Annotated in this window: 223 protein-coding genes, 8 tRNA genes, 5 pseudogenes, 4 riboswitches and 1 other annotated feature (2 of these 241 running past the window's edge); of the genes and pseudogenes, 216 read left to right on the top strand and 20 right to left on the bottom strand. The window is 45.1% G+C overall.

Annotated features, from left to right (window positions below):
- The 6 genes from BR63_RS13470 to BR63_RS13445 all read left to right on the top strand — a co-directional run.
- Positions 1–336, top strand: the end of a protein-coding gene (locus tag BR63_RS13470) for a DUF554 domain-containing protein (RefSeq protein ID WP_034424092.1). It extends 363 nt beyond the left edge of the window; 336 of the gene's 699 nt are visible here — the last part of the coding sequence; its start codon lies off the left edge, out of view; its stop codon occupies positions 334–336.
- A 17-nt stretch (positions 337–353) separates the two neighbouring features.
- Positions 354–1,451, top strand: a complete 1,098-nt coding sequence (locus BR63_RS13465) for an alanine racemase (RefSeq protein ID WP_034424090.1) — start codon at positions 354–356, stop codon at positions 1,449–1,451.
- 46 nt (positions 1,452–1,497) lie between these two features.
- The gene (locus tag BR63_RS13460; protein ID WP_051966038.1) at positions 1,498–2,001 is read left to right on the top strand and encodes a DUF4446 family protein; all 504 of its coding nucleotides are present in this window, start codon (positions 1,498–1,500) and stop codon (positions 1,999–2,001) included.
- Between the two features lie 119 nt (positions 2,002–2,120).
- Entirely contained in the window at positions 2,121–3,260 is a 1,140-nt protein-coding gene (locus tag BR63_RS13455) for a M23 family metallopeptidase (RefSeq protein ID WP_051966036.1), read from the top strand.
- 17 nt (positions 3,261–3,277) lie between these two features.
- Positions 3,278–3,673, top strand: coding sequence for a bactofilin family protein (locus tag BR63_RS13450; RefSeq protein WP_034424088.1), 396 nt, complete (start codon positions 3,278–3,280; stop codon positions 3,671–3,673).
- Positions 3,674–3,808: 135 nt separating this feature from the next.
- Positions 3,809–4,066 carry a YkuS family protein gene (locus BR63_RS13445; protein WP_034424086.1) on the top strand — a complete coding sequence of 86 codons (258 nt, stop codon included), beginning with the start codon at positions 3,809–3,811 and terminating at the stop codon, positions 4,064–4,066.
- 29 nt (positions 4,067–4,095) lie between these two features.
- On the opposite strand, the gene yyaC is transcribed toward BR63_RS13445, so the two are convergent.
- A complete protein-coding gene (yyaC, locus tag BR63_RS13440) occupies positions 4,096–4,719 on the bottom strand; it encodes a spore protease YyaC (RefSeq protein WP_034424084.1) in 624 nt (207 codons plus the stop codon).
- Positions 4,720–4,857: 138 nt separating this feature from the next.
- Between yyaC and BR63_RS13435 the strand changes: the two genes are divergently transcribed.
- The 3 genes from BR63_RS13435 (at position 4,858) to BR63_RS13425 (ending at position 8,006) form a co-directional block, all read left to right on the top strand.
- Positions 4,858–5,919 (top strand): YkvI family membrane protein, encoded by a 1,062-nt coding sequence (locus BR63_RS13435; protein WP_034424081.1) that lies wholly within the window; start codon positions 4,858–4,860, stop codon positions 5,917–5,919.
- Between the two features lie 4 nt (positions 5,920–5,923).
- Entirely contained in the window at positions 5,924–7,840 is a 1,917-nt protein-coding gene (gene selB / locus BR63_RS13430) for a selenocysteine-specific translation elongation factor (protein ID WP_034424078.1), read from the top strand.
- A 69-nt stretch (positions 7,841–7,909) separates the two neighbouring features.
- Positions 7,910–8,006, top strand: a tRNA-Sec gene (locus BR63_RS13425).
- A gap of 393 nt (positions 8,007–8,399) precedes the next feature.
- Here the strand turns inward: BR63_RS13425 and BR63_RS13420 are convergent.
- Positions 8,400–9,850, bottom strand: a pseudogene (locus BR63_RS13420) (IS1380 family transposase).
- Between the two features lie 1,404 nt (positions 9,851–11,254).
- Here BR63_RS13420 and BR63_RS13415 point away from each other — a divergent pair.
- The 5 genes from BR63_RS13415 to BR63_RS13395 all read left to right on the top strand — a co-directional run bounded on the left by BR63_RS13415 (position 11,255) and on the right by BR63_RS13395 (position 16,705).
- Positions 11,255–12,265 (top strand): tripartite tricarboxylate transporter substrate binding protein, encoded by a 1,011-nt coding sequence (locus BR63_RS13415; RefSeq protein WP_051966031.1) that lies wholly within the window; start codon positions 11,255–11,257, stop codon positions 12,263–12,265.
- A 368-nt stretch (positions 12,266–12,633) separates the two neighbouring features.
- Positions 12,634–13,596, top strand: a complete 963-nt coding sequence (locus tag BR63_RS13410; protein WP_051966029.1) for a hydroxyacid dehydrogenase — start codon at positions 12,634–12,636, stop codon at positions 13,594–13,596.
- Between the two features lie 24 nt (positions 13,597–13,620).
- On the top strand, positions 13,621–14,073 hold the full coding sequence (locus BR63_RS13405) for a tripartite tricarboxylate transporter TctB family protein (protein ID WP_034424076.1): 453 nt from the start codon (positions 13,621–13,623) through the stop codon (positions 14,071–14,073).
- 23 nt (positions 14,074–14,096) lie between these two features.
- A complete protein-coding gene (locus tag BR63_RS13400; RefSeq protein ID WP_207724726.1) occupies positions 14,097–15,614 on the top strand; it encodes a tripartite tricarboxylate transporter permease in 1,518 nt (505 codons plus the stop codon).
- A gap of 14 nt (positions 15,615–15,628) precedes the next feature.
- A complete protein-coding gene (locus BR63_RS13395; RefSeq protein ID WP_034424074.1) occupies positions 15,629–16,705 on the top strand; it encodes an Ldh family oxidoreductase in 1,077 nt (358 codons plus the stop codon).
- Here the strand turns inward: BR63_RS13395 and BR63_RS19590 are convergent.
- From BR63_RS19590 to BR63_RS13385, 3 genes are all read right to left on the bottom strand, one after another.
- Entirely contained in the window at positions 16,687–17,238 is a 552-nt protein-coding gene (locus tag BR63_RS19590) for a transposase (RefSeq protein ID WP_243269989.1), read from the bottom strand. The genes BR63_RS13395 and BR63_RS19590 overlap by 19 nt on opposite strands.
- Before the next feature lie 4 nt (positions 17,239–17,242).
- Positions 17,243–17,869: a hypothetical protein gene (locus BR63_RS19585; RefSeq protein ID WP_243269988.1), complete on the bottom strand. Its 627-nt coding sequence runs from the start codon at positions 17,867–17,869 to the stop codon at positions 17,243–17,245.
- Positions 17,870–18,314: 445 nt separating this feature from the next.
- On the bottom strand, positions 18,315–19,574 hold the full coding sequence (locus BR63_RS13385) for an IS110 family RNA-guided transposase (protein ID WP_187142874.1): 1,260 nt from the start codon (positions 19,572–19,574) through the stop codon (positions 18,315–18,317).
- A gap of 303 nt (positions 19,575–19,877) precedes the next feature.
- On the opposite strand from BR63_RS13385, the gene BR63_RS13380 reads away from it, so the two are divergent.
- From BR63_RS13380 to BR63_RS13255, 26 genes and pseudogenes are all read left to right on the top strand, one after another.
- Complete coding sequence (locus BR63_RS13380) at positions 19,878–21,032, top strand: mandelate racemase/muconate lactonizing enzyme family protein (RefSeq protein WP_051966226.1); 1,155 nt, start codon at positions 19,878–19,880, stop codon at positions 21,030–21,032.
- A 13-nt stretch (positions 21,033–21,045) separates the two neighbouring features.
- Positions 21,046–22,203, top strand: coding sequence for an iron-containing alcohol dehydrogenase (locus BR63_RS13375; protein ID WP_161781904.1), 1,158 nt, complete (start codon positions 21,046–21,048; stop codon positions 22,201–22,203).
- Between the two features lie 116 nt (positions 22,204–22,319).
- Positions 22,320–23,471, top strand: a complete 1,152-nt coding sequence (locus BR63_RS13370; RefSeq protein WP_034425458.1) for a 2-oxoacid:acceptor oxidoreductase subunit alpha — start codon at positions 22,320–22,322, stop codon at positions 23,469–23,471.
- A gap of 3 nt (positions 23,472–23,474) precedes the next feature.
- Positions 23,475–24,290 (top strand): thiamine pyrophosphate-dependent enzyme, encoded by an 816-nt coding sequence (locus BR63_RS13365; protein WP_034425456.1) that lies wholly within the window; start codon positions 23,475–23,477, stop codon positions 24,288–24,290.
- 30 nt (positions 24,291–24,320) lie between these two features.
- Entirely contained in the window at positions 24,321–24,527 is a 207-nt protein-coding gene (locus BR63_RS20015; protein ID WP_207724725.1) for a 4Fe-4S binding protein, read from the top strand.
- A 16-nt stretch (positions 24,528–24,543) separates the two neighbouring features.
- The gene (locus BR63_RS13355; protein ID WP_034425455.1) at positions 24,544–25,116 is read left to right on the top strand and encodes a 2-oxoacid:acceptor oxidoreductase family protein; all 573 of its coding nucleotides are present in this window, start codon (positions 24,544–24,546) and stop codon (positions 25,114–25,116) included.
- Between the two features lie 445 nt (positions 25,117–25,561).
- Positions 25,562–26,734: a CaiB/BaiF CoA transferase family protein gene (locus BR63_RS13350; protein WP_034425453.1), complete on the top strand. Its 1,173-nt coding sequence runs from the start codon at positions 25,562–25,564 to the stop codon at positions 26,732–26,734.
- A gap of 104 nt (positions 26,735–26,838) precedes the next feature.
- The gene (locus BR63_RS13345) at positions 26,839–27,567 is read left to right on the top strand and encodes an N-acyl homoserine lactonase family protein (RefSeq protein ID WP_034425451.1); all 729 of its coding nucleotides are present in this window, start codon (positions 26,839–26,841) and stop codon (positions 27,565–27,567) included.
- A gap of 76 nt (positions 27,568–27,643) precedes the next feature.
- Positions 27,644–27,931 (top strand): MoaD/ThiS family protein, encoded by a 288-nt coding sequence (locus BR63_RS13340; protein WP_034425450.1) that lies wholly within the window; start codon positions 27,644–27,646, stop codon positions 27,929–27,931.
- Positions 27,932–27,954: 23 nt separating this feature from the next.
- Entirely contained in the window at positions 27,955–28,422 is a 468-nt protein-coding gene (locus tag BR63_RS13335) for a 4Fe-4S dicluster domain-containing protein (protein ID WP_034425446.1), read from the top strand.
- Positions 28,406–30,238, top strand: a complete 1,833-nt coding sequence (locus tag BR63_RS13330) for an aldehyde ferredoxin oxidoreductase family protein (RefSeq protein WP_034425444.1) — start codon at positions 28,406–28,408, stop codon at positions 30,236–30,238. Before BR63_RS13335 ends, BR63_RS13330 begins: the two co-directional genes overlap by 17 nt.
- 34 nt (positions 30,239–30,272) lie before the next feature.
- Entirely contained in the window at positions 30,273–31,001 is a 729-nt protein-coding gene (locus BR63_RS13325; protein WP_034425442.1) for a GntR family transcriptional regulator, read from the top strand.
- A gap of 54 nt (positions 31,002–31,055) precedes the next feature.
- Positions 31,056–31,538 carry a tripartite tricarboxylate transporter TctB family protein gene (locus BR63_RS13320; RefSeq protein ID WP_034425441.1) on the top strand — a complete coding sequence of 161 codons (483 nt, stop codon included), beginning with the start codon at positions 31,056–31,058 and terminating at the stop codon, positions 31,536–31,538.
- Between the two features lie 14 nt (positions 31,539–31,552).
- Positions 31,553–33,055, top strand: a complete 1,503-nt coding sequence (locus BR63_RS13315; protein WP_034425439.1) for a tripartite tricarboxylate transporter permease — start codon at positions 31,553–31,555, stop codon at positions 33,053–33,055.
- A 162-nt stretch (positions 33,056–33,217) separates the two neighbouring features.
- A complete protein-coding gene (locus BR63_RS13310) occupies positions 33,218–34,225 on the top strand; it encodes a tripartite tricarboxylate transporter substrate binding protein (protein ID WP_034425437.1) in 1,008 nt (335 codons plus the stop codon).
- Positions 34,226–35,010: 785 nt separating this feature from the next.
- Positions 35,011–35,559: pseudogene (locus BR63_RS13305) on the top strand (IS110 family transposase); the annotation flags it as partial.
- A gap of 129 nt (positions 35,560–35,688) precedes the next feature.
- The gene (locus tag BR63_RS13300; protein ID WP_034422597.1) at positions 35,689–36,309 is read left to right on the top strand and encodes a TetR/AcrR family transcriptional regulator; all 621 of its coding nucleotides are present in this window, start codon (positions 35,689–35,691) and stop codon (positions 36,307–36,309) included.
- On the top strand, positions 36,302–37,156 hold the full coding sequence (locus tag BR63_RS13295; protein WP_034422598.1) for an ABC transporter ATP-binding protein: 855 nt from the start codon (positions 36,302–36,304) through the stop codon (positions 37,154–37,156). Before BR63_RS13300 ends, BR63_RS13295 begins: the two co-directional genes overlap by 8 nt.
- On the top strand, positions 37,157–38,200 hold the full coding sequence (locus tag BR63_RS13290) for an ABC transporter permease (RefSeq protein ID WP_034422599.1): 1,044 nt from the start codon (positions 37,157–37,159) through the stop codon (positions 38,198–38,200).
- Between the two features lie 3 nt (positions 38,201–38,203).
- Entirely contained in the window at positions 38,204–39,193 is a 990-nt protein-coding gene (locus BR63_RS13285; protein ID WP_034422602.1) for an ABC transporter permease, read from the top strand.
- A gap of 100 nt (positions 39,194–39,293) precedes the next feature.
- Positions 39,294–40,169 carry a radical SAM protein gene (locus BR63_RS13280; RefSeq protein WP_034422604.1) on the top strand — a complete coding sequence of 292 codons (876 nt, stop codon included), beginning with the start codon at positions 39,294–39,296 and terminating at the stop codon, positions 40,167–40,169.
- A gap of 115 nt (positions 40,170–40,284) precedes the next feature.
- A riboswitch (purine riboswitch) is annotated at positions 40,285–40,386 on the top strand.
- 123 nt (positions 40,387–40,509) lie between these two features.
- Entirely contained in the window at positions 40,510–41,079 is a 570-nt protein-coding gene (locus BR63_RS13275; RefSeq protein WP_034422606.1) for a xanthine phosphoribosyltransferase, read from the top strand.
- 254 nt (positions 41,080–41,333) lie between these two features.
- Positions 41,334–42,452 carry a BMP family ABC transporter substrate-binding protein gene (locus BR63_RS13270; protein ID WP_034422607.1) on the top strand — a complete coding sequence of 373 codons (1,119 nt, stop codon included), beginning with the start codon at positions 41,334–41,336 and terminating at the stop codon, positions 42,450–42,452.
- Between the two features lie 19 nt (positions 42,453–42,471).
- Positions 42,472–43,995 carry an ABC transporter ATP-binding protein gene (locus BR63_RS13265; RefSeq protein WP_034422608.1) on the top strand — a complete coding sequence of 508 codons (1,524 nt, stop codon included), beginning with the start codon at positions 42,472–42,474 and terminating at the stop codon, positions 43,993–43,995.
- Complete coding sequence (locus BR63_RS13260) at positions 43,988–45,070, top strand: ABC transporter permease (RefSeq protein ID WP_187142692.1); 1,083 nt, start codon at positions 43,988–43,990, stop codon at positions 45,068–45,070. Before BR63_RS13265 ends, BR63_RS13260 begins: the two co-directional genes overlap by 8 nt.
- Positions 45,070–46,005 (top strand): ABC transporter permease, encoded by a 936-nt coding sequence (locus BR63_RS13255; RefSeq protein WP_034422611.1) that lies wholly within the window; start codon positions 45,070–45,072, stop codon positions 46,003–46,005. The genes BR63_RS13260 and BR63_RS13255 overlap by 1 nt, the downstream gene beginning before the upstream one ends.
- A gap of 66 nt (positions 46,006–46,071) precedes the next feature.
- Here the strand turns inward: BR63_RS13255 and BR63_RS13250 are convergent, their stop codons facing one another.
- The 3 genes from BR63_RS13250 to BR63_RS13240 all read right to left on the bottom strand — a co-directional run bounded on the left by BR63_RS13250 (position 46,072) and on the right by BR63_RS13240 (position 49,327).
- Positions 46,072–46,665: a Uma2 family endonuclease gene (locus BR63_RS13250; protein ID WP_243269987.1), complete on the bottom strand. Its 594-nt coding sequence runs from the start codon at positions 46,663–46,665 to the stop codon at positions 46,072–46,074.
- Positions 46,666–46,771: 106 nt separating this feature from the next.
- Positions 46,772–48,391: a sulfate reduction electron transfer complex DsrMKJOP subunit DsrK gene (gene dsrK, locus BR63_RS13245; RefSeq protein WP_034422613.1), complete on the bottom strand. Its 1,620-nt coding sequence runs from the start codon at positions 48,389–48,391 to the stop codon at positions 46,772–46,774.
- 27 nt (positions 48,392–48,418) lie between these two features.
- On the bottom strand, positions 48,419–49,327 hold the full coding sequence (locus tag BR63_RS13240) for a respiratory nitrate reductase subunit gamma (RefSeq protein ID WP_034422615.1): 909 nt from the start codon (positions 49,325–49,327) through the stop codon (positions 48,419–48,421).
- A gap of 314 nt (positions 49,328–49,641) precedes the next feature.
- On the opposite strand from BR63_RS13240, the gene BR63_RS13235 reads away from it, so the two are divergent.
- The 15 genes from BR63_RS13235 to BR63_RS13170 all read left to right on the top strand — a co-directional run bounded on the left by BR63_RS13235 (position 49,642) and on the right by BR63_RS13170 (position 63,814).
- A complete protein-coding gene (locus BR63_RS13235; protein ID WP_034422616.1) occupies positions 49,642–50,493 on the top strand; it encodes a DegV family protein in 852 nt (283 codons plus the stop codon).
- Positions 50,494–50,543: 50 nt separating this feature from the next.
- Positions 50,544–51,008: a DUF441 domain-containing protein gene (locus BR63_RS13230; RefSeq protein ID WP_034422617.1), complete on the top strand. Its 465-nt coding sequence runs from the start codon at positions 50,544–50,546 to the stop codon at positions 51,006–51,008.
- A 368-nt stretch (positions 51,009–51,376) separates the two neighbouring features.
- On the top strand, positions 51,377–51,826 hold the full coding sequence (locus BR63_RS13225; RefSeq protein WP_034422619.1) for a tripartite tricarboxylate transporter TctB family protein: 450 nt from the start codon (positions 51,377–51,379) through the stop codon (positions 51,824–51,826).
- 12 nt (positions 51,827–51,838) lie between these two features.
- Entirely contained in the window at positions 51,839–53,335 is a 1,497-nt protein-coding gene (locus tag BR63_RS13220) for a tripartite tricarboxylate transporter permease (RefSeq protein WP_034422621.1), read from the top strand.
- Positions 53,336–53,390: 55 nt separating this feature from the next.
- Positions 53,391–54,401: a tripartite tricarboxylate transporter substrate binding protein gene (locus BR63_RS13215; RefSeq protein WP_051965789.1), complete on the top strand. Its 1,011-nt coding sequence runs from the start codon at positions 53,391–53,393 to the stop codon at positions 54,399–54,401.
- A gap of 50 nt (positions 54,402–54,451) precedes the next feature.
- Positions 54,452–55,357 (top strand): hydroxyacid dehydrogenase, encoded by a 906-nt coding sequence (locus BR63_RS13210; protein WP_051965791.1) that lies wholly within the window; start codon positions 54,452–54,454, stop codon positions 55,355–55,357.
- Between the two features lie 4 nt (positions 55,358–55,361).
- On the top strand, positions 55,362–56,411 hold the full coding sequence (locus tag BR63_RS13205) for an Ldh family oxidoreductase (RefSeq protein ID WP_034422622.1): 1,050 nt from the start codon (positions 55,362–55,364) through the stop codon (positions 56,409–56,411).
- A gap of 22 nt (positions 56,412–56,433) precedes the next feature.
- A complete protein-coding gene (locus tag BR63_RS19795) occupies positions 56,434–56,781 on the top strand; it encodes a PfkB family carbohydrate kinase (protein ID WP_207724724.1) in 348 nt (115 codons plus the stop codon).
- Between the two features lie 5 nt (positions 56,782–56,786).
- Complete coding sequence (locus BR63_RS19790; protein WP_276568984.1) at positions 56,787–57,383, top strand: sugar kinase; 597 nt, start codon at positions 56,787–56,789, stop codon at positions 57,381–57,383.
- A 15-nt stretch (positions 57,384–57,398) separates the two neighbouring features.
- Positions 57,399–58,280, top strand: coding sequence for a MurR/RpiR family transcriptional regulator (locus tag BR63_RS13195; protein WP_051965792.1), 882 nt, complete (start codon positions 57,399–57,401; stop codon positions 58,278–58,280).
- A 90-nt stretch (positions 58,281–58,370) separates the two neighbouring features.
- Positions 58,371–59,261, top strand: a complete 891-nt coding sequence (locus tag BR63_RS13190; protein WP_051965794.1) for a dihydrodipicolinate synthase family protein — start codon at positions 58,371–58,373, stop codon at positions 59,259–59,261.
- A 76-nt stretch (positions 59,262–59,337) separates the two neighbouring features.
- Positions 59,338–59,997: a pyrophosphatase PpaX gene (gene ppaX / locus BR63_RS13185; protein ID WP_034422625.1), complete on the top strand. Its 660-nt coding sequence runs from the start codon at positions 59,338–59,340 to the stop codon at positions 59,995–59,997.
- 155 nt (positions 59,998–60,152) lie between these two features.
- The gene (locus BR63_RS13180) at positions 60,153–61,136 is read left to right on the top strand and encodes a sulfide/dihydroorotate dehydrogenase-like FAD/NAD-binding protein (protein ID WP_034422626.1); all 984 of its coding nucleotides are present in this window, start codon (positions 60,153–60,155) and stop codon (positions 61,134–61,136) included.
- Between the two features lie 3 nt (positions 61,137–61,139).
- Positions 61,140–62,420 carry an FAD-dependent oxidoreductase gene (locus tag BR63_RS13175; protein ID WP_034422628.1) on the top strand — a complete coding sequence of 427 codons (1,281 nt, stop codon included), beginning with the start codon at positions 61,140–61,142 and terminating at the stop codon, positions 62,418–62,420.
- Between the two features lie 173 nt (positions 62,421–62,593).
- Positions 62,594–63,814 (top strand): MFS transporter, encoded by a 1,221-nt coding sequence (locus BR63_RS13170; protein WP_034422630.1) that lies wholly within the window; start codon positions 62,594–62,596, stop codon positions 63,812–63,814.
- A 131-nt stretch (positions 63,815–63,945) separates the two neighbouring features.
- On the opposite strand, the gene BR63_RS13165 is transcribed toward BR63_RS13170, so the two are convergent.
- The 3 genes from BR63_RS13165 to BR63_RS13155 all read right to left on the bottom strand — a co-directional run bounded on the left by BR63_RS13165 (position 63,946) and on the right by BR63_RS13155 (position 66,441).
- Positions 63,946–64,953: an AbrB family transcriptional regulator gene (locus BR63_RS13165; protein ID WP_034422632.1), complete on the bottom strand. Its 1,008-nt coding sequence runs from the start codon at positions 64,951–64,953 to the stop codon at positions 63,946–63,948.
- A 226-nt stretch (positions 64,954–65,179) separates the two neighbouring features.
- Positions 65,180–65,359, bottom strand: a complete 180-nt coding sequence (locus BR63_RS13160) for an H-type small acid-soluble spore protein (protein WP_034422636.1) — start codon at positions 65,357–65,359, stop codon at positions 65,180–65,182.
- Positions 65,360–65,475: 116 nt separating this feature from the next.
- Complete coding sequence (locus tag BR63_RS13155; protein ID WP_243269986.1) at positions 65,476–66,441, bottom strand: arsenic resistance protein; 966 nt, start codon at positions 66,439–66,441, stop codon at positions 65,476–65,478.
- Positions 66,442–66,618: 177 nt separating this feature from the next.
- On the opposite strand from BR63_RS13155, the gene BR63_RS13150 reads away from it, so the two are divergent.
- Both BR63_RS13150 and BR63_RS13145 read left to right on the top strand, forming a co-directional pair.
- Positions 66,619–68,628, top strand: a complete 2,010-nt coding sequence (locus tag BR63_RS13150; protein ID WP_034422637.1) for an alpha-glucosidase — start codon at positions 66,619–66,621, stop codon at positions 68,626–68,628.
- Between the two features lie 203 nt (positions 68,629–68,831).
- A complete protein-coding gene (locus BR63_RS13145) occupies positions 68,832–70,454 on the top strand; it encodes a polysaccharide deacetylase family protein (protein ID WP_034422638.1) in 1,623 nt (540 codons plus the stop codon).
- Positions 70,455–70,978: 524 nt separating this feature from the next.
- On the opposite strand, the gene BR63_RS13135 is transcribed toward BR63_RS13145, so the two are convergent.
- From BR63_RS13135 to BR63_RS13125, 3 genes are all read right to left on the bottom strand, one after another.
- A complete protein-coding gene (locus BR63_RS13135; RefSeq protein WP_034422641.1) occupies positions 70,979–71,470 on the bottom strand; it encodes a hypothetical protein in 492 nt (163 codons plus the stop codon).
- A 121-nt stretch (positions 71,471–71,591) separates the two neighbouring features.
- Complete coding sequence (locus BR63_RS13130) at positions 71,592–72,248, bottom strand: nitrite/sulfite reductase domain-containing protein (RefSeq protein ID WP_034422643.1); 657 nt, start codon at positions 72,246–72,248, stop codon at positions 71,592–71,594.
- A gap of 183 nt (positions 72,249–72,431) precedes the next feature.
- Entirely contained in the window at positions 72,432–73,604 is a 1,173-nt protein-coding gene (locus BR63_RS13125) for an MFS transporter (RefSeq protein ID WP_034422644.1), read from the bottom strand.
- A gap of 209 nt (positions 73,605–73,813) precedes the next feature.
- Between BR63_RS13125 and BR63_RS13120 the strand changes: the two genes are divergently transcribed.
- The 50 genes from BR63_RS13120 to BR63_RS12880 all read left to right on the top strand — a co-directional run bounded on the left by BR63_RS13120 (position 73,814) and on the right by BR63_RS12880 (position 117,359).
- Positions 73,814–74,146 (top strand): nitrous oxide-stimulated promoter family protein, encoded by a 333-nt coding sequence (locus BR63_RS13120; protein WP_034422646.1) that lies wholly within the window; start codon positions 73,814–73,816, stop codon positions 74,144–74,146.
- Between the two features lie 105 nt (positions 74,147–74,251).
- Complete coding sequence (locus BR63_RS13115; RefSeq protein ID WP_243269985.1) at positions 74,252–75,451, top strand: aminotransferase-like domain-containing protein; 1,200 nt, start codon at positions 74,252–74,254, stop codon at positions 75,449–75,451.
- Between the two features lie 63 nt (positions 75,452–75,514).
- Positions 75,515–75,590, top strand: a tRNA-Met gene (locus BR63_RS13110).
- A 97-nt stretch (positions 75,591–75,687) separates the two neighbouring features.
- On the top strand, positions 75,688–76,797 hold the full coding sequence (locus BR63_RS13105) for a YkvI family membrane protein (protein WP_034422648.1): 1,110 nt from the start codon (positions 75,688–75,690) through the stop codon (positions 76,795–76,797).
- Between the two features lie 187 nt (positions 76,798–76,984).
- Complete coding sequence (locus BR63_RS19865) at positions 76,985–77,200, top strand: uracil-DNA glycosylase (RefSeq protein ID WP_338055984.1); 216 nt, start codon at positions 76,985–76,987, stop codon at positions 77,198–77,200.
- Complete coding sequence (locus BR63_RS19860; protein ID WP_338055983.1) at positions 77,124–77,495, top strand: uracil-DNA glycosylase; 372 nt, start codon at positions 77,124–77,126, stop codon at positions 77,493–77,495. Before BR63_RS19865 ends, BR63_RS19860 begins: the two co-directional genes overlap by 77 nt.
- A 161-nt stretch (positions 77,496–77,656) precedes the next feature.
- Entirely contained in the window at positions 77,657–78,526 is an 870-nt protein-coding gene (locus BR63_RS13095) for a phosphate ABC transporter substrate-binding protein (protein WP_034422651.1), read from the top strand.
- 130 nt (positions 78,527–78,656) lie between these two features.
- The gene (gene pstC / locus BR63_RS13090) at positions 78,657–79,547 is read left to right on the top strand and encodes a phosphate ABC transporter permease subunit PstC (protein WP_034422653.1); all 891 of its coding nucleotides are present in this window, start codon (positions 78,657–78,659) and stop codon (positions 79,545–79,547) included.
- Entirely contained in the window at positions 79,547–80,392 is an 846-nt protein-coding gene (gene pstA / locus BR63_RS13085; RefSeq protein ID WP_034422654.1) for a phosphate ABC transporter permease PstA, read from the top strand. The genes pstC and pstA overlap by 1 nt, the downstream gene beginning before the upstream one ends.
- 148 nt (positions 80,393–80,540) lie before the next feature.
- Entirely contained in the window at positions 80,541–82,463 is a 1,923-nt protein-coding gene (locus BR63_RS13080; protein ID WP_034422656.1) for an Ig-like domain-containing protein, read from the top strand.
- 525 nt (positions 82,464–82,988) lie between these two features.
- Positions 82,989–83,627, top strand: a complete 639-nt coding sequence (locus BR63_RS13075; protein WP_034422657.1) for a GntR family transcriptional regulator — start codon at positions 82,989–82,991, stop codon at positions 83,625–83,627.
- Between the two features lie 182 nt (positions 83,628–83,809).
- Positions 83,810–84,538 (top strand): CvpA family protein, encoded by a 729-nt coding sequence (locus tag BR63_RS13070; RefSeq protein ID WP_034422658.1) that lies wholly within the window; start codon positions 83,810–83,812, stop codon positions 84,536–84,538.
- A gap of 73 nt (positions 84,539–84,611) precedes the next feature.
- A complete protein-coding gene (locus tag BR63_RS13065; RefSeq protein ID WP_081908176.1) occupies positions 84,612–85,502 on the top strand; it encodes a HEAT repeat domain-containing protein in 891 nt (296 codons plus the stop codon).
- Positions 85,480–86,388: a mechanosensitive ion channel family protein gene (locus BR63_RS13060; protein ID WP_051965796.1), complete on the top strand. Its 909-nt coding sequence runs from the start codon at positions 85,480–85,482 to the stop codon at positions 86,386–86,388. Before BR63_RS13065 ends, BR63_RS13060 begins: the two co-directional genes overlap by 23 nt.
- A 5-nt stretch (positions 86,389–86,393) precedes the next feature.
- Positions 86,394–86,606 carry a DUF951 domain-containing protein gene (locus BR63_RS13055; protein ID WP_034422662.1) on the top strand — a complete coding sequence of 71 codons (213 nt, stop codon included), beginning with the start codon at positions 86,394–86,396 and terminating at the stop codon, positions 86,604–86,606.
- Between the two features lie 213 nt (positions 86,607–86,819).
- The gene (rpsF, locus tag BR63_RS13050; RefSeq protein ID WP_034422664.1) at positions 86,820–87,107 is read left to right on the top strand and encodes a 30S ribosomal protein S6; all 288 of its coding nucleotides are present in this window, start codon (positions 86,820–86,822) and stop codon (positions 87,105–87,107) included.
- A gap of 35 nt (positions 87,108–87,142) precedes the next feature.
- On the top strand, positions 87,143–87,535 hold the full coding sequence (locus BR63_RS13045) for a single-stranded DNA-binding protein (RefSeq protein ID WP_034422668.1): 393 nt from the start codon (positions 87,143–87,145) through the stop codon (positions 87,533–87,535).
- Positions 87,536–87,559: 24 nt separating this feature from the next.
- Complete coding sequence (gene rpsR, locus BR63_RS13040) at positions 87,560–87,790, top strand: 30S ribosomal protein S18 (protein WP_034422670.1); 231 nt, start codon at positions 87,560–87,562, stop codon at positions 87,788–87,790.
- Between the two features lie 447 nt (positions 87,791–88,237).
- The gene (locus BR63_RS13035) at positions 88,238–88,552 is read left to right on the top strand and encodes a MazG-like family protein (protein WP_034422673.1); all 315 of its coding nucleotides are present in this window, start codon (positions 88,238–88,240) and stop codon (positions 88,550–88,552) included.
- 4 nt (positions 88,553–88,556) lie between these two features.
- Positions 88,557–89,534, top strand: coding sequence for a YybS family protein (locus BR63_RS13030; RefSeq protein ID WP_153802092.1), 978 nt, complete (start codon positions 88,557–88,559; stop codon positions 89,532–89,534).
- A gap of 31 nt (positions 89,535–89,565) precedes the next feature.
- The gene (locus BR63_RS13025; RefSeq protein WP_051965803.1) at positions 89,566–90,690 is read left to right on the top strand and encodes a DHH family phosphoesterase; all 1,125 of its coding nucleotides are present in this window, start codon (positions 89,566–89,568) and stop codon (positions 90,688–90,690) included.
- Positions 90,687–91,136 carry a 50S ribosomal protein L9 gene (rplI, locus tag BR63_RS13020; RefSeq protein ID WP_034422678.1) on the top strand — a complete coding sequence of 150 codons (450 nt, stop codon included), beginning with the start codon at positions 90,687–90,689 and terminating at the stop codon, positions 91,134–91,136. The genes BR63_RS13025 and rplI overlap by 4 nt, the downstream gene beginning before the upstream one ends.
- A gap of 20 nt (positions 91,137–91,156) precedes the next feature.
- Entirely contained in the window at positions 91,157–93,079 is a 1,923-nt protein-coding gene (lonC, locus tag BR63_RS13015) for a Lon family ATP-dependent protease (RefSeq protein WP_034422680.1), read from the top strand.
- Between the two features lie 204 nt (positions 93,080–93,283).
- Complete coding sequence (dnaB, locus tag BR63_RS13010; RefSeq protein WP_420825480.1) at positions 93,284–94,624, top strand: replicative DNA helicase; 1,341 nt, start codon at positions 93,284–93,286, stop codon at positions 94,622–94,624.
- Positions 94,625–95,329: 705 nt separating this feature from the next.
- On the top strand, positions 95,330–96,742 hold the full coding sequence (locus tag BR63_RS13005; protein ID WP_034426219.1) for an NAD(P)/FAD-dependent oxidoreductase: 1,413 nt from the start codon (positions 95,330–95,332) through the stop codon (positions 96,740–96,742).
- Positions 96,743–96,803: 61 nt separating this feature from the next.
- Positions 96,804–98,087 carry an adenylosuccinate synthase gene (locus BR63_RS13000; protein ID WP_034426226.1) on the top strand — a complete coding sequence of 428 codons (1,284 nt, stop codon included), beginning with the start codon at positions 96,804–96,806 and terminating at the stop codon, positions 98,085–98,087.
- 174 nt (positions 98,088–98,261) lie between these two features.
- Positions 98,262–98,337 (top strand) — tRNA-Lys (locus BR63_RS12995).
- Positions 98,338–98,455: 118 nt separating this feature from the next.
- Positions 98,456–98,531 (top strand) — tRNA-Glu (locus BR63_RS12990).
- A 1-nt stretch (position 98,532) separates the two neighbouring features.
- A tRNA-Val gene (locus BR63_RS12985) sits at positions 98,533–98,608 on the top strand.
- Between the two features lie 83 nt (positions 98,609–98,691).
- A tRNA-Asp gene (locus BR63_RS12980) sits at positions 98,692–98,768 on the top strand.
- Between the two features lie 182 nt (positions 98,769–98,950).
- Positions 98,951–99,026, top strand: a tRNA-Phe gene (locus BR63_RS12975).
- A 128-nt stretch (positions 99,027–99,154) separates the two neighbouring features.
- Positions 99,155–99,228, top strand: a tRNA-Gly gene (locus BR63_RS12970).
- A 161-nt stretch (positions 99,229–99,389) separates the two neighbouring features.
- Positions 99,390–99,533, top strand: coding sequence for a six-cysteine ranthipeptide SCIFF (gene scfA / locus BR63_RS12965; protein WP_081908354.1), 144 nt, complete (start codon positions 99,390–99,392; stop codon positions 99,531–99,533).
- Positions 99,534–99,587: 54 nt separating this feature from the next.
- Positions 99,588–100,976, top strand: a complete 1,389-nt coding sequence (gene scfB, locus BR63_RS12960) for a thioether cross-link-forming SCIFF peptide maturase (protein WP_034426227.1) — start codon at positions 99,588–99,590, stop codon at positions 100,974–100,976.
- A 371-nt stretch (positions 100,977–101,347) separates the two neighbouring features.
- On the top strand, positions 101,348–102,760 hold the full coding sequence (locus tag BR63_RS12955; protein ID WP_051966331.1) for a peptidoglycan DD-metalloendopeptidase family protein: 1,413 nt from the start codon (positions 101,348–101,350) through the stop codon (positions 102,758–102,760).
- A gap of 186 nt (positions 102,761–102,946) precedes the next feature.
- Positions 102,947–103,339: a CoA-binding protein gene (locus BR63_RS12950; protein WP_034426229.1), complete on the top strand. Its 393-nt coding sequence runs from the start codon at positions 102,947–102,949 to the stop codon at positions 103,337–103,339.
- 24 nt (positions 103,340–103,363) lie between these two features.
- Positions 103,364–104,281, top strand: coding sequence for a thioredoxin-disulfide reductase (gene trxB / locus BR63_RS12945; RefSeq protein WP_153802211.1), 918 nt, complete (start codon positions 103,364–103,366; stop codon positions 104,279–104,281).
- A 271-nt stretch (positions 104,282–104,552) separates the two neighbouring features.
- Entirely contained in the window at positions 104,553–105,431 is an 879-nt protein-coding gene (locus BR63_RS12940; RefSeq protein WP_051966332.1) for a peptidase MA family metallohydrolase, read from the top strand.
- 100 nt (positions 105,432–105,531) lie between these two features.
- Positions 105,532–106,419, top strand: a complete 888-nt coding sequence (locus BR63_RS12935; protein WP_034426231.1) for a BON domain-containing protein — start codon at positions 105,532–105,534, stop codon at positions 106,417–106,419.
- Between the two features lie 235 nt (positions 106,420–106,654).
- Complete coding sequence (locus tag BR63_RS12930) at positions 106,655–108,169, top strand: M1 family metallopeptidase (protein WP_051966334.1); 1,515 nt, start codon at positions 106,655–106,657, stop codon at positions 108,167–108,169.
- Positions 108,170–108,201: 32 nt separating this feature from the next.
- Positions 108,202–108,990, top strand: a complete 789-nt coding sequence (locus BR63_RS12925; RefSeq protein WP_034426233.1) for an MBL fold metallo-hydrolase — start codon at positions 108,202–108,204, stop codon at positions 108,988–108,990.
- Between the two features lie 14 nt (positions 108,991–109,004).
- A complete protein-coding gene (locus BR63_RS12920) occupies positions 109,005–110,138 on the top strand; it encodes a S1C family serine protease (RefSeq protein WP_034426236.1) in 1,134 nt (377 codons plus the stop codon).
- A gap of 168 nt (positions 110,139–110,306) precedes the next feature.
- Positions 110,307–110,489, top strand: coding sequence for a CxxH/CxxC protein (locus BR63_RS12915; RefSeq protein ID WP_034426238.1), 183 nt, complete (start codon positions 110,307–110,309; stop codon positions 110,487–110,489).
- Positions 110,479–110,958: a 23S rRNA (pseudouridine(1915)-N(3))-methyltransferase RlmH gene (rlmH, locus tag BR63_RS12910; protein WP_034426241.1), complete on the top strand. Its 480-nt coding sequence runs from the start codon at positions 110,479–110,481 to the stop codon at positions 110,956–110,958. The genes BR63_RS12915 and rlmH overlap by 11 nt, the downstream gene beginning before the upstream one ends.
- 84 nt (positions 110,959–111,042) lie before the next feature.
- Positions 111,043–111,840 carry an REP-associated tyrosine transposase gene (locus BR63_RS12905; RefSeq protein ID WP_034426243.1) on the top strand — a complete coding sequence of 266 codons (798 nt, stop codon included), beginning with the start codon at positions 111,043–111,045 and terminating at the stop codon, positions 111,838–111,840.
- Positions 111,841–111,991: 151 nt separating this feature from the next.
- Positions 111,992–112,252: a binding site (T-box leader), on the top strand.
- A gap of 76 nt (positions 112,253–112,328) precedes the next feature.
- Positions 112,329–113,576, top strand: a complete 1,248-nt coding sequence (ilvA, locus tag BR63_RS12900) for a threonine ammonia-lyase IlvA (protein WP_034426247.1) — start codon at positions 112,329–112,331, stop codon at positions 113,574–113,576.
- A gap of 252 nt (positions 113,577–113,828) precedes the next feature.
- Entirely contained in the window at positions 113,829–115,082 is a 1,254-nt protein-coding gene (locus tag BR63_RS12895) for an HD domain-containing protein (RefSeq protein ID WP_034426250.1), read from the top strand.
- Positions 115,083–115,109: 27 nt separating this feature from the next.
- Positions 115,110–115,610, top strand: a complete 501-nt coding sequence (locus tag BR63_RS12890; RefSeq protein ID WP_034426253.1) for a hypothetical protein — start codon at positions 115,110–115,112, stop codon at positions 115,608–115,610.
- 140 nt (positions 115,611–115,750) lie between these two features.
- Entirely contained in the window at positions 115,751–116,608 is an 858-nt protein-coding gene (locus tag BR63_RS12885) for a carbon-nitrogen hydrolase family protein (protein ID WP_034426256.1), read from the top strand.
- 31 nt (positions 116,609–116,639) lie between these two features.
- The gene (locus BR63_RS12880) at positions 116,640–117,359 is read left to right on the top strand and encodes a GNAT family N-acetyltransferase (RefSeq protein ID WP_034426258.1); all 720 of its coding nucleotides are present in this window, start codon (positions 116,640–116,642) and stop codon (positions 117,357–117,359) included.
- Between the two features lie 34 nt (positions 117,360–117,393).
- On the opposite strand, the gene BR63_RS12875 is transcribed toward BR63_RS12880, so the two are convergent.
- Complete coding sequence (locus tag BR63_RS12875; protein ID WP_051966335.1) at positions 117,394–118,293, bottom strand: DUF4392 domain-containing protein; 900 nt, start codon at positions 118,291–118,293, stop codon at positions 117,394–117,396.
- A gap of 113 nt (positions 118,294–118,406) precedes the next feature.
- Positions 118,407–119,291, bottom strand: a complete 885-nt coding sequence (metF, locus tag BR63_RS12870) for a methylenetetrahydrofolate reductase [NAD(P)H] (protein ID WP_034426260.1) — start codon at positions 119,289–119,291, stop codon at positions 118,407–118,409.
- 287 nt (positions 119,292–119,578) lie between these two features.
- Positions 119,579–119,757, top strand: a riboswitch (Lysine riboswitch).
- Positions 119,758–119,861: 104 nt separating this feature from the next.
- Between metF and BR63_RS12865 the strand changes: the two genes are divergently transcribed.
- From BR63_RS12865 to BR63_RS12855, 3 genes are all read left to right on the top strand, one after another.
- Complete coding sequence (locus tag BR63_RS12865) at positions 119,862–121,115, top strand: diaminopimelate decarboxylase family protein (RefSeq protein WP_034426263.1); 1,254 nt, start codon at positions 119,862–119,864, stop codon at positions 121,113–121,115.
- Between the two features lie 390 nt (positions 121,116–121,505).
- A riboswitch (cyclic di-GMP riboswitch) is annotated at positions 121,506–121,589 on the top strand.
- A 91-nt stretch (positions 121,590–121,680) separates the two neighbouring features.
- Positions 121,681–121,860: a hypothetical protein gene (locus tag BR63_RS12860; protein ID WP_034426266.1), complete on the top strand. Its 180-nt coding sequence runs from the start codon at positions 121,681–121,683 to the stop codon at positions 121,858–121,860.
- A 114-nt stretch (positions 121,861–121,974) separates the two neighbouring features.
- Entirely contained in the window at positions 121,975–122,112 is a 138-nt protein-coding gene (locus tag BR63_RS12855; RefSeq protein ID WP_187142899.1) for a hypothetical protein, read from the top strand.
- Positions 122,113–122,156: 44 nt separating this feature from the next.
- On the opposite strand, the pseudogene BR63_RS19580 reads toward BR63_RS12855, so the two are convergent.
- A pseudogene (locus BR63_RS19580) lies at positions 122,157–122,309 on the bottom strand (transposase); the annotation flags it as partial.
- Positions 122,310–122,358: 49 nt separating this feature from the next.
- On the opposite strand from BR63_RS19580, the gene BR63_RS12845 reads away from it, so the two are divergent.
- The 3 genes from BR63_RS12845 (at position 122,359) to galU (ending at position 124,535) form a co-directional block, all read left to right on the top strand.
- The gene (locus BR63_RS12845; RefSeq protein ID WP_187142685.1) at positions 122,359–122,538 is read left to right on the top strand and encodes a hypothetical protein; all 180 of its coding nucleotides are present in this window, start codon (positions 122,359–122,361) and stop codon (positions 122,536–122,538) included.
- A 331-nt stretch (positions 122,539–122,869) separates the two neighbouring features.
- Positions 122,870–123,595, top strand: coding sequence for a glucose-6-phosphate isomerase family protein (locus BR63_RS12840; RefSeq protein WP_051966338.1), 726 nt, complete (start codon positions 122,870–122,872; stop codon positions 123,593–123,595).
- A 22-nt stretch (positions 123,596–123,617) separates the two neighbouring features.
- Complete coding sequence (gene galU / locus BR63_RS12835) at positions 123,618–124,535, top strand: UTP--glucose-1-phosphate uridylyltransferase GalU (RefSeq protein WP_034426269.1); 918 nt, start codon at positions 123,618–123,620, stop codon at positions 124,533–124,535.
- Here the strand turns inward: galU and BR63_RS12830 are convergent.
- Positions 124,495–124,992, bottom strand: coding sequence for a VanZ family protein (locus BR63_RS12830; protein WP_034426271.1), 498 nt, complete (start codon positions 124,990–124,992; stop codon positions 124,495–124,497). The two genes, galU and BR63_RS12830, sit on opposite strands and share 41 nt — an antisense overlap.
- 98 nt (positions 124,993–125,090) lie before the next feature.
- Here BR63_RS12830 and BR63_RS12825 point away from each other — a divergent pair, with 98 nt between their 5' ends.
- From BR63_RS12825 to BR63_RS12740, 18 genes and pseudogenes are all read left to right on the top strand, one after another.
- Positions 125,091–126,212, top strand: coding sequence for a copper amine oxidase N-terminal domain-containing protein (locus BR63_RS12825; RefSeq protein ID WP_034426274.1), 1,122 nt, complete (start codon positions 125,091–125,093; stop codon positions 126,210–126,212).
- Positions 126,213–126,343: 131 nt separating this feature from the next.
- On the top strand, positions 126,344–128,629 hold the full coding sequence (locus BR63_RS12820) for an O-antigen ligase family protein (RefSeq protein WP_153802212.1): 2,286 nt from the start codon (positions 126,344–126,346) through the stop codon (positions 128,627–128,629).
- Positions 128,626–129,960, top strand: coding sequence for a GumC family protein (locus BR63_RS12815; RefSeq protein ID WP_051966340.1), 1,335 nt, complete (start codon positions 128,626–128,628; stop codon positions 129,958–129,960). The genes BR63_RS12820 and BR63_RS12815 overlap by 4 nt, the downstream gene beginning before the upstream one ends.
- Positions 129,929–130,627 carry a CpsD/CapB family tyrosine-protein kinase gene (locus tag BR63_RS12810; protein WP_051966341.1) on the top strand — a complete coding sequence of 233 codons (699 nt, stop codon included), beginning with the start codon at positions 129,929–129,931 and terminating at the stop codon, positions 130,625–130,627. Before BR63_RS12815 ends, BR63_RS12810 begins: the two co-directional genes overlap by 32 nt.
- Positions 130,624–131,256 carry a tyrosine-protein phosphatase gene (locus BR63_RS12805; RefSeq protein ID WP_153802213.1) on the top strand — a complete coding sequence of 211 codons (633 nt, stop codon included), beginning with the start codon at positions 130,624–130,626 and terminating at the stop codon, positions 131,254–131,256. Before BR63_RS12810 ends, BR63_RS12805 begins: the two co-directional genes overlap by 4 nt.
- 14 nt (positions 131,257–131,270) lie before the next feature.
- Positions 131,271–132,485 (top strand): O-antigen ligase family protein, encoded by a 1,215-nt coding sequence (locus BR63_RS12800; RefSeq protein ID WP_153802214.1) that lies wholly within the window; start codon positions 131,271–131,273, stop codon positions 132,483–132,485.
- Positions 132,478–133,551 carry a polysaccharide pyruvyl transferase family protein gene (locus BR63_RS12795; protein ID WP_034426282.1) on the top strand — a complete coding sequence of 358 codons (1,074 nt, stop codon included), beginning with the start codon at positions 132,478–132,480 and terminating at the stop codon, positions 133,549–133,551. The genes BR63_RS12800 and BR63_RS12795 overlap by 8 nt, the downstream gene beginning before the upstream one ends.
- Positions 133,552–133,682: 131 nt before the next feature.
- The gene (locus BR63_RS12790) at positions 133,683–134,357 is read left to right on the top strand and encodes an exopolysaccharide biosynthesis polyprenyl glycosylphosphotransferase (RefSeq protein WP_051966345.1); all 675 of its coding nucleotides are present in this window, start codon (positions 133,683–133,685) and stop codon (positions 134,355–134,357) included.
- Between the two features lie 40 nt (positions 134,358–134,397).
- Positions 134,398–135,771: a mannose-1-phosphate guanylyltransferase/mannose-6-phosphate isomerase gene (locus BR63_RS12785; protein ID WP_034426285.1), complete on the top strand. Its 1,374-nt coding sequence runs from the start codon at positions 134,398–134,400 to the stop codon at positions 135,769–135,771.
- A 55-nt stretch (positions 135,772–135,826) separates the two neighbouring features.
- A complete protein-coding gene (locus BR63_RS12780; protein ID WP_153802215.1) occupies positions 135,827–136,003 on the top strand; it encodes a hypothetical protein in 177 nt (58 codons plus the stop codon).
- A 70-nt stretch (positions 136,004–136,073) separates the two neighbouring features.
- On the top strand, positions 136,074–137,321 hold the full coding sequence (locus BR63_RS12775) for a WcaI family glycosyltransferase (protein WP_034426288.1): 1,248 nt from the start codon (positions 136,074–136,076) through the stop codon (positions 137,319–137,321).
- Entirely contained in the window at positions 137,318–138,403 is a 1,086-nt protein-coding gene (gene gmd, locus BR63_RS12770) for a GDP-mannose 4,6-dehydratase (RefSeq protein ID WP_034426291.1), read from the top strand. Before BR63_RS12775 ends, gmd begins: the two co-directional genes overlap by 4 nt.
- 21 nt (positions 138,404–138,424) lie before the next feature.
- Positions 138,425–139,363 carry a GDP-L-fucose synthase family protein gene (locus BR63_RS12765; protein WP_034426294.1) on the top strand — a complete coding sequence of 313 codons (939 nt, stop codon included), beginning with the start codon at positions 138,425–138,427 and terminating at the stop codon, positions 139,361–139,363.
- A gap of 36 nt (positions 139,364–139,399) precedes the next feature.
- Positions 139,400–140,398 (top strand): UDP-glucose 4-epimerase GalE, encoded by a 999-nt coding sequence (galE, locus tag BR63_RS12760; protein WP_034426296.1) that lies wholly within the window; start codon positions 139,400–139,402, stop codon positions 140,396–140,398.
- Positions 140,399–140,423: 25 nt separating this feature from the next.
- A complete protein-coding gene (locus tag BR63_RS12755) occupies positions 140,424–142,205 on the top strand; it encodes a phospho-sugar mutase (RefSeq protein ID WP_051966346.1) in 1,782 nt (593 codons plus the stop codon).
- A 34-nt stretch (positions 142,206–142,239) separates the two neighbouring features.
- Positions 142,240–143,823, top strand: coding sequence for a murein biosynthesis integral membrane protein MurJ (murJ, locus tag BR63_RS12750; protein ID WP_034426300.1), 1,584 nt, complete (start codon positions 142,240–142,242; stop codon positions 143,821–143,823).
- Between the two features lie 125 nt (positions 143,824–143,948).
- Positions 143,949–144,037, top strand: a riboswitch (cyclic di-GMP riboswitch).
- A 698-nt stretch (positions 144,038–144,735) separates the two neighbouring features.
- A pseudogene (locus tag BR63_RS12745) lies at positions 144,736–145,973 on the top strand (IS110 family RNA-guided transposase).
- Positions 145,974–146,120: 147 nt separating this feature from the next.
- On the top strand, positions 146,121–146,318 hold the full coding sequence (locus BR63_RS12740; protein WP_034425224.1) for a hypothetical protein: 198 nt from the start codon (positions 146,121–146,123) through the stop codon (positions 146,316–146,318).
- A 54-nt stretch (positions 146,319–146,372) separates the two neighbouring features.
- Here the strand turns inward: BR63_RS12740 and BR63_RS12735 are convergent, their stop codons facing one another.
- The gene (locus BR63_RS12735; protein WP_034425223.1) at positions 146,373–146,744 is read right to left on the bottom strand and encodes a hypothetical protein; all 372 of its coding nucleotides are present in this window, start codon (positions 146,742–146,744) and stop codon (positions 146,373–146,375) included.
- Between the two features lie 171 nt (positions 146,745–146,915).
- Here BR63_RS12735 and BR63_RS12730 point away from each other — a divergent pair, with 171 nt between their 5' ends.
- From BR63_RS12730 to BR63_RS12390, 70 genes and pseudogenes are all read left to right on the top strand, one after another.
- The gene (locus BR63_RS12730) at positions 146,916–148,094 is read left to right on the top strand and encodes an anaerobic nitric oxide reductase flavorubredoxin (RefSeq protein ID WP_034425222.1); all 1,179 of its coding nucleotides are present in this window, start codon (positions 146,916–146,918) and stop codon (positions 148,092–148,094) included.
- 162 nt (positions 148,095–148,256) lie between these two features.
- Positions 148,257–150,254 carry a stalk domain-containing protein gene (locus BR63_RS12725; protein WP_034425221.1) on the top strand — a complete coding sequence of 666 codons (1,998 nt, stop codon included), beginning with the start codon at positions 148,257–148,259 and terminating at the stop codon, positions 150,252–150,254.
- Positions 150,251–150,379: a hypothetical protein gene (locus BR63_RS19785; protein ID WP_276568905.1), complete on the top strand. Its 129-nt coding sequence runs from the start codon at positions 150,251–150,253 to the stop codon at positions 150,377–150,379. Before BR63_RS12725 ends, BR63_RS19785 begins: the two co-directional genes overlap by 4 nt.
- Positions 150,380–150,821: 442 nt before the next feature.
- A complete protein-coding gene (locus tag BR63_RS12720) occupies positions 150,822–151,883 on the top strand; it encodes a YeiH family protein (RefSeq protein WP_034425220.1) in 1,062 nt (353 codons plus the stop codon).
- Positions 151,884–152,311: 428 nt separating this feature from the next.
- The gene (locus BR63_RS12715; protein WP_153802178.1) at positions 152,312–152,479 is read left to right on the top strand and encodes a hypothetical protein; all 168 of its coding nucleotides are present in this window, start codon (positions 152,312–152,314) and stop codon (positions 152,477–152,479) included.
- Entirely contained in the window at positions 152,479–153,228 is a 750-nt protein-coding gene (locus BR63_RS12710; protein ID WP_034425219.1) for a hypothetical protein, read from the top strand. The genes BR63_RS12715 and BR63_RS12710 overlap by 1 nt, the downstream gene beginning before the upstream one ends.
- Positions 153,229–153,324: 96 nt before the next feature.
- On the top strand, positions 153,325–154,005 hold the full coding sequence (sleB, locus tag BR63_RS12705; protein ID WP_034425218.1) for a spore cortex-lytic enzyme: 681 nt from the start codon (positions 153,325–153,327) through the stop codon (positions 154,003–154,005).
- A gap of 125 nt (positions 154,006–154,130) precedes the next feature.
- Positions 154,131–155,495: a germination protein YpeB gene (gene ypeB, locus BR63_RS12700; RefSeq protein ID WP_034425217.1), complete on the top strand. Its 1,365-nt coding sequence runs from the start codon at positions 154,131–154,133 to the stop codon at positions 155,493–155,495.
- Positions 155,496–155,874: 379 nt separating this feature from the next.
- Positions 155,875–157,548 carry an arginine--tRNA ligase gene (gene argS, locus BR63_RS12695; RefSeq protein WP_034425215.1) on the top strand — a complete coding sequence of 558 codons (1,674 nt, stop codon included), beginning with the start codon at positions 155,875–155,877 and terminating at the stop codon, positions 157,546–157,548.
- A gap of 31 nt (positions 157,549–157,579) precedes the next feature.
- Positions 157,580–157,978: a DNA-directed RNA polymerase subunit delta gene (rpoE, locus tag BR63_RS12690; protein WP_051966194.1), complete on the top strand. Its 399-nt coding sequence runs from the start codon at positions 157,580–157,582 to the stop codon at positions 157,976–157,978.
- A gap of 328 nt (positions 157,979–158,306) precedes the next feature.
- On the top strand, positions 158,307–159,920 hold the full coding sequence (locus tag BR63_RS12685) for a CTP synthase (RefSeq protein ID WP_034425213.1): 1,614 nt from the start codon (positions 158,307–158,309) through the stop codon (positions 159,918–159,920).
- Between the two features lie 141 nt (positions 159,921–160,061).
- Positions 160,062–161,150, top strand: coding sequence for a lipid II:glycine glycyltransferase FemX (locus tag BR63_RS12680; RefSeq protein WP_034425211.1), 1,089 nt, complete (start codon positions 160,062–160,064; stop codon positions 161,148–161,150).
- 6 nt (positions 161,151–161,156) lie between these two features.
- Positions 161,157–162,359 (top strand): alanine racemase, encoded by a 1,203-nt coding sequence (gene alr, locus BR63_RS12675; protein WP_034425209.1) that lies wholly within the window; start codon positions 161,157–161,159, stop codon positions 162,357–162,359.
- A 148-nt stretch (positions 162,360–162,507) separates the two neighbouring features.
- Complete coding sequence (locus BR63_RS12670) at positions 162,508–162,894, top strand: response regulator (protein ID WP_034425207.1); 387 nt, start codon at positions 162,508–162,510, stop codon at positions 162,892–162,894.
- A 295-nt stretch (positions 162,895–163,189) separates the two neighbouring features.
- Complete coding sequence (locus BR63_RS12665) at positions 163,190–163,855, top strand: hypothetical protein (protein ID WP_034425205.1); 666 nt, start codon at positions 163,190–163,192, stop codon at positions 163,853–163,855.
- 189 nt (positions 163,856–164,044) lie between these two features.
- Positions 164,045–164,899 (top strand): class II fructose-1,6-bisphosphate aldolase, encoded by an 855-nt coding sequence (locus tag BR63_RS12660; RefSeq protein ID WP_034425203.1) that lies wholly within the window; start codon positions 164,045–164,047, stop codon positions 164,897–164,899.
- A 203-nt stretch (positions 164,900–165,102) separates the two neighbouring features.
- Positions 165,103–165,750, top strand: a complete 648-nt coding sequence (gene fsa / locus BR63_RS12655; protein WP_034425201.1) for a fructose-6-phosphate aldolase — start codon at positions 165,103–165,105, stop codon at positions 165,748–165,750.
- 38 nt (positions 165,751–165,788) lie between these two features.
- Complete coding sequence (gene glpX / locus BR63_RS12650; protein WP_034425225.1) at positions 165,789–166,754, top strand: class II fructose-bisphosphatase; 966 nt, start codon at positions 165,789–165,791, stop codon at positions 166,752–166,754.
- 784 nt (positions 166,755–167,538) lie between these two features.
- Positions 167,539–168,003 carry a DUF2062 domain-containing protein gene (locus BR63_RS12645; RefSeq protein WP_034420562.1) on the top strand — a complete coding sequence of 155 codons (465 nt, stop codon included), beginning with the start codon at positions 167,539–167,541 and terminating at the stop codon, positions 168,001–168,003.
- A 230-nt stretch (positions 168,004–168,233) separates the two neighbouring features.
- The gene (gene rpmE, locus BR63_RS12640) at positions 168,234–168,434 is read left to right on the top strand and encodes a 50S ribosomal protein L31 (RefSeq protein ID WP_034420563.1); all 201 of its coding nucleotides are present in this window, start codon (positions 168,234–168,236) and stop codon (positions 168,432–168,434) included.
- 139 nt (positions 168,435–168,573) lie between these two features.
- Complete coding sequence (locus BR63_RS12635) at positions 168,574–169,464, top strand: DUF1385 domain-containing protein (protein ID WP_034420564.1); 891 nt, start codon at positions 168,574–168,576, stop codon at positions 169,462–169,464.
- Positions 169,465–169,515: 51 nt separating this feature from the next.
- On the top strand, positions 169,516–170,583 hold the full coding sequence (gene prfA / locus BR63_RS12630) for a peptide chain release factor 1 (protein WP_034420565.1): 1,068 nt from the start codon (positions 169,516–169,518) through the stop codon (positions 170,581–170,583).
- Positions 170,583–171,455, top strand: a complete 873-nt coding sequence (prmC, locus tag BR63_RS12625) for a peptide chain release factor N(5)-glutamine methyltransferase (protein WP_034420566.1) — start codon at positions 170,583–170,585, stop codon at positions 171,453–171,455. Before prfA ends, prmC begins: the two co-directional genes overlap by 1 nt.
- A gap of 73 nt (positions 171,456–171,528) precedes the next feature.
- A complete protein-coding gene (locus BR63_RS12620) occupies positions 171,529–172,563 on the top strand; it encodes a DUF1646 family protein (protein ID WP_243269984.1) in 1,035 nt (344 codons plus the stop codon).
- A 521-nt stretch (positions 172,564–173,084) separates the two neighbouring features.
- Positions 173,085–173,669 carry a Na+/H+ antiporter subunit E gene (locus BR63_RS12615; RefSeq protein WP_051965465.1) on the top strand — a complete coding sequence of 195 codons (585 nt, stop codon included), beginning with the start codon at positions 173,085–173,087 and terminating at the stop codon, positions 173,667–173,669.
- Positions 173,666–173,944: an MrpF/PhaF family protein gene (locus BR63_RS12610; protein WP_034420567.1), complete on the top strand. Its 279-nt coding sequence runs from the start codon at positions 173,666–173,668 to the stop codon at positions 173,942–173,944. Before BR63_RS12615 ends, BR63_RS12610 begins: the two co-directional genes overlap by 4 nt.
- Positions 173,941–174,240 carry a monovalent cation/H(+) antiporter subunit G gene (gene mnhG / locus BR63_RS12605; RefSeq protein ID WP_034420569.1) on the top strand — a complete coding sequence of 100 codons (300 nt, stop codon included), beginning with the start codon at positions 173,941–173,943 and terminating at the stop codon, positions 174,238–174,240. Before BR63_RS12610 ends, mnhG begins: the two co-directional genes overlap by 4 nt.
- A 3-nt stretch (positions 174,241–174,243) precedes the next feature.
- A complete protein-coding gene (locus tag BR63_RS12600; RefSeq protein WP_034420570.1) occupies positions 174,244–174,489 on the top strand; it encodes a Na(+)/H(+) antiporter subunit B in 246 nt (81 codons plus the stop codon).
- The gene (gene mbhE, locus BR63_RS12595) at positions 174,486–174,794 is read left to right on the top strand and encodes a hydrogen gas-evolving membrane-bound hydrogenase subunit E (protein WP_034420571.1); all 309 of its coding nucleotides are present in this window, start codon (positions 174,486–174,488) and stop codon (positions 174,792–174,794) included. Before BR63_RS12600 ends, mbhE begins: the two co-directional genes overlap by 4 nt.
- Entirely contained in the window at positions 174,791–175,222 is a 432-nt protein-coding gene (locus BR63_RS12590) for an MnhB domain-containing protein (RefSeq protein ID WP_034420572.1), read from the top strand. The genes mbhE and BR63_RS12590 overlap by 4 nt, the downstream gene beginning before the upstream one ends.
- A gap of 1 nt (position 175,223) precedes the next feature.
- The gene (locus BR63_RS12585; protein WP_034420573.1) at positions 175,224–175,589 is read left to right on the top strand and encodes a cation:proton antiporter subunit C; all 366 of its coding nucleotides are present in this window, start codon (positions 175,224–175,226) and stop codon (positions 175,587–175,589) included.
- On the top strand, positions 175,586–177,067 hold the full coding sequence (locus BR63_RS12580) for a complex I subunit 5 family protein (RefSeq protein ID WP_034420574.1): 1,482 nt from the start codon (positions 175,586–175,588) through the stop codon (positions 177,065–177,067). The genes BR63_RS12585 and BR63_RS12580 overlap by 4 nt, the downstream gene beginning before the upstream one ends.
- Positions 177,068–178,597 (top strand): monovalent cation/H+ antiporter subunit D family protein, encoded by a 1,530-nt coding sequence (locus tag BR63_RS12575; RefSeq protein WP_034420575.1) that lies wholly within the window; start codon positions 177,068–177,070, stop codon positions 178,595–178,597.
- Position 178,598: 1 nt separating this feature from the next.
- The gene (locus tag BR63_RS12570) at positions 178,599–178,835 is read left to right on the top strand and encodes a hypothetical protein (protein WP_034420576.1); all 237 of its coding nucleotides are present in this window, start codon (positions 178,599–178,601) and stop codon (positions 178,833–178,835) included.
- The gene (locus tag BR63_RS12565; protein WP_051965466.1) at positions 178,825–180,552 is read left to right on the top strand and encodes a Na(+)/H(+) antiporter subunit D; all 1,728 of its coding nucleotides are present in this window, start codon (positions 178,825–178,827) and stop codon (positions 180,550–180,552) included. Before BR63_RS12570 ends, BR63_RS12565 begins: the two co-directional genes overlap by 11 nt.
- A 225-nt stretch (positions 180,553–180,777) precedes the next feature.
- The gene (locus tag BR63_RS12560; RefSeq protein WP_034420577.1) at positions 180,778–181,830 is read left to right on the top strand and encodes an L-threonylcarbamoyladenylate synthase; all 1,053 of its coding nucleotides are present in this window, start codon (positions 180,778–180,780) and stop codon (positions 181,828–181,830) included.
- A gap of 179 nt (positions 181,831–182,009) precedes the next feature.
- The gene (locus BR63_RS12555; protein WP_034420578.1) at positions 182,010–182,585 is read left to right on the top strand and encodes a manganese efflux pump MntP; all 576 of its coding nucleotides are present in this window, start codon (positions 182,010–182,012) and stop codon (positions 182,583–182,585) included.
- Positions 182,586–182,860: 275 nt separating this feature from the next.
- Positions 182,861–183,343 (top strand): low molecular weight protein arginine phosphatase, encoded by a 483-nt coding sequence (locus tag BR63_RS12550; protein WP_034420579.1) that lies wholly within the window; start codon positions 182,861–182,863, stop codon positions 183,341–183,343.
- A gap of 249 nt (positions 183,344–183,592) precedes the next feature.
- Positions 183,593–184,042 (top strand): ribose 5-phosphate isomerase B, encoded by a 450-nt coding sequence (gene rpiB / locus BR63_RS12545; protein WP_034420580.1) that lies wholly within the window; start codon positions 183,593–183,595, stop codon positions 184,040–184,042.
- 171 nt (positions 184,043–184,213) lie between these two features.
- Positions 184,214–184,762, top strand: coding sequence for a TIGR01440 family protein (locus BR63_RS12540; RefSeq protein WP_034420655.1), 549 nt, complete (start codon positions 184,214–184,216; stop codon positions 184,760–184,762).
- A 183-nt stretch (positions 184,763–184,945) separates the two neighbouring features.
- On the top strand, positions 184,946–186,205 hold the full coding sequence (locus BR63_RS12535) for a serine hydroxymethyltransferase (protein ID WP_034420581.1): 1,260 nt from the start codon (positions 184,946–184,948) through the stop codon (positions 186,203–186,205).
- A gap of 107 nt (positions 186,206–186,312) precedes the next feature.
- Positions 186,313–186,942, top strand: coding sequence for a uracil phosphoribosyltransferase (gene upp / locus BR63_RS12530; protein ID WP_034420582.1), 630 nt, complete (start codon positions 186,313–186,315; stop codon positions 186,940–186,942).
- A gap of 15 nt (positions 186,943–186,957) precedes the next feature.
- Positions 186,958–187,404: a deoxycytidylate deaminase gene (locus BR63_RS12525; protein WP_034420583.1), complete on the top strand. Its 447-nt coding sequence runs from the start codon at positions 186,958–186,960 to the stop codon at positions 187,402–187,404.
- Positions 187,405–187,411: 7 nt separating this feature from the next.
- Complete coding sequence (locus BR63_RS12520; RefSeq protein ID WP_051965467.1) at positions 187,412–187,762, top strand: MazG-like family protein; 351 nt, start codon at positions 187,412–187,414, stop codon at positions 187,760–187,762.
- A complete protein-coding gene (gene wecB, locus BR63_RS12515) occupies positions 187,741–188,898 on the top strand; it encodes a non-hydrolyzing UDP-N-acetylglucosamine 2-epimerase (protein ID WP_034420584.1) in 1,158 nt (385 codons plus the stop codon). Before BR63_RS12520 ends, wecB begins: the two co-directional genes overlap by 22 nt.
- A 184-nt stretch (positions 188,899–189,082) precedes the next feature.
- The gene (locus BR63_RS12510) at positions 189,083–189,307 is read left to right on the top strand and encodes an AtpZ/AtpI family protein (protein WP_161781854.1); all 225 of its coding nucleotides are present in this window, start codon (positions 189,083–189,085) and stop codon (positions 189,305–189,307) included.
- Positions 189,308–189,403: 96 nt separating this feature from the next.
- Positions 189,404–189,703 carry an ATP synthase subunit I gene (locus BR63_RS12505; protein ID WP_034420586.1) on the top strand — a complete coding sequence of 100 codons (300 nt, stop codon included), beginning with the start codon at positions 189,404–189,406 and terminating at the stop codon, positions 189,701–189,703.
- A gap of 1 nt (position 189,704) precedes the next feature.
- Complete coding sequence (gene atpB, locus BR63_RS12500) at positions 189,705–190,424, top strand: F0F1 ATP synthase subunit A (RefSeq protein WP_051965468.1); 720 nt, start codon at positions 189,705–189,707, stop codon at positions 190,422–190,424.
- A gap of 87 nt (positions 190,425–190,511) precedes the next feature.
- Complete coding sequence (gene atpE, locus BR63_RS12495; RefSeq protein ID WP_476718250.1) at positions 190,512–190,742, top strand: ATP synthase F0 subunit C; 231 nt, start codon at positions 190,512–190,514, stop codon at positions 190,740–190,742.
- A 96-nt stretch (positions 190,743–190,838) separates the two neighbouring features.
- Positions 190,839–191,324: a F0F1 ATP synthase subunit B gene (gene atpF, locus BR63_RS12490; RefSeq protein WP_034420587.1), complete on the top strand. Its 486-nt coding sequence runs from the start codon at positions 190,839–190,841 to the stop codon at positions 191,322–191,324.
- Positions 191,324–191,887 (top strand): ATP synthase F1 subunit delta, encoded by a 564-nt coding sequence (gene atpH / locus BR63_RS12485; protein ID WP_034420588.1) that lies wholly within the window; start codon positions 191,324–191,326, stop codon positions 191,885–191,887. Before atpF ends, atpH begins: the two co-directional genes overlap by 1 nt.
- Before the next feature lies 1 nt (position 191,888).
- The gene (gene atpA / locus BR63_RS12480) at positions 191,889–193,400 is read left to right on the top strand and encodes a F0F1 ATP synthase subunit alpha (protein ID WP_034420589.1); all 1,512 of its coding nucleotides are present in this window, start codon (positions 191,889–191,891) and stop codon (positions 193,398–193,400) included.
- A 63-nt stretch (positions 193,401–193,463) separates the two neighbouring features.
- Complete coding sequence (gene atpG / locus BR63_RS12475; protein ID WP_034420590.1) at positions 193,464–194,324, top strand: ATP synthase F1 subunit gamma; 861 nt, start codon at positions 193,464–193,466, stop codon at positions 194,322–194,324.
- Between the two features lie 47 nt (positions 194,325–194,371).
- Positions 194,372–194,755, top strand: coding sequence for a four helix bundle protein (locus BR63_RS12470; RefSeq protein WP_153802022.1), 384 nt, complete (start codon positions 194,372–194,374; stop codon positions 194,753–194,755).
- Positions 194,756–194,840: 85 nt separating this feature from the next.
- Positions 194,841–196,241 (top strand): F0F1 ATP synthase subunit beta, encoded by a 1,401-nt coding sequence (gene atpD, locus BR63_RS12465; protein ID WP_034420592.1) that lies wholly within the window; start codon positions 194,841–194,843, stop codon positions 196,239–196,241.
- A gap of 3 nt (positions 196,242–196,244) precedes the next feature.
- Positions 196,245–196,652: a F0F1 ATP synthase subunit epsilon gene (locus BR63_RS12460; protein ID WP_034420593.1), complete on the top strand. Its 408-nt coding sequence runs from the start codon at positions 196,245–196,247 to the stop codon at positions 196,650–196,652.
- Positions 196,653–197,041: 389 nt separating this feature from the next.
- Positions 197,042–197,410: a YueI family protein gene (locus tag BR63_RS12455; protein WP_034420594.1), complete on the top strand. Its 369-nt coding sequence runs from the start codon at positions 197,042–197,044 to the stop codon at positions 197,408–197,410.
- Positions 197,411–197,489: 79 nt separating this feature from the next.
- Positions 197,490–198,263 carry a YwmB family TATA-box binding protein gene (locus BR63_RS12450; RefSeq protein ID WP_034420595.1) on the top strand — a complete coding sequence of 258 codons (774 nt, stop codon included), beginning with the start codon at positions 197,490–197,492 and terminating at the stop codon, positions 198,261–198,263.
- Between the two features lie 289 nt (positions 198,264–198,552).
- Entirely contained in the window at positions 198,553–199,803 is a 1,251-nt protein-coding gene (gene murA / locus BR63_RS12445) for a UDP-N-acetylglucosamine 1-carboxyvinyltransferase (protein ID WP_034420659.1), read from the top strand.
- 251 nt (positions 199,804–200,054) lie between these two features.
- Positions 200,055–201,059: a stage II sporulation protein D gene (gene spoIID, locus BR63_RS12440; RefSeq protein WP_051965469.1), complete on the top strand. Its 1,005-nt coding sequence runs from the start codon at positions 200,055–200,057 to the stop codon at positions 201,057–201,059.
- Positions 201,060–201,193: 134 nt separating this feature from the next.
- Positions 201,194–201,946 (top strand): M23 family metallopeptidase, encoded by a 753-nt coding sequence (locus BR63_RS12435; RefSeq protein WP_051965470.1) that lies wholly within the window; start codon positions 201,194–201,196, stop codon positions 201,944–201,946.
- Between the two features lie 206 nt (positions 201,947–202,152).
- Positions 202,153–202,265: pseudogene (locus BR63_RS20010) on the top strand (sporulation transcriptional regulator SpoIIID); the annotation flags it as partial.
- A 339-nt stretch (positions 202,266–202,604) separates the two neighbouring features.
- Complete coding sequence (locus BR63_RS12425) at positions 202,605–203,939, top strand: ATP-binding protein (protein ID WP_420825479.1); 1,335 nt, start codon at positions 202,605–202,607, stop codon at positions 203,937–203,939.
- Between the two features lie 117 nt (positions 203,940–204,056).
- Positions 204,057–204,314 carry a sporulation transcriptional regulator SpoIIID gene (spoIIID, locus tag BR63_RS12420; protein ID WP_034420597.1) on the top strand — a complete coding sequence of 86 codons (258 nt, stop codon included), beginning with the start codon at positions 204,057–204,059 and terminating at the stop codon, positions 204,312–204,314.
- A gap of 123 nt (positions 204,315–204,437) precedes the next feature.
- Positions 204,438–205,469: a rod shape-determining protein gene (gene mreB, locus BR63_RS12415; RefSeq protein ID WP_034420598.1), complete on the top strand. Its 1,032-nt coding sequence runs from the start codon at positions 204,438–204,440 to the stop codon at positions 205,467–205,469.
- 194 nt (positions 205,470–205,663) lie between these two features.
- Positions 205,664–206,407, top strand: a complete 744-nt coding sequence (flgF, locus tag BR63_RS12410) for a flagellar basal-body rod protein FlgF (protein WP_034420599.1) — start codon at positions 205,664–205,666, stop codon at positions 206,405–206,407.
- Positions 206,408–206,943: 536 nt separating this feature from the next.
- Positions 206,944–207,777 (top strand): flagellar basal-body rod protein FlgF, encoded by an 834-nt coding sequence (gene flgF / locus BR63_RS12405; protein ID WP_034420600.1) that lies wholly within the window; start codon positions 206,944–206,946, stop codon positions 207,775–207,777.
- A 12-nt stretch (positions 207,778–207,789) separates the two neighbouring features.
- On the top strand, positions 207,790–208,155 hold the full coding sequence (locus tag BR63_RS12400; RefSeq protein ID WP_051965471.1) for a rod-binding protein: 366 nt from the start codon (positions 207,790–207,792) through the stop codon (positions 208,153–208,155).
- Positions 208,156–208,431: 276 nt separating this feature from the next.
- A complete protein-coding gene (locus tag BR63_RS12395; protein WP_034420601.1) occupies positions 208,432–208,911 on the top strand; it encodes a hypothetical protein in 480 nt (159 codons plus the stop codon).
- Positions 208,912–209,166: a hypothetical protein gene (locus BR63_RS12390; protein WP_034420602.1), complete on the top strand. Its 255-nt coding sequence runs from the start codon at positions 208,912–208,914 to the stop codon at positions 209,164–209,166.
- 70 nt (positions 209,167–209,236) lie between these two features.
- Here BR63_RS12390 and BR63_RS12385 read toward each other — a convergent pair whose 3' ends face one another.
- Complete coding sequence (locus BR63_RS12385) at positions 209,237–209,422, bottom strand: hypothetical protein (RefSeq protein ID WP_034420603.1); 186 nt, start codon at positions 209,420–209,422, stop codon at positions 209,237–209,239.
- A 342-nt stretch (positions 209,423–209,764) separates the two neighbouring features.
- Here BR63_RS12385 and BR63_RS12380 point away from each other — a divergent pair, with 342 nt between their 5' ends.
- The 15 genes from BR63_RS12380 to neuC form a co-directional block, all read left to right on the top strand.
- Positions 209,765–213,028 carry a S8 family serine peptidase gene (locus BR63_RS12380; protein ID WP_161781855.1) on the top strand — a complete coding sequence of 1,088 codons (3,264 nt, stop codon included), beginning with the start codon at positions 209,765–209,767 and terminating at the stop codon, positions 213,026–213,028.
- Positions 213,029–213,332: 304 nt separating this feature from the next.
- Positions 213,333–213,908 (top strand): copper amine oxidase N-terminal domain-containing protein, encoded by a 576-nt coding sequence (locus tag BR63_RS12375; protein ID WP_034420605.1) that lies wholly within the window; start codon positions 213,333–213,335, stop codon positions 213,906–213,908.
- Between the two features lie 224 nt (positions 213,909–214,132).
- The gene (locus tag BR63_RS12370) at positions 214,133–215,035 is read left to right on the top strand and encodes an LCP family protein (protein ID WP_051965472.1); all 903 of its coding nucleotides are present in this window, start codon (positions 214,133–214,135) and stop codon (positions 215,033–215,035) included.
- 133 nt (positions 215,036–215,168) lie between these two features.
- Positions 215,169–216,131 (top strand): LCP family protein, encoded by a 963-nt coding sequence (locus BR63_RS12365; protein ID WP_051965473.1) that lies wholly within the window; start codon positions 215,169–215,171, stop codon positions 216,129–216,131.
- 172 nt (positions 216,132–216,303) lie between these two features.
- The gene (locus tag BR63_RS12360) at positions 216,304–217,041 is read left to right on the top strand and encodes a WecB/TagA/CpsF family glycosyltransferase (RefSeq protein WP_034420606.1); all 738 of its coding nucleotides are present in this window, start codon (positions 216,304–216,306) and stop codon (positions 217,039–217,041) included.
- A gap of 627 nt (positions 217,042–217,668) precedes the next feature.
- Positions 217,669–219,816 carry a copper amine oxidase N-terminal domain-containing protein gene (locus tag BR63_RS12355; protein WP_034420607.1) on the top strand — a complete coding sequence of 716 codons (2,148 nt, stop codon included), beginning with the start codon at positions 217,669–217,671 and terminating at the stop codon, positions 219,814–219,816.
- A 128-nt stretch (positions 219,817–219,944) separates the two neighbouring features.
- Complete coding sequence (locus BR63_RS12350; RefSeq protein WP_034420608.1) at positions 219,945–221,063, top strand: TolC family protein; 1,119 nt, start codon at positions 219,945–219,947, stop codon at positions 221,061–221,063.
- A gap of 222 nt (positions 221,064–221,285) precedes the next feature.
- Positions 221,286–223,523, top strand: coding sequence for an O-antigen ligase family protein (locus BR63_RS12345; RefSeq protein ID WP_034420609.1), 2,238 nt, complete (start codon positions 221,286–221,288; stop codon positions 223,521–223,523).
- Entirely contained in the window at positions 223,520–224,836 is a 1,317-nt protein-coding gene (locus BR63_RS12340; RefSeq protein WP_051965474.1) for a nucleotide sugar dehydrogenase, read from the top strand. Before BR63_RS12345 ends, BR63_RS12340 begins: the two co-directional genes overlap by 4 nt.
- Before the next feature lie 20 nt (positions 224,837–224,856).
- Positions 224,857–225,915 carry a Gfo/Idh/MocA family protein gene (locus BR63_RS12335; protein WP_034420611.1) on the top strand — a complete coding sequence of 353 codons (1,059 nt, stop codon included), beginning with the start codon at positions 224,857–224,859 and terminating at the stop codon, positions 225,913–225,915.
- A gap of 2 nt (positions 225,916–225,917) precedes the next feature.
- Entirely contained in the window at positions 225,918–226,667 is a 750-nt protein-coding gene (locus tag BR63_RS12330; protein ID WP_034420612.1) for an acyltransferase, read from the top strand.
- 7 nt (positions 226,668–226,674) lie between these two features.
- Positions 226,675–227,784, top strand: a complete 1,110-nt coding sequence (locus BR63_RS12325; RefSeq protein ID WP_034420613.1) for a DegT/DnrJ/EryC1/StrS family aminotransferase — start codon at positions 226,675–226,677, stop codon at positions 227,782–227,784.
- A 4-nt stretch (positions 227,785–227,788) separates the two neighbouring features.
- The gene (locus BR63_RS12320) at positions 227,789–228,790 is read left to right on the top strand and encodes an NAD-dependent 4,6-dehydratase LegB (protein WP_207724723.1); all 1,002 of its coding nucleotides are present in this window, start codon (positions 227,789–227,791) and stop codon (positions 228,788–228,790) included.
- On the top strand, positions 228,787–229,977 hold the full coding sequence (locus BR63_RS12315; RefSeq protein WP_034420615.1) for a LegC family aminotransferase: 1,191 nt from the start codon (positions 228,787–228,789) through the stop codon (positions 229,975–229,977). Before BR63_RS12320 ends, BR63_RS12315 begins: the two co-directional genes overlap by 4 nt.
- On the top strand, positions 229,967–230,686 hold the 5' portion of the coding sequence (gene neuC, locus BR63_RS12310; RefSeq protein ID WP_207724722.1) for a UDP-N-acetylglucosamine 2-epimerase. Its footprint extends 441 nt past the window's final position; the window shows 720 of its 1,161 coding nt (coding positions 1–720); its start codon is at positions 229,967–229,969; the stop codon falls past the right edge of the window. Before BR63_RS12315 ends, neuC begins: the two co-directional genes overlap by 11 nt.

Raw genomic sequence — 230,686 nt, 5'->3', positions numbered from 1 at the left:
CTCACTGGCCAGCATAAGGTTCTCTATGTAAAGTCTGCCCTGGACGGGATTTCGGCCATTATTTTTTCTTCCACCATGGGACTGGGGGTGGCTTTTTCCGCTTTGCCCGTTTTTGTCTACCAGGGAAGTATCACCCTGCTGGCTGGAGCCGTAAAAGCTTTATTAACCGAGGCCATTATTGCAGAGCTAACAGCTACGGGGGGAATTCTCATCGTAGCCATCGGTCTTAATGTTTTGGGGATAAAGCAGATTAAGGTAGCCAATCTTTTACCGGCAGTGCTGGTAGTGGTGATCCTTACCAGTATGGTGGCCAGGTTTTTTCCAGGGTTAGTTTAGATGTAAAGGGGATAGTTATGAGCGGTTTGTTAACACCATATCTTAGTGTGAACCTTGAAATTTTGGAAAACAATATTCAAACCATGGCCCGGAGAGCTAAAGAAAAAGGCGTGAAATTGCGTCCCCATATCAAAGCCCATAAGATGCCCCAGATTGCCCTTCGCCAAATTCAAGCGGGCGCCGTAGGTGTTACTGTGGCTACCTTAGGGGAAGCGGAAGTGATGATTGAGGCCGGAATCAAAGATATCTTAGTGGCTTACCAAATGGTGGGGAAAGAAAAAATCCTCCGCCTCCTGGACCTGGCACAAAAGGCGAGGATTAGTGTGGCTGTTGATAACAAAAAAAATGCTGCGGAGTTAAATGAGTGGGCAGGGACAAGGAATATACTGCTGCCCGTGATGATTGAAATAGATACGGGCTTACACCGCTGTGGGCTCCTCCCGGGCCCAGATGTGGTAGATTTTGTGAAAGAACTGCAGCAACTTCCTCATCTGGAGGCCGTTGGCTTGATGACACATGCGGGACATGCCTATGGCTCCAGTCCTGAGAGAATACCGGATATTGGCCTTGAGGAAGGACGGCAAATGGCAGAACTGGCCAAGCTTTTGGAGCATAATGGTATCAAAGAACTGGAAGTCTCCGTAGGCTCCACACCAACGGCACTTTACAATCTCCAGGTGCCGGGAGTGACCGAAATAAGGCCCGGTAATTACGTTTTTTATGATGCCATCCAGGTGGGTTTAGGTGTGGCCAAAGCAGAACAATGCGCTTTGCAGGTGGTCTCAATGGTGATTAGCAGGCCGGCGAAAGACAGGCTGGTCATTGATGCGGGGAGCAAGACTTTTGCCCTGGATAAAGGGGCCCATGGCATGTCGGTCGTACAGGGTTTTGGTATTATCCTGGGATATCCCCATTTACTCCTGGAGAGACTTTCCGAGGAACATGGCATTATCAAGGTTACCGGGGAAGGCCCCCTGCCGGAGCTGGGAGAAAAACTGTGCATTATCCCCAATCATGCCTGTACAGCCATTAATTTAGCCAATGAAGTTATAGTAATGAAAAACGGTTCTGTTTATGACAAATGGCCGGTAGCAGCACGGGGACTGGTACAATAAAAGATTTAGTATTAGATGAGAGGATATTTGAGGAGGATGAGTTGTTTTGGAGGCACTGCTCAACTGGGTATCCCAGAATTATTCACTGATAGTCCTTGGATTGTTAGGTGCTTTTGCCCTGGGTTTAATTATTTTTTTGCTGGTTATTATCCGGCTTAACAAATTGGCCAAACAGTATAAAATCCTGATGCGGGGAGTAGAGGGAAAAAATCTAGAGGAATTAATGTGGAATAATGCTAACACCCTGGAGCAGGTTCTTTTTAAACTGGATATCCAGGAAGATAGGTTGAGTACAGTAGAAACCATGGCCAAAAACAGTGTACAAAAAGTGGGCATCGTTCGTTTCAATGCCTTCCGGGATATGGGGGGGGATTTAAGCTATGCCATCGCCCTTTTAAACAGCCAGGGGGACGGTGTTGTCATCAGCAGTATCTATGGGCGTGATGATGCCCGTACTTATGCCAAACCCGTCAAGGGTGGAAAGTCGTCATACCAGCTTTCCCAGGAAGAAGAAGAAGCCATTGCCAAAGCAGCCAGAGGTGAAAAGTAATAAAATTAGAGTAAAAGTGTCTATTCTGGGGAAGGATTTATGATTGGAATGTCGAATAGACCTATTTGGTATTACTGCCCGATTCTGGAACTACTTCATCCCGGGAGGCAGGTTGGCAGATGCTAAAGTTTAACACCGCTGCTTTACTTGAGAAAGTAGGGCGTCTTAAGAGAAAGAAAACAAAAGATAAAAGGAAAAAGCCCTCTTCCCTGACAATGATGATTATCCCTAATACCCACGGAACAGCTGTTAAGAGCTATAACGTTCCCATGTGGCTTGTCAAGTGTTGTGTCACCATCAGTGCCACATGTGTTTTAATTGTAGGGTATTTTGTCACGGGATATTTTTATCTTAACTATGTGGCCAGGGAGAATGAGGAGCTAAAACAAATTAATATGGCTCAGGCCAAGGAAATCAAGGAGTTAAAAGGGATAACGGGCGATATGGCCCAGAAACTCCAGGCTTTAATTAAGCTGGACTCTGAAATTAGGGCCAAAGTGGGCCTGACCAAAGGTGTAAAAGAAGAGAAGGCTGTCAGGGTACTGGAGAGTTCAAGAAGTTTTGACCGTTACCAGTTTATGACCATGGGACTGGGTGGACCCGGGACAAATCAGATACAGCTGCCACAAAACGCCATGGTTCCTTATATAGCGGAAGAACCTGCCGACTCCGGCTTGGTTTCCGCCAATGACCAACAGGTTTCTGAACAGCAAGAAGTCATGGAACTGCCTGCTCTTGAAGGGGAAATGGATACCCTGGAAGAACTGAAAGAGCAGTTGGCCCAAATGGACGCCCTCCTCACCCAGCAAGCGGAAAATATAGGTAAACTTAAGACGGATGTGGAAAAAAGGCTTGCTGAAGAAAATGCCCGTCCCACGGCCTGGCCCATGATAGGTCGTTTGACTTCACCCTTTGGCTGGAGGAAGAATCCTTACTCCCACCGCGGCAGTGAGTTTCACCCGGGTATAGACCTGGCCGGACCTTACGGCACACCCATTAGAGCTGCGGCAGACGGGGTCGTCACTTTTGCAGGATGGAAAGCCGCCTGGGGTAAAAACATCTTAATCTCCCACGGCTATGGCTATGTTACCCAGTACGCCCACAATTCTTCCCTCCTGGTGAAGGAAGGGGATAAGGTTAAAAAGGGTCAGATTATCGCCCGCCTGGGAAGTACAGGCCGGAGTACCGGTCCCCACCTCCATTTCGGTGTGGCCAAGAATGGTAAATGGATTAATCCACTGAACGAATTGAAGCATTAATGCAGGAGAGTGAGAAGATGTTTGGGAAAAAGCCTGTAGAAACACCTGCCAATTTCGAAAAAGTTGATACCTTGATCGGTAAAGACACACATTTTCAAGGTGCGATTACAGCTACCGGTACCGTGCGCATCGACGGTTCCTTTCAGGGGGAAATCAAAACGAAAGGTGACCTGGTAATAGGCGAAAGTGGACGTGTGGAGGCCCATGTAGAAGGGCGTAATGTTCTGGTGGGAGGATACTTTAAGGGAAATATCGTGGCTTCGGGTAAAGTAGACCTTTCCCCCACAGGCAAAGTTTTTGGTGATATGAAGGTCAAGAACTTAATTATCGAAGAAGGGGCCGTTTTTAAAGGCAATTGCCTCATGGAAAAAGAGGAAGAAAAAAATGTTTCTAAGGATAGCGCGGCAAAATAGTAAAAAAGCCCTTATCTGGTAAACCCCTTACTAGAAAGGGCTTTTAGTTTACACGGAGATTATGGTGCCTCCGGAGTATAACAATTCCTCACTTCACGAATAATAAGACGTGAGAAATTTACGGAGGTGAAAATCTTGCAAAATAAAACAATTGCCGTAGAAGGCGGACTAACCCAGATAAAACAGGCTTTGGAACAGGCAGGCTTTACAACGGTGGCCATGGACCAGCAAGGAAACCAGGGAGACTTTCGCAATGCTTCAATGATTGTGGTAAGTGGGATGAATGATAACCTCATGGGCATACAGGATACAGACACCAAGGCTCCTGTCATCAGCGCGGCAGGATTGACGGCGGAAGAGGTTGTACGCATTGCAAAGGAAAGATTGCATTAAAATGAGAGGGCACATTTGCGTGCCCTCGTTTATTTGGCCTGAAGCTGTCTGCCGGGAGCCTCAAGTTTATGTAAGCCTAAAAAAATACTATTGGCAATAACATGGGACATCTTATAGACAAGACTGAGGCGGGTGTTTTGCAAGACTTGAAATTCCATAAAACCACCTACATTAACAATACCGGAAAAACTGATATCCCCCACTTCCGGTAAAACTTTATGAACACCGGCCCCCGGCCTAAGGGGCTTATCATCCGCTAAAATGGTTCCTACATTAGCCGCCAGGCCTAAACAAGCGTCTATAGCAATAACAGGATGACCGGTCCAGTTTTTTTTAATCAAGTTAACGTACTCTTCCAGGTTAGTGGCGTGGACAGGCTCGTCAAGGGTTCCATACACAGGTATATTGCTGCCTCTTAAAAGGGTGGCCAGGCGCATCCCTGTGAGCGGGCCTAAACTGTCACCCGTGGAACGGTCGGTTCCTATACAAAAAATAACTGGTTTATTATTTAAAAAATTGCCCTCTTCTAAAAAACGGGCCAGGAATTCCGAGAGTTTTGTAACAGCCAGCGGTTCTTCCATGTGTACCCTTAGGCTTCCCACTCTCTCGGAAGGAACAGGGCTTTTTTTAAAGAACTGGGAAAGGTTTACCATAAACCACCTCCGGGAAGTTGGTCTATGGTAGTATGGGTAAAATAGGGAGTTTTATGCAGGAATCTCTTAATAATCTAGTGGATAAACTGACCTGTCGGCACATAGATATTAATAAATGCCCAAAGAGCGGAGGAGTTTATGCAAAAAAACCGGCAGGATTTGACCTGGCAGATCGCTTTTACCTATATGGGGGCCATTGTGGGGGCCGGATTTGCTTCGGGGCAAGAGTTGTTAAAGTTTTTTGTCATGTTTGGAGTACAGGGCTTAGCCGGAACTTTATTCGCAGGCTTAATGTTTGCTTTCCTGGGCTGGTTAATCCTGAAAACAGTGGTCCGGGAAAAGATGCAGGACTATCATCATTATCTCACCTATCTCTTCGGAAAAAGAATCGTCCCTTTGGTAGATATTACCCTGGGTCTTTATTTGTGCCTGGGCTTAGCGGTTATGCTGGTGGCCAGCGGCAGTCTTTTCAGAGAGCTTTATGGGTGGCCCTTATGGGGAGGTTTTACCCTCACGGCGGTAATTGTCTATATTGCCCTGCTGATGGGTTTGGAAGGAATCCTGTGGCTCAATACAGCTCTCATACCTGGGTTAATCCTGATGGGCCTGGGTGTTTCCGGTGTTTACATCAGTCGTTCCGGTCTGGAGATGGAAGCTGTCAGGTCAGGTGTTAACCTGGTAGGCGATAACTGGTTACTGGCAACTTTGTTATATGTAGCGTATAATCTTGTTACAGGCGTAGTGATTTTATCCTCCCTGGGGCATACCGCTTCGGCGGGCGGAACAAAGGGTGTGATCCTGGGCGGGCTTGGTCTGGGAATTATGGCCGGAGTAATGAGTCTGGCTCTTTCCCTGGCGGGAGGGATCATAGCCGGTCAGGATATACCCATGTTAATACTGGCCAGCCGTTTGCATCCCGCCGCAGGCTGGGTTTATTCTCTGGCTTTGTGGTTTGCGCTTCTTACTACGGCTCTATGTGATGGATACGGTCTTCTCCAGCGCATGAGGACCATCTTTCCATATCCCAGATATATTACGGTTTTCTTAATACTGCTTCCAACTATTCCTTTTATCGGTTGGCGTTTCGCCAATGTGGTAGGTATAGTTTATCCTTTACTGGGCTATCTGGGGTTGGTACTTTTGGCAGCCATTATATACCGGGGGTTATCCCGGCGTAAAATAACGGGCAAAAGGAGGTAACTGTTTGGCAAACGTCATCATCGGTACTGCGGGGCATATCGACCACGGTAAAACCACACTGGTCCGGGCCCTGACGGGCATTGATACGGACCGGCTGAAAGAGGAGAAACTCCGGGGTATTACCATAGAGTTGGGTTTTGCCCATCTTACCCTGCCCGACGGGCAGAGGGTGTCTATTGTGGATGTGCCGGGGCATGAGCGCTTTATCAAAAATATGCTGGCGGGTGCTGCCGGTATTGATATGGCCATGCTGGTGATAGCCGGAGATGAGGGTGTCATGCCCCAGACCCGGGAGCATCTTGATATTATCAGTCTGTTAGAAGTAAAAAGGCTCATTGTGGTTATTACTAAAATTGACCTGGCCGAACCTGAGTTGTTGGATCTGGTAGAGGAAGAGATATGGGAATTATTAAAAGAAACACCCTTTCACCGTTCACCGGTAGTCAGGGTTTCAGCCCATACGGGACAAGGTCTTGAGGAACTCATCCGTCTTCTGGCAGAAATTAGTGCTTCCTGTCCACTTCGTGAAAAATCAGGAATAGCCCGCCTCCCTGTGGACAGGGTATTTACGGTACAGGGCTTTGGCACAGTGGTTACAGGCACGCTTTTTAACGGTGAAATCACAGCAGGGGATAACCTGGAGATTGCCAGCAAAGGACTAAAGGTGCGTGTAAGAAATCTCCAGGTACACAATACATACGTGGAGAAGGCGGGAGCGGGGCAGAGAGTGGCTGTAAACCTGGCCGGCGTTGAAGCCAAAGACCTGGAGCGGGGAGATGTCCTGAGCGAGCCAGGGTGGTTCAAGCCCACTAACCGCATCGATGTATCCTGTCACCTTTTAAAAAGCACCCCCTGGAGTTTAAAGAACATGACCAGAATACGTTTTTACCAGGGCACCAAAGAAGCTTTGGGGCGTGTTATCCTATTGGGGCGGGAAGAATTGCAGCCGGGAGAAAAGGGCTTCCTCCAGATTGTCCTAGAGGAACCGGTGGTAGTGATGCGGGGGGACAATTATGTGCTGCGGAGTTACTCACCCCTTTATACCATTGGCGGGGGGAGAATTCTGGAGCCCCACGCCCATAAACACAAGCGCTCGGAAAAAAACTTACTGGAAGAGCTGACCCTGAAAGCATCCGGCGATCCTGCGGCACTCGCCCAAAGCTTCCTGCAGAAACGTAAAACTCCCACTTCTTTGGAGGAAGTTGCCATATATCTTGCCACGAGGAACGAGACGGCACAACTCATCATGCAAGGACTGGTGGAAAAAGGGGCCCTGGTGACATTAAGCGATAAAGACAGTGTTTATATTAGTTCCCAAGTCCTTGCTCTATTGGAGGAAAGAGCAGCAGGGGAGATCAAGAAGTATCTGAGGGAAAACCCCTTAGAACAGGGTATGAATAAAGAGATCTTGCGAGCCAAACTGTCGGCGGATTTATCCCAGAAAGATTTTAATATCCTGGTGAATTATTGGATTCAGTATAAGAGGCTGGTATTACATGAGGGGCAATATCTGGCTCCTCCGGGGTATACTCCCCGTTTAGAGGGGTTGTTGGCCTCAAAAATTCGCGAAGTCGAGAAGTTTTACCGGGACTGTCTCTGGCAGGTTCCCGGCTGGGAACAGGTCAAAACAGAATTACACCTGGAAGAAAAACTGGCCAGCCAGGTTTTACCGTACATGTTGCGGACGGGGATCCTCACACCCCTCACCGAAGACCTGTATCTTTTAACTGACCTGGTCAATGAAGGTAAACAAAAGCTCAGGACCTGGTTTAACGAACATGAAGCGCTAACTGTGGCGCAGGCCCGGGACCTTTTGGGAACAACCCGCAAAATAGCCGTGCCCTTCCTGGAATACCTGGACAAAAATAAATTCACCATTCGATTAGGTGAAGTAAGAAAACGATTGGAAAAGAGACCTTAATATTACAGGGCACAGGGCTTTGACTGAACCTACTGTCTTAAGCTATAATAATGATATTATGGTGGTTATGGGGGCGGATTGTGACTGGTGTTGCGCCTGGTCTTCAAAACCAGTGTGGCGGAGCGCTCCTCCGCTGGGTGGGTTCGATTCCTACACGCTCCCGCCAAAGTTAATATTTGCAAGGGCTATAAGGTTTGATGTATTTTTGCTAAGAACACGGTAAAAATCATGAGACCAGTGTAGTAACTTTTGCCCACGATTCTGTGTTTCCCTGTTCGCAAACCAAAGCGAAGGGGAATTTTTTATTTTTGGCTAGGATATTTAAACTTGAAATCGGAAAGTAACTTTCCGGATTAGTCCTATGCCCGTATAAACACAAAATTTCAGGATATCTGCACCGTGGTTTTTTTGGCTAAGCACCTCATTTATTAGATAATCGGTATTTCGTGTATAATTCCAGAAAGCGCAGCGTTTTTGGGTATAGTTAATAAGCCATAGTTCCAGATGAACCAAGTAAAGTGGTTTCTTGGGTAATTTGGTTTCAAGTTTTGTTTGGGCATTAGCCCGAACTCACGGCAAGCCAGGCTTGTTGGCAGAGGAATATTTCCAACTTTTCTTTAGCAATCTTCAACACTCTTTTTAGCCAAGGGTTAGGGGCTAACTTTACATGCCTATAACGATTGTTACCAACGATGTTTCCAGGTATATTCAAGATTTTGCGCGAATTGTTGGTACTTCGGCATGACTTTCCTTACCATCTAACAGGGCCAGGCGAAACCAGTTGAGCAGATTGTAGGATAGTACTTTCAGCCACATAAAGGCAATATTTCTTTCCATTTTTTCCTGGCTCATTTTTTCAAAACCTAACCGACTTTGAGTTCATCGATTTTGTTTTTGATATTGCATCGCTTGTTATACTCGTGCCACACCTCCTCTGAGTTTAGTTCCTCAGTGGAAGTGACAATAATTTCATAATCGTAGGTCTCAAAATCAAAGCAGAGTTGACCATCAATGACTTTTGGTTTCTGGGTCTCCCGGATGAATACAAACCTGCGGGCTTTTGACCATTTGGGCAGGGAAAGATTAATCTAAGCTGTAGCATAGTGTTGGCTCAAAGGTTGCCACTGTTCCTTTTCATCCAGGTAGTTAATCACTTTACGCATAGTACCGGTCAGCTTGGCTTTGCAGATATACTCAATGCCTAGTTCTTCCAGGTAGGCAAAGTTGTTTTCATCAAAGAAACCTTTATCCATGCGGATACCTTTTACAATGATATTCTGGGCAGTTAGAATGGCCAAGGTCTCTTTGAGAAACTCCATAAACTGACCATTGCTGGCCACATTTCCGCTGTATAACCTGGCATTGACCAGTTCACAAGTACCAGAAATAAAGGTACTTTAACTTTGTATGAAGGCTGCCCATGATAGCGGGGATTATAACCTGTTTTGGCTCCTTCTTGTTTCCCGAAAACAGTGAGAACACTGTCGTCAATATCTAGCCATACTTCACGGAGTTCGTCGGATTTGGCTTTTAGCGATAACAACGCATTATTTACCTGAGATAACTGGTCTAATGCTCTTTGCTCACAAATAGTAGATAAAAAGCTCCGTAAAGTACTCTCGTCCGCCACCTGTGTTACCTCTTTGATTTTCTGGTATCCGGGATCGGTTTGAAGGGCATTCATATGGGAAAAGCGCAACAGGCCTAATGAGATAGCATCAATTACTGTATCCAATAAGTCGATACTGGTGTATTTGCAGTTCTGATGGCACTTAAGACGAACCCGGCTAAGCATGTCCGAAAATCAATTGCCTGCTTGAAAGCCTCTAAAAGACCAAAATTACCAAAAGCAGTAACAGAAAAATTATCAAAACTAACCGGAAGATTGGAATTCCGTGTCCGGCGTTGTAGGGAATGCAGTTTCTTCTGGTATTCCCGTTCTAATTGACGTTTTTGTTGGCGAGATAAAGTCTCTAATTGATTTGTGGTAATGAGTTGTGACACCATCATTTCAGAGGGTCACCATTCTTTGGAATGTTTTGGTTCGCGCTTTAACAATTCCAGAAAAGGAGTGGTGTACCCTTTTTTTCTGTCAAATTTTTTTCCCAAAAGAAAAGACTTTGGTCCGTTGATACTATTGGATTTCTAGATTTTACTTTCCGTATTCAAGATCAAATTAAATTAGGGATGCTTGGTCTTTAAAGTAAATATAAAATGAAAAATCCACCCCGATTTTGGAGTAGATAAATTGAAAGTTTACACCAACGGTTCCATTAATGAGGTGTACGCCCTTTCCTCGATAGGGTCCTTTCGGGTGAGTTCCCCTACTTCATTGGTACTATGACGGCACTACGACTACTGTTACCGCATCCTCCCGCACTTCGTTTCCTTCGTTTGGCATTACCATCTTTCCTCTCATTATTCGCTCTTCCCATGCCTGAGAGCCTGCCATGAGAAGCCTGGAGTTGTTCTTCCGTATCCCCACCGGACACTTAAGATGGACGTAACAGTTCCTCCCAGGTTCCTGGGGAACCTCTTGTGCATTTGCCCTGCTCTAAGACCCCGGCCGGACAAAGGTACCAGGTCAATATATAGTACCCTTGTACTGTGCCCCCGCCGCGTCAAAGACGAAGGCTCCAACGAGTGTTTTTCGAGGCTCAATCACACAGCTTTTGCACTCGCTGTCTACGCTTCGCGCCAGAAATCACTTCCTAACGCGCAAGACTCGCTTCCGGCTGTTGACCAGACTTTACCGGGCAGGCACTTCCTCCCTGCTAGGTTCCAACTAGAGGTTTCAGCCCGAGGACATCCCCTTCCGCCAGTCTTATCATGGCGCAATGACGCTTACGCATTTGTGTTCTATATCTATCGAAAAATGTCGTAAATATTGCAATAAAATTGGAAAATTCAAAGAGGATTTTAGAAATATACGGAGAATATAAGTAAACCAAAGCATACAGCATGCAGCGTGCTAAACTTTATAATGGTAATTTAATGAAAATAACAAACGTGGAACCAATAAGTCTTATTGTAACTATCGAAAATGACATAAAAGCACCAATTAGTATTCCGCATGTAGATGAACTAGAAACAATAGTGTTTAAAGAATACCGTACAAGCTTTTGAATACTAAAAAGATTTGATGTAGTGAAAATTACGAAATACATTGCGCAAAGTAAATAACGAGAAATGACTATCAATGTAATCCTTTTAGACTAGGACCAAGATCAGGTCAGCAATAGCATCTTCCCAGGCCGATGTATTTAGGCCAATGTGGATGTAAAGGGATCTATTTTATAACTGCTTGAGCGTTTTATACACGGCTGTTGTATAGTGTAAATTTAATGTAAAGGTGGGTGATAATTTTTATAGATAATGCACTATGCAGCGCTGTGGAAAGAAAGGGGGAAAAACATGAATAGAAAATTAAGAGTTTTTTTAACCTTATTATTAATCTTTGCTTTTACGCTTACTTTTGTGGGATGTAGTACTAAGGAGAAAGTAGACAATAGTTCCATACAGGAACAGAAGCAAAAAAAATATCCTGAAAAACCCATAACACTAATTGTTCCTTATGATGCAGGTGGGGGAACGGATTTAGTTGCAAGGACAGTAGCCGGCTTAGCTGAAAAGCATTTGGGTCAACCCATTCTTGTTGTTAATAAAGTAGGTGCAACAGGTGCCGTTGGTTTAGCAGAAGCACACAAAGCTAAACCTGATGGATATACTTTTTTATTTCACACTTCAACAATGTTTGCATTGAAACCTTATGGTTTGTCTGATATAGCCGGAACTGATATGGAACCTGTTATGGAAATAGTTCATGACCCATTATTATTAGTTACACCAGCTGCACAGAAGTATAAAACACTTGAAGATGTTATCCAAGCGGCTAAAAAAAATCCGGGTAAAATTAACTTAGGTAGCGGTGGTGTTGGAGGAGTTAACTATAACGGAATTATGTTATTTGAGAAACAAGCAGGAATAAAATTTAATGTTGTACCAATCACTTCCGGTGGTGCCGAGCAAATGGCAAGATTGGTAGGCAATAAATTGGAATTAGGAACAATGTATTATCCAGAAATTGCTGAACAAGTGAAAGCTGGACAGATTAGAGTTATTGCAGCTATGTCTGATGAAAGACTACCTCAATTTCCTGATGTTCCAACATTTAAAGAATTAGGATATGATGTAAGTATTGCTAGTTCAAGAATGGTATTTGCACCAAAAGGAACACCTGAAGCATGCATTAAAGCAATGGAAGAAGCTCTAGTAAAAGCTACAGAAGATCCTAAATTTAAACAATATGTAGAGCAGTCCGGTACGCAATTTAAAATTGTTAAAGGTGAAGCGTTTAAGGAACGCGTACAGAAATTGGCAAAGCAATATGCAGAATTGGCACAATTATCTAAAACAAGACAATAGATATTGGGGATATATCTAATATCCCCAATATTCTTAAAAAAGTTCTGCGGTAATATGTCAAGTCCTTAAATTTAGAAAGTAGATGCTTATGGACTTCTCGATACTTCTTCTGGTAATAACTTCTAAACTCTGATTCATACGTCTTTACCGAGTTGGCAGCCTTAACAAGGTAATAAGGGTAGCGATTACCAGAACGTATCCTTTTAGTCTCTTCAGCTTCAAAATCTCCCCGATTGGTGCCTACGCCAAGATAATGCAGACTTTGAGGTCTTTAGAGCTGACGTCTATTCGGTTATTTAATATCCGAATCGAGTTGAAAATTCAGTGAGATTTGGTTTGCAAACATATTATACGGAGGAATATATAAAATGAGGGTTTTACTTACAGAGACTATGGATGAAGATGGCCTGAGCCTTTTGCGCAATCATTTTGAAATACATATTGCTAATACAACGGAAAAAGAAAAACTGAAAATAATTATTGAAAAATTCTCACCGCATGCAATTATTGCAAAGTTAGCAAACATTACAAGAGAGATTATTGACTCTGCTCCGCATTTGAAAATAATTGCAAAGCACGGAGTAGGATATGACAATATTGATGTGAATTATGCGAAACAAAAAAAAATTTATGTTACAAATGTTCCTCATGATAATGCAGATTCTACAAGTGAATTTACTATCACCCTTATTCTAGCTTTGCTAAAAAAGGTTACTGTAGCAGACCAAAAAATGAAAATGGGTATTTGGCAGAGAAATGAGTTTCTCGGTACTGAGATAATGGGTAAAACTCTTGGTATTGTAGGGGTCGGTTTTATAGGTAGAAAAATTGCGGAAAAATTAGCTGGATTTGGTTTACGGTTTATTGGTTATGACCCCTATGTTAAGGATAATATTGTTAAAGCTGGTTATACAGAGATTCAAATGTTGAACTTTGATGATCTATTGTATCGGTCTGATATTATAACAATTCATACTCCCTTGACTTCAGAAACTAAAAATTTATTTAATAAAAATTCTTTTGAAAAAATGAAGTCTACTGCTTATTTAATAAATGCTGCTAGAGGTGGAGTAGTAAATGAGGTAGATTTATATGAAAGCTTAAAAGGAGGACGTATTGCTGGTGCCGCCCTAGACGTATATGAAACAGAACCTTTTGTAATAGAACCTCACCATCCACTTACAAATCTTCACGATAAAATTATACTTACCCCACATATAGCAGCTTACACGAGAGAAGCTCAAAAGAAAATCGCCATTACTGTTGCAGAAGATATAATTTATGGATTAAAAAATGGTATTCCAAGAAATTTAGTAGGGGAATTTAGATAAAGTGAATGATAATGGAGGAGTGTTATGAACTTACTGAAAAAAAAGGATGTTTTAATTGGGATTTTTTTTCTATTAATAAGTGTATTAATTTACTCTTATTCCCTACAATTCGAAAAAGTAGGACATGAATATGCTAAGATTGGAACTGGTTTCGCCCCGGAAATTCTTTCAGTAGTCCTTGGTTTATTAAGTTTATCACTTGTTTACAAGGGGATCAAAGGCACAACTACAATTGATTTCAAGATTGATTTTTTAAAACCAGAAAACATAAGGTTACTAACTACAATAATTTTATGTTTTATTTACATTATTGCATTAGGATCAGTGGGATTTAGGATTAGTACATTGTTATTTCTGATAGTGCTAATGCTATTATTCAAAGTTAAAAATATTATTAAGATTTTAGCTGTTTCATCAACAGTTACCTTTACTATATTTTGGATTTTTTCAAAAATTTTAAGGGTACCGCTCCCATAAAAATTTTCGAGGAGGGGATGGGTTTGATTGAAAATGTTAACACTATAATTTCGTTGGTATTTACAGTAGAAAATATTCTTATGACTTTTTTAGGTGTACTTGGGGGAATAATAATTGGTGCTCTCCCAGGCTTGACGGGAACGATGGCTGTTGCCTTATTAGTACCATTTACCTTTGGGATGGACTCAACAAGTGCTATTAGTATGCTTTTAGGTGTATATTGTGGTTCAACTTATGGAGGATCTATTGCAGCAATATTAGTTAAAATACCCGGTACGGCCGCAGCCATTATGACTACTTGTGATGGTTATCCAATGGCCCAAAGGGGCGAAGCAGGTCGCGCTATTGGAATATCCACAGTAGCTTCTACGATCGGTGGAATATTGAGCATATTTGTTTTATTATTTGCAGCTCCTCAACTAGCCAAGATTGCTATAGATTTTGGGAGTCCAGAATATTTTGCATTAGCAGTCTTTGGATTAAGTGTAATTGCTAGTGTCTCCGATGGTTCTCTTATAAAAGGGTTAATGAGTGCAGTTATTGGAATTCTAATTTCCCTTATAGGTTTTGATGGTATAACAGGTACTCCTCGTTTCACTTTTGGCTTTGATCAGTTAAATGGTGGTATTGCTTTTATTCCACTAATGATTGGCTTATATGGAATGTCTGAATTATTATCCCAAGTTGGAACAATAACAGAAAAACGACCTGCTATACAAATAATTAGTCACATATTACCTTCTTTAAAAGACATAAAACGAATCCTAAAAACTACTCTAAAGGGTACAGGAATAGGTGTATTAATCGGGGCATTACCCGGAGCAGGAGCTACAATAGCCGCTATTTTATCTTATAGTGAGGCAAAAAGAAGTTCTAAAATTCCTGAAAGCTTTGGTACTGGTATCCCGGAGGGTATTGCGGCGCCTGAATCCGCAAATAATGCGGTAACAGGTGGAGCGCTTATTCCAATGTTAACACTTGGTATTCCTGGCGATGGTGTAACAGCAATTTTGATTGGCGCATTTATGTTACATAATTTGACCCCAGGCCCCTTACTTATAACACAACAACCTACATTAATAGGTTCGCTTTTTGTCACGTTACTTATAGCAAATATTTTCATGCTAATTATTGGATTATTTGGAGCTAGAGTTTTTGCTAAACTAATTAGTATGTCACCAACCATATTAGTTCCAATTTTATTTGTTTTTAGTTTTATTGGTTCATATGCTGTTAACCTAAATTTACTTGATATTAAAGTCGTATTGGTGCTTGGCTTAATGGGATTTGTACTTCAAAAATTAGAATTTCCCATTGGACCAGTAGTATTGGGATTTATTCTTGGACCTATAGCTGAAGTACATTTAAGACAGGCGTTAATGCTATCTCAATTGGATGTATCTATTTTATTTTCTACAACTATTACAAAAATAATCTGGATATTAACTATAATTTCTTTATTCTCAAAGCAAATGATAAGATTAATTAATGTTATTATTAATAAAACTAAATTAGAAAATACTTCATTAAATAATAGTTAAAAGGAATGATTTAAATGGGTGAATTTATATTAGTTAATCACGAAAAATTAAAAGAATTTTGTAATATTGTTTTTATTCACATTGGTATTGAAAAGGAAAAAGCGGAAATTATTTCGGATTTATTAGTTGTTTCTGATTTAAGGGGTGTTGCCTCTCATGGAGTAATGAGATTGCCTGTATATGCTAAAAAAGCATTAAGAGGATCTATTAATCCGAAAGCTTCTCTTATCAAGCTTTCCGAATTAAGTTCAGTAATTCTTTATGATGGTGAGAACGGTTTTGGACAAATAAACTCAATACTGGCTATGAGGGAATGCGTAAAAAAATCAGAAAATACTGGAGCCTGTTTTTCGGTTATTAAAAACAGTAATAATTTTGGCGCAGCGGGTCTAGTTGCTTTAGAAGCTGCAAGACATGGAAAAATTGGTATAGTCTTTTCAAATGCATCACCTACTATGGTACCTTTTGGAGGGAGCACTCCATTATTAGGTACTAACCCCATTGCTATTGCCATTCCAACTATGAAGCTATTTCCTATAGTTTTAGATATGGCTACCAGCGCCGTAGCAAGAGATAAAATAAAAGTTTATGCTGTAATGAATAAAGAAATTCCTATTGGTTGGGCTTTGGATAAAGAGGGTAAAAATACTACAGACCCTAAGGCCGCGTGGGAAGGTTTTATGCTTCCTATGGCTGGAGCGAAAGGATATGGATTAGCTGTGATGGTTGATATATTAACTGGTGTATTAAGTGGAGGGGCCATGGGGCATGAAATCAAAAAAATATATGATGAAAGTGGACAGGGTGTAAGCCATTTTTTAGGGGCGATTAATATTGAGCCATTTATTCCTTATGTAGATTTTCAAGACCGGTTATTAAAATACTACGAATATATAAAATCCTCGCCACCTGCTGATGGTTTTGAAAAGGTATACTTACCTGGTGAACTTGAATATGAAATAGAAAAGAAAAGAGTACTTGAAGGAGTGCCGATTCCATATTCGGTTATGCAAGAAATTAAGGATTTGTCAAAGGAGTTAGGCATAGAAACTGATTTTTTTAATAACAGTAGTTATGCAGTTTCAGGATAATAATTCCAACTCCATAACTTCAGTTCCAAAAATTGAGGCCAAAATTTATCAATAACCCTTGAAAAACGCTGTGTTGCCGTGTCAAAATAGACTTGGATCTGCTGGTCACAACAGTTGATCCTGCAACTGGCGTTGAAAAAGTACCCTATCACTTCGCAGAGAGAGGGGTCTTGTTCAGCGCCTTCTTTATTACACTCCCAGGTTGCGTAGCAAAGAAGGGTCTTCGCCGTGAACAAGAGCTCTACATGGGCAAAATGAGCTGGTTCAGACTGGGCGTAGCACGATGTTAAGCCAAGATTCTGCTTAACTGTGCGGTAAAAAACCTCTATTTTCCACCGCTTGGTATAAGCACTGGTCGCTTCTTCCGGCACATCGACACGATTGCTGATCAGAAGATACACATCCTTGAAGGTTGTCGGTAGTTCTTCCTCCGGAAGAATGACACTTTCGGTTGCCTGTTTCTCATAAGTTGCGGCAATGGCTGCGATGGGTAAAAAGCGCTGCCGGGTAATAGGTTTTCCGTTTTTAGTCAAGGTTTCATAAGGCACCTGTCTCGTAAGGCACCTTGAGGTAAATGTTCGGGATACTGAGGACAGAGCCTTTGCCAAGGGCCCGAATCCTGGGATAGACATCTTTTAGTAACTGCTTTGGATTAAGCTTAATGTAATGTTCCTTATGTAACACAGGGTCGTAGATTTTCCGATACAGAATCGTGTTGCCTTTGGCCTTGGTAACCCAGTCAAAACCCTGAGCCATAAGCCAGAGTAGGAACTTTTTGCACAGAAACCAGCGATCCATGGCGACCCAGAGTCTGGCGTTGTTCAGTTGACGTACCTCCGAGAGCATCTCTCTGGCAAGGTCGAGCTTAGTCTGTTTTTCATTCTCCCGGTCGGTTTTAACCCCAAAGCGCCATAACATGGGATATTCCAGCCCATTTTTTAAAACAGCAAGTGTCGATTCAAGGTTCATACACCAGACATGGCGTTTTTCAGAACTGTCAAAGAGCCAGCAGAGAAAGGGGATTTTTTTCCCGTGAGGAACCAGGCCACAGGTGTAAGCAAAAGCCAGAAGCCATGCTGAAATCCCAGAGTGTTTACGGATTCCTGATTGTGAAAATAAAAGGGACAGATCAAACAAATCCCAGATTGTCTTGAGTACCGTCACACCGTCACCCCGGCACCTCGACCGTGATCTTTTTTCTCGAAAGTCGGTTTACAAAGTTCTTTCATCAAGATCACCTATATCGCTAGAGTGATGGTAAAAAACACCATCCCTTGCGATTATGGGGGCTTTCCAAAAATGTCAAGGCCTTTTTCGAAAATCAGGGTCTTTTAAAAAATATTTTTGGAGCTATTATCTACCATATATTTCCAACAACTGCGTAACTCTTGTTAGGTTAATAAAAAAATAAAAAAATTTAAATCATAAAAGAGGAATTTGCCATAAGATGGAGAATACAACATGCAGAATGCGGCATGCTGCAAGGACCATGCTATAGATTATAAATAAGGAGGTATAGCGTGAAAACATTCTCGACAAGCGTCGAAGACCCCTGAGCTTAAAAAAGGGTATAGCAAACAAGCCCTAACGGAAGCAGAGCGCAGAAAGATTAAGCAGGCAGCGTGATATGTTCGGGGTTTACGATACCATGGGCAACCAAGAGTTTAGCAGCTTGCCTCAAAGCTTTCTCCTTTTGCTTATTGCGAAGCTCCACCGGCATATCAACATGGTAGAGGTCACAAGGATTGAAGACTTCACCTGATTGGAGCATATGATAAGTGGCTGTAAGTATCATTCTGGCAATGGCGATTATGGCTCGTTTCTTCCCTCGGCGCTTGGATATCCGCTCATATTTGATACGGTAGTAAGCGGAAGAATTCGATTTTACAGCGGCATGGGCTGCTTGCACGAGCGTGGGCTTGAGATAAACCCCGGCCCTCGTAATGCGAACGGACTTCTTTTTGCCTGCGGATTGATTGTTGCCGGGCGTTAGTCCCCCCCAGCAGCATAAGCGTTTCGAGGATGAGAACTGAGACATATCCGTACCAATTTCGGAGAGGATCGTAATGGCTATGTTACGGTCAACTCCGGGAATGGTACACAGTAGGGCAATGGCGCTTTCCAAGGGTGCAGCCAACCGGGCGATGGTTTGGTCGAGGTCGGCAATGAGCTGCTCCACGAAATCCAAGTGTTTGCGGACGAAACGGATGCGTGTCTTCTGTTCCGCAGACATTTGAAAACCCTCAATAGATTCGATGACCTCGTCGGCTTTCTTCTTCAAGGAGCGTTGCAGCAAGGAAACGCAATGTTTTGGATCGAAAGAATCCGAGTTTACAAGGTAGTCCGTGATGGAAGAGGCAGATTTGCCAAACATGTCGGAAACGACAGCATCAAGGGCGACATTGCAAACGGTGAAAGCGTTCTGAAAGCGGTTCTTTTCGCTGGATTTACAGGAAACGAGCTTGAAGCGGTATCGCGTATACTCCCGCAAAATGCGGATGTTCTTGGACGGGATAAAGCTACCGGGAACCAGACCGAGGCGAAAAAGATCGCCGATCCACTTGGAATCCTTGACATCATCCTTGTTGCCCTTAACAGCAGCAACCCACTTGGGGTTGGCGACGGTAACCCGGATGCTGTCCTCCAGCAAATTGTATATGGGAACATAATACTTCCCGGTGCTCTCCATGCAAACGTCAAAGCAGTTGTTGTCAATCAGCCACTGCTTAAACGCCAGAATGGATTTGTTAAAGGTAGAAAAACGCTTTTTTTTGTAACTCGGAACGATACCCTGCGTTGTGATGAGCGTAGCGACGAGAAATGTCTTGTGTACATCGACGCCACAACAGATGGGATAAACGATTCTCAGAATTCTCCCTCCTTGCAATGAAATTGTGAGGGAGAAGACAGTGACTGGATCGCCGCACATTTAACGCTGAGTTAAAACAATGATTAGCGTGCGGCCTCATGGCACCACTTATTTGTGCTTGTAAGGCGATCCTTACACTGGTTTTTATACTGATTTAAGCCAAGAGGCAGTCTGCAACTCGCCTCACCGTGCTTTGTAGTGTGCCTTCTCCTCAGACAGATTGTACTGTAATCAGGGTGGGTGTGCACCTGTTTTCATTACTATTTGTGTCGCCCGCACCGGCGGCGCGAGATGGAGGTTTTTATGAAAATCGTGAACGTGGAAGCCGTTACCCTGGTGGTGCCTATGAAGAATCCTATTAAGGCACCTATTAGTATTCCCTACGCAGATGAGTTAGAAAAAGTAGTATTTAAAGAGTATCGTACTACCTTAGTAAAAATATCGACGGATGAAGGTATTACGGGCTATGGAGAGTGTATGGTTAGGCTCTCTCCCACATCTACAAGAGATATTGTGGAATACATAAAACCTTTACTTATTGGCAAAGACCCTATGGACACTGAATTAATATGGGAATTGATGTTTGGTACGATGATGAACAGGGGGCATTATCAAGGATTTTATATCGAAGCCATAAGTGGCATTGACGTAGCATTGTGGGATATTAAAGGAAAAACGCTAAGTCTTCCACTGTACAAATTGATTGGTGGGAACAGTAATCCCAAAATTTGGGCTTATGCATCTTCCATTAGATTTAGAGGTATGGAAACCATGTTGGAAACAGCCCAGAAATTTGTTGATCAGGGCTTTACTGCAATGAAAATTAAAATAGGTCAGGGTTATAAAACGGATGTGATGGCAGTTGCAGCAGTGAGAGAGCATGTTGGAGATGATATAACACTTATGGTTGATGCCAACTGCGGATATGATGTCAAAACTGCATTAAAGATCGGTAAAGAGTTGGAAAAGTACAACATTAGATGGTTCGAAGAGCCGATCTCACCGGCTGACTATGAAGGTTATAGGATGTTGTCAGACTCCCTGGATATTCCTATTGCTGCTGGTGAGGCGCATTTCCTCAGATATGGACTGAAAGAATTAATTGTGAGAGGCAAGGTCGACATTATTCAGCCGAATGTTTGTAGAGCCGGTGGGGTAACGGAGTGTCTAAAAATCCATGGTCTTAGTAGTTCTTTCAATGTACCTTATTTAGTTCATACAGGTAGTTCGTCTGCAGTATGTATAGCAGTATCCTTACATTTGGCAGCTGCATTTAAGGATTGCTTTATTTTTGAACATATGCAAAGCGACTGGTCTAAAGATCAAAGGAATCCACTGAGGTGGGATTTAACTCCGCTGCCCATCAAGTCATTTGAAAATGGTTATATTGAATTGGACAACAAACCTGGGATAGGATTGGAAATTAACGAGGACATAATTGAAAAATATAGAGTATAAGGGGTTGACGTTCTTGTTTACAGTAGATAATGGTTTTAGTTTTGATGCTCGATTGAATATAAGGTTTAAAGCCGGTATAGTAAAAAACATAGGAAAAGAATTATCTGCAATGGGTATTAAAAATGTTTTAATTGTAACAGACCCCGGTGTTTTAAAAGTAAAATTACATGAAAATTTAGTAACAACGTTAAATCAAGAAAACATCAAATTTGAAGTTTTTTCTGAAGTTGAACCAAACCCTAGAGATACAACTTGTGAAAAAGCTGCTGAATTTGCTAAAGAGCTTAACGTAGATGCTGTTATTGGTATTGGAGGAGGTAGTTCTTTAGATACAGCCAAATGTGTTGGGTTCTTAATGACCAATCCTGGCCGGGTCAAAGACTATGACGGAAGCGGTAAAGTAAAGAACGAACCAATACCAATCATTGCAATACCTACTACTGCCGGCACAGGTAGTGAAGTTACCGCTAACGCCGCAATTACAGATACAGAGAAACATATTAAGATGTCAGTTCGATCGCCTAAAATAATTCCCCATTTGGCCGTTCTCGACCCGGAATTATTGAAAACATTACCCCAGCATATTGCTGCGTTTAGTGCTATGGATGCATTAATACACGCAATCGAGAGTTTTCTTTCCAGAAGAGCAACTGCATTTAGTGACTACTTTAACTTAAAAGCCATTGAATTGTTAAGTAAGTATATCAGGCCATTCTATGCTGAACCTTCAAATACTGAAGCTGCGGGAAACATGTTAATAGGGAGCATGCTTGCGGGACTTGGGATCAGTAATACCGGGACTGGTAATGCCCATGCTTTAGGAAGAGTTTTGGGTGGAAGTTATGATATGGCGCACGGTCTTGCTTGCTCGGTAGTTTTTCCATATGTCTTGAAATTCAATGCTATGGCACAACCTCAGAAGTTTGTAGAAATTGCTAGGGCTATGGATTTAAAAACTGAAGGATTAAATGAGAAGGAAATAGGGCAAAAGGTTGTTCGGGAAATATATGAATTGCTAAGGGAACTAAACATACCTGTTAAACTTAGTGAACTTAACGTTACAAAAGAGAGCTTTAATGACATGGTTAAGGTTGCAATTACTAATGTTGCCCCAAATCCGCGTAAAACAACGGAAGTAGATCTGGTCTCTATACTAGAAGAAGCTTTTTAAAACGGGGATACCGTAAATAAAGTTACAAATGTAATAGTCTGCTTTTAAATAACATAGCTAAATTTACTACAATTATGTAGTTATACTGAGGGAACGAAAAGGAGTTGAGATACTCAATGGCTCAAAATAAAATTTTACAGGGAAATGAGGCTTGCGCTGAAGCTGCTCTATTAGCGGGTTGTAGATTTTTTGCGGGCTATCCTATAACCCCTTCAACGGAGATAGCTGAAATAATGGCAAATGAACTTCCCAAAGTCGGTGGGGTATTCATACAAATGGAAGATGAAATTGCCTCAGCAATGGCACTAGTTGGTGCGTCTTGGGGAGGCTCCAAACCTATGACAGCTACCAGTGGGCCAGGAATATGTTTAATGACGGAAAGCTTGGGTTGCGCAGTTGTAATGGAAACTCCCTGTGTATTTGTGAACGTAATGCGTTGTGGCCCAAGTTCAGGTGCAGCAACGGCACCTTCGCAGGGAGATGTGTTTCAGGCAAAATACGGATCAAACGGTGATTATTCTATCATTGCCCTAGCCCCATCTAATGCACAGGAAATGTTTGATTTGACAATTAGGGCATTTAATTTAGCAGAAAAATATCGTACGCCTGTATTTATTTTAACCGATGAAGTAGTGGCTCACACCAGAGAACGTGTGGTTATACCAGCTAAAGAAGAAATTGAATTGGTTGAGAGAAAAAAGCCTGACTGTCCTCCCGAAGCGTTCGTGATTTATAAACCGGATGCTAACGGTGTTCCAATGGCAATGCCGGCCTTTAATGAGGGTTACAAATTAAGTATTTTATCAACGCCCCATGATGAAAATGGTTTTAAAGTAATTGATGTTAGCAATAGTAGAAATGCAAAAATTGCGTCTGACCTGAATAATAGGTTAATTGATAAAATCGAAAAGAATGTTGATGATATAGCGGAGTTGGAAGAAACCTTTATTGACGATGCGGAAATAATTGTTATTTCTTACGGTTCTGTTGCAAGGGCTAGTTTAAATGCCGTCAAAACTGCCAGAGAAAAGGGATATAAAGTTGGAAACGTAAAACTGAAAACTTTATGGCCATTTCCTCAGGAAAGAATTAAAAAATACTTAATGCAAGCGAAAAGAGTAATAGTTCCGGAGATGAATGCGGGACAGGTTGTACTTGAGATTGAGAGAGTTAACCAGGGGTATTGTCAGGTTGTATCTTTACCTAAGCTCGGTGGACAGTACCATAATCCTTCCGAAATTCTTAGTATAATAATGGGTGGTGAATAAGTTATGCATACTCTAGCAAAAAAACTATTTAGAACTGATTTGTTTCCATTTATGTTTTGTCCTGGTTGTGGGGATGGTATCATCCTACAAATGACAGCTAGAGCTATAGATGAGTTGGGCATTATTGATGATGTTGCAACGGTTGGCGCAATTGGTTGCAGCAGTTGGATAGGTTCGTACTTAAATGTGGATTTTATCAAAGTGCTGCACGGCAGAGCATTGCCTGTTGCAACCGGACTTAAACTTACCAATCCATCACGAAAAGTTATAGTTTTTATGGGTGACGGAGATGCTTTAGCAATTGGTGGTAACCACTTTATGCATGCAGCCCGGCGTAATATAGATTTAACAGTAATTTTAGTCAATAATGAGATTTACGGGATGACAGGGGGACAAGTTGCACCCACGACTCCAGTAGGAGCAACAACTATGACCTCCCCTTATGGAAACATAGAACAAAAGATTGATGCCTGTGATTTAGCCAAGGCTTCCGGAGCAACATATGTTTCACGCTGGACAGTTGCTCAGCCACGACAGTTATTAAGGGCGATTAAAAAGGGAATTGAACATCCTGGTTTTGCATTAATTGATGCTATCAGCTTATGTCCTACCCAGGCGGGAAGGTATATAAGAGGCACCGGTGATCCGGTTAAGCTTATGAATAATCTAAAGAGTAATTGTATTTCCATTAATGATGCTGCTAACCTTACTGAAGAAGAAAAGCAAGGCAAATACATTATCGGTGATTTTTATGAAACAAGAAAACCTGAATTTGCTCAACAAATATATGATAAAATTAAGAATCTTCAAACGAAGTAGGTCTTTTTCTGTAACTGAGGAGGTGGTAGTGTGTCGAAAAATATAAAAATATATGAGAATCTATGTAAGGGCTGTAGGCTTTGTATAGATGTGTGCCCCAAAAAAGTTTTACAAATATCTACTAAAAGGGGTAAGCAGGGTTATTTAATTCCTGAGGTAACTAATAACGACAGTTGTACTATGTGCAGGCAGTGTGAATATACTTGTCCGGATATGGCTATAGAGGTTATGGGATAAAGGAGAGAATGTTCAGATGAGAAAAGAGATTGTAGCGGCAGGATTTGGAGGCCAGGGCATAGTGTTTATGGGTATTATAGCAGCGACCGCTGCAGGGATTTATGATGACAAGGAGGTCGCCCAATCCCAATCTTACGGCCCATCTGCAAGAGGAGGAGCATGTCGCACGGAAGTTATATTAAGTGATGAAAAAATAGATTATGGAAAATCTATAAAGCCTGATGTTATGGTGCTTATGTCTCAGCCTGCTAAAGAAAAGTATCTGGGAGAATTAGAAGATGAAAATACTATTTTAATTATTGATAGTTCTTTAGTAGAAAATGTTTCGGAAAAATTCAAGAATGTTTATAAAATACCAGCTACAGATATAGCAGAAAAAGAACTTGGGAATGTTGCAGCAGCCAACATGGTTATCCTGGGGGCTGTAAGTTCAATAACAAATCTTATTAGCCTGGATGGTATTAAATCTGCTGTCAGACAAAAATTAGAAAATAAACAAAAAGTGTTGGAACTAAATTTAACAGCAATTGATAAGGGATACCAGTATGGAAAAAATATTTTACATGGAAGTGATTGTTTGAATGGATAAATTAATACGTGTAAATATGAAAAGCGAAAACATAAATATTGAAAATCTCCCTGAAAAATATAGCCTTTTGGCGGGAAGAACTTTTACATCTAGATTCATTTACTAGGATTATATGTTTATAAAGAAAGAGCAAAAACAAAGTTTTAACAAAAACATTGTCGCATATATTCATCCTTAAACACTGCTTAATGACCAATTCCAGCTAAGCCAGGTGACTGTCAAGGGTCCACGAAGTGGAGGCGTAGCCTTTACCCTTGACTGGCAACTGGCGAGCTGGACAATCTATGCGGCGGTGTTCGGGTTACTCTAACTGAGGAATTTTACACATAATTTTGGACTTGATCTATGTACCTCAACTTACACTCTTCCTACCTAATTTATTTTATGGTAATTAACCAAAGGATTTCTGAGAAAAGAATTTGTTTGCATAAAGGAGTGATTACTTTTGGCTCCACCATTAGAAGGTATAAAAGTTCTGGATTTATCACTATTTGTACCAGGACCATTTAGTACTATGATGTTAGCTGATTTTGGTGCTGAAGTAATAAAAATTGAGCAACCTGATCAAGGAGATTTTAATAGAGACTTACCCCCCTTATTAAACGGCGTAGGGTACAGGCATCTGATATTAAATCGCAACAAAAAAAGCATGACTCTGAATTTAAAAAGTGAAGAAGGGAAAAAGGTTTTTTACAGATTAGTAAGAACGGCAGATGTGATAATTGAAAATTGTCGTCCAGGAGTAACCAGTCGTTTAGGTATAGATTATAACACAGTAAAAGAAATTAACCCTCAAATAGTTTACTGTTCAATTACGGGTTTTGGACAAACAGGACCAAATAGAATGGTACCTGCTCAAGACCTAAATATTATGGCTTATTCAGGTGTACTTAGTCTAACTGGTAAGCAAAACGGAAGCCCCTTTATTCCAGGTATGCAAATTGCGGATATGGCAAGTGCCATGATGGCCGTGAATGGAATTCTTTTGGCTCTTTATAGCAGACAAAAAACAGGTTTAGGACAATACATTGATATCTCGATGCTAGATTCTGTTATCTCTATGTTACCTAGTGATACCAGTTTTTACCTTGGCTCCGGCAAGGTTCCGCTGCGTGGCGAAACCCGACTGACTGGGACACTTCCCAATTATAACATATATAAAACAAAAGACGATCGCTATTTAGCTGTTGCAGCGCTTAATAAGAATTTTTGGGTAAACCTTTGTAATTTGATTGGACACCCCGAAATAGCAAATGACTTAAATATTGAAGAGAAGAATCAAGTAGTATTTGATATTTTACGAGGTGCATTTGCAAAGAAAACGCTTAGTGAATGGCTTACTTTATTTAAAGATTCTGATACATGTGTAAGCCCTGTCAACAACATTGATGAAGTACTAACTGATCCCCAGATAATTGAAAGACAAATGTTAATAGATATGGATGATGAAAAAAGTGGCAACTACAAACAAATAGGAAATCCAATCAAACTTTCGGGTACGCCATTTAAGTTATATAATAGGGCACCGGAATTAGGAGAGAATACAATTGAAGTATTAAGGGAATGTGGATATGACGAAGACGAGATCTTGAATCTTAAAAATAACGGAGTAATTTAACTCATTCTGGGATGTGGAGTATTCTGTAAATATATATTTGGAACTTCAGATTGATAATAATGTTTATGTAATAATAATTCCCGGTGTCAGGAGGTAAGACTGAAATGTGGGGTATTAAACCTTTAAACCTCGGAACTCTAACTGTGTATAAGAGTGGTTTAACTTTTGGTAAGGGTGCCGGAGAAAGATTAGAAGTTCCGTGTATTGGTTGGCTTTTAACCAATTCCAATGGAAACTGTGTATTAGTTGATACAGGTCCATCTGATGATGAGAATTGGGGAACAAAATACCATAATCCCTTAAAAAAATCAAAAAACCAAAGATTAGAATTTGCGCTGGAAGAGATTGGTGTAAAACCTGAAGATATAAAACTTTGTTTATTAACGCATCTCCACTGGGATCATGCCTACGGCGCATTAAAATTACCAAACGCCAAGATTGTAGTGCAAAGCGAAGAGTTAAAGTATTCAGTAGATCCCTTACCTCCTGATCGAAAGCATTATGAAATGAATATTGAAGGCAAAAAGCCATTTTTTATTAATTATTTTGAAAGAATAGAAACAGTAAATGGTGATTGTCACATAGACGAAGGATTAGAGGTGGTACTATTACCGGGACACTCTCCGGGTTCACAAGGAATTCTGGTAACTACACCACAAAAAAAATATCTTATTACCGGTGATTTAATAAACATCAGGGAAAATTGGGATAATCAAACTCCTCCAGGCATTTTTTATAGTTTAGAGCATTGTTATAATTCTTTCGCTAAAATGAAAAAGATAAATGCAGACATTTTGCCTGGTCATGATTGGGAAGTATTTCGTATGTTTTAAATAAACAGAAAAGTATTAATTTCGACATAGTATAGGTAGCAAACCTTTTTAATATTAAGTAAAGGAACGATAGAAATTGCAAGTTAAGGTGATTTTTCACTGTCTCTATAGAGAATTGGCCGGCGTTACCTATAAATACTTGGAATTACCCGAAAAAACCACTCTATTGGATTTAGTAAGAGAAATGGAAATGATTTACGGCAGAGAGCTAACTGGCCAGTTGATTGATTATGAAAAAAATGAAATATGGTCTCAGATGGCATTGGCTGTTAACGGTAGGATTATCAGTGATTTGGATAAATTCACATATTGCTTGAATGAGAACGATGAGATTATATTTTTACCCCCTGCTCTAGGTGGGTAGAGAGAATTGGGAGGTAGGGTAAAATGAAAAGGATACTTGTCGATAAAGAAAAGTGCAGTGGCTGTAAGATTTGCGAATCTGTGTGTTCGTATAATAAATTGGGAGATAGATTTAATAGGAGAAAAGCTGCAATTAGGATTGTTATTGAAGGTGAGCTAGGCGAAAAGATTAAGCCAGTAGTTTGCAGACAATGTAAAAAACCGAAGTGTTCAGAAGTTTGCCCCGAAAATGCGTTTTTTATTGATAGTAATTCAGGAGGTCTGAAAATCAACGAAAATAAATGTATTGGATGTGGGTTATGCGCAGAGGTTTGCCCATTCGGAGCTATCTACATACATAGTGATTATAATATTCCTTTAAAATGTGATTTGTGCGGGGGAGACCCTCAGTGTGTTAAATACTGTGTTCCACAAGCGATTGTTTACAATGAAGAAAATAGAATAGGATCCGTAAACAGAGAAAGAGGTGTTTATAATGTACAGCGGATATAATTATAAAGTATTAAAAATTAATTTATCGAACGAAACAACTGAAATTGAAAATATAACCCCTACCTTTGTTAGGAAATTTTTGGGTGGAAACGGTTTCGGGGTCAAGTTACTTTATGACGCAATTAAACCTGAAACTGATCCATTAAGCGAAGAAAATTCTGTAGTAATTGCTGTTGGACCAGCAAATGGCACTATAATGCCTGGGGCAGCAATGACTGCATTTATGACCAAATCCCCGCTGACTGGATTATTTATTGATAGTTATATGGGTGGTCATTTTGCAACAGAGATCAAAAATGCTGGCTATGACGCTATTTTAATAAGTGGTAAACTAAGCAAACCGAAATTTTTAGTAATTGAAAATGATACTGTAAATTTTTGTGATGCCCAAGACTTATGGGGGTTGGAAACTTCTAAAACACAACAAAAAATAAAAGAAAGGCTTCAAAACACCGAATTTCAAGTTGCCTGTATAGGGCCAGCTGGTGAAAATCTGGTTAAGTATGCTTCAATAATCTCTGATACTAGAGCTGCTGGCAGAGGTGGATTAGGGGCGGTCTTTGGTTCTAAAAAGCTTAAAGCTATTGCTATTAGGGGTGACAGGGATATTTATGTAGCTCAACCCGCCCGAGTGCTGGAATATGTACAAAAAGCATTTGAAGAAATGAAAAAACATCCTGGTTTAGGTAAAAACGTACCGCTGTTTGGCAGTACGGGCTCTATTGATGGTAATAACTCTTTAGGTATTTTGGGAACAAGGAACTGGCAAAGGGAAGTATTTGATGATGCCTGGATGATCAGCGGCAATAACCTATTAAAACGCGGCCTGCGCGTTGGTCATAAATCGTGCGCTAGTTGCATGGCACGATCCGCTATCTTCTTTAAAGCGAATGAGGGAGAATATAGTGGTACAATCTCTAGGGGACCAGAGTATGAGACATTGTATTCCTACGGTTCTGTTTTAGAAAACAATAACCCAGATTCTATAATTGCTGCAGATAGGTTATCGGATGAATTGGGTATTGATACAATGAGTACCGGTTTAGTAATAGCCTGGGTAATGGAGTGTTTCGAAAAAGGTATTCTTACATCAAGAGACACTGATGGTTTGGAAGTAACTTTTGGAAAGCACGAAATATTACTAGATATGATTAAAAAGATTGCCTATAGAGATGGTATAGGCGATGTATTAGCAGAGGGAACTAGAATTGCTAGTCGTATAATTGGGAAGGGTAGCGAGGATTTTGCAATACATGTAAAAGGCTTAGAATTGGCGGGACATACTGCTCGCGGTTTAAAAGGGATGGGGTTGGGTTACGCTGTTGCTACCAGGGGTGGTAGTCACCAGGATATTAGGCCGGAGGTCGAAAGATCAGGAAAATTAGATAGACAAGTTATAGAAGGCAAATCGGAACATGTTATGAAGAGTGAAAGGATGTGTACTATAGGTGATAGCCTTATTTTATGTCGCCGACATTCCGAACCATACTTTGGACCATACTTATCAGAAAAATATGTGGAAGTAATTAACATATTGACTGGATTTGATCTTGACCTGGAAGAATTAAATATGATAGCGGATAGAATATATACCTTAGAAAGGATGTTTAATTGCAGGGAAGGAATTACCCGTAAAGACGATATTTTACCACCTAGATTTATGAGAGAGCCAATTCCAGATGGCCCTAGTAAAGGTATGTATATGAAAATGGAAGAACTAAATGTAATGTTAGATGAGTTTTATAGTTTAAGAGGTTGGGATTTAAAAACTGGTATTCCAACAGAAGCTAAAATGAGGACGTTAGGCATTAATTAAACTGAGGTGATCTTGTGATGAAGGAGGATCGAACTTGGAAAGTAAAATAATTAGGGCTGAACCCTTATATTTACAGGCCTATAATCAACTAAAGAAAGACATAACTGAAGGTAATCTAAAGTCCGGTCAGAGATTAACAGATCAACAGTTGGCTGAATGGTTAGGGATTAGTCGCACACCGGTAAGAGAAGCAGCAAGAATTTTGTGCCGAGAAGGGTTACTCCTATATGATAATGGGTCCGTATCCGTTTACACTCCTACTCTGGAGGATATAGCTCAAGTCTATGTATTACGTGCTTCTCTTGAAAGTACAGCTGCATCTATAGTTGCAGTTAAGGTAAATAAGAATACAATAACCAATAAATTAGAGGAAATTATTAAAGATAGTATTACTGCTTCTAGCAAAAATGATTATGTAGCACTCCAAAAATTGAATAGAGAGTTTCACAGACTTATAATTTATTCTTCTGAAATGCAAATACTGGGAGAGTTTTATGAACCCCTTGATACCAAAATGGCAATCTTTCGCTCCAGGACTTTAAAGGAAAATTTGCCAAGGAGGATCTCAATCGAAGAACATGAAAGTCTATTGAATTTTATTATTAAAGGTGATGTGCTGTCTTGTAAGCGAGCAGCAGAAAAACATATTTTATCTGCAGGAAAAAGAGCTATAGAAGTATATGTTGAACAGGAAGGTTTAAAAATTAGTAACGATTTACTTAAAACATTAAACTATATAGATTTTTGCTTAGAAAGCCAGTAGCGAAGTTTATGTTTAATTTGTGAGATAATACAAAATTTTATGGGGGATTGAAAAATGGATAGTGCAAAAAGCGAAAAGTGGTTTGCCCTTGCACTGTTGCTTATTTGCTTGATTTATCTTTTCACTTCGCTTTCTATCCCAACCGGTACTGTATCAAAACCTGGACCAGGTTTTTTCCCAATTATTCTAGGCTTAATAGGAACATTATTAGCTGTTGGAGTAACGATTAATGGGTTTAAAAGTTCAAAACATGAGAAGGTAAATCAAGATTCCTATCAAGAAAGACTACAACAAGACAACATAAAACGAATTATTCAATATATTATGATACTAACTATATCCATTCTTACCTTTAAGATTTTGGGTGCCATACTGACAGTATTTTTTTTAACAATAGTATTGGCCCGGATTTGTGGACAACAAGGTTGGATTATTCCGGTAATAATGGGTATTGTGTGTGCATCATGCCTACACTTCATTTTTGTTAAATTCTTTAGTATTCCTTTACCTGAAGGGTTGATGCGTTTAGTGATTTGAAAGGGGGGGTGCTTTTGGATGTTTTGTCTGGTTTACTACATGGATTATCAGTTGCTCTCATACCACAAAATATTATGGCTTGTTTTTTAGGGGCTTTTCTCGGTACAGTTACTGGCGTGTTGCCAGGGCTGGGACCCACATCGGCCATGGCTTTACTTTTACCATTAACCTTTGGGTTACCCACTGAAGCCAGTATTATAATGTTAGCCGGTATTTATTATGGAGCAATGTATGGAGGGTCCACCACCTCAATTCTTCTCAATATGCCTGGAGAAGCAGCTTCTATGGTCACCTGTTTTGATGGTTATCAATTGTCGCGTAAGGGAAGAGGTGGGGCTGCATTAGCAGTGTCTGCGCTTGGTTCATGGGTTGCCGGAACCCTTGCCGTTTTAGCTTTAATGCTTTTCGCACCAAGCCTGGCTAGATTTGCCTTGTTGTTTGCACCACCAGAATACTTTGCTATAACACTGCTGGGCCTACTCACCCTTAATAACTTAACTGGCAAGTCGTTCATCAAAGCCAGTTTGATGACAATTATAGGCATGATGATAGGCACTATCGGTATGGATTCATTAAGCGGTTATACTCGATTTGTTTTAACTCCCTCAATGTTAGAAGGAATTGACCTTGTTCCAGTACTTATGGGACTTTTCGGACTGTCTGAAGTGTTATTAATGGCAGGGGAACCATCCCAAGCCATTGACGTGATGAAAGTAAAGTTTAGGGAATTATATCCCACAAAACAGGAGATAAAGAAATCTATTCTACCAATTTTACGGGGAACTATTATTGGATTTCCTATAGGGCTTTTACCTGGTCCTGCAGCCGTTCTCTCATCTATGGCTTCCTACAAAGTTGAAAAGAGTATATCCAAATATCCCGAAGAATTTGGTAATGGAGCAATTGAAGGGGTTGCAGGTCCCGAATCCGCAAATAATGCTGCTTCAACTGGAACTCTAGTTCCTTTATTTGCCCTGGGACTTCCTTTTGCACCACCTGCGGCTATGCTTTTAAGTGGGCTAATGATTCATGGCATTAATCCTGGACCACTTTTTATCACTCAACACGCGGACTTATTTTGGGCTGTGATCGGAAGTATGTATATTGGTAATGTAATGCTTCTGTTTCTAAATTTGCCTTTTGTAGGGATTTTTGCTTCACTGATTAAGACGCCACCAAGAATTTTAATGCCTATCATAACAAGCATTATGATAATCGGCGCTTATAGTCTTAACAACAGTACGTTTGACATAGGTATTATGCTACTATTCGGAATAATAGGACTGGTTCTTAAAAAGTTAGATTTTGCAACTTCGCCTTTAATCATTGGTCTTGTATTAGGACCAATGTTTGAGGAAAATCTGCGCCAAGGGCTCCTAATGGTAAAAGGTAATTTTTCATTGTTCTTTAGCAGACCTTTAGCGGCAATATTTTTAATATTAAGCATATTCCTTATAATCTGGCCTTTCATTGGGGGTAAGAAGATGAGAAGAATTAAGGGTGACTTAAATTCCTAAAATGTACCTTTATCTTATAGTAGGCTATACTTAATCCTTACTTAAAAATTAATAAAAAAGGGGGATAAACGGTATATTAAGTCAAAACAAAGGAGGGCGATAAGTATTATTCTATACTGCAATGCCAAAGGATGATATTGAAGAATCTAAGGAGGATAAGCTGTGAAAAAGCAAGCTAGAATCAAACAATTGATTGTTTGTTTATTAGCATCATGTCTTATTATCAGTATCTTATTAACTGGTTGTGGCTCAGTTAATGATGGCAAAGCAAAACAGGTCGAATGGCCCCAAAAAGAAAAAGTAGTAAAAGTAATTGTGCCATATGGAACCGGTGGTGGTGCTGACCAAGTTGGTCGAATTCTCTCGGGTGTTTTAGAAAAAAAGGGTATTGGTAAATTTGTAGTGGAAAATAAAGTTGGTGGTACTGGTTCCATAGGATTAATGGATGTAATGAAATCTAATCCTGATGGATACACCCTTGGAATTTTACCTTCGAATATATCAATTTTTAAAGTTGCAGGAGTTGCTCCCATCACATATAAGGATTTTAAACCCGTCATAGCCGTAAACTATGATGCCTGTGCTTTAATAGTTAGAGCGGATTCAGAATGGAAAAATTTCGATGATTTTAAAAAGACCGCTTCAAATAAGGAGTTAAACATTGCCACAGGATCAGCTGGTGGTATATGGCATCTTGGAGCAATTAAATTGCAACAGGCAACGGGTCTAAAGTTTAACATGATTCCTATGACTACCGGAGGTGCCCCTGCAGCAACTACGCTTATGGGTAAACATGTAGACGGTATAATCGTTGCGCCAAATGAAGCTGCTTCCCAAATCAAGTCAGGGGAATTCAAAATATTGGGAATTATGGCTCCAGAACGCAGCCAAAACTTTAAGGATGTACCTACTTTCAAGGAATTAGGTTATGATGTGGATATACGTTCTTTGCGGGGTATTGCTGTTCCCAAAGACACACCTGATGCAATCGTTAAAAAGATTCATGATGCATTCAAAGAAGCTGCAAATGATCAGCAGTACCTTGATTACATGAAAACCAGCTTATCTAATGCTACTTACATGAATAGCGAAGAATATGCTAAGTATTGTGAAAAGGAATTGGAGCAATATACCAAATTAATGAAGGATGCAGGGCTGGCCAAAAATTAATGATGAACTTCTGATTAAAATTTTTCAGAGTAATTACAGGACTAAAATCTTTATGCATATACTGCAGATTGGAATCCCATGGTTAATATAGGGTCGGACCATTTCAAAAGTTGAATGACCAATCAGGGCTCCGGAGTATTCTTGATACTTGCCATGGTCTTCAAAACCAGTGTGGCGGAGCGCTCCTCAGCCGGGGTGGGTTCGATTCCTACGCGCTCCCGCCAAAGTTAATAATGGCAAGGGTTCAGGGGTTTTGGTTTTTTGCCGTGGAAACGTGGTAAAAAACATGAGACCAGTAGTTGTAACTTTTGCCCACGATTCTGTGTTTCCCTGTTCGCAAACCAAAGCGAAGGGGAATTTTTTATTTAATAAGCCTAACATAAATCCGGGAGGCTAATTCAAAATTATTATGACTATGAGGTATGAGTAAAATGGTACTCCACGTGCGACAGAAAGAAGAACGAAATCGCTAGTGCGATGGCTCTTGGTAAATTTTTCTGCAATAAAATTTCATAAAAACCACCCATGCCTAGAAGGCACAACCAATTATGAAAATATGTAGAAGTGATTACAATGGTCTAATTTTCTGCTACATTGGAATTATCAGGAACAAAGGTTGATTGTATTTTGATGGTATAACCTCGACTAAAAACCTAACCTGATTGCCTTTGAGCACAGCTAATTGTCGCCCCTTGTTTTTAAAGACTTGGGAACAGCACGGGTACTAAACTCCATATTTTCTCGGGCAATCATCCCTGAAATCCATTGGAGCAGGAGTGAGTCGCATGCAAGACATTCTGGAAATTTGTTGTGGTCTTGATGTCCACAAGGAAACTGTTGTCGCTTGCTTATTAAAAGGCAATTTTGACGGGGAACCAGTTAAAACCATCCGCACTTTTTCCACCCTTCTTGCTGGACTTGATGAACTAAAAGCCTGGCTGGAAGAGGAAAACTGCCGGAATGTGGCTATGGAAAGTACTGGTGTTTATTGGCAGCCTGTATATAACGTACTGGAAGAAGCCTTTGACGGCAGTATGGTTTTGATTGTTACCAACGCCCGGCACATGAAGAATGTTCCTGGCAAAAAGACCGACATGAAGGACGCTGAATGGATAGCCACTCTCTTGCGTGCCGGATTGTTAGAAGGAAGTTTTATCCCCTCGAAACCTATCCGGGAACTCCGTAATCTGACCCGGTACCGTAAAAGCATCGTCGAGGAAATTACTTCCCAGAAAAATCGGATTGAAAAGCACTTACAAAGCTGCGGCTTTAAGCTGTCAACATTTCTCACCGATATATTCGGCGTATCAGGCCGAGCAATTATAGATCACCTTCCATGGCAACACCTATCTAAAACGAATCCTTTGCGAAATTGCCTGGTGCATCACCCGAATACGCGATAGCTATTTATCGTCCTGGTACAGACTTTTTTTAATCTTCCTGAAGACAAGAGAAAGAGAATTATGGAGCTGGCCATTGAAGAGTTTGCTGCTAAACCGTATAGCAAGGCTTCCCTATCAAGTATTGTGGCCAGGGCCGGTATCGCCAAGGGCAGTATGTACCAGTATTTTGAGAATAAAAAGGATTTATATACTTATATACTGGAACTGGCGGCCCAGGAGAAGATGATTTTTATTCAAAGCCAGGGTATTAACCCCAGTACCGATTTTTTTACTTTATTTGAGCAGGTTTTAATGGCGGGTGCCCGTTTTACTCTGACCCATCCCCACCTGGGGAGAATTATGGCTAATGCCATGGAGCCTTCAGGGGAGGAAGTTCTAAATGAAGTTTATGCCAGAATGAAGGAACTGTTCCTTGACTTTATAAGGGGGTTGTTAATTAATGCCCATGAACAGGGAAGTGTGCGCAAAGATATAAACTCTGAACTGATGGCCTACTTAATAAATGCAATGATGACGGGGTTGTCGGAATATTTCCTGGAAAAGGCTGGTTTGATCTTGAAGGGATTCTTGAACGATACCCAGGGAATGCAAAAAATTACAGAGGAAGAATTCCAAAGGATTATTAAGGATGTAATCAGGCTCTTAAGAAATGGGCTGAAAGGAGAAAACGCATATGATTGAAGTTATAAACCTCTCCCATACTTATCCGGGGGCGGGAAGGCCTGCAGTGAAAGATATTTCTTTCACCATTCCTAAAGGGGAGATTTTTGGGTTTCTTGGTCCCAGCGGCGCTGGGAAAAGTACTGTGCAAAATTTGCTCATTAAACTGCTGCCCTTGCAAAAAGGAGAAATCAAATACAACGGCAAGGGTCTCAAAGATTTGGGAAGGGATTTTTTTAATAGAATAGGGGTTTCCTTTGAGCATCCCAATTTGTATTTAAAGCTTACCGGCCTGGAGAACCTCAAGTACTTCGCCGGCCTTTTCCAAGGGGAGACGGAAGATCCCGTCAAACTCCTGGAGAGGGTAGGTTTGGGAGAAGCCAAAGACAAGGCAGCAGCGGAATATTCCAAAGGAATGAAGCAGCGTTTGGTTTTTGCCCGGGCCCTTTTGAACAAACCGGAAATACTTTTTCTGGATGAACCCACATCAGGTCTGGATCCTGCCACAGCCGAGAGTATTAAAGAAATCATTAAGGAAAGGCAAAGAGCGGGAACCACTATTTTTTTAACCACCCATAATATGTACCTGGCCGATGACCTCTGCCATAAAGTGGCTTTTCTCAATAACGGGGAAATTCTGGCCTTGGACATTCCCCGCAATCTCAAAATGAAGTATGGCAATAAGAGTGTGAAAATAGAGTATCGTAGCAATGGTCACTTGCAAGGAGAACTGTTATTCCCCGAGAATGAGAAAGACCGTGCCAGGATTGGGGAGCTGTTGGCCTCCGGGCAAATAGAGACTATTCATTCCCAGGAAGCTACCCTGGAGCAGATCTTTATCAAATTGACAGGGAGGGGGCTGGTATAGATGGCAAAGGGGCTTTTAAGCCTTTTGGCCCTTGACGCCAAATTACTATGGAGAAACAAGTACGTTCATATAACGCTGGCATTGGCCGTTACCCTTGTTATTCTTATAAAATTTGTGGTCCCTGGTGAGCTGAAGGTAGGTACGGTAGAGTATTTTTTTGATGATACTGAAGGCAGGATTTTCCACCCCAGTCTCAAGGAGCATGTTCCTGCGGAAAGAATCAAAGCTTCCGAGGAAGAATTACGCCGTACTGTGAGGGAGAATTCCTCCAGTGTGGGTATTATCTTAAGAGGGGCGCGGGAAAATCCCCGGGCCGTCATTATCAGGCAGGGCCACGAGCCAGACACGGCCATAAATTTGCTGGCCGTATCCCTGGATGAATACTGGCGTAAAGAAGGGGGGCTGGCCCGGGAAGATGTTGCGGTTACTACTTATTTGCGGCCCCAGGCGGCCAAGATTGAGTTTAACCGGTTTCTGCTCCCTGTTTTTGTGGCTATGGATGTTGTTTTTTTAGGCTTTGTCTTTGCTGCAGTCATGATTTTCCAGGAGAAAAATGAGGGCAGTTTAAGAGCCTACCGTGTTAGTCCGGGAGATTCCCTGGAATTCATTCTTTCCAAGGTCTTGGTGAATTCGGCTCTGGCTTTGGCGTACGGGCTTTTTCTGGTAGGTTTGGTGCAAGGGAGCCAGGCCAGGTACCTGGAACTAGCGTTGCTGCTTGTCATTGCCGGAAGCATGATGAGTTTGTTGGGCATGTTCCTGGGGGTCTTTTTTTCCAACCTGTCGAGTTTTATTTATCCCCTTTTCGTCGTCTCCACTATCCTGGGGCTCCCTTTGGCTTCCTATTTTTTTCCGGCCTTTAACCTTCCTTTTTTTCAATACATTCCCACCTATCATATCCTGTTTGGCTTGCGGGAGATTTTGTTCCCCACCGGAAGACCTGATTTGGTCTGGAGTGAGCTTGGGAAGCTTTGTCTGCCCTTGGCGGTTTTTGCCTTATGCTGTTATCTGGCCGTGGAAAGACGCTTAATGCGGGAGGTGAAATAGGCCGTGCAAAGAATTTTAAGTGTGATTTTAAAAGATATGCATGTCTCACGCAAAGACAATCTAATCACATATATGATAATTATTCCTTTAGTCATGGTGCTTCTCATCAGCCTTTATTTGCCTCTGCTGGAAAATATAGAACTCACCTTCGCCTTCAGCCGGGATGTACCGGCAGAATTAGTGAATAAATTTAAAGATTACGGTCAGGTAGCCCTTTATGAAGATAAGCATAAGGTTATTGAACGGGTAATGGCCTTGGATGATGTGCCGGGGATAACAGTGCGTGGCAAGGGTTATGAAGTAATACTGGAGGGAAACGAGGCCAGTTATGTCCAGGAACTGCCGGGGATCCTTTTGAATTATCTTGTCCACGGCAAGCCTGTGACCCAGCTTGAAATAGAAAACCTTGGCGTTCCTGTTTCTCCCGCCCGTGCCTATTTGGCCGCCTTTTTTGTCCTGGGCATGGTGTTGATTGCGGGATTGGTGGTAGGCTTTACGATTATAGAAGAGAAGGAGAGCCGGGTCTTAAAGGCGTATGCTGTGACCCCGTTGAGCATCAGGGAATATTTCCTGGGAAAAGGTTTTTTTGCTGTGGGGTTGTCTTTTGCTTTATCTTTCCTTTCCGCCTTCATTTTGTTGGGAAATCAGGCCACCTACGGTCCTTTGTTCTGGATTGTGCTGATGGCCATACCGGTAGGTTTGCTGGCGGGGTTTATCATAGGGACATACGCTGACAGCCAGCTAGGAGCAGTGGCTCTCCTCAAGGGCTTGTTCTTCTTTCTGATGGCTGTGCCATTGGGTAGTTTCTTTGTGGATAAAGAATGGCAAGTTTTATTTTACCCCTTCTTCAACTACTGGGTGGTCAAGGCTTTGCTGGCAGTGTTTTTAAAAGAGGGTGATGTTTACTTCTTCTATGGGGTTGTGACGCTCCTTACCACTATTCCTCTTCTTTTCTTCGTTTTACGCCAGATGCGGCGGCGTTTAAGTCTTTAATCAAGGCAGGACGGTTTAGGCTGCCTTCGTAACTATTGCCATTCCCCAAGATGATAAGTTAGGATAAAGCTATATAAGTTTTATAAAGGGGAGATAAGCCATGAGATATGAAGGCATGGTCTACCGGCCGCCCAGTGAAGCGTATAGTTTTATTTTGCAGGCCACCATCGGCTGTCCTCATAACAAATGTGCTTTTTGTAATCTATACAAGGAAAAAAGGTTCAGAATCAGAAGCGTTCAAGAATTAAAAGAGGATATAGACGAAGGAAAAAAATACTATGGCGAGGGAGTAAGATCTCTCTTTTTGGCTGATGGCAACTCCATCCTCATGAGAACGGACCAGCTGGCAGAAATAATTGCCTATGCCTATAAGGTCTTTCCCCGCCTGGAGCGGGTTACCACCTACGGGTCATCCCAGTATATCGACAAAAAGACTGAAGCTGAAATGAGGACTTTGCGGGAGGCGGGATTAACCCGCATTCATACGGGAATGGAAACCGGCTATGATCCTTTGCTGGTGGAAATAAAAAAAGGGACATCGGTAGAGCAGCAAATCAGGGTGGGGTTAAAAGTTCGCCAGGCAGGGATCGAATTAAGTGAGTACATCATGGTAGGCCTGGGTGGGTATAAATGGACTAAGGAGCACGCCTTGGAGAGCGCCCGGGTGCTTAATGCCATCAACCCGGATTTTATCAGGCTGCGAACATTTGTCCCTACTCAGGGTTCTATCCTGGCCGAAAAGTACTGTGCCGGGGAGTTTAAGCTGCTGGAACCCCATGATGCCCTAAAGGAAATCAGATTACTGGTAGAAAATCTAAATGTTGAAAGCTTTCTGGCCAGCGACCATTACTTGAATTTCTGGGACGTCAGCGGAGAGCTGCCCCAGGAAAAAGAGAAAATCTTGCGCGAGATTGATTATGCTATGACACTGCCGCGCCACAGATTCCGAGGTTTGGGCATGATGGAATCAATGTGAACCAGCTTGCTGAAAACGTCTGCTAAGTGATTGCCAATTAAGTAAGATAAGCTTGATTTTTTCCGAAAGCTGAGATAAGATTATAGTAAATAGACGAACATTATACCTGATAAAAACTAATATAGTTCGTAGAACCTGTATATGTTTAGTAATATGGTCTAAATGTTTCTACCAGGCGACCGTAAATTGCCTGACTACGGGTTGTTTATACGAGGATTTGCCATAACCTTGCGCTAGGCCCTGCTTTTTTGTATTAAGGCAAATCTGACTTATAAACTCCCGGATTGGTAAAGTACAATCCCGGGAGTTTTTCATTTATTCGTAGAAAGGAAAGCCAACAATGGAGTTGTTAAAAAGGAAAATCTTAGAGTGCGGCAAAATCATAGACGGCCGTATCCTTAAAGTAGACAGTTTTCTCAACCATCAGATGGATGTAGCCCTCTTTAATGAAATAGGGAAAGAGTTTAAGGCGCGCTTTCAAGATGTAGAAGTAAGCAAGATCCTCACGCTGGAAGCATCAGGCATTGGGATTGCCTGTATTACTGCCCAGTATTTTAAAGTGCCTGTTCTCTTTGCCAAAAAACATGAATCCAGCAACATGGACCAGGAAACTTACCAGAGCGAGGTTTATTCCTATACAAGGGACAAGCTGTATAAGATCCGGGTGGCCAGGAAATTTCTCCATCCTGCCGACAAAATTCTGATCATCGATGATTTTCTGGCTAACGGTAAGGCTGTAGCCGGTTTAATCCATATTGTACAGCAAGCGGGAGCCCAGGTAGCGGGTGTGGGTATTGTCATTGAAAAAGGTTTTCAAAAGGGCCGCGAGGTAGTGGAAAAAAAGGGTATCCGGGTAGAATCCCTGGCCATCATCGAATCTATGAGCAGTGAGGGAATTGTGTTTAAATAGGTCAGGGGACATACCCGCTGAAGTATGAGTCGTTCTTCGAGGACGGGAATGTCCCCAATTGATACCGACTTCCGAATCTGTGAACGCTTTTTGGGGTAATTGATCCTTGAACCCCAGAAGCCTATACTTAAAAAAGTCGGACATCGGATGTCGGAAAGCGGAAAGAGAATAGGCATTCTCCATCGGTAGGGTATTCTCGGTAGGTACATAGGCTTACCGGTTGAAATATTAAAAAATATTGAGGAGGAGAAAGCATGAAAAAGACACTTAGTTTACTCTTGGTTATCGTCATGATTATGGCGGTAGTACTCACCGGCTGCGGCCAAAGCAAGCCGGCGCCTGCACCGGCTCCTGCTCCGGCTCCGGCACCTGAAAAGAAACCCGAAATCAAAGTGGGTTTTATCTACGTAGGACCTATTGGTGACGGCGGCTGGACATATGCCCATAACGAAGGCAGAAAATATCTGGAAGAAAAATTAAAAGTAAAGACTATTTACAAAGAATCCGTGCCTGAAGGACCTGAAGTAGAGAAAGTGATCAATGATATGATCGACCAGGGCGCCAATGTGATTATCGGCACCAGCTTTGGTTTTATGGACTACATGGAAAAAGTCTCTAAGAATCATCCCAACGTTAAGTTTCTACACTGCTCCGGCTACAAAATGACAGAAAACATGGGCAACTATTTCGGCAGAATGTATGAAGCAAGATACCTTTCCGGCATCGTCGCCGGCATGAAGACAAAAACCAATCACATTGGTTATGTAGCCGCTTTTAATATTCCCGAGGTTGTGAGGGGCATTAACGCCTTTACCCTGGGTGTCCGCTCCGTTAATCCCAAGGCTGTAGTAAGTGTAAAATGGACCAATACCTGGTATGACCCCGCTAAAGAAAAAGAAGCCGCCAAAGCCCTCTTAGCTGAAGGCGCTGACGTTATAGCCCAGCACCAGGATACAGCAGGTCCCCAGCAGGCGGCTGAAGAAGCAGGCAAGTGGTCTATCGGTTACAACACAGATATGAAGGACAAAGCGCCTAAGGCTTATATGACTGCTCCCGTCTGGAACTGGGGGCCCTACTATGTGGCTCAGGTCAAAGCCATCATGGACGGCACCTGGAAGCCTACCAGCTACTGGGAAGGCATGAAAGATGGCATTGTTGACCTGGCACCCCTTACAGATAATGCGCCCAAAGGTGCTAAAGAAGCTGTTGAAAAGGCTAAGGCTGATATTCTCTCCGGCAAACTTCATGTATTTGCAGGTCCTATTAAGGATCAGAGCGGGGCTGTAAAAGTTCCTGCCGGAAAAACCATGACTGACCAGGAAATGCTCTCTTTCGACTGGTTTGTAGAAGGTGTTAAAGGTAAAGTAAAATAGACAGGCGAGGAATGTAAAGATGTCCTATATATCTATGGAAGGGATTACCAAAACCTTCGGTAGAGTCGTAGCCAATAATAATGTGAACTTAGAGGTGAAATTCGGCGAAATTCACGCACTCCTGGGCGAGAACGGCGCCGGTAAAAGCACTCTTGTCAACATGCTGTCGGGGATTTATACCCCCGACAGCGGTTCTATTTTTATTCGCGGCAAAGAAGTGAGATTTTCTTCTCCCCGGGACTCTATCGCTGCCGGTATCGGCATGATTCACCAGCACTTTAAACTGGTGGAAGTTTTCACGGCTAAGGAAAATATTATTTTAGGCCAGAGGATAGGCCTCTTTTTAAATGAGAAAGGTCTTACGGCCAGGATTAAAGAACTGGCAGCCAGGTATGAACTGGAGGTAGATCCCGAGAAAAAAGTTTACGAGATGTCTGTGGGGGAAAAACAGACCCTGGAAATTCTTAAAGTTCTCTACCGGGGTGCCAATATTCTTATCCTGGACGAACCTACAGCTGTCTTAACACCCCAAGAAACAGAAAAATTATTTGTGATCATGCGAAAAATGAAGGATGAGGGCTGTGCCGTCATCTTTATTACCCATAAATTGAATGAAGTAATGGCCGTAGCCGACAGAATAACGGTTCTGCGTAAAGGGGAGACGGTAAAAACCGTGGAGAAAGGGGCCACCAGCGCTCAAGAATTAACGGAGTTAATGGTGGGCCGTCCCGTGGACTTAAGGATAAAAAGGCTTGAGACGGAAAAAGGCAGGAAGGTCCTGGAGGTTAAAGACCTGAGAGTTCTTAACGAAGAAGGCGTGGAGGTCTTAAGGGGACTTAATTTTGACCTTTTCGCCGGGGAAATATTGGGTGTGGCCGGCATTGCCGGCAGCGGCCAGCGGGAACTCTGTGAAGCCATAGCCGGGCTTTACCCTGTGAAAAGCGGGGAGATACTCTTTGACGGGGATAATCTGGTAGGTAAGACACCCCGGGAGATTATTACCAAAGGGATCAGCATGAGCTTTATTCCCGAAGACCGTCTGGGCATGGGACTGGTGGCCTCTATGAATATGGTGGATAATCTGATTTTAAAGCAGTATCAAAATCAAAAAGGGATCTTTATTGATAGGAAGCCTGCCGTGGCCAAGGCCAAAGAAATTATCAAAAAACTGGATATTCAAACCCCGGGTATCGATCATCCCATTAGACAATTATCAGGGGGCAATATTCAAAAAGTCTTATTAGGCCGGGAACTGGATTCCAATCCTACCCTTTTGATTACCGCCTATCCGGTCCGGGGTCTGGATATTAATGCCAGCCATACTATATATGATTTGCTCAACGAGGAAAAGAAAAAAGGAGTAGCCGTTTTATTCATTGGTGAAGATTTGGACGTGCTTTTGGAACTCTGTGATCGGATTATGGTTTTGTCCCGGGGAGAAATCACCGGTATACTGGATGCCGCCAAGACCACTAAGGAAAGACTCGGGTTATTGATGTTGGGAGAAAGAAACGGGAAACTGGAGGGTGCCGAAGTTGTTTAGAATGATCAAAAGAAGCGAAGTCACCAAGCTGGAAAGCCTCACCATCAGGCTCGCGGCTATCATCCTGGCCCTTTTGACCTCAAGCCTGCTTATCCTGGCTCTAAATTTGGAGCCTCTTCTGGTATATAAAGCCATGCTCAAGGGCGCCTTTGGTACGGCTTACCGTTTCAGAGAAACGGTCATTAAGGCCGTTCCCTTAATCATAACCTCCCTGGGTATTGCCATTGCCTTTCGAATGCAATTCTGGAATATCGGGGGCGAAGGGCAGATTGCCATGGGTGCTTTCTTTGCCAGTTTTGTAGCGCTGAAAAACCCTGATCTTTCCCAGCCGGTCTTATTAACCTTAATGGCCCTGGCCGGTATCATCGGCGGGGGTTTGTGGGCCCTTATCCCTGCCTTTTTGAAGGCCCAGTGGGGTACCAACGAGACCATTATTACCTTGATGATGAATTATATCGCTCTCAAATGGATTACCTACCTGCAGTATGGGCCCTGGAAAGACCCTAAGGCCCTGGGCTTTCCCAAGATACCCAATTTCTCGGATAATGGCATCCTGCCTAAAGTTCTGGGGGTTCATATGGGCTGGATCATTGCTTTAATCTTAATTGTCCTTGTTTACATTTTTATGAACCATACCAAGAAAGGCTATGAGATCGCCGTTTTAGGGGAAAGTGAAAATACCGCCCGTTATGCGGGGATCAATATAAAAAAGACCATTATCATTGCTATCCTCTTCAGCGGGGGGCTCTGCGGCCTCACCGGGATGATCCAGGCCTCTGCCGTCAGCAATACCTTATCGGTAGAAGTTTCAGGGGGTGTGGGGTATACGGCCATCATTACCACCTGGCTTGCTTTTTTAAAGGCTCCTGTTATCCTCCTGGTCTCCGTCTTGTTTGCCGTCCTTCTCCAGGGAGGCTCCTTTATCCAGACAGCCTTCGGCATCCCCCAGGCTGCCGCCCAGCTTCTCCAGGGCATGATTCTCTTTTTTGTCCTGGGCAGCGAGTTTTTTGTACGCTATAAAATTGTCTTCAAAAACCCCTTCACCAGGACTGCCGGAAAGGAGGTTGGCGCCTGATGGATACAGTGATATCCTTTCTTGCCGCAGCAGTAGTGGCGGGTACCCCCCTGCTTTTTGCCACTTTAGGAGAGATTCTTACGGAAAAGGCGGGCAACCTGAACCTGGGTGTGGAAGGTATGATGCTGATGGGAGCCGTCATGGGGTTTCAGGTAGGCCTTGCTACCGCCAATTCCCTCCTGGCCATGGGGGCGGCGATGCTGGCCGGGGCGGCGGGGGCTTTGATTTTTGCCCTGCTCACCATTACTCTGAGAGCTAACCAGGTTGTTTCCGGTTTGTCGTTAACCATTTTTGGCACCGGCTTTTCCGGTTTTATGGGCAAGAAACTGGTGGGAGAAATTGCTCCAGATTCTATTAAAGCCTTTTTTAAGCCCTATGCTGTGCCGGGCTTAGGGGATATACCCGTTATCGGGCCAATTTTCTTTCACCAGGATCCTTTTGTATACCTGGGTTATCTTACCGCAATCCTGATGGGCATCTATTTATACAGGACACGTATAGGCCTTAACTTGCGGGCCGTAGGTGAAAATCCCGGCGCTGCCGATGCCGCCAGTATTAACATTACTTTATACAAATATGTCCATGTCCTCCTGGGCGGTGCCCTCTGCGGTCTGGGCGGAGCCTATCTTTCCCTGGTCTATGTTCCTGCCTGGCAGGATTACGTTACCGCAGGCCGGGGCTGGATTGCCGTAGCCCTGGTTATTTTTGCTTCCTGGAATCCTTATAAAGCCATTCTCGGGTCTTATCTTTTCGGTGGACTGGATATTATCGGCTTTCGAATCCAGGGTTCCAGCTTCCATATTTCCCAGTATCTCATTGATATGCTTCCTTATCTCGTGACCATCATTGTTCTGGTGGCAGTATCCATGAAAAAATCCCGGGAGAATGCGCCGCCCAAGTCCCTGGGTCTGCCCTACTTCAGAGAAGAGAGATAAATGCGGCTATGCCGCTTTCGACTACCGATGTCCCAATAAACAATATGTGTACAAAGAAAGGAGCCATCAAGGCTCCTTTCTAGCAGGTCCGAAAACCTCTTTCATGTTAAGCACCAAGTCGTCGAAAAGATGAACTTTAATCTCATCTTCTGACCCATAAATTTCCGGTTCACCATATTTGTTCTTCTCTTTCAGAGCATATACCATGACAGTTCGATTCGTAGGGTCTACCAGCCAATATTCACGAACGCCGTGGCGTTCATACAGCCTGCGTTTTTGTATCATGTCATAACCGGCGGTGGAAGGTGAAAGTATTTCAATAATAAAATCTGGAGCCCCCTTTAAACCTTTCTCATCAATTTTTGAATTATCACATATTACTAAAAGGTCAGGTTCCACAACCGTTGTAATGTCTTCGTCACGTTCATTTTTTTCGGGAAAGCGGACGGCAAAGGGAGCAAAATATAACTCGCACGTTTTATCTTCCAGGTAGTTACCTATTTTTAAAGTCAGCTGTCTCAACACTGCCTGATGGGTGGGCGAGGGAGGAACCATAGCATAAGCTCTGCCGTCTATAATTTCCCACCGTTCATCTTCCGGCCCATTTAAGTAGTCGGCATACGTGTAGTGGCTGTCTTTTTGAAGAGCCATCTTACCCATTGTTTTTGTACCTCCACAACCTTGTTTATAACTATAGTATAGCATATGAGGCATTAAACAAAAGAGAAGGACCCTGCCAAAAGGCCAAGGGTCCTTCTCTTTTTCCTTACTCTTCTAAGAGAAACTCCAGGAAGGGCTTCTCTAAATCCACCATGGCATTAACCATCAATTCCACCAAACCGCCGTAATGGACATTGAATTTGGCGGTAGCCTTGTAAAACTCCAGCATGTCACGGATGGTGCCTTTACAGTTGGAACACGGTGCACAGACATACTTGGGAATGCTTGTGTCTTCAATGGTATCCTGGAAGGCGTCGAGAATCTGCTTAAACTTCATGCGGGCGCTGACTTTATTGCGGAACTCGGGGAAATTCATGGACTGCATGATGGCAAAGCCGCTGCCGCCGCCGCAGCAGTAATTGTGGACACCGTGAGGGGTCATTTCCCTGAACTGGGGACAGATTAATTTGAGGACTTCTCTTTGCGGTTGTACAACACCCATTTGTCTCACCACGTTACAGGGGTCATGGAGTGTTACGGGAAAATTATTCTTACTGGGATCCAGTTTAATACGCTTGTTTTTAACGATATCGAGGAGAATGGGCAGGCAGCTTTCCACGGGAACTTTGTCTGCACCGTAGGTCATCCTGTCGGCACTGACGGCAGCAGCCTTATGGGCATGGCCGCACTCACCGATAACAATTCTCTTGACGCCTAGATCTTTGGCAGCTTTAAACTGGGCCAGGGCTACTTTCCTGGCCTGGGCATCATCATACCAGATGCCGTAATTCACATTGTCATAGCCTATAAGATCGCTGCTCAGGGTCCAGTCCAGCCCGGCTTCCTCAAAGATAATGGCGAAGGCCGCCGGGTTTTCCGGCCAAGCTACGTATTCGCCGGCGTTATGGGTTAAGAGGATATCGGCGCCTTTTTTATCAATGGGAATTTTGATCTTCTTCCCGGTCTTTTCTTCAATATCTTCTTCCAGGAATTCAATGATGTCCAGGAAAGCCGGTTTGGTAATGCCTGTAGATGAACCGGTTTTTAACTGTAACATTGTACCTTTTTCATGCAGGGGAATAGGGGCAATCCCCATCTCCTGGCTGAAAATCTTGCGGATTTCCCTGGTTAACATGCCGTTATCCAGGCCTAAAGGACAGGTCTGGGCACAGCGGCGGCAGAGGTTGCAGCGGTAAGCAAGTTCTCCTAAGCGGGCAATAGTTTCCCAGTCTACTTCCAGATCGGCGCCTACCAGGCTGCCAAAAAGCTTGCCGCTGTTGGTAAAGTATCGTTTGGCAATTTTCCTCAAGACTTCCGAACGGAAAATAGGCCTGTAAAGTTCATTGCAGCCGCTGGCTTGAAAAACATGGCAGGCTTCGGAGCAGGTATTGCACTTGGCGCAGTATTCAAAGGATAGGAGAAAGGGCTGGAGGAAATTGCGGTTGGTTTCGTCGGAGAAAATCTTCTCCAGGCCGCTTAAAAATTTATGCACCAGTTCTTCCTCTTCTTCTTCTGTCTTGGGTCTGGTCAGGGTATCGAGGCCGATAAAACCGTCTAAGGATGCACAGTACTTCTCTTTCCAGGCATCTTTGGGTTCACTGAAAGCCGGTTCCATACCGGGTTTATTATAGGGTTGAGGTAATTCCATTAATTCTTCTATTTTCGTTAACTGCCCGTCAGGATGTTTCCCGAAATCCTTAGGTCGTAAATCCTTGTGCTTGATCATAATGTTCACTCCTCCTCTTCCTTAGTCTTACATTCCCTGAGATTTGCTCTGACCCTGCTGGTAATGAGGAGCAGACCAGGTCTTTTTGGGTTTGTAGCTTAAAGCCTCTTTAACTTTCTTTTCCACTTCGCTTCCCGGTAAGTTAGGATCATTATCCCAGAGGATCTTGTGGTAAGTAAAATATTTGGCTACGTAATGACCCATTTTGCTTTGCGGGATGTAGATTAAAAGGAGACCTAAAAGGAAGATGTGCAGTGTTAAGAGGCCGTCAGCCTCAATAGGGGTAAAAGTTAGCAGCCCTTTAAAAATTGCTCTGCCGTAATTGAAGCCTAAATCAGCAGACCATACCATCAATCCGGTTGCCAGCACGGCAAAGATAAAAAGTAAATTAAAATATTCCTGGGGAGTAGTGTATTTCTTTAACGTATGATTAAAAAGCCTTCTTAAGAATAAGGCCCCGGAGCCGAAGGTGGCCAGCGCCGCACCGGCACCGCCTGCCAGGATCGTTCCATAATACAGGAGCGTGGTCCACCAGTGGGGATTAACTCCCTTTGGCGTAACCACAGGTAATCCGGCGATTTCGGTTATGGCCCCTACAAAAAGCAGTACTGTCCACAGACCCAGGAAATAAATGCCCAGGTGCAGGGCGTAGGAAATCCACCAGAAGGGGCGCTGGTTTTCAAAAAGTCTTTTTATAAAGAGCATTTCTTCCAGCATTTCTTTCAGTTCCCCTACCAGGGATATCTCTCTTCGTTTTGTCCACCAGTTCATTTCTTCGTAGTAGGAGCCGCCGTACTCCCCTCTTCCTTTTTCTTTAGGGACAGGATAGAGCTCCAGACGGCTGTGCATGGGGAGACTTGCGAACTGGAGGGCTCTATACAAGGAGATACCGATGAAAGAAAACAGTGATAGGTAAATAAAGGCCAGCAGTAACAAGGTATATACCTCCTCTTCGTAATAAATAAAATAGTGTAGGGAAGGAGTTTGTTCAAAAAAGAACAAACCGGTACACTCTCTATCTTTACATAATTACTTCGACAAAGTTAAGTAGATTCTTACTAATTTACATATTAAATATCAACAGCTATTACATTAAAAATATTTATCAAACATATGTTCTTAAAGTTAGGTGTGATTTGGACAAAGAAACATATAATTTCTATGAAGAAAATTTGCGGTAAGATGACAAAAAGCCAATTAAGCGGTAAGATAGATGTAATTTGAGATTAGTCAGACGGGGAGGTAAAACCGTGGGTGTAAGGATTGTTACAGATAGTACAGCCTACTTAAAAAAGGAGCTGCTGGAAAAGTATGATATAACGGTGGTTCCTTTAACGGTTAATTTTTCTGATATATCCTTTCCTGAAAATGAAATATCTAATGAAGATTTTTATGAGATGATGGATAAAAGTGAAAAAGTGCCCACTTCTTCCCAGCCTTCGCCCCATAACCTAAAGGAGGCTTTCCGTCGTATAGTGGGAGAAGGGCATGATGTGGTAGGTATCTTTATTTCCTCTGTTCTCAGCGGAACATATAACGCTGCCCTTACCGCAAAGACTATGGTCCTGGACGAATACCCGGAAGCGGTTATCGAAATCATTGATTCAAAAGTTACTACGATGCAGATGGGATATGCCGTGCTGGCTGCCGCCCGGGCGGCGGCGAGGGGGGCTGGGTGGCAGGAGGCAGCTGACGCGGCCCGGGAAGTAAACAAAAAAAGCCGCCTCCTCTTTGTGCCCAAAACTCTGGAATACCTGCGCAAGGGGGGCCGGATCGGCGAGGCTTCTGCCCTCATCGGCACACTTTTGCAGATTAAGCCTATCTTAACCTTAGTTGACGGCAGGGTAACTGTCTTAGATAAAGTCCGGACTATGGAGAAAGCCTGGAAAAGGATCCTGGAGCTTTTCTGGGAAGATGTCAAGCAAAGAGGCATCGGTGAGGTTACGGTGCACCATATCAATTGTGAGGATCAGGTACGGGAAATCGCTGCCGAGCTGGAGGCTGGCCTGGGCATTAAAGTACCCACTCATCCCATCGGCCCTGTCATCGGCATCCACGCCGGTCCCGGCACCCTGGGTATTGCCTATTACACCAGGGAATGATCAAAATATAAAGAATATAAGAGGGGTGAGGTTAAGGAGGTGGGATTAAATTGTCCCCTGAATTCTTACTTACAATAATTCTTTTATTATCTATCCTCGGTAAAAATTACAGCGTGGCTATCGCCACAACCTTTGTAATTTTTATCACCCTTCTAAGGGTGGACAAGTTCTTTCCTCTGCTTGAAAAATATACCCTTACCGGGGGTATTATTCTTCTCTCTATCTGGGTACTGATTCCCATTGCTGTTGGGAAAATTGGGGTGAAAGAAATCTTTCATTTCATGGTAACTCCCGTAGGCCTTATCGTTATTCTTGCGGGAATTTCTGTAGCTGTCCTTGCCGCTTCCGGTGTATCCCTGCTTTCTGTAAATCCAGAAATGAGTACTGGTATTGTTGTAGGAAGTCTCATTGGTGTGGCATTTTTTCACGGCCTTCCTGTTGGCCCTATGATAGGTGCGGGGATTGTAGCTTTTATACTAAAGATTTTCAGCTGGATTAGTGATTTTTGGTGTTAAAACTGAATTAAATTTATGCAGACGGCTTTCTTAGTCCTCGGGCTAAGGAAGCCGTTTTTTATGGAGTAAACCTATATTTTCATAATATGAGCACAAATTTAAGAATTATTATATTTTTTTTATAAAAAAAAATCTTATGTTCAAGGGAGGAATTTTTAAAATATTAGCGAAATAGCTACCATATGAAAAATTACTACATAAAAACAACGGATTTGTGAAAATATATTACGATAAGGGGGGTAAATATAAAAAACCTTATGCTTAAGGGAGGAATTTTTAAAATATTAGCGAAATAGCCACCATATGAAAAAACACTACATAAATACAGCGTATTTATGAAAATATGTTACGGAAAAAGGGGGTTTAATATGAACAAGGATCGCTTGTTGGCATTAATTCTTTTAATTGTCAGTGCTGTTACCTTTTATGAAACCGCAAAATTTCCTGAACTGTCCAATGACTTGCAAGTAGTTGATGCAGGATTTGTCCCTAAACTTTTGGCCTTGTTTCTAACGATATCTGCAGGCATTTTAATCTATAGATCTTACCGGATCAGCACGGAAAAAATAGTTATTTCCTTAAAAGATTCAGGAATCATCCGCATTGGTTTAGTTCTTATCATCATGGCTCTTTATGGATATCTCTTGCCCTTGATAGGGTACGAGTTGGGAACAGTTATTTTTTTAGGGGTTCTAATGATAATATTCAGGCTTAATAATTGGTTCAAAATTGTAGGAATATCTGCCGCAGCTATGTTGGCGATCTACTATATTTTCATTGTCAGTTTAAAAGTACCGCTGCCACTAAAATTTTTGTAAGGAGGATCGTTTATGGACCCTGTGCTTAGCGCCATACAGATGGTTATAAATCCTGAAATACTGCTGCTTCTCCTGGCTGGTGTGGCAGGTGGTATAGCCATTGGAGCCATTCCCGGACTAACCGCGACAATGGCAGTAGCTATACTAACTTCATTTACCTTTGGTATGTCTGCTATTGAGGCCATTATGGTCCTGTTAGGCATATATGTAGGGGGTGTATATGGTGGTTCTATATCCGCTATCCTTTTACACATTCCGGGTACCCCCTCGGCTATCATGACGGCCAGGGATGGTTACCCCATGGCCAAACAAGGTTTGGCAGGACAAGCCATTGGCATCTCCACTACTGCCTCCTTCCTGGGGGGGATGATTAGTGTAGTTTTCCTGGTTTTAGGAGCGCCAATTATTTCCCGTTTTGCTTTAAAATTCAGTGCACCTGAATACTTTGCCCTGGCTATATTTGGACTCAGTATTATTGCCAACGTTTCTGGCAAGTCCTTGTTAAAAGGACTTATTGCCGCAGCTTTAGGTATTCTCCTTTCCGCAATAGGGATGGACCCCATAACCGGCATCCAGCGGTTTACCTTTAATGAAATGAATTTACAGACAGGTCTTAATTTTGTTCCTTTAATGATAGGACTTTTCGGTCTTTCTGAAATTCTCCAGCAATTGCGGAATGTGGAAAATCACGTAGAGGTAAGGCAAGAAATAAAAAATGTGGTACCCAGCTTCAGTCTTCTAAAAAGATTATCCAAAGTTATTGTGCGTTCCTCACTCATCGGAACTTTTATTGGTGCTTTACCGGGCGCAGGAGGGACCATCGCCTCTTTTGCGGCTTATAATGATGCCAAGCAAACTTCCCAGCACCCCGAAAAATTCGGAGAAGGAATTCCGGAAGGAGTAGCAGCACCGGAAGCAGCCAATAATGCTACTGTGGGTGGAGCCCTAATGCCGCTCTTAACCCTGGGTGTCCCGGGGGATGCTATCACGGCTATCTTAATTGGCGCTTTTATGATCCATAGTCTCCAACCAGGTCCGATGTTATTTAGGAATAACCCGGAAATAATTTACGCTATTTATCTGGGTACAGCATTAGCTAACATTTTCATGTTGATTGTTGGCTTAGTCGGGGCCAGACTTTTTGCCCGCGCCATTAGTCTGCCTAACAACATACTTATCCCCTTAATACTGCTTCTCTGCATTGTGGGATCTTACGCTGTCTCCAACAACTATTTTGACATTGGTGTAATGATACTCTTCGGTATTATTGGCTATAGCTTAGATAATTTAGATGTTCCAATGGCACCCATGGTTTTAGGTATTGTTCTTGGCCCCATGGCCGAAACCAATCTGCGTAATGCGTTAATTATGGCCCAGGGACAAGTTTCAGTACTTTTCCTTAGACCTATAGCCGCTTTCTTTTGGGTAATCACCATCGCTATGCTCCTCTGGCCAAAACTGAAAAAAAGGTGGCAGGCGAGATCACAGGAGGTGGTGACACAGGAATAGGTTTTACAAACCAAGTAAACTTTGGCAAAAAATTAAGTTTTGAGGAGGAGAATGAATGAAGAATATGCCAAAGGTCAAAAAAATGTGGGTTGTATTAATTTCGGCTTTATTGATGCTCAGTCTGGTTATAGTAGGTTGTAATGCAAATAACAAAACGGAACAAAGTAAAAAAGGTAAGTATCCGGAAAAACCGTTAACAATGGTAATTCCCTTTGGAGCAGGAGGAGGAACTGACCAGGTTGCCCGCATGCTGGCAGGTATAATGGAAAAAGATTTTGGTCAGCCCATAATATGTGTCAATAAGACGGGTGGTGCCGGGGCGATAGGTTATACGGAAACGGCTAACGCCAAACCTGATGGCTATAACATCGTACTTTCAACCTCCAATATTTCCACTATTAAGGCTACTGGTAACTCTCAGTTGACTTATCAAGATTTTGAACCCATTATTGCCGTGAACTTCGATGCACCTGCCCTGATGGTCAAAGCTGACTCTCCTTATAAAACTGCTAAAGAATTATTGGATTATGCCAAAAAGAATCCTAAGAAACTTAATGTCGGTACAGGAACTCCCGGTGGTTTGTGGCATGTAGGCGTTATCAAGCTGGAAAAGGAAGCCGGTGTCCTGTTTAATATTGTGCCCAGCACTACCGGTGGTGCAAGTGCTTCCGTAAGTCTCCTGGGTGGCCATGTTGACGCCATTGTTATCCCTCCTAATGAGGCTATTGCCCAAATCAAATCCGGAGAATTTAGGATGCTAGGGACTATGACACCTGAAAGACTTAAAGACTTCCCCGATGTCCCTACTTTTAACGAAATGGGTTATAACGTCGTAATCCTTTCCTTAAGGGGATACCTGGCTCCCAAAGGTACTCCTGCCGAAGTAGTTAAAGTTCTCCATGACCACCTGAAAAAAGCCATGGAAAACGAGAAGTACATCAATTACATGAAAGACCAGGTTTCCAACATTATCTATATGGATAGTGCAAAATATAAGGAATATTTAGCCAAAGAATATGAAAGCTATACTAAACTCATCGAGGAAGCTGGCCTGGCCAAGAAATAAAATTGAAAGGTTGGGGGGGATTCCCCCCAACTTCTAAATGAGGGGTAAAGATGATTCATGTACTGGTTACAGGAAAGATCTCCCACGAGGGATTGGACATCTTAAAAGAGTTTGCCCGGGTAACGGTAGTGGAAAATCCTTCATTTGAGGAACTGGCTCAAGTAATACCAACAGCGGATGCCATTCTTCATAAAATCGGTAAGCTGCCTGCTAAGCTCCTGGAGTTAGGACCTAAGATACAGATTATTGCCAGGCATGGTGTGGGGCTGGATGATCTTGACCTGCCTTATCTGGAAAGCAGAGGTATTAAATTGACTACCACCCATGATGCCAATTCCAATGCTGTAGCCGAGTTTACCATAGCCCTGATGCTTGTATTAAAACGGCGTATCATGGAAGCTCATCACAAACTGGTAACTACCGGCTTCTGGCAGAGGGAATTGCTTATGGGAGATGAACTGCGCGGGCAAACTTTGGGCTTAATAGGATTTGGCAGGATTGGCACCAAAGTGGCGGAAATGGCCCATGTATTCGGTATGAAGATTGTGGTTTACGAACCCTTTAAAAAGCTTACCCATCCCTTTGTCTCCCAGGTGGGCCTTGCTGATTTGCTTTTACAAAGTGATGTGGTTTCCGTCCATTGTCCGCTGACTGCCGAAACAAAAGGACTATTGGACAGGAACAAGCTGTCATTAATGAAAAAGAATGCAGTCCTGATTAATACAGCCAGAGGTGGTATCGTAGACGAAAATGCTGTTTTGGATTTAATAAGAAATAAGGAAATTGCAGGAGCCGCTCTGGATACATTTTCTGTGGAACCTCCCCATTATTTGAAGGAACAGCAAATCCCAGACAATTTAATTCTTACACCGCATATTGCCGCCATGACTCAGGCTACGCAAGTGACTATGGCCGCTATGGCAGCCGGGGAAATTAAAAAACATTTTGGGATGTGATACAGTGGCAGATAGCAAACTGAGCTCTGAAAAACTAAAAAGTTTTTGTATAACACTTTTAAGGCAGGTAGATGTTCCGGAAGCCGATGCTGAAATTGTAGCCGATAACCTTGTTAGTGCCGATTTGAGAGGCATTGCTTCTCATGGTGTTTCCAGGCTTCCCATATATATTAAAAGGATACAGCTGGGTTTAGTTAATCCTTGTCCCCGGCCCAGGGTTATAAAAGCTACTCCTACCAGCCTTTTAATTGATGGAGACAACGGATTAGGCCAGGTAATCGGTTTTAAAGCCATGAACGAGGCCTTAGCCCTGGCCCGTGCGCAAGGCCAGGCCCTGGTTGGTGTGAATAACACCAATCACATTGGAATTGGTGCATATTATGCTTTGCAGGCCGTCCGGGAGGATATGATAGGAATTTGCTTAACTAATGCTTCCGCCCATATGGCTCCCTGGGGAGGAATAAAGCCACTTTTAGGCACGAATCCCATTGCTGTAGCGGTTCCCGCCGGTGATTTCCCGCCAGTTGTTCTTGATATGGCTACCAGTATTGTGGCAAGAGGAAAAATCCTTCTGGCAGCGAAAAAAGGAGAAAAGATACCTTTAGGATGGGCCCTGGACAAAAACGGGAACCCCACAGAGGACCCAAATGAAGCCATACATGGTTCAGTCCTGCCCTTAGGTGGTCCCAAAGGTTATGGCCTTTCTCTTATGGTAGACATATTGGCAGGAGTTTTAACGGGTGCCTTTTTTGGTGGTCATGTTCCATCCATGACTGAAGATTTTACTTCTAAGTTAAACGAAGGCATTTTTCTGGGTGCTTTCAAAGTAGATAATTTTATGCCTGTAGAGTTTTTCAAAAAGCGTATGGACCAGCTCATCAGCGAACTAAAAGATTCACCTAAGGCTCCGGGAGTAGTGGAAATCTTTATGCCCGGTGAAATTGAGTATAAGTGTTCTGTAGAAAGGTTGAAAGCAGGTATCCCTCTCAATGAGGAAGTAAGAAATGAACTAAACAAATTGGCTAAGTCATTAAAAGTGGAAGAAGAAATCTAGACCAGGATGAGGAGGTGATACGATGCCAGAAGTAGTAACATTGGGCGAAACCATGGCAGTTTTTGATGGTATAACTACCGGTCCCCTTCGCTATATTTCAACTTATGAACGTCACAGCGGCGGTGCTGAAACAAATGTGGCTGTAGGTGTAGTTCGCCTGGGACATTCGGCTGGGTGGATCAGCCGCCTGGGTGATGACGAATTTGGTAAGTTTATTCTAAATTTTTTCCGGGGCGAAGGAGTGGATGTTTCCCAGGTTAAAATGGATCCCTACAATCCTACGGGAATTTTTTCCGCCAGCAGAACGAAGTTGGAGAAAGTAAAAACTTTTATTACCGTAAAGGCTCGGCGGCAAGTTTCCTCTCCGTAGAAGATCTGGATGAAGCTTATATTAAACAGGCCAAGTACCTGCATGTAACAGGGATAACACCGGCTTTAAGCCCGTCTTGTAGTGAGACTGTGGAGAAGGCTATGGAAATAGCCAGGAAGAATGGTGTTAGGGTTTCTTTTGACCCCAACCTGCGCTTGAAGCTCTGGTCTAAAGATGAAGCTAAGAAGACTTTGTTGAGGCTGATGGTTTTAGCAGACATCGTCTTGCCGGGCATTGACGAATGCCAGATTTTGTTTGATACTACTAATGATGAGGAGATCTTTAAGATAATCTCCAGTTTCGGGGCAGATACGGTTGTCATTAAGCTGGGTCCTGAAGGTGCAGTAGGCTTTAAGGGAGGGGAAAAAGTAGTGGCCCCAGGTTTTCCTGTTAAGCGTGTAGTTGATCCTTTTGGCGCAGGTGACGCCTTTGCTGCTGGATTTCTGGCGGGGCAGCTTAAGAACTGGAGTTTTAAGGAATCCTTAACCTTAGCCAATGCTGTGGGCGCTTTAGCTGTCACAGTAAAAGGCAATGTGGAAGCCATGCCGACCCTGGAGGAAGCCCAGAGATTTATTCAGGGCAAACAAGATGTAAATCGTTAGGAAAAGGAGTAAAAGATGTTCTATCTGGAAGGCGGAGAAGAAAAAAATGATACCCTGTTAGGCGGTTCCCTGGTGCGGATTCGCGAAGTTTATTCCAGCCTGCGGCCTGCTGAACAGCGGGTAGCGGATCATGTCCTGCAGCATCCCCGGGATGTTATCCATCTTTCTGTGGCGGAACTGGCCGTAAAAGCAGAAGTAAGCGAGGCTACTATTGTTCGCTTTTGCCAGGCTATTGGTTATGGTGGTTATCAGAAATTTAAAATGTCTCTGGCCCAGGATTTAGTCGTTCCTACCCAGTTTATACCGGAACAAATTAAGGCTGCCGATGATTTACAGACCATTGCCGCAAAAATTGCTCACTCCAATCTGCAGGCTATTAATGATACCCGTGATATCTTAGACCTGCAGGAAGTGGAAAAGGCAGTAACAGCTATTTGTAAGGCCAGGCGTGTAGAATTTTACGGCGTAGGTTTTTCCGGTCTGGTAGCTCAGGACGCTCACCTGCGCTTAGCCCGTATCGGTATTCCGGCCATTTCCTATGTAGATCCGCACCTGCAGGCCAACTCTGCGGCTTTACTGGAGAACGGTGATGTGGCTGTAGGTATCAGTCTTCTGGGCAAAACTGCAGATATTCTTTATTCGATGAAATTAGCCAAAGATGCAGGTGCCACCACTGTGGCTATAACCAAGTATGCCAAGACACCTATCGCGGAGCTGGCGGATATTAAACTATTTACTTCCACAGAAGATGAGGCCTTTCGGACGGGAGCGGCCCGCATCGCCCAACTGCATGTTGTGGACATTTTATTTGCCGCCGTTGCTGTACGCAGGTATGATCTTTCCCTTAAATGTCTGGAGAAAACCAAGAAGGTAGGAATAGACAAAAGGGTTAAATGATTTCTTCTTTTTTGTTCTTCCTGAAATAAAATTTCACAGTATATGCCATTATATGAAATATAAATACAAATATAAGAGGAGGAGTTTATCATGGATGTTAAAAAATTTTCAGGTATTTATCCCGCGGTGATCACACCCTTTACCCCCGAAGGTGAGGTTGATGAAGCTAAATTACGTGCTTATATTGAGTATCTAATTAAAGAGGTTGACGGCCTGTTTGTCTGTGGTTCTTACGGTTCCGGTCCCCTTATGACCATGGAGCAAAGAAAAAGAGTAGCCGAAATTACCATGGAAGTAGCCAGAGGGAAAGTTCCCGTAATTCTACATGTAGGCTGTCTTGACACCACCAGCACTCTTGAGCTGGCTAAGCATGCTGAAGCCCACGGAGTCGATGCTGTAGCTGCCGTTACACCTTTCTACTATAAGCACATTAAGAGTGTAATTGTTGAACACTACAAAGCTCTGATCAATGCCGTAAAAATTCCCGTCATAGCTTACAATAACCCCAAATACAGTAATTTCTCCATTTCCGGTGACTTACTGGCTGAATTGGCCGACTTAGGATTACAGGGTGTTAAGGATAGCAGCGCTGATATTGCCTTGTTCTATGAATATATGGCTAAAGTAACCAAGCCCGACTTCCTGTTCCTCATTGGTTCCCAGACCCACCTGGTTCCCGCCGTTGTAGGTGGAGCCCACGGTTGTGTTTCCGGACTGTCTAACGCTTTCCCCCGCTTTATTAAAGAGATTTATCAAGAGTGCGTAGCCGGTAATTTTGCAAAGGCTGTAGCGCTCCAGAAAAAGGCCAACATGCTGCGGACAGTTACAGGAGAAGGTATCCCTGTGCCCTTCTATCATGCGGCCCTGCCTATGGTGGGCATCGATGTGGGGGTACCCAAGAAACCCTTCTTACCTTTACCTGAAGCCGAAGTGGAAAGAATAAGAAAGGCCTTAGCCGAAGCTAAAATGATACTCAGTTAGTAGACAAGATTAAAGACGCCTCAGGCGTCTTTAATCTTGTTTTGTAATTAATCTTCTCGATGAAGAGGAGGAATAAATGGTTAAAGGGATCTTGTTTGATCTGGATGGAACTTTGATAGATACCAATGAGTTGATCATAAGTTCGTATCGGTATACATTAAAAAGTCAACTGAGGCTGGAGGTTTCCCGGGAGGAGATTATTGGGTATTTTGGTGAACCCTTGATGATCACTTTAGGCAGATATTGCAGTGTAGAACAGTTACCACAGCTGGTGAAATGCTACCGGGAGTATAACTTAGCCCGGCACGACACTTTGACCAAAAGTTTCCCCGGGGTTCGGGAAGCTTTACAACTATTGAAGTCCAGGGGATTACTAATTGCTGTGGTTACTTCGAAAATGCGGGATACAGCGCAAAAAGGTCTAGCCCTGTTAAATCTCCTGGAGCATATCGATGTCTTAGTGGGTTTTGAAGATACAGCTAAGCATAAGCCTGATCCGGCACCTGTCGAAAAGGCCCTTGAATATTTAGCCCTGAACCCGTCCCAAGTACTTATGGTCGGAGACAGTCCCTATGACGTCCGTTCGGCCCATGGTGCAGGTGTCCGCTGCGGTGTTGTTGAATATAGTATTTTTGAGCGAGGGCAGCTGGAAAAAGAAAAACCTGACTTTTGGTTGACCACATTATTAGATTTGCCAAAATATATAGGGGGAATAGATGAAACAATAGTCTACTGAAAATTGTGGCTAAGATGGAGAAAAGAGTGCGGTAAAAACCGCACTCTTTTCTATTTTGGAAATTAAAAACGGGGCGCGGAAAAATTTGCTGTCCCTTTGGAACCTTTTTGGCGCTTGTTAATAATTTAATATAGCGGAAAAGGGGGTGTAAAAAAATGCATCAAATTCTAAACTGTATTGATGCAGGATCCGAGTATTGTCCCTGTTACCTTGCTGAGACAGGCGAGTGTATCATGTGTTCCCAGTTGCAGGGAAAGGTCTTTTGCGACTGCCGCAGTTGGAAAGGTGTCTGCATTTACCAGGAATATGTTTGGAATCGTAACCAGATGAAAGAAGGGCGCAGGACATCCTTATCCACCATTATTGAAAAAAAGGTGCTTATGGAGGCGGTCATGCTTTTAAAAATCCAGGTAAGCAGGACTTTAGCCCGGGAATTGAATCAGCCAGGCGCCTATGTCTTCATGAGGGATGTAAAAAACCCTGCCTTCTTTGATACACCCATGTCTGTTATGCGGGCCAATGAAGAAGAAGGGACTATTGAAATAGCCATCCAGATCAGGGGGGTTAAAACAAAGAGTCTGCAGGAATTAGGTACGGAAATACTCATTAGAGGTCCCTACTGGAATGGTTTATTAGGACTTAAATATTTAAAAGGTCTCTCCCATGGAAAAGCATTGCTGGTTACCAGGGGAATCGCCCAGGCTCCCGCCCTTCCGGTAGCCAGAAAACTTATCCTTTCAGGTAACAGTGTAGATGTTATTCTGGATAAGGGCCGGGCCGGTATTAATTTTACAGAGGAATATTTTAAGGAGCTGGGCTGTCAGGTTATTTATAAACCCGTCCTCAACGGTAAAACCTTAACTCTTCCCGAAGAAACCCGGGAGCTAATCAGGCAGTATATTGTGGAAAAAGGAATTAATCTCATCTATAGCGGGGGGTCGGATAAACTGCACGAAGGTATTGGTGAGTTACTGGCAGGGCTGAAGAGCGATGTTTATTTCACCTGCTCCAATGATGCCAAATTTTGTTGTGGTGAAGGTGTGTGCGGCAGCTGCCATACCAGGTTAAATGATGGCAGCAGGATAAAAACATGTAAAACACAGATAAGTCCAGTAGAGATCTTTGGAGGGAGGGAGTAGCCAGTGGCAAAAATAATCATCATCGGTGGGGGTTGGGCAGGTTGTGCAGCGGCTGTAACAGCACGAAAGGCCGGGGCAGAGGTAACTCTCTTGGAAAGGACTGATTTACTCCTGGGTCTAGGCAATGTGGGAGGAATCATGCGCAACAACGGCAGATTTACTGCAGCCGAAGAAATCAAGGCCATGGGGGCGGAAGAATTAATTGACCTGACTGATCAGGCGGCGAGACACAGGAATATTGAGTTCCCCGGTCATAAACACGCGACCCTCTACGATGTTACGAAAATTGAGCCAATGGTACGAAATTTACTAAAGGACATGGGGGTTAACATCAGGTTTGAAGCAAGGGCCATTGACGTCAAATGCGAAGGGAACAGGATAAAAAGTGTTCTTTTGTCTGACGAGACCTGGATTGACGGAGATGTGTTCATTGAAACCACAGGTTCTACAGGGCCCATGGGCAACTGCCTGCGCTACGGCAACGGCTGTTCCATGTGTATCTTAAGATGTCCTTCTTTCGGACCCCGGGTCAGCATCAGCCAGCGGGCCGGAGTTGAGGACCGCCTGGGGGAGCGCGGGGACGCTTCTTACGGAGCCTACAGCGGTTCCTGCAAACTGGTAAAAGAATCTCTAAGTAAAGAGATTATAGAAACACTGGATAAAACCGGTGTAGTCGTCTTACCCGTGCCGCCGGAAGATGTCAATATGGATAAATTGAACATGAAGGTGTGCCAGCAGTACGCCCTCAAAGAATTCGCCGAGAATATTGTCTTATTGGATACCGGTTATGCCAAGCTGATGACCTCTTACTATCCCATTGTGAAACTGAGAAGGATACCCGGTTTGGAATTTGCCCGCTTTGACGACCCCTACTCGGGCGGGAAAGGCAACTCTATCCGCTATCTTTCCATGGCTCCCCGTAACAACGCCCTCAAGGTGAAGGGGCTGGCAAATCTCCTCTGCGCAGGGGAAAAAGCAGGGCTCTTTGTAGGTCATACGGAAGCCATTGCTACAGGCAGTCTGGCCGGACACAACAGTGTACGCCTCTATTTAGGAATGCCTTTACTGGAACTGCCCCATTCTACGGCCGTGGGCGATTTAATAGCCTATGCCAATGAAATGCTGGAAACAACGGAAGGCCGCAGGAACCGTTATACCTTTGCCGGCGGCAAATACTTTGCCCGCATGCAGGAAAAAGGGCTCTATACTACGAATGTGGAAGCTGTCCAAACCAGAATTAAACGCCTGGGTCTGGCCGATATTTATAAGGAAGAATTAGTATAAGCCAGCATATCAAATTAAGAGTATCCTCACATAAGGATACTCTTAATTTTTACTTAAATTTTTAAAATATTTAATACTACTGTTATTAAAAGTCTGTTCCTGTTACAATATGTTCAGGAAGCAGTAGTATTTAGACAAATCTTTAGAATAATAGGAAAAACTGAGGTTAAGAAATGCATACATTTGTGAAAAAAAGCGGAATTCACTGGGGCTGGTGGATCGTTCTAGTCTCTTTCATTGCCAATTTCATGATTTTTGGAGCGAGGCATGCTTTTGGGGTTTTTGTGCTGCCTATTAGCGAAGAATTGGGCTGGAGCAGGGGACAGATTTCCTCTGTCTTTACTGTCATGATGATTGTTCATGGCCTGGGGTCTATTCCTTTTGGCAGGTGGACCGATAAATACAGCCCCCACCTTACCATGAGTATTGCCGCCCTGATTGGGTTTGCCGGGTATGCCCTGGCATCTGCCGCCCAATACCTGTGGCAGATTTTTCTCACCTATGGCCTTTTTTTCGGTATAGGCCAGGCCGGGATCTATGTACCTTCCGCCACTACTGTACGCCGCTGGTTTGATAAAAAAGTGGGATTGGCCATGGGCTTGACGGTGGCGGCTATCGGGGCAGGGGGATTTTTCTTGGCTCCCTTTACAAAAGTCCTTATTGAACAGGCGGGCTGGCGATATGCTTTCTTAATCACCGGGCTGTTGGGTTTAATCACTGTTGTTCCTACATCCTTTCTGGTTATGAGAAGCGATCCTGCCGCGGCAGGTTTACAGCCTTATGGTTATAACGGGGAGGCTAAAAATGAAAAAGAAAATGGTATAACACACTACAGGGATGTTTTTCGGCAGCCCTGCTACTGGTTGATTAGTCTGTCCTTTGGCCTGGCGGTAACAGGTGTATATACGGTTAGCACCCACATCGTTGCTTTAGCCCGCCATATTGGTTTTAGCGATGCTACGGGTACAATGGCCCTGGGGCTTATTGCTGTGAGCAGTTTCCTGGGCCGGATCGTGATGGGCTTTTGTTCGGATTATATTGGCTGCAGCAGGGCTCTGCGAATTGCCCTTAGTACAGAAGTGTTGGCCGGAGTCATCTTGTTTTTTGTTAATACTCCTTTAGAGTTGATGATTTTCAGCGTGATTATCGGTTTTGGTTACGGCAGTTTTGTGCCCCTTTTTCCTGCCCTCATCGGGGAAATGTTTGGCAATAAAGACCTTTCTTTCATCTTCGGTATTGCCAATTCCTTTACGGGAGTTGGCGCGGGGTTAGGCACCCTGGCGGCAGGGGTTATTTTTGATGTGTTTCATTCTTATTTCTATGCCCTGGTGATGATTTTAGCCTGTTTTGCCGCCTCGCTGATTTTGGCCTTCACTGTCAAAGGGGAGTATTAAGGAAAGGGGACACACCTGCTGAAGCCTTGGTATTTCTCTGGGGACAGGAATGTCCCCATCGGTAAGGAAAGGGGACACACCTGCTGAAGCCTTGGTATTTCTCTGGGGACAGGAATGTCCCCAATAGAAGTTCATAAGAATAGTGTAAAGACAAAAGGGGAAACAGCAACAACGGTAAACAATCTGATAATCTGCATCACCGCCACTTTAGGTGCATCGGCCCCCATCTCACAGGCTAACAGCGTCATGGGTAGGGTACCTGCCGGCGCAGCGGCTAAAAGACAGGTAACAAAATCCCATTTGGCATAATGCTTTAACACGAGAGCAAGCACGATCCCGGAGAGTAAGGTTAAAGATGATAAAACCAGGGCCGGCCATAAAAGAGCAGGGATCTGCAGCAGAGTCTCCCTGGTAACTCCCAAGCCGATGATGCCGCCGACACCCATCATGCCAAAATGCTGGATGTGTTCAACAGGTTCAACTCTCGCCGGGAAAAGGCGGGTGTAGAAAAAAACGGCAAACAAAGGCCCGACAAGATCGGGGGTAGGAACTCCGGCGTAGTGACAGATAATAGCAGCGGAAAAAGCGACCAGGCTTAATTTGACCCATTCCGCAGGGTTTCCCCAGTCCGTTTTCTTCGGTGCTGTCTCGCTTTCGTCGTTTTCACACTTGTATGCCTGGTACCTTTGGGCAATGAGGGGAACCATAAACAAGATGGTGAGGAGCCGGGCTGTCTGAAGCAGGGTCACCTGAAAGGGATTAGCGCCGAAAGACATGGCCGTAACGCCCATTTCCGCCAAACCGCCGGGGGAGGAGGCAAACATGGCTGTAGGTGGGTCAATTCCCTGAAGGACTAACAATTGACTTAACCCTAGGGCTGTTAAAATCATCCAGAAGCTTAAGAGCAGGGCAATTTTCGCCATTTCCTTGTCCTGGATCGTAAAACGCAGGCCGAGAAAGGTCCCTAAAATGATAGAGAAAACCGATTTCAAATAGGGCCAAAGACTTAATTTTAGTCCCAGCATGTTTAGCATGGCCAAAAAGGTCAGGGGTCCCAGAAAAGAAGGCATGGGGAAATGCAGTTTTTTCCCCAGGTAGTAACCAACAACAATAAGTATTAAGAAAAGCAGTAGGTCCACGGGGAGCAATCCTTTCACTATATGCTAAAAAAACCGATAAAAACATTATATCATTTTCTGCTTATTCTAGAAGACAATATTTATATAAAAGGATGTTTAGTAATAAGATAACACCCTCGATCGAGGGTGTTATCTTATTGCTCAGGAAAGTATCACTCAATTATTAGGAAGCACCACAGGCACAAGTCTCGCTATGTCGGATGTCGCAGCGGCGCGGCCGCATCTTTTATCCTTCTACCAGGTCATGTACAGAAACGGTTTTTTCTCCATCTGTCAAGGTGACCGAACTGATGCGGACACTCTCATCATTGGGATTAAGGCTTTCTAACCAGACGGGTTTCCCTTGGTATAAAACTCTTATATTATGAGGCGATTCCATGATCTCTTTGGCTCTCTCGTAGTCCATGCTTTCATCTCCTTTAAGGTTTATTACCCCTATTTTAAGATGAAAATGTACAAATTATACAATCACTCCTCTATTTCCATGAAATTACCGGGATTCAGAATTGAGTCTTTTGTTCTTTATGAAGCCCCCAGCCACTGATAGCGGCGAGATAAGCTTCCGAACCAAGCCGCTCCCTGTACTTGTATTATAAAGGCCAAGGTGACTAGAAGGGCCGATTCTGCACCGAAATTGGTGACGGCCAAACCCAGAGCCAGGGAGAGGTTGCGCATTACGGTACCATAGATAAGGGCAACACCATCTTTGGGCGTAAAGAAAGTGCGGGCAATGATGGTGCTAATAAGGAAGTTACTAAGATAGAAAATAAGAAGGGCTAAAAGAGAAGTTAGAAGGAGCTGGGGGTGGGCAATCATAATTTTCGCTTTCATACTGATACTTACGAAGATGATTGCCAGCATGGCCCAGACGCTAAAGGCAGGCAGGAGCGGCTTTATTTTTTTCTGAAAGTCTTCTTTGCTTAGTCGTTTTAATAACCCGCGATAAGTAAGGCTACCCGCTAGAAGCGGGAGGAACACTACGGTAATTATGGTTTTAAAAGTTGCCCAGAGGTCTACGGGTACAAGTTGGCCCACTAAAATAAAGAGATACCATGGTGTTAATAAAGAACCCAAGATCAATCCTGTTACCGTTAATTTAATGGCGGCGGAGACATTCCCTTGAAACAAAGCAGTCCAGGAAATGGTCATCCCGCTGGTAGGAAGGAGAGAAGCCAGTACAAGACCGGCTATAAACCTGGGGTTATCTCCCAGAAAGATTAACCCTATACTATAGGCCAGCAGGGGGATGATGATAAAATTTAAAATATGGGCAATAAGGAGAACTTTACCATGTGCACGGGAGAAAGTTTCCCGCAGTTGCATACCGATCATTGTCGGATAAATCATTAAGATGGTCATGACTAATATATACTCGCTTAAGAAACCGGTATCTGCTAAGTTGCCAACTATGAATCCCAGAACAAGGACTATAGGGATAGTCGTAACCAGGTTTTGGGCCGGATATAAGAAGATTTTTTTCCACATCATAATCACCTCAAAAAAATACCCCTTAGGGGTATGTGTTTTTGTAATTAGCATACTATAAAAATTCCTGGATAGCAAGCTTTTCTCTCTTGAAATTATAAGCAGAAGAGGGTAAGATTAGTGTGTTAGTATACAATATTACAATATTTCAGACGAGGCGCATCCTTAAGGAGGGGGAATATGATCTCTTTAAAAACAGCCAATAGTGGATTATGTCTTACTTTTGGTAAATTAACGGTATTGCAGCACGGCATTAACAATCCCTGCCTGTCTATCGGGAGAGGCCAGGGTACATACAGCATGGACCGTGGTAATTTCACCATCGAGGAAAACCTGTCGGAAAAGATTCCTCTTACCGAATATGAAATTCTGGAACAAAAAGAGGAACGCGTAATAATCCGTTTTTCTAACCAGAAGCTATGGGCCGTAATTGTAGAATTTATTGCTAAGGGAAACTTCCTGGAAGTAATGTTTACCGATGAAAGCAGTACTAAACAAAACCGCCTCTGGATTCGGATGACTGCTGCTCATGATGAATATATCTATGGCTGCGGCGAGCAGTTTTCTGAATTAAACCTGCGTGGCAAAAAAGTTCCCCTCTGGGTTTCGGAACAAGGTACCGGAAGAAATAAAAAAACCTATACCACCTTCCAGGCAGATACGGCAGGCAAAGGTGGCGGCGACTGGTACACTACTTATTTTCCTCAGCCCACTTTTGTTTCCACCGCCAGGTATTTCTGCCATGTAGAAGACTCCCACTATATGGAATTCGACTTCCGTAACCCTTCCTATCATGAACTGGCTATCTGGGGGATTCCCCCAAAATTAGTGATAGGCACGGCCCCAACGATGCTGGCTCTTTTAGAACAGCTCACGGGATATCTGGGAAGGCAGCCGGAATTGCCTGACTGGGCTTATGACGGGGTATGGCTTGGTTTACAGGGTGGTACGGAGATTGTGCTGGCTAAATTAAAAAAGGCCCAGGAATATGGCCTCAAAGTCACCGCCCTTTGGTGCCAGGATTGGCAAGGAAAACGTATCACCTCTTTCGGTAAACAGCTGATGTGGAACTGGCAGTATGATCAAAACATGTATCCCGACCTGCCGGAAACCATCCGCCGGCTTAACGAAAAAGGGGTCAGATTCTTAGGTTATATCAATCCTTATTTGGCGGTGGAAGGGCATCTCTTTAAGGAAGCCTCGGAAAAAGGATATCTTGTAAAGAATAAAGCAGGGGATGATTACTTAGTGGTATCCACTACCTTCCCCTTTGGCACCGTAGATTTAACCAATCCAGAAGCGGTAGAGTGGATCAAAAATGTGATTAAACAGAATATGATCGGCATTGGTCTATCAGGCTGGATGGCCGATTTTGCCGAATATTTACCTACGGATGCCGTGCTCTTTGCCGGTGATGCTGAAGAACTCCATAACAGATGGCCTGCCCTGTGGGCGAAAGCCAACCGGGAGGCCGTGGAAGAGGCCGGAAAACTGGGAGAAGTAGCCTTCTTCACACGTTCCGGTTATTCCGGCACCAGCCGCTACTCCACCATGATGTGGGCCGGCGACCAAATGGTAGACTGGAGCCTTGATGACGGGCTGCCTTCTGTCATACCTGCCGCCCTCTCCTTAGGCTATTCAGGATTTGGTATCTCTCATTCCGACATTGGAGGATATACCTCTCTCTTTGGTGTGAAACGGACCAAGGAACTCTTTATGCGCTGGGCTGAGCATGCGGCCTTTACCCCTATTATGCGTACCCATGAGGGAAATAGACCCGATGACTGCTGGCAGTTTGACTCTGACGAAGAAACCTTGCTGCATTTTGCCCGCATGAGCAAAATATATACTAAACTAAAGCCCTACCTTAAAGAGGCTGTAAAGGAAAATGCTTTACGTGGTATCCCGGTCATGCGTCATCCCTATCTCCATTATGAGGACGATAAGGAACTCTCTACCCTTAAGTATCAGTATTTATTGGGCCGTGATTTATTGGTAGCCCCGGTGATCGAAGAAAACAAAGAAAGCTGGCGGGTATACCTGCCCCAAGACACATGGGTGCACCTCTGGACCGGTCAGGAATACGGTAAGGGGTACTGGGAAGTGCCTGCGGCCTTAGGCTTTATTCCTGTCTTCTATCGCAAGTCCTCTCCCTATCGTGGGCTGTTTGAGGAAATTAAAGAAATATAAAGAAGACCTCCCATCCGGGAGGTCTTTTAAGTTGGGGTTTTGCTGTTCCGGTACGCAGCTGTGTTTGTTCTCTTGAAATCTGAAATTTTGCAAATAGAAATATTGTATGATAGGGAAAATAAATAAGATGTCGAATAGGTGATATGTATACGGAAAGGGGACTGGAATGTCCCCAATTAAGTCGAAAGGGGGGCTAGGTTATTTTGAAAAAGTTTATTATCTTTTTCCTTTTCTTTTCACTGCTTTTTCCTATTAAACCGGCAGCTGCGGAAGTTTCCGGCCCCCTGAAAAAAGTACTTCTTATCTATGAAAAGAGGTTTTATTGGAATTCCAAGGAGGACATTGTAAAGGCCTTTGACCTTCTGCTCCATCATTTTCCGGTAAACACTACGATCATCAAAAGCCGTCAGTATGAAAGCGGTATGGCGGATGATTTTGATGCGGTGATTTATATACCTATGGAACTCACGGCCAGGGTACCCCAGAACCTCATCAATGATATCCATGCTTCCCCAACCCCTTTTCTCTGGATCGGGGAAAACTTTGACCAGTATTTGGCCACTTATCCAGGCAGCGGCCTTACTGCTTTAGGGAATTCCAGTGAATATAACCGGATCATTTATAAAAACAAAACCCTTAAAGATGAACGTAAAATAAACACCATCATTTTAAAAACCCCAAAAAACCATGCCCAAATACTGGCCTACCAGTCCAACGGCAAACAGCAAATACCTTTTGCTTTGCAGCTAAAAAATTTATGGTACATTGCCAAGCTTGATTTTCGGGAAAACAATGTGATTGTTACTGCCGATCTCCTTCACGATTTTCTAGGAGTTCATCACTCCCAGGCACCCCAGGCCTTTATTCGTATTGAAGATGTCCATCCCCTCCGTGACAGCATTAAACTTAAAGAGATTGCCGATTTTCTTGCTGAGGAGAAGGTTCCTTTCATGGTGGCCTTGGTTCCTGTCTATGTAAACAGCAAAGGGCAGAAGGTTACTATGGGGGATCGGCCGGAATTTGTGGAGGCCGTTAAATATATGGTCCAAAAAGGCGGCACCGTTATTCTCCATGGTTACACCCATCAAACCCATCAGGAGGAGACGGGGATAGGGTTCGAGTTCTGGGATAAGGAGAGAGATAAACCCCTTTTAACCAATAACAGCCTTTATGTCAAGAATCGCCTGGAATTGGCCATGCTGGAGTGCCTGTCCAACGGAATAACTCCTCTGGGCTTTGAACCACCCCATTATGGCATGTCACAGGAAGGTTATAAAGTATTACGGGAGAATTTCTCCACACTGGTAGCTGGTATTCAAACCAGTGATAGAGGCTTCTCCACCACAACTTTTCCCTGTCTCATTGGAGAAAACCCCTATATGAGCAGCGTAATTCCGGAGAATCTATCTTATATCAATCTGCAGAGCAAAGACCCTGTTTATCCTCTTCTCCAAAAAGCGGCCAGCATAACGGGAGTGAGAGATGGCGTAGCCGGAGCCTTCTTTCATCCCTATCTCGATCTTAAATATTTAAGACAGCTGGTCCACGGGTTAAAAGCCCAAGGGTATACTTTTATTGACTTAAAAAAAGGAGACCACTGGGTTAAGACCCAATACACCCGGGTTATTAATAAAGAGGGCCAGGTTGCTTTTGATTTTGAGAAACCTGCCTTATTGCCGGTAATTCCCACCGTGGATTTTGCGCCTGGTAATACTACCTTCTATATCAGTGTCGCTTTCATCAGTGCACTGGTGGTTGGGGGTTTGATGCTTTTTCAGGCTCAAAGGCGCAAAAAACTGGGGGTTACAGCTGGCAGGTCCACATAATGCCGTGATATAAGGTTCTATCTGGATAAAAGAAAAAGAGAGGCCGGTAGAGATATAACGGGCGAAGTTGGATTAGCAGATATTAAAAAAAGCCTGGACAAGCCAGCTTTCAGGTACCAGGACTATCACTTTTGTTTTTTCGCAAGCGATAAAGCAGATAGATGACTACCGCCAGCAAAAAGAAAAAAAGGGAATAGTTTTGGATAAAAGGGATAAGTTTTTTCACGATATCGATAAAATTCCGCCAGAACAGAAAATAAATAAGCATGCAAAAAAATAATGCCTTATTACTCACATAATGCACCTCTTCTTTCTTTTATTCTTCTCCCCGATATGTAAATCTCCTGCTCCAAATGGTAATTATTTACCAAAAAATAAAACACCGGATAGACCGGTGTTTTATTTACTAAACATAAACATCTTAGTAACTTAGATTTGGTAAAGAATATATTAAAAAAATATTCAAATAATATTCAGAAATCGGAAGTCGGGAAGCGGAAGTCGAGGGGTGTACCGGTGTTTCTCTACTCGGTAGCCATTTTTTGCGCCAGTACTGCTACGGAAGAATAAAGTGCCAAAGCGATAAGACCGTCTGCACCATGGTGTAAGGCTGTACCCACTCCAACCACAACACCTGCTTTATGGAGCGTAAAACCAAATAAGAGTACGATAAGAGCTTCGGAAAAAGCGTGTATAGGTAGTGTGGCCAGCAGGGCAGTACGGAAACTAAACCCTCGTTTTATCATGATAGCGCCCAGTACGGCAAAAATAATATGCATAGCTGCACGGGCACCGATGACGGGGCCCAGTTTAATCAAGAACCCCAAAGCTGAACCGGCAGCGACCATAAAAGCTACTTGGGGGCTGATGGTCATGGACAGCATGACTGGGACATGAGAGGCTATAGTAGCGCTGAAAGGCGGGATCACTACACCTAAAATTCCGCCAAAAGAAAGGGGAATGATTAAAGCTAAGGAGGTTAATAAACCGCCCCAGGCGATTTCTCTTGCGCGCATAAAACTCACCTCCCCTCCCCTGCCATTACACGTGTCTTGTCAGCTGTAATTATACAGAGGAGGTGACCTTTTGTCAATCAAGTGTGCAAAAATATATGTAAAAAACTAGTTAATTACCCGGTTACAAAACATTTTTTTTAAATTCTTCAATGCCAATGCGTTCAAGAAAGCGGGCAGTACGTTCCCTGTTTTTTGCGTGCTTACGGTAAAAATCCAAACATTTCTCTGCTAAAAGCAGGACTTCTTCCTTACTTAAATTTTCGGCGATAATATCCCCTGTGCGCGGGCGGAGTCCCGCATTGCCGCCAAAGACCACCGTCCAGCCTTTATCCCTTTTGGCGAAGGCGCCAAAGTCTCTGACCATAGATTCTCCACAACACAAGGGGCAGCCTGAGATGCCCATTTTCACTTTGGCCGGGAAGGGCTTTCCTTCAAAGCGGCGGTCAAGTTCAGCCGCCAGTTCCAGGGAGTCGTTAACCCCGAAGCGGCATACGCTGTTGCCGGGACAGGCCTGGATGAAGTGGTAACAAAGGCCCAGGGCATTACCTATTTTAAGGTTCAAATCAGCAACGACTTTCTCTATGTCTTTTTCCTTAATACCTACTAAAGCCAGGCGCTGCGCCGAGGTAATCTTTAAGATAGGTATCTGATATTTCCTGGCGACAGCGGCTATTTGCTCCAAATAATCGGCTGTTACCAGACCCATAGGTGTATGGGTTACGATGGCATACGTTTCGTTATCCCTCTGAATGATAGCACTGGGGTGTTGTTCACTCATGAAAAAAACCTCCTATTTTAGTTGTTAGTTGTTAGTTGTTAGTTGTTAGTTGTTAGTTGTTAGTTGTTAGTTGTTAGTTGTTAGTTGTTAGTTGGCAGAAATCCAGTTACCAGTTACTAGTAATTAGTGGTTTTTCGAATGTCGGAAGTCGGTAAGCGGTTGTCGGGCCGCGCAGCGGCATTTTCATTTGGCGGCATTACGCATAAGGATTTTGTTCCAGACATTTTCCCCATGTAAAAAGACTACGAAACAAATGAGTCCTATAACGGGTGAAAAACTGGCCAGAAAATAAATGGTTTTAAAGCCCAGGTATTCACTGAAACCACCCCATACGGAACCCAGGGTCACCCCAATATCAAAGGCCGCTGTAAACAAACCAAAGGCCGAGCCCCTGATTTCGCTGGGGGTCCGTAAGACCACCAGGGTACTAAGGGCGGGATATACAGCGCCGTACCCCAGACCGTAGATGATAGCTGCTATAATCAGCGTAATTAGGGAATAAGAACCTGAAACCAGCATTACGGCTAAAAAGATCAATAAGAGAGAAACGGCAATCAATGCTTCCTGGGTTAGTCTGTCCTGCCTTCCGGTAAAGAGGCGTGTTGCTACGACGGCCAGGGTATTAACGGTGAAAAACAGGCTGTACTGGGAGATGTTACGTTCCAAAGCCAAAAGCGGCAGCATCGTCATGATAGTCCCAAAGGTCAAAGTCACGGACAATAAAACCAGTGAACAGACCCACACCATGCGGTAGGTTAAGACCTGGCGAAAGGTAATGTCGCCAGGTTTAGAGGCCGGTTTAATTTCAGGCAAACGCCAGGTAACTAATAAAGCAGCAAAGGAAAATAATACGGTGATAGCAATGAGGGGGTATAAGCCCCAGACAGTGTGAACCAGTGTCCCCAGGGTAGGAGCCAGCCCCTTGGCTAAAATTAAGGCGATGCTGTGAATCCCTATGGCCTGTCCCACTTTCTCCAGGGGGACAGAAGTTGTAATAACAGTGGCAGAGGAAATGGTAAAGGCGCCAATGGTAAACCCGTAAAAAAGCTGAGCAATGCTCACAAGTACAAAAGAATGAGTCATATAGAAAAATGGGGTGATAAAATACAAAAGGATGGTCCATTTCATGATCTTCACAGGGCCCTTAAGGTCCGAGGCCTGTCCGGCCAGGGGACGCAAAAAGAGGGAGCTGGCCGAAAAGAGGCCCATGATAAGGCCAATCTTAAACTTAGAGCCTCCCATCCCTTGCATATAAAGGGGCAGTACAGGGAGCAAGAGGTAATAAGTACTGATAAAGAGAGTTGTAGCCGCCAGTGTATAAATAAAATGTTTTCTATTGCCTGTTGTAGAGTTCACGATAAACCACCTTACCGTATCCTAGAAAATTGTATACTCTATTTTAACAAAAAAACAACAATACAGGAAATGGCGGAAAAATTTATTTATTAAAAATATAACCTGTCTCTGTAATGAAGCTGTAATCCCGGGGATTACAGGGGCAGGGGAATGACTACCAGGTTATAGGGAAACATAGCATAAATATAACTTGTATAGAGGGTGCTGTCATGTCAAATAAAAGTGAGGATAAGCGGATTTTACTGGAATTTATTAGTACTTATTGCCGGCATCATCACCAGGGTGAGGATAAGAAGTTATTTGTGCTTGATGAACAGGAGATAAATATTTGTCCTGAGTGCTGTGAGTTAGCCGAATATGCAGTGCTGAGGAGAGAAAAATGCCCGAAGGACCCCAAACCGGCCTGTAAGGACTGTGATACCCAGTGCTATCACCCCAGGTTTAAAGAAAAAATCCGTCAGGTCATGCGTTATTCAGGATTATACTATATTAAACAAGGACGCCTGGATTATCTGGTGAAATATTTTAAGCGTAAGCTGTAACTGCCCGGTAAAAGAGGAAAGGAAGTATGTACGTACTTTTGTTGTCAGCAAAGCATAATCTTGATATAATTGCAAGCAATATACGTTTAATCGAGGTGATAGTCAGTGTATCAGCAGATGTTTTCCCGGGCAGTGGCCAATGCTACGGGAAATGTCATCAGGGAAATTCTCAAACTCACCCAGCAGCCGGATGTTATCTCTTTTGCCGGGGGCTTACCTTCTCCTGATGCCTTTCCCGGTGAAGAACTGCAGGAAATTGCTGCTCAAATAATTGGCAAATACAAAAATGAAGTGCTACAGTACGGTACCAGTGAAGGATATCTGCCTTTACGCCAGTTTGTAGCCGGCTGGGTAAAGGAGAAAGGAATTGAGGCCGAGGCTGCCGATGTTCTTATCATCTCCGGGTCCCAACAGGGGATTGATCTTTTAGGTAAAACCTTTATTAACCCCGGAGATGGTATACTCCTGGAGAATCCTACCTATCTGGCGGCGATCCAAATTTTTAATGTTTATCAGGGTAAATTCAACCTAGTGAATACCGATGAACAGGGGTTAATTCCCGCTTCCTTAAGGGCTGCAGCGGAAAAGAGCACGAATAAACTGGTCTATCTGGTGCCCACTTTCCAGAACCCCACCGGCACAACTTTGTCCTTGGCGCGGCGCCGGGAAATCGCCGGCATGTTGGAAGAACTGGGATTAGTCCTGGTAGAAGATGACCCTTATGGCGACCTGCGTTACAGCGGGGACCCTTTACCGGCAATCAAAGCCTATGATCAGCAAAACCGGGTGGTATATCTGGGGTCTTTTTCCAAGATTATTTCTCCGGGCTTGCGGGTTGGCTTTGCCATCGGGCCCAGAGAGATTCTTGGCAAAATGGTAATAGGCAAACAGACCACCGACGTACACACCAGCAATTTGTCCCAGATGATAATTTATGAGTTTTGCCGGCAGGGCCTATTGACGCCTCATATTGCAAGCGTCAGAGAAAAATATGGCCGCAAAAGAGATTTAATGCTGGAGTTACTGGATAAATATTTCCCGGAGGAAGTTACCTGGACTAAACCTGAGGGCGGACTCTTTATCTGGGCGGAACTTCCCCAGGGTGTTTCTTCCACAGAGCTTTTGCAGGAAGCCGTAAAAGAAAAGGTAGCCTTTATCCCAGGCGACTGTTTCTTCCCCGCAGGCGGTGGGGAGAATACTATTCGTCTTAACTTTTCTAATGCGAGCCCCGAGGAGATTGAAACAGGCATCAGCAGGCTGGGCAAAGTGATGAAAAAATACTTGACTTGCATACAGAAAAAATAAATTGGCATAAAACTTGCGGAAAATTATTATGTGTGTTAAAATACGATTAAACAAATTATCTATCGCGGGATGGAGCAGCTGGCAGCTCGTCGGGCTCATAACCCGAAGGTCGAAGGTTCAAATCCTTCTCCCGCAACCAAAGAATACTTCAGACCGGCTTTTCATGCCGGTTTTTTATCTTATTTGCCGCATTATCCTCGCCGTTGTCGGGTATGATATTATCCGGGAGGTGGGACATGAGTACTAAAATTTCACCTTTTCAGGTAGCGGCAACTTATATCGGTACCGTAGTAGGGGCCGGTTTTGCTTCGGGTCAGGAAGTTTTACAGTTTTTTGGTTATTTCGGACCCTGGGGTATAGCCGGGTTGTTCTTGGCGGGAATACTATTTTTCTATTTTGGCCAGATTATTTTGCGCCTTGGTCATGAATTGGAAGCCGATTCCCACGTCCCGGTCATTCACTATGCAGGAGGAAAATGGCTGGGTACACTCATTGACTACGTGATTACGTTTTTCTTATTTGGTGCCTTGACGGCCATGGTAGCAGGAGCCGGCTCCATCTTCTTCGAGCAGTTCCGTCTTTCCCCTCTTTGGGGTAACGCTCTCATGGTAGTGGCCACGTTGGTCACTGTCTTAGCAGGTATCAGCGGGGTAATCACTGCCATTAGTTTTGTGGTACCCCTTCTCCTGGCGGCTGTGCTAGGTATCTCCCTCTATACCCTGGCCGTAACGGGATTTGATAATATTACCCTTACGTCGGCTGGGACTCCCGCTGTCCCCCGCTGGCCTTTGGCAGCCATAGTATATGTCTCCTATAACCTGGTGATGGCTGTGGCCATTCTGGCGCCCATGGGGAAAGCGGCAGAGAAGCGTGTATTGCGCCAGGGTGCTTTGCTGGGCGGCCTGGGGTTAGGTGTGGGAGCTTTGGCTATCCTTCTGGCAGTACTGGCTACGCTGCCGGGATCTGCTAAGTTTTCCATCCCCATGATTTATGTTGCTGGTCAAATTTCACCGTGGGTGCAAACCATCTACAGCATCGTTCTCTTTGCCGAGGTCTATACCACGGCAGTCGGCAGTTTGTACGGCTTTGTTGTTCGCCTGGCCGAACCTGACAGTCCCCGCATCCCCTATATCGCTGTCGGCGCCAGTATCGGGGCCTTTGTGGCCAGCCAATTTGGCTTTACTAACCTGGTACGGGTTCTTTATCCGGCCGTAGGTTATGCCGGGCTCCTCATGCTGGCGGGACTTCTCTACAGGACATGGGGGGAAAGACTTGTGCCCCAGCCGGCTTTTCGTAAAAAGCCGGCGCAAAAAGAACAACCAGGCAAGGAAGAAGAGAACAAATAGAGCTACGACTTCATGTCGTAGCTCTATTTGTCAAGAAGTATATAATATAATATAGAAAACAGGCAGAAATATCCTTAGAGAAAAAGATGCAGGGAGGAGACCCTTGATGAAAGAAAGGGAGTTAGAGAGCTTAAGGGCACAGGTGGACACCTGCCGGCGCTGCAAACTGCGGGAGGGGTGCCGGTAGGTGGTTTTCGGCGAAGGTAATCCGGAGGCCAGATTGATGTTGATCGGCGAAGGGCCGGGAGCAGAGGAAGACAAACTGGGACGTCCTTTTGTGGGCAAAGCCGGCCAGCTCTTGGACAAGATCCTGGAGGCCTGCGGTTTTGAACGATTTACCCATACGTATATTGGCAATATTGTCAAATGCCGTCCCCCCCCGGAACCGTATTCCCACCGATGAAGAAAGACTCACTTGCAGGCCGTATTTACACCGGCAAATTGACATCATCATGCCTAAAATCATTGTCCTGTTGGGGGCCACTGCCCTGCAGGGGTTGATTGATCCCCAGGCCAAAATAACCAAGGCCCGGGGCAACTGGCTCATGTGGCAGGGCCTCTGGGTCATGCCCACTTATCATCCTGCCGCCCTCTTGCGGAATCCCCAGTTAAAGAGACCCACCTGGGAAGACTTCAAAAAAGTTGTGGCGAAATACCGGGAAATAGTGGATCCCCATCATTATTCCCCCAATTGCTGATCAATATTTTCAACATGGCAGCTTTCCTTTAGAAGCTGTCATATTTGCTTTTAAAAAAATATGTAGCAAAATTAACTTGCTTTTTACAAACGGGCAATTGTTCCTTAACCCAAGGCTTGTATGATGAAACACGTAAACAAAAACTAAGGAGGAATTGTTCAATGTTCAAGTCCCGTTCAGTGAAAGTCCTTGTCCTGGTCTTAGTACTGGTGATGGCCTTTACAGTAGTAGGCTGCGGCAAGAAAGAGGAGCCCCAAAAAGATGGCGCCCAGGGTAATCCTAACGAATTAAGCGGTACCGTTCAAATTGCCGGTTCTACTTCTGTCCAGCCCCTTTCCGAAGAATTAGCCAAAGAATTCATGAACAAGAACCCCAAAGTGAAAATCAACGTAGCCGGCGGTGGTTCCGGTGCCGGTATCAAGGCTGCTGCTGAAGGTACTGCTGACATCGGCGCCTCTTCCCGCGAGCTAAAAGCTGAAGAAAAAGCCAAAGTAAAAGAGTTTGTCATCGCTTTAGACGGAATCGCCGTAGTTGTCCACAAGGATAACAAAATTGCAGATTTGAAAAAAGAAGACATCAAGAAAATTTTCTTAGGTGAAATCACCGATTGGTCTCAAGTAGGCGGAGAAAAAGGCAAGATCCAGGTGTACACCCGTGAAGAAGGTTCCGGAACCCGCGGTGCTTTTGAGGAAATCGTTTTAGGTAAAGATGCTTCCGGTAAAGAATTAAAGATATTTGAAAAGGCTAATGTACAGAACTCTACCGGTGCTGTGAGAACGGCTGTAGCCGGTGACAAAAACGGTATTGGTTACATCTCCATAGGCTCTCTGAATGGAGACGTTAAAGCTGTAAAAGTTGACGGCGCAGAAGCTACTGAAGCCAACGTGAAAGCAGGAAGCTACAAAATCTCCCGTCCTTTTGTCTACATGACACAAAAAGATCCTGCCGGCGCCACCAAGGCTTATCTTGATTGGGTACTGAGCGCGGAAGGACAAGCCGTTGTCAAGAAACACTTTATCCCTGTGAAGTAATTGACCATAGATATGCAAAATACCGGGCCGTAAGCCATGGAGAGAACAAGGGTGGACTAATACACCCTTATTACTCTGACTGAACCCTAATGTTAAAAATAGGTTTGAGCCGTGTTAAAGGTGGTGTACCATGAAAAGGGCGCAGCGAGAAAAATATTATAAATTAATGCTCTTAGCCAGCGCTATGGTGGCGCTGGTGGTAATTGTCCTCATAGGCGGGTTTATTTTTAAAGAAGGGATGCCGGTTTTCGCGAAATACGGGCTGAGCAATGTCTTCTGGGGCCGTAAATGGCAGCCCAGCAGCCAGCTTTACGGTTTATGGCCCATGGTAGTGGGTACAGTTTACATCACTCTGGGTTCCCTTATGGTAGGCGTGCCCTTGGGGGTCTTGACCGCCATCTTTTTAGCGGAACTGGCACCCAAAAAATTAGTTTCCCTTGTGATCAGGCCGGCCATAGAACTCCTGGCAGGAATACCTTCCGTAGTGTATGGTTTATTCGGGATGACTACCATCGTACCCGTCATCAGGAAAATTGCCCGGAGTATTCCGGCTTATGCCGACGAACCAACCCTCTCCTCGGGATATGGCATCATTGCCGGGTCTATTATTCTTTCCATCATGATCCTGCCCACCGTCATCAATGTGGCGGAGGACGCCATCAGGAGTGTGCCCAGGGAATACAAAGAAGGGTCCCTGGCATTGGGAGCAACCCACTGGCAAACCATTTATCGTGTGATTGTACCCGCCGCCAGTTCGGGCATCATGGCGGGTGTAGTCCTGGGGATGGGCCGTGCCCTGGGGGAAACCATGGCCATTATCATGGTGGCGGGTAATGCCCCCATTGTGCCGGAATCCATCTTCTCCAGTGTACGAAGTCTCACAGGAAATATCGCCATCGAAATGGCCTACTCCTCGGGGGAACACACCCAGGCCCTTTTTGCTACGGGTATTATCCTCTTTGTTTTCATTATGATCATCAACTCCTTGGCCATGTTTCTGGCCAAAAAGGAGGTCGGATAATGGTGAGACCTCAGACTGCCCAAAAGCTTGCCGGGGCTCTTCTCTGGACGGCGGCCCTGCTTACCGTAGTAACCCTGGTAGTGATTTTAGGTTATATCTTTATGAACGGGATGCATAAAATAACCTGGGAATTCTTAACCACCGAACCGGAAAACATGGGAGCCAAGGGCGGAATTTACTCCACCATCATCAGTACCGTCATCTTTACTTTTGTGACCCTGCTTATTGCAGTTCCCATTGGCATTGCTGCGGCTGTCTATTTATCGGAATACACGAAAAAAAGCTGGGCTACTAAGATTATCAGATTCGGTACGGAGGCCCTGGGGGGTATCCCTTCCATTGTTTTTGGCTTATTTGGTTTTGCTTTCTTCGTTATTATCTTGAAGCCTATAACCGGGGGCTGGTCATTGGCTTCCGGGGCCCTTACCGGAGCCTGCATGATTTTTCCCACCCTGATTAGAACTACAGAAGAGGCTATAAAAGCCGTGCCTAACTCCTATCGTGAAGGAAGTTATGCCCTGGGTGCCACCAAATGGCAAACGGTGAGCCGTGTCGTTATTCCTACGGCCCTGCCCGGGATACTTACCGGGGTTATCCTGGGGATTGGCCGTATTGTCGGGGAGACGGCTGCTCTTCTTCTTACCCTGGGGGGAAGTCTCTATATACCTACTAAACTTACAGACCCGGCCAGTACCATGTCCATGCATCTTTATAAAGTGGCCATGGAGGTAGGTGCCATGGATATGGCTTTCGGCACAGCTTCGGTTTTGATCATCACTGTTTTTTTAATCAATATGAGCGCCAGCTGGATTATGCGCTTGATGAGAAAGAAGACAACGGCTTAAAGCAAGGGCTTTGGCCGTTTTTTTTTGCCTATTTTTACCCTTCAAAGCTAAATCTGGCTGGAATGCCAGAATTTCGCCGAAAAAGCTCAACTTAACGCCATTTATTTGTTATAATAATAAGTAATATTTTCCAAACAGCGGAGGAAGCATGAAGAAAATATTCTTAATTTTGTTGCTAATGCTCCTGGTCTTACCTGCCGTTCCCCTGTTTGCAGAACCCAATCTCGTAAGCCTTACCATCAATGAAGAACTGGTCCCCGGTCCTAATGACATTTATTTAACAGTAACCGGTATCCTTTCCAACGGCGTAACGCAGCAAATCAGGGAAGGTCTCAGCTGGAGCAGTTCGGACACTTCCATTGCCGAAGTTTCCTGGTCGGGACGTGTGCATTTTACCGGTAAGGGAGGACCCGTGACGATTACTGTTTTTAAAAATGGTGTGAGCGGTAAAAAGACTGTAACCGTTAATCCCTGGCCGGAAAGTATTGATATTGAGACAACTTTAGTTTATAGTGAAAATCCCTATCGTTTGCTGGTCAAAGGCCGTTTTAGCGATGGGGAGACCCGCTATTTTGGCCCCCATGACGGTGTGCAGTGGCACAGTTCCAACCCCTGGGTGGCCTGGGTCAACAGTCAGGGGGTTGTGACCTTTAGCGGGGAAGAAGGATATGTGTCCATAAAAGCCACCGTAGGAAAATATTCTGATTCGGTAAATACTACTGTGTCGGAAAGTGAAAAGGATAACAAGTGGCGGAAAGGAATTAAGATTAAAGAGGATATTAAATACTCGTCTACGCCCCAAAAACTAACCCTTGTAGCTGTGATGACCGATGAGACGGAAGAAGAAATACCTGCCGGCGGTGCCGACTGGTCCTCCAGTAATTCGGAGATTGCTGTGGTGGACAGTGAAGGAACCATCAAATTTACAGGTAAACCCGGTTTTACGAAGATAACTGTATCTTATGGGGGATACAGCTACGAAAAACTGGTCTCGGTAGAGCGTTTCCTGGAGAAGGTCACCATTAATGAAAGCCTTAATTACACACCGTCCTGGGAAAAAGTACCCCTTCCCCTCACTGTCACGGCCCGCTACAATGATGGCTCCGAATTTATTCAATCAACAGGTCTTACCTGGTCCACGGACAATATAAAAGTGGCTGCAGTCTCAGAAAGCGGCGTCCTGACTTTCACAGGAGAGCCGGGAAAAGTTACGGTAAAGGTGAGTGGCAAGGGGTTTGACAACAAAAGCATAGAAGATGCTGTGACGGTAGAAGTAAAGGCTTACGAAAAACCTGTTCCCCAGCGTCTCTTCATGGATTTGAATCCTTTTCCCTCCAGTGAACCTTTAACGCCCCGGGCTTTCTGTATTTATTCCGACGGCAGCATCCGGGATGTCACGACGCTTGCCAACTGGTTTAGTTCCACACCGGAAACAGCCAGTGTCTACAAAGGACAGATTTATATTACTCCCAACCCCGGACCTGTGAAAGTAGGTGTTACTTACGGGGGGCTGTCCGATGAGGCCAGCGGGTATGTAGACCTGCTCCCGGGAAATAAAGCCCGAATTTATCAGTTGCGGATCAAGGAGCGTGGGCTTGCTTTTACCTATAAGCCTGTAAAACTTACGGGGCTTGCCCTCGCGGGTGACGGGTCAGCAAAGGACGTTACCGGGAAGCTCAAGTGGCGCTCCAGTCAACCTCTGGTGGCCAGGGTATCGCAAAGTGGTGTGGTAACTTTCACAGGGCGTACCGGCAAAACTAAAATCATCGCCGAGGGTTATGGCTTAAGGGATGAAATATTGCTGGAAGTCACACCCGCCGAGACTTTACCGAGAGTAGAAAAAATTGAAATTACGGGAGACCTGTCAAGATGGGCAAACCCGTTAAAGGCCACTGCCGTCTATAATAACGGAACAAGTAAAGATGTTTCCAGGGAAGCTGTTTGGAATACCAGCAACAGGAATGTGGCTGTGGTGGCTGCGGACGGCACGGTGATGTTTCTTAAAGGACCTGCACCGGTAGTCATCAAGGCGAGTTTCGGGGGGGTGGAGGCAAGCATAAGCAGAAAATAGAACTGCCGCTCTAGACAAATCAGGACCAGAGTAACTCTATTTGGGACAAGAGAGAAATTGATGTCATTCTTTTAACAGGCGGCGGGGGTAAGGCAATCTCCGAGTATTTCCTGCCTAAGTTCCCGCAAGCTGTTTTAGTAAACGGACCCCAGTTTGCCAATGTGCGGGGTTTCCTCAAATTAGCTTCTGCCTTATTTAAAATGAGTTTTATGGGATAAACTAAAGGAGGCCGTAAGGTCTCCTCGGTTGTTAGTTGTTAGTTGTTGGTTGTTAGTTGATAGTTGGTAGTATCCGACGCTTTACGCTCACCGACTTCCGACCACCGACTTCCGATAATGCTGTACTGGAACATGAACTAGGAAGCAATTAAACTCGGAAATCGGATATCGGATATCGGGAGGCGAAGCCGTATTCGCCAAAAAAAGACGTCGGACGTCGGAAAGCGGAAGTCGTAAACAGTCCCCTTTGCGGACTGGGAAAAAGTTTGGTAAAATGGTTGCGAAATATGTTGGGGAGGTCTCAAGAATGCAGCAGCGTTTAGATACGGGACAATCTCGTTATGAGCAAATCGCTATTGATATTGCTCAGAGGATTGCACGTGGGGAGTTCCGGGTAGGCCAAAAACTTTCGGGGCGTTCTCTTCTAGCGGGGACATATAATGTATCACCGGAAACCATTAGAAGAAGTATTGCCCTTTTACAAAACATAGGTGTGGTAGAGGCAGTTACGGGCAGTGGGATAATCATTAAGTCCGGCAAATTGGCTAAGGAATATTTGGCTGAATATAGTGAACGTCAAGAAATCATTAACTTAAGGAACCGCATCAATGATTTACTGGAAAGACGGCGTAATTTGGATATGGAACTGGAAAAAGAACTTTCCAAACTCCTGGAGTATTCATTCCAGAAGTCTTCCATTTTGCAGCAGATTGAAGAAGTGACGATTCCTCCCTCATCCTGGATGGTTGGCCGGACCATTAGTGCTACCAACATACGCTATCATACGGGAGCTACCGTTGTGGCTGTGATCCGGCAAGGCGAGGAGATTTTCTCTCCCCCTCCAGATTTAGTTTTAGAAGAAAACGATGTCCTGATTTTGGTGGGAACTGCCGGGGCCAAGGAACGCGTAAAGGAAATGATCAACGAAGAACCTAAGCGAGATTAATATTTATTTTATATGTATGCTTTGCTCTCCAAATATCCTTCTTCTTTGTCCCCTCGAAATGCGAGGGGGATTTTTTTATTAGGAGCTTTTATTCTCTAATACTGGGAAAGAATTTTGTGATAAGGGTAAATGGCAGGAGTAGGGAAGTATGTGGCGAACATTCTTATAGGAGGTGTTGGGGTTTGAATATTGTAGACCTGGTGATTATTGTATTTCTGGTCGTAGGTGCCATCAATGGTTATAGAAGGGGTCTTTTAGGGAGTTTGTGTTACCTTGCGGCAAACCTGCTGGGATTGTTTGTCGCTATAAAATATTACCCGCAGCTTGCCGGATGGCTTAATCAACAATTCTCCCTCACTTTAAAAGTAAGCCAGTTCTTCAAAGCCCATGTCATGTTACCTCCGGCCGTTAGTACACTGCAGCTAACGAAAATCCCTCTTCCCGATATAATCAAACAGCTGGAAAGCTCGAGCCTTCCTCCGGAAATTAAGCTTCACCTGATGGATTATTTACAGAAATGGTGGACAACCCTTAGTTCCTTCAATAATTTAGGAGAACTGATTCATTACCTGGTCGCCATTGCCCTTATTAACGGGTTGGCCTTCTTTCTTATCTGGCTTGTGGTGGACAAGGCTGCAGTACTTTTAGCCGAGGGGCTTACTCGCTGTACGCAGAATTCCCTTTTGGGAGATCTCAACCGGCTCAGCGGCACCGTCATAGGATTGGCCCTTAGCGCCCTCACTTTGACGATTTTTGTGGGAATCATCAGTCCCCTGCTTTCTTTGACGTCGGCGGCCCAGCCCTCGCTGTTTTCTTCTGTGCTTAAGACGATGAACCAGTCCCAGCTGGTGCCCTATTTTATTTCAGCCTTTACCTTATTGTTCAGCAAATTGATTACCCTCTGGCAGTAGTGCAGAACATCACGTAAGAAGGAATTGTGTTCAGTGGAGCTATTGTAGGATCACTCAATGGGTGGTGGATTTAATGGCTTGGTTTGGCTTTGGCAGCACAAAGATAAGCTTGGAGGAATTAAAAAAATCCATTATAGAAAGCCCTGATACGTTCCCGCAAGATTTACGGAAAAACTTAGAAAAAATTGAGTTTGTCACAGGATGGGAGTTAATAAAATTAACATTACCTTCCCTGAACAAAGTGAAAGGCAGAAACCTGGTCAGGTTACTTTTGGGGGATAAAATACATTTGCTGGAAAGTCTTGTGGAAGAGCGGACAGAAAGGCTTTTGGCCATTGAGTGTCTAGGCTATTTGCCTTCCCGGGAAACAGTAGAAATCCTGGTCAGGCTCTTAAGCAGCAAGGATGAAAGTGTGCAGCTGGCAGCTGCGGGGGCTCTCAAGCACCACACCCCCCGCCTGGTTGTTCCTTATCTTGTAGATGCTCTTCTTGAGGGCGCTGCCTTACCTTCCCGAGTAGGAGAAGTACTCCTGGTCATGGGGTATTATGCTGAGGAAGCTCTGCTGGAAGCATTTCCACGGGCAACCCCTCCTGTACAGGCACACATCCTGGAACTGCTCACCCATGCGGTAAATCCCAAGTGTAAGGATTTGGTGGCAGAAGCTTTGAAACATGATGACTTCAAGTTGAAAAACAAAGCCCTGGAGGCCATAGCCAGCTTTTCTTTTACTGAATTTTGGCCTGAGGTTGTCATGTGCTTGGCTGAACCCCAGTGGACCCTTAGGGCTAAGGCCCTGGAGGTTTTGGCAAAACTAGAAATAAAAGAAGCCCGGGATTTCGTGGAGGCTTTTTTGCATGATGAAGATGAATGGGTGCGGGAATGCGCTCAAAACTATCTGAAAACCATAGAAAGTGTTTCTACAGTAACGGAGGAGAAAAGCAATGTTGTTAACCAGTTGGGCTAGTATCACCTTTTTCACGGATATTTTTAAGATAGAGGATTTGAAATTATGGGGTACTAAAGCCTTGATGATTTTATTGATCTTAGTGGTAGCCCGTATCGCCATGTCTCTGGGGTATTTATTAATAGAAAGAGTTTTCCAGGTTCAGTACATACCGGGAAAAATCAGCTTTGATGAACGCAAGAAGAATACCTTAAAAGCCCTCTTAAAAAGTGTTTTACGGTATGCTATCTATTTTATAGCTGCTATTACTATCCTGGATGAATTAAAAGTGCCGGTGACCGCCGTTTTATCTGCCGCCGGTATCTTAGGTTTGGCTGTTGGTTTCGGCGCCCAGAACCTGGTTCGTGACGTGATTACCGGTTTCTTCATTTTGTTTGAAGACCAGTTTTCCGTAGGTGAATATATCGAAACCGCAGGCGTGGGCGGTATTGTGGAAGAAGTGGGTTTGAGGGCCACCAAACTTAGAGACTGGGGGGGACAGCTCCATATCATCCCTAACGGGGAAATTACGAAAGTTACAAACCACAACCGTGGCAGTATGCGAGCTTTGGTGGAAGTGGGAATCGCCTATGAAGAGGATATTAATCATGCTTTGAAAGTCCTGGGAGAGATCGCCAGAGGGATGGCCAGGGACTATGCCCATGTGATTACAGAAGGTCCCGATGTTCTGGGTGTTGTCAATCTGGGCGAATCAGAAGTCCTGGTCCGCATTATTGCTAAAACCAAACCCATGGAACAGTGGGCTGTGGAAAGGGAAATGCGCCGCAGGATTAAAGAAACCTTCGACAAAGAAGGGATTGAAATACCCTATCCCCGCCGGGTGTATATCCAGCCTGCGGAAAACGAAGGCCGTAAGAAAAGCAAGGTACAGCACAGTGAAGGGTGAGAGAGATGGCACAGTTTTATTTAGGTGATGTTGTCAAAATGCGAAAAAAACATCCCTGTGGCGGCGATGAATGGGAAGTGCTGCGGACGGGTATGGATTTTCGTATCAAATGTCTGAAATGCGGCAGGCAGGTCTGGTTGGACAGGCCGTCTTTTGAAAAAGGAGTTAAAAAAGTCCTTAAGCGGGGCCCGGATGCGCCAACGGAAACGCCGGAATAATCCGGTGTTTCCAGTTGGTATTTGTTAGTTGGCAGTTGGTAGTAAAATTGGAACAGTAACGCTTCAAGCAAAGAGTTTAATAACGATTTACTAACAACTATCAACTAATCTTGTGTATCCTGGCGAAGTATGCTATAATCATTTGCTGTAACATCCCTGCTTCATCGCGAGAGATGGGGCCGTTTAGTCCATAGGGAGGAGGTGAAGTTAAAGATGCGGAATTACGAAATCATGTATGTCCTTAAGCCTGATTTAGACGAAGAAAAAGTAGCCGCTGTAATTGAAAAGTTTACCAAACTGATCAGCGCTAACGGTGGCGAGGTTATTTCCACTGATAAGTGGGGCAAGAGACGTCTGGCTTACGAGATTAATGACTATCGTGAAGGTATCTACATCTTGGTTAACTTCAAGGGTGAGGCTGGTACTGCCCAGGAGCTTGACCGCGTGATGAAGATTACCGACGAAATTCTCCGTTTTATGATTATCAAAAAAGACGAATAGTTACTGCCTAAAAAACTAATTAGGTGGTGATAAATGTGTTAAACAGGGTAATTCTAATCGGTCGCCTTACGAAAGATCCGGAATTACGATATACCCCAAGCGGCACGGCTGTAGCAACTTTCACCCTGGCAGTGAACAGGAACAGAACCAATCAGGAGGGGGAAAGAGAAGCTGACTTCATCCCCATCGTCGTATGGCAAAAACAGGCGGAAAACTGTGCCAATTTTATTGGTAAAGGAAGCCTGGTAGCTATTGATGGCCGCCTCCAGGTTAGAACTTACGACGGTAAAGATGGCCAGCGCCGCTGGGTTACCGAAGTTGTAGCGGAGAATGTAAGGTTCCTTGACAGACGTGAAGGTGGAGGCTCACAGGGAATAAGTACATTTGGCAGTGAAGTAGAGTTTACTGATGATGATATTCCCTTTTAAATTGCAGGTAAGGAGGGAAATTAGTTGAAACGTGAACGTGGTCGTCGCCCTCGCAAAAGAGTGTGCAGCTTTTGTGTAGATAAAGTTGAATCCATTGATTATAAAGAGTTAGGCCGTCTGCGTAAATACATCACCGAGCGCGGCAAGATCCTGCCCCGCCGGATTTCCGGCAACTGTGCAAAACACCAGCGCCAGCTTACCATCGCTATCAAGCGGGCCAGGAATGTTGCCTTGCTGCCGTTTACTGCAGAATAATAAAGAATTTGGTAAAACTAAAGGGAGCGGAGTGCTCCCTTTTTCAGTTATTAGTTACTAGTTCCCAGTTACTAGCAGTTAGTTCGCAGTATCTTGACTTTACCCGTTCCCCAAATCCCAACTCGTCAACTTCATATTTTTTTGCTTTCGGGTAGCGGGTATCGGGTGGTGGGAAGCAGAATTCGGAAATCGGAAGTCGATACTTAAGGTAATTACCACAATATTAAAGTGGCTACTAAAAATACCAAAAGCCGTTGGGAGGAGTTTATCCCTAAAAAGAGAATTAAACTATAAGTTGGGGACATTCCTGTCCTTTTCCGCTTTCCGTTTTCCGACTTCTGAAGTCCGACAAAAATCACTAGTAACTAATAACTAGTAACTAGTAACTTCTCAAATAAGCAGGTGTGTCCCCTGACCTTTTGAATTAGAGACTAGGAGGCAATTCTTATGCAAGGGCCGGAGTTGGATATAGCCAGAAACATCAAAGCTATTGAATGGCTCAAAACAGAGCTGACCAGTTCCCTGGCCGGCTTATTTAAAGCGCTTTTCAAGGGTAACACAGAGGGGGTAATGGAAGCCCTGGCCGTTATTGTTATCAACAGCTTTCTTTTGGCCAAACGCTTGGGGATTAGTTACGGGCGTCTGGAACTGGCCATACATAATAAAATGACGGGGCTCCTCAGAGAAAAACACCCCCTGGAAGAGTGGTATGGTGATCTTTCCTCCCTCCGGGAGTATACGGAAATAAAGAGAGGTGACTAAGTGAGTGCATAGTTCCTTGCGTACCCGGGCCATCGTTGAGGGGGCGCTCATGGCCGCCTTGACGGCCATTTTGGCCCTGGCCGGTTTTTACCTTCCTTTCCTTCGTTTTCTCACCAATTTAGTCTGGACTATACCCATCGTTATTGCTACTGTCCGGCATGGTTTAGGCATTGGCATCATGTCCACTGTGGTGGCTGGGTTTCTAATCTTTACCCTAGCCAGTCCCCTGGAAGCTTTGTTTTTAGTTTTGCAGTTTGGTGGGTTGGCCTTACTTTATGGATATGCTTTTAATAAAGGAATAAAACCGGGGATTACCTTATTGGCTGGTACAGGGGTTGCCATCATTTCTTTTCTCCTTACTTTTGGCGTGTCCCTTCTCATCTCAGGCCTGAATCAAATCAACTTTGTTGACCAGTTGAAAGAGACCATTGAACCCACTATTGAGATGTACCGGAGCCTGGGACTCTTTGATAAATATGGAACCAGTGGTTTAACGGAAGAGAACATGCGCCAGATGCTTGCAGGCTTTATAGACCTCTTAATAGTGCTCTTTCCAGCCTTAATTGTAACCTATGGGATAATGGCTGCCTTTTTGAACTATATCATCGCCCAAAAGATTTTATTTAAACTAGGGATACCCGTTCCCCAACTGCCCCCTTTCCGCAACTGGCAGCTGCCCTGGTGGACAGTATGGGGATTCATTGGCGGATTTGGTTTGTCCCTTGCCGGCAGCTACTGGCAAATTAAGACTTTAACAACCATCGGTAGTAATATCATGATGGTCTATTATCCCGTACTTTTTGTCCTGGGTTTATCCGTAATTGCGTACTTTTATCATCATAAGTTACAGAGGGCCTTTAGCTATCGCCTGCTTTTCATCTTTTTGGTCTTTTTCTTCTTTAGATATGTTTCACTGCTTATCCCCATAGTCGGCTTATTTGACCTGGTGTTGAATTATCGTCGTCTGGCCGGGGAAAGCTAATAAAATTCTCAGAGGATAAGGTGGTGTGGCTGTGGATCCCTGGCTGTCAAACCTGTCCGTGATTATTCTCCTGATCTTAGCCTTAGTTTTACTGATTTTTAGGGATGAATTTGTAAAAGTAAAGAAAAAGGGGTTGTACAAGAAAAGTACAGAAAATAAGACTGCTCAGGCAATGGCCTATTCCTTAAAAGAGCTGATTGCCCAAGCTTCCCAGGTGGTCATTGTGGGTCACGATATGGCCGATTTCGACAGCTTCGGGGCAGCTGTAGGGGTGGCCAAAGCAGTACAGGACCTGGGGAAAAGGGCCTGGGTGGTCATTGATGATCATAATCCTGCCATCGGTAAATTGCTGGACCTGCTGCCCAAGAGCCCTCTCCTGGATACCCTGGTTAAGACGTCTGAGGTCCAGCGGGTGCTAAATCCCGATACCCTGCTCATTGTCGTTGACACCCATAAACCCTCGCTGCTGGCTGAACCTAAACTCATCAATATGGTAAAGGATGTGGTGGTAATCGACCATCACCGGCGGGGAGAGGAATTTATATCTGAAGCGAAACTTGTCTATGTGGAGACCGATGCCTCTTCTACCTGCGAACTGGTGACAGAGTTGCTGCAATACCTGGGTGACAAGGTAGAAATTGGCAAGTTTGAAGCCACAGCTTTACTGGCAGGTATTACTGTGGACACCAAGAACTTCGTATACCAAACCGGTGTGAGGACTTTTGAGGCAGCCTCCTATTTGCGCAGAGTGGGAGCAGAGCCCACCATAGTCCAAAAAATCCTGCGGGATGACATGGTTACGGTGCGAAAGAAGGCGGAGGTCATCAGGAACGCCCGTATACTCTGTGGGCAAACTGCCCTGGGGGTAAGCAGGGAAATATCTCCCGATGCCCAGCTTCTAGCAGCCAAAACAGCCGATGCACTCCTTAACATTGCCGAGGTAAATGCTGCCTTTGTGCTATGGCCTTTTCAGGGAGGGACAGCGGTAAGCGCCCGTTCTACGGGAGAGCTCAATGTCCAGACCATCATGGAACGACTGGGTGGGGGTGGCCATCTCACCATTGCCGCCGCCCAAGTAAATGATACACTGGAAAATACAGAGAAAACCTTGTTGGAAATATTAGAAGAGGTGTTCTGTAAGGAGGTAAGAGTATGAAAGTGATTTTATTACAGGATGTTAAAGGTACGGGAAAAAAGGGAGAGACCCTTAATGTGGCTGAAGGTTTTGCCCGGAACTTTCTGATTCCCAGAGGTTTAGCCGTTCTTGCTACGGAGAAGAGTCTTAAGGAACTGGAAAGACAGAAGGCTTTGGAAGCCAAGAAAAAAGCCGAGGAGCTAAAGAATGCCCAGGAGCTGGCGCAAAAGCTCTCTAAGGTTAGCCTGACCCTGGCGGTCAAAACAGGAGCAGGCGGAAGACTCTTCGGTTCCATCAATACCAAAGATATAGGGGATGCTTTGGAGAAGAAGTATGGCCTGGTAGTGGACAAAAGAAAAATAGAATTAAAAGGAGCCATAAAAAGCCTGGGTACATATCCTGTTACCATTAAACTACATCCGGAAGTAACAGCTGCCATAGAAGTGCAAGTGACATCAGGGGAATAGAAAGGGGCAACATCTGGACAATGAAAGACGCACTAAACGCTTACTTCCAAGCTAAGGAGGAAGGTTTGAAAGCGAAGCTTACCAGGGAAGCCTTGGCGGAAAGGCAGATCGACGCATTATTGAACCTGTTATTACATTTTTTAGGATCGGACAAACTGGTTTTAAAGGCTACCAAGTTAGGCGCGGTTAAACTTCTTCGCTCCGATAAATTGGGAGACAGGGCTTTAGCCCTTAAGCGCTTGGTTTACGAGGATCCGACCATGAGTGCGGCGGGTCTGGGGGATGATCTGGTCCGGCTGGCCGAAGATCTGGAAGACAGAATTGCTGAGATGATAGCCAGGCGTACGCTGGAAGACCGGTTGGAACAGCGTGTGGCCGAAAAGATGCAGGAACGGCATGAGGAATACATACGTGAGGTAAAGGCCCAAATTCTCAAGGAAAATAGTAATCCCGAAAATGCGCAAACTCTAAAACGTCTGGCCGTCCTGGAGAAGTTAAATCAAGCGGGATTAGCCCGTTCCGCCATGGAAGTCTTGCGACCCCGCACTTTGGAAGAAGTGGTGGGGCAGGCCCGGGGGATTAAGGCACTGCTTGCCAAAATGGCCAGTCCCTATCCCCAGCACATTTTAATCTATGGACCGCCCGGTGTGGGTAAGACAAGTGCCGCCAGGCTTGTCCTGGAAATTGTCAAACAAATGGATCATTCACCTTTTAAAAAGGACGCTCCCTTCGTGGAGGTGGATGGGGCCACACTGCGCTGGGATCCACGGGATGTAACCAACCCTCTTTTAGGTTCGGTGCACGATCCTATTTATCAGGGAGCCAAGCGGGATTTTGCCGATACCGGTATTCCCGAACCCAAACTGGGTCTGGTCACTGATGCCCACGGCGGGGTGCTGTTTATCGATGAGATCGGCGAAATGGATCCTGTCCTACAGAATAAACTCCTTAAAGTCCTGGAGGATAAGAGGGTATTTTTTGATTCTGCCTATTATGACCCCTACGACAGCAACGTGCCCCAGTATATTAAAAAGATTTTTGAAGAAGGCGCGCCCGCCGATTTTATCCTAATCGGCGCTACCACCCGCGATGCGGCCGAAATCAACCCGGCCATTCGTTCCCGCTGTGCGGAAGTTTACTTTGAACCCCTTACTCCCCAGGATATTGAAAAAATTATTGAAAATGCCGCACAAAAATTAGGGGTGAAATTAGAAGAGGGCATCCCCTCTTTAATCAGCGAATATACCATCGAGGGACGTAAAGCCAACAATATCCTGGCCGATGCTTATGGTCTCGCCCTTTACCGCCTGAAAGAACAGGGCCTTGCCGGGGAAGAGCCCCTCATCACCAGGAATGATGTTTATGAAGTCATCCAGGTTTCCCGCCTTTCCCCTTATGTGACAGTCAAGAGTACTGCCGAAGGTGAGGTGGGCCGGGTCCTGGGGTTAGGTGTAGCCGGTTTTCTAGGTTCTGTTCTGGAAATCGAGGCTGTAGCCTTCCCTGCCCACCGTCAGGGGGAAGGGCGAGTCCGCTTCAATGAAACAGCCGGTTCCATGGCCAAGGATTCCGTCTTTAATGCCACCTCCGTCTTACGAAAACTGACGGGGGAAGATTCTTTAAATTATGACTTGCACGTCAATGTCATCGGCGGAGGCAAAATCGACGGGCCCTCTGCCGGTGTGGCCATTTGCCTTGCCGTCTACAGTGCCGTTACAGGTCAAGCTCTCCGCCAGGATGTAGCCGTAACAGGCGAGCTTTCCATTCAAGGACGGGTTAAAGCCGTGGGCGGTATTTTTGAGAAAATCTACGGCGCCAAACAGGCGGGTCTGAGCAAGGTCATTATCCCCTGGGAAAACCGGGCCGATGTTCCCGTTGATCTCCACGGTATCGAAGTGGTAACAGTACGGACCATCGAGGAAGTGCTTCAGCATATCATGGCTTAAGTACGTGAACTGTGAACGGTAAACGTATTCCGTTTTCCGACATCCGATTTCCGATTATTTAGTGACCAGAGCCCAGTGTCCGGATAATTCACTGGTCACAGGTCACGGGTCATCGGTCACTGATAGCTGCGAACTGCGAACTGCCAACTACCAACTATCAACTGACCTACTGCGAACTGCGAACTAAACAAGGTGCGTGAAAGCATGAGTATCCTCTTAGAAAAACTGCCCCCCCATAACATCGAGGCTGAACAGGCTGTCCTCGGTTCTATGATGATTGACCGGGAAACGGTCTATAGCGTCCTGGAAACCTTACAGCCCGAGGATTTTTATAAAGAAGCCAACCAGATCATTTTTAAGGCACTTCTCTCCCTGGAGCAAAAAAGGGAACCCATCGACATGATTACCGTGACGGAAGAACTGCGCCAGCTGGGGAGCCTGGAAAGGGTAGGGGGCGTCGGGTATATTGCCTCTGTGGCCAATGCTGTGCCTACTGCGGCCAATGCCAGGCATTATGCCGAGATCGTGAAAGAAAAGTCTATCCTGCGTAAGCTCATCAGGACAGCCACGACCATAGCCAACCGGGGCTACGAAGACCAGGAAGATGCCTACGAACTCCTGGACAATGCCGAAAGAATGATTATGGAAATAGCGGGACAGCGCAATTCCAGCGGGCTCGTGGCCATTAAAGAAGTTTTAAGTGAAACTTTAGAGAAGATCGAATACCTGGCCAATAAGAAAGGAACTATTACCGGGGTGCCCGCCTTTTTTACCGATCTGGATCGCATGACCTCGGGGTGGCAGCCCTCAGATTTAATTATTCTCGCTGCCCGTCCTGCCATGGGTAAAACTTCATTTTGTTTGAATATTGCCCAGAATGCTGCCATTAAAGGGAAAATACCCGTGGCTATATTTAGTTTAGAAATGTCGAAAGAGCAGTTAGTACAAAGACTGATGAGTTCCGAGGCTATGATTGACCAGCATAAACTGCGTACCGGCCGCCTGCAGGATGAGGAATGGATCCGCCTTACCAAAGCCGCTCAGCCCCTGTCTACGGCTCAGCTTTATATTGATGATACCCCGGCTATTTCCGTTCTGGAACTGCGGGCCAAAGCCAGGCGTTTAAAGGCGGAAAGAGGTTTAGGTCTGATCGTCATCGATTACCTCCAGTTGATGCAGATGGGACGCAGGAATGAAAGCCGCCAGCAGGAAATTTCCGAGATTTCTCGTTCTTTGAAAGCCCTGGCCCGGGAGCTAAACGTCCCTATTATCGCTTTATCCCAGTTATCACGGGCTGTGGAGCAAACCCATGACAAGAGGCCGGCCCTCAGTCACCTGCGGGAATCGGGGGCCCTGGAACAGGATGCCGATTTGGTCATGTTTATCTACAGGGAAGAGTATTATAATCCGGAAACGGAAAAGCCCGGTATTGCCGAAATTATTATCGCCAAGCACCGTAATGGTCCCACAGGTTCCGTGGAGTTAGGGTTTATTAAAGAATTTACGAAGTTTGTCGACCTGGACAGGTACCATGTACCGAATTAAGCCCAAAAAACACGAATATTAACTGTGTATACATTATAAGCATTCGTGTTATTCTTGACTTTACCAGTCCTGCTTGTTACAATAAAAAAGGCATACGAGATAGAGAAGGAATAACTCAGATAGAGAAACTCTATGTGAGTTATTTTTGTGTGCTTAAAATTGTGTGCTTAAAATGTCCCTTCTTGGGCACAATTATCATGGGCTAATATAGGTCAGGGGACACACCTGCTTATTTGAGAAGTTACTAGTTACTAGTTATTAGTTACTAGTGATTTTTGTGGGACTTCGGAAGTCGGAAAACGGAAATCGGAAAACGGGACAGGAATGTCCCCATCGGTATGGACACTCCTGCTTATTTGAGAAGTTACTAGTTACTAGTTATTAGTTACTAGTGATTTTTGTGGGACTTCGGAAGTCGGAAAACGGAAATCGGAAAACGGGACAGGAATGTCCCCATCGGTATGGACACTCCTGCTTATTTGAGAAGTTACTAGTTACTAGTTATTAGTTACTAGTGATTTTTGTGGGACTTCGGAAGTCGGAAAACGGAAATCGGAAGACGGGACAGGAATGTCCCCATCGGTATGGACACTCCTGCTTATTTGAGAAGTTACTAGTTACTAGTTATTAGTTACTAGTGATTTTTGTGGGACTTCGGAAGTCGGAAAACGGGACAGGAATGTCCCCAATGGAGGAGGTACTGGAATGAAGAAGAACTACGATGTTGTCGTTGTGGGAGCCGGTCCTGCAGGGATTTTTGCTGCCCTGGAAATGACTTTCCTCAATAAAGATTTAAAAATACTGGTAGTAGATAAAGGGCGGCTAATCGATGACCGCCATTGTCCCATACCCAAGACGGGAAAGTGTGCCCGCTGCCAGCCCTGTTCCATTATGAGCGGCTGGGCCGGGGCGGGAGCCTTTAGTGATGGCAAGCTCTCCTTATCACCCGAGGTTGGCGGTCGTATCACCGACTATATTTCGGAAGAAGCGGCCCGCCGGTATATCCGGTATGCCGACAGCATTTATTTGCGTTTTGGCGCCCGGGAAGAAGTACACGGTCTGGAAAATAAAAAAATAGACGACATGATTTACGATGCATCTAAGTATAATATCCAGCTTATCCCTTGTCCCGTACGTCATCTGGGTACAGAGCTCAGTTTTGAAGTTTTGAGGCGTATGTATATTTATCTGACTACGGAAACTAAAACAGAATTTTTACCTCTCACTACTGTGACTGAGCTTTTAGTAGAGGACGGTGCAGTGAACGGTGTTGCTCTGGTCAATACCCGGGGTGAAGAAACTGTGGTCTCCGCGCCCTATGTAATCGCGGCGCCCGGCCGCGGCGGAGCAGGCTGGCTTAGTGAACAGGCCAAAAAATTGCATCTCAAAACCGAGAACAATGAGGTAGATATCGGGGTAAGGGTAGAGGTGCCGAACTCCATTATGGACCACTTGACTCGCGAACTTTACGAAGCCAAGCTCGTCTATTATTCGGATACCTTTGAGAACAAAGTCCGTTCATTCTGCATGAACCCCGGCGGCATTGTCTCCGAAGAGAATTATGACGGTGAAATTGCTGTGGTTAACGGGCACAGTTATGCAGACCCCAAGCTTAAGACAACCAATACCAACTTTGCGCTCCTGGTCTCCACCCGTTTTACCGAACCCTTCAATCAACCTATCGAATACGGGAAATACATCGCCAAGTGTGCTAATATGTTGACAGGCGGCGGTGTCATGATACAGCGCCTGGGGGACCTCTTAAAAGGACGCCGCACCGATTACAGCCGCTTAAAAAAGTCCACAACCATTCCCACTTTAAAGAGCGCGGTGCCGGGTGATTTAAGTTTTGTATTACCTCAGCGCTATCTGACTTCTATCGTGGAGACCCTGAAGGCTTTCGACAACATTGCTCCCGGCTTATACAGCAAAAATACCCTGCTTTATGGTGTGGAAGTTAAGTTTTATTCGTCAAAAATGAAAGTGAACAATAATTTGGAGACGGACGTCAAAGGGCTCTATACCATCGGCGACGGGGCCGGTATTACCCGGGGTCTTATGCAGGCTTCTGTTTCCGGAATTCTGGTAGCCCAGGATATTGTGAAAAAATTAAACTAATCTGGTCGGATATCGGACATCGGTATGCGGAAGTCGTAAATATGTTGAGGAGGTGGCAGCAATGCCGGCAGTTGTATTAATTGGTGCCCAGTGGGGAGACGAAGGAAAAGGAAAAATTACCGATTTCCTGGCAGAAAAAGCCGACATGGTCATTCGTTATCAAGGGGGAAATAACGCCGGTCATACCGTGGTGGTGGGGGATCAGGAGTTTAAACTCCATTTGATACCTTCCGGTATCCTTTATCCCGGAACCACTTGTGTCATTGGTAATGGTGTTGTTGTGGATCCCGAAGTACTGGTTAAAGAATTGGCCTACCTGGAGAACCGCGGGATATCTACGGAAAATTTAAAAATCAGTCTCCGGGCGCATTTGATCATGCCTTACCACATTCGTCTCGATGAATTAGAGGAAGAGCGCAAAGGCGCCAATAAGATCGGCACCACCCGCCGGGGCATCGGGCCTGCCTATATGGATAAGGCAGCCCGGGTTGGCATTCGCTTGGTGGATTTGCTGGATGAAGAAGAATTTGCCGAACGGCTGAAAAGAAATTTAGCCGAAAAGAATCGGCTCTTTAACCGTGTCTATGAAGTGGATGGATTTGAATTCGAAGAGGTATTTGAACAGTATCGCGGTTATTTAAAGAAAATCGAAAGGTATATTACCGATACCTCAGTGATCATCCATGAATTCCTTTCCAGGAAAAAGAATGTCTTATTTGAAGGTGCCCAGGGAACTTTATTGGATATAGACCATGGCACATACCCATATGTCACCAGTTCCCATCCTGTCGCCGGTGCTGCCTGTATCGGCGCCGGTGTGGGTCCGTCGGAAATCAATAAAGTCATCGGGGTTGTCAAGGCTTACACTACCCGTGTGGGTGAAGGCCCTTTCCCCACAGAACTTTTCGGTACAGAAGGAGATCTGATCAGGGAGCGGGGATACGAATTTGGCACCACTACAGGAAGACCCCGCCGCTGCGGCTGGCTGGATGTCGTTATTCTCCGCTATGCCGCCCGCGTCAGCGGCCTGGACAGTATTGCCATTACCAAGCTTGACGTATTGGATCAAATGGAAAAGCTTAAAGTATGTGTGGCCTATAAGTATCAGGGTGAGATCCTGCAAGATTTCCCGGCCAGCCTCAAAGTATTGGCCCAGTGTGAGCCTGTTTATGAGGAAATGGACGGGTGGCTTACTGATACTACCCACTGCCGCACCTTTGAAGAACTGCCGGAAAAAGCGAGACAATATATAAATCGCGTGGCTGAACTGGTTAAGGTTAAACCGGCCATTATTGCCGTGGGGCCAAAACGGGAACAGACCATTGTCCGGGAAACCATATTCTAATATCCCTTCGACTTGACGCTTCGCGTTCCCATAGGATATAATATGTTACACACTAAAGCCGAGCCGAACTAAAAAATTACCACTAATTTGTTGTTAAACTTGTGTTGACAGAACGGATTGGCTCATGTAATATATATACCTGTGGGGCGCGAACAAGTCCCCGGGATATGAAGTGAGCCATTAGCTCAGTCGGTAGAGCACCTGACTTTTAATCAGGGTGTCGATGGTTCGAGTCCATCATGGCTCACCACTTAATTGAGAAGTGAGAAGTTAACATAACTCCCACATCTAACTAAGTTCGCAGTTCGCAGCGAACAGTTCGTAGTGAGTTTACTGCCAACTGTATACTGCCAACTGAAATCTGATTTGGCCCCTTGGTCAAGTGGTCTAAGACACGGCCCTTTCAAGGCTGTAACACGGGTTCGAATCCCGTAGGGGTCACCATGGGCGATTAGCTCAGCTGGGAGAGCGCCTGCCTTACAAGCAGGATGTCGGCAGTTCGATCCTGTCATCGCCCACCAACCTTATAAGTTCGCAGTTCGCAGCGAACAGTTCGCAGTGATTTTACTGCCAACTGCATACTGCCAACTGAAAACTGATAGACGGAGCTGTGGTGTAGTGGCCTAACATGCCTGCCTGTCACGCAGGAGATCGCGAGTTCGACTCTCGTCAGCTCCGCCATTTATTTAACTCTAAATGTTGAGATTGCTTATTTTAGTTACTAGTTACTGGTTATTGGGTACTAGTTTTTTTCTTTGGCAGCTGAGGCGGGGACCTTTTACGGCACTGTACTCGAAAAAGCAAAGACTACAACCACTAACTAGTGACTAGCAAGAAACTGGTAACTAGTAACTAGTATAGATGCCTTGGTAGCTCAGTCGGTAGAGCAGAGGACTGAAAATCCTCGTGTCGGTGGTTCGATTCCGCCCCAAGGCACCATTTCTGTAAAGATAACAGTTTGCAGTGAGAAGTTCACAGTGAACTGTTTGCATTTTTTGCAGATAAGTACTAAAATATAAGTGCAAACAAACACTACCAACCATCAACTATCAACTACCAACTAATACGCGGGTGTAGCTCAATGGTAGAGCTCCAGCTTCCCAAGCTGGCGGCGTGGGTTCGATTCCCATCACCCGCTCCATAAGTAAGAGACGGCGCTCCCGATGGAGGGCCTTTTTTAGTTACTAGTTATTAGTTCCTAGTTACTAGTAACTAGGAACTAAAATATGCACGTCCCTTTCTTTACCAATGGCAGGACCCGTGGTATAATATTTGCGTTTAGAAGTAGAGGAGGAGAGAACAATGACTAAAGTACATATCAAAACCATTAATAAAGAAGTTCTAACCAAGACCATCAAGACCGGTGGCTGCGGCGAATGCCAGACTTCCTGCCAGTCTGCCTGCAAGACATCCTGTACAGTAGGAAATCAGGTTTGCCAGAAATAATAAAAGTTTTAAATGACCCTCGACCAGGGTCAATTTTTTTGGGGAAGTGATGTCATGGAAAGATATGATTTTTCGCTCATTCATAAATTTCAGATGGAAGATGAATATATTGTGCTGGATATCAACAGCGGGATAATCCACAGTTTTAGTAAAGCGGCCTGGGATTTCCTCCTGGCCTGGGAAAAATGCCAGGGGCGGGTTGAACAGACCTTCAATCTGCTTTGTGAAAAATATGCCACAGAGGAATTGGCCCAGGTGTGGCGGGAATTGGAAAGTCTCATTGAAGAAGGCATGCTGTTCAGCAGGGATGAGGCCTTAGCTACCTATGAACTGCCTGAAAAGACGATTATTAAAGCCCTTTGCCTTCATGTGGCCCACGACTGTAATTTACGCTGCCGCTATTGTTTTGCCGGGACCGGAAATTTCGGCGGGGAAAGGGGCCTTATGGATCTGGAAACGGGGAAAAAGGCCCTGGAATTTTTATTTGAGGCCTCGGGACCCAGAAAACACGTGGAAGTCGATTATTTTGGCGGTGAGCCTCTCCTCAATTTCCCTGTGGTGAAAGAGCTCATCCATTATGGGAAAGCCAGAGCCCGGGAATTAGGAAAAATCCTGAAGCAAACCTTGACCACCAATGCTGTTCTCTTAACCAGGGAGGTTATGGATTTTTTAAACCAGGAGGAAATCAGTCTGGTTTTGAGCCTGGACGGCCGGCAGCAGGTTCATGACCGGATGCGGCCTTTTAGCAATAACAAGGGCAGCTATAATCACGTTTTACCTGCCATCAAAGCTTTGGTGGAAGAACGGCAGGGCAACAATTACTATGTCAGGGGCACGTATACACGTTTCAACCTGGATTTCTGCCGGGACGTTCTTCACCTGGTAGAGGAAGGCTTTAACCAGGTGTCCGTAGAGCCTGTGGTAGCCTCACCTGAACATGATTATGCCTTAAGGGATGAAGATTTGCCCGTACTTAAGGAACAATACGAACTGTTGACGAAAGCCTGGCTGGCGGCTTACCGGCAGGGACAGCCCTTTAATTTTTTCCACTTTAATATCAGCCTGGATAAGGGACCCTGTTTACCCAAGCGTTTATCAGGCTGCGGTGCCGGTCATGAATACCTGGCCGTTTCACCGGAAGGTTATTTATACCCCTGCCACCAGTTTGTGGGTAAAGAGGAATTTAAGCTGGGCAGTGTAGAGGAGGGTATTACCAATACTTCCTGGGGTAAGAGGTTCCAGTCTGCCCATGTGCTCAATAAAGCAGCCTGCCGCCAGTGCTGGGCCCGTTTCTTTTGCAGCGGGGGCTGCCACGCTAATGCCTATAATTTTAACCAGGATATTTTTAAACCATACAGTCTGGGTTGTGAGCTGGAAAAGAAGCGGCTGGAATGCGCTATTTTCCTGCAGGTAAAATGCAGTGAGGAACGCCATCCGGCCTAGATGTTTAAAAAAGGCTTGCCATTGGCAAAAATATGTAAAAAGATTTCTAGGAAAGGCGAAGAAAAATCTGCCGGCAGCCCAAGCTGACTGTTGTAACAAGTTGGCGGTTTGTGCTATAATTAGCTTGTCACTGTCAATAGTCCATATGCCGTCTCTAAGGCTTGGCTCTCAGGCCAAGCTTTCTTTTGCCGCAAAAGTTTTTTAGCCTGAACTGAAATGGGACATTCTCCTTATTTTGTACTAGGTTATGCCGAAAATACCGGTTCAGGCATACAATAAAAAATAACGCATATAAGGAAGGAAGGTGAGGAGCCCTAAAGGCGGATATGCCACATTCTTAGTCCTGCTTCCAGGAGCACCTTTAGGGAAAAATGAAAGGAAATGCGGTATTGGCTCGTTTAAAAAATTTGCATCCCTATTCTTTACCTGCCTGGCCTCAAGTCATTCGTCACAAAGGATTATGGATATTTGGTCTCCTTCTACTGATAACCAGTATCTTTTACATAACAACCGGCGGTAAACCTGTAATACTTTTGGCTAATGATGAGCCTCTGGCTGTAGTGGCTAATGAAGGTCAGGTTAATGAAGCCTTAACTAAAGCCAAAAGTGAACTGGAAAAACAATATGGAATTAGTATCAGCGGATTTACTACCAAGCTGAGCTATGATGCAGAAAAGGCTAAAAGGGAAGACAAGGCTCTGGATGACCAGCAGTTGGTTACCTTACTCAAGGAAAAGTTGGCCTGGACAGTTAAGAGCTGGTCTATTACTGTCAATGACAAACCAGCGCTCTATTTGGCCAGTGAAGAAGGAGCGCAGGCCGCCTTGGAACTGTTAAAAAAGAACTACTTGCCTGAGGGCAGTAATGTAACCGTTGAGAAAATGGCTTTTAACGAAGAAGTTAAGATAGTGGCCGCGGAGGCTCTTTTATGGGAATTAAAGACCCCGGAAAAAGCGGCAGAAATCATGATGCAGGGATTGGCCAAAGCTTCTCAATATACTGTAAAGAATGGTGATTCCCTCTGGACTATTGCCCGGGACAACAATATGACAGTAGCCCAGTTAAAAGAAGCCAACCCGGAGATGAAAAGTGAGTTCCTAAAAATAGGGCAGAAGCTCAATCTGGTAAAATCAGAGCCCCTTGTTACTGTGGTGTCTATAGTGACAACCACTGTGGAGGAGAAGATACCTTATCCCACCCAGTATGAGAGTGACTCCAGCCTGTGGCGGGGACAGCAAAGTGTAAAACAGGAAGGGGCCTATGGTTCCCGTGAGGTTACATATCGCATCACCAAGGCCAATGGCGTGGAAACTTCCCGTGAAACCCTGGCCGAAAAGGTTCTGTTGCAGCCCATCAGCCGTGTTGTGGTGAGAGGAACCAAGATGATGGTAGCGTCCCGGGGCGACGGCGGCAGCGGTATATTAGGCTGGCCTACGAGGGACAGGATAACCTCCGGCTATGGTAAGCGAGGAAGAGAGTTTCATACCGGTATAGATATTGACGGTGTGACGGGAGACCCCGTCTATGCCGCAGAAGATGGTGTTGTTCTTGAAGCTGGCTGGGATGGACATTACGGTAAATCTATCGTGGTTGACCACGGCCGGGGCTTAACTACCCGCTATGCTCACTTGTCCAGTATTGATGTAAGTATTGGACAACGGGTAAGCAGGGGCAGCATCATCGGCAAAGTAGGTTCAACAGGACGCAGTACAGGGTCTCACCTCCATTTTGAAGTGAGGATTAACGGAGAACACCAGAATCCCTTACGCTACTTAGAACGATAGTAAAGCACAGGTTTTTGCCTGTGTTTTTTCTTGTTTTATAAGAAAAGATGATTGGGATAGTCAAAAACGGTAGAATATATTATTATAAATATATATCGATATTAACAGTGGTGGCCTATAACTGTTTCCCTTGACTCCCCTGTAGAGGGATTAACGCCAAAAATAAACTTTCAGGAGTGGATAACAATGTTTGATTTTTCCCGGATCAAAACTATTGCAGTCATCGGTTTAAGCAATAACCCTGACCGACCCGCTTATTTCGTTTCCCAATATATGAAAGAAAAAGGCTTCCGGATCATTCCCATCAATCCTAAAGGCGAAGAGGTCCTGGGGGAAAAAGGTTACCAGCGGCTTAGGGATATTCCTGCTGACGTTAAAATTGACGTGGCTAATTTTTTTATGAGGGCGGAGAAGCTCCTGCCTATTGTGGAAGAAGCTCTGGAGAGGGGAATTAAGATAATCTGGCTGCAACAGGGTATTGTTAGCCAGGAAGCTGCAAAATTAGCCAGAGAAAAAGGCGCTGAGATTATCATGGATAGATGTATTAAAGTGGAGCACATGGATGCTCTGTCCCGCTAGACTTATAACAGGGAAGGAGAGTGGATGGTGTTGTACGATGTGGTGATATTGGGAGGAGGGCCTGCCGGACTTACAACGGCTATCTATACCTGCCGGGCAGGCTGGAAAACGCTCTTGGTAGAGATGGGGGCGCCGGGGGGACAGGCCGCCACTACGGAAATCATCGAAAACTATCCCGGATTTCCGGAGGGGGTTTCCGGTCCTGAGTTGATGCTAAAGTTTTATAGCCAAGCGGCTCGCTTTGGCTGTGAATTTATGACAGCACAGGTTACCGGCCTGACTGTTGAAGGAGGGATTAAAACAGTCACTACTACCCAGGGTGATGTGGAAGGTAAAACCATCATTGTGGCCACCGGGGCCCAGCCCCGGGAACTGGGAGTAGAAGGAGAAAGAAAATTCCGGGGCAGGGGGGTGTCTTACTGTGCCACCTGTGACGGCTTCTTTTTCCGCCAGAAAAAAGTGGCTGTGATTGGGGGCGGCGATGCCGCCGTGGAAGAAGCCATCTATCTCTCCAAACTGGCTCAGGAAGTAACCATCATCCATCGCCGCGATGCTTTTCGTGCTGCGAAAGTCCTGGGAGATAGAGCCCTTCAGGTTCCCAATATTAAAGTGATTTGGGATGCTGTAGTAGATGAGATCAGGGGAGACAGCCAGGTAAAAACATTGAAGCTCCATAATGTAAAGACCCAGGAGTCCCGGGAAGTTCAGGTTGATGGTGTTTTCATTTATGTGGGAACCCAGCCCAATACTGACTGCCTCCCTGCGGTGATTGAACGTAACCCTCAAGGATACATTATCACCAATGAGGCCTTGGAAACCCGGGTCCCGGGTGTATTTGCCGTAGGTGACTGCCGCTTTAAAGGGTCCCGGCAGGTGGCTACAGCCGTGGGGGACGGCGCCCTGGTTTTACCTGCGGTGGAAAAATACCTGAATTCCCTGTAGAATAAAAATAGTTATGCGCATATGGAGGGTATTCTTTGCCATGATGTCGAGAAAGACAAAACAAAAGATTGCCCGCGTTATGATGATAGTCCTGGTGGCCATTTTGAGCCTGGGACTTCTTTTAACCTCTTTTAGCTGGTACTTCTGACATATTAGTAAAGAAACCCCGCTCTTTTCCGGAGCGGGGTTTCCCTTTATTTTACTAGTAAAGGACTCTAAAAAATCCTGTATAATGGACTGTGCACCCCTGGCGGAGAGGAGGAGAAAAGAGATGGCAAATCTAGCTACCGTAAACAATAAAAGTGTCATAGCAGTCTTAATATTCTTTATAATCGTCAGTTCCTTTACTGGTCGGGGCTGGGCGGAAATCCGCACCTTACCTTATCAAATTTTAAAAAAAGGCATATCACTATATGTAAACTACCAGACCAAGGATTTTGAGGTTAAAGAAAGCCATAACTTTATCGTAAAATATACCTCTGCCGATGCTGATATGGCCGGGCTCATTACGGAGACGGCGGAAACCTATTATCATCAGGTAGGGAAGTATTTAGGCTACAACCCGCCCGCCCAGAAAATTCCCCTCATTATCTACCCGGACAGTGATTCTTTTAATGACAGTTTTGGCATGAAGGGTGACAAAAGTGCCGTAGGTGTTTACTGGGCCGGAAGTATCAGGCTTCTTTCCCCCCATGCCTGGCTTCCCCGGGAACTGCCAGGCCCGGAAAGAGAAGTATTGTTTAAAAAAGACGGCCCTCTTTCCCATGAACTGACCCATCTGTTTATTGATTACCAGACCAAAGGGAACTACACACGCTGGCTTACGGAAGGAATAGCCCAATATGTGGAGAGAGAAATTACAGGATTTACCCTGGATGAGCCTCTACGCTCAAAACGCAGTAAACTTTATCCTTTGACCAGTTTAGATGGAGAATTTGATCAGCAGCCCGACCAGATCCTGGCCTACTGGCAGTCTTTAAAGACCGTAGACTATTTGATTGACCATTATGGTCCGGAAAAAATCCACGAATTATTGAAAGCTTTAGCCCAGGGTTTCCGTATCAATGAGGCTTTCAGCAAAGTTTATGGGATAAATCTTTCCACCCTGGAGAAAAACGTGAAGGATTACATTGACACTGAAACTATATAACAAAGGTTAACGGGAGAGTCTGCTAAACCAGGCGTACATGCTTTGTTTTTCCTTGGGAAAAGCTAAGTACGAGAACTAGCTTTTCCTAAGGAGGGTAAACATGACCCAGGATGATATGATAAAACTGAAAGTAGAAGAAGCCCTTTCCGAGAACATGCATAACAGCAGTTTGGGTGTCAACGTCCAGGTGGAGAAGGGCTATGTGACTTTAACGGGGATAGTCGATGTACTCTCAGAAAAAGATTATGCTGAACGTGTTGTTAATTCCATTTCAGGGATTAAAGGTGTGAACAATGCCTTAACAGTAGGGATGGATGGAGAAATCACTGATGAACAAATTACCCAGCAGGTCATAGGCAAATTTTTTTCCGAACCCCAATTGGAAGCTCAGGAAGTAGGGGCTACCACGAAACGGGGTGCAGTCTACCTGCAGGGAAGGGTAAAGACTTTAGCGGAAGCCAATATCGCCCGGGAATTAGCTTCCACGGTGATGGGCGTCAAAGACGTGGTCATGAATCAATTAAAAATCGGAGATAACCTGGAAGGCCCTCACGATGACGCTACCATCACCAATGCCGTAGAGGTGGCTCTCTCAGCCAGTGAAGAGGTTTCAGCACGTGATGTGAGAACCTCCTGTCGTAACGGGGTCATATACCTGGACGGCACGGTAAATACCTTGAAAGAAAAGGAAACAGCAGGACGTTTAGCCAGTACCGTTCCCGGTGTGCGCCGGGTTGTCAACAATTTAAGTACCCGGCATGGCGGCAATGACCGAGACAGCGAACTCACTAATCTTTTGCGGGAACGGCTCAGGAAAAATGAATGGGCCACTCCAGGGTTCCAAATCGAAGCATATGTCATCGATGGTACCGCATATTTGGGTGGAGAGGTATACTCCGTAGAGGCCAAGTCCCAGGCTGAGCTGGTGGCGGGAGGGATTCCCGGAATAAAGCAGGTCCATAATGATATTGAAGTAGCCAGGCATTAAGGCGCAAGCATCCCTTGCGTCTTCTTAATTTGCGACACGGGGACGGTTCTCGTTGTCGCATTACTCATTGTCACATTAAGCCTGTTCTATTATTGTGAAAATCGCCTGCCGGCACCCCCCTTCCCTTTATCTTTTAGTTTCTCAACAATCTAACAATTTACGACCAAGCATTACTGCCAGAGCTGGTTCTGTTCTCACACTCACCCGCATAAGTAGTACACAAGGGGGTGTTGAGATGCTCTGGCGGAGAATCCGGGATGCTCTACTGGTAGTAATACTGTGGGTTGGTCTGGTCTGGTTAGTTTTTACCGTCGGAAACCACCTCTTCGATACCCGGGAACAGGATAAGCTCCTAAGACCCTTAGTCCCTCCCGAACCACGGCAAACTACTCCTGCTCCTGTTGTTCCGCCCAGTATTTCTGCCCAGTATGCCATGAAAGTTAAATATCAACCCGTTGAACATTTTCTTGAGGCCAGGGTCTCGGCGGATGTTTTTAATCAAACGGGACGCGTCCTCTCCAACCTTTATTTTCATTTTTATCCCGCCGCTTTTAATAAAGCCGACACTGCGCCTCTTCCCCGGACAGGAGACGCTCCCCAGGCAAACTGGCAGCCTGGACATGGGGCCATCAAACAGATCCGTCTCAACGGACAGAACTGCTTATTCAAATTGGAAGGTACCCAGTTAAATGTCTTGTTGCCTGCTCTCTTTCATCATGGCCAGAAACTCTCCCTGCAGGTGGATTTTACCATAAAGCTGCCCCAAACCACCGGGAGAATGGGTTATCAGGGGGAGGAGAGCCGCTTCGGCAACTGGTATCCCATTTTAGCCGTCTATGACGAGCTGGGCTGGAATCTGGACCCCTATTATGCGGTGGGTGATCCTTTCTACAGCGAAACAGGGGATTATTTAGTGACTTTAGAAGTACCTGTGGAAGAGATCGTGGGCGCCACCGGCTACCTGGAAAAGGTTCAATTTAATGGTAAGAACAAAATCCTCACCTGGCGGGCCGATAACGTACGGGATTTTGCCTGGGTCAGCAGTTCCCGGTATAGTGAAAGCATAGGAAAAGGAAGCCCCGTCATTTACTCCCTTTATTATCCGGAGCACGGTAAGGCAGGTGAGCGTGTTATAAAAATAGCCCGGCAGGTCCTCACTTTCTGTCAATCCTATATTGGCCCCTACCCTTATCCGGAAGTGCGTATCGCCGAAGTTGATTTTCTCTTTGGGGGCATGGAATATCCTAACCTGGTTTATATCGCCAAAAAGCTGTATGAAAATCCGGAAGACGAATTTTTTGAATTCGCGGTAGCCCATGAACTGATTCACCAGTGGTGGTACAATGTTGTGGGCAATGACCAGGTTGAGGAATCCTGGTTGGATGAAGCCCTTACCAATTATACGACCTACCTGTATTTTGCCGATACCTATGGCATGGAAAAAGCCAGAGAAATCAAAGCCCGTTTTCTGGGAAAGGGGCGGGCTGAACCGGACATGCGGGTTAAACCTCTCAATCAGTACCGCGATATGAAGGAATATAGTAAACTGGTTTACCAGCAGGGAGCCCTGGTTCTGGATTTACTGAAAGAACAAGTAGGCTCTGAGAAGTTTCAGGAGATTTTGCAGCGCTATTATCACGATTTTCAATACAAAAATGCTCGGATCAGGGATTTTATAGACATTGTAGAAGAGGTCACCGGCAACAGATGGGATGACTTTTTTGCCAGGTATTTGTATAATCAGAGGTAGGAAAGAAAAATATCTAAACTTGGAGATAAGAGATGAATGTTTGTACATTACGAAGCGGAAGTTCGGGCAATGCTATTTACATTGAGACAGAGCAAACTAAAGTTTTAATCGATGCGGGATTAAGCGGGAAAGTCCTGGCTAATGCTGCTTCCCAGGCCTGCGGCGTGGACCTGGCTGCTTTGGATGCGTTGCTTATTACCCACGCCCACCGGGATCATACCCTGGGGGCTGGAGTTCTGGCCAGGAGGTATAAACTGCCTGTCTATGCTACTGAGGGTACCTGGTGCGAAATGTCGCCCCTGATCGGACCGGTGCCTCCTGGGCAACAATACATAATCAACACGGATACTACCTGGGAAATAGGCGATTTGAAAATAGAGGTCTTCCCCGTCTCCCATGATGCTCTGGAGCCTGTGGGATATGTCCTGGGTAATGAGGAGAGGACTCTGGGGGTCGCTACGGACTCAGGGGTCATGACCAGCCGCATGGAAAAACACCTACGTAATCTTGATGCCCTAATCCTAGAAGCCAACCACGACGTGGAACTCCTCAGGACGGGCCCCTATCCCTGGTCCCTCAAAAAAAGGATTGCCAGTATTTTAGGCCATCTTTCCAACGAAAGTGCGGGACAAGCATTGTTACGGACCCTTGGGGGGAAAACTAGAAAAGTAATCCTGGCTCACTTGAGCGAGGAAAATAATAAGCCTGCCCTGGCCTTAAACACTGTCCAGGAGCAGCTAGCCCTTAACCAAGTAAGCCTGGATGAGGTGGATATTTTTGTAGCTCCCCGTTACAAACCCAGTCCACGGATAAAAATCTAAAGAGGAGGGGAAATATGAGTTATTATGATGATGAATATCCCAGAAGGCGTAGGTTCCTGCCCACTATCCTTTTAAGCCTTGTCAGTGCGGTCATTGGTGGATTGCTGTCTTTAAGTTTAGCTCCTATGGTTTACGGGCCGGAGATGTTTAAAGTCCCCCAACAACCTCCTATTATACAGGAACCCGGTAAAGAGGCTCCCCTGCCCGGCGGTTATCAGGATTATTCTCCGGTAGTGGCCATTGCTGAGCAGGTGGGACCTACCGTAGTAGGTATTTCCAACAGGGTTGTCACCCAGGACTTCTTTGGCCGGGAACGTGTGGTGGAAAGAGGCAGCGGCTCCGGGGTAATAATCAGTAAAGAAGGGCATATCGTTACCAACTACCATGTCATTGAGAAAGCCCAGAGCATCAGTGTTAACCTGGCCGATGGCCGCCAGGTCGATGCTCAGGTGGTGGGCAGCGATCCCCGGACAGATTTGGCTGTCTTAAAAATAAATGCACCCAATATACCTGTCGCGGATTTGGGAGATTCCAACCAGATTAAAGTGGGGGAACTGGTGGTAGCCATCGGCAATCCCCTGGGTTATGAGTTCGCCCGTTCCGTTACGGCCGGGGTAGTCAGCGCCAAGGAACGTAATATTACCATCGAGGAAAGAAAATTTAAACTGATCCAGACCGATGCGGCAATAAATCCGGGAAACAGCGGCGGTGCCCTGGTCAACAGCCGGGGGCAGGTCATCGGCATAAACAGTGCCAAACTGGTTATCCCGGGGGTGGAAGGCATGGGCTTTGCCATCCCCATCAGTGATGCCCGTCCCATCATCAATGAACTTATCGAGCATGGTTATATCAGCAGGCCTTCTTTGGGGATCTACGGAGCCGTCATTGATGAGCGGACCGCCCGTCTCAATGATCTTCCCCAGGGTATCTATATTGACCGGGTCATTCCCGGCGGTGCGGCCCAGAAAGCCGGTCTTAAATCGGAAGATATCATTGTAGGCATTAACGGTCAGAAAGTAACGAATTTTGATGAACTGAGTGAAGTTCTGAAACAGTTTAAGCCGGGAGATCAGATTACCGTTAATATTTACCGGGGCAACAAGAAACTGGACGTTCCCCTGACGCTGGGGGAAATGCCGAGGGAGTAATTTAGTTGGTAGTTGGTAGTAACCGACGCTCTCCGTTTCCCGCCTCCCGACACCCGACTTTTCTATCCAACGCTTATTTTTCGGGTAGCGGGCAGCGATGAACTTCGTCAGAAATTGGAAGTCGGATGTCGGAAAAAGGATAGCGGAATATACAAGGAGGGTAATCATATGTTATTAGCCTGCCAAGAACATTTGGATAGAGCTCTGGATAATTTTACGGAGAAATATCATGAGCCCCCGGAGATGTTTTTAATGTCCCAGGTCATAGATGAAGACCTGAGCGACATGCCGCAGGTTTGTCACTACTGCGGCAGAGAAGCAGTCTATGTGGTGAAAAAGTATGCAGATTAAAGTGATCACTGTCGGCAGGCTCAAAGAAAAATACTGGCGTGAGGCTGTTGACGAGTACCTTAAGCGGCTCACCTCCTTTGCTAAAGTAGAAATCATTGAGGTGGCTGAGGAAAGGATCAGTGACAATCCCTCCCAGGCCGAAATAGAACAGGTGAAAGCAAAAGAAGGGGAAAGGATTTTGAAACACCTTTCCCCCTCTTTTTATGTGATTCCGTTGGTGATTGAAGGCAAAACCCTTTCCTCTGAAGGATTGGCGGACCTCCTAGGGAGGCTGGCCCTGGAGGGCAAAAGCCAGGTTGCTTTTATCATCGGCGGCTCCCACGGCTTATCAAGCGAGGTCATTAAACGAGGTGACTTTCCCCTGTCCTTTTCCCCCATGACCTTTCCCCACCAACTCATGCGTATCCTTTTGCTGGAGCAGGTTTATCGCGGGTTCAGCATAATCAAAGGGCTGCCGTATCATAAGTAAGAATGCGACACGGGGACGGTTCTCCCTTGTCGCATTTCGCTTGCTATGATATAATCGATGGAAATATATTGAAAGGTGATTTAAATGGCGCGATATCCCAGGCGAATGAGTCATACTCAGGTTTACCATGTAATGCTAAGAGGTAACGAGAAGAAAGACATCTTTCTCGATGATGAAGATCGCAACCAATTCATAGATACTTTGGGAAAAATGAAAGAAGACAAGAACTACTACATATATGCTTATTGCCTTATGGACAATCACGTGCACCTTCTAATAAAAGAAGCAAATGATAATATTGCAAGGATAATGAAGCGTATTACTGTAAGTTATGTTTACTATTTCAATAAAAAATATGCTCGGGTAGGTCATTTATTCCACGACCGGTTTCGGAGTGAGATTATAGATAACGATTCGTATTTACTGGCCGCGGCTAGATACATACATAATAACCCAGTGAAAGCAGGCTTAGTGAAAAGTGCGGGGAATTATAAATGGAGTAGTTATAAAGCATACGTTTGCGGAGAAAGAGCAAGGGGTAACCTGATAAGTACTGAATTTTTACTATCGATGTTTTCTGAGGACCCCCAAATTGCGGTAAGAGAGTTTATAAGATTTACTCAACAAGTGAACGAAGATAAATTTTTGGATTTCCAGCCGAGTGCAGAGGAAGAATGTTTAAGTATAAATGATAAAGAGCTTAAGGAAAGAATCGAGAATATTTTAGGAAAACATGGACGAAGTGTTGAGGAGCTAAAAAAATGTGTGAGCAGAGAAGAGAGGGACGCCTTGATAAGAGAGATAAAAGGAAGTATATCAACTTCGGTCCGGCAGCTATCAAAGCTACTCGGAATTAGTAAAGATATTGTGTTCAGAGCATGATTAATGTGATTAATGCGACAATCAAGAACCGTCCCCGCTGTCGCGTGAGGGTCCCCTGTTAGGATCCTCTGTATAAATAATCATTGACTAGTTCTTTTGTTTTTTGTATTATATAATAACAAATCATCCAAAGGAAAAATCTATAACAGGGATAAAAGTTTTGACGGAGAGAAAAATACCACAATTTATCTACAGAAAGCTGGCAGCTGTTGAGAGCCGGTGATAAATGGGTATATAATGATCACTCCTGAGCTGCTGTGTTGAACGGAGTTATTCTTAGTAAACTATGCCGGACATATAGGCCACCGTTACCTGGCGCGAGTTAAAGCTGCAGCTTTAGACTCGCTGAATCTATTGGTGTGAACCAATAGAGAATTAAGGTGGTACTACGGGAAAATGTCTCGTCCTTAGGACACATGCTCATGTGTCCTAAGGACGAGACATTTTTTTATAGATTGATTATTTAAACTAAAAAGGGGTTGAGAAAAGTGAGCAAATTGCAGACGGAAGAAATCATCAAAGCGGGCCGGGCCCTCAAGGGTGTTATCCAAAAAACACCTCTTCAGAAAAATGAGATTTTATCAGAAAGATATGAATGTAACGTCTTTTTAAAGCGAGAAGACCTGCAGGTAGTGAGGTCTTTCAAAATAAGAGGAGCCTACAACTCAATCCAAAGTATCCCTGAGGAAACTCTGAAAAATGGCGTGGTATGTGCCAGCGCAGGGAATCATGCTCAGGGAGTAGCTTATTCATGTAAAGCTTTAAATATTCCCGGGACAATCTTTATGCCGGCCACAACTCCCAGGCAGAAAGTTGGTCAGGTCAATCGTTTCGGCGGGCAGTTTGTGGAAGTGGTTTTAACCGGGGATACATTCGACGATTCTTTCTTAGCTGCAAAGGCCTATTGTGAAAAAGAAAATAAAGTGTTTATTCATCCCTTTGATGATTATAAGATTATAGCCGGTCAGGGGACTATCGGTATGGAGATTATGGATGATGCTCAGGAAGAAATTGACTTTGTTTTTTGTACCATTGGTGGTGGGGGCTTAATTGCCGGTGTAGGCAGCTATATCAAAAACATTAGCCCCAATACCAAAATAATTGGCGTGGAGCCCCTGGGAGCCTGTTCCATGAAAAAGTCACTGGAGGAAAAGCAAGTGATAACTTTAGAAACCATCGACAAGTTTGTGGATGGGGCTGCGGTAAAACGGGTGGGCGAGCTTACTTTTGGCATTTGCAAGAAGGTAATTGATGATATTGTTGCGGTACCGGAGGGCAAAGTGTGTACAAGTATCCTGGAGCTCTACAATGAAAATGCCATAGTTGTGGAACCGGCGGGGGCTCTTCCCGTTGCCGCCCTGGATTTTTACAAAGAGCAGATTAAGGGGAAAAATGTTGTTTGTATCATCAGCGGGGGGAACAATGACATCGAAAGGATGCAGGAAATTAAGGAAAGATCTCTGCTTTACGAAGGTTTAAAACATTATTTCATTATCAATTTCCCCCAACGGCCCGGAGCCTTGAAGGAATTCGTCGTGGAAGTCCTGGGTCCTCGTGATGACATCACCCGTTTTGAATATACCAAAGTAAACAATAAAGAAGAAGGTCCCACCCTGGTGGGGATTGAACTGAACAAAAAAGAAGATTATGATTTGCTCATCGAAAGGATGAAACAGAAAGGTATCCGGTATACAGTCATCAATGAAAGCCCGGAATTATTCAACCTGCTCATTTGATTTGTATGGTGCCTGACACTAAGTTATTGTTGTGTCATTTTTGTTAGACATTGATCTAAACTTCGGTCCGGCAGCCAGCAAAGCTAATCGGAATTAGTAAAGATATCGTATTTAGAGCATGATTAAGGTGATTAATGCGACAACCGAGAACCGTCCCCGTTGTCGCACCAAATATTTACCAAAACAAGGGAGGATAAAATACCCAGGAAGTAGAATAAGGGAGTAAACAACCTCTTTAAGTGGAGCGTGCGCATGGGCAAAGTTATCAGGGACCCTATTCACAACATTATCGAAGTAGAAGACGATGTCCTGGAACTTATCGATACGTATGCCTTTCAGCGGCTGAGAAGAATCAGGCAATTGGGCGTAGCCTGGCTGGTCTACCCATCGGCAGAACACAGCCGTTTCGCCCACTCACTGGGCGTGTATGAAATGTCAAAGAGGGTCATCCGGGCCCTCAAAAGAAACAGCAGTCATTTTACTTTGAACAAAGATGAGGAGAAACTGATTACCACGGCGGCCCTGCTTCACGATATCGGACATGGGCCCTTCAGCCATATGCTGGAGGGTGCCATCAAAAATTTGGGCGGACATTTTGAACATGAGGAAATGTCCACAAGGATTATTCTGGAATGCCGGGAAATAAACACAAGGCTGCAAAGATTTGGTACAGATTTCCCCGCAAGGGTCTGCCAGGTCCTGCAAAAGAAGTATCCCAGTACCCATGTAGCCTCCGTTATTTCCAGCCAGTTTGATGCCGACAGAATTGATTACCTTTTGAGAGACTCCTATATGACAGGAGCCAATTATGGAAAATTTGATGTTGACTGGCTCTTACGAAATATTAGTATTGAAACGGCCACTTTTCCCTCGGTCAAAGGACAAACCGTGGTGGGGATCAATCATAAAAAAGGCTTGAATGTCTTGGAACAGTACCTGCTGGGCAGGCACTATATGTACATTCATGTGTACTACCACAAGGTAATTCGCTCATTTGAAGCCATCGTCAATAACCTCATCAAGAGAATATTGGAGAAAGAACATAAAAAGCTGGCCGGATATAAGGTCATAGAAGCTTTATTCAACTCTACCATAAGTATTGAGGATTATTTACAGCTAGATGATTTTGTAATGATGTCCTGGTTTAATGAATGGTATAATAAGGTGAAGGACCCGGTTTTACATAAACTCCTGGAATATCTTTTCTGCCGTGTACCCCTCAAGGTAGTTTTTCCTCCCCAAGAGCCCATAGCCTATTACAAAAAGAGGGAAGAAATTCTGGCCCAATACTCCAGTGAAGATGAAAAGAAATATTTCTTTTATGAGGATAGCTCCAAAAATGTAGCCTACAAAGATTTATACACCACCCGGGATGTGTTGGAAGAGATCTTTGTCTGCAAGGAGAAAGATGAGATTATACCTTTATCGGCCCTGGAAGACAGCATCATTGTCCAAGCCTCCAATGCGCTGAAAAAGGATACAATTCGCTGGTATATCAAACCTTAAATATCTTGGTGAAGGAGGGGATAGAGTATGCTTGAGAACATCTTTGCCCTACGTGATGTTATCAGCATGTGTGGGGGGAAAATCAGAGGGAGAAAGAAAATACAAAAGATTATTTACATACTGCAAGAGCTTTCAGACCCGCCCTTGAAGCCTTATCAGTTTAAGTGGAATTATTACGGCGTTTATTCCGAGGAATTGGCCAATGACCTAAGCGTAGGAGAATCATTTGGTATTCTCAAGGAAAACGAGGAAGAAGAATATGGCTATAGGACTTATATTATTGAGGCTGTTGATTCCTCCAATCCCACCCGGCTTTGCCGTGATCAGAACCTAAAAAGTATTGTCCAATACCTTTCCCAGCAAGAGACCAGGGTATTGGAGGTTCTCAGTTCCATCATCTTCTTTAAGAACGAAGGTTTAGACGGTGAGGAACTTAAGGGTAAGCTCCACACCTTTAAGGGCCACCTGGCAGCTTTTTTTGACCAAGCCTTTGCAGCTTATGACGAATTATTTCAGATTTTGCATTGAGTGAATAGATATAAGCTCTGTGCCCTCGGAGTGGAGGGACACAGAGCTTTTGCTTTAAGTCGTTTTCTTGACTTGAATAACCTGTTGCGCTATATTTGGCATAAAAGAGAAGAACCATCTTCAGGAAAGGAGATAACCCTGTGAAATTCAGAGTCTCAGCGGTTCAATATCACCTGCATACCATCAAGCGTTTTCAAGATTTTGCCCGGCAGGTGGAGCATTATGTAAAAACAGCCCAGGAGTTCGGGGCTGAATTTGTCTTGTTTCCTGAATTTTTTACTACCCAGCTTTTGTCAATAGGCGATAAAAAAGGCAGAGCCTTGAGTATTCAAGAATTGCCGGAGTTTACGGACCAGTATTATTCACTTTTTACAGGGCTGGCCAGAAGCACCGGAATGCATATTATCGGGGGAACCCACGTCATCAGGGAGGGTGGTAAGTTGTATAATACGGCTCATCTTTTTTACCCCGATGGCCGGGTGGCTGTTCAGCCCAAACTTCATATGACCCCTACGGAGATAAAGGAGTGGGGAATTACACCGGGAGATGAACTTCATGTCTTTGACACAGAGAAGGGTAGAATAGCCCTTTTGACCTGTTATGATATTGAATTCCCCGAAATTGTGAGAATGGTACGGGCCCGGGGTGCCGATGTCATCTTTTGCCCATCCTGCACCGATGACCGCCATGGTTTTTATCGCGTAAGATATACCAGCCATGCGCGGGCCATAGAGAACCAGGTCTATGTGGTGACAACAGGTACAGTAGGGAGTCTTCCCACGGTGGATTTTATGAGGGCCAATTTCGGGCAGGCAGCCGTCATTACACCCAATGATATTCCCTTTCCTCCTCATGGCCTGTTAGCCGAAGGGGAGATTAACGACGATATGATTATTACAGCAGACCTGGATTTAGCATTACTCTACCAGGTTAGAGAAGCCGGCTCTGTTACCACCTGGCGGGACCGCCGTACCGATTTGTATCCTGATTGGAACTGAATTAAGCCGGGGGTTGGAGGTGAAAAGGTGCATGTTTTACAAAGAACTTTATTTCTTTGACGGGGACCGTACGGTCCAAGGGGTTATCCGTTCTTACCGGGAAAAAGATTTTCCCGGCTTAATCCGTATCCAGCAGGAAAGCTTTCCTCCTCCTTTTCCTGCCGAACTCTGGTGGAATGAGGAGCAGTTATATAATCACATCACTTTGTTCCCCGAAGGAGCTTTGTGTGCGGAAGTGGAAGGCACCCTGGCCGGTTCCATGACGGGTTTAATTGTCAAACTGGACCACAACCATACCCATCATACCTGGAGCGAGATTACGGATAACGGTTACATTCGAAACCACGACCCCAACGGAGATACTCTTTACGTGGTGGATATCTGTATCAGGCCTGCCTATCGTAAACTGGGATTAGGGAAATGGCTCATGCAGTCCATGTATGAAGTGGTAGTGTATAAAGGATTGCGCCGCTTGCTGGGTGGCGGTAGAATTCCCGGCTATCATCGCGTAGCCCAGGAGATGACGGCAGAACAGTATCTGGAAGCCGTCGTAAGAGGGGAATTAAAGGACCCTGTTATCACTTTTCTCCTGCACTGCGGCAGAGTGCCTGTGGCTTTAGTTTCCAATTATCTGGAGGATGAAGAATCCCATCACTATGGGGTTTTGATGGAATGGAAAAATCCCTTTTTGCGACAAGAGAACCGTCCCCCTTGTCGCATAAGCCAAAAAAAACGGCTGCAAACCTTTTAAGGGTGGCAGTCGTTTTTTCTCGTTTTTTGTTCTCTTAGAAGGATACGGCTTTTTTCTCCTTTAGTAACTCCATTTCTACTATCTGATGGAGCTCGTCCAAGATTGCCAAATTTATTTCCAGGCTTAACCCGTCCACGGTCATCTCCCGCTTTTTGCTGCAGCCGTCAATGGCTCCCTCTTTCACCAGGGCAGCTAACAAATCCTTTTCCATTTTCCTGTCGTGGAGAAGGTTCTTTCCGGAAAGCAGGGAAAGGGCGGCTGTGAGGCCGTGGCCTCCCCAGTTGGAGACCCCCGTTACCAGCACATAATCGGCCCTGGTAACCGCGCAGATCTGGGTACCGTTAGAAACAGAGTTTTGAATAATGTCGGCTATTTTCCCCATACCCAGTTCATTGCCCCCGTCCCCTACTGCAGCGGTAGGAATACCAAGCTCCGCCGCTTTAGTAAAGAGGGGATCGGTATTTGGTATAAGATAGGTTAAATCTTCTCCTCGCATGGAGTAAAAGCGTCCATCCCGGGCCCGTCCGGGGCGCTCGATGGCTACAATCATGGATGGCCGGTATTTATTGATCAAATCTACACAGAAAATTTCGGCCCCGTCATAAGGGACGACTTCAAGGGGTGAGGAAAGGCCCTTAAGAGTGGAGCCCGCCTCTAATAAGGGACTGGAGTATTGATCTGTGATCAGAACAGCATTTTTACCCAATTCCTCCAAAGCTCCTGCCAAAGAGAGGGCGCCCAGCGGACCATCTGTTTCTCCTATAAGAGTGTCTTTTATGCCAAAGCCTGTAACAATAAGTACTGTTGTACTGTCCATCAGCTTTTCCGCGGCCCTGGCCAGGTCTCCGGGAATGAGAGCAGCTTTTCCCAGCCCTCGCCCGCCTAAATCTTGGCAGATAAGTTCCTCAATTTTGGTGAAGTCTGATTTACGCAAGTGCCGCAACTCCTTGTATTTTTTTCCAACAAACAGTTATTATCTATATATAATGGTTGAACACGGCAAAGGGTTGATATAATACAGTATACTTGTTGCACAATTTAGGAGAATTAGGTACTGATCACTGACCGGATCGTCGACATATTTTCTACGATTTTCCTGGTAACCTCCGGGCGGTTCATGGTATAGATGTGGATACCGTCCACACCCCAGGAGAGCAGGTCGATGATCTGCTCCGTAGCATAGGCGATACCCGCCTCTTTTAGTGCTTCCGGATTATGCTCATACCGCTCCATAATCCTGATAAACTTTTTGGTCAAAGAAGCTTTGCAGAGAGAAGTGATACGTTCGATCTGTTTTCGGTTCAGGACCGGCATAATCCCTGCAGTAACGGGTACGTTGATACGGGCCCTTGCCATATGATCCAAAAATTCATAAAAAATTTCATTATCAAAGAAGAGCTGGGTGATTAAGAAGTCCACACCCGTATCTACCTTTTGTTTTAGATAGCTTAAATCTTTTTCGATATCATCACACTCCAGGTGCCCTTCGGGGTAGCAGGCTGCACCCACAGAGAAGCTGCCGAGGCTCTGGATGTGAAGGATAAGGTCTTTGGCGTACTGGTAATGGAGAGGGTCGGGAAACTTAAAATCAGGATCCTGGGGTAAGTCGCCCCTTAGTGCCAGGATGTTTTCTATACCATTGTCTTTGAGGCTATTAAGGATGCCCTCGATTTCCTGTTTGGTGGCGGCGATGCAGGTGAGGTGGGCCAGGGCTTCCAGGCCGTACTTGTGTTTAATCAGGGACGCTATCTCTACTGTCCTGTTGGTTGTGCTGCCGCCAGCCCCATAGGTAACACTGATAAAATCGGGTTTTAAATCCTTTAGGCCCTCGATGGTGTTGTAAATGGTTTCAATAGGACTATCTTTTTTGGGAGGAAATATTTCAAAAGAAATCACAGGTTTCTTAGTTGCAAAAATATCTTTGATCAACATGGCGGCACCTCCGGAAGTTTATATATAGGAAAGGGGACACACCTGCTGAAGAGCGGGCAGTTCCTTGGAGACAGGAATGTCCCCAACGTGGTGAAAGGGGACACACCTGCTGAAGAGCGGGCAGTTCCTTGGAGACAGGAATGTCCCCAGTTTAATTGTGATGAATTGTAATATATTTATCAGGTGCTGTCAATATAAGCCACCACATTTTGCCATAATATTTGAACCTCAATGCCGTCAAAATATATCTATTGACAGACTTCGAGCTCTGTTGCACAATAGAATAAATTAATGGTAGAGGCGCGGCATATTATGAGTACGTATCGGGAGCAGGCCGGCGATGACGGGTACGGAAAGGAATGGCCGCCGAAGTGAAGGTTTTCAGGCCGGGGACCTTTGCTGGGCTTGTGTTGAATAAGCACAAGACTGTCACCCAATATTTTTTGGGTGGAGCGCTATTTCGTACAGCAGGGCAGGGGCAGACCTTTGCCTTATGAAGCAGCTTGCGGGAAGTGCTCGTAAGCTGCTTTTTTGTTTATATAGATGAAAAATATAGAGGAGGAAATTTACGTGGCCGAGAAAAAGTTGCCTTTTACCAAAGCACAGCTGGAAGAGATTATTAAAGAGCACCCTACTCCCTTTCATATCTATGATGAAAAAGCCATCAGGGAAAATGCCAGAAGACTGATTCAAGCCTTTGCCTGGGCCCCCGCCTTTAAAGAATATTTTGCCGTGAAAGCTACCCCTAATCCCTATATCCTGAAGATCTTGCGGGAGGAAGGCTTCGGCGCCGACTGCAGTTCCCTGGCAGAGCTGGTCCTGGCCGAAAAGGCAGGCATAGTAGGAGAGAATATCGTCTTTACCTCAAACGACACACCGGCCGTGGAATACCAGAAAGCCTTTGAACTGGGGGCCATTATCAACCTCGATGATATCAGTCACATCGACTACCTGGAGAAGCATGTAGGAATTCCTGAAATCATTTCCTTCCGTTATAATCCCGGCCCTCTGCGTGAGGGTGGGAACTCAATCATCGGCAATCCCGAAGAAGCCAAATACGGCCTTACCCGGAAACAGATCTTTGAAGCCTATAAAATCATGAAAGAAAAGGGTGTCAAACGTTTCGGCATCCATACCATGGTGATTTCCAATGAACTGGATCCCAACTATTTTATCGAAACCGCCAATATGATGTTTGATCTGATCATCGAACTTTATCGTACCCTGGATATTCGCATTGAACTGGTAAATTTCGGCGGCGGCATCGGTATACCCTACCGGCCTGAACAGGAAGTGGTAGACCTGGAGTACATTGGCCGGGGGATTAGGAAGGCCTATGAGGAGAAGATCGTGGCCAACGGCCTGCACCCCCTGAAACTGGCCATGGAATGCGGCCGCATGATCACCGGGCCTTATGGCTACCTGGTGGCTATGGTCCTCCACAAAAAAGAGATTTACAAGAATTATGTAGGGCTGGATGCCTGCATGGCCAACCTTATGCGTCCCGGTATGTACGGCGCTTACCATCACATCACCGTAGTAGGGAAAGAAGACTGGCCTTTGGACCATACCTATGATGTCACCGGCAGTCTCTGTGAGAATAACGATAAGTTTGCCATTGACCGCCCTCTGCCCAGGATCGATATCGGGGATATTGTGGTTATCCACGATACCGGTGCCCACGGGCACGCCATGGGCTTCAATTACAACGGCAAACTGCGTTCTGCCGAACTGCTCCTAAAACCCGACGGCAGTGTAGAATTGATCCGTCGGGCGGAGACCCTGGAAGATCTCTTCCAGACCCTGGATTTTTCCAGGCTGTAATTAAATTATCCAGCAAAAAATCAGGCCGGAGGAGACTTCGGCCTTCCAACTTTCATCCTGAAAAATTAAAGGAATGATTGGTATGAAGTTTAGCTTCCCCAGGAAATCTATTACATATTTGTCACGGTTTTATGACAACAATTTGTCATTGACAAGTTAGCAAAAGATATTGTTATAACAGGGAGATTTTTATATTGTTATTTTATACATACAGAGCTGAAGAGTACGGCTGTTGTTTTAACAGAGTTTGAGCTGAATCTTAAATATATAAAAATTTAGTCGAGATATGACATGTTATATCAGAAAAATTCGAAAAAAAAATAAAGGAAAAATTTATAATCCAACGAACAGTATTAATGTCTAACTTCATCTAACTTTTTTTGTCAATAAAAGGGATGCGGAAGCGTAGAAGTACAGTTTGTAATTGGGCACTTGAACTGTATGGAGCTGATAGTGCAACCGGCCGTACGGGTATGATCCCTGTACGGTTTTTTTTTATGGGTTCTTCGTTTTAACAATATAACAAAGAAAGCGAGCAGAAGCTATGATATTTGGAGAGGTGAAATTGGAGATAAAAAAAGAAGACGCCGATCATTGTGATTTAATCATATATGAACAGGAAAGGTGTTTATGCAACAAGCTGATCTGTATTGTTAAAGGGCCCAACATTGAGATCAAATGTAACAAATGTAAGCGGTTGATGATTATTAAAACGAACGGTGTCGTAGGAGTGGAGGTAAGATAATAGTTAAACATAATTTGCATTAATTGTTAATTTTATATAGAATAATTGGCAACAATATTGCTATTTGAAAAAAACCTTATTAGAATGAAATTATAATTAAGGAGGTACCTTTTTTTGGATGAAAAAATTAATAAGAAGAGTAAAGCCCCTGGAGGCAATACGAGTGCATTTTTAGTGTTATGCATTTGTATTGCCTTATTTATGACTGGGGGAGGGTTGATAGCACAGGACTTCCCAGGGATCTGCACGTAGATAAAGCAGTCGAGTGTATCGATTTCTTTCAGATAAAACTCAGAAAGAACAGGATCGTTAAAAGCAGCTACGGCAGCAGCTATCCATATAGCACGCCGAAGATATGGGGAACCTCGTTTTGACATCTTATTACGAGTACCTGTAAACTCTCCGGATTGTGAGGGTTGATACCAACAAATGCTACTAACTTGGACCATATGGAAAATATTTTATATAGTAACAAAATATAAATCTGGAGGGATGGATTTGGATGTAAGTAAAGTTGATTTTGATGATTTTAAGCTGCTTAATGATGAAGAAGAGAGGTGTCTGTGTAACAAACTTATTTGTATTGTTAAAGGGCCCAACATTGAGATCAAATGTAACAAATGTAAGCGGTTAATGATTATTAAAACGAACGGTGTCGTAGGAGTGGAGGTAAGATAATAGTTAAACATAATTTGCATTAATTGTTAATTTTATATAGAATAATTGGCAACAATATTGCTATTTGAAAAAAACCTTATTAGAATGAAATTATAATTAAGGAGGTACCTTTTTTTGGATGAAAAAATTAATAAGAAGAGTAAAGCCCCTGGAGGCAATACGAGTGCATTTTTAGTGTTATGCATTTGTATTGCCTTTTAATTTTTATAAAAAAACGGCTGCCCTGGGGGATTACCAGTTGATGGGGCGCTGCAAAGTCCTGTTTTCGACGGACACTAAGGAACCAGTTTCTATTAATGAAAGTATGGCTATATAAAAGGCGGGTTTGCGTATGAACGTAGCCTTGAATACCAGAAAAATAAACAACACCGGTTTGGCGGCACGCTTGGTTAAGCCTGATATTTGCAGGTTAATGGCTTTGCAAAATTTAACATACTTACCCTTTCCCTCCTACGATAATCCCCCCATCTACTTTATTTACCGGGGCGTAGAAGAGCGGGAACACAAGGAAATCTTCCGCGCACACAATATCAGGTATGATATTACGGTTATTCCGCCGAAAGTGGTTATGGGAGAGTATATCAAGACAGTAGGACATTTTCATCCTGTTAAAGCTAACACAGGACTGTCCTATTCAGAATACTATGAAGTGCTGGACGGCCAGGCCCTTTATCTTCTGCAAAAGAATGATCAGGAGGGAGAAGCGGAAGAAGTGATTCTCATTGAAGCAAAAAAGGGGGATAAAGTCTATATTCCTCCAAACTATGGCCATATAACCATTAATCCGGGAAAAAGGACATTAGTAATGGCTAATTTAGTAGAAGCTGCTTTTAAATCCGATTATGAACCGATCAAACGGAAGAAGGGCGCTGCCGTCTACTGCTTTAGGGATGACTTTTCCGGCTATGCCATAGTACCAAATAATAATTATACCCGGCAGGTAGAGCCGAAGAGGGTTAAAGCAGCAGAGTGGCCCAGTCCCATACCGGTAAGTAAAAAGAATAGTTTGTATGACTTATTCGTTGATAATCCACGGGCTTTTGTCTTTTTGAAGTAGTAATAAAGGGGGTGAAATTGCTATGAAAATAAAGAAAGCGGTAATACCCGCCGCCGGCCTTGGCACCAGGTTTCTTCCAGCGACCAAGGCCCAGCCCAAAGAGATGCTTCCCATCGTTGATAAGCCCACCATACAGTATATCGTAGAAGAAGCCATCCAGTCAGGTATAGAGGATATCATCATTGTTACCGGCCGGGGCAAAACGGCCATCGAGGACCACTTTGACAAGTCCTATGAACTGGAAGCTACCCTGGATGCCAAAGGTAAACGGGAGCTCCTTAATCAGGTGGAATATATCTCCAATATGGCCTCAGTATATTATGTGAGGCAGAAAGAGGCCAAGGGCCTGGGTCATGCGGTATGGAGCGCCCGTAAGTTTATTGGCAATGAGCCTTTTGCCGTACTTCTCGGGGACGATGTTGTAATCTCCCAGAAGCCCTGTTTAAAACAGATGATAGAAATATTTGAAGAATATCAGACCTCTGTCATCGGGATTCGCGAAGTAGACAGGTTTGACGTGTCCAAGTACGGCATCATTAAAAGTAATGGCCTCATCAGAAAAGGCTTGCACAGTATCGTCAGCATGGTGGAAAAGCCCCACCCTGAAGGGGCTCCTTCCAATCTGGCCATTATGGGAAGATATATTCTCACACCGGAAATACTGCCAATCCTGGACACCCTCCCTCCCGGCTCTGGCGGGGAAATCCAGCTGACTGACGCTATCAGGGAGCTCAATAAAACACAAAAGGTGTTAGGTTATGAGTTTGAGGGCGTTCGTTACGATGTGGGGGATAAATTTGGCTTCATCAGAGCCACAGTGGAGTTTGCCCTGCGCAGGGACGACCTGAAAGAGGAAGTGGGACAATACCTGGCAGATCTCGTATATTCTCAATCTGAACTTAAGAGCCCTGGCGCCGCCAGATTACATAGAGTAATATAACCACCTGTCCCCAAAATACTCCGAAAAGGTCAATAATCACATCAAAAAGCTTGCCGGTACGGTTAGGTACCAGGGTTTGATGAAACTCATCGCTGATGGCAAAGAGAAAGCAGAAAAGAAGGCTGAATAACATGCTCTTAGCCAAACCCCTGGCGGTACTTTCCTTAGCCACTAAGGTCTTAATTGTGAGAAAAACAATAATGAAAAGTACGGCATATTCCATGATGTGAGCGGATTTTCTGAGGACATACTCAAGTTCCTTGGCCAGCTGGGGGTTCTTAATTTCAGGCAAAATATTAAGTTTCATCAGGATTGGAAGGGTCAGCAGCCCTGGAATATTGGAAAAAGAAAACATTATACTTATCCACAACAAAAGGAGTAGTGGCATCAACCATATCTTTTTACCGTTATTTACAGGTCCTTCGTTATGGGCGCTATTATTAACCTCTTTATTCATGGCACCCACCATTTCATAGTAAAATATTGCTTTTAGTATAACACTGCCGGGTAAAATACTGGAAATAATTTTAGTAATAAATTAGGAGGATGATTTTCATGTCCAATCATGTAAAAAAGACTTACTTAAGAAAAATTTCTGTAATGTGCTTAATCGTGTTGGCTTTTACCCTTTGTTCCTTTAGCGCCGTTTTTGCCGGCCCCTATGGCGGTGGGTCCACGCCGCCCCCGCCCACATTGCCCCCGGCAACCCCTGTAACGGAAAATGTAAAAACTGACCACGATAAGGCCATAGACCAGGCTTTAAGGCAGACAGGTGAGGCTGTTTTATCCTTAGGCAATAACAACACCGCCCAAATCAGCCCCACTGTAGTAAACGCTTTAGCGCGGGCTAACGAATCTCTCACCCTGGAGAGACCGGGGGTAAATGTGCAGTTCTCCCAGCAGGCCCTCCAGGCTCCGGCGATTACTAATGCCGTCCGGGCTGAGAATGCTGTGGTCGAATTAGGTGTCCAGGTAGTATCCCAGGCGGAAGCAAACAACATCCTGGCCAGCGCTCCTCTGGGCCAAAGTACCGGTCTCTTTTCTGTGGGCGGAATCATGGTAGATCTGAGCGCCCAGGTGAGAACGGGAACTACAACTACCAGAATAGACAGCTTCCCTGAGCCTGTGGCTGTGACCCTGGATCTCTCTGCCCTCGGTACACTCACTCAGGAAGAAATAAACCAGCTTACCGGCGTGCGCCTGGAGAAGGACGCTTCCGGCAAGACTGTGGCCGTTTCTTTAGGTGGTACTTATGACCCGGTGAAAAAGACCTTTACCTTCTATACCGACAGGTTCAGCTACTATACCGTAATGAAGAATACCAAATTAGTAAAGATCAGTTTAACCCTCAACAATTCCACCGCTATTGTCAACGGTACCTCAAAGATCCTGGATTCACCGGCCACCTTGGTTAATGATAGGACCATGGTACCTTTAAGATTCGTGGCCGAAAGCATGGGTGTAAAAGTAGACTGGATCGATGCTGCCCGCACTGTCAAAATGAAACAGGACGGCAAAGAACTCGTTCTCGTAATCGATAAGCCCTTACCGGGTATGGATGTGCCCGCCAAGATCATAAAGAACCGGACCATGGTCCCTCTGCGTTATGTTTCTGAGTCCTTCGGGGCTAACGTCAAATGGTTCCCCTCCTCCTACAGAGTGGAAGTTGTGAAGTAAGAAAGTTAAGTCAACGAGGGGTAAAGGTGTCTTTACCCCTCGCGACCCCCAATACTTAACAGAGGTGAGAGGCAATAGTTAAAGAAATTGTTGGTGAATACGGACTGCAAGGTAATTTCAGACTAAAGCCCTTGATATTTTGGGGAGTAGGTGCGGGACTTGTTATTGCGCCCCTCATGAAGGGACTTTTCTATGAGGAAGAGCTTGTTCTGGCTCAAATGTATTTGGGTTTTATCTGGCTTCTTTATGGTGCAACCCGTCTGGGGGATAGGCAGGCAGAGCTGAAATTTCAATTGATGGATTATGCCGTACTGGCCTATTTAATTGTGAATATTCTCACCATCTTTACTGCCGTTTATCTGAAGGAAGCTCTTCTCGGCATATACCGGGTTTTTGATTATGTTCTAATCTATTATCTTGTCCTGGAATTGACCAAGGAAGCCAAAGACAGAGAAAGATTTACGCTGTTTGTCTTTATGAGCACTGTCGCAGTTTCGGCTTTGGGAATAGGAGCCGCTGTGGAAAAGGTAAACTTTCCTGAAGCCTTTGCCCATGGGCGGATTATGTCCTCATTTCAGTACCCCAATGCCCTTGGCATCTATGCGGCAGCGGGAGCCCTCTTGGGCACGGGATCCTTGTTGACACGGGATGCCCTTGGGCTCAAGGCCATCCTGGGCTTGGGAATTTATTTAAATATTATTGCCCTTTTGGGCAGTTTATCCCGGGGGACTTGGCTGGTCCTGGGGCTGGCTCTTTTTATCTACCTATTGGGTATTGGCCGAAGATCTTTCTGGAAAAGCCTTTACCATATCATCGTCATCATTTTCTTTGGTTTCTTGGGCAGCAAAGGCTTTTTAAAGGGTGTGTACGCAAAGGACTATTCCGGCGCCTTGGCTTGGCTGGCCCTGGGAGCCGTGCTGCTGATGGCCGCTTTGAGTTTTTTGCATATTCTTCCTGGCATTGTGGAAAAGAAAAGATTTCTGCGACGCCACAAGAAAGTCTTGTTATGGGCCCTGACTCTGGAGCTTATCTTGTGCGCATTTATCTATTTTTCCTACACTTCTCAAATCTTGCCTACTCCCGTCAGTCAAATCTTAGATACAACGGTTATTCAGCGCTTTGGCACCATCAGCGGGGAAGACAGCAGCTATCAGGACAGAATGGATATGAACCGCATAGCCCTCAGGATCGTCCGGGATTATCCCTTCCTTGGCGCGGGGGCCGGGGGCTGGAACTCCCTTTATCATCAATACCAGGACAAAAGGTTTTACTGGTCCAGTGAGGTGCATAACCACTATTTCCAAATCTGGGCAGAAACCGGGACCCTGGGGCTTGTCACTTACCTTGCCGTGTGGGCCCTTTTGCTGCATAAGATAATAAAATATCTCCTGCACAGAAAAGAGACCCCACGCTGGCCTTATACCTGGGCTGTCATCCTGGCCTTTCTGGTGCTCCTGATCCACAGCGGGATAGACATGGAACTTTCCATGCCTGCTATAACCATGGTTTTCTGGTCCTTGGGGGCGATGGTAAACAATGAAGTCAACGGCTCTGGCCGCCACAGGAGTAAGCTCTTGCTTATACCTAAACCGGGCTATTTCATATTATCCTTACTTATCGGCGGGCTGTTAATCATTCCTGCAGCCCGGGAATACCGGGCTGCTTTACTCAGCAAAGAGGGTGTGGAGGAAAAGCAGATGGGTTACTATCCCCGGGCTATTGATAAGTTTGAACAGGCCTATTTTCTTTCTCCCCTGTCGCCTAATCTGGCTGCCGCTTTAGCCGAGTTGTATGCTCACCGCTATAAGTCCTTGCCTAAAGAAACATATAAGGAGAAAGTTTATTACTATGCAAATAGAGCCATAGAGATGGCTCCTTATGACATAAAGACCAGGTGGTCCCTGGACAGGGCCTATGCTCTTTTAGGTGATGAAGAGGCTCTTCTAAAAGAAAGGGAGCGCCTGGCCCGCCTCCTGCCGAAAGATCCTTATACACTGGAGGTGCTGGCCCAAAGCTATTTCGACAGGGGTATGGCTTTTTTAGAAAAAGGGAAACCCCTCGATGCTAAGCCTTATTTTACCCAATGTTTAGCAGTGACCCAAAAAATCGAAGAAAATTATCTCGCTTCTGAAAAACGTTATAATATGAGGCCTACGGCGCAAGTTTACCTGCTGTCAGGGCAAGTCTCGCTGCTTTTAGCGGAGAAAAAGACGGCGGCAGAAGCGCTTTCCAAGGCCCTCAATAATAAAGATACCAAAAGTCAAGCGGGTTCATTATTGGCTCTTGCCTACCAGGACTGGGACCCCGTAAATCACACCAGGTTTTATAACCAGTACATTAAAAATAACCGGGAAAACCAGTTATTTTATGAAAAAATACAAAACCTAGCAAATCTTATGAATGGGGGAAAAGCATGAACAGAGAGACGGACGGTCAGCAAGTTTATCAGGAAATAGATCTCCGGCAGGTAATAGAGGTCCTGGACAGGCGTAAATGGATCATCATCATCCTTACCCTTACTGCTCTCCTTACCTCAGCTATCCTTTCCTTTTTTATTCTCCCTCCCGTCTACGAGGCTCAGACCACCCTTCTTGTGGTGCAGGGTGACGCCAAAAAGGTCACCCGTACCGAGGGTAACGACCTGGAGTCTATGATCAGCACGATTTCCCGCTTACCGGAAATGACCATCAAGACATATGTAGAACAAATCAAGGACCCCGTCCTCCTCAGCGGAGTTATTACAAAGCTGGATCTGGCCAAAGAGGGTTATACCGTAGAGAGTCTAGGCAAAATGCTCAAGGTTACTGCTCTTAAGGATACAAACTTAATCGAAGTTAAGGTAAATAATACAGATCCCAAGCTGGCTGTGGCTATAGGCAGCACTTTAACTGAACTCTTCCTGGAATCAATTTCCAAGAACACCCAGCAGCAGTTGAGCAAATCTGTTCTCTTTCTTCAGGACCAGATCAAAGTAGTCAGTAAAGACCTGGAAGCTGAGCGGGCAAAATTAAAAGAGCTGGAAGCGAGGCCGCGCAGTATTGCTTTTTTAGAGCAGGAGCGGGTCAGTATCGGTAATGATTTGAATAAATTCAGAAGCTTGTACCTGGAAAGCCAGGTTTCTTATCAGCAGCTGCAGGCGGGTTTAAAGGAACTGGAAAAAAGACTAAAGGAGATTCCCCCTGCAGAGCAAACCCAGACAAATTCTCTGTATGTTTCACTTAAAGAACAAGTAACTGCCAAAAACATTGCTTTAACGGAGAAAGGGGCGCAAATGGAGGCCCTCTCCAACAGGATGAAACAGCTGCAAACCCAGCTTGACCAGCTCCAGGCAGAATTAACCAACAAGAAAAACGAGACTGAACTGGTGCAGAGAAAAGTTGAAGAGTTGGAGAAAACCTATGCACTGCTGTCTGAAAAAATTACCCAGACCCAGATAACCAAGTCCATTAACCTTGGTGAAACAAGCATTCAAATTGTTTCCCCTTCAACACTTAAAGTCGACCCCGTCAAGCCCAACAAAAAGCTGAACCTGGCCCTGGCCGGTGTCCTCGGTCTCATGATGTCCGTAGTTTTCGCTTTCGTCCTGGAATTTCTTGATAACAAGATTCGCACCAGGGAAGACGTGGAGAAACACCTGGGGTTGCCCGTACTGGGTATGATACCCAAGTTTAAGGAAAACGGTAAAGACAAAAATTCCTTTGGAAAGGATACAGGCTATGCAGAGAGAAGCACTACTACCGCAAAATAATGCCTTAATTGCCCATCATTATCCTAAGTCCCCGGAAGCGGAAGCCTTTAAAGTATTGCGGACCAACCTCCAGTTTCTAGGCATGAATAAGGAAATAAGATCCATTGCCTTCACCAGCTCGGGACCCGATGAAGGGAAGTCTACGGTGCTTGCCAACCTGGCTGTTACCCTGGCCCAGACAGGCAAGAAAATCCTGGTCATAGATGCCGACCTGCGACTCCCGGTACAGCATAAGATCTTTACCCGGCATAATGCTGTGGGTTTAACCAATGTTTTGGCTGAAAATGCAGATTTGGACGAGTGTATCAGAGAAACAAAGAGCGAAGGGGTATACCTCCTTTCCTCAGGGCCCATTCCCCCTAACCCGGCGGAGCTTTTGGCTTCCGAAAGGATGACCTGTCTTATCAAGAAACTTACGGAAAGATTTGATTACGTTCTCGTGGATACACCCCCTGTTCTCGCCGTTACCGATGCCGTCCTTCTTTCGGTAAAAGTGGATGGGATTATCCTGGTGGCCGTATCCGGCAGGACAAGAATCGATCGGGCCAAGGAGGCCAAGGAGCATTTGGTCCGCGCTAAGGCAAGAATCCTGGGAGTTGTCCTGAACAGTGTGGAAAGGTCCAGGGAAGACCACTATTACTACTATTACTACGGAGAGGGCAAATGATGTGGGGAGACACCGATTGGCACTGCCATATCCTGCCGGGTGTAGATGATGGGCCCAAGAGTTATCATGAATCCTTAGCCATGGCCAGGGCTGCTGCACAGTTAGGATTTACGAAAATAGTGGCTACACCTCACTTTGAGGAGGGTGTATGTGAAAACTATAGAGAGATTATCTTAACGGAAGTGGATTTCCTGAATGATGCCATAAGAAATGCCAGGATACCTGTTACGGTGTATCCCGGCAGCGAGATAATGCTCAGCCCTACCATACCGCAGCTTCTAAAAGAAAGGAAGCTGATGACGTTGATGGATAAGGGTACACATGTGTTAGTAGAATTTCCGTTATCCCAATGTCGTCCCTTGTGGGCGACACAGGTGCTAGATCAAATTAAGCTACTAGGTATAATGCCTGTTGTAGCCCACCCAGAGCGATATTACTGGTTACAGGATGATATGGGAAGTTTTAAACGCTATGGTAGTACCAGTATTATGTTTCAAGGAAACTTCAGTAGTATTCGCGGGAAATATGGAAATAAAGCAAAGAAACTAATTATATCTCTGGACAATCAGGGATTTATTGATTACTGGGGTAGTGATGCACATTCAGAAAGAGGCTATAAGTTATTGTAAGTGGGGTAATTTTGTTGGGGAAATTAATAATTATATTACTCGGAATATATTCTATCTTAGACTCGCTACTTTCGAGGGGAGTACCTTATTGGCGAGTATCCTATGGTATTGTATTTATGGGGGTTCTTATTGTAACCCTGGTAAAATTGGCAAGAATGCGTGTTGTAAAGATAGATGATCTTATTTATTTAACTTCTAGTATGATCCTCATTTGTTTACCAATAATTTCTATATTTTTACAAGACGTTGTCTTTCTAAAGTATGTAATTGGTGACTTTGTAACTATTTTATTTCCGGTAGTCCTAGTTTTTTTGGGTAGAATTGATTCAAAGATGTTCTTGGATAGGGGGTTAAATAAACTATTATTTGCATTTATGCTTTTAGCTTCGTTAATCGCACCTTTTAATGACTTATGGGGGGGATTAGTTCGTGGGGAGAATAGGTATGATCCACCTCATGTTGTTTTAATAGCTGCAACTTGGGTATTATTATTGTTTGAACAAAGAAATAAAAGAAAAATTTTTTTTATAATATTACTTTTATTATACTTGTCGCTAAGTTATTTCTCAAACGTAAGGACAAGTATATTAACTTGGTTTATAGGAGCTTTAATTTTTTTATATATAAGGGGTTTTAGATTGGGAAGAATAAGGTTTTCGACTATGTTCATTTATGTCTCTATGTTGCTTATTTTTATATTTGGCCTCTTGAATATAGATACAACGAGCCTTATTAATAATATGTATTTGGAGCTTAAAACTACTCGGTTACATACTATTGTGGAAGGAAAAACAGACGAATCATTTATGGGTAGATTAATGGAGGTTAAGGATGTAATTAAAATAACTAAGATGGAGGGTTCTGTGCTGAATATATTAATTGGTCATGGATATGGTGCAACATTTACACCGTACTATTCGTACCCAGAGCCTAATATTACCGAATTTGGTTTAGTGCACAATATTCATATTGGGCCAGTTCAAATGTTCTATAGATATGGTTTATTAGGGTTATTTTTATTCCTATACATCTCGTTTAATATTTTTAAGAATATTATAATCAACAAACGTTTATATGATAAAAACTTGTTAAACCCAATTGTTCTTATATACAACCTATCTTTAATAATTTACTTCATTAACTTTATGTTATTTAACATTTTAATTGATCCTGCTTTTTCATACTGTTTAGCTGGTTTTCTGACTACGAGGAGGAATAACGATGACTAACAAACCTAGAGTAGCGCTGGTTTCAGGATTTTGGGGACAAAATATAGGTAATGCCTTTTTTAATGTAGGTGGAAAGAAAATATTACAAGAAATATTTCCCGAACATGATGTTGACTATATACAGGATCAGCCGGGTTATAGAACTTTTCATAATCAAAGTAAAGGTAACCCCAAGAAAGATATCGGTCTACTCAAATATCTTGATGTAAAATATATTGTTCTACAAGGGCCTATGCTCACAGTAAATTTTAGAAACCTTTGGGAGGATACTTTTAAACATTTAAAGAGGCGTGGAGTTAAGATTATTCTACTTAGTGCTGCAATGTTTAAGCATAATCAAGCAGAAGTTCAGGCTAATAGAGAATTCTTAAAGCAATATCCACCTGAAATATTGTGCACAAGAGATAAACAAACATACGATGCTTTTAAAGATTGTTGTGAAAAATCATATAACGGCATTGATAGTGCTTTTTTTGTTACGAACGCTTATGAACCATTTGTGTTGGATATTAAACCATACATTACCCTGAATTTTGATCGTTTTCCTGAACCTGACATACATTTAAATAATCCCAATAGTAGTACATTTGATTATTCTTTTGAAGCTTTAAATTATAAGTGGAGCCTTAAAATTCCCAAAATACAAAACTGGTTTTCGAAAAAAGGAAAATGGCAGGCATATATTGGTCATTTATTGGATATTAGAAAGCTTCCAGAACAGATAGGAGAATATCTAGTTATTCGACCGGAACATCGTTTCAATCCCCATATCACTTGGAAAGTTTATAAACATCCGAATGCCATAGCATCTGATGAACCATTTACATATTTTACTGTTTATGCGAATACAACCTTGACATTAAGTGATCGTGTGCACGCCTGTGTGGCTACTTTAGCATACGGTAAACCGGCAATGTTATTTACACCATCACCTCGATCCTATTTATTTGATCGGTTAGGTCTGACAGATATTAGAAAAAAGCCGGTTCTACTTAATAAAGATTATTTAGAGGAAGAAAAGAAAAAGCAGTTAGAATTTCTAAAACACGCAGTTGCTAGTAGATGAATAGTAGAATCTCATCCGTATATATAGATAAATATATTACCCATAATGCTTGTTTTGGAAAATGTGAAAATCTAAGATTTAGCGAGATATTCAAAGAAATCTAAGATTATAGAAGGAGGGAGAGTACTATAATGGCTCAGACCGAGATTGTTTCAATCGATAAAAAGGTATCAAGTCACAAAAGTGTGAAAACGACCGGATACGTGTCTAAAAGGATATTTGATTTGGTTGTAGGATTTGCGGCTCTATTGGTGGCCCTTCCTTTCATGATATTGATTGCAATTGCCATTAAGATTGATTCAAAGGGGCCTGTAATATTTGGTCACACCAGGGTTGGAAAAGATGGGAAGAGTTTTAAGTGTTTAAAGTTTCGTACGATGGTAATGAATTCACAGGAAATCCTGGATAATTTATTATTAGAGAATCCCCAACTTCGTGAAGAGTGGGAAAAAGATTTTAAATTAAAAAACGACCCACGGATTACAAGAGTAGGTCATTTCTTAAGAAAAACAAGTTTGGATGAACTTCCGCAGCTGGTTAACGTAATAAAGGGAGAGATGAGTTTAGTAGGGCCGAGACCAATTATTAACAAAGAAGTTCAGAAATATGGAAATTATTATGAGATATATAAAGCGGTTTTACCGGGTATTACTGGTCTTTGGCAAGTTAGTGGTCGGAATGATATTGACTATGAGGAAAGAGTGCAATTGGATGTTAGGTATGTCCGTAATTGGTCATTGTGGATGGATATAAAAATACTAATCCGAACAGCGGGTATTGTTTTGGGTAGAAAAGGTGCTTACTAAGAAAAAACTTGTGTCAAAGCCATCCTAAGGAGGACATAAAATGAAAACTATTATTTTAGCCGGAGGGAACGGTACCAGGTTATGGCCCCTAAGTCGCACTTATTATCCCAAGCAATTTCTCAAACTAAAGAATATGGATCGATCCATCTTTCAAATGTCCTTTGAAAGGTGCTTAAAATTAACAGACTCAGACCAGATATACATAGTAACCAATGCAAATTATAAATTTTTGGTCCTAAGTCAAATTGAAGAATTGGGTTATAAATTTAACGAAAACAATGTTTTAATTGAACCCGTGGGCAAAAACACGCTTCCAGCTATATATTTCGGGGTAAAAGAAATACAAAAACAAGGAGAAGACAAAGTAGCAGTATTCCCTTCCGATAACTTAATTAAAGATGAATTAACCCTCATTAACATAATTAAAAAAGGATTGTCACTAACCAGTGAATATCTAATTACTTTCGGTGTAAAGCCATATAAGCCACATACTGGTTATGGCTATATCAAACCAAGTGATCCCCTAGGGGATGGTTACAAAGTATCTGAATTTAAAGAAAAACCTGATTACGACACAGCTCTTTCTTACATGGAAAATGGATATTTATGGAATAGCGGTATGTTTATGTTCAGGACAGATGTTTTTACTGAGGAAGTAAAAGAGCATTGCCAGGAAGTTTATCAAACATTTAATTTAAAAGATATTAACGAAATGTTTGAAAAAGCACCAAGTATTTCCATAGACTACGGTATTATGGAAAAATCACAGCGAGTAGCCGTAATTCCGCTAGATATTAAATGGAGTGACTTGGGCAGTTTCGATGCTTTCTATGATGAATATCCTAGTGATGAATACGGCAATATCAAGTTTAATGGCGATATATTACTAGAATCAAATAATAACTTGCTTTACACAGGTAAAGACAAATCAGTAGCCTTAATAGGAGTCAATGATTTAATTGTTGTGGATGAAAAAGATACCCTTCTGATATGTAAAAAGAATTATTCGCAAAAGGTTAAAGATGTAGTAGACAAATTAAAATCCAGTAAGAATCAAAGAGTAGATTTTCACTTAACTACCTATAGGCCATGGGGTTCATATACGATTTTAGAAGAAGGGCTCTTTTATAAAATAAAACGCATCACTGTTTTGCCAGGGAAAAAATTGAGCTACCAGCTACACCACCACCGCAGTGAGCACTGGATAGTCGTAAAAGGTGCAGCAAAAGTAACTATAGAAGATGAAGAGTATTTTGTAAGAAGTGGAGAAAGTACCTATGTTCAATCAGGGTATAAACATAGACTAGAAAATCCAGGCAGGGTTCAATTAGAGGTAATTGAAGTGCAACTCGGTGAATATTTAGAAGAAGATGATATTGTTAGGATCGAAGATGATTTTGGTCGTTGTATGTAACGAGTCACGCTCTTTGACGTTAACAAGCCAACCGCCAGTGACGGTGTGATTAATCATGAAAGAAGTTACCTACGATGGCAGTGAAGGATCTAATTTTATCAACGAGTGGCCTTCTCGTCCGTGGGCAATTCATTCCGGCAACGGAAGTGAATTCCTTAGCGATCATCTTCTGCATTTTACAAAACAGGATCCTCTTGAATTCACACGCAGCAGGCCTTACAAAAAACGATAATTGCTCACTCGAGAATAGTAGGAGTTAAGTAACTATAGATATACATGTTGACTGGGAGTGAATCGCATTTATGAAAATATTAGTTATAGGAATTAATTATTACCCAGAAATAACCTCAACAGGTCTATATACTACTCAAATGTGTGAGTGGTTAGTTGAAAAAGGACATACTGTTTCTGTCATAACGGGTTTTCCATATTATCCGAAATGGAAGATCTACGACAGATATGATAATAAATTGTATGATATTGAGTCTGTTAACGGAGTAAACATCTACAGATCTTATGTATATGTACCAGATACAGTTACATCAATAAAAAGAATTATTCATGAATTATCATTTGAATTTTCCAGTATGTTTAACCTTTTAAGACAAATAAGAATGAGCCCAGATGTAGTAATAAGTATAAGTCCTCCATTTTTAATAGGATTACATGGATATTTTGTTTCAGTACTGTTGAATATTCCGTTTGTTTATCATATCCAGGATCTCCAAATCGATGCTGCAGCTGATTTACAAATGATAAAAAATAATAAAGTGCTTAATACTTTAAGGTATGTTGAAAGGTTAATATTGAAAAAGGCAGATTTGATAACAACTATCAGTATGGGTATGAAAGAAAAAATAATAAACAAAGGTATAGATGAAAAAAAAGTTACATTATTCCCAAATTGGGCTGATATAAGAGATGTTAAACCGCTAGAGAAAAATAATGAATTCAGGATAGTAAACGAGATTGACAAAGATGATTTTGTTGTTCTTTACGCAGGTAACATCGGTGAAAAACAGGGCTTAGATTATGTAGTTGATGCTGCTAGTTTATTAATTAATAAAAATATGATTAAGTTCCTTATTGTCGGAGAAGGAGCTAAAAAGGAATGGTTAATAAATCGAGTGAAGAAACTTAATTTACATAATGTACAGTTTCTTGGTATCCAACCAAAGGAAATTTTACCAAATATGCTGAGTGCTGCAGACATATGTTTAGTTCCCCAACAAAAGGATGTTACTGATATTGTGATGCCATCTAAGCTTACAAACATTTTAGCAAGTGGTACTCCAGCTTTGGTATCAGCTAATGAATCCTGTGAAGTTTCAAAAGTTGTCCAAAAATACCAATGTGGTATAGTAATTGAACCAGAGAATCCTGAAGTAATGGCAGAAACAATTGTTAATTTATATAACAATAGAGAGAAACTTAGCGAATTGGGTATTAATGGCAGGAAATATGCTGAAGAATATTTAGATATTGACAAGATATTAGGAAGTTTTGAATCTAAACTAAAAGAATTAAAAGACGGAGGAAAGAACGGATGAAAAAAGCTCTAATTACAGGTATTACGGGTCAAGATGGAGCATATTTAGCTGAGTTCCTGCTAAATAAAGGATATGAGGTTCATGGGATTAAACGTAGAAGTTCATTATTTAATACTACTCGTATAGATCATTTATATAAGGATCCACATGAGGAAAATGTAAGATTTCTATTACATTACGGTGATCTTACTGATGCTACAAATCTTATAAGGATTATTCAGGAAGTACAGCCAGATGAAATATATAATCTAGCAGCACAAAGTCATGTTCAGGTGTCTTTTGAGACACCTGAATATACTGCTAATTCTGATGCCTTGGGAACTTTAAGACTCTTGGAAGCTATTAGAATTCTGGGTTTAACAGAAAGAACGAAGTTTTATCAAGCTTCTACCAGTGAATTGTTTGGTAAAGTACAGGAAATTCCTCAACGGGAGACGACCCCTTTCTATCCCCGCAGTCCGTACGCCGCAGCAAAACTGTATGCTTATTGGATTACCGTAAATTACCGCGAAGCATACAATATCTTTGCGTGTAACGGCATTCTTTTTAACCATGAATCTCCAGTACGTGGAGAGACTTTCGTTACAAGAAAAATTACACGTGCTGTGGCTAGGATTAAGCTTGGGTTACAGGACAAACTTTATCTGGGGAATTTGGATGCGAAAAGAGACTGGGGTTATGCGGGGGACTATGTCAAGGCCATGTGGCTTATGTTACAACAAGAAAAACCAAATGACTATGTAATCGCTACCGGAGAAACCCATTCCGTTAGAGAGTTTGTTGAATTAGCGTTTAAACATGTAGGAATTGATATTTTATGGGAAGGTAATGGCGTAAAGGAAAGAGGGATAGACTCAAAGTCGGGTAATGTTCTAGTTCAAGTTGATCCCCGGTATTTCAGACCGACAGAAGTAGATTTACTTCTTGGGGATTACTCTAAGGCCAAGGAAAAGCTTGGATGGGAGCCTGAGGTTACTTTTGGAAAACTGGTTGAGATAATGATTAAAGAGGATTTAAGGTTAGCTGAAAAGGATCTGTTGTGTGAAAATAACGGGTATACTACTTATAATCCTTATGAGTAGGGAAACGGGTGAATAAAAAATATGGAGAAGACTGCAAAAATATATGTAGCCGGACATGGTGGATTAGTGGGAAGTGCGATAAAACGGAGACTAGAGGGGTTAGGTTATAAGAATCTCGTATATAAGTCCAGTAAAGAATTGGATCTGAGAGATTCTTTGGCAGTTAAGCATTTTTTTGAGTTAGAAAAACCGGAGTATGTTTTTCTAGCTGCAGCAAAAGTAGGTGGAATTCTAGCGAACTCTAAATATCCTGGTCAGTTTATTTATGACAATATTATGATCGAAAGCAACGTAATTCATTCGTCACACTTATATGGAGTTAAAAAGCTTTTATTTCTCGGGAGTTCGTGTATTTATCCCAAGTTTGCACCACAACCCATAAAGGAAGAATATCTATTATCTGGAGAACTGGAACCTACCAACATGCCTTATGCTGTGGCAAAGATTGCCGGGATACAGCTCTGTCAGGCATATAACAGGGAATATAACACCAATTTTATCTCAGTAATGCCGACTAATCTATATGGGCCAAATGATAACTTTGACTTGGAAACTTCCCATGTAATGCCAGCCTTGATTCGCAAATTTCATGAGGCAAAAGTAAACAAGCTCCCTTATGTAGAAGTGTGGGGAACCGGTACCCCCAGACGTGAATTTCTTTACATAGACGATTTGGCAGACGCGTGTATATTCTTAATGGATAAATATAATCAGAATGAAATCATTAATATAGGAGTTGGTGAAGATATTTCCATCAGGGAATTGGCTTTGTTGATTAAAGAAATTGTAGAATATAAAGGAGATATCATTTGGAATACGTCAAAGCCTGATGGAACACCCAGAAAATTACTAGATATAAGTAGGCTTACCAGTCTTGGCTGGAAGGCTAAAGTTTCATTACGAGAAGGAATTTTATTAACGTATAATTGGTTTATAAAGAATTATTATAAAAATGATTAATAATTAACGTTACAGATCAAGGAAGGAGTAGATACTTTGTCCATACTTGTCACCGGAGGAGCAGGATATATAGGCTCTCACACGGTAAGAAAATTAACTGACATTGGTTATAATGTTATAGTCTATGACAGTCTGGAAAAAAGTCATAAAGAGTCTGTAAAGGATATACCCCTCATTGTGGGTAATATTCTTGATGAACAATTATTAGATAGTACGATGAAAAAGTATAATATACAAAGCGTTATTCACTTTGCTGCCTATAGCTTAGTAGGAGAATCGATGGCTGAACCGGAGAAATATTATGTAAACAATGTTTGTGGAACAGTAAATCTCCTAAAAGTTATGCTAAATAATAATATTAAAAGAATAGTATTTTCCTCTACGGCTGCTGTTTACGGAGAACCTCAAGAAATACCCATTACTGAGAATAGTCCTAAAAATCCTACCAATGTATACGGTAAAACAAAACTAATGATTGAGGAGATTCTGAAGGATTATGACTTAGCTTACGGCCTTAAATATATCTCCTTAAGATATTTTAATGCCTGTGGAGCGGATGAAAGCGGGGAAATCGGTGAAGATCACACTCCCGAGACACATTTGATGCCCCTTGTCTTACAAAGTGCCCTTGGCAAGTTACCGGAAATCAGGATATTTGGCACTGATTACCCCACGCCGGACGGTACATGTATCAGGGATTATATTCACGTTAACGATTTGGCGGAGGCTCATATCCTGGCTCTTGAGAAATTGCTTGCTGATGGTCAGTCGGCAGTATATAACCTTGGCAATGGTAATGGTTTTTCAGTGAGGGAAGTTATAAGGGCTGCTGAGGAAGTGGTTGGCAAGCCAATAAAGGTGGTCGAAGGGGAACGTCGGCCCGGGGATCCGGCTGTGCTGGTAGCATCTGCAGAGAAGATTAAAAGGGAACTAGGCTGGCAGCCGAAATATCAAGGATTAAAAGAAATTATTGAAACTGCCTGGAAATGGCATCAGTTACATCCTAATGGTTATAACACAAATGAAAATTTTTAGTTTAATAAATTATGGAGTGGGCTAAGTGGATCAGTTGACGAAGTATTATAAATGGCTCAATCATCCTAACCTGGATGAAACATTAAGAAATGAGCTTAAAGAGGTTGCAGAAAATGAGAGGGAAATCGAAGCAAGGTTCTACAAAGATCTGGAATTCGGTACAGGGGGTTTGCGTGGCATCATCGGAGCGGGGACCAACAGAATGAATATCTATACCGTCCGCAAGGCTACCAAGGGTTTAGCTTTATACATGCATAAAAACATCCGCTGGGATAAGCTGCCCTCGGTAGTTATCGCCTATGACTCCCGCCGGATGTCCCGGGAGTTTGCCGTAGAAGCGGCGAAGGTACTGGCTGATAATGGCATCAAAGCCTTTGTGTTCAAGGAACTGATGCCAACACCGGTACTGTCTTTCGCTGTAAGGGAACTGGAGGCTACTGCAGGGATAGTCATCACCGCCAGCCACAACCCCCCCGAATATAACGGGTACAAGGTCTACTGGTCCGATGGCGGTCAGATTACAGATAATATAGCAAATGCCATTACTCAGGAGATAGCGAAGGTGGTTGATGAGCTTGCGGTGACCGCAATGGACTATGATGAAGCTGTTCTGCGAGGGCTGATAGTCTTTCCAGGGGATGAACTGGTAAAGAAATATATTTCCTATGTAAAGACTTTGTCCTTGCAGCCTGAACTGATAAAGGACCGGGGGCAGGAAATCACTATTGTATATTCGCCACTCCATGGTACCGGGAACAAGCCTGTAACACGCATCCTGAGAGAAATGGGCTTCAGGAATGTACACGTGGTTCCCGAGCAGGAATGTCCCAATGGCAACTTTCCTACGGTAAAATACCCTAATCCTGAGGAGCATGCTGCCTTTGAGCTGAGTATAAAGCTAGGGGAGAAAATTGACGCCGATATCCTGCTGGCTACTGATCCTGATGCAGACCGTGTGGGTGTAGCTGTGAAGGATGATGCGGGCAAATACAGAGTTATCACGGGAAACCAGCTGGGGGCCCTGTTTCTGGAGTATATTCTCTCCCAGAGACAGAACCAGGGATTGCTTCCACCCAATGGTACGGTAATTAAGACCATTGTTACCTCGGAAATTGGCAGATCCATAGCTGCGGCATATGGAATCGAGACCATTGATACCCTGACCGGCTTCAAATATATAGGGGAGAAAATAAAGGAATTCAAGGAGAAAGGTGAACGACAGTTCCTCTTTGGCTATGAGGAAAGCTATGGCTACCTCATTGGTGATGAAGTGCGGGATAAGGATGCCGTTCAGGCTTGTCTTCTGGCTGCGGAGATGGCCCTTTACTATAAAACTAAGGGGCTTACCCTCTATGAACAGCTTCAGCGTATTTTTCGCAAGTACGGTTTCTATCGGGAAGATTTGCTCTCTTTGAACCTGGAAGGGAAAGAGGGGCAGGAGAGAATTGTGAAGGTAATGGAAGATTTCCGAAAAGGTTATATTCTCACCATAGCTGGTAAGGGAATTGTCGCTGTGGAGGATTATCTAAACCAGAGAAGATCATACCTGTTAGAAGGCAGGGAGGAACTAATCAGTCTTCCCAAGTCCAACGTCTTGAAATATATCCTGGAGGATGCTTCCTGGTTGTGCATTCGTCCTTCCGGTACTGAGCCAAAGCTTAAAATCTATTTTGGTGTTTGTGGTGGTAGTGAAGTTGAGGCTAACGATAAATTACTGCAGTTAAAGAATTATATGATAGATATTATGAACCAAGGCAGTGCTGACAGGTTACAGGGAAACTGCTTACGGCTTAATGCTGCCATGTAGATTGAGAAATTTTGTATAAGTATTGGAGTTAAATATGGACAATAAAAAAGTGGGTACGGTAGCTAAAGCTACGCTGGTTATAGCCGTAATCACAGTACTGTCAAAGATACTGGGTTTTGCCCGGGAGGCAGTTATAGCCCAGCAGTTTGGGGCCAACAGTGTTACTGATGCCTTTCTGGTGGTCTTTAACATTCCATATATGTTTAATGGCATACTAAGTTCTGCCCTGGTGGTTGTGGTAGTTCCTATTTTTCTGGAGTACATGGCCAGGGGGCAGGTGCCGGAAGCCAGGAAAATTTTTACTACAGTATTTGTGGTGGCTGTTTTTATCATGGGGATTATTGTTCTCATGGGCATTACTTATTCCGAGTACGTCATCAGGCTATTTGCACCGGGGTTTAACGAGTCAACCCTGGAGCTAGCCTCAGTTTTGGCCATCTTGATCTTTCCGACTATCCTCTTTTTTACTATCACAAACTTCCTAATGGGTGTATTAAACGCAAGTAATATCTTTGCGCCCCCGGCCATGGCCCCCGTTATTCTCAATATAGCGGTCATAGGAGCGGTCTTTACCCTAGGGCGTAATTATGGAATCTACGGTGCAGCTCTAGGTATGTTAGTGGGTACTGCTATGGGGGCCCTTTTTCAGATAATCTTTATTAAGAAGACGAGCTTTCGCTTTATTGGTTTAATCAGTATCAGGGATGAGAGTGTAAAGAAAGTTTTTCGTCTCATGCTGCCCGTTCTCATAGGAAGTGGTGTGGGTCAGTTAAATGTACTCATTTACTATTTCTTTGGTTCGGGTCTAAATGAAGGTTCCATCTCCGCACTGAACTATGCCACAAAGCTGATACTTCTCCCTCAGGGTATATTTGTAATGGCGGTGGGTACAGCCATATTTCCCAGCTTGAGCCGGGCTGTGGCCTTTAAAGAAATGGGCCGGTTTACGGGTACTCTGGCGCGAGGGGCAAAGATGGTCTTCCTCTTTACTGCCCCTGCAGTCATGGGATTAATGATTCTCAGGCATCCCATAGTGGAGCTCCTTTTTAAGCGGGGTGCCTTTGATGAGCGGGCGGTCTATCTTACTACAGGGGCTTTGCTGCTCCTTTCAGTGGGGTTAATCGGTCAGTGCCTGGGGCCAGTCATTACCAGGGGTTTTTATGCTCTGCAGGATACGGTAACCCCTGTGAAGGTGACAGTGGTAACTGTGGCTATAAACCTTGGGCTTTCCGTATTATTGGTTAAAAGCGGTCAGCATCTCGGTCTTGCCCTGGCTAATTCCATAGCCAGTACTGTTAATGCCCTTCTGCTCGTTGCCATATTAGGCAGACGAGTGAAAGGAATTATAAACAAGGAGTTGCTTATCTTTGCCAGCAAGGTAGTTGCTGCTTCCCTGATCATGGGTCTTGCTGTCAGCGGTATGGATGCTATTCTGGTTAAAACCCTCACAGGCAGTAAAATCTTATTGGCCCTAAGGGTGGGGATTGATATTTTCATTGGCTTGATAGTATACCTCCTAACGGGGTTTATCACGAGAATAGATGAATTTAGTTATTTGCTGGATATTACGAAAGTCATTGCGAATAAAGGCAAGGTAGCCTTAAGGACTGGGACCTAGAGCCCCAGTCCCGTTTTATTAGAATTATTTAATAAATAGAGAAGGAATATGCTGTTTCGTGTAGAATAAAGGTTATTAGACACCGTTTTATGGAATTGTGTGTAACCATGTAGCAAAGATTATATCACTGATAAAGGCAAACCTGGCGAAAGCCAGGGACGCAAAGCCACGAGTCTAAAGTCCTTGCGGGGGCCATGATGGTCGGGTTGCCGGTAACCAGGGTGAAGTCAGACTTTACCCCTGTTTTGGTGATTCCTAAAACAGGGTTTTTTCATTTTGATAGCCACTTCAGTAATTGGCTTAAACGTAAAAAAACATGACTGACAGAATGCAAGAGATGTGGTATATTTTTATATGTGATTTTTTTTCAAGGAGAACAATACCTAATGAGAGAAAAGAAAGGCCTTCCCCCATCTAATGATTACGTGAAAGTCTTGGTTTTTGGTGCTCTGATTATATCTTTTATTAGTGTAGTGATGTATTTATTGTATTAGTCCTATATAATAAGATTATTAGTAAAGCCCGATGAGGCAATATGAATGCATTCTATGCGTTTGTATTGCTTCTTATTATTTTTCCATTCACAATCCAACAGTAACAGCCCGGGGGATGCGGCACATATAATCTACTAAAAACATCCTAAAAACCACCCATGCCTAGAAGGCACAACCAATTATGAAAATATGTAGAAGTGATTACAATGGTCTAATTTTCTGCTACATTGGAATTATCAGGGACAAAGGTTGATTGTATTTTGATGGTATAACCTCGACTAAAAACCTAACCTGATTGCCTTTGAGCACGGCCAATTGTCGCCCCTTGTTTTTAAGGACTTGGGAACAGCACGGGTACTAAACTCCATATTTTCTCGGGCAATCATCCCTGAAATCCATTGGAGCAGGAGTGAGTCGTATGCAAGACATTCTGGAAATTTGTTGTGGTCTTGATGTCCACAAGGAAACTGTTGTCGCCTGCTTATTAAAAGGCAATGTTGACGGGGAACCAGTTAAAACCATCCGCACTTTTTCCACCCTTCTTGCTGGACTTGATGAACTAAAAGCCTGGCTGGAAGAGGAAAACTGCCGGAATGTGGCTATGGAAAGTACTGGTGTTTATTGGCAGCCTGTATATAACGTACTGGAAGAAGCCTTTGACGGCAGTATGGTTTTGATTGTTACCAACGCCCGGCACATGAAGAATGTTCCTGGCAAAAAGACCGACATGAAGGACGCTGAATGGATAGCCACTCTCTTGCGTGCCGGATTGTTAGAAGGAAGTTTTATCCCCTCGAAACCTATCCGGGAACTCCGTAATCTGACCCGGTACCGTAAAAGCATCGTCGAGGAAATTACTTCCCAGAAAAATCGGATTGAAAAGCACTTACAAAGCTGCGGCTTTAAGCTGTCAACATTTCTCACCGATATATTCGGCGTATCAGGCCGAGCAATTATAGATCACCTTTGCTGCTACGGGAAGATATCTGCCCGCGAAGTAGAAACATTTGTAAAGGGGCGCGCTAAGAGCAAGCTCCATGAGATCAAACAGGCTGTCAATGGTAAAATGGATGTTCACCAAAGGGAGTTCCTCAAGCTTTTGCTAGGGTGGCTGGATCAGCACTACGAGCATCTTCACCAGGTAGAGCAAAAGCTTGAGGAAAAACTCAAGCAATATCAAAGACAACTGGAGCAACTGGACGGCATCCCGGGGATTGACAAAACCGCCGCTGCTGCAATCTTGGCGGAAATCGGCATTGATATGAGCCGATTCAAAACCGCGGAACATATCTGTTCCTGGGCGGGCTTAAGTCCTGGTAATAATGAAAGTGCAGGAAAAAAAAGTCCACCCGTACCACCCATGGCAACACCTATCTAAAACGAATCCTTTGCGAAATTGCCTGGTGCATCACCCGAATACGCGATAGCTATTTATCGTCTTGGTACTGGAAGATAAAACAACGCCGCGGGGCCAAGAAAGCTCTCATTGCATTAGCCAGAAAGCTCCTCGTGATCATTTACAACTTATTGAAGAAAGATGTTGACTACGACGAGACATCCTTTGAAAAAGCTAAACAAAAACAGGAAAAATTCCGTGTAAAAAGAATTATTGCCGAAGCTAAAAAACTCGGTCTGGAGGTGAGAGAAGTCCAGTAAGCTGTCTAACAGTTATATCCTCCAGAAGGATTAATCCGTCAGATGCATGAACTTGCATCTGCTAGTTCGTTATTGTCTTTTTTGCCTTACAAGCATATTGATTATTTGATAGGGTTATTTTCGTACTAATAAAGGAGAAAGTCTGACATGATTAAAAAAACATGTCCTGCTTGCGGGGGAAATTCCTATTCCGCTTATGATGATCCCGATTGGAAATGCCCTTATTGCGGTGAAAATTTGGGAGATAAAACCTGGACAAATAAGTGTTCCCTTGCTCCGGATAAAAAAGAACGCCATTTGTATCTTGTAGAGGATTTTGACAGTGACCAGGCATCATTAGTTTAACGGTACAGTACATAAGGGGAATCTTCACATGGAAGGTTTCCCTTTTTCTTTTCACTATCTTGGAGGGGCCTGTATGTTTTTCTTATAACTGAATTTTACCGGAGTAATGCCGGGATCATTTATTGTTTTGTCAGGCGTGTGTTTGATGAGATTTCCTCCGTGATTAACACCAATATTGAGCATGCCGCTTAATTCTTTCACATCTATGGTATCAAGTCTGAATTCTAGTTTATCGTTGTGCATCTTTTCGATGATGATTTTCTCTATTACCCAGCTTTTTTGCGCCAGCAAACGGTATAAATCCTCCTGGCTCTTTTCCAGGGCGGTGAGTTTTTCTATCAGCTTATCCATTTTTTCTTCCATGGGTGGTGAAAATTGAGGTTTTGCCAAAATATGCGTTAGCTTGCGCCACAGACAGTTTAGCATAATCCCCTCTCCCTTGCTTAGCGTGAAATGGTATAATTTACGGCATAATACTATATTACGCAAGTTGAAACAGGTTACAGGCAAATAGTAACGGTAAAGTTTACCAGAGTACTTGCAGGAATCATTCTTATTAGATAGGATAGAAGTAAATTAAGAAAAGGAGGATAAAGCATGTTTGAAATAAAAAAGAACATCTACTGGGTAGGCATCAAAGACTGGGAGCTCAGAAAGTTCCACGGTGAAGAATATACCACCCGGCGGGGTTCCACGTATAATTCTTATCTCATCAAAGACCAAAAAACCGTTTTAGTGGATACGGCCTGGGACCCTTTCAAAGAAGAGTATGTGGCGAACCTGGAGAAAAACGTGGGGCTTAAGAATATTGATTACATTGTGGTCAATCACTCGGAAATTGATCATTCGGGGAGTATGGGGCTTTTAATGTCCAAGATCCCCCATACCCCTATCTACTGCACCCAAAACGGGGCCAAGATTTTAAAGAAACACCACCACCAGGATTGGAACATTCAGGTGGTGAAAACCGGGGATACCCTTAGCCTGGGTGAGTATGAACTCATGTTTATTGAAGCTCCCATGCTCCACTGGCCCGACAGCATGTTCACCTATGTCAAGGGAGCCAATGTCCTCTTGTCCAATGATGCCTTTGGGCAGCATTATGCCACCTCTCAGTTTTACAATGACCAGGTGGACCAGTGTGAGCTTTACCAGGAGGCTCTAAAATACTATGCCAATATCCTTACCCCCTTCAGCAAGATGGTAAGGCAGAAGATTGACCAGTTTAAATCCTTAAATCTCCCCGTGGAAATCATTGCTCCCAGTCATGGTGTCATCTGGCGGGACAACCCCCTGCAGATTGTGGACAAGTATTACCAGTGGGCCGGAGACTACCAGGAAGATTTTGTGGCTGTTATTTATGACACCATGTGGGAAGCCACGAAAAAAATGGCCCATGCCATTGCCGAAGGGTTGAAAAGAGAGGGTTTGGCCTATAAAATTATCCATTCCGCCAAGACGGACCATACCGAGCTTATCGCTGATGTTTTCAGGGCCAAAGCCGTCCTTGTGGGGAGTTCTACTGTAAATAACAGCCTCTTATCCTCAGTGGCCGCCGTACTGGAACTGCTGAAGGGCATGAAATTTAAAAACAAAGTGGGGGCTGCTTTCGGCTCTTACGGTTGGAGCGGGGAAGCCGTAAAAAATATTTCCGAGCGACTGGAACAGGCCGGTATCAAGGTAGTGCAGGAAGGGATCCGTGTCCAGTATAATCCCACGGAAGAAGAACTGGCCCAATGTGTGGAGTTCGGCCGGGAGTTTGCGAAAAAACTATAACTTCAAGATTTCCTAGACCAAAGATTTACCTCTTTGGTCTATTTCTTATTTCCCATGTTCTATACGGAAACAGTCCTTCTCCAAGTTTTCCCCGGGTATGAAAATTATGTATAATAAGAAAAGAATGGTAGCGAAAAAGCAGAGGATAAGGAGGGTGATGATGTGAGGAGAAAAATTTCCTTTCTCTTAGTGATATCACTTATACTAAGCCTGTATTATTTCCCTGTACCGGCGGTTGCAGCCCATAGGAATATAAGGATTTTCGGGAGTTATACAGCAGTAACAAATCCGGAGCTTATCCTGCGTGACAATGTGGTAGACAGACCTGTCTCTTATTTTATACGCTTTACGACTCCCCATACTTTAATGGGGGGGAGAGATACCGTTACCCTCAAGTTCCCACAAGGGATTGACATTTCTTCAAATATTACAGCAGGCAATGTCTCTTGCAACAGCCGTGATGTGGCGGGCTTGGATTTATCCAACAATATTTTGACTCTGACTGTACCTTCCGCCGTGAATATCTTAGCGGGAGAAGAAGTGGAAATCGGCATCGCCGGCAGTGTCATCCGCAATCCCCGGGAAGCAGGGTATTATCAGATTGCCCTTTACACCTCTCAGGACACGAAGGAAGTGAAGACAGAGCCCTTTTATATTACCGACTTTGAATACTCCAATGGCGTAAGCAAACCTAAAGTCAGCATCAGCACAGGGGAAAGCGGAAAAGCCCCTGTGTACCGGATCAGTTTTAAAACTTCACCCAACGGCAGATTAACGGGAGGGGTAGATAAGATTTTCCTTACCTTTCCTTCCGGTACGGGGATGCCCGGTTGGGTAGATGGCCGCTGCATAACCATTAACGGGTACACTCTAGCCGGTCAAACCTTGACCATAGAGGGAAATAAAATTACCCTTCAATTGCCGGCGGGGTTAACGATTCCTGCCAACGGGGCCGTGGAGTTAGTGATTTCCTCCGAAGCCCAGATTAAAAATCCCCGGGCTTCCGCCTATAACACCATTAGAGTAGCCACCTCGGCTGAGACACGGGAAATCACCTCTTTCCCGTATAAGACGGAGGAAGGCAGCTCTTCCGCTGAAGAAAGTAAAGCAGGCCTCAGTGTTGTGGTTACCCCCGACGGAGCTGGACAGCAGGCCGCTTATACCATCACCATCAAGCCTGGCCTCCTTTACAGGTTTGACAGTACCATTACCGGGTTAGTTCTGGCTTTTCCCAGCGGTACGGAGATTCCCTCCGCAGTGAGCAAAGAACATGTCAAAGTAAACGGCAGGACTGCCGCCGGAGTTCTGGTAAACACAAAGAAGGGGGAACTAATCTTTACCCTGGACGAAACTTTATCCAGTAATGAGCAAATCGTGATTAGCATCGATAGAGCCGCCGGCATCAAAAATCCCGGACCTGCCCAGTATAAAATGGATGTAGGAGTCTTAAGGAGTGCCGGTACCATTCTTTCCGACTGGTATGTCATTAAAACTGCCTCCTCTTCCGTAATTCCACCCGGCACTACACCTGTTACCGTGAACAAAACGGTACGTTTAAGAGTGGACAGTATTTTGGCCGAGGTGGATAATTTGGTAACCGTGATGGATGCAGCCCCCGCCATTGTCAGCAATGTTACCTTGGTGCCCTTACGTTTCGTGGCTGACGCTCTGGGGGCAACTACCGAATATAACAGTGCAGGCAGCTATGTGACAGTAAAGTATGGAACAAAAGAAATGACACTCTGGGTCAATTCCAAGCTGGCCAAAGTCAATGGTGCTTTTGTTAGCCTGGCGGCCCCTGCCTCCATGATTAACAACAGGTTGATGGTGCCAATCCGTTTTGTCAGTGAAAATTTCGGGGCCCAGGTGGCCTGGGACGGAACGACCCGCAGCATCACCATTACCCAGGGCAACGGGTCCGGCAGCAGTAACTCCACTCCTGTTAATCAATATCCCATTGGCTATAAAGCTTATGTGAAAGCAGAGCACAGCTACGTCAACGTGCGAAGCGGCCCCGGTACCCATTATCCCCTGGCAGGTAAAGTATTAAAAGGAGAATACATGATGATTACGGGGACGGAGGGTGACTGGTATAAGGTTAAACTCACGTCCGGCGAGGCAGCCTGGGTGGCCAGCTGGGTAGTGGATGTGCGAACGTGAACAAGCATGAAGCAGCGGCAATCTTACAGGATATGGGTCTTCTCCCGGAGCTAAAGGGATGTTTTTATTCCTGTGATCAGGCCTGGGATAAAGGAATACCTTCATGGGAAAAAACAATGGTATAAGAAATAAAGCAACAAAGGCCTCTCCCGCTTAGGGAGAGGCCTTTGTTGCTTGAGGGAAAGAATCACTTTCCCTATAAAGGTGTAGGGGGATGAAGAAAGAGTACTTGCCCCCACAATCACAAAATAATTTTATAGATAGAGTTAAATATCCTTATTATTAAATTGTGAAATATTGCGCTAATCCAGAAGGGATTATCAGTTTTAAGTCGAAATATGTTTAACAATACCATAAGCTGAAATTATACTATTTATAAAACGCTAATTTATGCATCATATTAGCAAGATGCTTATGGTACATATAAAGAGCAGCGTGGGAGGTGTAATGATGAAGCTACATGAAGACTGGTGGGCAGTTATCCTGGGTTTGGGCCTTTGTTTTGCGGTGGCTATGAAGTTTATCCCCAAGGTACCCTGGTAAAATAGAAAGAAAGGAAGTTGAAAGATGAGCGTAAATACACAAAAACAGCCTCAATCCCAGCTAATGGGGACCATCATTGGCATTGTTATCATAGCAGCCCTGGCTCTTGTCGTAAACTGGCTCAGTCATAATTCCGCTAAATTTGTGGGCAAAGAATTTTCAAAAGCGCTAGAGTACCCTCTCTGGGCCGCTCTTTTAGGTTTAATAACTAACGCTATCGTTACTGCTACTAACACAAAAGAAATGATTAAGCCTGCCATCCGGACTGAACTCTTCCTCAAAACGGGGCTTGTACTGATGGGTGCAAGTGTGAACCTGGCTGTTATCGTCAGTGTGGGTGGAAAAGGAATTATTCAAGGTCTCATTATGATAACTGCTGTGTTCTTCTTTACCTGGTGGCTCTGTGACAAGTATGGTCTCCCGGAAAGCCTCAAAGCCGTAATGGCCACCGCCATTTCCGTTTGTGGCGTGTCCGCGGCCATTGCCGCAGCAGGTTCTGTGCTGGCCAAAAAAGAAGAACTGGCTTATGTTACGGCTTTGGTTATTTTCACTGCTCTCCCCTTAATGGTACTTATGCCCTGGTTGGCTAACGTGATGGGTCTGCCTCCTGAAGTGGCAGGGGCTTGGTTTGGCGGAAACATTGATACATCAGCTGCAGTAGTGGGTGCCGGTACCATTCACGGGGAGGCAACCGCCAAAATTGCCGCTGTGGTCAAGATGACCCAGAACGCCCTCATCGGTTTCGTAGCCTTTGCTCTGGCCTTCTACTTTACCGTGGTAGTAGAGAAAGGCACCAAGCCCAGTGCCTCCGTAATCTGGGAGCGTTTCCCCAAGTTCGTCCTGGGCTTCGTTTTGACTTCTATTCTTGCCAGTATAAACTTCTTCGATAAAGGTGATTTAACCGCGATCAAGAACCTGCAGCAGTGGGCCTTCAACCTGGCTTTTGTCTGTATCGGTCTGGAGCTCACTTTTGCCGATTTCAAACATATCGGCGGCAAGCCCACAGTGGTGTTCTTAATTGCTACTCTCTTTAACACAGTGCTGGCCCTGGCCTTGGCTTACGTCCTCTTTGGTCTGTTGGCATAAAATAACGATAGTAAAAGGGAACTGCATACGCGGTTCCCTTTTGTGCGCAAAAAGAAGGCCTGCGAGGCCTTCTTTTTGCGTATATTTCCTATCTGATCCAATAATTCGGTTTCGGATGTCCGATTTCCGCTTACCGACATCCGAAATTGTGACCAGAGTCCAGTGTCCGGTGTCCGGTTAATTTACTGGTCACTGGTCACCGGTCACCGATTCCGGTCACTGGTCACCGGTCACCGAAACAGTATCTGCGAACTGCCAACTACCAACTAATCTACGTCCGCACTGCCCCGGTCTCCCTGGCCGCCTTAGCTACTGCGTCAGCTATAATATCTGCTAATGTGCCTGTCATACTGCAGGTAAACAGTGCATACACATAAAAGTAGTGTATTTCACACGTATCTTTGCAGTCTGCTGGGGAGACGGGAGTTATGAGACAGGCCGCATTAAAAGTGATCATCGTATTAATCAAAAGCCTGGGAGTTTTGACAGTCTTTACGGGCTTGGCTCTTATCGGGAACCACCAATTCCTGTGGGGCCTTATTGTCTTTATCGTAGGCATCACTACCCTGGGCTTCCATGAAGAGGGGTGGAACTAGTGGAATTTACCATGAACCATCCGGTGCTCTTTTTTTTACCCATTGTTGTCAGTTTTGTTTTGCACATCGTTATCAGTATGGGTTTAATCATGGAAGCCGGGGCAGGGTTTTATCGTTTCTTCATCTACTATGCCAGTGCAGCTTTTCTCGTGGTTTATCTATTGATGTTCAACCAGGGGGTAACGCTGGCTGCCACCAGGATAGTCATAGATTACCCGGGAAAAAACATTTACCTGGAGAACCAGTATGGTTCGGTGCGTATTCCTGCCGGAAATATCAAGGGAGTTATTGTAGAAAAACAAAAAAATCAATACGAGACCGTGTGGGTGATAAGTCATGAACAGACATTTTATATTGATAGAAAATTCTCCGGCTTTATTAACTTTTTGCCAGCCCTAGAAGCTTTAGTGGATTTAGACGAGCCCCGGTATGCAGGGGATGCCTTGATCTACCCCGCGCGTCATGTTCCCAAAAATACATCCCTGGAAATTACCAGGGACGATAATACGTTGAAAGGCGATACCCTGTATTACCTGCCCTGGATTTTAGTTATGCCTTTCTTTAGCTATAAGCTGGGGATAAAAACCTGGCTGGGCACCAACCGATATCTTCTACTTTATATCCTTACCTATGGTCTGCCGGTTATGCTTTTATCTCTTTTCTTTAATCCCTCCCTTACAGTAAGTATTTTTCTTATATTTTATCCTGTGTATTTGTTGTTTCTCAGTGCCGCTTGTATTCCCGAATAGAAAAATTCTTGAGAACCCTGCGGGGTTCTTTTTTTGGATATACCGGGCCAAAATCACAAATACTAAATTCAAAATCAAAAAGGGGGTTCCGATGCTTTGAAAAGATTGTTTGGGACAGCGGTGGTTGTTCTCACAGTAATCCTTTTCTTTACCGCATATTTCGCGGCCGTGGCCCAGGCGCGACCCTTATACATCGGTGTATCCGGCTCCGATGTGCGGCAAGTGCAGTCAAAGCTTAAAGCCCTGGGTTTTAGCATAGTGAAAATAGACGGAAGATATGGCTGGCAGACTGCCCAGGCGGTAAAAGCTTTCCAAAGGCGTAATGGCCTAAAGGCTGATGGTGTAGTAGGTACAAAGACCTGGAACGCTCTCATGAATAAGGCTAAGCCTGCGGCTGCCCAAAGCAGCCGGGGTGGTACAGTCTCCAGCAATGATGTCTACGTCTTATCGAAAATTATCAGCGGGGAAGCCAGGGGTGAACCCTATGTCGGACAGGTAGCTGTCGGTGCGGTAATAGTGAATCGGGTGAGGAACTCCAACTTTCCCAATACTGTCTATGGTGTCGTTTTTGAACCCGGGGCTTTTGATGCCGTTTCAGACGGGCAGTACTACCGGCCTCCTACGGAATCAGCAGTAAAGGCGGCCCGTGCAGCCATTAATGGCTGGGATCCTACGGGTGGAGCCTTATACTACTGGAATCCGGCTACGGCCACCTCAAGGTGGATCTGGTCCAGGCCCATCATTGCCCGTATCGGTAAACACGTCTTTGCCCGGTAAGTTCGCAGCAGTTTAGTTACTAGTTATTAGTTACTAGTTGCTAGTGGTTTTCGTCGGATGGCGGAAGTCGGAAAGCGGAAAGCGGAAAAGGGACAGGAATGTCCCCAATAAAAGGGGGATTGAGGATGAGGAAATGGCTTTACTGGGTTTTGCCCGGCATCTTAACGGTAGCTTTGTTGGCTACAGGATACTGGGGTTATCGTGAATACCATGCACGGCAGAATTTGCAGAACCGGGCCGAGAGTCTGTACCAGAAATCTTATCATGAATTGAGCTGGCATATTGATACCATTGCTGGACAATTGGCCCAGACGCTCATCAGTTCATCGAAGGAACAGGCTATCTTAGGCTTGGCCACTATCTGGCGTCAGGTCTTTGCCGCTCAAGAGGATCTGGGGGCCTTACCCCTGGCCTTTGTCCCCTTATCGAAAACGGAAAAGTTCCTTTCCGATACAGGGGATGTTTCTTACGCCCTTTTGAACCGGACAGCCCAGGGACAAACGGGGCTTACGGAAAAAGACCTGAAGACAGTGGAACAGCTTTATAACCGGGCCAAAGTCTTAAGGGAGGATTTGGCAAAGGTGGCTTCGCAAATCCTGGATCAAGAGCTGAGCTGGACCCAGGTGGAGGTATCTGCGGTACAGGCTAATGGGGACTTAGTCGATAATACGATTATTGACGGTTTCCAGCTTATGGAGAAAAAAATGGAGGAATACCCGGAATTAAACCTGGATGAAGAGTTTAGCCGGGTAAGGCCCGATGTGAAAAAGGTTAGAGGGAATCAGGATATCAGCGCGGCAGAGGCCCAGAATATTGCCCAAAAATGGTGGTTTTCCCCGGATGACAAACATCAGGCCAGAATCAGCTACGAAGGTGTAGGGGATATTCCCACCTTCGGTATAGAGTTCCCCCCCATGGAAAACGAAAATGTACCTGTTTATGTCGATGTCAGTAAACTGGACGGAACCATCATCTGGGCCATGAAACCGAAGACCGTGGGTGACTTGACCCTGGATTTAAGCGCCGGTGAACGTAATGCTAAAAGTTTCTTGCAGAGCCATGGTTTTAACGATATGGTCCTGGTAGAAGTGGACCAGGGAGATGGGACAGGCATTTATACCTTTGTGCCGCGGCAGGGTGATATCCTTCTTTACCCGGACCAGGTAAAAGTACAGGTGGCCCTGGATAATGGCGAAATTATCGGCTACGAAGGAACACCCTATTATATGTACCATAAAAAAAGGGATTTAGGGTCGCCGCGTATCAGCGAAGCCCAGTTGAAAAAACAAGTGAGTTCCTATTTAAATGTAGAATTAATCCGTCCTGCCTTAATTGCCGATACCTGGGGAAAAGAAATTCTTGCCTGGGAAGTACGGGGGTCCATAGATACGGAGAAGTTTGTTATTTTCTATAACGCCCTCACTGGCAGCGAGGAATCCATTGTACGGATTACGCCGCCGCCTAAATTCGATTTTAATGTAGAAGGCTAAGCAAAAGCTCCGCTTCAGCGGAGCTTTTGAGTTATTTAGTTTGGTAGTAGAAGGACGCTTTCCGATACCCGCTTTCCGAAATCCGATAGCCGAAGTATTAATATTATCTATGAAGCATTCCTATCACTGTCGGAATTCGGAAGTCGGTGATCGGATGTCGGAAGTCGCCGGTTGCGTTGACATCATTCCCGCAGGCAACATATAATTGTGGTAATTAAGAAGGAGTCTAACTTGACAGAAGTTGGGGGAAGTATTAATCTAGAGTATGAATTGTTGGTAGACAATGTAAAACTCAGTGATAACAAACTAAGTATTGGGATGAGCTCGTGACTCGTTGCTGTTAATTTTGAAATCTGATTGGGAGGGACATTGGGAGAGAATGAGTATTGTTGCTGAGGTTCGTCATAATATCCGTCTCCAGATAGAAAAAGCCCTGGAAGAAGCACGTGCTAAAGGTGCACTTACCTTTGAGTCCATACCGAATTTTGTCCTGGAGGTACCCAGGGAAAAGGCCCATGGTGACTTTGCCACTAATGTTGCCATGCTCCTGACTAAACAAGCAAAACTTCCTCCCCGTGTCATCGCTGAACACCTGGTGGCTAACTTTTCCAAAGAAGCTACCTGGGTTGATAGAATAGAGATTGCCGGCCCCGGCTTCATCAACTTTCATCTGGGTACCGGCTGGCTTTATGCCGTCATGCCTAAGGTGATAAAAGAAGATACAACCTATGGCAATTCCACATATGGCCACAAGGAAAAGGTACAGGTTGAATTTGTCAGCGCCAATCCCACAGGATTATTACATATGGGGAATGCCCGGGGAGCAGCCCTGGGGGATACCTTAAGTAATCTCTTGGAGGCCGCTGGTTTTGATGTGACCCGGGAGTTTTATATCAATGATGCCGGGAACCAGATAGAAAATTTTGGCAAATCCCTGGAGGCACGTTATCTCCAGTTAATGGGTGAGGATATACCCTTCCCGGAAGAAGGCTACCACGGGGAAGATATCATCACCACAGTAAAGAACATCATTGCCGAAGTCGGCGACAAATATCTCTCTATGGATTCGGCTTTACGCAGGGAATTTCTCATTCAAAAAGCCCTGGAAGAGAAGCTCGGTGCCATTCGTAATGATTTAGCCCGTTTCGGGGTAGAATATGATGTCTGGTTCAGTGAGCAAACCCTCCATGACAGCGGAGCAATTGCCAAAACCATTAAGGAACTCCAGGAAAAAGGGTATATCTACGAAAAGGAAGGGGCACTCTGGTTTAAGTCTACCCTTTTTGGTGACGAAAAGGACGAAGTAGTTGTCAGGTCCAACGGGATCCCCACCTATTTTGCCGCAGATATTGCTTATCATAAGAATAAATTTGAGAGAGGCTTTCAAAAAGTTATCAACATCTGGGGGGCAGACCACCACGGTCATGTGGCCAGGATGAAAGGTGCTGTAAAAGCGGTAGGCTATGACCCTGACCGCCTCCATGTCATCCTCATGCAGCTGGTACGCCTTTTCCGTGGTGGGGAAATTGTGCGTATGTCCAAAAGAAGCGGGCAGTATGTTACCCTGAGCGAGTTAATGGATGAAGTGGGTAAAGACGCCGCCCGTTACTTCTTTGTCATGCGCAGCCCTGACAGTCATCTGGATTTTGATTTGGATCTGGCTAAAGCTGAGTCCTCGGAAAACCCGGTTTATTACGTGCAATATGCCCATGCCCGTATTAACAGCATCCTGAAAGCCAGCGGCACAGAGCTGCCTCCCGTGGAGAATGTGGATTTTACTTTACTAAAGGAAGAGGCGGAACTTGAATTGATTCGCAAGATTGCCGACCTGCCCGAAGAAATAGTAGGCGCTGCGGTGAATATGGAGCCCCACCGGATTGCCCGGTATGCCCATGATCTTGCTTCGTTGTTTCACAGCTTTTATAATAGCTGCCGCGTGCTCACGGAGGACGAAGAATTGCGTAAAGCCCGCCTGTGTCTCGTCGATGCGGCTCGTATAACCTTGCGTAATGTCCTCCATCTCCTGGGCCTAAGTGCACCGGAAAGAATGTAAAGAAAAAAAGGAATAGAAGGGGTGTGAGCAAATGGAAGAAGTTAAAAATATTAATTCCGCTCTATCAGAAGTTGAGATAGCCTATCATTTATTAAAATCAGGGGGGCAGCCCAGGAATCTTCGGGAACTCATGCAGGAGATTTTCGCAATTAAAGGGTTGCCCATGGATGACCCTCGCCTTATGGCAGCAGTTCATACCCAGATTAACCTCGACAACCGTTTTGCTCATCTTGGTCAAGGTAACTGGGGACTGAGGGAATGGACCCAGACCAAAGTTGTGCGTCGTGTTACTCCTTCTGGATTTGGTACCCGTGCTATACCTGTACGCCGCCGCTCTTTGCAGGATGAAATAGAATATGAAGACGGTGAATACAGTGAAAAATACGATATCATGCCCATGGATGATGAAGAGGATGAGTGGGAAGAATAAGGGCCGGACCCTTTCCGGCTCTTTTTCATTATTGATGGTTGGTGGCATTTTACAGTGACCGGTGACCAGTAAATTAACCGGACTCCGGACACTGGGCTCTGGTCACTTACACAGGTGCTGGACTCTGGACACTGGACTCTGGTCACTTATACAGATGCTGGACACTGGACTCTGGTTACAGTTTCGGATGTCGGACGTCGGAAAGCGGAAAATCGGAATCAAATTGCTGTTGACTCGGGCAGTGGGTAAGTATAGAATTTATAAGGTATGTTTAAATAAACTTTGACAAAATAATAATTTATCGACGGATGTAAAGGAGGGGAAGAAAGTGACGACAAAGTATATATTTGTAACAGGCGGAGTTGTATCTTCCCTGGGGAAAGGCATAACAGCAGCCTCTTTGGGGCGCCTCTTAAAAAGCCGCGGGCTAAAAGTGGCTATTCAGAAATTCGACCCATATATTAACGTGGACCCTGGCACCATGAGCCCCTATCAACATGGCGAAGTTTTTGTTACGGAAGACGGGGCAGAGACTGATCTGGATTTAGGACATTATGAAAGATTTATTGATATAAATCTTAGCCGTGCATCGAATGTTACCACCGGTCAAATCTACTGGTCGGTTATTTCTAAAGAAAGAAGGGGAGATTACCTGGGGGGTACTGTCCAGGTCATACCCCATATCACCAATGAAATTAAAGAAGCCATTCACAGGGTGGCCAGGGAAACTCATCCTGATGTAGTGATTACTGAAATTGGCGGCACAGTCGGTGATATCGAATCTTTACCTTTTCTGGAAGCCATCAGGCAGATCAAGAGCGACGTGGGACGGGACAACGTCATGTATATTCACGTCACCCTGGTGCCTTTTCTCAAAGCTGCCGCTGAAGCGAAAACCAAGCCCACCCAGCACAGTGTCAAAGAACTGCGCAGTATCGGTATCCAGCCTGATGCCATTGTCTGTCGTTCGGAAAGACCCCTTTCCAAGGAGATGGAAGAAAAGCTGGCCCTTTTCTGCGACATAGACAAAGAAGCAGTGATTCAGGCCGTCGATGCCGAATCTATCTATGAAGTTCCTCTCATCCTGGAAAGCGAGGGGCTGGATGATATTGCCATCGAGCGCCTAGGCTTGCAGTGTGGACAGGCCCGGCTGGATGAATGGAAAGAAATTGTCCGCAAGATTAAAAATCCCCGCGGCTGCATTAACGTGGCCCTGGTGGGTAAGTATGTAGAGCTTCCCGATGCCTATATGAGCGTCAGTGAATCCCTGCGCCATGCGGGAATCCACCATAATGTCTCTGTAAAAATAGATTTGATTTATTCCGGCGATTTGGAGAACGGTAAAGAGCCCGAGGAGATCCTGAAAAATGCCCATTGTATTTTAGTACCCGGTGGTTTCGGAGATAGAGGCATCGAAGGAAAAATTAAGGCCATCAAGTATGCCCGGGAAACAGGGAAACCCTTTTTAGGGATTTGTCTGGGTATGCAGCTGGCTGTGGTAGAGATAGCCCGCAGCCTGGCCGGTCTCGACGCCAACAGTTCAGAGTTCAACAGTGAAATTCCTCATCCCGTTATCGATCTTCTGCCTGAACAAAAGAATATTGAAAACCTGGGCGGTACCATGAGATTGGGCAGCTACCCTTGTGTTCTTACCCCAGGCACTAAAGCCTATAAGGCATACGGTAAGGCAGAAATATCCGAGCGGCACCGTCACCGTTTTGAGTTTAATAACGATTACCGGGAGATTTTAGGCCGTCATGGATTGGTCTTTAGCGGGCTTTCTCCCGATGGGCGCCTGGTGGAAATCGTGGAGTTGTCCGGTCACCCCTGGTTTGTAGGCTCCCAGTTCCATCCCGAATTCAAGTCCCGTCCCAATCGCCCCCATCCTCTTTTCCGTGACTTTATCGGCGCCGCTGTTGAACAGAAAAAGACGCAAGCTTAGCTTGCGTCTTTTTGCCAAATACTATCAATAGCCACCTGATCCAACAGTAATGATGAGTATTTAGTAACCAGCGTCCCGCTGAAAACCACTAGTAACTAATAACTAGTAACTAGTAACTAGTAACTAACAAAGGAGGTTGCCATGTTACAGGCAAGATTAATCGAACCTGAGGAGAAAAGATATTTTAATGATTTTGTGTCCCGGGCTCCCAAAGGGCATATTCTCCAGTCTTATGAATGGGGGGAGATTAAGGGGCGGGGAGAATGGCAGCCCTTAAGACTGATTGTCGAAGATGAAAATGGAGAACCCCGGGCCGCTGTCAGTCTCCTGAAAAGGGTTATTCCAGGGCTTAACAAGGCCTTTTTCTACGCGCCCAGGGGCCCGGTGGGGGATGTACATAATCACGGGCTCATGGACTTTCTGTTTGCCGAAGTAGGGAAACTGGCCAAGGCCCATGGCGCCATTTTCCTTAAAATTGATCCCGACATTCCTAAAGAAGATGCTGATTTCGAGAAGTATCTAAACTCCAGGGGCTTTAAAAACAGTGAAAAGGGCCAGGGCTTTGAAGGGGTTCAGCCTAAATTTGTTTTTCGTTTGGATATTACCCCTGATGAAGAGACCCTCTTTAACAACTTTCATCAGAAAACCCGTTATAATATCCGACTTGCTCAAAAAAAGGGCGTAGAGATCAAGGAAGACTGCACCAAAGAAGACCTTCCCGTCTTTTATGAAATTCTCAAAGAAACTACCGAACGGGATAAGTTCCTGGTGCGTTCTTATAGTTATTTCGAAGATTTGTGGGATTACTTAGTACCCTCCGGTTACCTTAAGCTTTTTATGGCTTACTATGAAGGGAAGCCTATAGCAGGTACCTTGGCCTTCTTGTTCGGGGACAAAGCCTGGTATATTTACGGCGCCTCTTCCAACAGCCACCGGAATGTGATGCCCAATTACCTTTTACAGTGGACCATGATTAAATGGGCTAAAGCCAATAATTGCACCTTATACGATTTTCGCGGTGTTCCCGGTCATTTGAGCGAGGATAATCCCCTTTACGGGCTTTATAGATTTAAAAAAGGGTTTAATGGGGTCTATACGGAATTCGTAGGGGAATATGACCTGGTTTATTCACCCTTTTACTACTGGCTCTGGACAACCCTGGAACCCATTTACCAGAAGAACATTCGCCGTCTGATTAACCTGAAGAAAAAACTAAGGGGAAAGAGGTAGGTTTTGATGGATATTTCCAACCTTGGCGCACGATGGGTTGAGGTTGACCTGGATGTTATCAAATATAACTTCGAACAGATTCGCGAACTGGTACCCAGGCCTGTAAAAATGTTAGGCGTGGTGAAAGCTGATGCTTATGGGCACGGAGCAGTGGAAGTTGCCCGGGTCCTGGAGAAATTGGGTATCGATATGCTGGGTGTGACCACGGTAGAAGAGGGGAAGGAGCTTCGTGAAGCCGGAGTTACTGCACCCATCCTGGTTTTTGGGCCTTTTCTTAAAGAAGATGTAAATACCATTATTGACTATTGCTTAACGGCTACAATAGGAAACAGAGAATCTGTCCGGTGGCTGCAGGACGGCCTGGCTCAGAGAGGCGGAACTGTCAAGGTCCATCTAAAAGTAGAAACGGGTATGGGAAGGACGGGGGTTTGGCCCCGGAAGGCCTTGCAGGTTATTTCTGAAATTTCGGCAGTTTCCGGTCTATACCTGGAAGGGATCTATTCCCATCTGGCCACAGCCATGTGGAAAAACAAGCGCTATGCACAAGAGCAGTACGCCATTTTCAAGAATGTCCTGGATAATTTGGCAAGAGAAAATATTAACATACCCATCAAACACCTGGCCAACAGTGCGGCGGTATTGGATCTCCCCCATATGCAGCTGGATATGGTGAGGGTGGGTACTCTCCTTTACGGGCAGTATCCCGCTCCTGAACTGGAAAAAAAGATTAAGTTAAAAGATCCCTGGTCCTTAAAAGCTAAAGTAATTTATCTTCGCACCCTTCCTGCCGGGCATAGTGTAGGGTATGGCCGTACATACAAGGCAAAAAGGGAGACTAAAGTGGCCGTGCTCCCTTTGGGTTTTGTGGATGGGCTCCAGACGGAACCTGTCCAAAAACCGGCCAATATCTTAGATCTGCTGAAAGGCATAGCCAAGCTTGTCCTGCACTACCTGGGGCATCCCCTGGTAAGCCAGCCCGTCATTTTTCCGGGGGGGCGTGGTCTTATTATCGGCAAGGTGGGCATGCAGCTAAGTATGGTTGATGTGACAACCCTTAAGGGAATTGAGGTGGGAACAGTGGCTACCGTTCCCGCCCGTCGTACTGCTATTCGTCCTACCTTGCCCGTTGTATACCGGGAAGAGGGAAGAGTAAAGAGTGTTAAGGTTACTTCCGCTGCCATCTGGGAAAAGGAAATTGCCGTCAAGTAGCAGTGGGATTTTCGATAAAAATTTAAATTTTCCCCCATTTTAGACCTAGCAAAAGAGGAATTTTGTAATGAATGTTGTAAGTATAATTTATTGATAATTACAATATTTAGGACTTAACGTTGCCCGAAGTGAATAGGGGAAAGGACGGGTGCCTGTGGCAGCCAAGGTATTGGTGGTTGACGATCAGGAAGGTATTCGGAAATTACTTAAAGAAGTACTGGTGGAACTGGGTTATGAGGCGGAAACTGTTTCCTCAGGGGCAGAAGCTGTGCAAGCTTTTACGGAAGGATCCTTTAAACTGGTTCTTATGGATATGAAGATGCCCGGTCTCAACGGCTTTGAAACAGCGGAGAGATTAAAAAAGATAAGTGAAGATCTGAAAATCATTCTTATGACGGGTTTTTATGACAGCTTTCTTTTGGAAGAAGCAAAAAACCACGGCGCCGACGGCTTGCTCAATAAACCCTTTAGCCTGGTAGAAATCCAGAGAATCCTGGAAGAAACGTTTAAAGAGGAGAGGGGACACATCTGCTAACCAGTTAGCAGTTGGCATTAGGTTAGTTGGTAGTTGGTAGTGATTAAGGAAAAAACGCTTCCCTCTTCCCGATACCCGAATTAGCAGTATATCTTCGGGTAGCTGGCAGCGGGTGGCGGGCAGCGATAAACTTCGTCGGATGTCGGTAAGCGGAAATCGTAAGTCGGAAGTCGGAACTCGAAGCGGCGTAGCCGCATTTTTTTTAGTCCAGGAAATTATAAATTTCCTGGACAGGGGTGTGGCAGGATTTTTCTTTAAAATGGAGAATACACTTTGTGGAAGGAGGTAATAAAAAATGCTGGTTTCTACCCTGACTACGTTGGCTTTACGCTGCCCCGGTTGTGGCAAAATGGACTTTTATGCCATTTCCCGTTTCAATTTTAGCGGCAACACCAACGTAAAAGTGCTTTGCGAGTGCGGTACAACACTGATCAACATCGCCAAAAAGAGTAGAAACATTTATTGCCTTCAAATAGAGTGTGTCATGTGTGAAACCAAGCATCTCATCACCCTTAAAGCCCACGAATTATGGAACCAGAAAGTACGTACCGTCACCTGTGAGGGAACAGGTGTGGAAATAGGTTTTATCGGCACAAAAGAATTAGTGATGAAAAGTGTAAAAAATCTAGACAGGTCCATTCGGGAGATGGCCGAGGACCTGGGCTATGATAAATATTTTTTGAACTCTGATGTGATGTTTCAGGCTTTAGAACTCTTAAGAACCATGGCCGAGGAAGGGAGAATGTCCTGCAGCTGCGGGGGGGCTCAACTGGAACTGGAGGTTTTCCCGGATAGGATTGAATTATCGTGTTCCTCCTGTGATGCCGTGGGAATTGTGTTTGCGGAGACGGTAAAAGATCTGCAGTGGATACAAAACATGGAGGGTATCCACTTGGAAGCCCATTCCTACCGTTACCTGGATGATAAACGCTTGAAAAAACGGCGTCGTGTGAGAAAATAGTGTTTAAGGCTAGGCGATTTTGCTTATCATAAAATAAGCAAACACGAAAGCCTTTTTTCTTTGTGTAATTCTTATTATTTTTTAGGTGCTTTTAAAATATCTTTTTAATAAGATTACTAGTAACTAGTAACTAGTAACTAGTAACTAGTAACTAGTAACTAGTAACTAATTTAAGGGAGGTCATGTATCATGCCGCTTGTAACGGTAAAAGAATTATTAGACAAGGCGGAAGCCGGTGGATATGCTGTGGGGGCCTTTAACTGCAATAACATGGAGATCGTCCAGGCCATTGTGGCTGCAGCCGAGGCCGAAAAAGCACCCGTTATTATCCAGGCCAGTCAGGGAGCCATCAAATATGCGGGGTTAGACTATATTGTCGGGCTGGTCAACATTGCGGCCAAAAACAGCAAAATTCCCGTAGCCCTGCATTTAGACCACGGTACAAGCTTTGATCAGGTTATTAAATGCATCCGGGAAGGGTTTACTTCCGTAATGATTGACGGTTCAAAATATCCCCTGGAGGAGAATATCGCCCTGACGAAAAAAGTTGTGGAAATAGCCAGGGCCGTGGGCGTTTCTACCGAGGCCGAACTGGGTAAGATTGGCGGCACGGAAGATGACATCACCGTCCTGGAGAAAGAGGCCATGATGACAGATCCCGAAGAAGCAAAGTTTTTTGTAGAGCAGACGGGTGTGGATTCCTTAGCCGTGGCCATTGGCACAGCCCATGGCCAGTACAAGTTTGACCCTGAGCTGGACTTTGACCGCTTGGCCAAAATCAAAAGCTTAGTCAATATTCCTATTGTACTCCACGGTTCCTCTGGGGTACCAGATAAGGATATAGAGAAAGCCATCTCTCTGGGAGTGCGCAAAGTAAACATTGATACCAATATCCGGGAAGCCTTTGTCAAGGGGGTACGGGATGTTATCAATAAGGATGCGAAAGAGATAGATCCCCGCAAAATTTTGGGGCCCGCCCGGGAAGCCATGACTGCAATCGTCCGGGAAAAAATCCGTATTTTCGGCTCAAGCGGCAAAGCGTAACCCGACTCACTGCCAACTGCCATCTAACGTGAGCCGTTAACCGTGAACAGTGAACCGTCTTCCGACTAGTGACCAGAGCCCAGTGTCCGGTGTCCGGTTAATTTACGGGTCACGGGTCACAGGTCACTGATTTCGGTCACCGGTCACCGGTTAGGTGAACCGTTAACTAACAACTAACAACTAAAAGCAGGGAGTGATAAAACATGCGTTTATTTCTAGACACTGCCAATATAGAACAAATTAAGGAAGCAGTTGAACTGGGCGTGATTAGCGGGGTTACCACCAATCCTACTCTAGTGGCGAAAGAAGGAAAAGACTTCTTCACTTTAATCAAGGAAATTTCCAGTATAGTTCCCGGACCCGTTAGTGCAGAGGTCATTGGCCTCACTGCCCCTGAAATGATTGCTGAAGCGAAAAAGTTGGTCCAGTTAGGCAATAATATCGTGGTGAAAATTCCCATGATTAAAGAGGGCTTAAAAGCCGTCAGTGCCCTTTCCAAAGAGGGGATAAAAACTAATGTTACCCTGATTTTCTCGGCCAATCAGGCGCTTTTGGCGGCCCGGGCCGGCGCCGCTTATGTGAGTCCTTTTGTTGGCCGTCATGATGAACTGGGTGTACATGGCATGGATCTGGTAGCAGACATTGTGCAGATTTTTGATATCCATGGTTTCACAACAGAAGTAATTGCTGCCGCTATGCGCAACCCACTCCACACGGTAGAAGCGGCCAAAGCGGGTGCCCATATCGCTACCATTAATCATGCCATACTCATGCAAATGATCAGTCACCCCATGACCCAAATAGGTCTGGAGAAGTTTCTTGCCGACTGGGAGAGTGTACAAAAGAGGTAGGAGTGAGTTAAATGGCAACAGAGAGATTTGGTTCCGTCATGGAACGAGAATTAGCCATGGAGTTTGCCCGCGTTACGGAAGCCGCAGCTTTGGCCTCCGCACGGTGGTGGGGCCGGGGCGACAAAAACGCTGCTGATGAAGCAGCTGTTACGGCTATGCGGGCCATGTTCGACACCGTCAATGTGGATGGTACAGTGGTTATTGGAGAAGGAGAAATGGATGAAGCCCCCATGCTTTATATCGGAGAACGCGTAGGCACGGGGAAATCCGTACAGGTGGATATCGCCGTGGATCCCCTGGAAGGGACCAATCTGGTAGCCAAAGGTTTAACGGGGGCCATTGCCGTGTTGGCTGCGGCACCCCGGGGCTGCCTCCTTCACGCGCCAGATATGTATATGGAGAAGATTGCCGTGGGCCCTGCAGCGGCAGGTAAAATCCACCTGGATGCCACTGTAACGGAAAACGTTAAGGCTGTGGCCGCCAGTTTAAATAAAGGCTTGGAGGATGTGACCGTAGTTATTTTGGACCGCCCCCGCCATGAGGCCATTATTCGGGAATTGCGCGCCATAGGGACACGGATTAAACTGATTAGTGATGGTGACGTTTCACCGGCTGTTGCTACCGCTATTCCCAATTCCGGTGTGGACATGGTTTTGGGCATTGGCGGAGCGCCCGAAGGAGTTTTAGCCGCCGCTGCCCTGCGCTGCCTGGGCGGCGAATTCCAGGGCAGGCTCTGGCCTGAAGATGAAAAGGACCTGGAAAGAGCCCATAAACTGGGAGTCACGGATATCAAAAAAATTCTTACTATGGATGACCTTGTTAGAGGTGATGATGTTATTTTTGCGGCCACTGGCATCACTGATGGCGATTTCCTCAGGGGTGTCAGGTACTATGGTAACATAGCCACCACCCATACCTTAGTCATGCGGGGCGCTACGGGGACTGTGCGCTTTATTGAAGCCCAGCACCGCAGTGACAAGAAGCCCAAATATGTGAAGATATAACATATGATCGACTATCCGCTATCCGCTTTCCGCTATCCGATGTCGGTAATCGGTGGTCGGTAGTCGGAGAGCGGATGTCGGCAATCGGTAGTCAGACAGTCGTATAATGATTATGATCGACTATCCGCTATCCGCTTTCCGATATCCGATGTCGGTAATCGGTGGTCGGCAGTCGGAGAGCGGATGTCGGCAATCGGTAGTCAGACAGTTGTATAATGATTATGATCGACTATCCGCTATCCGCTTTCCGATATCCGATGTCGGTAATCGGTGGTCGGCAGTCGGAGAGCGGATGTCGGCAATCGGTAGTCAGACAGTTGTATAATGATTATGATTGACTATCCGCTATCCGCTTTCCGATATCCGATGTCGGTAATCGGTGGTCGGCAGTCGGAGAGCGGATGTCGGCAATCGGTAGTCAGACAGTCGTATAATGATTATGATCGACTATCCGCTATCCGCTTTCCGATATCCGATGTTGGTAATCGGTGGTCGGCAGTCGGAGAGCGGATGTCGGCAATCGGTAGTCAGACAGTTGTATAATGATTATGATCGACTATCCGCTATCCGCTTTCCGATATCCGATGTCGGTAATCGGTGGTCGGCAGTCGGAGAGCGGATGTCGGCAATCGGTAGTCAGACAGTTGTATAATGATTATGATCGACTATCCGCTATCCGCTATCCGCTTTCCGCTATCCGATGTCGGTAATCGGTGGTCGGCAGTCGGAGAGCGGATGTCGGCAATCGGTAGTCAGACAGTCGTATAATGATTGGGTGAAAAGAATGTACAAAAATGTCAATTTTCGCCGTTGGCTGAAATATAAATATCTCACCTTCATGCGCATTAAGGATCATCCCAAGAATATCGCCGTTGGTACAGCGTTGGGGATAGCCTTTGATGTACTGCCTACTTTTGGTACGGGAGTGGTTATTGCCTATTTTCTGGCGGCTGTGATCAAGGTGAATCGCCTTGCCGCGCTTATTAGCGCTGTTGTTTTTAAATTGGCCATTCCCTTTTTTGTTTTTATTAATATCAAAACAGGGCAGTTAGTCATGAAAAGTCCTGTGAAAGGACCGAGCCCGGAACTCGTGGAGAGCTGGCATAGGGGGATCAGTTGGACCCATTTGGGGGCGTCCTTTCTCGTGGGGAGCGCTATTAACGCCGTTGTTCTTGCTGTACTAGCCTATTTTGTCACTTACCAGTTTATATTATGGAGGCGGAGCAGAGTAGCAAACCGTCAACAGTGACCAGTGATCGGCTGCGGATTTACGCTTACCCGAGAAAGTTTATCGCTGCCCGCCACCCGCTACCAGCTACCCGAAAATATATCGGGAATCGGGAAGCGTAGGTCACTAACAACTAACAACTATCAACTAACAACTGTTATCTTGCACATCTTCCCCTTCTATGCTAAAATATTGTATTGTACGAGCATTGAATATCAAGGATCGGGCTTATTCGGAAAGAGGGTGAAATCATGAAAGAAGGTATCCATCCAAAATATCATAAAACTACCGTAACATGTGCTTGTGGCGAGACTTTTGAAACAGGTTCCACTAAGCAAAACTTACGGGTTGAGATTTGTTCCAAATGTCATCCGTTCTTCACCGGAAAACAGCGTGTTGTCTTTACAACAGGTAGAGTTGAGAGGTTTAAAACCAAGTACGGCCTCGAATAGTAGCTACGTAGCAGAGCCCAGGCTCTGCTATCTTTATATTTTAGTTACTAGTTGCTGGTTCCTAGTAATACAATTTACCAACTGCCAACTGTCAACTGTCAACTACCAACTACCAACTAACTGTGGAGGGGTGAGGAGTTTGTCTCGTTTTCCCTATGGCGGGCAGGCAGTCATTGAGGGTGTCATGATGCGTGGCCGTAAGAACCTGGCCATTGCCGTACGCCGGGCGCCCAACGATATAGTCCTGGAGACCCAAATGATCAGTTCTATTGCCGAACGCTATCCTTTTCTCAAGTGGCCTGTTTTACGGGGCTTTATTGCCCTGGTGGAAGCCATGGTTATTGGCGTGAGGGCTTTGACTTATTCGGCTAATCAAGTGGTTGAGGGTGAAGGACAGGGGGAATCTATCGGACCCTGGGAAATGGCCTTTACAGTAGCCTTCTCTCTGGGTATGGGTATTGGGCTCTTTTTCCTGCTGCCGGCGGGGTTAGCCCATCTCCTGGAAAGATACGCAACAAATGCTGCCTGGCAGAACCTGATAGAGGGAATATTCCGCATTACCATTTTTTTGGCCTATGTTGTGGGTATTTCCTTTTTAAAGGACATCCAGCGGGTTTTTCAATACCACGGCGCCGAGCACAAAGTGATTCACACTTATGAAGCCGGAGAAGCTTTGACTGTGGAGAACGCCAGGAAATTTTCTACCCTTCATCCCCGCTGCGGTACCAGTTTCCTGCTGGTCGTGATGGTCATCAGCATTCTGGTTTTTTCACTTTTAGGCAAGACTACCATCTGGATAAGACTTCTCTCCCGGATTGTTCTTTTGCCCGTGGTGGCCGGTCTTTCTTATGAGTTTATCAAAGCTGCGGGCCGACACCAGAACAACCCTGTGATGCATATTTTAAGTTTGCCGGGAATGTGGCTGCAAAAATTAACTACAAGGGAGCCCGATGATGAACAACTGGAAGTGGCTATCCGCGCTTTAAATAAAGTCCTGGAGACTGAAGAGGGAGTAGAATCCATCAACTAACAACTGCCAACTAACAACTAACAACTGATAAAGTGGAGTGTGTCAGCAACAATGTTGGAAAAACTGGAACATCTGGAAGAACGTTATGAAGAACTAAGCCGGCTCTTAAGCGATCCTGAAGTGATAAGCAATCAGAGCGAATGGCAAAAACATGCCAAGGCTCATGCCGCTCTGACGGAAGTGGTTTCCACTTTCCGGGAATATAAAGATGTGGTGAAAAATATTGCCGGCAATAAAGAACTCTTAGAAGATAAATTGGAACCCGATTTTCGTGAACTGGTAGAGGCGGAATTAGAGGAACTGAAAGAAAAGAAAGAGGACCTGGAAAAACGCCTGAAGATTCTTCTTCTGCCCAAGGACCCCAATGACGAAAAAAACGTTATCATGGAGATCAGGGGAGGAACAGGAGGAGAGGAGGCGGCCCTCTTTGCCGGCGACCTCTTGAAAATGTACAGCCGTTATGCCGAAAAACAGGGCTGGAAGACGGAGATGCTTTCGGCAAACTTAACGGATATTGGCGGGATTAAAGAAGCCATTATCATGATTGAGGGACGGGGTGCCTACAGCCGGCTAAAATTTGAAAGCGGTGTGCACCGGGTGCAGCGGGTGCCGGAAACAGAATCAGGCGGCCGCATCCATACCTCAGCGGCCACTGTTGCCGTTTTACCCGAAGCGGAAGAAGTGGATGTACAGATCAATCCCAACGACATCAGAATTGATATCTTTTGTTCCAGCGGCCCCGGCGGGCAGTCCGTCAATACCACCCAATCGGCGGTGCGTATAACCCACATACCTACCGGTCTTGTGGTTTCCTGTCAGGATGAAAAGTCCCAGCATAAGAATAAGGATAAGGCTATGAAAGTCCTGAGAGCCCGTCTCTTGGAAAAAGCCCAGGAAGAACAAATGGGAGAAATGGCCAGCGCCAGGAAAACCATGGTGGGAAGCGGAGACCGCAGTGAGCGCATCCGCACCTATAACTTCCCGCAAGGACGGGTGACTGACCACAGGATAAACCTTACTTCTTACCGCCTGGAGGATGTTCTCCAGGGGGAGCTGGATGAATTTATTGATGCCTTGATCACAACGGACCAGGCAGAAAAACTAAAGAAGGTGGAGTAATGCACAAAGGGAAAAAGCCGCAGACTGGAAGAGAGGCCCTCCGGTGGGCGGCTTCTTTTCTCGAAGCGATGGCCATGGAACAAGGACAAGCCCGGTTGGAAGCCAGGCTTCTTTTGGCCAAAGCCTGGAATAAGGCGATGGTTTCCTTAGTAACCAGTCTCCACGAAGATCTTCCCGGGGAAGTCTGGCAGAGGTTCACCGGCTTTGTGGAACGCAGGGCGGCCCATGAGCCCCTCCAGTACATCTTAGGCAAGCAGGAATTTATGTCTTTGTCTTTTATGGTTACTCCTGCGGTTTTAATACCCCGCGGCGATACGGAGGTGCTGGTGGAAGAAGCCATTCGCCTCCTGCAGGGACGGGAGAACCCCAGGATTGTAGATTTGGGAACAGGCAGCGGCGCCATTGCCGTAAGTTTGGCTTATTACCTGCCGGGGGCAAAAATATGGGCGGTGGATATCTCCGCCGAAGCTTTGGCTGTGGCAAGACACAATGCCCTGTGGCATAAAGTGCATGAACGGATCTGTTTTTTGCAGGGTGATCTTTTTGCGCCCCTCCCACCCCAAATAAAGTATGATCTGATTGTTTCCAATCCCCCTTATATCAGCGAAGAAGAATATAACGAATTGCCTACCGATGTTAAAAAAGAGCCTGCCCTGGCCCTGTTGGGGGGAAAAGACGGCCTGGACTATTACCGTAGAATCGCTGTCCATGCCCCGTTTTTTCTGGAGAGAGGGGGGGCATTGCTTTTGGAGATTGGCTGGCGGCAGGCAGAAATGGTTAGACGGTTCCTCCAGGACAATGGATATACGTCCATCCGGATCCTCCGGGACCGGGGAGACAGAGACAGAGTAGTTCTTGCAGAAAGAAGTTAATAAAAAACTAACATATTTTGTTTCCAGCCACATAAACCTTGAGTATTAAAATGCACGGATGAGGTAATTAGTCATGATGGAGCAATGTACAGGCGATCTTGTGGTTTATGCTGGTTTGGGGGCAATTTTTTTATTTGTCCTGGTGGCTCCTTTTGTTTCCAGGGGTGTAGAGAAGAACCTGGAGCCCTTTCTGTTTATCATGGGATTGGCTGCTGTCCTTTTAACGGGCGATTTGACCCTGGACTTATTAAGAACGGCCCTGGTAGAGCCGCTGCCCATTTCTCTGGCTGTACTGATTACAGGGTTTTTGTTTTACCTGGGTAAAGACTGGTTGACCAAGGCTACAAGTTGTGTCAGCCGGCAAATACCGCCAGCCGTATTGCATTTTCTTATTGTTGTGATACTGGGGCTTTCTGCCAGTATTATTACGGCTATTATCGCTTCGCTGGTCCTGGTGGAAGTGATCTTACTTCTGAATTTGGACCGGAAAAATCGGGTTGTGCTTAGCGTTCTGGCTTGTTTTGCCATAAGTTTGGGAGCAGTACTAACGCCTCTGGGTGAACCCCTTTCCGCTATTGCCAGTGCCAGACTCAAAGTAGATTTTTTTTACTTAATGCGTTTGCTGGGCTTATATCTTATTCCAGGAATTTTCTTCATAGCCTTTTTAGCAGCTCTTTGCGTGGGGGCTACCCGCAAAAAGGGAGCCGCTTTTCAGAGAGCTGGGATGGATATAAAAGAAGTAATTCCCAGGGCATTTAGAGTTTATATCTTTATTATGGCCTTAATCTTTCTGGGTGAAGGTTTCCGTCCCCTAATTGACCGGTATGTAGTCCCCCGGGACAGCAGGATTCTGTACTGGATTAATATGATCTCTGCTGTTCTTGATAACGCCACTTTGGCTGCTGCCGAGTTAACCCCCTCGATGAACAGGCAGCAGGTCTCGGGATGTCTTATGGGGCTCTTATTAAGCGGTGGTATGCTTATTCCCGGCAACATACCCAACATTATTACGGCCAGCCGGCTGCAAATTGCCAGCAGTGAATGGGCCAGGGTGGGCATCCCCCTGGGGTTGGGCCTGATGATTTTTTATTACGTAATCTTATTCTGATTAATGCAAAACTTATTTTTCCCCGCCCTAAATGTGGTACAACTGTATAATTATCAGAAAAGGGCAACTTAATAGTAATGATTAGGTTGTTGAATAATCCGGTATTAATATGTAAAATTAGTACATATTGAAATTGTGACAATAAATATGTTTTAATAAATATGTTTTAATAAATATGTTTTAATAAATATGTTTTAACGTAGTTTAGTCAGGAAACCTCTGAAAATCAATTTTAAAATACTAATAAAGATAAGAATCTCATAACAATTCATGTTAAAATAGAGGAAAAGAGAAAGGGGGAAGGGGGAAGGGGATTTCCAAAGAGATTATGCAGAGAGGGGTGAAGTGCCTGCTATTTGGAGATGGGTCTGCAAAAAGTTAGATAATAAAGAGAAAAAAGAAGCATATTTTCCGGAGTATATAAGGGTAGATATTGTTGTGTGTTGTGGTGCAGGGAACCGCTATCTTATTTCAACATTTAATTCTTATTTATTCATTATTGTTTATTAGGTGGTATGCTAATGAATAAAAATGCAGACAAAAAAACAAAAATTAATGGCTCAGAGTTATTGCAGTTTATAGTTCTTACAATAACTCTTTTTGGCTTTTGGCTAATTCTTTCGGGTATGATGAAGACCAAGTTCCTTATCATAGGCTTTGGTACGTCCCTGGTTACGGCCTGGCTTACGCGGTCCTTGCTTCGCTTGCCTTCTGCAGCCGGGCAGAATGAGGCCTTTTTGGCTTTCCATTTTCCATATTTGAAGTACCTGACCTACTGGCTCTGGCTTTTAGGGGAAGTTGTCAAAGCCAATATTGATGTTGTCAAACTGGTGCTTGACCCCAAAATGCCGATTAATCCCCAAATTATAACTTTTAAGAAACCTATGGCCAACCCTATTGCTCATGTTACCCTGGCAAACTCCATTACCCTTACACCTGGCACGGTAACCATTGATCTTGAAGATGGAGTCTATTATGTTCATGCCATTACGGAGGAAGCTGCCCGCTCTCTGGTCCCTGAAGAGGGAGAAGGGGATATGCTCAGGCGTGTTGCCTGCCTTTTCCATGAGCAGGAGACTGTGGCGAGAGGGGGAGAAATGTCATGACTATAGATAACCTTTTTGTGGCTTTGGTGGTGGGACTGGTAATTCTGGTTATGCTCATGATGATCCGTGTTTTCCAGGGCCCTACTGTCTATGACCGCTTGAATGGTTTGGGGGTAATTGGCACCGATGCTATTCTTGTTTTAGTCCTGCTGGGTTTTTTGAGTGGACGGGCAGATATGTATGTCGATATTGCCATCTCCTATGCGATCCTTGGTTTTATAGGTTTGGTTGTTATTGCCAAATATCTTGAGGGGAAAGGAGACAGCGACGTATGAAAATACTTGCAGTTTTATTTTTATTAGCGGGCTTTTTCTTCACAGCCGTAGCTGCTATTGGCGTCCTTCGTTTCCCTGACTTTTATACACGTCTGCATGCCTCTGGAAAAGGGGATACTTTAGGGATTGCCCTATCTCTTATAGGTCTGGCTATTTACGAAGGGTTTTCCTTGGTTAGTCTCAAACTCATGTTCATTGTTATTTTCATTTTCCTGGCCAACCCCATTGGAACTCATGTCTTAGCAAGAGCCGCTTTCCGGTCAGGGGTTAAACCATGGACAAAAAAGGGGGAGTAGTACGTGAAGGAGTTGTCATTAATTGCTGTCCTTCTGGTGTTAATGGTGGTTACGGGGACCCTGGCCCTCTTTTTAAAAGATTTACTGGCGTCAATAATCCTTTTTAGTGCCTTTAGTTTTTTTGCCGTGCTGATATATCTTGCTCTGGGCGCTCCCGACGTTGCCTTTACTGAAGCTGTTGTCGGCGTGGTGTCCACCACTTTCTTTATTGCCGCCCTCAGGAGATTGAAAAGGGGGTGCTCAAGGTGACCAGGTTGTTGACTTTTCTGGCTATAGGCCTTATGAGCCTGATGCTGTTTATTACAACTAGTGGCCTACCTATGCTCTTTGATCCCAATTCTCCTGCGGCAACTCATGTTTCTCCCCGTTACATTGAAAAAAGCCATGAGGAGACAGGCTCACCCAATTTTGTTACAGCTGTTTTAGCTGATTACAGGGGTTATGATACCCTGGGTGAAACTACCGTTATTTTCACTGCCGGCATTGCTGCTGTCTTATTGTTAAGGGCCGCCAGAAAGCATTCTGACTGCCTTCCGGGAGGGGATGAAGAATGAACAGGAAATTTGGCACTATTATACTGGATACAGCCTTTAGATATCTTGTTCCCTTCATTTTGGTTTACGGGATGTATGTTTTAATGCATGGTGAATACAGTCCTGGCGGTGGCTTCCAGGCAGGAGCCCTCTTTGGCATTGCTGTGGTTTTAGGCCGCCTGATCCAGGGCGAGGAAGCCATGCTTAATATATCCGGTAACACGGCCATTATCCTGGCTGGAATTGGCACCTTTATATACGGTTTTATCGGTGTCTTAACCATGTTGTTCAACGGGAACTTTTTGGAGTATGGCGCATTTCCCCTCAATATGGCGGAGGCAGACAGGCATGCCCTGGGTATCCTTGGTATTGAAATCGGGGTTACCATCTGTGTAATGGCCACGATTATAGCAATTTTTGATGCGCTTACCAGAAGGGAAGAGTGGTAGTATGCAAGAACTGTTTTCCCAATATTTCATATACTGGCTGATTTTAATCCTTTTTATGGTAGGGCCTTTCGGTATGATTTATAAAAAGAACCTGGTAAAAAAACTTATGGCCATGAATGTTATGCAGGTGGCAGTGATTATTTTTTTCCTGGTTCTTGGACAAAAAACCGGCGGAACATTACCTATTGAAATGCATGGTTTGGCAGGGGTAGAAAACTATATTAACCCGCTTCCTCACGCCCTGATGCTTACGGCCATAGTTGTAAGCCTCAGTACGACAGGTGTAGCCTTAGCCTTGTTGATACTGATTCAACGGCGTTACGGGACCCTTGAGGAAGACGAAATGCTACGGAGGATGAATCAATGAGAGAACAGCTCCCTGCCTTAATAATCATTGTTCCGCTTTTGGCCGCCCTTGCTGCGCCTCTAATTGCGTATCTGTCTACCAGGTTATTACGGATAGTTATTATCGGCGCTATCCTTGTTTCTCATCTTAGCGCCTTAGGGACTTTACTGCGGGTTTTGGCTGAAGGACCGTGGCACTATAGGTTCGGCGGCTGGCTGCCCCCCTGGGGGATAGAATACGTTATAGACCCCTTAAGTGGCAGCATGGCCGTTCTTATCTCCTTTATCAGCCTGGTTGTTGCTATCTACTCAGGCCCCTTCTTTAAAGCCGATACCTGGTTGAGAAAAGGGATATTTTATGCCCTTTATGCCTTGCTGACCACAGGCCTTCTGGGAATGGTGGTAACCGGGGACGTCTTTAACCTCTATGTCTTCCTGGAAATTTCCTCTCTGGCGGCTTATGCCTTAATTGCCTCAGGAGGTCATAAAGCTACTGTGGCCGCTTTCCGTTATCTTTTAATCGGAACGGTGGGAGCTTCTTTCTATCTCCTGGGTATTGGCTACCTTTATGCCATTACCGGATCACTTAATATGGCGGACCTGGTTCACAGGCTCCAGCCCTTAATGGATTCTCCCGCTGTCTTAACTGCTGTGGTCATGCTGGTAGTAGGGATGGGCATTAAAATGGCCCTTTTCCCTATGCACGGGTGGTTACCTGATGCCTACACGTATGCACCCCCACCTGCCACAGCCTTTATATCCGGGGTAATGACCAAGGTATCAGCCTATGTTCTTTTCCGCTTTTTCTTCTTTGTACTCGGCGCTATGAACGGTCCGGTTCCCGCTGCTCTTACCGTTGTTGGCTGGGCTGCGGCTGTCGGGATTATTATTGGCTCGGTCATGGCTATTGCCCAGACTGATTTTCGCAGGATGCTGGCCTACTCCAGTGTGGCTCAAATCGGTTACATTGCCCTGGGTTTAGCCATCGGCAATACATTCGCCCTAATTGGAGCTGTCCTGCATATCCTGAACCACGCTGTCATGAAGAGCTGTCTCTTCCTGGTAGCCGGAGGTGTTAAATGGAAAACAGGGGAGCATACCATCGAGAAATATGCTGAACTGAGCCGGAGGATGCCTTTGACCATGGGGGCCTTTCTTATTGCCGCCCTTTCCATGGTTGGACTTCCGCCTACTGCTGGCTTCTTTAGCAAGTGGTACCTGGTGCTGGGAGCCATGGAAGCCCGGATGTGGCCGTATATCGTTGTCATCATCCTCAGCAGCCTTTTAAATGCGGTCTATTTCTTCCGTGTTATTGAACATGTATATATGAAAAAAGCTGAACCCAAGGCTACAGAAGAGAACGGGGGCGGCAGGGAACTGCCCGTTGCCATGCTGGTGCCCATTGTCCTTTTGGGTGTAGGCATTTTAGTCATCGGGGTATTGAATGAACCCATTGTTACACAAATTCTGCAATATGCACTTCCGGGGGGTGGGCGATAGATGGCCGTTGATTTTGTACTTGATTACCGGCCCCTGTGGGCGGTGCTGATTTCTATGGTAGCTGCCGGGTTAATATTGTTGAGTGGCCGGCATCCCAATCTTCGGGAATCCTGGACCATATTGGCGGCATTTGGTAAAGCAGCTATCGTTTACTCCATGCTGCCCACGGTTTTAGCGGGTACGGTACTGGAAACGACGCCCTTAAATATCGCTAAAGGGATCAGTTTACATCTCCGGGTTGATACCATGGGCATGCTTTTCGCTGCCTTGGCATCAGCCCTGTGGGTGGTTACTTCTTTCTATTCTATTGGTTATATGCGGGAGCTGGATGAAAAACACCAGACCGGTTATTTTGCCAGTTTTGCCGTGTGTCTCTCCGCTACCATGGGGATTGCTTTCGCAGCCAACTTGCTGACCTTCTTCGTATTCTACGAGATCCTGACTATAGCCACTTACCCTCTGGTTATTCATAAGCGTAACGAGGAGGCTATCAATTCAGGCCGTAAATACCTGGTCTATACTCTCGTTGCCGGTCAATTGTTACTGATAGGGATCATCTGGACCCAGCTCCTGGCAGGAAGCGGTGATTTCCAGGCCGGGGGTTTCCTGGCTGGCAAGGCTTCCGTGGGAGTCTTACAGACCATCTTTGTGCTAATGATCATAGGTACTGCCGTTAAAGCGGGCGTAATGCCCCTCCACGGCTGGCTTCCCGCGGCCATGGTGGCTCCCACGCCTGTCAGCGCCCTGCTCCATGCTGTGGCCGTTGTTAAGGCCGGCGCCTTTGGTATTCTCCGGGTCATCGGCTTTGTTTTCGGCCCCAAGTTGTTGGCTGAAATTGGTGTGGCCACGTTTCTGGCCTGGGTGGCAGCCTTTACCATTATTGTTTCTTCCCTCATTGCCCTGGCGCAGGATAACCTGAAAAGGCGGTTGGCTTTCTCAACTGTAGGCCAATTGTCTTATGTGGTCCTGGGAGCTTCTCTTTTGACTCCTTTGGGTTTCTTGGGCGGCATGTATCATATTATTGCCCATGCCTTTATGAAAATCACTCTCTTTTTCTGTGCCGGCGCTGTTTATGCCACTCACCACATTTCCAATGTCAGCGAAATGAGGGGAATAGGACGAAAAATGCCTTTTACCATGGGGGCCTTTGCTGTTGGCTCGCTGGGGATTGCGGGGCTGCCTTTCCTTGTAGGCTTTATCAGTAAGTGGAATATTGCCCTCGGCGCCCTGCAGGGCGGACAAGGAATATTTGTTGCGGTACTCATTGGCAGCGCCATGCTCAGCAGTGCCTATTTCCTTCCTATCGTTTATATGGCCTTCTTTAAGGAGCCTGAGGAAATGACTCACCATGGAGATCACCACGGGCAGCATGGAGAAGCCAACCTGGCCATGCTCATTCCCCTGGTAATCACGGCTGTCTTCTCGTTGATCCTGGGGGTACTGCCCAATGCCGGCGGAAGTTTTTATGACCTGGCGGTTATGACGGCTAAAAGCATTGTGGGTGGCAATTTGATGGGAGGAGGGTGGTAATATGTCAACGAACAAGGTGCTGGTTATCAGTGGTGCCGTACTTGTATTATCCATCCTCATTGAAATGATCTTTGTTCACCATCACGTTTACTACTGGTGGCATGGTTTTATCGGTTTTGACATCATCTACGGTTTTCTGGGCTGTGTGGCTATAATTGTAGTTTCCAAATTCCTGGGCAAGGTCTTTATCCAGAAAGCAGAAGACTATTACGGCGGAGGTGAAGACAATGAATTTTGAATTTCATCCCGGTTTTATCCTGCTTTTGGGTGCCATTTCAGTAACTGTCCTGCCCCTCTTTTTCCGCCGTGTAGTCATGGTGCTGGCTCCCCTGCTGGCCATTGCGGCTGTCTTTGCCCTGCAGGCAGGCACAATTTGGTCCTATCCCTTTATCAACGGCCTGGAACTGATCCTGTTAAAAGTTGATCGTCTTTCCTGGGTTTTTGCCCTGATTTTCAGCATCATGGCCCTGTTAGGCAATATCTATGCCCTCCATATCAAAAACAGGGGGGAAAGTGCCGCAGGTCTGGCTTATGCCGGCAGTTCCCTGGGCGTGGTGCTGGCCGGTGATTGGGTAACCCTGATCTTTTTCTGGGAGCTTATGGCTGTGACATCTACCCTTTTAATCTGGTACAGAAAGGCTCCTCAGGCCATCAGTGCCGGTTTCAGGTACATTCTGGTCCATTTCTTTGGCGGCAATCTCCTCCTGGCCGGGATCTTCCTCAAAGTCACCGGGGGAGAACCTTTGATTACGGTTCTGACGGGAACAAATGACCTGGCTTTTTGGCTGATTTTACTGGGCATTTCCATAAATGCGGCTATTCCCCCTCTTCATGCCTGGCTGACAGATGCCTATCCTGAGGGAACGGTCAGCGGAAGTGTTTTCCTCAGCTCATTTACTACCAAGGTTGCCGTGTATTGTCTGATCAGGGTTTTCCCCGGTACGGAACTTTTAATCTGGGCCGGCGTAATCATGGCTCTCTACGGTGTGGTTTATGCCGTACTGGAAAACGATATCAGGCGACTTCTGGCCTATCATATCATCAGCCAGGTAGGTTACATGGTGGCTGCCGTTGGCATGGGTACCGATCTGGCCCTGAATGGCGCTGTATCCCACGCTTTCAGCCATATTCTTTACAAATCCCTCCTCTTTATGGGAGCGGGAGCTGTAATTTATGCCACCGGGCGGCGTAAGCTCTCTGAACTGGGTGGCTTTTTCCGGGAAATGCCGGCTACGGTCATCCTTTATACCGTAGGTGCCTTTTCCATCTCAGGTGTACCCCTTTTCAACGGGTTTATCAGCAAATCCATGATTGTTTCCGCTGCTGCCTACAACCATATGCCTGCAGTAGAACTTCTCCTGTATTTGGCCAGCGTGGGTACCTTTTTACACACAGGTCTGAAACTCCCCTATTTCATGTTTTTCGGGCCTGACCGCGGCCTTAAGCCCGGAAAAATCCCCTTAAATATGCATGCAGCTATGATCGGCGGAGCCTTTCTCTGCACCATGTACGGAGTAGTCCCCTCCCTCCTATACCAGTACTTGCCCTTTGCTGCCACCTATGAGCCATATACCCTGGACCATGTGATTTCCGCTGTGCAGCTTCTGGTAGCAACACTGGCTGCTTTCTGGTTATTCATTCCTAAACTCGGTGGTGAGCCCACCGTTTCCGTAGATACTGACTGGTTCTACCGGCGGCCCCTGTATTACCTGACAATTTCCCTGGTCAACTTTGTCTCTAGTGTACGGAACGGTTCCGGGGTATGGGGCAACAGGCTCCTTGAAGCAGTAGTGCCCTTTTTTAGAAATCCCCTGGTCCTGGTTCCCCAGACTGGGGAAAATGGTCCTCCGTCTCCTTTCTACCAGGAGGACAGGTACCGCTTCCCGGTGGGGATAACGGTCCTGATGAGTGTTATTGTTTTTGTCGTTGCCCTTTCATATATCTGGTTGACCTGAAGCTAAGGGAAAAGACGCAAGCCTGGCCTGCGTCTTTTCCTTTTTTGGCTGATGTGCTGCCCTGTCACCAATTCACTTTACATAAACAGTGCCATAGGGTGTGGAATAAAAATATGTGCTAACTTTCTAAACTTGTAAATAGTATAATAGTAAAAAATCTTTACATGCCTGGTAAAATAAGTGTTATACTATTTCTTAAAGTCGTGACAAAGAAGGTTGCAGACAATGAAAACTCTTATCTGGCAAGTAGATCCTTCCTTTATTCCGGACAGGATCATCAAAGATGCTGCCCAAATTATTAAGGAAGGGGGTCTGGTAGCCTTTCCCACGGAAACGGTCTACGGCCTGGGTGCCAACGGTCTAAGTCCCGAAGCAGTGGCTAGAATATTTCGCGCCAAAGGCCGCCCCTCGGACAATCCTTTAATCCTGCATATCGCTGATGTACATGCCGTCTATACTTTGGCTAAAGATATACCCCCTGCTGCTTTCCGGGTCATGGAGCGCTTTTGGCCCGGTCCCCTGACACTGGTCTTACCTAAACAAGATGTCATTCCCCGGGAGGTTACCGCAGGTTTGGCTACCGTAGCCTTAAGGATGCCCAGTCATCCTGTAGCCCTGGCTCTGATCAGGGAGGCCGGGGTTCCGGTAGCCGCACCCAGCGCCAACCGTTCCGGGTTGCCCAGTCCCACCACGGCCCAGCACGTCTGGGATGACCTGGCAGGAAAGATTGAAGCTATTCTGGACAGTGGACCCACAGGTGTGGGTTTGGAATCTACAGTGCTGGATCTAACGGAAGATAGACCGGTTATTTTGCGGCCCGGCGGCATAACGACTGAGGATTTACAGGAGGTGCTGGGGGAGGTTTCAGTTGATTCCGGCCTCGCTGCCCCGGAAGCTGTCCCTAAAGCTCCAGGCATGAAATATACCCATTATTCACCCCAGGCGGAAGTGATCCTTGTCGAGGGAACTCCGGAAAATGTTTCGCGTAAAATTAGGGAACTTGTGGAACGCTACACTAGACAGGGTAAAAAAATAGGTCTCTTGTTGACGGATGAAACATGGCGGCTTTTAGGGAGCCTTCCTGTCACCTACGGTAAAAATATGGGTACCCGTTTAAATCTGGCAGGAATAGCCCGGATAATTTACGGCGAGCTCCGTTATTGCGACCAGGTGGGTGTGGATGTCATTTTCACAGAGACCTACAGCCAGGAAGGGTTAGGCAGTGCTTTGATGAACAGGCTCTTAAAATCTGCGGGCTATCATGTCATAAATGCCTAATGTAAAGCCCCTATCTTGCATATGTATGTATAGTAAAACTTCCGATTACCGACCGCCGACCAGCAACTTCGATAGTAATAACAAATGCTCCGAAGATAATACACATTAATTCGGATATCGGAAAGCGGATATCGGAAAACGTTCCTTTATTCGAACTATCAACTAAATCGGGGTGTCACATGAATTATTCAGCCGTACTCCTGGTTTCCATAGCTTTAGGGATTGACGCCTTTTCTGTAGCAATCGGCATTGGTCTGGCAGGCATAAGACGAAGGGAAATCTATCTGGTTTCGGGAGTCGTTTGTCTTTTCCATATTTTCATGCCCCTTTTGGGACTAACCTTAGGAACTTATTTGGGCAAGGTGGCGGGACCCGTTGCCTCTGTCATCGGTGCCCTTGTGCTTATTACCATCGGGCTCAGCACTATCTGGGAGAACATCAGGGAGCTGGGATGGGGTGGGCGAGTGGTTTCTCCCGGTACGGGTAAAGTCAGTGACGTAATTAACATCGGCAATCCTGTGAGCCTGGCTGTGATGGCTGCCAGCGTAAGTTTGGATGCCTTAACCGCCGGATTTAGCCTGGGTACTTTACGGGTAGACTTAACCCTTACAGTAATCACCATGGGTTTAGTAGCCGGGGTTATGACTGCCGGCGGTCTAATTTTTGGCAAACGCCTGAACAGGACCATTGGCGAAAGAGCCGAAATCCTGGGCGGCGCCATTCTGGTACTGATAGGGCTTAAGTTCTTGTTCTGAAGTTGGCAGTACTACCGACTACCGATTGCCGACATCGGATATCGGGAAGCGGATCTCGGAAGTCGTAAAAAAAGATATCGGATATCGGGAGGCGAAGCCGTATTCGCCAAAAAGTTTACGGTTCACGTCATCACGGTTAACGTTCCTGGGTTTACGGTTTACGTTAAACGGTTTACGAAAAAATTACCGGTCACTGGACACCGGACACTGGTCACGGTTTACGGTTAACGGTTAACGAAGCCGCTTACTGCATTTCTTCTGGTGAGGTGGGTTTTGTGAATACAGTCAAAAAGGTGCTTTTCGTGTGTACCGGCAACACCTGCCGCAGCAGCATGGCTGAAGCTCTCGCCAGGTATTCCCTGCAGGAAAGAGGGGGAGTACTTTCCCAAATACAGTTTTTGTCAGCGGGAACGGGGGCAGCCCCGGGAGATAGTGCTTCTCCCCAGGCCCGTTCTGTGCTCTGTGAATGGGGAATTGATTTGTCGTCCCATCGTACCAGGGAGGTTACAGAGGAATTAATTAATGACGCGGACCTGGTCCTGGTCATGACGGCACGTCACAGGGACTATCTCTTCCAGCGCTTCCCAGAAGCCAAAGGGAAGGTGTACTTGCTGGCCGAATATGCCCTGGGAACTGAGAAAGACGTATCCGATCCTTTTGGACAACCCCGGGAAGCCTATTTGGCCTGTGCTAAGGAACTAAAGGGATATATCGAAAAAGTCCTGGATAGGATGCTGGGAGAAAATACCATACAATAGGGGCCAAGTATACTTGAGAAACAGGAAGGAATTTGTCTTTTTAAGGCGAAGTAAAAAGTTTAGTTGTTTTCTACTAAGGAAAGGGGACACACCTGCTGAAGTTTGGGTAGTTCCGAAAGACAGGAATGTCCCCATCGGTATTGGACACACCCGCTGAAGTATGAGCCGTTCTTTGGGGAAGGGAATGTCCCCAATAATTCTTTGGGGAAGGGAATGTCCCCAATATAGTGTTTTTAAGGAGTGATCCTTTTGAGAATAGCCATAGGTTCTGATCATGGGGGATATCAACTGAAAGAAGAAATAAAAAAAGCGCTCTTAGAAAAAAAATACGAGATCAAGGATTTTGGTACCCATAGCACCGATTCCTGCGATTATCCCGATATAGCCCTGCCTCTGGCCCAGGCCGTGGCCGCAGGGGAATTTGATAAGGGTATTCTCATCTGTGGCACGGGGATTGGCATCAGTATAGCCGCCAATAAAGTACCGGGAATCCGGGCGGCCTTATGCCATGATACTTTTTCAGCCAGGGCATCCCGGGAACATAACGATGCCAATATTTTGGCTTTAGGCGAGCGCGTGATTGGCAAAGGATTAGCCCTGGAAATCGTGGACGTATGGTTAGCTTCCGAATTTTCCGGAGGCAGGCACCAAAAACGGGTGGACAAGATTGCGGCCATTGAGAAGCGGTGTACTTGTTAGTTGGCAGTTCGCAGCAGTTTAGTTACTAGTTATTAGTTACTAGTTACTAGTGGTTTTCATCGGAATTCGGATGTCGGATAACGGAAGTCGTCAACTGGACACTGGTCACTCGACACTGGACTCTCGTCGCTAAAAGTCGGAAGTCGGTTATCGGAAAGCGAGTGTGAAATGATGGATTATTCCAAGATTACACAGGATATCAGAACAGCCCTTAGCGAATTGCTGGAGGCGGCCCAGCTGAAAAAAGAACAGGTCTTGGTGGTGGGCTGCAGCACCAGTGAAGTGGCAGGGAAAAAAATTGGCACAGCTTCCAGTCTGGAAATTGCCCAGGCTCTCATGGAGGGGATTTATCCCCTGGTCCGGGAAAAGGGGCTCTACCTGGCTGTCCAGTGCTGCGAGCATCTGAACAGGGCCCTGGTCGTTGAAGAAGCCTGTATGGAGAAGTACGGCCTGGAACAAGTGACTGTTTACCCCGTGCAGGGAGCTGGGGGCAGTTTAGCCTATACGGCCATGAAGACATATGTAAATCCTGTAGTGGTGGAGAAAATCCAGGGCCATGCGGGTTTGGATATTGGCGATACCTTTATTGGGATGCATCTAAAACCCGTGGCAGTACCTTTCCGGGGTTCACTGAAGGCCATTGGAGAAGCCCATTTGACCATGGCCCGGACCCGGCCCAAACTTATTGGCGGGGAAAGGGCACGATATGTTAGTTGTTAGTTGTTAGTTGCTAGTTGCTAGTTGGTAGTTGTTAGTTTGGTGCGATTTTCCGACAACTGATCACCGATTACCGACCGCCCACATCCGACAATGCTGCACTAGAACATGAACATGGAAGCAATCAAATCGGAAATCGGATATCGGAAAGCGGATGTCGTCATGTATAAACAAGGGAGGATGTTCATGGATTATATTGAGAAATACGTATTGCCTGTAGACCCTGAATTGGCCGAGTACATAGCCGGCGAAGAAAAACGCCAGCTGGACAAAATCGAACTCATTGCTTCTGAGAACTTTGTGAGCCGCGCTGTGATGGCGGCCCAGGGCTCGGTCCTTACGAACAAGTATGCCGAAGGTTATCCGGGAAAACGGTATTACGGGGGTTGTGAATGGGTAGACAAAGTGGAGGAGTTAGCCCGGGAAAGGGCTAAGGCCATTTTCGGTGCCGAGCATGCCAATGTTCAGCCCCATTCCGGCGCCCAGGCCAATACTGCCGTCTATTTTGCCCTGGTGAATCCGGGAGACACCATCCTGGGCATGAACCTGAGCCACGGCGGGCACTTAACCCACGGCAGCCCTGTGAATATCTCCGGCAAGTATTATAATTTCGTAGCCTATGGTGTGGATAAAGAGACAGAGAGAATTAACTATGACGAAGTCCTGCGTATCGCCAGGGAAACCAGACCCAAACTGATCGTAGCCGGGGCCAGCGCTTACCCCTGCATTATCGATTTTGAGCGATTTGGCTATATTGCCAAAGAAGTAGGGGCCCTTTTCATGGTAGATATGGCCCATATTGCCGGGCTGGTAGCAGCCGGACTTCATCCTAACCCGGTGCCCCATGCCGATATTGTCACAACTACCACCCATAAGACTTTAAGGGGTCCCCGGGGCGGGATGATCCTCTGCAAAGCTCCCTATGCCCAGGCCATTGATAAGGCCATTTTCCCGGGTATCCAGGGAGGTCCCCTGATGCATGTCATTGCAGCTAAGGCTGTTTCTTTTAAAGAGGCCATGGAACCCATGTTTAAGGCCTACCAGGAACAGATTCTAAAGAATGCTAAGGTGTTGGCTGATTCTCTTAAAGAGAAAGGCTTCCGCCTGGTTTCCGGCGGCACGGACAATCACCTGATGCTCCTGGATATGCGCAGTAAAGAGATGACGGGTAAAGAGGCCGAAGGTCTCCTGGATGAGGCTGGCGTAACCGTCAATAAGAATACGATTCCTTTCGATCCCCAGAGTCCCTTTGTGACCAGCGGCATCAGAATCGGTACCCCCGCAGTAACCACCAGGGGCATGAAAGAACCGGAAATGAAGACTATCGCCGAGATTATTGACCTGGTGATCACCTACCGGGGACAAGAGGATAAATTGGAGAAAGCCCGGAAGTTAGTTAAGGAACTAACGGGGGCTTTCCCGCTGGTAGCCCATGACGGGTTCTAACGAATACGGCTTCGCCTTCCGAATTCCGATTCTAATATGGAGTGTCTGTGGGAAAGCGGATATCGGATAATCGGAGATCGTCCAAAAAAGAAGAGGAGGCTCTTGATATGGGGAAAGTAGTTGTGATTGACCATCCTTTGATTCAGCACAAACTTACCTATATCCGGGATGAAAACACCGGATCCAAGGAGTTCAGAGAACTGGTAGAAGAAGTATCCATGCTTATGGCCTATGAAGTTACCCGGGATTTCCCTCTCCAGGAAACGGAGATTAACACACCTGTAGGCCCGGCCAAGACCAAGGTGATTGCCGGTCGTAAAGTAGGACTGGTGCCCATTCTCCGGGCGGGGTTAGGTATGGTCAACGGCATGCTGAAACTGATCCCTGCGGCGAAGGTAGGTCATGTCGGTCTTTATCGGGACCCTGAAACTTTAAAACCTGTGGAGTATTACTGCAAGCTGCCCACAGATTTACCTGAGCGTGATTTGATTGTGATTGACCCCATGCTGGCTACGGGAGGCTCTGCCGTAGCCGCCATCGGTTTTCTAAAAGAGCGGGGGGCCAAAAGCATCAAGCTTGTCTGCCTCATTGCTGCTCCCGAAGGAATTAGTGCAGTCCAGTCTGCCCACCCCGATGTAGACATCTTTGCCGGTGCTGTGGACAGCCACTTGAACGACCATGGGTATATCGTACCTGGTCTGGGAGACGCAGGTGACAGGCTCTTCGGCACCAAGTAAGGGGGACGAAAACAAATGCGCCCTTCTTGGGACGACTATTTTATGGAGATTACCCAGGTAGTGGCCTCCAGGTCTACCTGCCTGCGGCGCCGGGTGGGTGCGGTGATCGTAAAGGATAAACACATTTTGGCCAGCGGTTATAACGGTGCGCCCAGCGGCCTTGTCCACTGCAGTGAAATAGGGTGCCTGCGGGAGAAGTTAGGTATCCCTTCGGGGGAAAGGCATGAACTGTGCCGGGGACTCCATGCGGAACAAAATGCCATTATCCAGAGCGCTGTCCACGGTGTCAGTGTGGCGGGGGGGACGTTATATTCTACTACCCAGCCCTGTGTCCTTTGCAGTAAAATGCTGATTAATGCCCAGATTAAAAGGATTGTTTTTCAAGGGCCCTATCCTGATGAATTATCTTTAGCCCTGCTCAAGGAAGCCGGTGTGGAACTGCGTCCCTGGTCAAAGGAGTAGAGGAGTTATGAAACAAAAAATCATTGCCCTGCCCCGACTCAATAAACTGGCTCCCACCATGGAGTCTACAGCCCTTAAACTTATGGAGGAAGCGGGAGAATTAGCCCAGGCCATCGGCAAGTTCCGGGGCTTAAATGGTGAGCCCTTAAAACATGAAGAAGCCCAGGTGATTGAGTGTATTACCAGGGAACTTTTAGACGTAGCCCAAACGGCGGTGTCCATGATGTTTGTCCTGGAGGAACATTATCAGGTAGACATCGAAAAAGCCGTGGCCGAACACATCAAAAAACTGGAGCAGAAAGGCTACTTATCAATTTCACCGCAGGAGAAAGAGACATGTCACATACCAAGAAAGTAATCGCGATTTTCGGCACAAGGCCGGAGGCCATCAAAATGGCCCCCCTGGTTTTAGCCCTCAAAGAGGACCCTTATATTGAATGTAAAGTGGCCGTTACGGCCCAGCACCGGGAAATGCTGGACCAGGTCTTACACCTTTTCGGCCTGGAGCCTGACTATGACCTGGACATTATGAAGGCCGGACAGACCCTTTTTGATATTACCACCCGCGCTTTGCTGGGGCTGAAAGATGTTCTCCAGCAGGAAAAACCGGACATGGTCCTGGTCCACGGGGATACCACAACCACTTTCGTGGGAGCCCTGGCTGCTTTTTACCAGCAAATTCCCGTGGGACATGTGGAAGCAGGACTGCGTTCGGGCCATAAGTATTCTCCCTTCCCCGAAGAAATGAACAGGCGCCTCACCGGTACCCTGGGTGACATTCATTTTGCCCCCACGGAAACGGCGGAGCAAAATTTATTAAAGGAAGGGCATAACCGTGAAGCTATCTATGTTACAGGCAATACCGTCATCGATGCTCTCTTAAAGACGGTCCAAACCGGCTACCGGTTTGCCGAACCGGCTCTAAAGGAACTGGATTTTATCAATAATCGTGTCATTGTAGTTACCACACACCGCAGGGAAAACTTAGGTGAACCCATGCGCCAGATGTACCTGGCCATGCGTGACATCGTCCGGGAATTCCCCGATGTGGTTCTGGTCTTTCCCGTCCATAAAAACCCGGCAGTGCGTAAAGTCGTTGAGGAGGTTCTGGGGGGCCTGGAAAGGGTAGTGCTCATTGAGCCCCTGGATTACGAGCCCTTTGCCAATCTGATGAACAAATCCTACCTGGTCTTAACGGATTCAGGAGGATTACAGGAAGAGGCTCCCTCCCTGGGTAAACCTGTGCTGGTATTAAGGGAAAATACCGAGCGGCCTGAAGCCGTGGAAGCCGGCACGGTCAAACTGGTGGGAACAAGCAGGGAGAAAATATACACGGTCACCCGGAGTCTTTTAACCAGCAAAGAAGAGTATGACCGGATGGCCCATGCCGTCAATCCTTACGGTGATGGGTTGGCCAGTCAGCGCATCGTGAAAGCTTTACACCATTTTTGGGGATACTCCAAGGAAAGGCCTCAACCATTTTTCATAAAATAAGGGTGAAAAATAAAAAAAATATGACTTTTACTAGAAAAAAAGGTATAATTATCTTGTGAAAATAGGAACTAAATAGGTGTTAACCCCGAGCATGACATACATGTTTTTTCTCACTTTTTTTACAGAAAATCTATTTGTTGGCTCTGGACTAAATGCCCCTTATTGTGTTACTGTGAGGAGTATCATGGGTAAAAATAAGAGCAGCGGGTTCCAATATCTGAATTTTGGCTTGAGTTTTGGTTTAACCATGGCCATTACTGTCTACATCCTCTTTAAGGGCGGGCAGTGGCTGGATAACCGCCTGGGCACTGCCCCTCTCTTTATGGCCCTCGGTGTTATCCTGGCCGTAGCCGCAGTATTCAAACGCCTGCTGGCCGACCTGAAGACACTGGAGAAGAAGGATGAGTAGGGGCGACTTCCGCTCTCCGATTTCCGACGTCCGAACAATGCAAACCTCTAGTAACTAATAACTAGTAACTAGTAACTAACTCAAGGATGTGGTCCCATGCCTACCTGGCTCCCTTCAGCCCTTATTGGACTGGCCTTTGGCCTTCTGGTTTCCGCTTTCAATCATTTTCTCTTGATGCAGGGGATGAGGCAGGCCCAAAACTTGCCGGAACACAAGGCCAAAAACCTTATTACTTTGCGTTATGGTATTCGCTATGTCCTGAACATCGCTGCTTTATTTCTCGTGCATAAGAACATGCCCATGCTTGTAGCTACGGCTCTGGGTTTAACCGTGAGCAAAAATATTTTATTTTTAAAACACTTGTTTGCTAATCTTGGCAGGAAAGGGGTGAGTTAATATGTTTGCTACACCGGCCTATGCCGCAACTTTAGCAGAGGGTGCAGAGCACAGCCGAGCCCTGTTTTCCATATTTGGTTTAGAAGTTTCCAGTGCTGTGACCACCATGTGGGGATTGATGCTCCTCATATCCCTGGCTGCTTATTTTGCCACCAGAAATCTTAAGAAGATACCCGAAAGCCGCCTCCAGAATTTTATGGAGTTCTTGCTGGAAAGCATCCTGGGATTTTTAACCCAGGTTATGGGGAAAGAAAAGTACGCTAAGCGCTATTTCCCCTTACTGGCCAGTTTCTTTATCCTGATTCTCGCTTCCAACTATTCGGGACTCCTGCCTGGAGCAGGACATACCCCCGGATTACAGGCACCAACCAGCACCTTAAGTGTAACTGCAGCCTTTGCCATTGTAGTATTCTTTGCTACTCATTATTATGGCGTCAAGGCCAAAGGACTCAAGTATTTTAAGCATTTTATCGAGCCCATGCCTTTCCTGCTGCCCTTAAACATCATTGAAGAATTTGTCAAGCCGCTCTCTTTATCTTTACGTCTCTACGGCAACGTTTTTGGCGAGGAAATGGTGGTGGCCAGCCTTTTCGCCCTGGTTCCCTTGTTTATACCCCTGCCCATGATGCTATTGGGCGTTCTGTTCGGCTTAATTCAGGCCTTTGTTTTTACCCTGCTGGCTGCCTTGTATATCGCTAACGCCACTGTTGAACACCATTAAAAACAATAAAATAAATAAACTGGTTAGCTTGCCTTTAAAGGTTTAGCTCATATAAAAGAACAGGAATTTGGGAAAGGAGGTAACGTCGTGGTTGAAGGCATGATCGCATTAGCCGCAGGTCTTTGTATAGCTATTGCAACTATCGGCCCTGCCCTTGGTCAAGGTAATGCTGCTGCAAAAGCCATGGAATCCATTGCAAGACAGCCTGAGGCTGCTGGAGAAATCCGCACTGCTCTAATCCTCTCCTTAGCATTTATGGAAGCCTTGACAATCTATGGTCTGTTGATTGCATTCTTGCTTTTAGGCAAAATTGGCTAAGAGTAGTACTGGGATTGGTGGGCGACAAGGAGTTTTCCTCTGTCGCCCCCAGAATTATTCCCAAGGCCTAAAAGCCAACAAAAGAGGGGGAGTACTATGGAAATCCATATTCCGGATATGATCTGGGCTATCATTAACTTCTTAGTGCTGGTAGCCATTCTAAATAAATTCCTGTATAAGCCGCTCTTGGGCCACCTGGAGGCCAGGAAACAGGAAATCCAAAACAAATACCAAGAGGCTGAATCTGCCCGTGCCGAAGCCCAGCAGATGAAAGACGAGTATGTCAAGGAAATGCAGAATGCCAAACGGGAAGCCCAGGAGATCATCACCAAAGCCACCAAGCTAGGTGAAGATACCAAGACGGAAATCATTACGGAGGCCCGCGAGGAAGCGGCTAAGCTCTCAAAGAAGGCCCAGGAAGAAATCCGCCTGGCCAAGGAAAAGGCCAAGGCTGAGCTCCGGGATGAAGTAGCGGCTTTAGCGATCCTTGCCGCCGGTAAGATTATCGATAAAAACCTGATGCAGGAAGACCACGAGAAGATGGTACGTGATTTTCTAAATGAGGTGGGGGATGCGTCTTGATGAATCGAACAGTACCCCGGCGTTATGCCCAGGCCCTCTTGATGCTGGCTGCGGAAAGAAATGCCGTGGACCAGTATGAGACGGAGCTGGACAGTTTTCTCGTGCTCTTAAAAAGCGATAGAGCCGTCAAGGACCTGATGGATAACCCCCGGGTCTTACCTGAGGAAAAGAAACGGGCCCTGCAAAATTTAATCAAAAATCAGTTCAGTCCTATCGTCACAAACTTCCTAAACCTGATCATAGACAAACGGCGTGAAGGCCTTTATCAGGAAATCATTGGGGAATATAAAAAGTATGCCGACGAGGCAAGAAATATCATTGATGCTGAAGTACGGTCTGCCGTACAGCTTACCGACAAAGATTTCAGAGAGCTTAAAGAAAGGTTGTCTCAAGCCACCGGTAAGAATGTACGCCTCAAGAGTGTAATCGATACTTCTTTAATTGGAGGATTGGTTGTACGCGTGGGGGATACTGTCATTGACGGCAGTGTGGTCAAGAAACTTTCTCTGATGAAGAACCGTCTCCAGCAGTCACAGTTTGAAGGAATTGGGGTGATCAAATAACATGAGCATTAGACCTGAAGAAATCAGCTCTATCTTGAAGCAGCAGATAGAAAATTATCAAAGTGAAGTAGAGGTCTCCAACATCGGAACCGTTATTCAGGTTGCTGACGGTGTAGCCCGTATCCACGGTTTAAGCCAGGCCATGGCCGGGGAAATGTTAGAGTTTCCCGGCGGCGTTTATGGTATGGCCTTAAACCTTGAAGAAGATAACATCGGTTGTGTTATTTTAGGTCCTTTTGCCCAGATTAAAGAAGGGGACCAGGTAAAGCGTACAGGACGGATTGTACAGGTTCCTGTAGGCGAAGCCCTCATCGGTCGCGTTGTGAACGCCCTGGGGCAGCCCATCGACGGCAAAGGACCCATTAAGACCGATAAATTCAGACCTGTGGAATCCCCCGCACCCGGTGTCGTTTTCCGGAAATCCGTCCATGAACCCCTGCAGACCGGTCTGAAGGCCATCGACTCCATGGTGCCCATCGGCCGGGGACAGCGGGAATTGATCATTGGCGACCGCCAGACAGGAAAAACGGCAGTAGCCGTGGACACCATTATCAACCAGAAGGGACAAAACGTTATTTGTATCTACGTGGCTATTGGCCAAAAAGCCTCCACCGTAGCCGGTGTAGTGCAAAGATTAGAACAGGCAGGGGCTATGGATTACTCCATCGTGGTAGCAGCTACCGCCAGTGAACCTGCTCCCCTGCTGTATATCGCCCCTTATGCCGGCTGTGCCATGGGCGAGGAGTTCATGTACAACGGCAAACACGTCCTGATTATTTACGATGACCTCTCCAAGCAGGCTGCCGCTTACCGGGAACTCTCCCTCTTGTTAAGACGTCCTCCCGGCCGTGAAGCCTATCCCGGGGACGTGTTCTACCTCCATTCCCGTTTACTGGAGCGTGCCGCCAAACTCAGTGATGAAATGGGCGGCGGGTCGATGACAGCCCTGCCCGTCATTGAGACCCAGGCCGGTGACGTGTCGGCCTATATTCCCACCAACGTTATTTCTATCACCGACGGCCAGATTTTCCTGGAGTCCGACCTTTTCTACGCCGGTTTCCGTCCTGCCATTAACGTAGGTATTTCCGTATCCCGGGTAGGGGGCGCGGCTCAGATCAAGGCCATGAAACAGGTGGCCGGACGCCTGCGTATTGATCTTGCCCAGTACCGGGAACTGGCAGCCTTTGCCCAGTTCGGTTCCGACCTGGATAAAGCCACCCAGGCCCGCCTCAACCGGGGACAGAAGACCATGGAGATCTTGAAGCAGGGCCAGTACCAGCCCATGCCCGTAGAAGAACAAGTAGTTGTGATCTACACAGCCGTTAACGGCTACTTGGATGACATTGCCGTGGAAGAAGTTAAGGCCTTTGAAGATGGTTTCCTTAAATTCATGCGGTCTACCAACCACAAGCAGGTATTGACCGGAATCAGGGACGGCAAGGTCTTAACCCCTGAGCTGGAAAAGCAGTTGAAGGCAGCCATTGAGGAATACAAGGGGTCGTTCAGAGCTTAGGAGCAACTAGTAACTAGTAACTAATAACTAGTAACTGGTTAATCGAGTAAAGGTGGTGAAAAGATGCCAGGTGTACGTGATATCAAGCGTCGCATCAGGAGCGTTAAAAATACACAGCAGATTACTAAAGCCATGGAAATGGTGGCTGCGGCCAAGCTGAGAAAAACCCAGGAAGCTGCCGTTTCCGCCCGGCCTTATGCAAAAAAGCTGGAAGAAGTCTTGGGCCGTATCGTGGCTTCGGCAGGGGAAACGGCCCACAACCTTATGACCAAGCGCCCCGTAAAATCTGTAGGGATTATCCTGATTACAGCTGACAGGGGACTGGCCGGCGGTTATAACGCCAACCTGGTCCGTAAGGCCATGTTAGAGGCAGCCAGGTTTAAGCAATATGAAGTAGGTTTTATCACTGTGGGCCGTAAGGGGCGGGACTTCTTAAGACGCAGGGGTAAAAACATTCAAGGGGAATTCTTAGGCATCAAGGATACTCCCACTTTTATCGAAGCCCAGCGAATCGCCCAAATGGCCGTAAACTATTTCCTGGACGGCATCTACGATGAAGTCCATGTTATCTACCAGGAATTTATCTCCCCTGTCCAGCAGAGACCCGTTATGAAACAGCTCCTGCCCATTCCCTATTCGGGGGAGGGTAAGGAGGAAAATACCGAATATCTCTATGAACCGGGACCGGAGCAGGTGTTGGAAATCCTCCTGCCCAAGTATATTAACAATGTGGTTTACCAGGCCCTTACGGAAGCCAAGGCCAGCGAGCACGGCTCCAGGATGACGGCCATGGGCTCGGCCACGGATAACGCAGGAGAAATGATTGACAAACTGACCCTCTCCTTCAACAGGGCCAGACAGGCCGCCATCACCCGCGAAATAGCGGAGATAGTAGGTGGGGCCAATGCCTTGAAGGCGCAGTAAGTTATTAGTTACTAGTTCTTAGTTACTAGTAACGATAAGATGGTGTTATGATGCAACGAGATTTTGAGGATTTAATCGTATGGCAGAAGAGTCATAAGTTAGCTTTGCAAATCTATGAGATAACAAAAGACTTTCCAAAAGAAGAATTGTATGGCTTAACTTCCCAGATACGTCGTGCTTCTTCATCTATACCAATGAATATTGCCGAAGGTACTGGCCTCAAATCTTACGCAGATTTTCGCCGTCTTCTTGCGATGGCTCGTGGTTCATTGATGGAATTGAGGTATCAATTACGACTATGTAAAGATTTAGGCTATATCAATGCAGACACATACTTTAGATTTGTTCGGGACTATGACGAAGTAGGTAAAATGTTAAATGGTTTAATTACAAGTTTAGAGTGTGCAATTAACAATAAGCCAAAGAAATGACTCCTTATGCTGGTTACAGCTAGTTTATAAAAACTAGTAACTAGTAACTAGTAACTAGTAACTATCAGGAGGTGCAAAAAAGAAAATGAGCGTATCAGGTAAAGTAGTCCAGGTAATCGGACCTGTTGTGGACGTAGAGTTTCCTGCAGGACAATTACCTGATATCTATAACGCTATAACCATTACCGACGAAAAGCGCAACATTAACTTAGTGATGGAAGCCGCCCAGCATCTGGGAAATAATACTGTACGCTGTGTAGCCATGTCCTCCACGGACGGTTTGCAGCGGGGTATGACCGCTGTGGATACGGGAGCAGCCATTGCCGTACCTGTGGGAAGAAATACCCTGGGCAGGATATTCAATGTTATCGGTAACGTCATCGACGAACAAGGACCGGTGACTGTAGAAGAGAAGTGGCCTATTCACCGTCCTGCTCCCGCTTTTGTGGACCAGGAACCATCTACGGAAATATTGGAAACGGGCATCAAGGTCATCGACCTCTTAGCCCCTTATGCCAAGGGTGGCAAGGTAGGTTTATTCGGCGGCGCCGGTGTTGGCAAAACCGTTTTGATTATGGAACTTATAAGAAACATTGCTTATGAGCATGGCGGCTTTTCCGTGTTTGCCGGCGTTGGTGAGCGTACCCGGGAAGGCAACGATCTCTGGCATGAAATGAGGGAATCAGGGGTTATTGACAAGACAACCCTGGTTTTCGGCCAGATGAACGAGCCCCCTGGAGCCCGCCAGCGTGTGGGATTGACCGGCTTAACCATGGCCGAATATTTCCGGGATGTAGAAGGACAGGACGTGCTGCTCTTCATCGACAACATCTTCCGCTTTACCCAGGCCGGTTCTGAGGTTTCCGCCCTCCTGGGCCGGATGCCCTCTGCCGTTGGTTACCAGCCTACGCTGGCTACAGAGATGGGTAACCTCCAGGAACGGATCACCTCCACCAAAAAAGGTTCCATCACTTCCGTACAGGCCATCTATGTGCCTGCTGACGACCTGACCGACCCTGCACCCGCCACAACCTTCGCCCACCTGGATGCCACCACCGTATTGTCCCGGCAAATTGCCGAGTTAGGTATTTATCCCGCTGTCGATCCCCTGGATTCCACCTCCCGGATTCTGGATCCCCAGGTTCTGGGGCAGGAGCACTATGAGGTAGCCCGAGGCGTACAAAAAATCCTCCAGCGCTATAAAGAACTACAGGATATCATCGCCATCCTGGGTATGGATGAACTGACAGAAGAAGATAAACTCACTGTATACAGAGCCCGTAAAGTACAGCGTTTCCTTTCCCAGCCTTTCTTTGTGGCCGAACAATTCACAGGTACTCCCGGAAAATATGTGCCTATCAAAGAAACCGTAAGAGGTTTCAAAGAAATTATTGAAGGTAAACATGATGATATTCCCGAGCATGCATTCCTGATGGCGGGGACCATTGATGAGGTAGTAGCAAGAGCCCGTGAGTTGGAGGGATAATTAATGGCGAAAACCCTCAATTTGGAAGTAGTTACCCCGGAAAAACAGGTCTTCAGTGATGAGGTTCAGTCCATCATTGTCCCTGCCGCTGAGGGATATCTGGGGGTCCTCCCCAACCATGCCCCGCTCATTTCCGGTTTAAAACCCGGTGTCGTTAAGTACCGCCAGGAAGGAAAGACACAGCTCCTGGCCATCAGCGGGGGCTTTATGGAAGTCTCTTCTAATAAAGTAACGATACTCGCCGATACTGCCGAAAGGCCTGAACACATTGACATCGAACGCGCCAGAGCGGCCAGGGAGCGGGCCGAGAAAAGACTTAAAGAGCGGCCTCCCGGCCTCGATGTGGCCAGAGCTGAATTCGCCCTGCAGCGGGCCATGGCCCGTCTGCGCACAGCGGGATTAAATGGCTAGAATTTAGCAGGAAAATATCATTAAATAAGCAGGAAATTAGAAAGAGATAGCGAATAAAAAAAAGTAATTGCTTGAGAAGCAATTAACCTAAAACAGATGCACCGCGGTCAGCCTGACTGCGGTGTATCTGTTTTATCAGCTCATTGGGATATAATATTGGTAGACGACTTGCCGGTATCCGACATCCGATATCTGTGACCGGAGCCCGGTGTCCGGAGTCCAGCACCTGTGTAAGTGACCAGAGCCCAGTGTCCAGTGTCCGGTTAATTCGCTGGTCACCGATCACGGGTCACCGATCACTGGTCACCGGTCACTGATCTCTGCGAACTGCTCTCTTACCACTAGTAACTAGTAACTAGGAACTAGTAACTTACTGTGGAGGTGCTAGTATGAATGACCGTTCTGAACTGGAAGAGATTATCGCCAGAGGCATCCAGGGAGACCCGGAGTTAAAAAAAGATGAGAGAAGAAAGTACCTGGGTGAGTTCAGGGAGCGTATTTTAAAGGCCTTAACTTTTGAGCAGATTGACGAACCGGGTACTTACCCCGAAATCAAGGAAGCCATACAAGATCCGCGGGCCCATAAATTAGTGATCAATCAGAAGGCGAACCTTAATGAAGCAAGGGAATACATCCAACTGGCCCGGAAAAAAGGTCTCCAATTCACCATGGTAGACAACCCAGAATATACTGGTAATATAGGATTGGTTGTAGTAAGCGATAAAGCTGTCGACGTCAAGGACATAATGGTTAAATAATACAAATGTTCTTACAGTCGGAATAAAATGGCAATTAGTAGGGAAAACTATACTTAGATGGTAAAGAGGAGGTTTGGAGATGTTTTGGCGCTCTTTGTTCTTAAGTATGGTCTGCCTGTTTTTCTTCCTTACAGTAGCTGTACCCGGTACTACGTTGGGGACATTTCTTAATATAGACGGCCAGCCTAAGATGGATAATTTTCAGTTGGCCAGGAAAGTATTTACACAATCCGGTGCAAATTTAGAAGAAATAAATCTGCAGGTCTGGGGACAAATTAGTAATACAGTGGATACGGAAGAGCAGCTCAAAGAAAAGTACCGCATTTTGGCACAAGCCTTAGGGTTTGATTCCCTTCAGCCTGTGGTACAAAAAGAAAAAGACGGTTTTCTTATTCTATCCAACCTGATGGAGCGGGAGGACAGTGTCATGCAGCTGGTAATGCAGGCTATTCCAGCAGCCACGGGGTATGGTGGATCTTGTCTGGGCTTATCATTTCGCACAACAGATGTGACTGTCGCTCAGGTAATGTATGGTAATATTTCTGCCGCATTGGCCCGTATCGGGAGCGAACACCAGGTGGGTGTAGTCTGGACCGGTAGTTTGCCGGGCAAGTTATCTACCGCCAAACGCTCACTTTTAGCCCAGTCTCTGGCCGAAACGGTGGAAGCCCGTTTTGTGGAAGGCATGGAAGAGGAGCAAGTGACCAGCCTGACGTACTATACAAATCAGGGCCAGGGTTTCTTGACAGTTAACAAGCAAAAGCTTAATATTAACATTGCTTTACGCTTTCATGCCGATAAGGGTTCTACCTACATCCATGTGGGAAGCCCTTTAATTTATCAAGAATATTAACACGTAAATTAATCAACGCTCCCCGACTCCCGCTTCCCGATATCCGAATTAGCAGTATATTAGCGGGCGGCTGGTTGCGATTTGCATCTTTGGTTGTGCCTTGCTGACATGAGGGGTTAGCAGGGAAAAAATGCCACGGTAAAATTGTATGCCGTGGGCAGGAAAATGGATGTTTGTCCCGAATTTATAGTCAGCAAGCTTGGCCCAGATGGATAAATTACGAAAGGAGGTGCACCTGTAAGCAAAACCAGACAGGATTCACTTGAGGTTTTGTAAACCAGGAATATTATTGGACAGGATTATCGTAAAAGGCGGTAAGCCTTTACAGGGAAAGATTACCGTAAGTGGAGCTAAAAATGCCGTATTGCCTGTTATTGTAGCTTCACTGTTGGCTGAAGGTAACTGCCGGATTCAGGATGTACCGCATCTCGCCGATGTTGATACGATTTGCGGCGTTTTGGGGGAACTTGGGGCCAGTGTAAACAGGGCTGACGATAATACCCTTGATCTTAACTGCCGCGATATAAATAAATGTGAAGCACCCTATGAGTATGTAAGGAAAATGCGTGCTTCCGTATTGGTGATGGGACCTCTCTTAGGGAGATTGGGAAGAGCCAGGATCTCCATGCCCGGCGGCTGCGCCATTGGGACCCGCCCCATTGATTTGCACCTTAAAGGTTTTGAAGCCATGGGTGTCCGGATCAGCATGGATCACGGCTACATTAAAGCTGAAGCGCCCAAGTTAACGGGAGCCAGAATTTATTTAGACTATCCCAGTGTGGGTGCCACCGAAAATATTATGATGGCAGCGGCCCTGGCCCAGGGGACAACTGTCATAGAAAACGCAGCAGAGGAACCGGAAATTGTAGACCTGGCCAACTTTATCAACGCCATGGGCGGTAAAGTAAAAGGTGCAGGTACCAATGTCATCAAAATTGAAGGTGTGAAAAGCCTTGGCGGAACTGTTCATAATGTGATTCCCGACAGGATCGAGGCAGGCAGCTACCTGGTGGCAGGGGCTGCTACAGGAGGGAACCTCCTCCTGGAGAATGTCATTGCCGACCACATAAAACCCGTCATCGCCAAACTCATCGAAGCCGGTGTGGAGATATACGAGGAAGGTTCCGGGATTAGAGTCATTGCAAAGAATCCCATTGAAGCCGTGGATGTCAAGACTTTGCCTTATCCTGGGTTCCCCACCGATATGCAGGCCCAGTTTATGGCCTTGATGACCATTGCCCAGGGTACCAGTATCATTACGGAAACTGTTTTTGAAAACCGTTTTATGCACGCAGAAGAACTGAGGCGCATGGGTGCAGATATCAAAATTGAAGGACGCAGTGCCGTGGTGGAGGGCGTTCGCCAGCTGAACGGTGCACCTGTCAAAGCCTCCGATCTTCGGGCCGGTGCCGCACTTATAATTGCCGGTTTGGTCGCTGAAGGAGACACGGAAATTACCAACGTTCATCATATCGACCGGGGCTATGATAATATTGTCGGTAAGCTTAAGGCCGTGGGAGCGAGAATTACCAGGGAGTAAGTTGCGCTTCCAGCTACCCGCCTCCCGATACCGGAAATAATAAATATAAGTTTGCTAACGGAGAGACTCATTGATAGTCTCTCTTTTTATTTGGGCAGAAAAAATCATTTTCTATTATTTTAGCGAACATATCAGTGGCAATTCGGGGGTCGGGTAGCGGGCGTCGGGAAGCGAATCAGTCATAGATGGTCTAAATTAAGCATCCTGGACATATGCTATTCTAGTATGGTTTTTTACAAAGGATGATGACCATGGCCTTATGGCCCCGGAGAAGGAAAAGGAGAGGTTTTCTCAAATGGGGTATATTGTTTATCTTGTTGCTCATCGTCATACCCTGGGGAATCTCTCTCTTATTTGAGGATGAATTAGAAATAAAAATCAAAGGCGATACAGCCAGGGTGCGGGTATTAAATCATCAAACAAACAAGCTTATGTATTTGGGCCTGGAAGAATACCTGGTAGGGGTAGTGGCTGCGGAAATGCCCGCTTCTTTTCCGGAAGAGGCCTTGAAGGCCCAAGCCGTAGCCGCCCGTACCTATGCCGTCAAGCGCTTACAGATACCGGACCCCCGGATAAAAAACCTTAACCAAGATGCTGATCTCAGCACCAATCCCGCCATCAACCAGGCCTGGATCAGCAGTGAGGAGATGAAAAACCGCTGGGGTGTCTGGGGATATCGGGCCTATAAAAAGAAAATAATCCAGGCGGTACAGGAGACGGCAGGGCAGGTTCTCGTTTACCAGGGACAGTTAATTGATCCTGTCTATCATTCTTCCTGCGGCGGGGGCCGTACGGAAAACTCTGAGGATGTCTGGAAATTCCAGATACCGTACCTCCGCAGTGTGGCCTGTGTTGACCACCAGGACCGTTACCGGGAGACTGTGAATACTATTGACCTGGCGCGATTGGACAAAGCCCTGGGAACAAGCCTCCAGTCCATACCTGTAAGTAAACTGCAAACAGGTAAAAACTATATCCAGGTCATGGAGAAGACGGGTACAGGCCGCGTCAAAACCATGCGTTTCGGCAATACGGTGATCAGCGGTACCGAGCTTAGAAGCAAGCTGGGGCTGGCCTCAACCTGGTTTGACTGGCAGGTAAAAGGAGAAAGCATCCTGTTTGTGACCCGCGGCAACGGCCATGGGGTAGGCATGTGCCAGTATGGGGCGGCGGCCATGGCTGAGCAGGGCAAAGACTACCGGCAGATTCTCACCCATTACTATACTGGGGTGGGGTTTGCCAAAATTAGTTACTAGTTGTTAGTTACTAGTTACTAGTTATTAGTTATTAGTAATTTTTTATATTTCCACCTGGTTCCTGCCCGGTTTGCCCTACTAGTAACTAAAACAGGAAGAATTTGGGCAAAATAGTAGCGAGGTGGTGATTTTCCGTGATCCGTGAAAAATTTAGTAAACTTTTAGATGGACAAAGCAAACAATTGAAAACCTTAGGAATTTACACAGGGGTTGTTTTACTCATATTTAGCATCATCATTCCTTTTATGGGTAAGGGACTCTTCGTCAAAGAGACGGCGAAAAAAAATGAGTCGCCCCTGACCAGTGTGATGGGACAGGCCAACAGTATGAAAGAAGAGCGCTCTACTGTCACAGGAATAGTTCTACAGGAATCCCAAGACAAGCCGAAAACAATGCCAGCACCTCCCAAAGCAAAAGAGGAAGCTGAAGTAAAGGCCCCGGTTCAAACACAAACACGAGAAGTCAATGCTGTTTCGAATATCAAGGACATCACCTGGCCGGTAAAAGGAGAGGTCATCCAGGAAGTAGGCCTGTCCTATTCCAAAACCTTCAGTGATTATCGTTATCATAATGGCATCGATATCAAAGTAAAAAGGGGCACTGAGGCAGGAGCGGCCCTGGAGGGGAAAATAGGCAAAGTAGAAACCACTAAGAGTGAAGGGCTGAAGGTATCCATTGACCACGGGGATGGCTGGCAGAGCGTTTACGCCCACCTGGAAGATGTTTTTGTCAAAACGGGGGATGTTGTGAAGAAAGGGCAGAGTATAGGGATAGTGGGGCAGCCCGGTCTAAATGAGGTCATGGAAGGCCCCCATCTCCACTATTCACTGCTCAAAGACGGAAAGGTAGTGAATCCCCGGGACTACCTGCCAAAAGGTGAACCGTGAACCGTTAACCGTGACCAGTAACCGGTGACCAGTGTCCAGTTGACGACTTTTGCTATCCGACATCCGAAGTACGAAGTCCAATGAAATCCACTAGTAACTAATAACTGGCAACTAGTAACTAACATCATTTTTTCCCTGGACGCAAGCATTTTTTTATTTCCCCTCATATAAATTTAGAGAAAATGAGCTGAACGGAGGGGAAGAGGATGCAAGAATACATCCGGAAAGTGTCCTGAAAGTATGTCATTATATGTTAGATACCACAGCCACAGTGAGACAGACTGCTACTGTTTTTGGTGTTAGTAAAAGTACGATTCATACCGTGTTAAGAATTGGTGTCGGTTGCACTGGGTGTTCGAGTACGCTGCATGAGAGATGAAATGATATTGAATTTAAAAGAGAACCTGCGCTGGCATTAAAAGAGGCGCAGGTTTTAATATGTTAAAAAAATATATCATGGGATGTTGCCATGCTTACAATGGATTACCCAATTAAATATATAAAAATGTGATTTTAATGACAAATATTATAATATTTATGTGATGCATTGACTTTTTGCCGGATATATGGTTATACTATTTATAAAAGTGTGATAAATTAACGCAAAATATGTATAAAAATGTGATATTTTGGAGGTGATATTGTGGAAAGGCTGAGCATGCAGGAGTTGCTGCGCTGGAAAAACTCCAGGCACCGGAAACCGCTCATATTAAAGGGTGTACGGCAGGTGGGCAAGACATGGCTGCTTAAAGAATTTGCCAGGCGCTATTATGAAAATATCGCCTATTTCAACTTTGACGAGCATCCGGAATACAAGCAGTTTTTTGAAAACACAAAGGATGTCGAACGCATCTTGCAAAACCTGATGATGGCCAGCGGACAAACCATCAAGCCGAATAAGCCGGAGGCTACGCTCATTATTTTCGACGAGATACAGGAATGTCCTAACGCTTTGAATACGCTCAAATATTTTTGTGAGAACACACCGGAATACCATGTGGCCTGCGCAGGTTCCCTTTTGGGCATTGCCCTGTCCAAGCCTGCCTCTTTCCCCGTTGGCAAGGTAGCTTTTTTAGAAATCGGGCCCATGACCTTCACCGAATTTTTAATGGCCAATGGCGACGGCAATCTTGCCGCCTATTTGAACAGCATTGACAGTATTGAAGCCATTCCTGATGCTTTCTTCAATCCCCTTTATGAAAAGCTTAAAATGTACTTTGTTACCGGTGGAATGCCGGAATCCGTCAGATCTTGGACGGAAGACCGGGATGTTGAGCTGATGCAGCATGTGCTTTCCAATATATTAGGGGCATACGAACGGGATTTTGCCAAGCATCCGGATCCCAAGGATTTCCCGAAGATTTCACTTATCTGGAAGTCAATTCCGTCCCAGCTTGCGAGGGAGAATAAAAAATTTATCTATAAAGTGGTCAAGGAAGGCGCCCGGGCCAGAGAATATGAGGACGCGCTGCAATGGCTTTGCGATGCGGGCCTGACTTATAAGATATACCGCAGCAGTGCACCGGGGCTGCCCATTTCTGCTTATGACGATTTGTCCGCCTTCAAGCTTTATATGGTGGACGTGGGACTATTGCGCCGCCTGTCGCTCTTGGCACCCTCTGCTTTCGGCGAAGGCAACCGCCTGTTTGTGGAGTTCAAGGGAGCGCTCAGCGAAAACTATGTGCTCCAAGCACTGAGAAACCAGTTTGAAGCAATGCCGCGATATTGGGCAATGGACAATCCCCGGTATGAAGTGGATTTTCTGATTCAGAGAGAAAACGATATTTTGCCCGTAGAGGTAAAATCGGAAAGCAATGTCGAAAGCAAAAGCTTGAAGAAGTTTAAAGAGAAATACGGTGACAAGGTCAAGCTGCGTGTCCGTTTTTCATTGAACAATCTGCGGTTGGACGATGATCTGTTGAATATCCCGCTGTTCCTGGCCGATTATGCAGATAAACTGATTGGGATGGCATTGCAGCAGTTGGAAAATTAACTAATAAATAATAACTAGCAACTAGTAACTAACATCATTTTTTCCCTGGACGCAAGCATTTTTTTCATTTCCCCTCATATACATTTAGAGAAAATGAGCTGAACGGAGGGGAAGAGGATGCAAGAATACATCCGGAAACGTGTCCTGGAGGTATGTCATTATATGTTAGATACCACAGCCACGGTGAGACAGACTGCTACTGTTTTTGGTGTTAGCAAAAGCACTATCCATAAAGACATGACCGAGAGATTACCGGTGATTAATAAACAGCTTGCTGCCCAGGTCAAATATGTTTTGGAACAAAATAAGGCTGAGCGTCATTTGCGCGGCGGTGAGGCTACCAAGAAGAAATATAAAGAAGCTCAGGAAAATTAATGAAGAATTTAATAGGAAAAAAAGAGGGAAAAGGTCTTTTAGTGTAGAATATGAGCCACAGGTAGTCCTTGTACACTTTTCGCTTTTTATTCAGTAATTTTTTTTATGGAAGGATGTGGCCTCATGTTCTTTAATTTTGGCGAAGATATAGGGATAGATTTAGGTACTGCCAGTGTTCTTGTCTATGTCAAAAACAAGGGGATTGTTGTCAATGAACCATCGGTCGTGGCTCTGGATAAGAACACAGGACAGGTTATTGCTGTAGGTGAAGAGGCCAGGCGAATGCTGGGTAGGACCCCCGGTAATATTGTCGCTATCCGTCCTATGAAAGAGGGAGTAATTGCTGATTATGACGTAACGGAGAAAATGTTGCGTTATTTTATAGGGAAGGCCGTGGGCAAGAGACTGTTTTTCAAGCCCCGTGTCATGATCGGGGTTCCTTCCGGCGTGACCAGTGTGGAAGAGAGGGCAGTGAAACAAGCGGCCATCTCGGCGGGGGCCAAACAAGCCTTTCTCATTGAGGAACCATTGGCTGCCGCCCTGGGAGCAGGATTGGAAATCAGCGAACCAAGCGGTTCTATGGTGGTGGATATTGGCGGCGGTACTACCGACATAGCTGTTCTTTCCCTGGGCGGGATAGTGACCAGCAGATCCATTCGCATCGGCGGCGATAAAATTGACGAGGCGTTGGTCCGCTACATGCGGCGGGCCTATAACCTGATGATCGGCGAGCGTACGGCAGAAGAATTGAAAATAGAAATAGGCACGGCCTATCCCCAGGCCAGGGGCGAGGCCGGCACCGAAATCAGGGGCAGGGACCTGGTGAGCGGCCTGCCTAAAACTGTCCGCATCATGGCCAGGGAAGCTTATGAGGCTATTAAGGAACCGGTGGAGGCCATTGTGGGAGCCACTAAAGAAGTCCTGGAAAAAACACCTCCCGAACTGGCTGCAGATATCATGAATAAGGGAATCGTCCTTACGGGAGGGGGAGCCCTCCTCCATGGGTTGGACATGCTTATCACCCAGGAGACCCACCTTCCCGTACATATAGCCGATAATCCTGTCCAGTGCGTGGCTTTAGGCACCGCCAAGGCTCTCGCCTTGATCGATATCCTGGAAAGCGCCCGTTCCTTCAAACGCACGGCAGCGAAATAGAGGGACGACTATCCGACCTCAGTTTACCGATTTCCGATTTCCGACGTTTGTCAGATAGCGGATATCGGCTGTCGGTAATCGTTATCGAATAACGGTTATCGGCCATCGGGCCATAGGCTGCAGTCAACTACCAACTAATAACTAGTAACTAATAACTAGTAACTAGTAACTAACTCGGAAAGGAGGTGCAACTTATGCTTAAAGGTATCTACACCAGCGCTCTGGGGATGGCCGTTTTAACCAAGCGCCAGGAAGCCTCGGCCAACAACCTGGCCAATGTCAACACCAGCGGTTATAAAAAAGAGACAGTAGTAGCCCGCTCTTTCCCTGAGATGCTTATTCACAGGCTTAATGATCCTACGGTCACCACAGGCACACCTCCCCTTGTGGGCAATCTGTCTACGGGACTGCAGATCCATGATATAGTGACCGACTATTCCGCGGGTTTTTACAAGGAATCGGGCAACCCCTTGGAACTTGCTCTCATGGGGGAAGGTTATTTTGTGGTGAATACCCCCCAGGGTGAACGTTATACCCGCAATGGTGTCTTTAACTTAAGTCCCGAAGGCAAACTGGTTACGATTGACGGTTATCCCGTACAGGGGAAAAAGGGGGAAATTGTGGTTGGCAAAGGTGATTTTAACGTTGATGAGTCCGGCCGGGTTTTCGTCAATGGCAAACTGGTAGACAAGCTTCATATTGTTTCCTTTGCTTCTCCCATTGTCAAAGAAGGGTCTTCCTTATTCCGGGGTGAGGAACCCGTGGAGGTGGAAAATCCCAAAATTGCCCAGGGATTCGTGGAAGAAAGTAACGTCAACGCCATTGAAGAAATGGTGAATATGATTAACCTCATGCGCGCTTACGAAGCTAACCAGAAGGTCATCCAGACCGAAGACAGCACCCTGGAGAAAACTGTCAACGAAGTGGGACGTATCTAAACAACGACTCTCCGCTATCCGATTACCGCTTTCCGACATCCGTTTTCCGACATCCGCTTTCCGACATCCGTTTTCCGACATCCGCTTTCCGACATCCGCTTTCCGACATCCGACATCCGAATATTAGTGACCAGAGTCCAGTGTCCGGTGTCCGGTTAATTTACTGGTCACGGGTCACAGGTCACCGATCACTACCAACTACCAACTAACATTGACCATCAGTTCCATAAGTGGTAAAATATTCATATTAATAACGACATCCGACATCCGACATCCGACTTCCGACTTCCGACTTCCAATGACTAATAACTAATAACTAGTAACTAGTAACTAAAGTGGGGCTGGCCTGTTATACAGAAGCCTCCAGGTTTCCGACCGACCGAGGAAACCAACAACCCGTGTGTGCGACCCAGGAGCCGTTACCAGTGACCAGAGTCCAGTGTCCGGTATATTAAATTGGTCACCGATCACCGGTCACGAAACTACGAATCAAACTAGTAACTAGTAACTAATAACTAATCAAGGAGGTTTTGGGCGTGTTGCGTTCCCTTTACATTGCCAGTTCCGGTATGCAGGCACAACAGATGAACCTTGACGTAATTTCCAATAACCTGGCTAACGTGAATACCACCGGTTTTAAAAAGAGCCGGGTGGATTTCCAGTCACTACTCTACCAGTCGCTGAAAAGTCCGGCAGCTTCCGAGCAGGGATTCTTTAATCCAATGGGGTTAGAGATCGGTAACGGTGTCCGCGTTGTAGGAACACTGAGCGACTTCAGCGGCGGCATACTCCAGGAAACAGGAAATGATTCCGATGTGGCCATCCAGGGGAAAGGCTTCTTTATGGTGGCACTTCCCAACGGGAAGGTGGGGTACACCCGTAACGGCGCTTTCCAGATTGACAGCCAGGGGTATCTGGTTACTTCCAACGGTTATCGGGTTCTCTCTTCCAAAGGCAATGACAGCACCGGCGGCAGCTTGAGTGTGGGCGGGAAGACACTCAAATACATAAAACCCGATACCGCTACCAAGACCATCTCCATCAGCGAAGACGGTATTGTCTCCACGGAGAAAGTAAGCGGGGCAAGTGCTCCTATCTTGGAAATGGCCAATTTCGCTAATCCTGCCGGTTTGCAAGCCGTAGGATCAACCAGCTATGTGGCCACCGAGGTTTCCGGAGAACCCATTATCGGGCAGCCTACCAAGGATGGCTTAGGTTCTTTGATCCAGGGATTCCTCGAAGGCTCCAATGTGAAAGTAGTAGAAGAAATGGTAAAAATGATTACTGCCCAGCGGGCTTATGAAATAAACTCCAAGTCGATTCAGACCTCTGACGAAATGATGGGCATCACCAATGGATTAAAACGCTAGGGGTGAATAAGCATGAAAACTTCTCCCCTGGATGGACTAAGAAACTATACTCAACAGGCAACTGAAGGCAGTTACCGGAACAAAGGGGTGCAGGATTTTAAAAATATACTGGACAAGGCCAGGCTTGAGAGGCAAGATGACAAAAAACTTAAAGAAGCCTGCCAGGAATTAGAAGCCATTTTCCTGCATAAAATGTTACAGCAGATGAGGGCTGGGATCCCCAATGGCGGTTTAATTGAAGAAAGCTATGCTTCAAAAATCTACAAGGATATGCTGGATGAACAGTATAGCAAACTCATTGCCAAATCCCACGGCAGCATTGGACTTGCCGATATGCTCTATCAGCAGCTGAAGCGGGACATAAATCGCGAAACGTGAACCGTGAACCGTGAACCGTAAACCGTAAACAGTGACCAGAGCCCAGAGACCGGAATACGATATCCGATGTCTGCTTCCAAACCGCTACCAACTAATAACTAGTAACTAGTAACTAGTAACTAAGTTAAAGTCCCCCCTTAAATAATAAATACCAGGCCAGGCGAACAGGAAAAGAGAGCATCACTGCTCTCTTTTCCTGTTCCGTTTTTGTCCATTATGGACATAATAGTGCATGTTAGGATATAATATTTTAAAAAAACACGGAGGGTTAGTCTAATGGAAGTATATACTGTTGCACAGGCTAAAAATAAGTTTCCTCTCATACGTCGTAATGCCGCTCGGGGGATTGAGTCTATCGTTATGGATTTTAAAAGGACAGAAACCGGTGCCGTATCTGTAATATCCACAGATTTATTAAATAGGGTAACAACCGAAGCTTTGTCTGGTTTAACATACCAATGGGTTGATAGACCAGGTGACTCTATAACCGATACGGAAGAAAATCAAACATGGAATTTATGGAATGAGCAGCTGCGTTTACATGGAGTTGGTTTAACAAAAGAGGAAGCTGTTTATAGTTTAGTTGAAGATGCCATGAATTATGCGGAAGAGTATTTTGACGACCTTGAATATTTCCTTAACCCCAAATCAGAAAGAGACGGCCATTACTGGATTCTACGCGGGATCAAACAGTGTCAGGGCAATAAAGAAAAAGTACTTGAAGTAATAGGCCTAAAGAAACTTCTGGAGGAATAGATGGGGTATACGTTTACGTGGGATGATATTGAAACGATATGCAAAATGTTGGGGATGAGAAGGAAATATAAAACAGCAACATACTCGGGACATGGCCCGGATGGACTCTACCGGCGCTGTACTATACATTCTTATCATAAAGGAAACATCGGAGCCGGTTTGCTTAACAAGATAGCTAAAGAACAATTGTTATTTTCATCTATTAAGGAAATGTATGACTTTTATCACGGCAAATTGAATATAGAGCAAAAATAATGACCAAAGCCGGGAGACATCTCCCGGCTTCACTTTTTCACTGCCAACTACCAACTCCGCATCAGCGGAATTAGCGGAAAAATCTGCGTGGTCTGGCCGCTTTTTCTGCAGCTTTATCTGTATACTTTCCCAGCTCTTCATCAATGTCGCCTATGCGTACAAGAATTGCCATTTTATTTGAACCGTCAGCAACTCTCCAGGCATCAAGAAGACGACTGCGTTCACGGCGCAGAGCGTTCAATTGACTCTCTGTCATTTTCATACACCCCTTCTCACTATGTATTAACATAGAATTGTATAATATTATTGTGTTGTTCTTCGAAAGAAAGTGCTTGCACTCACCTTCACATGTTTATTATACACTATCTCCTGATAAAAGTTAATACATAGTTATAATGTTTTGAAAAAATTTCTAATATTAGCTTATAATAAATTAACAACTCCTCCTGACAATACAACCTCATTTCCAGATATTAGTTTAGAAATGAACTACCAACTACCAACTACATACTTCCCGACATTTTTCGGGAAAAGGAAGGTATTTTGCTGTTGCATGTGGAAGTCAGATATAAAGAACAAAATCCAGGGAAGTGAGAAAATGAGACGTCTCTTAAGAATTGCCTTACTAGCAGCAATTGTATCAATTTATAGTTTCATAACCCCAAGCTTAGGTGCAAATACACTGCCCTTTAACGATATAGCCCAGGATCCTTATAAAAAGGAGATTATTCATCTCTGGGCCAGGGGCATCGTAGCCGGGTTCCCCGATGGGTTTCGCCCCCGGGATAAAGTGACGCGGGCCCAAATGGCCAGGTTTATCAATAATATAGAAAACAAAAGCGATGAAGTAAGTATCCTGCAGCAGATAAATTCACCCTTTCAAGATGTGGCCAACGACCATTGGGCTAAAGGGGATATCTTATTAAACGAAGAACAGGGCATGATGGTGGGATATCCCGGCGGTTATTTCCACCCCGAGGAAGAAATTCCCCGCTACCAGGTGGCCATCATCTTATTGAGGGGTCTGGGGGAATTAGGGAAGCCTGGGTTAAATAATCTTTCAGGCTATCAGGATGTTGAAGAAATCCCCTTTTATGCAAGACCCTATGTGGCCAGGGCTCTGGAGCTGGGAATCATGAAGGCTGAAGAACCGGGACGTTTGGGCGGGCTTGCGTCTGCCACGCGCGGAGAAGTGGCTGCCGCCTTACACCGCTTTCTATACCTGCGCGGTGACCTTTTTGATATTTCCGGCAGGCTTTTAAGCTTAGACCCTGCTAAAAGATCCATTTCCCTGGAGATAAGGGGCCGTGATGAAATTTTTTCCCTTGCAGAGAACTATCTTAACTATCTATTGGAAAAAAAGCAAGACATGTCAGGTTCGGAATATGTTAACCTTCTCCTTAACAAAGAGGGTAAAGTTGTCTTGATAGAACAAGGTGCTAATAAAGAAAACCATCTTATCTTCTCCGTAAACAGCAGGCCTCTCCCTTCAGGAATAAGACACGCAGAGGATACAAAGCCGAAATTCTCGGCCGACGGGGAAAACAAAGCATCAATCTCCCGGGAAAATCCCCCTTTGAGCCTGAAGGTTACGAAAGCCGAGATCAACGCCGATCGGCTGGAAAGTATGCTGGGGGTGGACGGCGCCGGGCAGCTAATCGCCATTATAGACACGGGCGTGGATGTTGCTCATCCCGATTTGCAGTGGACAACCCGGGGTGAACCTAAGATTGTGGACTGGCTGGACCTGACCAGAGAAGGCCAGGTTAAGACGCCCCACAGCCTTAAGGCCTTTAACCAAAAGATACGGGTAGAGGACAGAGAATACCAGTTGGGTTATTTGGAATCCAAGAGCCAAGTCTTTCGCCTGGGCTTTCTGGAAACCATAGCAATCCTGCCCCCGGACCTCCTTGAATACGAAGAATCCACAGGAGATTTTAAGAATGAGAAAATAGGCGTACTGCTTCTGGATACTGAAACACCCGGTAAATATAACGCCGTGGTCCTTGACGCCAACCAGAATCGGGATTTCAGTGATGACAGAATTATGCGGGTTTACCGTGATGACCCGGCTTACGTGACGCTGAACAAAAAAGAACATCCCTTCAGCCTTGTGGTGGCGGAAATTGCGGAGAACGGGGACTATGTTAAGTTCGGTTTTGACGGCAACGGCCACGGCACCCATGTAGCCGGAATCGCTGCTGCCAACGGAGAGGTCAAAGGCGTTGCCCCCGGGGCCCGGCTCCTGGTGATAAAAGCCATCGAAATGGATGGCCTGGCTGACTGGGATAAGATAGAGGAGGCCGTTAAACTGGCAGTCTCCAAAGGGGCTCAGATTATTAACCTTAGTTTGGGGCAGTACCAGGATGATTCGGCAGGTAAGAGTTCCCTTGCCCAGCTGGTGAATGAGTTAAGCAGGGATAAAGGAGTTGTTTTTACCATTGCTGCCGGAAACACAGGCCCCGGCCTTGCTTCTCTGGCTACTCCCGCTGATGCCGATGAAGCCATCAGCGTAGGGGCCTATATTTCTCCTCTCATGTGGGAGGTTGATTATGGTTGGAAAGTAGAGAAAGAAACCCTCTGGTATTTCAGTTCTGTAGGGCCCCGTAAAGACGGCGCCTGGTTTCCCAGCCTTGCGGCTCCCGGCAGTGCCTATTCTACCATACCCCTCTGGAATGGCGATAAATACAGCCTGGTGGAAGGAAGCAGCATGGCGGCTCCCCACGCAGCGGGTGCAGTGGCTTTGCTCAAAGAGGCCGTTGAGAAAAAGAAACTTAAGGTTACGACACAAGAACTTAAAGCGGCCCTTCTCCAGGGTGCACGCTTACTGCCCGGGCTGGAGGCGGCTGCTCAGGGCCGGGGTGTCCTGGACGTCTACAAAGCCTGGCTGCTTTTAAAAGAAAACCTGTTGAGCCGGGAATTACCGATCAGGGCCTTTAATGCCGATTTCGGGACAGGCCAGGGTGTTTTGGCCAGGGAGTTTGAACCCAAACAACTCTATCTTGAGGTAAGTAACGAAAGCAAAGAAAATAAGACCATTATCTGGGAAAACAACCTTTCCTTTGCCCAGGTAACCAGGAAAAAAACATACCTCCCTACAGGGAAGGTAAGGCGGGTTCCTGTAACCTTCAATCTTACCGGCGTAGAAAGTCAAATCCTGGCGGGGGACGACCCGGATTCCCCCGGCAAAGACGTAATGGTGCCCGTTACCGCAGGCCAGGCCTTGAAACTGGAAAAGAACAACGGTTATGAGCATACCATCTTGTCCCAGCTAGGGGCGGGCCAGTATGAGCGCTACTTTGTCAGGGTACCTGTGGGTACTGAAAACATTAAAATAGACCTTTCAGTTTTTCCCGATACCACCGGCAAATACCAAGGCCGGGCCCGCCTCCATCTCTTCGACCCTCTGGGGAGAGAAATGCGGATGAGCGATTATGCCGGTGTAGGACCTGTGGCAGCTGACGTAAAAGGTAAAGTATCCATTAACTATCCTGCTCCCGAACCGGGTACCTGGGAAATTGTCGTCTACAGTTCCGCAACGTTGAGCCTCTATGATTTAACAGCCTCCAATTATCAGCTTAATGTTGCCCTGAAAGGTGTCCCTGAACCGGGGCCAAGCAACTTTAAAGATAAATATCTCATCACCTATCAGGCCTCTGAACAAGAAAGGGAGCACGGGTTTATTACCCTCCAGGTAAGAGAAAGACATAGCAAAAAGCCGGTATCAGGTCTACTGGAGATAAACGACCAGGCTTACGAAATCCAGAATGGAAAACTTATTCTGCCCGTGCAATTCAACGAAAAGCCGGCAGAATTGAAAGCAACCCTGTGGGAAGGCGATTATTTAAAAGTGCGGAACTAATTTTCGCATTTTTCCGTCTGTAAATAATAACGGAGAAGTTATATCATTATGGTTAGTCCCATTTAGTGAGCAGAGACCATGAACGGAGTCCGGTAAGTGGTACTTTTACCACTAATAACTAGGAACTAGTAACTAGTAACTGACTCCTTTCTTGCAGGATTACTTCCCTTCTTGTAGAATACTTATTGTTACCCGAAAAAATAACGACTTCCGCTTTCCGACATCCGACATCCGAAGCCCGACCCAAAAACACTAGTAACTAGGAACTAGTAACTAGTAACTCGCTAGCAAGGGGTACTTCAAAATGAAGAAACACTTAATCATTGCCATCTGCCTGAGCCTTATTGCGCTGAGCTTTCCAGTTTGGGCGGAAGAACAGCTGATGACCAAACTTTACTTTGATAACTGGTTGAAAAATGCCACTAGTCCTTTGGAACAGCAGATTAACGCTTTAAAAACCACCTTTGCCCAACTGGAAAACGACATTCGTAAAATAAGAACCCAGTTGACTACCACCATTAAAGTAACCATCGGGCAAAAAAGTGCGGTCATAGATGACAAGACTACTCAGTTGGATGTAGCTCCCATAAACCAAAACGGGCGTACTATGGTTCCCGTGCGCTTTATCGGTGAGGCCTTTGGTGCCAATTTTTCCTGGGATGACAAGACCCGTAAAGTTACCTATACTTTAGATAATCTAAAAATTGAACTATATATAGGAAAGACTAAAGCTTATGTCAACGGGAAAAGTGTCACTTTAGACACATCCCCCATTATCAGCGAAGGGCGCACCATGGTGCCTTTGCGTTTTGTGGGTGAATCCCTTGGCGCGAAGCTGGAATGGGACAACGACACCCAAACGGCAACCATATTGCGTTAACCGTAAACCGTTAACCGACTTCCGATTTCCGATTTCTGATTTTCGACAACCGACTACTGATTACTGACTTCCGCTCTCCGACTGCCGACTTCCGACAATGCTGTACTAGAACATGAACTTGAGAAGCAACTAAATTCGGAAATCGGAAATCGTCCCCACTAACAACCAACAACTACCAACTGCGAACTGCCAACTGCGAACTGCGAACTAATAGGGTGATGACTATGTTTAAGAATAAAAAAATATTGATAGCCGTTTTTCTGGTCGCTCTGCTCCTGGGTTACCAGGCTTATGACAGCTATTTCAGCTTACCCTTTACCCCTAAAAATCCTGCCACTACTGCAGAAGGGGAGGAAGCAAAGCCCCGGTTTGAGAAATTTAATGTTTTAATCCTGGGCGTGGATGGCCGTAAAGGTGTTAACTCCAGAAGTGATACTATCATCCTTGCTTCCCTGGATGGCGAGACCAAAACAGCCCAGCTTCTTTCCGTCCCCAGGGATACCCGTGTCAAGATAAAGGGGGCCTGGGACAAGGTCAATGCCGCCTATGCCTATGGAGGTGTAGACCTCACCAAAAAGACTGTTTCCGATTTTCTGGGGGTTAAGATTGACCGTTATGCCGTCATTAACTTTAAAAGCCTAATAGAGCTGGTAGACCTGGTGGGCGGCATTGAAGTGGATGTGCCTGTCCGTATGTATGTGCCCGATGAAGGGATCGACCTTAAACCTGGCAAACAGCACCTTGACGGGGAACAGGTCTTAGCCTACTCCCGTTTCCGCGGCACCAAGAACGGCGATATCGACCGTGCTGCACGCCAGCAGGAAGTAATCAAACTCCTGGCGCAAAAGATGCTGGATACCGGCAACATCAAGAAAATTCCCGAACTGGTCGCTGCCTTAAAAGATAATGTAGAAACAGACTTTACCATAAGAGAGATGATCGCCCTTTCCCGTTTCGCTCCCGACGTGCTGGAAAACGGCATCACCAGCAAGGTCCTCCCGGGCCGCAACAAAAAAATCGACGGTCTCTGGTACTGGGAACCCGAACTGGCCAGCCTGGATAAGATACTGGCTATGCCCGACAAAACAACCATTGCCGCAACAAAGAACAAATCCCAAGACTCATAAATAGCGATTATCCGACTTCCGACTACCGAATTACGCTCTCCGACTGCCGACCACCGATTACCGGCATAGGATATCGGAAAGCGGAAATCGGAAATCGGAAATCGTCCCAACTACCAACTAATGGAGTGATACAATGGAGCCTCAAGACGATATCAAAATGCCTCCTTTGGAGCGCAAGAGAAAGAAAACCCTTACCCCGGCAGGCTGGATCCTCCTCGTGGGGTTCTTTTTGCTGTGCGTTTTTTTAGGCTACAAGGTAGCCCAACTGGTCATGGATCCCCTGGTGCCCAAGGAGAAGAATAATAAAATGGATGTAGCCCACAAATCCGAAAATATCCTGAATATTCTTTTGCTGGGCGTTGATCAGAGAAAGAACGAAAGCGCCCGTTCCGATACCATTATTCTTGCTTCTTTTAATCTTGAGGATAAAGAGGTCCACCTCCTTTCCATACCCCGGGATACAAAAGTGGATATTCCCGGCAAAGGTTCATATAAAATTAACCACGCTGATGCCGTGGGCGGACCGGAATTAGCCGTAACGACGGTCGAAAAATTCCTGGATGTTCCCGTACATTATTATGTGCAGACGAATTTTGAAGGTTTTCGCAAAGCCATAGATATCCTGGGCGGGGTTACCATCAACGTGGAACAGCGCATGTATCTGCCCGAAGAGGATATCAATTTAAAAGCGGGACTGCAAAAACTGAACGGCTATGATGCCCTTGCTTATGTGCGCTGGCGCAGTGACGGCAAAGGGGACATCGGCCGTATTGAACGCCAGCAGAAGTTTTTCAAAGCCCTGGCCCAGCAGGCTGTCAGCTTTTCGACTGTCTGGAAGATACCCGAACTGGTGGAAGAATTGAATAAATATGTTAAAACAGATATGCCGGTATCCAAAATGATCACTTTGGCCAATAAATTTCGTGATATCAAGAATATTAAACTGGAAACCCACATGGTCCCCGGGGCACCTGTAGGCGACGCCGTGACCGCCAGCTACTGGATTGCCGATAGACAGGCCCTCGCCAAACTCATGGCCGAAATCTACAAAGAACCCGCAGCAGTTCCCCCTAAAACTGCCACAGCGAAGAAATAATTTGCGACTATCCGATCTCCGAATTCCGACTACCGAATATACTATTTGATAGTCAAGAGCTAGATACATAAAAGTTTCTTGTCGGTTAATCGGAAGTCGGTAAGCGGATAATCGAAAAATTGTTCCGTGAAAACTAATGTTTTCCGGAACAATTTTGGGAGGACGTTCGTCTATGAAAATCGAGACCGTGAATATCCTCGGCGTCAGGGTGGCCCGTATGGGAATGAACCAGGTCCTGGAGTGGATCCGGATCATGATTGACCAGGGCAAGCCCCGGCATATCGTCACCGCCAATGCCGAGATAATCTATAAAGCCTATCGAGAGCCTGACTTTAGACGCCTCATTGGTAATGCCGATTTGGTTACTCCTGATGGTTCTGGCGTGGTCTGGGCTTCCAGAACCCTGGGTCAGCCTGTGCCTGAAAGGGTGACAGGGATTGACCTGATATATAAGCTTTTTTCTTATTCTCATGAAAAAGGCTGGAAAATCTATTTCCTGGGGGCTAAGCCTGAGGTGGTGGAAAAAGCTGTCTTGAACACTCTCGGAAAGTACCCGAAACTCCACATTTGCGGCTATCACCACGGATACTTTTACCAGGAGGAAGAACCGAAAATCGTGTCGAATATAGCCAAAGAAAAGCCTGATATCCTGCTGGTGGCATTGGGAGCGCCCAAACAGGAGCAGTTTATCCAGCGGTACATAAAAGAATTGAACGCACCTATTTCCATAGGGGTCGGGGGTTCCTTTGATGTCCTGGCCGGAGTTGCCGAACGGGCCCCTGAAGTTATGCAAAATTACGGGTTGGAATGGCTCTACAGACTCTATAAAGAACCAACGCGCTATAAGCGGATGCTGGCCCTGCCCAAGTTTGTTCTAGCCGTCTTACGGCAAAAACTTGGTTCTAGATGAAAGGACAAAGCATATAATGAAATGACGGCTACGTAACGACCGCCGACATCCGACTAGCCGACTTCCGACAATTCTGTACTAGAACATGAACTTGAGAATCAACTAAAGTCGGAAATCGGATATCGGGAAGCGTTGTTCACTACCAACTACCAACCAACAACTATCAACTAATTTCACGAACTATCTGTATATTTTCCGCGAATTAGCATTTTCTGGTTATTGACTTGCGACCCGTGTGTGATATAATGGCTTTGTAGTACTTGCCATACATATGCTGGTAGGATGGGAAAAACTTTCACAAAAAAGATGGCCTGAGTAGCAGGAAAAGCGTACAAGCAGGTCGAACTATTATTTCTGCTCAAATTTTCTAAAGGTAATTAAACCTTTAGGGTTTAGGTTAATTGCTTAAGAACTCTGTGAAAGGGGGGATACGGCCACCTAAGCGCTGAAGAAGACTACATAAGTAGGTAAGTACGTACCGGTTCCCAGTGAGCATGCCTGGTCACAACAGCAAAACCTTTTGCTCTCGAAGGAACCACCCCCAGGGCATACAAAGTATGCCGGGGAAGGACCTGAAGTCAAAGACTTAGGGTTCAGAACCTTGAAAACTTTAAGGAGGGATATAGTTTGAAATCTAGAAAGTTATTTGCCATCCTGACGCTCGTTGCGTTCATGATGACATTGCTCCCCATGGCTGCATTTGCTGGTGATGCAAACAGATTCGCTTCCAAAGTTGAAACTGATAAGACAAGTGTAGATGCAGATAATTCCAGTTTTGTTAAGTTTACTGTCTATTTGTTTGACGATGCTAACGGCATTGCGACTAACTCCAAAGTGTATGTTGCGTCCAGCCGTGCAACTACTGACAAGTTCTATCAAAGCGATGGAACCACTGCTTTAACTCTGGTTGCTGATAACGTTTTTGAAACTCCTGTTGCAACCGATGGCAAAATTGAGTTTAAAGTGAAGTCTGCGATTGCCGGGGCTGCTAAAATTGCAGTCGGTCTGCCCACCTCTACTGTAAGTGGTGCAACCAGCTTATATCAGTACCTGACCGGCAACTCCATTGCTACTGCTGACACTGTGAAGCTGATTGCTACCAAGGACATTACTTTCGTGAATTCCGGTGTAGATGAAGTTGTTTTCAACTCCGCTACTACCAGTGCTACCACAACGGCCAATGGTCTTGACTACTATGAACTTAAGTTCCAGGTACAAGACAAGGCTAACGCTGGCATTCCTGGCCAGGAAGTAACTTTCAGTGTTAACAAGCTTGGTGCTACCCTGAGCGCTACAACTGCTACTACTGACCTTTTCGGCTTTGCTAAAGTTAAGGTTTATGCCACCAAGGCTGATACCTTCACTGTTCAAGCCTCCAGTGGCGGCAAGTCAGCTACTCAAGCTGTAACCTTTGCTGCTGGTGGTCCATTTGATATCGCTCTCAAGAGCGACAACAACCAGAAGGTTGCTCTGGCTCAGACCAACAAGACCTTCGAATTCGAAGTTAAAGACATTCAAGGCAACAGAATTACCTTTGCTACCGACAAGGCAGCTGCAGGCGCTGTATCTGCATCCGTTGTTACAGAGCCTACTGATTCCAGTATTTCAGTAACCGTTGTGAAGAGCGCCGATGACAATGCTAACCTTAAGATTGCTTCCTTCTCCAAGGAAGGTAACTATAAGGTTCGTGCTAAGCTTGCTAACGGTAAGTATGCAGATGTTAGCTTCACCGTTAAGAAGCAGGGCGACATCACCGGCCTGACTCTTTCTTATGATGAGACCTCTCTGCCCGTAAGTGGCAAGTCTGGTGCTCCTACTGTTAAGCGGGTAGACGCTGAGGGGGTATCCCTTGAAGTAGCTTCTCCTTACGATAATATTGATTTCTACACTAGCAACAGTGATCTTGCAACCATGGGTAGCGGAGTTACTAAGGGCCACGTTTATGCTACAACTAACTCCGACAATGCACCTGGCACTGTAACTATTACAGCTATTGATACCTCTAATAAGAAGACCGCTTCCTTTAGCTTTACTATTAATAAGCCCGCTATCGGCATTCAACTTGTAGCTCCTGCTGCAGCCACCGAAATTGGCACGACAGCTCTTGTTACTATTAAGACTGTTGACAAGAACGGCAATGTAGTTGCTCTTGGTTCCCAAGCTGGCACCCAAGCAGGTACCTACTATGTTCTCGGCAAGCCCTCCGGCGCTATCGCCAGTGCTGCTGACGGAACTGACTTCTCTGACAACCTGAAGCAGAAGGGTCAAGCTACCATTAAGGTAGACAGCAACAAGGCCGGCGATGTTACTATTCAAGTAGTACTCGGTGCTTGGACTGGAACAACAACAGTTAAGTTTGTTGAGCCCGCTCCTCCCAAAGTTGTAATCGGCGCTAAAGCTGTAACTATGTTCATCGGCGCTACCGGTTATGTACAAGACAGTGCTGCTAAAGTAACTGATGTTGCTCCTTTCATTAAGGACGGTCGTACCTTCGTAGCTGTTCGTCCTTTGGCTGAAGCTTTCGGCGCTCAAATCGGCTGGAACGCAGCTACTCAAACTGTAACTCTTACTCGTTCCGACATGACTCTGACCATCGTAATTGGCTCCAACGCCATTACTAAGGTTGCTGGCGGCGTAACTACTACAGTTACTGCAGATGTTCCTGCCTTCATCAAGGATGGCCGTACTGTACTGCCCTTCCGTGCAGTTGGTGAAGCCTTCGGTGCAACTGTAAGCTACGATGCTGCCACTCAAGCTGTAAGCTTTGCTCAATAATTAGTAGTTATAAACGGAGAGGTTTTCCCTCTCCGTTTTATCTTTTGTATTGACATATATAGGAATCCCCTTTAGAATAAAAAATGCAGTCGCCGACTGATGAGTCGGAAATAAGGGGGAACATGATAATGTGTATGCAGGGAAAAGTTTCAAAGTATATATCCATACTGGTTTTTATTAGTGTGGTTATAACAGGATTCTCGGGGTTTGCCTATGGAAGTTCGTATGTACTTACGCTTAGTGAGGCTAAGAAGCTGGCCGTTATACATAGTCCCGAAATTAAAAAACAAGAAGCTGTTATTGACTTAGCGGAAGTAAACAAGCGGGATTCTTGGATTGCCTATGAACAGGCGCGGGCTAATTATCAAAACTTTGGTATCAATTCTGATACATTGAAAAACGCCATGGAAAATGCAAAAAAAGGGTATGACGCCGCTGGTTACGCTTATGATGATGCAAATGTAAACCTTGAGAACCTTAAATTAAAAGTAGAATATGATACGGAAAATACGTATTTATCATTGTTGAATATTGAAAATAACATAAAGAATCTGGAAGAGAGCTATAGACTTCAGAAAGAGATGGTAAAAATAGAAAGTTTAAAAATGGCGTTAGGGCTTAGTACTAAAACTCTTCTAGACCAACAAATACAAAAATCAATGGATTTAGAAAAGCAGTTACAAAATTTATATGATAGTAAAAAAACTCTAAAGTGGCAACTTAATAGGAGTATTGGCAGAAATCCCGAAGATCAACTGGAATTAGCTCCTGTAACATTTGAGGCGGTAAAGTACGATAATCAGCAATTTAGTGAACAAAAGGCTGAAGATACTTCTCTTGCTATACAACAGTATAATAGAATAATAGAGGATAAGAATAAAGAAATAGAGCAGAAGAGATATAATGCTTCAGATAAAGTAGAAAAACTTACCCTGGAAGTAAAACAAACTGAGCTTTTTAAAAACGACACAGAATATTCAATAAAACTAGCAATTAAGAATATCCATGAAAAGCTGTATTTGGCACAAAAGACCCTTGTTGACAACCGAGGTAAATATGACATGGCTAAACATAATTATGAGATACAATTAACACAGTATGAATTAGGCGTTATCTCCAAGATAGCGAAAGAAAACAGCCTAAACGCTCTTCATCAAGCACAGGCTGCCTACGAAAAGGCAGTATATGATTACTACTTGGCTGCAAGGGAACTAGCATTGGCAGAACAGGGAATTTTGTTGAAGTGAAAAATATTGAAAAATAATGGAGGTATAAAGACCCTCCATTATTTTTTGCTACAAAAACAAAACATTGAGTCTTTCTAAAATTCTGGCTTTATCGTCTCCGATATATTTGTAGCAACTCTACACAAGATGGTCTATTTTCCTTTATTAACAATATTGAAAATGTAATATTGATTCGGTAAACTTATACCGATAACTTATATACATATAAACGAGGAGAGAAAAATGAAACATACAAAAATACAACCCAAACAGTTACATAGTCTGGGTGTTGAAACATTACCAATGTGGGTTATATCTCTAATTATATATGTGGCTCCCATGTTTTTTGGACTCTTCTATGACCGTCATTTTGTAAAAGTTTCATTAGTAATTGGAGCTTTACTGCTTTTTCTTGCTTATCAATCCTTCAAAGGGAAAAAATTAAAAGTTAATGTCCCTGTGCTGGTTGTTATTTTATTTATGATGAGTTATATCATCTCGTTGTTTTTTGCAGTTAATATGGACTTAGCAGTGCTAAGTACTATTAGGGCGATTACGTATTTCGGTTTTGTAATACTTGTTCTAAATTACGCTGATGAAAAAACAGAAAACATTCTACTAACTTTTATTTATGCTGCTGGGATAACTGTAGCTGCTGTTGGTCTTCTAGCAGCATCTAACCTAAATATATTTCCAGATGCTTTTAAGGCCCCAAGAATATTTTCAACTTTCCAGTATCCTAATACCACGGCTGTATTCCTCAATGTCTCATTGATAATCGGCTTATGTTTAATGCAATCTTATAAAAACCAGAATATCTTCAATATGGTTAACTTCTTGTTGATAACTGCTCTGTTTGGAACAATTTCACGTGGAGGTATTTTAGTATATGCGATAACCTGTTTTCTTCTCTTTATTAGCGGATTACCTGGCATGAAAAGGCAAGAATTTGTGCTGCGCTTCTCCGCCCTTAATTTTATTGCGGTTTTGACTTATGTTATTATGCTTCTTACTTATAAGACGAAAATTCTACCCCTAGCTTTTTTGCTAGTAATGTCGGCAATTGTTTATATAGTATTTGAAAGGGTTCCCTGGCAGAAGATTAAGTTAAAATATGTAATAGTATCAGTTACGATAATCCTTGTAGGCTTGTTGAGTATGATTGGTATATTTGCGCCCCGATTGCTGGATTTCAGACTCTCTTCAACTAACTTCCTTGCCCGGTATTACTTTTATGTAGATGCCTTTAAAGTAATTGCTGACCATGGCCTTTTTGGAATAGGGGGTGGAGGCTGGAGTACAATATACCCATCCTATAGAGGACATCTGTATTTTTCAAAATTAATTCATAATCACTATCTGGAGACCTGGATTGAATCCGGAGTCTTAGCAATGGGCTCATTATTATTTATTGTCCTCCTTTCGGTATACAGGATGGCTAAAGACATTTTTAATCCGGAAGCATTCAAACGCCGTATGCTGGGTTACGCAGTATTTGCCCTTGCTGTCCATGCGGCGATTGACTTTACATTTTCTTTTGGGGCAGTCTTTTTTCTATTCTGGACCCTCATCATACTACAGATGAAGAATTCCAAAGATATAAACATTGACGGTAAGTCCATATTTTCCAGGTCTGCCGTAATTTCAACAGCAGTACTTCTACTAATTGTATCGTCTTTGTATATCTATGGACACATGATTAACGACAAAGCAACTGACCTTGCCAAAAATAACGATGCAAATAAAGCAATTCCTTTATTTAAAAAAGCTATCGGTGTTTATCCGTTTGAACAAAGGTTTAGAAGCAACCTTGCCCAGGTTATGTATGCCTCGGGAAAGATACAGAACAAAAAGGAAGACTTTGTGCTAGCCAAGCAATATATAGATGAAGCTCTAAAGTATACCCCCTATAATTCAAAATTTGTTGATTATAAAACTTTAATCCTCTATGAGTTGGGAGAAATTAATGAAGCTGTTGCCATTAATGAGGCTGTTGTAAACCATGACCCTCTTGATATTCAGAACTATGAAAAACTTATGGAAGTTTACCTTACTTCAGCTAAGAAGTACCTGTTGTCGGGAAGTATAACCCAAGCAGTTGAACTCCTCGCAAAGGCGGATAACATTCCGCAGATGCTGGAAGAAAAAAAGAAACAGGTTGATCCCCAAAGGCTAAGATTGTGGACTGATAGAGACCTCAAACTTACCCCAAAAATGATTATGCTTCTAGCTGAGAAAAATGTTTTATTACACCAATTTAGTAAGGCTGAGGATCTCATGAGACAGATAAATGTAGCTCCGGAAGAACTGGCACATAAGAAACTGATGTTGATGGCTGTTATTAATCGTTTTAGTGGAGAGTCACGGAAAGCTGAAGAATTTTTAAACAGGGCTAGTGACATTGAAAAGACATCCAGGGAAATGTTTAAACAGTATATCCAGATGCTTGAAACATCAAAAACTGTGGGGTTAAACAAATGATCAATAAACTTAAAGCAAAAATAAACTCGAAAACTGCCTTGATTGCTGTAGTTGGATTAGGTTATGTTGGTTTGCCTTTAGCAGTAGAAAAAGGGAAAGTGGGTTTTACAGTAGTTGGTATTGACCAGAACGAAAAACGGGTGGACATGGTAAATCAAGGCCATAATTATATTAAAGATGTTAAAGATGAGGATTTACAACTTCTTGTACAGTCAGGGAGACTATCGGCAACAAGTTCTTTTTCTGATCTAAAAGAAGCGGACATAATCATAATTTGCGTTCCTACCCCTCTTACAAAGAATAAGACTCCAGACATTTCATATATTGAAAATGTTACGGATGAAATCAAGAAATATTTAAGGCCCGGTCAATTAGTATCTTTAGAGAGCACTACTTATCCTGGCACTACTGAAGAAGTCATTCTTCCCAGGCTTGAAGAGTCAGGTCTTAAGGTTGGACAGGATTTTTTCCTCGCTCATTCACCAGAAAGGGTGGATCCAGGTAATAAACGATTTACTACAAATAATATTTCTAAGGTTGTTGGTGGTGTTACTCCGGCTTGTCTGGAGGCGGCATACACATTCTACTCTCAGACCATCCAGCATGTTTATAAGGTTTCGTCGCCTGCCGTCGCAGAGATAACCAAAGTTTTTGAAAACACCTATCGCGCAGTAAATATCGCTCTAGTCAATGAATTGATGATGCTGTGTGATAAAATGAACCTTGACGTGTGGGAAGTGGTTGAGGCTGCTGGTACCAAGCCCTTTGGGATTCAGACCTTCTACCCGGGCCCGGGGGTAGGTGGTCATTGCATTCCAATTGACCCCTTTTATCTCGCATGGAAAGCCAGGGAATATGATTTTAATACGCGATTTATTGAGCTGGCGGGAGAAGTAAATATCATGGCCACATACTACACTGTGGATAAAATAGTAGAGGTACTTAATGCTAACAACAAATCCGTAAAAGGGGCTAGGGTATTAATACTGGGAGTGGCCTACAAAAAAGATATTGAAGATGAGAGGGAATCTCCTGCACTGAAAATTATTCATAGACTACAGCAACTAGGGGCGTATGTCTTGTATCATGACCCCTATATACCCCTCCTAAAGGCTCACGAACCCCTTGAAAAGGATATGCATGGAGTAGAATTGACCCGGGAAATAGTAGAGAGCTCAGATTGCGTAGCTATAATCACAGACCATACTAACATCGATTACGAATGGGTTGTACAACATGCTAGACTTGTAGTGGATGCGAGAAATGCTACAAAAAATATTACGGTGGGGAAAAATAAGATAATAAAAATATGAATGCCGAGTGGGGGATAAGTATGAAACCAGTTAAATTCGCCATTGTAGGCTGCGGAAGAATTGCCCCGAAACATGCCGAGGCAATCATCAACTTAGAGGATGCCCAACTGGTTGCTGTATGCGATAAGAACAAAGAAAAAGCTGATAGATTTGCAGAAAAATATTTGGCTAAGCCCTATTATGATTATATACAACTGCTAAAAGATGCTGATTTTGATGCAATCTGTATCTGTACGCCAAGTGGCTATCACGCTGAAATGGGTATACAGGCAGCAGAACATTGCAAACATGTCTTGGTGGAAAAGCCAATGGCAATGAATCTTGAGGATGCAGGCCGGTTGATTGATCAGTGCCAAAAAAGAAGAGTTAAACTAGGTGTAGTCCACCAGAACCGTTTTAACAAATCAGTGAGAATGGTTAGAGAAGCGCTGGAAAAAGGGAAATTCGGAAGACTGACTCATGTAAACGCAGCGGTCCGCTGGAACAGGAATGACGCTTACTATAATGAAGCCAGTTGGAGAGGGACATGGGAACTGGACGGGGGCTGTCTGATGAATCAGGCCATACATAATATAGACTTGCTTCAATGGATCCTGGGTCCTATAGATACAGTATCAGCATTTACTGCAACTATGCTAAGGAAAATAGAGGCTCCAGATATTGGAGTTGCAATACTGAGAGCCAGGAATGGAGCGTATGGAATCGTTGAGGCAGCCAATACAATTTACCCCTGCAATCTGGAAGAAACACTGCATGTCTTCGGTGAGCGTGGTACCGCTGCCATAGGCGGGATTGCTGTTAACAGGATAGAAGCCTGGCGCTTTTCTGAAAACTATATAGAAGAAGAAAAAGCGATACTAGAAGAGCGAGAAAATGAACCGCCGGACGTATATGGCTTCGGCCACCGTGAACTGATTAAGGACTTTATCAAGGCTATTAAGGAGGACAGGCAGCCGGCAATCACGGGCGAAGAAGGCCGTAAAGCTTTGGAGATTATTTTAGCCATGTTTAAGTCATCTGAGACTGGTCTACCCGTAAGACTCCCTTTAGAATCATCATACAAGCCGGGTGGTAAATAAATATGAATAATGTGGCTGTTTCGAACTTAGCAAGGCTAGGTAAAAGGGTTGCTTTAGGCAACTTTGTAGTTATTGAAGATAATGTGGTGATAGGAAATAATGTTTATGTTGGAAATAATGTAACTATTCATGAGGGAACAGTTATAGGAGATAATGTTGATATAGCTGATGGAGCAGTACTGGGGAAAAAGCCGCAACTGGCAGCCAGCAGTACAGCAAAACGAAGCGAAATTCTGACCCCATTACAAATAGGGCCTTGTTGTCGTATTGGCTCAAATACAATTATCTATGCCGGAACAATCATTGGAAGTGGCTCCGTTATAGCTGATTTAGCCTCTGTACGGGAAAGGTGCGTTGTAGGGGATAATGTTGTAATCGGGCGTGGGGTTGCAGTTGAAAATGATACCCGTATTGGTTCTAATACTAAAATTCAGACGGGAGCCTACATTACTGCGTACACGATTATCGAAGATCATGTATTTATTGCTCCTATGGTTACCACTACTAATGATAATTACATGGGCAGGACTGAAGAAAGGTTTAAATATATAAAAGGTCCTACGGTTAAACGGGGAGCAAGAATTGGTGGAGGTGCTATACTTCTGCCTGGGGTGACTGTTGCAGAAGAGACTTTTGTTGCAGCAGGATCCCTTGTAACTAAAGATACGGATAGCGGGACGGTCTATATCGGTGTTCCAGCAAAAGCTGTACGAAAAGTAGACCCTGTTGAATTATTAAATAAAGAAGAGTGAAGTGATAATGATGATTCCTCTATTAGACCTAAAAGCCCAATATCTATCAATAAAAGATGAGATTGATGCCGCAATTCAGGAAGTAATGGCAAGCGGACAATATATCCTGGGGGAAAATGTAGAAGCTCTTGAAAAGGAAATAGCAGAATATTGTGGCGTAAAGTACGGTATTGGTGTTGCTAATGGTACAGATGCGTTAGTACTTACCCTAGATGCCTTTGGTATTGGCAAGGGTGATGAAGTAATAGCGACACCCTATACTTTTTTCGCAACAGCGGAAGCTATTTCTCGGGTTGGAGCCACACCTGTATTTGTTGACATCAATCCCTATACATATAATATTGATGTAACCAAATTAAAAGAAAAAATAACGGAAAAAACTAAGGCTATTATCCCTGTCCATATTTTCGGGCAGATGGCAGATATGGATCCTATTATGGAAATAGCTAAATTGCATAATTTAGTTGTTATAGAAGACGCGTGTCAGGCAATTGGGGCTGAATATAAAGGGAGAAAGGCTGGCTCTATAGGACATGCCGCCTGCTTTAGCTTCTTCCCTACTAAGAATTTGGGATGTTACGGTGATGGCGGGATGGTTGTAACAAATAACCCAGAGCTCGCGCTACGCATAAAGCTGTTAAGGACTCACGGAAGTCAAAAAAAGTACCATCATCAGATCATAGGATATAACAGCCGTCTTGACGAATTGCAGGCCGCTTTTTTACGGGTTAAGCTTCGACACCTGGATGAGTGGAATACACTACGGCGGGAAAAAGCCCACTATTATGATCAACTTTTTTCCAAAAGCCAAATAGGAACGCCTTTTGTAGCAGAATGGGCTGATAGTGTCTTTCATTTATACCTCATCCGCTCCACATATAGAGAAAAAATACAGGTTGCACTAAATGAGAATGGTATCAGTACTGCAGTTTACTATCCAGTTCCCTTACATCTTCAGCCGGTTTATCAAATACTAGGTTACCACGAGGGTGATTTACCCTGCGCTGAAGAGGCATCCAGGGAAACCTTGGCTATACCCCTTTACCCGGAGATTAGTCCGGCTCAGCAGATGAAGATTGCTGAAATAATAAAATCAGTTGAAATAGCGAGGGATTAAATCCGTGCAAAAGAAAGTTCTTGTTACAGGTGCCGATGGCTTCATTGGTTCACATCTTACTGAGAAACTTGTCGAAAAAGGATATAACGTTAGAGCTTTTGTCCTCTATAATTCCTTTAACAGTTGGGGTTGGCTTGACTATACACAGGCGGGCATAAAAAAGGAAATTGAAATCTTCGCCGGGGATATTCGTGATCCCCATGGAGTTAAAAAGGCCATGGAGGGATGTGAATTAGTCTTCCATCTGGCTGCTCTTATAGCCATTCCCTATTCCTATCACTCCCCTGATACCTATGTAGATACAAATATTAAGGGTACACTGAACATTCTTCAAGCTGCCCGAGAACTAGGGGTGGAAAAGTTAGTTCATACCTCTACCAGTGAAGTGTACGGTACTGCCAGGTTTGTACCGATTACTGAAGATCATCCCCTGCAGGGTCAATCCCCTTATGCCGCTTCTAAAATAGGGGCTGACCAAATGGCCCTTTCCTTTCATCGGTCCTTTAATTTACCTGTTTCCATCATTCGTCCCTTTAACACTTATGGGCCGCGGCAATCGGCCAGGGCTATTATTCCCACAATAATAACCCAGATTGCCAGTGGACAAAGGCGGTTAAAACTGGGCTCTCTACATCCAACCCGAGATTTTAATTATGTCAAGGATACTGTGGCAGGTTTTATCGCTGTTGCTGAATCTAGTCTGTCCATTGGCGAAGTTATAAATATAGGAAGCAATTATGAGATCTCTATTGGCGATACTGTTCAATTGATTGCTGAAGTAATGGGCACACAGGTTGAAGTGGAGACTGATGCTGAAAGATTGCGACCTGAAAATAGTGAGGTTGAGCGTCTTTGGGCAGATAACGCTCGAGCCAAGCAGTTGTTAAATTGGCAGCCGCTATATAGCGGTCGAGAAGGATTAAAAAGGGGGCTTACGGAGACGGCTTTATGGTTTACCAATCCGGAGAATTTACGTCACTATAAAGCCGACCGTTACAACATATGAAACTAGATTTAGATAAAATCGTGGAGACTGTAAAGACCTATCTTCCCCAAAAAAAAGAGAGCTTTATAGGTCTTCACGAGCCAATTTTCAATGGCAATGAATGGACATATGTAAAGGAGTGCCTGGACACGGGTTGGGTTTCCTCTGCCGGAAAATATGTTGACCGTTTTGAAGAGATGCTTGCAGAATACACTGGGACGAAGCGAGCTGTTGCAGTTGTCAACGGCACTGCTGCGCTGCATATCTGCTTAAAAGCTGTAGATGTGAGATCCGGAGATGAGGTATTAGTGCCGGCTCTCACCTTTGTAGCGACGGCAAACGCAGTCTCCCACTGCGGTGCTGTTCCCCATTTCGTTGACAGCGAAGCCAAAACATTAGGTATGGATCCGGGAAAGCTTGCCTTATACCTACAGGAAATCGCTGAATTAAAGGCTGATGGCTGTTTTAATAAACTAACTGGCCGACGGATTAAGGCCGTTGTGCCTATGCATACTTTTGGCCATCCTGTTGACATGGACCGGCTCCTTGAGGTGTGCGAAAGGTACAAGCTAGAGCTTGTGGAAGATGCCGCTGAGTCCCTAGGCTCCTATTATAAAGGCAGGCATACAGGTAATTTTGGCAAGGTCGCTGCACTCAGTTTTAATGGCAACAAAACCATTACTACAGGCGGAGGCGGAGCCGTCCTTACCAATGACCCTGAGATGGGCAAGCTTATTAAGCATCTAGCTACTACTGCTAAAGTGCCCCACAGATGGGAATATTTTCATGACAGGGTGGGCTATAACTATCGAATGCCAAATATCAACGCTGCCCTGGGTTGTGCCCAACTTGAACAATTGCCGCGGTTCCTTCGGCAAAAACGCAGCCTGGCTGAGCGCTATCAAAGAGCTTTTTCTTCCGTTGAAGGTGTATCAGTATTTACAGAGCCGGACTTTGCGAGAAGCAACTATTGGTTGAACGTGCTGCTTCTAGATGAGAAATATAAGGGGGAAAGAAATAGGCTTTTAGAGCATTTCCTTGATAACCATATCGGAGTAAGGCCCGTTTGGACACTGCTGCATAAATTACCCCCTTATCAAAACTGTCCTTGTATGGAATTAAGTGCGGCAGAAATGCTGGAAAGTAGAATTATCAATCTACCAAGTAGTGCATTCTTAGAAATGGAGCTTGCTGAGTATGATGTGTAAAAAAAAGATCTGCGTTGTAACGGGAAGTCGGGCTGAGTACGGCCTGCTTTACTGGTTAATGAAGCTCATTAAGGATGACGATGAACTTGAACTGCAGGTAGCCGTTACAGGGATGCATCTTTCGCCTGAGTTTGGGCTAACCTATCAACAGATCTTGCGGGATGGCTTTACCATAGATGCTAAAATAGAAATGCAGATGTCCAGCGATACACCTGTTGGTATTACCAAGTCCTTGGGGCTGGGAGTTATTGGATTCGCTGATGCCTTGGAAAGACTTCAACCTGACCTGCTTGTTGTGCTTGGTGATAGATATGAGATTTTTGCGGCTGTTCAGGCTGCACTGATAGCAAAAATACCAGTAGGGCATATTGCGGGTGGCGATACTACGGAAGGGGCTATTGATGAGGCCATTCGCCACAGCATCACTAAAATGGCACACTTGCACTTTGTAACTAATACTACGGCATATAAAAGGGTTAGACAAATGGGTGAGAATCCCGAATATATATTTAATGTTGGGAGTCCTGGCCTTGACCAGATTCAAAGACTAACCCTCTTAGATAGATTGCAACTTGAAGCTGAACTGGGTTATACCTTCAGGGAAAAGAATATCTTGGTTACGTTTCACCCTGTCACGTTAGACAACCAGTCACCGGAAGAGCAGTTTAACGAACTCTTACATGCTCTGGACTTTTTTGGTGAGAACCTA

The sequence above is a fragment of the Thermanaerosceptrum fracticalcis genome (assembly GCF_000746025.2).
Classification (GTDB): domain Bacteria; phylum Bacillota; class Peptococcia; order DRI-13; family DRI-13; genus Thermanaerosceptrum; species Thermanaerosceptrum fracticalcis.
This window is presented reverse-complemented; position numbering and strand designations above follow the sequence as displayed.

Excerpts from the sequence above, each read along its gene's own strand:
- BR63_RS13465 (WP_034424090.1), top strand. The coding sequence starts at position 354 with ATGAGCGGTTTGTTAACACCATATCTTAGTGTGAACCTTGAAATTTTG.
- BR63_RS13455 (WP_051966036.1), top strand. The coding sequence starts at position 2,121 with ATGCTAAAGTTTAACACCGCTGCTTTACTTGAGAAAGTAGGGCGTCTT.
- BR63_RS13450 (WP_034424088.1), top strand. The coding sequence starts at position 3,278 with ATGTTTGGGAAAAAGCCTGTAGAAACACCTGCCAATTTCGAAAAAGTT.
- yyaC (WP_034424084.1), bottom strand. The coding sequence starts at position 4,719 with ATGGTAAACCTTTCCCAGTTCTTTAAAAAAAGCCCTGTTCCTTCCGAG.
- BR63_RS13435 (WP_034424081.1), top strand. The coding sequence starts at position 4,858 with ATGCAAAAAAACCGGCAGGATTTGACCTGGCAGATCGCTTTTACCTAT.
- BR63_RS13415 (WP_051966031.1), top strand. The coding sequence starts at position 11,255 with ATGAATAGAAAATTAAGAGTTTTTTTAACCTTATTATTAATCTTTGCT.
- BR63_RS13410 (WP_051966029.1), top strand. The coding sequence starts at position 12,634 with ATGAGGGTTTTACTTACAGAGACTATGGATGAAGATGGCCTGAGCCTT.
- BR63_RS13405 (WP_034424076.1), top strand. The coding sequence starts at position 13,621 with ATGAACTTACTGAAAAAAAAGGATGTTTTAATTGGGATTTTTTTTCTA.
- BR63_RS13395 (WP_034424074.1), top strand. The coding sequence starts at position 15,629 with ATGGGTGAATTTATATTAGTTAATCACGAAAAATTAAAAGAATTTTGT.
- BR63_RS13380 (WP_051966226.1), top strand. The coding sequence starts at position 19,878 with ATGAAAATCGTGAACGTGGAAGCCGTTACCCTGGTGGTGCCTATGAAG.
- BR63_RS13370 (WP_034425458.1), top strand. The coding sequence starts at position 22,320 with ATGGCTCAAAATAAAATTTTACAGGGAAATGAGGCTTGCGCTGAAGCT.
- BR63_RS13365 (WP_034425456.1), top strand. The coding sequence starts at position 23,475 with ATGCATACTCTAGCAAAAAAACTATTTAGAACTGATTTGTTTCCATTT.
- BR63_RS13355 (WP_034425455.1), top strand. The coding sequence starts at position 24,544 with ATGAGAAAAGAGATTGTAGCGGCAGGATTTGGAGGCCAGGGCATAGTG.
- BR63_RS13345 (WP_034425451.1), top strand. The coding sequence starts at position 26,839 with ATGTGGGGTATTAAACCTTTAAACCTCGGAACTCTAACTGTGTATAAG.
- BR63_RS13335 (WP_034425446.1), top strand. The coding sequence starts at position 27,955 with ATGAAAAGGATACTTGTCGATAAAGAAAAGTGCAGTGGCTGTAAGATT.
- BR63_RS13330 (WP_034425444.1), top strand. The coding sequence starts at position 28,406 with ATGTACAGCGGATATAATTATAAAGTATTAAAAATTAATTTATCGAAC.
- BR63_RS13320 (WP_034425441.1), top strand. The coding sequence starts at position 31,056 with ATGGATAGTGCAAAAAGCGAAAAGTGGTTTGCCCTTGCACTGTTGCTT.
- BR63_RS13300 (WP_034422597.1), top strand. The coding sequence starts at position 35,689 with ATGGAGCTGGCCATTGAAGAGTTTGCTGCTAAACCGTATAGCAAGGCT.
- BR63_RS13295 (WP_034422598.1), top strand. The coding sequence starts at position 36,302 with ATGATTGAAGTTATAAACCTCTCCCATACTTATCCGGGGGCGGGAAGG.
- BR63_RS13290 (WP_034422599.1), top strand. The coding sequence starts at position 37,157 with ATGGCAAAGGGGCTTTTAAGCCTTTTGGCCCTTGACGCCAAATTACTA.
- BR63_RS13280 (WP_034422604.1), top strand. The coding sequence starts at position 39,294 with ATGAGATATGAAGGCATGGTCTACCGGCCGCCCAGTGAAGCGTATAGT.
- BR63_RS13275 (WP_034422606.1), top strand. The coding sequence starts at position 40,510 with ATGGAGTTGTTAAAAAGGAAAATCTTAGAGTGCGGCAAAATCATAGAC.
- BR63_RS13270 (WP_034422607.1), top strand. The coding sequence starts at position 41,334 with ATGAAAAAGACACTTAGTTTACTCTTGGTTATCGTCATGATTATGGCG.
- BR63_RS13265 (WP_034422608.1), top strand. The coding sequence starts at position 42,472 with ATGTCCTATATATCTATGGAAGGGATTACCAAAACCTTCGGTAGAGTC.
- BR63_RS13255 (WP_034422611.1), top strand. The coding sequence starts at position 45,070 with ATGGATACAGTGATATCCTTTCTTGCCGCAGCAGTAGTGGCGGGTACC.
- BR63_RS13250 (WP_243269987.1), bottom strand. The coding sequence starts at position 46,665 with ATGGGTAAGATGGCTCTTCAAAAAGACAGCCACTACACGTATGCCGAC.
- dsrK (WP_034422613.1), bottom strand. The coding sequence starts at position 48,391 with ATGATCAAGCACAAGGATTTACGACCTAAGGATTTCGGGAAACATCCT.
- BR63_RS13225 (WP_034422619.1), top strand. The coding sequence starts at position 51,377 with ATGAACAAGGATCGCTTGTTGGCATTAATTCTTTTAATTGTCAGTGCT.
- BR63_RS13220 (WP_034422621.1), top strand. The coding sequence starts at position 51,839 with ATGGACCCTGTGCTTAGCGCCATACAGATGGTTATAAATCCTGAAATA.
- BR63_RS13215 (WP_051965789.1), top strand. The coding sequence starts at position 53,391 with ATGAAGAATATGCCAAAGGTCAAAAAAATGTGGGTTGTATTAATTTCG.
- BR63_RS13210 (WP_051965791.1), top strand. The coding sequence starts at position 54,452 with ATGATTCATGTACTGGTTACAGGAAAGATCTCCCACGAGGGATTGGAC.
- BR63_RS19795 (WP_207724724.1), top strand. The coding sequence starts at position 56,434 with ATGCCAGAAGTAGTAACATTGGGCGAAACCATGGCAGTTTTTGATGGT.
- BR63_RS13195 (WP_051965792.1), top strand. The coding sequence starts at position 57,399 with ATGTTCTATCTGGAAGGCGGAGAAGAAAAAAATGATACCCTGTTAGGC.
- BR63_RS13190 (WP_051965794.1), top strand. The coding sequence starts at position 58,371 with ATGGATGTTAAAAAATTTTCAGGTATTTATCCCGCGGTGATCACACCC.
- ppaX (WP_034422625.1), top strand. The coding sequence starts at position 59,338 with ATGGTTAAAGGGATCTTGTTTGATCTGGATGGAACTTTGATAGATACC.
- BR63_RS13180 (WP_034422626.1), top strand. The coding sequence starts at position 60,153 with ATGCATCAAATTCTAAACTGTATTGATGCAGGATCCGAGTATTGTCCC.
- BR63_RS13170 (WP_034422630.1), top strand. The coding sequence starts at position 62,594 with ATGCATACATTTGTGAAAAAAAGCGGAATTCACTGGGGCTGGTGGATC.
- BR63_RS13160 (WP_034422636.1), bottom strand. The coding sequence starts at position 65,359 with ATGGACTACGAGAGAGCCAAAGAGATCATGGAATCGCCTCATAATATA.
- BR63_RS13155 (WP_243269986.1), bottom strand. The coding sequence starts at position 66,441 with ATGATGTGGAAAAAAATCTTCTTATATCCGGCCCAAAACCTGGTTACG.
- BR63_RS13150 (WP_034422637.1), top strand. The coding sequence starts at position 66,619 with ATGATCTCTTTAAAAACAGCCAATAGTGGATTATGTCTTACTTTTGGT.
- BR63_RS13135 (WP_034422641.1), bottom strand. The coding sequence starts at position 71,470 with ATGCGCGCAAGAGAAATCGCCTGGGGCGGTTTATTAACCTCCTTAGCT.
- BR63_RS13130 (WP_034422643.1), bottom strand. The coding sequence starts at position 72,248 with ATGAGTGAACAACACCCCAGTGCTATCATTCAGAGGGATAACGAAACG.
- BR63_RS13120 (WP_034422646.1), top strand. The coding sequence starts at position 73,814 with ATGTCAAATAAAAGTGAGGATAAGCGGATTTTACTGGAATTTATTAGT.
- BR63_RS13105 (WP_034422648.1), top strand. The coding sequence starts at position 75,688 with ATGAGTACTAAAATTTCACCTTTTCAGGTAGCGGCAACTTATATCGGT.
- BR63_RS13095 (WP_034422651.1), top strand. The coding sequence starts at position 77,657 with ATGTTCAAGTCCCGTTCAGTGAAAGTCCTTGTCCTGGTCTTAGTACTG.
- pstC (WP_034422653.1), top strand. The coding sequence starts at position 78,657 with ATGAAAAGGGCGCAGCGAGAAAAATATTATAAATTAATGCTCTTAGCC.
- pstA (WP_034422654.1), top strand. The coding sequence starts at position 79,547 with ATGGTGAGACCTCAGACTGCCCAAAAGCTTGCCGGGGCTCTTCTCTGG.
- BR63_RS13080 (WP_034422656.1), top strand. The coding sequence starts at position 80,541 with ATGAAGAAAATATTCTTAATTTTGTTGCTAATGCTCCTGGTCTTACCT.
- BR63_RS13075 (WP_034422657.1), top strand. The coding sequence starts at position 82,989 with ATGCAGCAGCGTTTAGATACGGGACAATCTCGTTATGAGCAAATCGCT.
- BR63_RS13065 (WP_081908176.1), top strand. The coding sequence starts at position 84,612 with ATGGCTTGGTTTGGCTTTGGCAGCACAAAGATAAGCTTGGAGGAATTA.
- BR63_RS13060 (WP_051965796.1), top strand. The coding sequence starts at position 85,480 with ATGTTGTTAACCAGTTGGGCTAGTATCACCTTTTTCACGGATATTTTT.
- BR63_RS13055 (WP_034422662.1), top strand. The coding sequence starts at position 86,394 with ATGGCACAGTTTTATTTAGGTGATGTTGTCAAAATGCGAAAAAAACAT.
- rpsF (WP_034422664.1), top strand. The coding sequence starts at position 86,820 with ATGCGGAATTACGAAATCATGTATGTCCTTAAGCCTGATTTAGACGAA.
- BR63_RS13035 (WP_034422673.1), top strand. The coding sequence starts at position 88,238 with ATGCAAGGGCCGGAGTTGGATATAGCCAGAAACATCAAAGCTATTGAA.
- rplI (WP_034422678.1), top strand. The coding sequence starts at position 90,687 with ATGAAAGTGATTTTATTACAGGATGTTAAAGGTACGGGAAAAAAGGGA.
- lonC (WP_034422680.1), top strand. The coding sequence starts at position 91,157 with ATGAAAGACGCACTAAACGCTTACTTCCAAGCTAAGGAGGAAGGTTTG.
- dnaB (WP_420825480.1), top strand. The coding sequence starts at position 93,284 with ATGAGTATCCTCTTAGAAAAACTGCCCCCCCATAACATCGAGGCTGAA.
- BR63_RS13005 (WP_034426219.1), top strand. The coding sequence starts at position 95,330 with ATGAAGAAGAACTACGATGTTGTCGTTGTGGGAGCCGGTCCTGCAGGG.
- BR63_RS13000 (WP_034426226.1), top strand. The coding sequence starts at position 96,804 with ATGCCGGCAGTTGTATTAATTGGTGCCCAGTGGGGAGACGAAGGAAAA.
- scfA (WP_081908354.1), top strand. The coding sequence starts at position 99,390 with ATGACTAAAGTACATATCAAAACCATTAATAAAGAAGTTCTAACCAAG.
- scfB (WP_034426227.1), top strand. The coding sequence starts at position 99,588 with ATGGAAAGATATGATTTTTCGCTCATTCATAAATTTCAGATGGAAGAT.
- BR63_RS12955 (WP_051966331.1), top strand. The coding sequence starts at position 101,348 with ATGAAAGGAAATGCGGTATTGGCTCGTTTAAAAAATTTGCATCCCTAT.
- BR63_RS12950 (WP_034426229.1), top strand. The coding sequence starts at position 102,947 with ATGTTTGATTTTTCCCGGATCAAAACTATTGCAGTCATCGGTTTAAGC.
- trxB (WP_153802211.1), top strand. The coding sequence starts at position 103,364 with ATGGTGTTGTACGATGTGGTGATATTGGGAGGAGGGCCTGCCGGACTT.
- BR63_RS12940 (WP_051966332.1), top strand. The coding sequence starts at position 104,553 with ATGGCAAATCTAGCTACCGTAAACAATAAAAGTGTCATAGCAGTCTTA.
- BR63_RS12935 (WP_034426231.1), top strand. The coding sequence starts at position 105,532 with ATGACCCAGGATGATATGATAAAACTGAAAGTAGAAGAAGCCCTTTCC.
- BR63_RS12930 (WP_051966334.1), top strand. The coding sequence starts at position 106,655 with ATGCTCTGGCGGAGAATCCGGGATGCTCTACTGGTAGTAATACTGTGG.
- BR63_RS12925 (WP_034426233.1), top strand. The coding sequence starts at position 108,202 with ATGAATGTTTGTACATTACGAAGCGGAAGTTCGGGCAATGCTATTTAC.
- BR63_RS12920 (WP_034426236.1), top strand. The coding sequence starts at position 109,005 with ATGAGTTATTATGATGATGAATATCCCAGAAGGCGTAGGTTCCTGCCC.
- BR63_RS12915 (WP_034426238.1), top strand. The coding sequence starts at position 110,307 with ATGTTATTAGCCTGCCAAGAACATTTGGATAGAGCTCTGGATAATTTT.
- rlmH (WP_034426241.1), top strand. The coding sequence starts at position 110,479 with ATGCAGATTAAAGTGATCACTGTCGGCAGGCTCAAAGAAAAATACTGG.
- BR63_RS12905 (WP_034426243.1), top strand. The coding sequence starts at position 111,043 with ATGGCGCGATATCCCAGGCGAATGAGTCATACTCAGGTTTACCATGTA.
- BR63_RS12895 (WP_034426250.1), top strand. The coding sequence starts at position 113,829 with ATGGGCAAAGTTATCAGGGACCCTATTCACAACATTATCGAAGTAGAA.
- BR63_RS12890 (WP_034426253.1), top strand. The coding sequence starts at position 115,110 with ATGCTTGAGAACATCTTTGCCCTACGTGATGTTATCAGCATGTGTGGG.
- BR63_RS12880 (WP_034426258.1), top strand. The coding sequence starts at position 116,640 with ATGTTTTACAAAGAACTTTATTTCTTTGACGGGGACCGTACGGTCCAA.
- metF (WP_034426260.1), bottom strand. The coding sequence starts at position 119,291 with ATGTTGATCAAAGATATTTTTGCAACTAAGAAACCTGTGATTTCTTTT.
- BR63_RS12840 (WP_051966338.1), top strand. The coding sequence starts at position 122,870 with ATGAACGTAGCCTTGAATACCAGAAAAATAAACAACACCGGTTTGGCG.
- galU (WP_034426269.1), top strand. The coding sequence starts at position 123,618 with ATGAAAATAAAGAAAGCGGTAATACCCGCCGCCGGCCTTGGCACCAGG.
- BR63_RS12830 (WP_034426271.1), bottom strand. The coding sequence starts at position 124,992 with ATGAATAAAGAGGTTAATAATAGCGCCCATAACGAAGGACCTGTAAAT.
- BR63_RS12825 (WP_034426274.1), top strand. The coding sequence starts at position 125,091 with ATGTCCAATCATGTAAAAAAGACTTACTTAAGAAAAATTTCTGTAATG.
- BR63_RS12815 (WP_051966340.1), top strand. The coding sequence starts at position 128,626 with ATGAACAGAGAGACGGACGGTCAGCAAGTTTATCAGGAAATAGATCTC.
- BR63_RS12810 (WP_051966341.1), top strand. The coding sequence starts at position 129,929 with ATGCAGAGAGAAGCACTACTACCGCAAAATAATGCCTTAATTGCCCAT.
- BR63_RS12805 (WP_153802213.1), top strand. The coding sequence starts at position 130,624 with ATGATGTGGGGAGACACCGATTGGCACTGCCATATCCTGCCGGGTGTA.
- BR63_RS12795 (WP_034426282.1), top strand. The coding sequence starts at position 132,478 with ATGACTAACAAACCTAGAGTAGCGCTGGTTTCAGGATTTTGGGGACAA.
- BR63_RS12790 (WP_051966345.1), top strand. The coding sequence starts at position 133,683 with ATGGCTCAGACCGAGATTGTTTCAATCGATAAAAAGGTATCAAGTCAC.
- BR63_RS12785 (WP_034426285.1), top strand. The coding sequence starts at position 134,398 with ATGAAAACTATTATTTTAGCCGGAGGGAACGGTACCAGGTTATGGCCC.
- BR63_RS12780 (WP_153802215.1), top strand. The coding sequence starts at position 135,827 with ATGAAAGAAGTTACCTACGATGGCAGTGAAGGATCTAATTTTATCAAC.
- BR63_RS12775 (WP_034426288.1), top strand. The coding sequence starts at position 136,074 with ATGAAAATATTAGTTATAGGAATTAATTATTACCCAGAAATAACCTCA.
- gmd (WP_034426291.1), top strand. The coding sequence starts at position 137,318 with ATGAAAAAAGCTCTAATTACAGGTATTACGGGTCAAGATGGAGCATAT.
- BR63_RS12765 (WP_034426294.1), top strand. The coding sequence starts at position 138,425 with ATGGAGAAGACTGCAAAAATATATGTAGCCGGACATGGTGGATTAGTG.
- murJ (WP_034426300.1), top strand. The coding sequence starts at position 142,240 with ATGGACAATAAAAAAGTGGGTACGGTAGCTAAAGCTACGCTGGTTATA.
- BR63_RS12740 (WP_034425224.1), top strand. The coding sequence starts at position 146,121 with ATGATTAAAAAAACATGTCCTGCTTGCGGGGGAAATTCCTATTCCGCT.
- BR63_RS12735 (WP_034425223.1), bottom strand. The coding sequence starts at position 146,744 with ATGCTAAACTGTCTGTGGCGCAAGCTAACGCATATTTTGGCAAAACCT.
- BR63_RS12730 (WP_034425222.1), top strand. The coding sequence starts at position 146,916 with ATGTTTGAAATAAAAAAGAACATCTACTGGGTAGGCATCAAAGACTGG.
- BR63_RS12720 (WP_034425220.1), top strand. The coding sequence starts at position 150,822 with ATGAGCGTAAATACACAAAAACAGCCTCAATCCCAGCTAATGGGGACC.
- BR63_RS12715 (WP_153802178.1), top strand. The coding sequence starts at position 152,312 with ATGAGACAGGCCGCATTAAAAGTGATCATCGTATTAATCAAAAGCCTG.
- ypeB (WP_034425217.1), top strand. The coding sequence starts at position 154,131 with ATGAGGAAATGGCTTTACTGGGTTTTGCCCGGCATCTTAACGGTAGCT.
- argS (WP_034425215.1), top strand. The coding sequence starts at position 155,875 with ATGAGTATTGTTGCTGAGGTTCGTCATAATATCCGTCTCCAGATAGAA.
- rpoE (WP_051966194.1), top strand. The coding sequence starts at position 157,580 with ATGGAAGAAGTTAAAAATATTAATTCCGCTCTATCAGAAGTTGAGATA.
- BR63_RS12680 (WP_034425211.1), top strand. The coding sequence starts at position 160,062 with ATGTTACAGGCAAGATTAATCGAACCTGAGGAGAAAAGATATTTTAAT.
- alr (WP_034425209.1), top strand. The coding sequence starts at position 161,157 with ATGGATATTTCCAACCTTGGCGCACGATGGGTTGAGGTTGACCTGGAT.
- BR63_RS12665 (WP_034425205.1), top strand. The coding sequence starts at position 163,190 with ATGCTGGTTTCTACCCTGACTACGTTGGCTTTACGCTGCCCCGGTTGT.
- BR63_RS12660 (WP_034425203.1), top strand. The coding sequence starts at position 164,045 with ATGCCGCTTGTAACGGTAAAAGAATTATTAGACAAGGCGGAAGCCGGT.
- fsa (WP_034425201.1), top strand. The coding sequence starts at position 165,103 with ATGCGTTTATTTCTAGACACTGCCAATATAGAACAAATTAAGGAAGCA.
- glpX (WP_034425225.1), top strand. The coding sequence starts at position 165,789 with ATGGAACGAGAATTAGCCATGGAGTTTGCCCGCGTTACGGAAGCCGCA.
- BR63_RS12645 (WP_034420562.1), top strand. The coding sequence starts at position 167,539 with ATGTACAAAAATGTCAATTTTCGCCGTTGGCTGAAATATAAATATCTC.
- rpmE (WP_034420563.1), top strand. The coding sequence starts at position 168,234 with ATGAAAGAAGGTATCCATCCAAAATATCATAAAACTACCGTAACATGT.
- prfA (WP_034420565.1), top strand. The coding sequence starts at position 169,516 with ATGTTGGAAAAACTGGAACATCTGGAAGAACGTTATGAAGAACTAAGC.
- prmC (WP_034420566.1), top strand. The coding sequence starts at position 170,583 with ATGCACAAAGGGAAAAAGCCGCAGACTGGAAGAGAGGCCCTCCGGTGG.
- BR63_RS12620 (WP_243269984.1), top strand. The coding sequence starts at position 171,529 with ATGATGGAGCAATGTACAGGCGATCTTGTGGTTTATGCTGGTTTGGGG.
- BR63_RS12615 (WP_051965465.1), top strand. The coding sequence starts at position 173,085 with ATGAATAAAAATGCAGACAAAAAAACAAAAATTAATGGCTCAGAGTTA.
- BR63_RS12610 (WP_034420567.1), top strand. The coding sequence starts at position 173,666 with ATGACTATAGATAACCTTTTTGTGGCTTTGGTGGTGGGACTGGTAATT.
- mnhG (WP_034420569.1), top strand. The coding sequence starts at position 173,941 with ATGAAAATACTTGCAGTTTTATTTTTATTAGCGGGCTTTTTCTTCACA.
- BR63_RS12590 (WP_034420572.1), top strand. The coding sequence starts at position 174,791 with ATGAACAGGAAATTTGGCACTATTATACTGGATACAGCCTTTAGATAT.
- BR63_RS12585 (WP_034420573.1), top strand. The coding sequence starts at position 175,224 with ATGCAAGAACTGTTTTCCCAATATTTCATATACTGGCTGATTTTAATC.
- BR63_RS12580 (WP_034420574.1), top strand. The coding sequence starts at position 175,586 with ATGAGAGAACAGCTCCCTGCCTTAATAATCATTGTTCCGCTTTTGGCC.
- BR63_RS12575 (WP_034420575.1), top strand. The coding sequence starts at position 177,068 with ATGGCCGTTGATTTTGTACTTGATTACCGGCCCCTGTGGGCGGTGCTG.
- BR63_RS12570 (WP_034420576.1), top strand. The coding sequence starts at position 178,599 with ATGTCAACGAACAAGGTGCTGGTTATCAGTGGTGCCGTACTTGTATTA.
- BR63_RS12565 (WP_051965466.1), top strand. The coding sequence starts at position 178,825 with ATGAATTTTGAATTTCATCCCGGTTTTATCCTGCTTTTGGGTGCCATT.
- BR63_RS12560 (WP_034420577.1), top strand. The coding sequence starts at position 180,778 with ATGAAAACTCTTATCTGGCAAGTAGATCCTTCCTTTATTCCGGACAGG.
- BR63_RS12555 (WP_034420578.1), top strand. The coding sequence starts at position 182,010 with ATGAATTATTCAGCCGTACTCCTGGTTTCCATAGCTTTAGGGATTGAC.
- BR63_RS12540 (WP_034420655.1), top strand. The coding sequence starts at position 184,214 with ATGGATTATTCCAAGATTACACAGGATATCAGAACAGCCCTTAGCGAA.
- BR63_RS12535 (WP_034420581.1), top strand. The coding sequence starts at position 184,946 with ATGGATTATATTGAGAAATACGTATTGCCTGTAGACCCTGAATTGGCC.
- upp (WP_034420582.1), top strand. The coding sequence starts at position 186,313 with ATGGGGAAAGTAGTTGTGATTGACCATCCTTTGATTCAGCACAAACTT.
- BR63_RS12525 (WP_034420583.1), top strand. The coding sequence starts at position 186,958 with ATGCGCCCTTCTTGGGACGACTATTTTATGGAGATTACCCAGGTAGTG.
- BR63_RS12520 (WP_051965467.1), top strand. The coding sequence starts at position 187,412 with ATGAAACAAAAAATCATTGCCCTGCCCCGACTCAATAAACTGGCTCCC.
- wecB (WP_034420584.1), top strand. The coding sequence starts at position 187,741 with ATGTCACATACCAAGAAAGTAATCGCGATTTTCGGCACAAGGCCGGAG.
- BR63_RS12510 (WP_161781854.1), top strand. The coding sequence starts at position 189,083 with ATGGGTAAAAATAAGAGCAGCGGGTTCCAATATCTGAATTTTGGCTTG.
- BR63_RS12505 (WP_034420586.1), top strand. The coding sequence starts at position 189,404 with ATGCCTACCTGGCTCCCTTCAGCCCTTATTGGACTGGCCTTTGGCCTT.
- atpB (WP_051965468.1), top strand. The coding sequence starts at position 189,705 with ATGTTTGCTACACCGGCCTATGCCGCAACTTTAGCAGAGGGTGCAGAG.
- atpF (WP_034420587.1), top strand. The coding sequence starts at position 190,839 with ATGGAAATCCATATTCCGGATATGATCTGGGCTATCATTAACTTCTTA.
- atpH (WP_034420588.1), top strand. The coding sequence starts at position 191,324 with ATGAATCGAACAGTACCCCGGCGTTATGCCCAGGCCCTCTTGATGCTG.
- atpA (WP_034420589.1), top strand. The coding sequence starts at position 191,889 with ATGAGCATTAGACCTGAAGAAATCAGCTCTATCTTGAAGCAGCAGATA.
- atpG (WP_034420590.1), top strand. The coding sequence starts at position 193,464 with ATGCCAGGTGTACGTGATATCAAGCGTCGCATCAGGAGCGTTAAAAAT.
- BR63_RS12470 (WP_153802022.1), top strand. The coding sequence starts at position 194,372 with ATGATGCAACGAGATTTTGAGGATTTAATCGTATGGCAGAAGAGTCAT.
- atpD (WP_034420592.1), top strand. The coding sequence starts at position 194,841 with ATGAGCGTATCAGGTAAAGTAGTCCAGGTAATCGGACCTGTTGTGGAC.
- BR63_RS12460 (WP_034420593.1), top strand. The coding sequence starts at position 196,245 with ATGGCGAAAACCCTCAATTTGGAAGTAGTTACCCCGGAAAAACAGGTC.
- BR63_RS12455 (WP_034420594.1), top strand. The coding sequence starts at position 197,042 with ATGAATGACCGTTCTGAACTGGAAGAGATTATCGCCAGAGGCATCCAG.
- BR63_RS12450 (WP_034420595.1), top strand. The coding sequence starts at position 197,490 with ATGTTTTGGCGCTCTTTGTTCTTAAGTATGGTCTGCCTGTTTTTCTTC.
- spoIID (WP_051965469.1), top strand. The coding sequence starts at position 200,055 with ATGGCCTTATGGCCCCGGAGAAGGAAAAGGAGAGGTTTTCTCAAATGG.
- BR63_RS12425 (WP_420825479.1), top strand. The coding sequence starts at position 202,605 with ATGCAGGAGTTGCTGCGCTGGAAAAACTCCAGGCACCGGAAACCGCTC.
- spoIIID (WP_034420597.1), top strand. The coding sequence starts at position 204,057 with ATGCAAGAATACATCCGGAAACGTGTCCTGGAGGTATGTCATTATATG.
- mreB (WP_034420598.1), top strand. The coding sequence starts at position 204,438 with ATGTTCTTTAATTTTGGCGAAGATATAGGGATAGATTTAGGTACTGCC.
- flgF (WP_034420599.1), top strand. The coding sequence starts at position 205,664 with ATGCTTAAAGGTATCTACACCAGCGCTCTGGGGATGGCCGTTTTAACC.
- BR63_RS12400 (WP_051965471.1), top strand. The coding sequence starts at position 207,790 with ATGAAAACTTCTCCCCTGGATGGACTAAGAAACTATACTCAACAGGCA.
- BR63_RS12395 (WP_034420601.1), top strand. The coding sequence starts at position 208,432 with ATGGAAGTATATACTGTTGCACAGGCTAAAAATAAGTTTCCTCTCATA.
- BR63_RS12390 (WP_034420602.1), top strand. The coding sequence starts at position 208,912 with ATGGGGTATACGTTTACGTGGGATGATATTGAAACGATATGCAAAATG.
- BR63_RS12385 (WP_034420603.1), bottom strand. The coding sequence starts at position 209,422 with ATGACAGAGAGTCAATTGAACGCTCTGCGCCGTGAACGCAGTCGTCTT.
- BR63_RS12380 (WP_161781855.1), top strand. The coding sequence starts at position 209,765 with ATGAGACGTCTCTTAAGAATTGCCTTACTAGCAGCAATTGTATCAATT.
- BR63_RS12375 (WP_034420605.1), top strand. The coding sequence starts at position 213,333 with ATGAAGAAACACTTAATCATTGCCATCTGCCTGAGCCTTATTGCGCTG.
- BR63_RS12370 (WP_051965472.1), top strand. The coding sequence starts at position 214,133 with ATGTTTAAGAATAAAAAAATATTGATAGCCGTTTTTCTGGTCGCTCTG.
- BR63_RS12365 (WP_051965473.1), top strand. The coding sequence starts at position 215,169 with ATGGAGCCTCAAGACGATATCAAAATGCCTCCTTTGGAGCGCAAGAGA.
- BR63_RS12360 (WP_034420606.1), top strand. The coding sequence starts at position 216,304 with ATGAAAATCGAGACCGTGAATATCCTCGGCGTCAGGGTGGCCCGTATG.
- BR63_RS12350 (WP_034420608.1), top strand. The coding sequence starts at position 219,945 with ATGTGTATGCAGGGAAAAGTTTCAAAGTATATATCCATACTGGTTTTT.
- BR63_RS12345 (WP_034420609.1), top strand. The coding sequence starts at position 221,286 with ATGAAACATACAAAAATACAACCCAAACAGTTACATAGTCTGGGTGTT.
- BR63_RS12340 (WP_051965474.1), top strand. The coding sequence starts at position 223,520 with ATGATCAATAAACTTAAAGCAAAAATAAACTCGAAAACTGCCTTGATT.
- BR63_RS12335 (WP_034420611.1), top strand. The coding sequence starts at position 224,857 with ATGAAACCAGTTAAATTCGCCATTGTAGGCTGCGGAAGAATTGCCCCG.
- BR63_RS12330 (WP_034420612.1), top strand. The coding sequence starts at position 225,918 with ATGAATAATGTGGCTGTTTCGAACTTAGCAAGGCTAGGTAAAAGGGTT.
- BR63_RS12325 (WP_034420613.1), top strand. The coding sequence starts at position 226,675 with ATGATGATTCCTCTATTAGACCTAAAAGCCCAATATCTATCAATAAAA.
- BR63_RS12315 (WP_034420615.1), top strand. The coding sequence starts at position 228,787 with ATGAAACTAGATTTAGATAAAATCGTGGAGACTGTAAAGACCTATCTT.